Genomic DNA, 230,686 nt, shown 5'->3' with positions numbered 1-230,686 from the left:
TGACTTCCGGTTGCAGCCAGTAAATCCCACCGTGTTCGGCGCCTTTTACCCGATAGTAACTGCTTTCGATCCCTTTCTCGCGCAGCGCCTGATGCAGACGTTCGGTCTGGTGGGGCGACACGACGGTATCGGCGGTGCCGTGCATGATCAGGTATGGCGGCGTCGCTTTACTGATGTAGTTGATGGGGTTGGCCGCCGCGGCCTTTTCCGGGAAGCGGGTGATGGGGCCGCCTTCATTGAAGACCGACGTCCCATTGACCCAGATAGCTTCGGTCGATGAGGCGGAAGCGTGTTTCTGCACCACATTGTCCGGGAAGCCTTCGCCCACCCGCGTCAGGTCTGACAGGCCGTAAAAATCGATGACTGCTTGTACTTCACTGTTCTGATTAAGGTTTTCTCCTTTATCGAACTGTTTGTCACCGTTGGTGGCGCCGGCAAACGCCGACAGGTAGCCGCCGGCGGACGCGCCGAAAACCGCGATGTGGCTGGCGTCGATGCCGAATTTACCGGCGTTGGCGCGCAGAAAACGAATGGCGGATTTCACATCTTCCAGCGGCGCCGGGAACACGACCGTCGGCGCGACGCGATATTCCATGCTGGCGACCACATAACCCGCCTCCGCCAGTTGCACGCGCTGCTGAATGTAGTTGTCTTTGTTGGCATTGATAAAGCCGCCGCCGGTAATGAAGATCACCGCCGGCTGCGGCGCTTTGGCTTCCGGTTGCAGGATGTCCATTTTCAGCGCCACGTTGGCATAACCGCGCATCGGCACCTGAGAGTAGACGACGTCGGAAATCAGCTTGACCACCGGCAGACGCGGGGTAAACGATAACTCGTGGGTATTGTCCGTCGTTTGGGCATAAGCCAGCCCGGTACCGACGGTAAAAACAGAAGACAGTAGTATGGCCTTGAAGGTAGGATGATTCATGCAAGGATCCTTCGTATTATGGTTATTTGGGTAAATGTTATTAACAGTTTCGTTATTTTATTAACCGATGAATTACATTGTCGCTAAAAATAGGTTTATTGTTGAGGAAACTATTTTCCTATGAATTCATCGCCAATGAAGTGTTATGTTTATCATGGGGAAAAAGAATACAAATGTGCTTAAACTCACAACAGAATTTTTGCTTTTTAATATAATTACTATTCATTAATGCTATAAATAAATATCTATGATAAGTATAAAACGTATTCTTTATTATCATGAGCTGGTGAGACATGGGAGTTTCACCCGAGCGGCTCAATCTCTCAATATCTCTCAGGCGTTCCTTTCGCAGGAAATATCCAGGCTTGAACAGGAGTTGAATAATAAACTGATTAATCGCACGACCCGACAATTCTCCCTGACGGCCTTTGGCGAAGCCTTTGATGAAAAAATCAACCCGCTCATCAGGGAGTATTATGAGGTTGAACAATTCGCGCAGTCGTATGAGGAAAGCTCCGATGGCACGCTGTTGGTGGGCGTGATCCCGGTGTTCAATCGCCTGAAATATTACGATCTGCTGACCCAGTTCCAGCGTCATTACCCCAATATCGAGCTTGCCTTTATCGATGGTGTTAGCAGTGATCTGCTGGAAAAGGTACGCACATCGGAAATTCATGTTTCGCTTTCCACCCCGTTTGAAGAATATCTCCAGGATCCGCTGTTTAATCATTCCGTCTTTCTGGAAGACGATTTGGTGGTCGTGATGGCGAGCGGGCATCCATTGGCGGCGAACCCGGTGTTGTCTCTCAGTCAACTAGCGGCGGAACGGCCGATGGTACCGCAGAAGGGGACGGGGGAGTATGCAGTCGTCTCGTCGGTGTTCGCCCGCGAAGGGTTTGGGAATACCTGTTACCGGGAGTGCAGTAACCTCGATATCATCATGGATCAGGTGATGCACCATGCCTGCGTGGTGTTTCTCTGCGCTTCCGTCGCATCGAGCCTGAAAGGTCATGACATTGAAATCCGGCCGGTGAGCGTGCCGATTAAGCGTACTTTTGCCGTCAGCTATTTGAAGCGCAGCGCCGGCATCCCGATGGTGCGGCGTTTTCTGGAGTTTATGGAGCAGCACTCTCCGACGAAGTAGTCATCGGGCGACGGATTCTCGCCCGATGGCAGGGAGAAAGATGAAATCAGGCGGGGTCACGCATGGCTGCGAGGCTCGTCCTGGTTACGCCCCAGCCGCATCAGTTCTTCCGGCGCAAAGTAGCCCTCAACGCCTTTCAGTTCGACGCATTTCGTCAGACGCACCTGATCGCGCGTGAGGTTGTCGGCGTGGATGGCCGCAATAGTGCCCACCCGCCGTGAACCGTTCTGCATGACCTGGCAGCCGGCATCGAGTGGATTTCTGTACCTGTCATACGCTGTGTACATCGTAAGCCTCCTTCGTTTGACCACAAAAATCACCCCTGATCCTACTGCGGCTATTCCATCGGTACCAAAGCCAACGGCTGTTTTATGCCAATTTTCTCTATCCAGGCCGCTGCTGGTAACGTCGTGAAGTAAAAACCGCCCGGTGGCTACACATCGTTAACGAACGATCAGCGTCGGTGTCATCCGTACTGTTGTTCCGGTGGGTGAGTTGCCGTCCAGCACCTGTTTTAGATGGTGGATGGTTTGTGCGACCAACTGTTCCACCGGTTGACGTACCGTGGTCAGGCGATAGCCTTCCCATGCCGCCTGCGGGGTATCGTCGCATCCCACCACTTGGCACACCTGGCCGCCATTCAGACGTAGGGCATCCAGCGCGCCGAAGGCCAGCGCGTCGCAAGCGCAAAACACGCCCTCGATGTCCGGGTGTTCGCGCAGCAACCGGCTCATCGCCTGATAACCGCTGTGGTAGGCATAGTCACGGTTTTCCATCACCACCGGCGCCGACAGCCCACGCTGAATCAGGCCGGAGCGAAAGCCCGCCAGCCGCTCCAGCGACGCCTGTCCGTCTTGCCGGCCACCGATGTAGGCCAACTGCGTCAATCCCTGCGTACCTAAATACTCCGCCGCCAGTTCGCCCGCCATACGGTTGTCGGACAACACCGCCGTGACGGTCTCCCGTTTATCTTCCCGGCCCATCAGCACCATCGGCAACGCCAGTTCCAGACAACGTTCGGTGGCCTCCTGCGACAGGCTGCCCGCCGAAATAATGGCGGCCTCCACCTGCCACGACAGCGCCTGCTGCAACCGGGCGCGGATATCGCATTGTTCGGTGACATGCACCAGCATCGGCACCCGCCCCTGTTGTTGCAGCGCCTGCGTCAACAGGCCGAACATCCAGGGCTGGAATGGGTTATCGAATTCACCCATCACCACCGCCACGATGCCGGAGCCTTGACGGCCGGAATTGACCAACGCCCGTGCGAGCTGATTAGGCCGGTAGCCCAAGGCATCGGCCGCCGCCAGCACCCGCGCACGGGTTGATGCGCTGACTTTACCCGGCGCGGAGTAGGTGCGGGAGACGGCGGATGTCGACACCCCGGCGTATTGGGCGACGTCAATCGACGTGATGCGCTTTCTATTCATGCCAGTTTCCCGGTTGGCGGTGCCACTGCCCGACAAGGCAGTACGCGCGATCGCCCTGTTCCGCCAGGAAAACGTCAGGTGCTGTCGCGATTGCCGGTTTGAACGCGGCGCGTTGCGACTGTTCGATGTGGTACAACCCCAGCAACGCGCCCGCTTTACGCGACAAGGTTTGCGTCAGCGGCCAATTGCCGTGGTACGGGTTGGGATCCTCCGACAGCGAAAAACACTCCACCAGCGCCAGGTCTGCCTGCGCCATCAGCGCCGCGGCTTCAGGCGTCAACTGTCCGTCTCCGCTATAGAACAGGCTGCCCTGGCGTCCCCGCAACCATAACGCGCGGTTGGGAACCGAATGCCGGGTTGCGGCGGTTCGGCATTGCCATGGGCCGAGCTGCGTCAGCGTTTCACTCTCCAGCCAGTCGATCGGGAACAGCGGTTTGGCCGTTGGCCAGAAGGCGAAATCCGCCAACTGTTGTAGCTGAGGCCGTTGCCGACGCGGCGCGATAATACGTAGCGGCGCGGTACGACCGCAAGACTCGCACCAGTTGAGCCAGGTCGTCAGGCCGAGTGCGTGGTCGGGATGGCAGTGGGTAAAATAGACGGCGTCGATGTCATCAGCGGTTAAGCGCCGTTGCCACAGCGCCGGCGGTACCGTGGGGCCGCAGTCGATCAGCAGGCTAAAGCCCGCTTCCGTCACGCGAATCGCCGCATTGACCCGGCGGCGGTCGTAGGCTTCGCCACTGCCCAGAATATCCAGCTCCATTTAGTGCTCCTGCGTCTGACGGTGAGGGGTGGGGACATCGGGCAGACGCATCCCCTCGGCATCGAACCAATGACAACGCTCAGGCGCGACCTGTAACGCCAGTTGGCTGCCGGTATGCGCGGGTTGACGGCTTTCCACCACCGCCGTCACGCCCGGCTGATGAATAAAATGACCATGCAGGTGATACAGCGCGCCGAGGTTTTCCACCAGATCGACCTGAAAGACGCCTCCGCCCGGTTTGATTTCGAACGCATCCGGCCTTACGCCGAGCGTGGCGGCGCGGGGATCCCGTGCAATGTGCTGTAACCACGGCAACGCCGGTTGTTGCGGCGATAGCGGGAAGATGTTCATTTCCGGCGTACCGATGAACCCCGCCACAAAGGTATTGGCGGGCTGGTGGTACAGCGCTTCCGGCGTACCGACCTGGGCTATCCGGCCGTCGCGCAACACCACGATGCGATCAGCCAGCGTCATGGCTTCCACCTGATCGTGGGTGACGTAAATCATGGTCGCCTCCAGTTGCTGGTGCAGCGCCTTGATTTGCACACGGGTGTGGGTACGCAGTTTGGCATCCAGATTAGACAGCGGTTCATCAAACAGGAACAGGCGCGGTTGACGCACGATGGCGCGGCCGATAGCCACGCGCTGACGCTGTCCGCCGGATAAGGCTGCCGGTTTGCGTTGCAGCAATGGCGTGAGTTGCAGCATCTCGGCCACCTGGCGCACCTTTTCGTCGATGCTCTGACGCGGCATGCCCGCCATCTTGAGGGCGAAGCCCATGTTGTCCGCCACGGTCATATGTGGATAAAGCGCGTAGGACTGGAACACCATCGCCATTTCTCGGGCGCCCGGCGGCTGGCGGGAAATATCCCGGCCATCCAGCAGAATCTGGCCGCTGTCCTGTTGCTCCAGCCCGGCGATGGTGCGCAGCAACGTGGATTTTCCACAACCCGACGGGCCGACGAAGACCACCAGTTCGCCGGGGCGAATATGCAGATCGATGCCATGCAGTACCGGCTGCTTGCCAAACTGTTTGGCGATCTGATTCAGGCGTAATTCACTCATTGGCGAGTCCTATTTCTGGCCGGCGGCAAAGCCGCGCAGCAAATAACGTTGAATGTATCCCGCCACCAGCAGCACCGGCAGCGACGACAGCAGCCCGATCCCCATCAGCTCGCCCCAGTAGGTCTGGTTTTCGGTCATAAAGTTGGCGATGAACAGCGGCAGCGTGAACTGCTGCGGGGTTTGCAGATACAGCAGGGCGAACAGGAATTCGTTCCAGGCGACGATCAGCGTAAAGATCGCCGTCGCCACCAGGCCGGGAGCGCAGACCGGCAGCACGACATAACGCAGGCGTTGCCACAGGCGAGCGCCGTCCATCGCCGCCGCCTCTTCCAGCGCGAGCGGCATATCGCGCACAAAACTCAGCAACATCCAGATGCAGAACGGCAGGGTATAGACCTGATACGCCAGCATCAGCCCGGCCAGGCTGTTGAGCAGATGCAGCGCTTTGAGCAACGAGTAAAGCGGGATGGCCACCACCATCGGCGGCATCATCTTGACCAGCAACACCAGCAGCAGGAAAAAAACGTCCAGCCGGGCGGGAAAGCGGTGGCGCGCCAGCGTATAGGCGGCGAGAAAGCCCGTTAACAGCGATAGCGCCGTTGCACCGGCGGCCACCAGCAATGTATTGCGCAGCCGGGCTAAGGCGCCGTTCGCCAACAGGTTGCGCAGGGCGTCGAGCGTCCACTGCTGCGGCCAGAACGGGCTCGCCAGGCTGGAGAATTCAGCGCCGGATTTGAAGGCGGCGGCCAGCATCCACAGAATCGGCAGCGTAAAAAACAACAATGCTAGAGCGAGTGCGGCGGCGCGCAGCCAGGACAACCAGAGCGGCAGTTTCATGCGGCTTTCTCCTTGCTGAGCAGTTGCCAGGCGTAGATCAGGCTCATGGCGCCCGCCACCAGCAGCATGACCACCGCGCCGGCGCTGGCGAGCCCAAGATTGAAGAATTTGAATCCCTGCTGGTAGATGTAGAGCGACAAGGTTTCGGTGGCGTAGCCGGGGCCGCCGCCGGTCAGGGCATAGACCTTGTCGAACAGTTTGAAGGTGTCGATGGAGCGTAAAAGCAGCGCCAACATGATCGGCTGGCGGATCAACGGCAAATGTGACGTACCACAGGCGCTTCCAGCCATTGGCGCCGTCGCTTTGCGCCGCTTCCAGCACCTCTTTGGGGATCGCCTGCAGGCCGGCAAGAATGATCAGCGCGGCCATCGGCGTCCACTGCCAGATATCCACCAGCATCAAGGACGGCAGCGCCAGCCGCGGGCTGGAGAGCCATTGTTGCGGCATCAATCCCAATGCGGTCAGGCAGTTGTTGAGCAGGCCGAAGTCGTAATGAAACCAGACGCGCCAGATGGCCGAGCACACCAGCGTGGAGATCATCATCGGGTAGATCAACAGGCTCAGCACCCATTGACGACCGGGGAAATGGCGATACAGCAGTAGCGCCAGCAGTACGCCAAGCAATACCTGTAATAGCGAACTGCCGAGCGAGAACAACAACGTGTTTTTCAGGCTGGTGGTGAAAAACCAGTCGGCGAACAACTGGCGGTAGTTGTCCAGACCGATCCAGACATGGCTGCCGGCGGCGTAGTTCACCTGGTTGAAGGAGTAAAACAGCATCTGACCGATAGGGTAGAGGGTCAGCAGAAGCAACAGCGCGGCGGCGGGCATCAGCAGCAGCCAGCGTTGCCAGCGGGCGTCGAAATGCATGGGAATTCCTTGAGCGGGCGGGAGGCAACCCGCCCGGCAGCGGTGATTTCAGTGCGGGTTATGCCAGCGTCTATTATTTCAATACCTGAGCGATCTTCTGGTTGGCCTGCTGCAACGCCATTTGCGCGGGCATTTGATCCATCAGCGCCAGTTGCAGATAGTCGCCGAGGATGCTTTCCACTTCCTGCCAGTTGCGGATGCGCGGACGTGCCTTGCCTGCTTCCAGCGCGGCCAGTTGCGCCGGGTACCAGCGGTACTTCTGCACCACCTGTGCATCCTGATAGACGCTGCGGCGCGTCGGCGGCAGGCCCAACTCCAGCGCCAGCGCTTTCTGGTTTTCGGCGCTGGTGAGGTAGCTCAGGAATTGTTGCGCCAGTTCGCTATGCGGGCTGTTTTTGGCGATAGCCATCTGCCAGATGCCGAGCATCGGCGATGGGCCGACGGCCTGGCCGGGCGCGGGTTGCAACGTCATCTTGCCGACGACGTTGGATTTGGTGGCGTCATCCAGCGTGGCGGCCCAGGCCGGCCAAACCTCGATAGCCATCGCCGCTTTGCCCTGTTCCATCGCCTGGCGGACATCGGCGGCGTTGTAGACATCGACACCGGTCGGCGCGAATGCCTTCAACGCTTTCAGGGTATTGAGCGCCTGTAGCGCCTGCGGAGTATCCAGGGTCGCCTTGCCGTCTTTTATCACGTCGCCGCCATAGGCCCACAGCATCGGCATGAAGCCGGAGACGACCGGGTTGCCCTTCATGCCGCGAAAGACCACGCCGGCAATGCCGGGTTCATGTTGTTGCAGCGTTTTGGCGTCGTTCAGCACCGCATCCCAACTGGCGGGCGCTTTAAGTTGGTGCTTGTCGAACAGATCCTGACGGTAGGCAAACATCGCCACGTTGCCGACCACCGGCAGGCTGTAAGCCGGGCCGCCGTTTTCCGGCACGCGGGAGACGTTCAACACCGCCGGGATGAAGTCCTTGTTTTGCAGGCTTTCCGGCAGCGGTTGCAGCCAGCCGTTGCCGGCAAATTCCGGGCTCCAACTGTCGTCCATCAGCATTAAGTCGTAGGCGGAAGCGTTCTCCCGCAGGGAAATCACCAGTTTTTCATACAGATTGGCGTAGGGCAGTTTCAACAGCTCGATCTGTTTATCGGGATGCTGGCGCTGAAAGCGGGCAAGCGTGCTGTCGAGCGCTTTGCCGTAGATGTCATCGCGTCCGGCGATAACCAGATCCGCCGCCTGGGTTGCCAGGCTGCATACCAAACCGGTGGCGAGCAGCAGGCGGGAAAGGGTTCTCTTGGTGAAAATATTCTTTGTTAGTGAGCTTTTGCCAAACATGGTGTGCGCCTTTTATCGGGAGTGCATACGTTTGCACAGGCGACATCTTTGGCGACGGTGATGACAGAAACATGAAAGGCGGATGAATAATCCGAGACGAAACCAGTAGCAACCACCGATAAGAGCCTGGCGCGACGGCACCGCTACCGTTGCGCCAACCAACAGGCTGGCGGGCCGGGCGTTGCTTCTGCTAACCGGCCCGGACTATGTCGTCGGCGTTTTTTTCGGCAGCTTGGCGAAGCTGGTCATCAGCTGGATGGCGTTGATCAGCACCAGCAATGCCGTCACCAGGAATACCCAGCGATAGCCCAGCGTGGCGGAAATGCCGGAGCCGAGCAGCGGGCCAAACACGTTGCCAAGATACATGCAGGACTGGTTGTAACCGAATACGCGCCCCGTTACCTGCTGGCTGCTGTATTTCACCAGCAAGGCTTGTACCGCAGGCATCAGTGCGCCATCGGCAAACCCGAGTGCGAAACGCAGCACGCCAAGTTGAACCGAACTCTGTACGGCGGACATCAGGAAGAACAACAGCGCGCACAGGAACAGCGCCACGATCAGCACCCGCTGTGAACCGATACGATCCCCCAGCCTGCCGAGGCGCGGCGCGGAAAGTAGCGCCGAGATACCGGGCACCGCCGCAATGATGCCGCTGATAAAGGCGATGTTGTTGGTATCCGGCGTGATCTCGCGGACGAACAGCGCCAGAATCGGGTTGATGGATCCATTGGCCGCCTGGATCATCAGGGTTGTCAGGCACAGGCTGATGATAATGAAAGGATAAGGCAGCGCCGCCATGACTTCTTTGCCGCTTAACTGATCTTTTTTGCTGGTGGGCAGTATGTTTTCCTTGATGGCGAAGCGGGTGACAAGAAAGCAGGCGAACAACATGCCGGAAGTGATAAAGAAGACCATGCGCAGACCGATGTGATCCGCCAGAAATCCTCCCAGTAACGGTCCGAGCAGCACGCCTGCCACCTGCCCGGTGGAAAGCGTTCCCAGCGCCCAGCCGCTGCGGCTTCTCGGCACCTGCGAGGCGATCAACGCCATCGCGTTGGGGATATAACCGGACGTCAGCCCCATGAGCGCGCGCAGTAAAAACAGCTGCCAGACGTTGGTGGCCAGGCCTTGCAGCGCCATGATCAACGACATGCCCAGTGCGGCGCGCAGCAGCATCAGCTTGCGCCCTTTGCGATCCGCCAGTTTGCCCCATATCGGCGCGACCAGTGCGGAAACCATAAAGGCGGAACTGAAAATGAGCCCAGACCAGAGATTCAGCGCGGCGTGATCCTGTACGCCCAGATGTTCGATATACAGCGGCAGGAACGGCAAGATCTGACTCATACCCATCCCAGTGAGAAAGCATCCCAGCCAGGCAGAGTAGAGGTTGAGTTTCCAGGTTTCCATAGAGCAGGTAGTTGTTTAGTCAGCTAAGTATTAGTCACCCCTCAGTATGGCTGTTTTTGTTCGGGGCGAGAAATAATTTTATATATCAAAGCATAACTGGATTCTGATTCTTCATGCTTTTTCGGTTGGCGACGTTAGCGCATCCCCTCGTCCCTCCAAGAAACAGGTTCTGGCGCAGATGCGATTATTTTGTGATTTGGGTCACAAAAAGGTTGTGCTGCGATTCAACAAAACGTACAATCTTTTACCAGATGTTTTACATTTCCCACACAGTCAAGGTGAACACCGTGCGTAAGTTACTGAAAAAAATCTTCCGTGCTTATATCAATGCATATAAAGACATCCCGCCGGGAGCCATGCATTAATTGCTTCAGCGGAAGAGATTGCTGAAAAGAAGAAAAGGCCGCCAGTGATACTGCGGCCTTTTTTGTTGTTTCTTGATAACCCTCAACGAGTCAGCGCAGCGGCAACCGCTTTACCCAGCGACTCGGTATTGCCTTTCCCTCCCAGATCCCGCGTGAGCGGCGCATGTTCCGGCCCGTTGGCCAGCACGGTTTCAATGGCTCTGAGTACGGCGGCACCGGCGTCGTCATGGCCGAGGTGCTCCAGCATCATGGCGCCGCACCAGATCTGGCCGATCGGGTTGGCGATGCCTTTCCCGGCGATATCCGGCGCGGAGCCGTGTACCGGTTCGAACAGGCTGGGGAAGGTGCGATCGGGGTTGATATTGGCGGACGGCGCGATGCCGATGGTGCCGGTACAGGCCGGGCCGAGATCGGAAAGAATGTCGCCGAACAGGTTGCTGGCGACGACCACGTCAAACCAATCAGGGTGCAGCACAAAATTGGCGGTCAGGATATCGATGTGATACTTGTCGACTTTTACCGCCGGGTATTGTTTGCCCATTTCTGCGACGCGGCTGTCCCAATAAGGCATGGTAATGGCGATGCCGTTGGATTTGGTTGCTGACGTTAAGTGTTTCTTCGGACGTCGCATCGCCAGGTCGTAAGCAAATTTCAGGATCCGGTCGACGCCGACCCGGGTCATGACCGTTTCCTGAATCACAACTTCCCGGTCGGTACCCGCAAACATGGTGCCGCCTACGCTGGAGTATTCCCCCTCGGTGTTTTCCCGCACGATGTAAAAATCGATATCGCCGGGTTGGCGTCCGGCCAGCGGCGCTTTGACGCCGGGCATCAGGCGGCAGGGGCGCAGGTTGACGTATTGATCGAACTCGCGGCGGAACAGCAGCAGCGATTGCCATAGTGAGATGTGATCCGGCACGACTTCCGGCCAGCCCACCGCGCCGAAGTAGAGGGCGTCAAAGCCTTTCAGCAGGGAAAACCAGTTGTCCGGCATCATTTTTCCGTGCTTGAGGTAATAGTCGGCGCTGGCGAAATCGAACCACTCCCACTGGAGGTCAAAGCCAAACAGGTCGGCGGCCCGGTTCATGACGCGCACGCCTTCCGGCATCACTTCCTTACCAATTCCGTCGCCGGGAATAACCGCAATTCTGTACGTCGATTGAGACATGGTAGTTCCTTGTCGGGTTGCACTGGGTTAATCGAGAGTGTATTTACTCTATTCCTTGTGAACAATTTGGCTTTTCGTTAATCCATTATTGAATAAAAGAGAATAATCGATGAGCGCAACCGACGACTTGCTGTTTTTCAGCCGTATCGCCGCATTGGGCAGCCTGACCGCTGTTGCGCGCGAACAGGGGCTTTCGCTGCCGGCAGTGAGCAAACGCCTGACCCAGTTGGAACAACGGTTGGGCGTGCAGTTGATCCGGCGTACCACCCGACGGTTGGATCTGACGTCGGAAGGTCAGTTATATGCGGCAGGCGCGTTGCCCATCCTGAATGAGATTGAGGCGCTGGAAGGTGTGGTGCGGCGCAACCAGTTGGCACTGCGCGGTCGGCTAACGATCAATGCATCCTTTGGATTCGGCCGACGCTATATTGCCCCGTTGATCTCCTCCTTTTCGTTGCAACATCCTGATCTGGATATCCAGCTACAACTGACCAGCCAGCCGCTCAATATGCCGGACAGCGCCGTGGATATTGATATCCGGTTCGGCGAGCCGCCGGATTCACGGCTGGTGGCCCACCGTTTGATGAAAAATCCGCGGGTACTCTGCGCGGCGCCGGCCTATTTGGCGCGGGCGGGCATTCCCCTCAATGTGACGGATCTGGCCAATCATAACTGCCTGATATTGAGACAATATGAGAGCGATTATGGTCTGTGGCGGTTTTATCGCGATGGTCAGGAATATACCCACCGGGCGTTCGGCAATCTTTCCAGCAACGATGGTGAGGTGATCATGCGCTATGCGCGAGATGGGCACGGCATTATTCTGCGTTCCCACTGGGATGTCAGCCCCTGGCTGGCGCGAGGGGAACTGGTCGGGTTATTGACGGAATATACGATCCCCGGTGCAGATGTGTATGCGGTTTATCAACATCGTCGTCATGTTCCGGCGCGTATTACCGCGTTTATCGGCTGGCTCAAAACGCACTTGCCCGTCATCAGCGCTGAACCTGGCGCTGATGACTGAATGGATTCGGATGACTGGATTACTGACGCACCAGCCGGCCCACGGCGGCCGTGGTTTCGAAATCACTGCGGAACGGATTGATATCCAACCCGCCGCGGCGGGTATAACGGGCGAAAACGGAGAGTTTTTCCGGCTGGCAGTAACATTTGATGTCGCTGAAGATGCGCTCGACGCACTGCTCGTGGAACTCGTTGTGCTGGCGGAACGAGATGAGATAACGCAACAGCGCTTCACGATCGATCTGACGCCCTTCGTAGCGGATCAGCACGCTGCCCCAGTCCGGCTGGTGAGTCACCAGACAGTTTGATTTCAGCAGGTTTGAACACAACGTTTCCGCGACAAGCGGCGCCTTTTCGGCAATGGCATGTTGCAGGTAGTCCGGGTTGAAATCGTAGTTGTTAACGTCGATATCCAACTCGTCGATGTTGATGCCGGGCAGGGCATCGGTTCCAGCGGGGTAGCCTGCCAGGCCGGGATAGAGCGTAACGCCGACATCACCGTTAGCGGCGGCGGACAGATCCTTGATCAGTGTGGCGTGCACTTCACCTGCATCACGAAACCGGGTCTGGTTGAAGCTGTTCAGATACAGCTTGAAGGATTTGGATTCAATCAGGTTCTCGGAACTGGCGGGAATGGTGAACTCGGCGATGCCCACCAGCGGTTTGCCTTTGTGATTCAGCCAGGACAGTTCAAAACCGGTCCAGAGATCATAGCCGGAAAACGGCAGCGACGCGCCGTCGACCCCGATCAGATCGCGCCCGCGGGAACGGGGCAGCGCCTCCAACAGTTCCGGCGCGTAGTGATCCGGGTAGCTGGAGCGGACGCCTAAATGGGTAATGTGGTCGTTTTCGGTAATGTGCATATCACTCAGTTCCTTGCTGGTATGGCATTGATATAAGTTCTGAACAGTCTCCGTGTACCGTAGATGGGGCCGACGCCCAGCACCGCGTAGACCACTTTGATCAGCAGTTGCGACATAATCATCACCTTGATGACGTCAACGCTCAGCACATTATAGAACGCCACGGTGCAGAAGATAACGCTGTCGACCGCCGAGGCGGTGACGGTGCTGGTGATCACACGAATGAACAGGTAGCGCGACTTGGTCAGGATCTTGATTTTATGCAGCACCCAGGCATTGATGTTTTCTGAAATCAGGTAGGCCAACGAGGAGGCGACCAGCACGGACATGATGCTTTCGACGATACCGTTATAGGTTTTCCCGAATTCCCATTCCGGCAGGCTGGGGGTAAGGCTGGTGCACCACAGGCTGAGCACAAAGAACAGATTGGAGAAGAACGCAATGAAAATGGTGCGGCGGGCAAGACGTAACCCATAGAATTCATTGAGAATATCGACAAGTATGAAGGTCAGCGGATAGATAAATATCGCGGTCGGAACCACCATATTCAGCCAGGGGACGAAAATAGGCTTGCTGCCGGCGATGTTGGAAAAAATATAGATGACGCTTAGCGCCACGCTGATCAGTAAATAGGCATACCAGGAGCGCTCGTTGCGATCGGCGATTTCATAGGCCGTGGTGATCTCCTTGCCGGAATAGAGCTTTTTATAAAGCGCATTGAGTTCATGCCGGCTGAGATCATCGGATATTTCGCTGTCCACCAGTTCCTTGAGGTTCATATTGATGGTTTTGCCGGTGGACAACACCATGACATTGGCGGAGAGCTCCCCGCTGTGATTGAACCCTAACAGTTTGAATTTCTTGTTCGAATCCATTTAAAGCCTTTCCTCAATGATATAACCGAGCAGGGTGAATCCGGTCGTTCTTTTCCTGTCGGTCATAGAGAACGGGTCGGGATGCTCGACGATAAAGCCTGTCTTCTCGGAATAACACAGCATCGGCGTATTCATCACCAACGCGGGTGGGCGACGGATAACCAGGACGGAGCCGGGTGAAAAACCGGTTCCGATCGGGGATTCGATTTTGACCGCCACCATGTTGGACTCTTCGCCGAAGAAATAGGTGAGCGGGTACTGCACGGCCAACTGGCCTATTTTGCAGCGTAGCGTCGACAGCAGATCGGATTGGGGGATGATGGGGATCGCGGACGGATTCTTATTGCCTTCAAAAGACAGGGTATTGTTGAGTTGTTCAACCCTTTCCAAATCATAATCTTCAATTTCTTCGCAGGACACGCCGAAAAAATCGGAAATGCGATTAATCGTTGCCTGTTGAACCCGATTAACTCGCCCATCCAGAATTTTATAGATTGTTGTGCGGGTAACGCCGGTTCGGTTGGAAAATGACGCCTTGGTTTCACCCCGGGTACGCATCAGGTATTCAATATTTTTAATGATATTAATTTTACGCTGAGCATTTGATGTTTTCATGTTCATCCCTTTCAAGACACGTTCCCAGACGCGACCATCTTAAGCGCAAATGTTGGCGTCATGTACCTTTTTAAGTATGAATTTATGCGATGCGGCGAACACCTTCCTCAGGTAAAAAAAGCGTGAACAATCAATAAAAGGTAAGTGTTATTAATTTGTTTATGACGGCTGTTACTTGGATCTCTAAAAGGAAACACTAAATGAAATTTTATGTATATTAATGTGTTGACTTAAACATTTGCGTTGATATACCGTTTAGGCACTGTGATGAGTTTTGATACAAACCCATCACATTAATAATGAATAAACAAAGCGTTCTTTTTGCGCCTGACCGGGAAGTACCGGCATTTTCCGGGGCTTGAAAACCGACAGAAAAGCACCCCGAAACGGAATGCCCAGCCGTGCACTGAAAGGCGGATGCTTCACGGCAGGCGCGGTTTTTCTTCATTTTGATTAACGGAGCACTGTCATCCCCTAACACCAGGGAGCCCAAGAAAGGATGCTTGTATTTCCGGTTGTGTGAAAATACAGGGAACGTGAATCCTATCTGATGCCAGCGATGACAGTCTCTATGGATATGCCCCGGTAACGGGGCATATTTCTGATGAACGTTTTTCCTTCCTGCTTTTCCCCTGCTTCTGCCGTTTAGCGCGTTGAGCGTATTCGCATTGAACAGCAATTATTGCCCAATCACCGTGCTCCCTTGGTCTCTTGATACCGACCTGAAATCTGCTGATGGCGGTGGAATATTGCGTGCCGGTTCGCGCCTGAACCCCGTGTTGAGATGTAACGGTGTGAGTGAGCCGGAGAGGCGGCGCCGGCCTCAGTCAATGCACCGAAAGCCGGAGGTAAAAACGGTGATTTTTATGATTATTTTCTTTTAAATCATTGTGATGTCGAATTTTATAAATTGATAACACCCGATTAGCATTTTTCGCTATGATGCTGCCCTTCTCCCCAGGTTTTGTGAGTGTTATGGAACGTTTCCTTGAAAATACGATGTATGCGGCTCGCTGGGTATTAGCGCCGGTTTATCTTGGTTTATCGCTGGGCTTGATAGCGTTGGCGATCAAGTTTTTTGAAGAGATCTGGCTGGTATTGCCGAATGTGTTTTCCATCGCCGAGTCCGACCTGATCCTGATGCTGCTTTCGATGGTGGATATGACGCTGGTCGGCGGCCTGCTGGTGATGGTGATGTTCTCCGGTTATGAGAACTTTGTGTCGGCGCTGGATATCGGTGAGGACAAGGAAAAACTCAACTGGTTGGGCAAAGTCGACTCCGGTTCGCTGAAAAACAAAGTCGCGGCGTCGATTGTCGCCATTTCCTCCATCCATCTGCTGCGGGTCTTTATGGATGCCAAAAACGTTCCGGATAACAAGCTGATGTGGTATGTGATTATCCATCTGACGTTTGTGCTGTCGGCGTTCGTTATGGGCTATCTCGACCGATTGTCCCGTCAGGATAAAAACGCCGCCCACTAACCGCTCGTTCTATCGGATACTGCCGCGTGCTTTAGCGCGAAGGTATTGCTGATACGCCGGGGAAAAAGCCTCCAGAAAAAGGCGTTTCCCCGGCGTTTTTTTATTTTACAGATCAGTATTGTACAGATCAGTATCGTACAGATCGGTATCTGTACAGCGCGGTTGGTTAGGCCGCATCAGGCCGCAATAACCTCCACCAGACAACTCATGGCGTTCGGCCCCTGCGTCAGCGGCGAACTGCCCATATCCCGCGTCAACACGTTGGCATTGCCGGATTGCTCGACCTCGAGCCATTCCGTCTGACCAAACCCAGGATTGAACCAAGCGCCGGTGGCCATGATCACCACGCCCGGCGCGACGCCGTCGGTAATCTGCACGCCGGCGTAAATCCGGCCGCGGTTATTGCGCACCTCCACCCGGCTGCCGTCGGCAATACCGCGTGTCTGTGCGTCCTGCGGGTGCATGTAGAGGGTTTCGTGCCCGGCGGTTTTATTGGCCGCCACCTGCGGCGTACTGCCCAACTGGCTGTGCAGCCGGTCGGCGGGCTGGATGGAAATAAAGTGCAGCGGCCATTCGCTCACGCCCGGAGCGCCCAGCCATTCCACCGGCGGTTGCCATTGCGGGTGCGGCGCGAAATCGGTGTAGCCATACCCGGCGATGGTATCGCTGAACAGCTCGATTTTGCCGCTCGGCGTTTGTAATGGGTGCGATTGCGGATCCTGCCGAAATGACTCGAAGAACACGAATGGCGCCTCGTCCATCGGGATCTCCACGTATCCCTGCTGCCAGAAGCCGTCGAAATCCGGCCAGTTTCCCCCCGCCGCACCTTGACGCTTACGGCAATCATCATACAGCGTCTCCAGCCATTGGCGCTCACCACGCCCCTGCGTGAAATCGCGGCCATAGCCGAGGCGTTCCGCCAGCTCGCTGAAAATGTCGTAGTCGTTGCGCGCCTGATGTTGCGGCGCAATCGCCTGATGCATGGCGAAAATGAAGCGATCGCGGGAAGAACCGCCCAGATCGTTGCGTTCCAACGAGGTGGTGGCGGGCAAGACGATATCCGCCATCTGCGCCGCCGCTGTCCAGACGATATCCTGCACCACCACGGTATCTGGTCGCCGCCAGCCCTCCACCAGCCGGTTGAGCTGTTGGTGATGATGGAACGGGTTTCCGCCAGCCCAGTGGATCAAGTGGATGTCGGGATAAGTACGGGTCTCGCCGCAGAAGGTGTAGGGTTCGCCGGGGCGCAGCAGCATATCGGCGATACGCGCCACCGGAATGGCCTGCCCAGGGTTCGGCGCCGACGGCGACGTAGGCGCGGGCGCGGCCATACGCTCGTTACCGACGCTGTTCATCGAGCCGTGGCCGAAAGAGAAACCGCCGCCCGGTAGCCCCACCTGTCCCAGCATGGCGGACAACGCGATCATCATCCAGTAGGGCTGCTCGCCGCGATGGGCGCGTTGCACCGAGTAAGCACAGGTGATGAAACTGCGCACGCCGATCAACTGGCGGGCCAGCCGCTCGATACGCGCCTGCGGAATGCCGGTAATAGCGCTGGCCCACGCCGGCGTTTTGGCGATGCCGTCGCTGCGGCCGTTGAGGTAGTCGCGCAGTTGCGGATAGCCGACGCAGTGTCGCGCCAGAAAATCCCGGTCTTCCGCTGCCAAACGCTGGATTTCGTAAGCCAGCGCCAGCATCAGCGCCACATCGGTGTTGGGGCGAATCGGGATCCATTCGGCATCGACGAATGCCGGACAGTCATCGCGCATCGGGCTGATGTTGATGACCGGAATATGGCGCGCCACCAGCCTTTCCAGCGCCGGTTTTAGCGAATGATGGCCGGCGCCGCCGGAGGCGACCTGCGCATTTTTCAGCGCCAGCCCGCCAAAAGCGATAAACAATTGACAGTGTTCGGCCACACTGCGCCACTCGGTCACTTTGCCCGTCAGCGGGTGAAAGGTGCCGATGACATAAGGCAGAAAAAACTGCGCCGCGCCCCAGCTGTAATTGCCGGTCTGGTCAACGGCGCCGCCGCCGGAAAAATAGAAGCGACGCACCTGCGAGCGGGCATGATGGAAACGGCCGGCGGAAGACCAACCGTAGGAACCGGCGAACAGGCCGTCGGCGCCGTACAGTTCGCGGACGCGGCGGTTTTCCTGCGCCACCAGATCCAGCGCGGTATCCCAAGACACCTCCACAAAAGGTTCCTTGCCGCGCAGGCTGCGATCGCTATGCTCCCGTTTTTCCAGCCAAGAGCGGCGTACCGCCGGGCGGTGGATGCGTTTCTCGTTGTAGACCAGCGGCACAATCGACTCCAACATCGGCGACGGATCCGGGTCGTCAGCGAAAGGCTCGCAGCGAATCAGACGGCCGTCCTCGACGACGGCAGTGAATGCCCCCCAATGGGCGAGGTGTGGATAGCGCTGGATGGTCATAACGTCCTCAGTTTTTTTGCGGTGCGGTCGGCAGGTCAACCGGCGGTGTTTCTCATTATCGATTAGGATGATAACGATATGCGCAGGCTGTCGCCAGCGGGGGGTTATGTCATTCTTGTCTGCCTTATAACCCGTATACCCGTCATACTTCAGGCTGCAGGTGCGTTGGCGGCGTTTGCTCACCCGAATCACTGACTGGAGTAAGCTCATCGGGATTCGTGCGCTTGCCGCCTTCCTGCAACCCGAATTATTTAGGGTATACCCGTCAAACCTCAGGCTGCAGGTGCGTTGGCGGCGTTTGCTCACCCGAATCACTGACTGGAGTAAGCTCATCGGGATTCGCGCGCTTGCCGCCTTCCTGCAACCTGAATTATTTAGGGTATACCCATCAAACCTCAGGCTGCAGGTGCGTTGGCGGCGTTTGCTCACCCGAATCACTGGCTGGAGTAAGCTCATCGGGATTCGCGCGCTTGCCGCCTTCCTGCAACCTGAATTATTTAGGGTATACCCGTCAAACCTCAGGCCGCAGGTGCGTTGTGAAAGACGCGGATTATTTGGGGGAGATCACTGCTCCCAATAAACGCTTATTCCGATGAGGCGTTTCATTGGGTAAGCACGAATGATGGGTTAAACATATTGCTGCTTCGCGGGTGCGATAAAATATTCCATTCCTGTCGGCGGATTATTATTTAAACGGCATGGCCGTCGCTGTTCATCTTAGGCTTTGTGATGTTCTTCGCAGAATGAATATCTCCTGTTTTCAAAGACCAGAACTGGCATGCGTGTCCGTAAACTTACTGTTTTTCATTGTTTTTTCTTATGTGTCGTCATTTTTTGCTATAAGCATTTCTCATTTCTTCGGCGACGAGGAAATAAAACCGATGAGCGTAACATTCTGTTATTTATTCGCTATTTCTCCCTGAGCATTCTTCTCGCTGCGTGGTTATTTCCGCGGATCTGGTGGTGAAAAAATATTTCCACTTTGAAGCGGAAAAAGTGTGTCTACACATCGTGCCGGGGCGGCATTACTTTCTGAACAACACGAATGGCTGACATATATCCGTAACAGGAAACAGGAGCAACAAGGTGAGTAACGGAGCGGTAACGGTCAACGCGGCAGTAAGCCCTGAGGCGATTCAACAATTGGCCGATCGCGTGATGGCGCAAATCGGCGGTCTGTTCGCCGCCAGAGCGATTACTCCTAACGGGGTGCAGCAACAGATGCTGCTGTCGCATGTCCGGGCGATGGCTCGACGTTCGCTGACGGGGGAGCCGCTGCCGGAGGTGGAGGAATCACTGTTTGAAGAAATTTCAGACAGTTCGATGCAACTGGCGCAGCAGGTGGTGGATTTGTTCGGCAATCTGCCGGTGGAGGAAAGCTGGCTGCTTTCGGTGCATTTTGAAGTCGCGAAAGAAAACGGAGCGTCGGAGGGCGGCGCCTGAGCCGTCAATGTGTCGACATGAATAAAACAAGGGGCGAAGCATGGTAACGGTAGTGATAGGCGATCGGTTGGGGAAAGGGCAGAAGGTTGCCGCAGGCGTGGAACGTGCCGGCGGCCGTGCCGTTGTCGTGCCGGGCGTGGCGGCGGACATGAAGCTGGGGGATGTGATGAAGGCGGAAGGCGCGGACTTCGGTATCTCCTTTTGCGGCAGCGGCGGCGCAGGCGCCATCACCGCGCAGAACAAGTACGGCTACAAGGCCAAACACGGGATGCGTTCGATTGAAGAAGGCGTGACCGCCATCAACGAGGGGGCGCTGGTGTTGGGCTTCGGCTTTATGGACAAAGAAGAACTGGGGGAAAAGCTGGTGCAGGCCTGGAATCGGAAATACGGCGGCTAACCATGAAAGAGCAATTCACGACCACCGTACACGTCAGCGGCAGCGGCGACAGCAAGGCCAAAGCGTTTTCCGACGCGCTTAGCCGGGTGCAAAGCACGCTTCTGCGCGCCACCGATAAGGTGCTGCTGCGTATTGAGCCCCAGGACGTGAAGGTGCTTCGAGCCCAGGAACAGGTAAAAACGAAAAATTTCTGTTCTTTTTTCTGGCGCGGCAACGTCGGTACTACCGGGTTGAGCTGGAAATCACCGTCAGCGTGACCGCTATCAACACCCAGAGTGTGACGTTCACGACGACGGAATAGCGCGCGTTTCCGCACTGCGGAACGGGCATAACAATGTGGGGCGATAAAACGAAAGGAAAAACAGATGTTTTTAATAATTTTGTTGAAGTCGTTAATCATCGGGGGATTGGTTGGCGTAGGGGTCGGCGCAGGTGCCGCCCGCATGTTTCATGCGCCGGTCACGCAAGGCATGGGGGCGTTTCGCACCTTGGGGGAGCTTAACTCCTGCGAGGGCGATCCGGCTTCCCATTTCTCATTCGGGCTCGGGTTTTTCTTCAATGCCTGGGCATCGTCGGTGGCGGCGGGTTCCTTCACGCAGGATGTGGATCACCGCATTCTGCCGAACTGGGGCGCAGCAGCACTGATGATGAAAAACCGCAACGTCGCCGAGACGCTGCACGACCCGAAAAAAATGGCCATCGCCTGCGGCATCGTCGGCATGGTGGTGGTGGCGTTTCTGAACTCCACCGCCTCCGCCGTACCCGCAGCGTTGCAGGTGACGGCGGTGAAAGTGCTGGTACCCGCCGCCAACCTGCTGGTGAACACCGTGATGCCGGTGATTTTCTGGCTGGCCGCTATCGATGCGGGCAAAAAATCCGGGTTCTGGGCCACCATTTTCGGCGGATTGGCGCAGTTGATTATGGGCAACGCCGTACCGGGGCTGGTACTGGGCATTCTGATCGGCAAGGGCGTGGAAGAGAGCGGCTGGAACAAAGTCACCAAGGTGATGATGGCGTCCATCGTGCTGCTGTTCGTGCTGAGCGGTTTCTTCCGCGGCTTTGATATGAAACTGCTGCAGTCGTTCCAGTTGGGCATTCCGGACTGGATGACGCTGATCCACAACGCCCTCAGCGGCAAGTAACAGGAGCGAGACAATGGACGAGACGAAAAAAGGTTTCTGGTACGCCGACTGGTCGTTCCCGATTTTTGTCGGGTTGCTGTCGGCCGGCGTGTTCGCCGGAACGCACATGTACTACCTGTACGGCATCGGTGCGTTTAACGAAGTGGCGTTCGTATCCATGCTGCGATCCGGCATTTCCACCGGCGTGTACGGCGCGGTGGCGGCGTTCGGCGCCAGCTTCCTGTTTGCCCGCATCATCGAAGGGTCGCTGGTGGGTATTCTGGATATCGGCGGCGCGATCCAGACCGGCGTCGGGCTGGGCGTACCGGCGTTGCTATTGGGCGCCGGCATCGTATTCCCGGTGGCGAACTTTGCCGCATCATTGCTGACCGGTCTGGTGCTGGGGCTGGCGATTGGTTACGTCATCATTCTGGCGCGCAAGTTTACCGTCAACCAGAGCGATTCCACCTACGGTGCCGATGTGATGATGGGCGCGGGCAACGCTTCCGGCCGTTTTCTGGGGCCGTTGATCATCCTGTCGGCCATGTCGGCGTCGATCCCCATCGGGCTGGGATCGTTGGCCGGCGCATTGCTGTTCTACCTCTGGAGCAAGCCGATTACCGGCGGTGCGATTCTGGGGGCGATGATGTTGGGCGCCATCTTCCCGGTCGCCATCAGTTGAATCTGTTCCGGCTGGCGCGGCCAGCCGGTCAGGAGGATCTATGTTCGATCTGATTATTCGCCGCGCCCGTCTGCCCGATGAACGGCAGACGGATGTGGCGATCCTCGACGGCCGGATCGCCGCCGTCGGCGAGATCGTCGGCGCGGCGCGGCAGGAGCTGAGGTTAGCGCAGGACGTGTACCTCAGCGCGGGCTGGATAGATTCGCACGTACATTGCTATCCGACGTCCCCCATTTATCACGATGAACCGGATCGCGTCGGCATCGATACCGGCGTGACCACCGTCATTGATGCCGGCAGCACCGGCGCCAACGATGTGGATGATTTTCATGCGCTGGCGTCGCAGGCGTCTACCCGGGTACAGGCGCTGCTCAATGTCTCCCGTATCGGGCTGATTACCCAGGCGGAGCTGGCCAATCTCGACGATATCGACGGCGATGCCGTCTGTGATGCGGTTCAGCGGCTGCCTGATTTTATCGTCGGTCTTAAAGCGCGCATGAGCAGCAGCGTGGTGGGGCGCAATGGCATTGAACCGCTGCGCCGCGCCAAGGCGATTCAACAGCGCTGCGGCGGGCTGCCGCTGATGGTGCACGTCGGCAATAACCCGCCGGATCTGGATGAGATCGCCGGGCTGTTGAGCGCCGGCGATATTCTGACCCACTGCTACCACGGCAAGCCGAACCGGATACTGACGCCGGCCGGCGAGCTGCGCGCGGCGATGCAAGCGGCGCTGGCGCGCGGTGTGCGGCTGGATGTAGGGCACGGCTCCGCCAGCCTCAGTTTTGAGGTAGCGCGGCAAGCCATCGCCCAGGGCATCCTGCCGGATACCATCAGTTCGGATATTTATTGCCGCAATCGGCTGGATGGCTCCGTGCGCAGTCTGGCGCATGTGATGTCCAAATTTCTCGCGCTGGGCATGACGTTGCCGCAGGTGATCGACCGGGTAACGTGCAACGCGGCGCAAGGGCTGCATTTACAGCGCCGAGGGTGTCTGTCGCCGGGGTTCGACGCCGACCTGACGCTGTTTAGGTTGCGTGACGGCGCTGTGCCGTTGACGGATTCGGACAACGTCCTGCTACAGGGGAATTGCACTCTGATACCACTGGCCGCCATGGTGGCGGGCCAGTGGTTTATGACCGATGAAGGAAAAAAGCATCATGTCTTCAATGTATGAAAAGTACGGCCTGAAGCCGGTAATCAACGCCTCCGGCCGTATGACCATTCTCGGCGTTTCGACGCCGTCGGACGACGTGGCGGAGACCGTGCGTTACGGTCTCCGCCACTATTTCGAGATGAAGGATCTGGTCGATAAAACCGGCGCCTACATCGCCCGCCTGCTGGAGGTGGAAAACGCGGTGGTGGTGTCCTGCGCGTCGGCGGGGATCGCCCAGTCGGTCGCGGCGGTGATTGTCAAAGACAACGAGTGGTTGCTGGAAAACCTGCACGCGGAGCCGTTGACCGTTCCACACGATATCGTGACGCCGAAAGGCCACAACGTGAATTTCGGCGCGCCGGTGGGCACCATGGTGCAACTGGGCGGCGGTCGGTTGGTGGAAGCGGGTTACGCCAATGAGTGCTCCGCCGCGCAGCTCTCCGCTGCGGTAACGCCGCAGACCGCCGCGATTCTGTATATCAAATCCCACCACTGCGTGCAGAAAAGCCACCTCAGCGTGGCGCAGGCCGCAGCGGTGGCGCGTGAACACCAGGTGCCGCTGATTGTCGATGCCGCCGCCGAAGAGGATTTGCATTGTTATTACCGCGACGGCGCGGATCTGGTGATCTACAGCGGCGCGAAAGCGCTGGAAGGGCCCACCAGCGGGCTGGTGATCGGCCGTCGTCAATACGTCGAGTGGGTAAAACGTCAATCCGCCGGTATCGGCCGCGCCATGAAAGTGGGCAAAGAGGGCATTCTGGGGCTGACGCAGGCGATTGAAAACTATCTGAGCCAACGCCGCCCGAGCAGCGCCGAGATGGTGGCGAAGATGACGCCCTTTATCGACGGGCTCAATCAACTGCCCGGCGTACAGGCGAGCGTGGTGTGGGATGCGGCGGGGCGCGATATCGCCCGTACCGAAATCCGGCTGGACGAGCGTGTCATCGGCCAGTCGACGGCGGCACTGGTGCAGGCGCTGAAGGCCGGCGATGTCGCCATTTATTTCCGCGGCTACAAAGCCAACGAGGGCAAAGTGGAGGTGGACGTGCGCAGCGTTACGCCGGATCAGCTTGAAACGATTGTCGACCGTCTGCGTGCGGTTATTGCCGGAGGAGCACGCGCATGACGTTGACGCCGAAGTTTTATCAGGATCGTATCTGCCTGAACGTACTGGCCGGTTCCAAAGCCAATGCCCGTGAGATCTGGCAGGCGGCGGAAGGCTATGTGCTGGTGGGGGTGCTGTCGAAGAATTACGCCAGCGTGCCGGACGCGGTGGCGGATATGCGTGAGTACGCCGCGCTTATCGATAATGCATTGTCGGTGGGGCTGGGGGCGGGCGACCCGAACCAGTCGGCGATGGTCAGCGAGATTTCCGCCGCACTGCAACCGCAGCACGTTAATCAGGTGTTCACCGGCGTGGCCGCCAGCCGGGCGTTGCTGGGCCAATCTCAGACGGTGGTCAACGGGCTGGTGTCGCCCACCGGCGAGGTCGGCAAGGTGAAAATTTCCACCGGGCCGCGCAGTTCGCGTCAGGCGGACGGCATCGTGCCGGTGGCGACCGCCATCGCCATGTTGCAGGATATGGGCGGCAGCTCGGTCAAATATTTCCCGATGGGCGGACTGGCGGCGATCGACGAGTTCAGCGCCGTGGCGGAAGCCTGCGCCAAACAGGATTTCTGGCTGGAGCCGACCGGCGGCATCGATTTGCATAACTATGAAGCGATAGTCCGGGTGGCGTTGGACGCCGGGGTCAGCAAAATCATCCCGCACGTCTATAGTTCGATCATCGATAAAGCCAGCGGTGATACCCGCCCTGATGATGTGCGGGAACTGCTGGCGATGACCCGACGCTTGCTGGCGTAAGCCTGTCAGTATGTGGCGAGCGCGTTCCTGTTGCGTGGTCGGCATGATGACCCGAGCGGTATGATGAATAACGGGAGCGGCTGGCGCTCCCGAACGACGGATAACCACAGTGCGATTTTCCAACCCAAGACTGGCCCAATTGTTTGACCTGCTGAAAAACGAACCGCTGCCCCAGGATGAGCTGGCGCGGCGTCTTGCGGTATCGACGCGCACCGTGCGTACCGATATCTCGCAGATCAATGAGTTATTGGCGGAACATGGCGCGCATTTGGTGCTCAGTCGCGGGGTCGGGTATCAGTTGCAGATTCAGGATGCGCAACGCTACGCCTGCTGGGAAGCCACCCAGACCGCGGCGATGCCTACCCGCGTGCCGCGTACTTCAACGGAACGGGTGCAGTCGCTGTTGGTGCGTTTTCTCACCTCGGCGTTCGCGTTCAAGTTGGAGGATGTGGCCGAGCGCTGGTTCGTCAGCCGTCCCACCCTGCAAAGCGACATGGCGGAGGTGCGGGAGGTGCTGGGGCGTTATCACTTGTCGATCGAAACCCGGCCGCGCTACGGCATGAAGCTGCTGGGCAGCGAAGTGTCGATCCGCACCTGCCTGACCGATTTGGTGTACCAGATGGTGCAGGACGACGGCGGGGAGGCGCCGACACTGCCGTCGACGGCGCTGGATCGCGAGACGCTGAGCCGTTTGCAAGTGATTCTGCACGATGTGTTCTCGCGCAGCGGCATTCGGATGACCGACGAGGCCGAATGCTATTTGGGGCTGTATTGCGCGGTGGCGATCCGTCGCATCGGCGAGGGGTACCCGTTGTCCGACTTTACCGCCGAGGATGTGGACGACGACGTGCGGGAAGCGGCGCACCAGTTGATCAGCGTGATGCGCGCCATGACCGGCAAGGCGATTTCCGCATCGGAGGAAGCCTATCTGCGGGTGAACCTGGCGGCGCGCCGCATTCAGGAGCTGTCCGGCAATGCCAGCGCCATCAGCCCTGACGACGGCGAATCGCTGGTGGACTACATCCTGAGTTACATCAACACCCACTACAACTTCAACCTGCAGAACGATCCGCAACTGCGGGCGGATCTGCTGACGCACATCAAGACCATGATCACCCGAGTGCGTTACCAGATAACCATCCCCAATCCGCTGCTGACCAATATCAAGCAGCACTACCCGATGGCCTACGACGTCACGCTGGCGGCAGTGTCGAGCTGGAGTAAGTACACGCCCTATGTGATCAGCGAAAACGAAGTGGGTTTTCTGGTGCTGCATATCGGCGTCGGGCTGGAGCGGCACTACGACGTGGGCTACCAGCGTCACCCGCAGGTGCTGCTGGTGTGCGACACCGGCAATTCCACCATCCGTATGATTCAGGCCATGTTGTGGCGGCGCTATCCGCAAATGGTGGTGAACAACATTATCTCGCTGCGCGACTACCGTACTTTGCCGGAGGTGGAAGAGGATTTTGTCATTTCCACCACCCGGTTAGCGGAGAAGGGCAAACCGGTGTTGGTGATGTCGCCGTTTCCCACTGACTACCAGCTGGAGCAGCTCGGGAAGCTGGTGTTGGTGGATCGCACCCGGCCTTACATGCTGGAGAAGTTTTTCGACCGACAACACTTTTGCATCATCGATCAGCCGATGGATCAAGCGACGCTGTTCCGCACGCTGTGCGGCCAGTTGGAGCGCGAAGGGCGGGTGGACGGCGATTTCCACGCCTCGGTGGTGGAGCGCGAGGCTATCGTCAGCACCATGCTGGGGGAAGGTATCGCGCTGCCGCACTCACTGGGGCTGATGGCGCGGGAAACCGTGGTGTTTACCGTGCTGGCGCCGCAGGGCATCCCCTGGGGCGATGAAACCGCCTACGCGATCTTTTTGCTGGCGATCAGTAAAAGCGAATATGAAGAAGCGATGGCGATCTACGACCTGTTCGTCACCTTCATGCGCGAGCGGGCGATGGCCCGGCTGCGGGAATGCCCGGACTTCGACAGCTTCAAAGCGGTGGCGATGGACTGCCTGAGCCGTTTGTAGCAACGTCGCAACGGCAGTAGAGTGGGGCGGTGTCTTTTCGGCTCCGGAGATAACATGACTTCCCGCATTCCTCCCTTACCCGCCCTGAAAGCGTTTCTGGCCGCCTGCCGCGCCGGGAGTTATACCGCCGCCGCCGAAGAACTGCATATTACCCACGGCGCGGTCAGCCGGCAGATCCGTATTCTGGAAGCCTGGTTGGGGCAAACGCTGTTTGTGCGTTCCGGTCAGTGCATGGTGCCGACGCTGCACGCGCAGGCGTTCGCCAAAGAAATGGGCGATGCGTTGGCCGGTATCGATGAGGCCGCCCGGCGCTACGGCCGCGGCGAGGCGACCCAGCTATTGCGTATCAGCGCGCCCGCCACCTTTACCATGCGTTGGCTGGCGCCGAGATTGCCGGCGTTCTATCAGCACAACCCCGGCACCTTGATCCAGATCCATACCGCCACGACGCAACAACTGGCGATGACCAGCGGGTTTGATTTGGTGATCCGGCTCGGCGCGTTCAATAACGACCGCTTCACGGCGCAGCCGTTCATGAACGAATACTACACGCTGCTGGCGGCGCCTTCGCTGCTGGAACGACAGCCGCTGTATACGCTGGATGATCTGGCGGGTCACACTCTGATCGATACGGAGACGCGCCCCGGCTACTGGCAGCAGCTGTTCGACCTGGCGGGATTCATCGACCGCGGCAACCTGAACTGGCTGCGCTTCGATCATTTTTATGTCACTTACGCCGCCTTGATCGACGGGCTGGGCATCGCCCCGGCGCCGTTGCCGCTGTTGGCGCGGGACTGTGAACTGGGGCGATTGACGGCGCCGCTGGCATCGCTGCGTATCGCCCAACGCACTTATTTTCTGCTGACGCCCGCCGGGGTGGCGAAAACCCGGCTGCACCACCGGTTTGAGGACTGGCTGTTGGCGCAAGGGCGCGATAGCGGCGTCTGATTGTCATATAACCGGGCTACGCTGTGGGCGACGAGCGACAAAAGAAGTGGAAAATGAATGAATTACGTGCAGAGCATGCGGCGGTTAATCGGCCATCAACCACTGTTGCTGGCGGGATCGAACGTGATCATCCTTAACCGCGACCGCCAGGTGCTGTTGCAGCACCGCACCGACGGCTGTTGGGGATTGCCCGGCGGCTTGCTGGAGCTGGGAGAGTCGCTGGAGGATACCGCCCGACGCGAAGTGCGCGAGGAAACCGGGCTTGAGCTGAAGGATCTGGTTTTTCTGCGGGTGTTCTCCGGCCCCGAGCACTTTTTTACCCTGGCGAATCAGGATCAGATTTACGTCATTACCGCGTTGTATGTTTCCCGGCATTATCACGGCGAGATCCAGGTGGATAAGACCGAGTCCCACGACGTGCGTTTTTTCGATTTTTCTTCATTGCCGCCGCTGGGCGATGAATATCGCCATTACCTTGATTACTTCCTGACGCTGCGTTAGCGAGCGCCGCCCCACAGCATCGATAACCCGGCGATCAGCAGCATGGTGTCCAGCAGTCGCTGAAACTGGCGATCGGACAGGCGCAGCACGAAGCGTTTGCCGAGGAATACGCCGGCGACTTGCGTCAGCCCGATCAGCACGCCGTACAGCAGCGTAGTGGCGGGCAGGGCGCCGATCGCACCGAAGGTGGATAGTTTGGTGAGATAGAGCAGCAGCGAGGCCGCCGCTTCGGTGGCGATCAGCGCGCCTTTCAGCAATCCGTAGCCGGCGAATACCGGCAGCATCAGCGGGCCGGTGGAAAAAACCACGCCGGTGAGAAATCCCACCACGCCGCCTGCGGTCGCCAACTGGCCGTCCGTTAGGGTGACGGCGTGCTGTTGCGCCAGTCGGCGCAGCGGGATCAACAGCAGGAAAAACAGGCCGATGCACAGGCTGGAAACAGCGACCGGCATGATCCACAGCAGCCCTGCGCCGATAACGGCCGCCGGAACACCGGGCAGGCTGTAGCAGAGCAAGGCGCGTAGATGGATGGCGCTGCGCCATAACACGACTTTGGACAGGTTGCTCATCAGTGCGGCGATGGCCATGATGGGAACCGCGATCTGCGGGCTGAATGCCCAGGCCAATGCGGGCAGTAGCACGATCGAGCCGCCGGTGCCGATAATTCCGCTGAGGCTGCCGGCGAACAGGCCCAGCAGCATAATCATCAGGTCATTCATGGCGATACCCTCTCATGTCGATACCCTCTGTGGAAAAGACCCTCCGAGCATAACGGTGTGAAATGGGAATATCCCTGGCGAAAAAATCACATACATGTGAGTATTTTTCACACATTATTCGGGGGCGTCGTGCAGCCGGGGCGTTGTTTCGTATTATGATGAATAGCTTCTGAATGGCTTCTGAATGGCGTCAGGCGCGGGTTTTAGGGCCTGGCGAAAATAGCAGGCAATGGGGATGCGCGGGTCGGCCGTTTTTCGGCGCGGCGGAAGCCTCGATATCCTCCCAACATAACAAGGTGCTGCAATATGAATTTGGTGCATTTTCTTGGCAAACAAGTGCTTGGCGTTTTGGCTGCCTATCAGCACGGCAATGTGGTAATCCACGTTTGCGGGGTTTATCCCCGTAGTGACAATAGCCTAAAGGTGTTTTTCCCCAAGGGGCATGCACTGGCGGTGGGCGATCTGGCGACGCTGCATCTGGACAACCGTACCGGCGTGGATGAGTTCGATGCCAACATCTCGGTATACCGCGCCTCCTACAAAGGCCGGGTGGCCGCGGTGGAGGAGGACTGGGTGTTGCTGACGCCGCGTGAGTGCCAGTTGATGTACGGCCTGAGCGTAGTGCTGGAGATTCGTGAGCCGGGCTATGCCTATCCCCGTGATGAACGGCCGGAACATCCGGTGCCTTATACGCCGTTGCTGACCTTGCCGGACACCGAAAACCGTGATTTTTCCAACAAGGTGGGCGTGCTGGTGACGATGGCGGAAGAGCAGCCGCATACCACGGTACTGGCGTTCCTCTCCTCGGTGGAGGATGACGTTTTCCTGATTACCTTCCCGGAAACCTTCAAATCCAAACAGCTGAAACGCAATCCCCACTGTTTCTTCGCCATGGACGAGCGCGCACGTTACACCTTTGAGCGCTCAATCGAGTGGAATTACACCCTGATTGAGGGGGATGCCCACCTGATTGCCCATGACACGCCGTTGTTTGAGGAAGTTCGCCATGCCTTCATCAACAAGAACCCATGGGAAATGGCGTTTTTCCTGCGCGCCGATCTGGAGATGTACCACATCAAGAGCCGTCAGTTGGTGTGTCCGGGGTCGCGTCAGCCGATCAACGGCCACGATTGAGTATCAGGGCGAGTCTCTCGCTTAACCCGGCAGGCCGCACCGTAGTATTTGAGACGGCGGGCGATGCGTTAATGGGCAAAGACGGCGGCATCGTGATGCCTCTTCCATGGGGCTATGCCGCTGTTGTTTGGGATCGTTCCCGGGTTGAAACCTTCATCTCCGCTTGGTTCACGCCGATGGGCTCGCGGTAGTTGCCCGTAGCCGCACCGGCAAAGGTTTGCACCAACCTGCATGACAGGGTGCCGTCGGTGTTCGTTCGTCGGCATGACTCGCGGGAATCCGCGCATCGAAATTATCACCTATCTGCCACGCGAATTATTGGGGGTATAGATACGAGAGTGATATTGATGATATTTAAATGAATTATTCCTGATAATAACATTAATACTAATTAGACTAATTATTTGCTGTTGGTGGATGAGGTTTCATTGTTTAGTAAATATATTTTTTCGATTTTATTACTATATTAAATGCTATTTCTGTCCTTGCCGGTTATTCACTCCGCAACTACGCTTATTTCATCGTTCTTTGGGGAACAACCGAAGAACGAACTGGTATATACCTTGTGTTTTAATTGCTGGCGTATTGATGGCGCTCCTGGCTCTTATTTTTTCTGGGTTAATTTCGGAGGGCTCTTTGCGTTTGCAACTCAAATATTCAGGATGTGAATTTATCTACTTGATAAGGTGAAAATAATGGCAACTCAACTCGCTGGTGGCTGGACTCCGTTTCACGATCTGGATGCGACGGATAAATCGTTATTTGAAACCGTGGTAGGGCGCTTGCTGGGCGTGCACTACACGCCGCTGTTCGTCGCTACACAGGTCGTGAACGGCACCAATTATTCCTTTTTGACCAAAGCGGTAGCCGTTTATCCAGAGGCGCCGACTAAAATCGTCAAAGTCTATGTTTATCAGCCGCTGAAGGGCGATACGCATATTACCGCGTTTGAGGATGTGCCTCCGCAGCATACTACCCATACTTCCTGATATCAGGGCCGATAATACGGCGGAGTGGTATATCAATCCGGTGTCAATATGCACCGGATTGATGGTTTTTAATATCGATGGCGTCAGCGTTATCGTTATTTCTCGAATATTTACCTCATGAAAAGGATGTTGATAATAATCCGCTGGCCAGAAAGTCGTCGCTGTTTTTGACGCCCGGTAAAACAAAGAAATAACCGCCGCCGATCGGTTTAATATATTCCTCCAGCGGTTCGCCGTTTAATTTCTGCTGTACCGTAATAAACCCTTTTTCCAGATCGGACTGATAGCAAACAAACAATAACCCCATGTCGAGCTGACCGGAACGGGATACGCCGAGTGAATAGCTATAACCGCGACGCAGCATCAGATTCGCCTGTGTTTCCGGCGTGCGCGGGTTGGCCAGGCGAATGTGTGAGTCCAATGGGATCACTTTACCTTCTGGATCCTGGCTGTAGTCCGGTGTGTCGTGCTCGTTTTTCATACCAAGCGGCGCGCCGCTGTGTTTCTCACGGCCGAAAATGGTCTGCTGTTCCTTGAGCGGCGTGCGATCCCAAAATTCCACATGGAAACGGATGATACGCGCCGCCTGATAGCTGCCGCCGACAGCCCATGCCGGTTCGCCGGATTGCGGGGCGACCCAAACGATGCGTTCCATCAGCGTGGCGTCACCGCTGTCCGGGTTGCCGGTGCCGTCCTTGAAACCCAGCAGGTTGATCGGCGTTTCCTGGCCTTTGCTGCGTGCGGCATGTGCGGAGATGAACCCTTCCCGTTTCCAACGCACGCTGAGCAGATCCGGCGTCTGTTTGATGATGTCGCGCAGGGCGTGCAGTACGGTTTCGTTGGTATTGGCGCAGATTTGCAGCAACAGATCGCCGTGACACAGTTCGGCATCCAGAGAGTCGTTTGGAAAACGGGTCATACGCTGCAATTTCAGTGGCTTGAGTGTCTGTAACCCAAAACGATCGTCAAACAGCGATGCGCCGACGGAAACGGTGACGGTGAGATTATCCGGGTAGATCTCCGGGCCCATGATGCCGGAATCGAGGGGCGGCAGGCGCGGATCGATATCCTCTGCTTTGCCGCCCTGCGTCAGGAAGGCGATACGCTGCGTCAGCAGTTTGAACAGGCGGGTTAAATCCTGGCGATGGGGCGCCAGGATGTCGAAGGCAACCAGCATCATCGCCGCCTGTTGCGGTGTGAGCACGCCGGCCTGATGGGGGCCGTGGAACGGTTGCGTTTCCCAACGTTCATCCTGTGCCGTCTGCGGCTGCGTTTCCGCGTGCGCCGGACGGTTGCCGCCCAGCATCAACGCGCCACCCATCATGCCCAGCCCTTGCAACAGCCGACGACGTGCGGGAGACGCCGCCTGTTCACAGTGAGGCCCGCGGTACGGGCCGTTTTTGTCGCTCATGGTGCTTCGCCTTAATCCAGACCCAATACGCCGCGCAGTTGGGACAGGTCTTCCGCCAGCGTGGTGATCGGCCCTTTGAGTGCGTTGCGGTCGGCGTCGGTCAGTTTCTCGTAAGATTGATAGCCGTCTTGGGTTTTGTACTTCGCCAGAATGCCGTCTACGGTTTTGAAGTTGGCGTCGACCTTGCTCAACAAGGGCTTATTGGCCTTCTCCAGCAGTGGTCGCAGCAGGTTGACGATCTTCTGCGCGCCGTCGACATTGGCCTGGAAATCCCACAGATCGGTACGGCTATAGCGATCTTCCTCGCCGCTGATCTTGGTGGCGGCCACTTCTTCAATCAGCCCGGCGGCGCCACCCACTACCTTGGCGGGAGGGAAGGTCAGGCTGGCGATGCGTTTCTGCAGCTCTAACACGTCGCCGTACAGTTGGTCGGCGTACTGTTCCGATCCCTTGACCGAATGGTCGGCAAACAGCGCTTTTTCCAGACGATGGAAGCCGGTGAAATTCGGATCGGCGGCTTTTTTCTCATAGTCATCTTCACGGGCGTCGATTTTTTCATCGAGATCGGAGAACAGTTCGGCAATGGGCTCAATACGTTCATAGTGCTGACGGGCTACCGCGTACAGCTTACGCGCGTCGTCCAGTTTGCCGGCCTTGATAGCGTCGGTGAACTGCTTGGTCTGTTTGACCAGCTCGTCGACTTCGCGGATGACGTAGACCTTGTAATCGGCAATCGGGCCGACCAGATCGAGCACGCTGGTTTTCGCCGCCGGCGTATTTCCTGCCGCCGCCGTGACGATCAGCTTGCCTCTCGGATTACTGAGCAGGCCGCAGGTCATGTCGTATTCGCCGGTCTCCAGATTGGCGGTCATTTTCTGGGTGAAGCCCGGCGCGATATTTTCACGCTCCTCCACCACCATGACGCCTTTGAGAATTTCCCACTCCAGGTTTTTCTGGCTGGCGTTATACACCACGAACTGCGTTTTGCCCGCCGCCACCGTGACCTGCATCGGTTCGCACTGTTTATCATTGACGGTGATTTTGATCTGGGGGACATCCGCCGCCAGCGCATCAACGGCCGGGAAGGTCAGCAGTGCGGCGCACAGCGCGGAACGGCGAAAAAACGGTGTAGACATAGACAGATCCCTTTTCGATTAATGATGGGTATTACGCTGCGCCGGGGGCGATATTGTCACCGGGCGTCGCGGAAGGAAAAAGAACATCAGCGCCGGCAGCAGATACAGGAAGTAGACCACCACTTCGCTGACGCTGGGGGTTTCCTGATAGCCGAAAATGCCCTCCAGCAGGGTGCCGAACAGGGTGTGAGTGGACAGCGTGGCGCTGAAATCAAACGCCACTTCCTGCAAGTGATTCCACCATCCGGCTTCGTGGAAGGCGCGGATTGCGCCCGCGGCCAGCCCGGCGGCGACGAACAGGATGAACAGCCCGCTCCATTTGAAGAATTTGGCCAGATGCAGTTTTACGCCGCCCCAGTAGATCATCGCGCCTACGATGATGGCGCACAGCAGCCCGAGCACGGCGCCGAACGGCGCGGCGGCGCCGACATCCTGCTGAAAGGCCGCCAGCAGGAAAAATACCGACTCCAGCCCTTCGCGCGCTACGGCGAAAAATACCATCGCCACCAATGCCCAGCCCTGACGCTTACTGGCGCCGAGCGCCTGATCGATAGCGCCTTCCAGATGCAGTTTTACCGAGCGGGAAACCCGGCGCATCCAGAACACCATGTAGGTCAGGATGGCGACGGCCAGCACCGCCACGATGCCTTCGAACAGCTCCTGTTGTTTCTGTGGAAATTCGCCGGTGGTGGCGTTGATGAACAGGCCGAGCGCCAGACACAGCGTCACGGCCAGAGCGACGCCGACCCAGACCGCGCCCAACCACTGCTCGCGCTGGGTACGTTTCAAATAGCTGGCGATCAGGCTGACGATCAGCGCCGCCTCCAGCCCTTCGCGAAACATGATTAATAAGGGAACGAACATGGATGACCCCTTAACAAGCCCTACCGGCAGCGCCAGGGTTCAGGCGTAGCGAGGCTGTGTAAATATAGGTAAATGAATAATGATAGTGATTATCATTCCAGTTGTGGGAAATGCAAGGGCTTCATCCACGATTTTTTTGAGCAAAAGTTTCAGCCTTGTGCGGCGCTGTGACGATGATTTTTAAAATAATCATTAGTTATCATATAGATGACATTCGGTGCGGTTTGGTTGTTTTCTGTTAAGAAACGTCTATATAATGATAATTATTCGTGAAACAATAGTCATTCTCATTAGTGCACATCATTTAGGGATAATTATTACGATGCAACGTAGCCGTATAGCCAGCGCACTGGCGCTGATTTTTGCCAGTAGTTCCGTCTGGGCACAGGAAGACAAAATAACTGTCAACGGTGATTTATTAGGGGATTCACGCGCTGAACAGGTGAAAACGTATCCGGGGAACCGTACCGTCATCAGCAATGAGCAGCTTGAAAAAGGCGCCAACCGTACTCTGGATGACGCCCTGCAACGTGTTCCGGGGGTCAAGATTCAGGACGAAACCGGTACCGGCGTCTTGCCGCAGATCGCCGTGCGCGGGTTGTATGACAGCCGCAGCGGGCGTGCGCAGATCCTACAGGACGGTATTCCACTGGCGCTGGCGCCTTACGGGCAGGAAGGGATGTCGCTGTTCCCGGTGACGTTCGCCTCGATTGACCGTATCGATGTGGTGCGCGGCGGCGCGGCGGTACAGTATGGCCCCAACAACGTGGGCGGGGTGATCAATCTGGTCAGCAAGCCGATCCCGGTGAAATGGGAAAACGAGATCGCCGAGCGGGCAACCTTTTACGGCAAAGGACGCAATCTGTGGGACACCTATCTGCGCACCGGCGGCATGGTGAATGACAGCTTCGGCCTGCAGGTGGAAGCCAATCAGGTCAAAGGCAATTCCTTCCGCGAGCACAGTGCCAGCGATGTGCAGAACTACCGTATCCGCGGGCTGTGGAATATCAACGAAGACACATCGCTCGATTTTTCCTACCAGTATTATGATGCGCATGCCGATCTGGCGGGGGCGCTGACCGCGGCGGATTATGAAGCCAGTCGCCGCAAGAGTACCCGGCCTTACGATGATTATGACGGGCATACCAAGCGCTACAGTGCAGTGTACAACCAGCAATTGGGCTCGCTGGGGTTCATCGATTCCGCCGAATTTAACTGGACGTTCTTCGGCCATGAATCCAGCCGTGATTTCCATGTCGGAATGAGAAGCTCCTCGACCGAAACCTGGAACCCGTCGCTGCCTGCGCAGATTGTGCAGAACTCGCCGCGCGACTTTAAGGTCTGGGGTACCGAACCGCGTTTAAGCATGAACGTGTATGGCGACAAGGTGAACCAGCAATGGACGGTCGGCGGCCGTTTTGTGAAAGAAGACATCGATTATCAGGTCAAACAGTACCGCTTCGCCACCAACGCCTATACCACCACCCGCGACTGGAAATTTAACGACGATGCCTGGGCCGGCTATCTGAACAACGCCGTCAAGCTGTTGGACGACACCCTGACCATCACGCCGGGCGTGCGGTTTGAACATGTCAGTGAAAAATACCAGGATCGCATCAGCGGGCTGAGTACCAGCGCGCCGGACGACCAGTGGCTGCCGGGGCTGTCGGTCGGCTACCAACTGACGCCGAGCTGGTTCCTGTACGCCAACGCACAGAAGAGCCTGCGCCCGGCGCAGGTGACTCAGATAGTCAAAGGCGGCGATGTGAGTTCGGAGCTGGCCTGGAACTATGAGAGCGGCGTGCGTTATACCCCGACGAAAGACGTCAGTCTGAACGCGGGGCTGTATCGTATCGACTACAAAGATCAGATCTCCTACGACAGTGCGACGGATTCCTACCTGAACATCGGGAAGACCCGCCATCAGGGGATCGAGCTGGAAGGCTTCTGGAAACCGGCCGCGGTAGAGGGGTTAAGCCTGCATGCCGGTTACGCCTGGCTGGATGCCGAGCAGGAAAACGGCGTCAACAAAGGCCGGCGCGTGCCTTACTCTTCCCGTTCCCAGGTGACGCTGGACGGCAGCTACGATTGGCGGGGGACGACCTTTACGCTGGCGGGCTACTACTTCAGCAAGTCCTTCTCCGATACCGCCAACTCGACGGTGGAAAACAGTTCCGGTTCGGTCGGCCCGCAGCCGTCCTATTGGGTGTGGAACGCGCAGGTCAGCCGCGAGTTGTACAAATCTGAACGCACCTCGCTTACCGGTTATGTGGGCGTGAACAACCTGCTCGACAAGGATTACTGGTTCCGGGGCGTCGATACCAGCCCGTGGGGACGTCAGCCTGCGCCGGGCCGCTCGTTTACCGCCGGGATGAGCTACAAGTTCTGATGACTATAACCGCCGTCATTATCGTCTGAACGAATATGACGGCAGAGATCGACAGGGGGAGGCGTTTGACGAGCGCCTCCCCCTGTGTTTATGGGCGGTGTGTCGACATTACAGCGTCAGGAAAAACAGACCGCTATATTCCACGCCGGTAAACGCCTGAAACAGCGCTTCCAGATCGGCCTGCGGGTTCACCTCGGCGAAGGCGTCGGGATGGAACAATTTCGCCATCGCTTCCAGCGCGATGACGTTGAATGGGCTGTCGTAAAACTGGTGATACATCGCCATCACCCGCTTCTCTTTCACCGCCTTGAGTACCGACAGGCTGTTGCGGGTCATCAGCTTTTGTAACCGAGGCAGCGAGGCCTCACGGGTGGTGCCGTAACCGAGCGGTACCGCTTGCGACACGCCGCCGCGCTGGCTCCAGTCGGCGCCGCTGAGCAGATAGATATCAGGGTTGCTGGTAATCACCTGTTCCGGATTGACGTCCGCGCCCTGCGGCGGAACCAGCCCGGCACCGAGATTCTTCCCGCCGGCCACCTCGATAAACTGGCCGAAACTGTTGCTGCCGAAGATCGCGCAGCATTGGTCGCCGGTCATACCCGCATGGTTTTCAAACAGCACTGTCGGCCGCCGTTCGGCGGGGATCGGCGCCACACGGCGCTGAATGCGCTCGAACAATTGTTGGTAGCGGGCGATAAACCGTTCCGCGTTCGGTTGCTCGCCGAAAACCTGCCCCAGCAGACGGATGCTGCTGAGCGTGTTGGTCATCGGCTGCTGGCGAAAGTCGATGAAGATCACCGGGATCCGGCTTTTTTCCAGCAGCGCCAGGGTGCCATTCCCCTGTAGCTTGGGTTGAATGCCGATATCAAACACGATCAGATCCGGGTGCTGCGTCAGGGCACGCTCAACGCTGAAATCGGTACGGTAGGGATTGGCGAACACCGGGATCTGGTTCAGAGCCGGGTAGCGGCGGGCGAAATGGGCGGCCATATCCGGCGCCCGGGTGGTCAGGGAATCGTCCCAGGCGATGATGCCTTTCAGCGGCGTGGCCGGGTGAATGATGTTCAGCGCCAGCAGCATTCGGCTGTCCGCCAGCATGACCCGCGATACCGGCGCATCGACGCTGACGCTGCGGCCGGCGATATCGACGACGGTAACGGGGGCGGCGGCAACGCCGGAGACCAGACTGCACAGCAGCAGGCAGCGATAGAGGAAGGAAACCATAGTCTTGTCTTGACTCCTTGTTTTATCGGGAAAATTTCCCGGATTGTTTCCCAAAAGGCAGAAAGCGTCGGCGTTGCATGAGCCGTCGGCAAACCGGCTGGCGGTTGCCTTGCACGTCGACGGGAGAACAGTCTGAAACAATAACATCAACGGAGCAGGGTGTATCGCCCTGCTCCGTGAGTGCGCGGGTTATGGCAGATAAATCATTTCCGGCGGCGCATGCATCAGGAAATTCTGGTGGGATATATTCCAGGCATAGGCGCCGGCGAGGTGGAATACCAGCCAGTCGCCCGGCGCCAGCGCCGCAACAGGCTGCTGGCGTGCCAGCACATCTTTGGGGGTGCAGAGCTGGCCGACCAGCGTGATCGGTTGCTGTTCTACCGTCGGCGGCAGGTGTTCACGGCGCAGTACGCTAAACGGGTGGTTATGGCCCTGCGCCGCCGGCGTGCGGAAGTGGTGGGTGCCGCCGTGTGCGATGGCGAACCATTCCCCAAGATTTTTTTTCACATCCAGCACCTCCATCACGTAATAACCGCAGGCGGCGCTCACGTAGCGGCCGCATTCAAAGCGCAACCGCAACCCGTGGCTGCCGGTTTGTGCAATGACTTGCGGCAACTGGCGGCAGAAATCCTGCCAGTCGAAATGGCGCTGCGGATCGAGATAGTTAATGCCGATGCCGCCGCCGACGTTCACCACCGGTACCTGAATATCGAATTGCCGCTGCCACTGATGCACGGTGTCGAGGTAGCGGCGCATCAGCGACAGGTGCGTTGCCACCTCCAGCTGATGCGACATCAGGTGAAAGTGGAATCCCTGTAATTTCAGCCCGCGGCTGGCTTTGATACGGGCGATGGCTGCGGGCAGTTCGGCGACATCAAGGCCGAATGGCGTCGGTTTACCGCCCATCATCAGCCGGGTGCCGGTCACGCCCTCCAGCGGAATATTCATGCGCAGCATGATGTTGACCGGCGTCGCCAGCCGTTCGGCGCACTGTTCCAGCCGTTGCAGCTCGTTCAGGCTTTCCACATGCAGCGCATCAATCCGCTGCGCAACCGCCTGCTCCAGTTCTGCGGGCAGTTTGCCGGGGCCGCCGAAAATCAACCGGCGGCCGGGCACCTGTTCCGTCAGCCAAGACAACTCGCCGCCGGACGCGGCTTCAAAACCGTCCACGCTGTCCGCCAACGTGGTGAGGATGGCGGCATCCGGGTTGGCCTTGGCGGCATAGAACAGTTCGCAGCCGGGCGGCAGCGCCGCCTTCATGGCGGACGCATGTGCATGCAGCGCTGATAAATCATAAACATAGGCGCAGAAAGGGGCGGTGCGCGATGACTGCAACCGGCTCAGGGTCTGGTAAACGGCGGGGGTCATGCCGGGCTCCTCATCGGGTGATGGATCAAGGTGTAATCCGCCTGTTTGTCGGCGCGTTGCAGCAGCCGGGTGCGCAGGTTGTTCTTGCTGGGGATCGGCGCGCCGGCCAGCAGCGCGGCGATCTCCGGCTGATCCCGCCAGGATTCGAGCCGCACAGACAAGGTTTGCCACAGCTGTCGCTCCAGCGTGCGGTCGCCGGCCGCCAGATGGAACACGGCTTCGGACAGGTTGTTGATCAGCAGGCAGTAGGCGATGCGCTGCCAGCCTTTTTCCCGCGGATAGTAGACCGACTGACGCGCGCGTTCGGACATCGCCGCCAGCGACGCCGACGGCCAGCGCGCCGGATCGAGCTTGGTGCCTTCCAGATCGCGCACCCAGATGCGGTGCGGCAACGTGTCCCGCAGGCCGATCAAGGTGTTTTGCAGGTGCGGTTCAAACACGATGCCTTCATCAAAAAATGCGCCCAGCACCCCCGGCAACAGCACGGCCAGATAAGCATCGAACCAGCGGATCGCCGCCTGCTGGCGGGTCAGCCGCTGTGTTTCCGCCAGTTGTTGGATCAGCGGCGCGATCTGGCTATCGCCGTGGCGATCCCAGGCGAACAGCGCGCCCGCCAGTGCGACATCGGCGCTGTCCGGCAGGTTTTCGCGGTACAGCAGGCCGAAGCATTCTTGCAGGTGAAGGACGTCCGGCTGCTGTTCCGGCGTGGCGATGACGCTGAAATCCAGGCTGGTGGCGGCCGGTTCGCGCATGATGCGGAACCCCGGCACGCGGGTTTCGATGCGGTTGAACACGTCGTTAAGCTGTTCACTCAGGCGTACTGCGCTTTCCAGCTCATACCAGGCGTTTTTGCGCACGCAGTTGGTCAGCCTGACGTGGATGGAGCACTTGAGAAAATAGGGCAGCCCGGCGCGATACAGGGTACGCACCGACGACGTCGGATACATCGCCACCCCGCGCGGGCCGACCGGGGTAATCAGCCCCTGGCGTTCAGCCTGTTGATACAACGGCGAACGGCGAATGTGTTCGACCTCCCAGGGGTGGCACGGATAGAGATGGGGCTCGCCGGCGAGCGTTTCCAGCATGATCGGCGCCTGCGCATCGCCCTGGTGCTGCAACAGTTGTGGGTCGATGCGGAACCAGTACAGCGGAAAGTGCGCCCCCACTTCCGGCGAGCAGGCCAGCAGTGCGTCCCGCGTTACGCCGCTGCGGCTTTTTGGGCTGGGATGCAGCGGATGGCCCCACAGCAGCCCCTGTTCGCTGCGGATAAAACCGTCCTGTTGCCCGGACGGCGGCGCCGCGAGGAAATCCTGCGTGACGTCGATGCTGTTTTCAATTTGCTGCGCCAGCTCGTGGTTGAATGGCTGTTCGAGCTGGGCCGCCATTTCTTCCTGAATCAGTCGCAGGGTCTGGGCCGCGCTGATGGCGCGCCAGGGTTTGCCGAACTGTTTGACGAACGGCGCGCTGCTGTAGCGCCCTCGCGCCAGCAGGCTCCAGCGATCCGCCTTGATCGCCAGCGTTTTCTCGCTGGCCGCCAGTTCGATAACGATAGTCTCACCCGCAATCATCTTGCTGTTCAGCGCCTGCGGGATATTACCGCCGTCGGCGCGATGAACCCGGCGTGCCGGCAGGGCGAATTCACGGATGTAGCAGTTGAGCAGTGCCGTCAGCGTCTCGTATTCCGCTGCCTCCCGCAATGGCGAAGGGGGCGTCGAGGCCGGTTGATGTTCCTTATGGGCGGCGAACGATGTGAACATAGGTGGGTTCCTTTACATGTCGTGACAGAAGAATAAACAGCCCCAGCACGGCGGCGATCGCGGAGGCGACAAACGGCGCCTGCACGCCGGCCTGGGGGATGAGCCAACCGGCGGCCAGCCCGGCCACAACACCGGCGCTCTTACCGACGGCATCCAGCCGTCCGAACCAGTGCCCGGCGTTGTGTTGCCGCGTCGCCCGGCTAATGTGCTGATTCAGGCCGATATAGCCGAGAAACATGCCGATGCCGAACAGGCTGCGGGCGCTCAGCAACGCGGCGGCGCTGTCCAGCAGGCTGTGCCACAGCGCGGCGATCGCCATCAGCGACAGCCCGACGACCAGATAGCGCGGTGAGGGCGATCGGCGGGCGGTCAACGGCAACAGCAGCAGATAGAGCAGATGGGGCCAGCTGTAAAACAGGCCGATAACCCAGGGTTGCGTCAGCCAGCGTTGGGCGTACGGCAGGAAATAGGGGAATGTGGCCACCATGGCGAAGTTGAACAAAAATTGCAGCGACAACAGCGCCAGCAGCGGCGGAGATGGCGGGGTGCCGTCGCGCGTCGCCGGCTGAATGCCGGCGACGGTATCGGCGGGCAGGGTGAACGCCAGCAGCAGACCGCCCAGCGGCAATAGCGCCAGCCACAGATAGAGGCTGAGCGTTAATGCGGGAAACTGGCTGAACACATATCCCAACCCCACCGGCGCGGTCAGCAGCGCCAGCCGGGCGGAGAATTGCGTCCAGTTCAGCGCCCGGCCGAGATCGTCGCCATGCAGGCTGACCGCCAGATAACCGTTGGCCGCCGCCAGCGTACCGCCCGCCACGCCTTGCAGCAGCAGCGCGGCGATCAGCCACGGCAGCGAGGGCGCCAGCCCCGCCATCACGAATGCGACGGTCAGCCCGGCCAGCGCCCGCAGCAGCGACAGCCGCCGACCAAAACGATCGGCGAATCGGCCCCAGGCGCCGGCGCACAGCGCGGTCATCAGCGTGGGCAGGCTGTAGAGCGCGCCAACCCACGGGCTGGCGGCATCAACCCCTAGATCCCCCAACAGTCGCGGCAAGAACAGGGGGACGCCCAATATGGTAAACGCGGCCAGAAAATGGCACGCCAGCACCACCGCCAGCACCCGGCGCATCAGATAGCGTCCCGCCGTAAAAAGTTGGGGCCGCTGTACCCGTAGTATTTATTGATATCCGCCGCGCCGGAGGCCTGCTTGCTGAGCAGGCTGCCGCTTTGCAACAGGTATTTGACCGGCTGTCGCGGGTCATCGAACAGAACCTGTCTGGCAAATGCGGTGTCCGTACCCTGTTGCTCCAGCTGTGCGAGCGTCGTCGCCAGCGCGTCGCGCAGCGTTTGGTAGGCGCCGGCGCGCTCAACCAGCCCCCGGCCGGCGAGGTTTTCCAGTACCGCCGCCAGATCCAACTGCACGGTGATGGTCATGAACATCTGCGCGAGCGCCTGTTCGTCGTCTACACGGATACGGTCGTCGCGCAAAGCCGCCAGCCGGGCAGACAGATCCGGCCGGGCGGCGGCGAAACGTGATGGCCACAAGCGGGCGGCGTCGTTGTCTTTCATCATCAGCGACAACGGCTGATGCGGCGTGAAGCTCAGGATGGCGTTCTGCTGATTGGACTCCAGCGCGATGCCGTAACGCAGCCACAGCGTCAGGTGTACGTCCGCCATGAGCTGGCAATATTCGCGCCACCAGGACGCCAGCGACGGCATACCGGGCTGATCCAGCACCGCGCAGACATAAGGGCGGCCATCCGGCATATCGGCGCCGAGCGCCGCCACCGGCGCCAGCGTCTCACCCGCTAACGGGGAGGGATAGCGACGCAGCAGAAACGCGAACAGTTTTTCCTCGCCCAGATGGCCGCAGAAGGCTTCGTCTACGTGACGGTAGCGCCCCTGCAGCAGTGGATCCTGTTGCGCCAACAGCGGCAGCACCTCGGCGAACCACTGGCCGTCGTACAGGGTGGAGGGCTTGATCAGGCGGATGTTCTTCTGCCCCAGCGTGCGCATCGCCAGCGGCATCTTGAGGTGATCGCCGGGGTGTTCGGCAAGCTGAACGGTGCGCACCGACAGCGTGGGATACACCGACACGCAGGGTTCCGGGGCGGCCACCGCCTGCGCCGGCAGCGTGTCCAATTGCGTCCAGGTCAGCGGATGTACCGGCAGCAGCTCGTGGGTTTGCGCCAGCGTCTCGGGCAGCCCCGGACCTGATGAAAGCTGGGCCACCAGCCGGGGCGCGCGTCGGGGTTCAGTCGCGTCAGCGCCGTGCGGGGCAGCGCCAGCCAGCGCAGTGAAAACGGCTGGCAGAATTCCGGCGCATACTGCGTCAGCTGTGTCGCGCTGAAACCGAATTTGGCCCGCGCCGTCGGGTAATACGGGTGATCGAGATAGCTGGCGATTTGGTCTGCGTGGCGCAGGCGTTCGCCCCAGTCGCGATCCGCCGGCGGCGTCGCCAACAGATCGGCGAGCCGTACAAACGCCTGCCGACACAGTTCCCCCTGCTCGCAGGCGGCGTCGGCTTCTTCCCGGTAGTTCCGGTACAGTGCGCGGGCGTCATCGTCGTCGGGCGGCATCAGCAGATCCAGCCAGTCGGCGTAGCCGTGCCGATCCAGCCAGCCGTCCTGATGCCGTTCCTGCCAGGCCGGCGTTGCGGCGACCCAAGGTTGCATGTAGTCGCTGTCGCGCACGCGCAGGCGCAGCGGCACCCGCAGGTGTGAGGCGTACAGCCAGCATCCGTCCTCTTCCCGACGGATAGTTCCCTGGGCAATCAGGTCGGCGACGTTTTCCCGCAGGCAGGCGTTGATGATGCGCAGAGTGATGTAGTCATGTTGATTCATCAGGCGATTTCCCACGTAAGCTGTTGCAGCGTTTGCTGATAGAGCCGTTCCAGTTGCTGGCGATCGTCGGCCTGTAGATAGAGCACGCCGAGATAGTCTTTATTGGAATGGGTCAGGCTGATGTCATCACCGGCCTGCTTCAGCGGACGGTAGCGCAACCCGTCATGGGCGGCGGGCTGCGGCGCCTGTTTCAACCGGCCTTCCTGCTGCGCCACCAGATAGTGAATCAATGCTTCGGTATGGGAAGGTTGTTGCGGCGGGAGCGGCTGCCCTAAATGCAGTTGCAGGATCGGCGTGAACCAGCCGCCGGGCAGGATACGATCCAGCAGAAATTCGCGACCATCGCCGATGCTGCGATAGTTGATTTCCACCAGTACCGGGCCGGACGGCGTGGCGATGAATTCGCTGTGGCACACACCGAACCCGACGCCGAACCGACGCAGTTGTTCCAGCGCCTGCTGACGCCAGCGTCGGCTGTATTCTCCCTGCCAGCGCGCCTGGGTTTCGATGAAATGCGGCGGTGGCGACAGCTCCACGTCAAAGCCGCCGACAGCCAGCAGATCCCGGCCGTCGCCCAGCGTTTCCAGCGTAAACAGCGGCCCGTCGATGAACTGCTCCAGCAGTAGCGTGGCGCGGGATGCCTGCGGCGCCAGAAACTGCTCCAGCGCCTGTGGGGTTGGCATTAATGTGACGTCCATAGACGCGACGCCCTGGCTGGGTTTGAGCACCAGCGGCCAGGGCCAGCTTGCTTCTACGCGGCTGTCCGGCAGCAGTTGGCTCGACCAGGTGCTGGGCAGACCCAGCGCCGATAGCCGTTGCCGCATGCGCCATTTCTCTTTGGCGGCATAGCAGATCCGCCAGTCTTTGCCCGGCAGATCCAGTGCGGCAGCGGCGATGGCGGTGGATGTCTGTAGGTGATCGCTGTTGGAGAACAACGCGGCAGGTGTGATGCCGTGGTCGGTCAGCGTGTCGAGGATGGATAGCGGATTGAAAACATCGCATTCCAGAATGGCGGCGGCGCCGTGCAGTACCTGATTGTGGGCTTTGCCCTGATCGGTCAGCAGCAGAACCGGATAGCCCAACTGCCGTGCTGCGGGGATGAATCCCTCAGTGACTGCGGCGTTGACGACGTGGGTGACAATCACCAGGGGTGCGTGTTGCGACATGATATTTCCTTGTGTCATGACGAAAGAAAGTGAGGTGTCAGGACGGCTTCACGTCATGAAGCCGCTGGCGAAGCGTGCGAAATAGAAAGCCGCGATCTTCGCCGCACAGCCATAACCGGATGCCGGCCTGTCGCCAGTATTCCTGCTGTTCCGGCGTGCGTGGGTTGGCGCAAAACGGGATACCTGCCCGCTGACAGCGTGCCGCCAGGTGACGCAGCCGGGCTTCGACATCAGGATGATGCGGCGTGGGGCCGAGGCCGAGATCCAGCGCCAGATCGAGCGCGCCTTCCATCACCAGACTGACGCCTTCCACCGCCAGAATATTGTCGATCTCCCGAATACCGGCGGCGGACTCGATCATCGGGATCAGCAGCAGTTCGCTGTTGGCTCGGGCGATGTATTCCGGCAACGGCAGCGTGCCGAAGCCCGTCACCGGGCCACCGGTCATGCCGCGTCGGCCGGCAGGAGGAAAGCGCATGGCGTCGCGTACCGCCAACACCTGTTCAGCGCTTTCCGTCTGCGGGATGACGATACCGTTGGCGCCCAGATCCAATACCCGTCCGATCAGTTTTCGGTCGGGGCCGGGGATACGCACCAGTGGGCTACATCCCTGTGCTTGCGCTACCGCGATACAGTGTTGCAGTAGCGTTTCATCGTGCGGTTGGTGTTCCATGTCGAGGAGTACAAAGTCGTACCCGGCGCAGGCGATCATCTCGACCAGCATCGGGTGGGGCACCGAGTTCAGGATGCCGAACGCGGATTGGGGGCCGAGTAACGGCCGGTTCAGATGAGTGGATAGCATTGCAGTCCCGTGCTTGCTTTTAAGTGATAATGGTTATCACTTAAATTATCATTAACATCTTGGCGGGGAGGTATAAATTTTTGTTATTAATTATGAGTAAATCTTAACGAAATCCTTACGGTTGGGCGGGGATTGCCTGAATGCATCTACGTAAACGCGCGTGGTTGCTGGGCGCAACCGGGAAGATGCCGGCGGCAGGCTGGCGTGTGAAACGCGGGTGTATACCCGTCATATGCCGTTTGCCTGTCGCTCGAATGAGTGAGGGGATTGGTATGCTGGCGACGACAAAGGCCGCCAGCCTGTGGAGAGCCCTGCAAGGAGGGAGATGATTCGTCGCACCGGCTCGGCTCAGAAGCGATACGTCACGGCGATCGTCCCGTCACCCTGATTGGCTCGGTAGACGATGGGGCTGTCCGAGACCTTGTCATTCAAACGGGTATAGCCCGCGATGAGGCTGACGGCCCAAGACCTGTCAAACTGATGTGTCCAGAACAGGGCAAGCGATTGTCCGTATAGCCCGCCGCCGGGACGGTAAGCTCGATAGCCGGAGCGCTGACTTTGCGCGGAGCTGACACCGTAGAACAGGGTGTTATAACGGGCGTCGCCGAAGAGTAAACTGGCCTGAAAGCCCAATGAATCATCTTGGTTTTTAAAGAAAATATCGGTTATCGATCCTTGGTATTGCCCCCCCTGACTGTCGGTCAACGGCAGTATGGCTTTGGCGGCCACCGACAACCGATCGGAGAACTGCCAGCCGATTTCGATGCCGGTATTCAGCGCGCCGTCGATCGTGCCCATGCCTTGTAGCCGATGCGAGCCATCGCGCCAGCTCGAGTTGCTATCGGTTCGACCGAATGAATAACCCAGCGTCTGTTCAAGATAAAAACCGCCGACCTGAAGATCGTAACCGATACCTTTATCGGTATCGGCGAAGAACGCGCCCTGGCGCGCCTGGAACACCGGTAGCGGGTTCCAGTAATAATCGCTGGCGCCGCTGTAACGTGGGGCGTAGCGGGAAGCGAGGCCGACGGTAACGCCATCCTGCTCGGCGGGATTATTGTCGTCCGCCTGTGCGATACCGGTGTTAAGACAAAAAATAGCCGTTATAAAAACGGGAAAATATTGCATGATCGGTCTGACTCCTGATCGGGAGAGTATTTCCCCGTAAGCGGGGATGTTGTGATAAATGTTCCCTGATGTTGTATGAACGCGGTGACTGCCAGGGATACTATGAACCGGCCGCGTCAATCTCCGGTCAGTGAATAATCAAGAGTTTATCAAGAGGGCCCTCATGAGCGCGAAACGCATTCTGATAATCGAAGACGACATGGATGCCGCCAGCGTGCTGGAAGCCTATCTAAAGCGCGACAATTTTCTGGTTGAGCTGGCGGGCGACGGGCTGCGCGGCCTGGAAGTGGCCCGGTGCTGGAACCCGGATCTGATCCTGCTGGATGTTATGTTGCCGGGCATGAACGGTATTGACGTGCTCAGTACGCTGCGTCGGAAAAGCGACGTACCGGTCATCATGGTGACGGCCATCGGCGATGATGCCGACAAAATCGGCGCGCTGCGTTACGGGGCGGATGATTATGTGGTGAAGCCCTACCACCCCGGCGAAGTGGTGGCGCGGGTGCATGCCGTGTTGCGTCGCGCCAGCGGCGCGCTGAAGAGTGACAATGTGCTGGTGTATGACGCGCTGACGGTGGATCAGGATGCGATGGTGGCGATCGTCGCCGCGTCGCAGGGCGCGCGGCAAATGCTTGATCTCACGCCGACCGAATTCGCGCTGCTGACGACCCTGCTGCGGGCGCAAACCCGCGCCTTCTCCCGTCAGGAATTGCTGGAAGCTTGTCTGCCGGAGAGTGAGGCGCTGGAGCGGGTGGTGGACACGCATATCTACAATCTGCGCAAAAAGCTGGAAGCCGTCGGCATCAGCGGCGTGTTATTGACGGTGCGCGCCGTAGGCTACAGGTTCAGACAACCATGAAACGACCGGATAACGCCTATTCGCTCTGGCGCTGGCTCTGCAAGCGCATTTTATCACTGGCTATCGGCGCGGTAGTGCTGATAGCCGTCTCCATGTGGTTGCGTTACGCGGTCTGGAATCTGTGGGTGATGCACAAGATGCCGGAATCGGTGCGCCAGGAATTTCAGACCCTGCTGAAGAACCCGAATCTCGATCGGGCGCGTTTCCACGACATCGTCGATACCTGGTTCGGCATTGATTGTTCCATTCCCGCTATCGCCGACAGCGACTGGATGCTGCTGTGTGGGTTGGTGATGGTGGCGATCCCGCTGATTGTGCTGCTGGGTTTATGGGCGGCGCGGCCATTGTCGTTGCAGTTCAGCCAGATCGCGCTCTCCGCCCGCGAGGTGGCGCAGGGGCGTTTTGCCGCCCGCGCCCAGTTTGTAGCGGGCGCACCGGCGGAATTGCAGATGCTGACGCGCAATTTCAACCTGATGACCGCCCAACTGGAGCGTTATGAGCGCGAGCTGCGCGCTTCTCACGTCGCCATGGCGCACGAATTGCGCTCGCCGCTGACGGCGGCGATGGGGCGCCTGCAAGGGATGATCGACGGCGTGTTCGAGCCGGAGCCGCGGCAACTACAGATGGTGATGAACCCGCTCGGCCACCTCAACCGGTTGGTGGATGATTTGCATCTCTTGTCGATGGCGAGCGCAGGTCAACTGGCGATCGACCGTTCCCCGCTCAGGCTGGCGGATTTGCTGCGGGATCGCATCGCCTGGCTGAAACCGCACGCGGAGGCGGCCGGTTTCTCGCTGGTGCTGCACGATTGTGCGGCGGACTGTGCCCATGAATGCTACGCCGACCCGGTGCGGCTGGGGCAAGTATTTACCATCCTGATGGAAAACGCGCTGCGCTATGCGGCGGAGGGAAAGCGGTTGGATATCGCGCTTGAACGCACCGACGGCAACTGGACGGTGGCGTTTCGCGACTATGGCGCCGGCGTCAGCGAGACGTTTCTACCCAAAATTTTCGAGCGTTTCTCCCGGGCGGATACCTCGCGGGCGCGCCATTCCGGCGGCAGTGGCTTGGGGCTTTCTATTGCGCTGGCGATTTGTGAAGCGCACGGCGGCACGCTAAATGCGCAGAACCATCCGCAAGGCGGCATGCTGTTTACGGTGACGTTGCCGGACTCGGGAACATACTCAAGGTTAACGTTATGTTAATTATGGTTTTTATCGATATTACCCGCTGGGTAAGTTGATCGACCGGGGGCTGCTACAGCCCGTGGAAGAGGGCGCCCGTTCTTATACCGCGAAGTTTTCTAACTCATATCTGATTCGTGGGGTGATTAAGGTTCTGCGTGAAGACGGGTTTATGCTGGCTTTGTCATGTAGTGCCCGGTGTTGAAACACTGAGCGGACGCTTTTCGCCCGTGGTGAGATTTTTTTTCTTCTTGATAATTCCTTGATGAAGCATGGAATGAATCTGGAAACGGAGCCGGTTTAATGGTCGCGATTCATTGACAGGAACCGATCATGCCGCATTCAGCTTCTCTCTCTTGGGTAATGTCCTTCGTTATTCGATATATGCGCCGCCGCAGGCTGCCGACAGGCGCCATTCTGCTGGCGGCGTTTCTGCTGTCTGGGTGCGACGGTTCGCCGGGCGAGTCCTCCGCGCCGGCGCCGCGCCCGGTTCGAACCGTGATCGTCACGCCGTCGACCGACGGCGAAACCCTGTCCCAGACCGGCGAGATTCGTCCTCGTGAGGAAACGGCGCTGGGGTTCAGGCTGGATGGGCGCATGATTACCCGCACGGTGGACATCGGGCGCCGGGTGAACGCCGGGGATCTTATTGCGACGCTGGACAGCCGCGAGAGCGAAAACCAGTTGCAGAGCGCCAACGCCGATCTGACCAAAGCCGTCGCGGCTGAGCGGCTGGCGGAGCAAACCCTCAACCGGATGAAGCAACTGGCGCCGAATGGCGCCATTTCGCGGGCGCAATTGGATGAGGCGCGCTCCAACTGGGCTGCGGCGGTATCGGCGCGTGAAAGCGCCCAGGTTGGCGTGAAAAGTGCGCAAGATAAGCTGGGATATACCCGGTTGACTGCGCCGACGGCAGGGGTAATCACCGCGGTTAGCGCCAACCCCGGTCAGGTGGTCAGCGCCGGCCAGGAGGTGGTGCGCCTGGCGACGTTCGCCGGGCTTGATGCGGTGTTCAACGTGCCGGAGCGGCTGGTGACGGCTGGTCTAGAGGATCCGCCGGTCGCGGTGTCCCTGATTTCCAACCCGGCGATACGGGTGATGGGGCGGGTTCGGGATGTCAGCCCGCTGGCGGACAACGAAACCCGAACCTGGCGGGTGCGCGTGGCGCTGGATAACCCGCCGCCGGCGATGGCATTGGGGGCGACGGTGTTGGGCGAGGTCACGTTGCCGGCCGAGAGCCGTATTACGCTGCCGGCGTCGGCGCTGACCCGGCAGGGCGATCATCCCGCGGTGTTCGTGGTGGATCCGAAAACGCTGGCGCTGCGTTTGCAGCCGGTGACGATCAGCCGTTATCGCGCGTCGCAAATCGACGTCGCCGCCGGGTTATCGGCGGGGGATAACGTCGCGGTCGCCGGCGTCAGCACGCTGCGGGCCGGAGAAAAAGTGACATTGATGGAGGCGCGCTGATGGCATCGCTTGAACGCCGGACAGGCAATCTTTCCGCATGGGCATTGGCTCACCAGCAGTTGGTGGCGTTTCTGATGCTGGTGATTATGGCGGCCGGGGTGATGAGTTACGAACGTCTGCCGCGCAACGAAGACCCGGCGTTTACCATCAAAACCGCCGTGGTTTCCGCCGCCTGGCCGGGCGCCACCGTGAGCGATACCGTCAGTTTCGTTACCGATACGCTGGAGAAAAAACTGCAGGAAACGCCCTATCTGGACTACATCGAAAGCTATACCCAGGCTGGCCAGTCGGTGATTTTCGTCAACCTGCGGGACGATACGCCGCCGTCTGCCGTCCAGAATATCTGGTATCAGATACGCAAGAAGATGACCGATACCTTGCCGAGTCTGCCGGATGGCGTGAGCACGCCGGCGGTGAACGACGAGTTCGACGACACCTTCGGTACGATTTACGGCTTTACCGCCGAGGGTTTTTCTCCCCGGGAGCTGCGCGACCAGGTCGATGATGTACGGAGTGCGTTGTTGACGCTGCCGAATGTCGGGAAGATCCAGGTATTGGGGGCGCAGGAAGAGCAGATCATCGTTGCGTTTTCGCCGCGCCAACTGGCGGGGATGGGGCTGGACATGCAACAGGTCATCGCCGCCCTCAAAGCGCAAAACGCGGTCAGCCCGGCGGGCACCGTTCGTACTGCGGATGATCGGGTGGCGCTGCGGGTCAGCGGCGCATTCGCTTCGGAGCAGAATCTGCGGCAGGTCACGTTACATATCGGCAATCGTTTTGTGCCGCTCACCGATATCGCCACACTGACCCGCCAGAGCGCCGAACCGCCGACGCCGGCATTTCGCGTCAACGGGCAGCCCGCTATCGGGTTGGCGGTATCCATGGCGGCGACCGGCAATATGCTGGAGTTCGGCCAGGCGCTGCGCGACAAAATGACCGCCATCGGTGCCACTCTGCCTCATGGGATTGACGTCACCCGCGTGGCCGATCAATCGGCGGTGGTGGACGAGGCGGTGAACGGTTTCGTCAAGGTGCTGCTGGAGGCGGTCGTCATCGTATTGGCGGTGTCGTTTGTTTCGCTGGGCAGCCGGGCCGGGTTGGTGGTGGCGGCGTCGATTCCCATCGTGTTGGCGATGACCTTTATCGGGATGGAGATCGCCGGCATCGGTTTGCAGCGTATTTCCCTTGGTGCGTTGATTATCGCGCTGGGGCTGCTGGTGGATGACGCCATGATTACCGTGGAATCGATGGTGTCGAGCCTGGAAAAAGGCGATGCGCGAGAGCGGGCGGCGACCCGCGCTTATGAGACCACCGCGTTTCCGATGCTGACCGGTACGCTGGTGATGGTGGCCGGTTTTATCCCGGTGGGGTTCGCTGCATCCAGCGCCGGGGAATACTGTTATTCGCTGTTTATGGTGGTGCTGATCGCGCTGATCTGTTCCTGGGTTGTCGCCATCCTGTTTTCCCCTTTGCTCGGCGTATGGTTGTTGCCGAAAACGATGCGTGAACATCAGGCCGAATCCGGCTGGCTGGGACGCGGCTATGCGCGCTTGTTGGCGGTTGCGCTGCGCTACCGTGGGCGCGCTTTGGCGATTGCCGTGCTGCTGTTGGGGTTGTCGGTGGTGGGGGCGTCGCGCTTAGAGGGGGAATTTTTCCCGGCCTCTGATCGCCCGGAGTTGTTGATCAGCCTGACGCTGCCGCAAAACAGTACACAGTCGGCGACGGAACGAGACGTTGCCCAACTGGAAAAAATGGTACAGGACGATCCTGACGTGCTGCGTTTTTCCAGCTATGTCGGATCAGGGGCGGTGCGTTTCTATCTGCCGATGGATGTGCTGCTGGATCGGGAAAACATCGCGCAGCTGGTGGTGGTGGCGAAAGGGCTCAAGGCGCGGGATACGCTGCGCGCCCGTCTTGAACAGCGGTTGCAGCGCGAGTTCAGTCATCGGGTGACGCGCGTTTCTCCGCTGGAGTTGGGGCCGCCGGTGGGTTGGCCGCTCAAGTACCGGGTCAGCGGGCCGGATATCAACAAGGTCAGAGACATTGCCAATCAGTTGGGGGCGCTGGTCAGCGGCAATCCTTCGACGCGGGCGGTCAACCTGACGGCGGGGGAACCGGAGCGCGTCATCCGTGTGGATGTGAACCAGACGCAGGCGCGCGCCGTCGGCATCAGCTCGCAGGATGTGGCCAGTGCGCTGGCGACCCTGTTCTCGGGCGCTACCGTCACCACGGTGCGCGATCGCAACCGGTTGGTGGATGTCGTGATGCGCGCGAACGATGCCGAACGGCAGACGATAGAGACGCTGTCCAACCTGCAGTTGCGGACGGCGGACGGCGGGCAGGTGCCGTTGCGCCAGATCGCAACGATGGGGTATGGCGTGGATGACCCGATTGTCTGGCGGCGTCAGCGTATGCCGTTCATTACGGTGCAGACGGATATTGCGCCCGGTATGCACGCGCTAACGGTGTCGCAGGCGCTGGCGCCCAGCGTGGAGCGATACCGCAGCACCTTGCCTGCCGGCTACCGTATTGACGAAGGGGGAACCGTGGCGGAGTCGGACAAGGGCAACAGTTCGGTGTATGCCGTGCTGCCGGTGACGTTGCTGGTGATGCTGGTGTTGCTGATGGTACAGCTGCAACGCTTTTCCCGGATGCTGCTGGCGTTGCTGACGGCGCCGTTCGGGTTGATCGGTGTGGTGGCCGCTATGTTGCCGACCGGTACGCCGATGGGGTTCGTCGCGCTGCTGGGGGTGATTGCGCTGGCGGGAATGATCATCCGTAATGCGGTGATCCTGATCGGCGAAGTCGACATTAACGTCGCCGCCGGCATGGCGGCGGATCAGGCGATTTTTGCAGCGGCGCGTCATCGCTCACGGCCGATTATGTTGACCGCTTGTGCAGCGATTCTGGGGATGATCCCTATCTCCCACCAGGTGTTCTGGGGGCCGATGGCGTTCGCGATCATCGGCGGTCTGGTTGCCGCTACGCTGTTGACGCTGACGGTGCTGCCCGCCGCCATCAGCCTGGTCATGCAATGGGAAGGGGCGAAAATGCGCCACGTTTGATGCGTGAGACGGTGTTTCCTTTGAGACATCAGGCTGTAAATGGCGCAAAAACAACGTGAATGGCTAAACTTATTGCTTAGGCGAGGGGAAATACCTACCCTCGTGCAATCAAGGGATTCAGCCAGGACATCAGCCATTATGATTACGTCGGAAACAGTGATCGCGGAGGTATTGCGTAAAGGGGATTTATTGGCGGCAGCATGCCCATCCCGGCAGATCCTTCAGCACATTACCAGCCGATGGGGAATACTGATCCTGATCGTCTTGCAATCGAAAACTATGCGTTTCAGCGAGTTACGGCGTGTCATCAACGGTGTGAGCGAGCGGATGCTGGCGCAAACGCTGCAATGCCTGGAAGGCGATGGGTTGATTAACCGTGTGGCGTTTGACGTGGTGCCGCCGCATGTGGAATACAGTCTGACCCCGTTAGGTCTTGAAGCGGCGGAGAAAGTGCAGGTGCTGGTGAGCTGGATCGAATCCAATCTCCCGCGCATTTTGGCTCACCAACATCAAAGCGGTTCAGCCGGGTAATGCTGCGTTTGCCTTATTCCATTTCCCTCATGCCTGTCAGTTAAACACGAATGCCCGACGATCGTCGGGCGTTACCTTCTGGATTATCCGCGTGACTGTATCGTGATGGGGCGCTATCCGGTGGGATTTCTTGCTGGCGGGTATTTGTTAAGCATGCTCATTATTTTCGGTAGGGTAAAATTAAAAACTGCTATTAATTCTCTTTCCCGTTTTTAATTAATGCCTTGATTTAAAAAAATAAAATATTATCTGGTAGGATCTTTTCTGTATTGAAAATAAACAATAAAATCAATTAGTTGTTTTATAAATGTAAAAAAAGTGTGATCCAAATCAAACAATCGCTGTGGACGAATGAACAAAGCAAGCTAAACACCCACATACTTTAAAAAAACCATATTAATAAGATGTTTTTTAAGGGGGTGTTATGCGCAACAACCAGCCTGTTACACAGCATGAGTACCAGTTCGACAAAGACTCAACGTTGATGTCGGTCACTGATGTCGATAGCCATATTATTTATGCCAATGACGTTTTTATTACCGTCAGCGGTTTTGATCCTGATGAAATCGATGGTCAGCCTCACAATATGGTGCGCCATCCGGATATGCCGGTAGAAGCGTTTGGCGATATGTGGAATACGCTTAAACAGCAGGAACCCTGGTCGGCGCTGGTCAAAAACCGACGTAAAAACGGCGATCATTACTGGGTGCGAGCGAATGCCGTGCCCATCGTGCGCAACGGACGTACTACCGGGTATATGTCGGTGCGTACCCAGCCGGAGCGTCAGGATATTGAGCAGGCGGAAACGCTTTATCAGAAAGTTCGCTCAGGTCAGGCCAAAAACGTGCGTTTTCACAAAGGAATTGTGGTGAAAACCGGTGTGTTCGGGATGTTTTCCCGGGTTCGGATTATGCCGATGCGCTGGCGTCTGCGCAGTGTGATGTTGTTGACCCTGCTGGCGAGTTTTATCGCCTATTTCGCGATTCACCGCGATATCGATGCAGATTTTATCTCTTCCAGCCTCTTCAGTGTCGTGCTGTTGTTGGTGCTTGATGTGCTGTTGGAGTGGCAGTTGGTCAAACCGATTGAAAAACTGAAACGGCAGGCGTTGGATATCGCCACCGGCAATGCAACCACCCTCCATTATGATGAGCGCACCGATGAAATCGGTACGATTCAACGCTCTGTGGGTCAACTGGGGTTGATGTTTCGCTGGCTGGTGGATGATATCAGCCTGCAGGTCAGTAATATTCGTCATGCCAGTGATGATTTGGCCAGCGGCAGCGAGGAGATGAGCCGCCATGTGGAACAGACGGCGGCTAACGTGCAACAAACGGCGGCGGCCATGAACGAAATCAATACCACGGTACAGACCAACAATGCGACGACGAGCGAAGCCAGCAAGTTGGCGTCCACGGCCAGTCAGGCGGCGCAGGTCGGCGGTAAGGTGATTGGGCAGATGGAACATACCATGGATAGCATCGTGGCCAGTTCGGAGAAAATCGCCGGTATCACCTCCATTATCGATAACATTGCGTTCCAGACTAATATCCTGGCGTTGAATGCGGCGGTAGAGGCCGCCCGGGCCGGCGAGCAAGGCAAAGGGTTCGCCGTGGTTGCCGGTGAGGTGCGTAATCTGGCGCAACGCAGCGCCAGCGCCGCGCATGAAATCAAAGAGCTGATTGACGTCAGCGTCGACAAGGTGCGGATCGGTTCGCAGCAGGCGAAGGAGGCTGGGGAAAGTACGCACGGGATTGTGATGCAAGTAAATAATGTCAGCGAACTGATCGCGCATATTACGGAGTCGACACGCGAACAAGGTGTTGGGTTGAGTGAAATTGACCGGGCGGTGGAAGATCTGGAGCGGATCATGCAGCAAAACGCCACGCAGGTGACGAACAGCGCTCATGCCTCCGAACAACTGAGTATGCAGGCCCATCGTCTGGAACAGGCGTTGCACGTCTTTCGGTGACAAGCGTCAATTGCCGCTCCCCATGGTTAACCCCATGCGGGAGCGGGAATGCGTCACATGGACAAGCATTAGCGCTGTGTTATCCGTCAATTTTATCCGTTAACGTCAGAAGGGCCGCCGCTGGAACAGGTGTGGCGCTTTTTATTTATGATTAAAACAGATTTATGATTAAAACAGGGTTTCAATATTCCATTGTTTTTTTATTGCCTCTGAGATGCCGGGAAATAACATCTTTATGTCAGTAAACTTCCTTTGTGCTTTTATTCTCACTTCTTGCTAACCCATCGCCATCTGTATTTACCCCTGTTGATTAAATACCCCTGTTGTTGAATCAGGTATTTCCGGTATTCGTCTTTTTCTCATAAGTATGATGTATTGATTTTATTTTAATTTATTGATTTTATTAATTTTTAACTATCTTTTCTGTCAGTGATTTTCATCAGGAGTTTATTGGCGCGGATAGGTGTTATTTATTCAGGTAAACAAAAAGTTATTTTATTTAAAAATAATGTGATCTTTTTATTTTTGAAAACATCACGTTATAAACAGCGCTATAACATAATACTGAATTATTAGTTAATTAACTAATTTGAGTATTTTGAAACTAAAAAGCCAATCATATTAACGCGATGACATCGGCCTGCTTAAGCAAAACCAAAAACAATAAACCGATAACAAATTTAAAGCATATGAAACATTTGTAATTTATGGAGTCTCTCAACTATGAGCATTAACGATCGGGTTCTCAGTCCGTTTACTTTGCCCAATGGCGTCGAGCTTAAAAATCGTCTGCTGATGGCGCCCATGACCACCTGCACCGGTTTCTACGACGGAACCGTCACCAAAGAGCTGGTGGAGTATTATCAGGTACGCGCCGGCAGTATCGGCGCTGTGATTGTGGAGTGCTGTTTTATTGACGACAGAGGTTTGGCGTTTCCCGGCGCCATCGGCATCGATCACGACGACAGGATCGCCGGCCTGGCTAACATCGCATCGGCCATCAAGGAGAAGGGCTCTAAAGCCATTCTGCAGATCTATCACGGCGGCCGTATGGTGGAGCCGAAGCTGATTGGCGGCCGCTCGCCGGTGGGGCCGAGCGCCGTCGCCGCGCCGCGTGAAGGGGCGCCGACGCCCATCGCGTTGACCGCCGGGGAAGTGGACGGGATGATCGCCAAGTTCGGCGAAGGGGTGCGCCGCGCCATTGCGGCCGGTTTTGACGGGGTGGAGATCCACGGCGCCAATACCTATCTGATTCAGCAGTTCTATTCGCCTAACTCCAACCAGCGTACCGATGAATGGGGCGGCAGCCGCGATAATCGCGCCCGCTTCCCGCTTGCCGTGCTGGATATCACCCACGCCATGGCCCGCCAGTATGCCGATGCCTCCTTCATCATCGGCTATCGCTTCTCGCCGGAAGAGCTGGAAGAGCCGGGCATTCGTTTTGACGACACACTGTATCTGCTGGAAAAACTGGCTGCACGCGGGTTGGATTATGTGCATTTCTCTATGGGGCACACATTGCGTCCGTCTATTGTCGAAACGACCGACCCTACACCGTTGATCCAAAAATATGTCGCCATGCGCTCCGAGGCATTGGCTCGCGTGCCGGTCATTGGCGTGGGCGGCGTGGTGAACAAGGCCGATGCCGATGTCGCGTTGGATCACGGCTACGATCTGGTCGCGGTGGGCAAAGCCTGTATCGCCTACCCGGACTGGACCGATCGCATCATCGGCCAGCAGCAGGTTGAACTGTTTATCGACAGCGCCAAACGTGAAGCGCTGACCATTCCGGAACCGCTGTGGCGTTTCTCGCTGGTGGAAGCGATGATCCGCGACATGAGCCTGTCGTCGAAGAAATTCAAGGCCGGCGTATTCCAGGAAACCGTACAGGACGATGCCAATGAACTGGTGATCAACGTGAGCCTGGAAACCGACCGTATTGCCGATATTTCACTGGAACACAACCCGAATCTGGATGCTTCTTTCGTCACCCGTTTCGACGTCATCCGCTCCCGTATTCTTGACGCCAACAGCCCGCATGTGGATGCCGTCACCGGCGCGACCACCCAAAGCGAAGCGGTGAAAAAAGCGGTTTCCAAAGCGCTGGCCAAATCCTGCAAGGCGGCGATTCTGGAAGACGGCGGCGACCCGCAAGAGATGCCGAGTTACGACGTAGTGGTCATCGGCAGCGGCGGCGCCGGTCTGGCCGCGGCGATTCAGGCCAGCGATGACGGCGCGAAGGTATTGATTGTTGAGAAGATGTCCAGCATCGGCGGTAATACCATCAAGGCGTCGGTGGGGATGAATGCCGCCGGCACCCGTTTCCAGAAGATGAAAGGCATTGACGACGATAAAGAACGTTTCTACGAGGAAACGCTGAAAGGCGGTAAGCATAAAAATAATCCCGCATTGCTGAAACGATTCGTGGACGGCGCGCCCAAGGCGATCGAATGGCTGGCGGAGCGCGGTATCGAACTGAATGACATCACCATCACCGGCGGTATGAGTGTGGATCGCACCCATCGTCCGGCGGACGGTTCCGCCGTCGGCGGTTTCCTGATCAGCGGGCTGGTGAAAAACGTCAACAAGCGTGACATTGACGTGATGCTGGATACCTCGGTTATCGACATCGTTCACGACGACGGGGCCATCGCCGGTGTGCGGGTGCGTAATGAGGATAATGAAGAGCTGAACATCGCCGCCAAAGGGGTGGTGGTGGCCACCGGCGGGTTCAGCGCCAATCACGAGATGGTGGTGAAATACCGTCCCGACCTGAACGGCTTCGTGACCACCAACCATAAAGGCGCCACCGGTAGCGGTATCGCCATTTTGGAGAAGATCGGCGCGGATACCGTTGACCTGGGCGAGATTCAGATCCACCCGACCGTAGAACAGTCGACGTCTTACCTGATTTCCGAGTCGATCCGCGGCGGCGGCGCGATTCTGGTCAATCAGCAGGGGCAGCGCTTCTTCAACGAGATGGAAACCCGCGACAAGGTGTCGGCGGCGATCATCAATCTGCCGGAAAAATACGCCTATATCCTGTTCGATGAGCAAGTGAGGCTGAAAAACAAGGCAGCCGACGAGTATCTGTCCCGGGGTTTTGTCGTCAGCGCGAACTCTCCGCGCGAACTGGCGGAAAAACTGGATATGGATAAGCACAACCTGTTGGCGACGCTGGAACGCTACAATGTGTTCGTCGACAAACAGCAGGATGCAGACTTTGGCCGTAAGACCGCGCTGCGTCACCCGATCAATCAGGGGCCGTTTTATGCGATCAGGATTGCACCGGGCGTGCACCACACCATGGGCGGGGTGGTGATCAACACCGAGACCGCGGTATTGGATAACGACAAACGTGTGATCCGCGGTGCTTTCGCCGCCGGTGAAGTGGTGGGCGGCATCCACGGCAGCAACCGCATCGGCGGCAATGCCGTCGCCGACATCATCATTTTTGGTATTCAGGCGGGTCGTAACGCGGCATCCTACGCGCAGTTGTAATCAACAGCCCATCCGTCTGCGTCAGAGGATATCTGGCGCAGACGTCCTTTCCCTTGCTTGCGGACGTTATGCCATGCCATCAGACGCCCCGGTTTATGCGTATTCCACCGTGTTAATGGGGTCGCCCATTCTGCTGAAATTGTTTGAACCTAACGCACCCTTGGCATCTCAGGTGTTTGGCTATATCAGGCAGCTTGAAGATAGCCTGACCGTCAATCGTGCGGTGTCCGACGTTATGGCAATCAATCAAGCCGCGGGGCGACATGCGGTGGCCGTGAGCCCGCAGATTTTCAATCTGATTCGGCGTGCTAAAGCAGTCAGTCTGCTGGCGGACAGTTGTTTTAATGTCGCCATCGGGCCGGTGGTCAAGCGCTGGAAAATCGGTTTTCAGGGCCACAGCGAGCCGCCGGCCGATGAGCTACGGGCGCTGTTGGCACTGACGGATCCGCAGGATATCCGGCTCAATGCGCAGGATCATTCGGTGTTTCTGGCCAAAGCGGGGATGGAGATCGACCTGGGGGCGATCGCCAAAGGCTATATCGCCGATGTCGTCAAACATTATCTGTACCAACACCATATCTATCATGCGTTGCTCAATCTGGGCGGCAATGTACAGACGCTGGGCCGGCCGCAAACAGGCGCGCAGGCGCTTTGGTCGGTGGGGTTGCAAAAACCCTTTTCCGATAAGGGCGAGTTGATCGGCGTGATTGGCGTCGCCGACAAGTCGGTGGTGACGTCCGGCGTGTATGAACGTTACTTTGAGCTGAATGGCCGCCGTTATCACCACATCCTTGACCCGAAAACCGGCTACCCGCTGGATAACGAGCTGCTTAGCGTCACCATTATTTCCGATGCCTCCATCGACGGCGATATCTACACCACGCTGATTTACGGCATGGGCGTTGAGAAAGGGCTGGCGTATCTGGCCCAAACGCCTGATATCGAAGCGATCTTCGTCACCCGAACCGGCCAGGTCATCCTGTCTTCGCAACGGCAATATGCCTTTACGTTACTGGATGAGCAGTATGAGCGGGTTAATGCACCAACCTGAAGCTGATGGCGTTCAGACCGGTGGCGTGGGCGTTGTGGGCATTGTTATGGAAGAATGTCGAAAGCCGGGTGATCCGGTCATAACGTGAGAATGTGGTTAATGGCTAATCATTCCAGCGGGCGACATCACCGTCGTCTTGATGGCCTCCCCGCCAGGCGTCATATCCCAGAGGCGTTGTTCCACCTCGTCCGCCCCCTGTTATTCGCTGAATGCCGCTTCCGGTATTGGCGGCCTGACCTTGTCTGCGTGCGTAAAACATGCTGGGAAACTGTCGTAACTCTTAATCTGCACTAATACTTGGTCTATAGCCGCGTATTTTGTGTCGATCCACGTAGTGAGAGCGCCTTGCGGGTGATCCGTATGTGGAAAAACCGAAACGCTATCAGGTTGCCCTGCATGCCATGGCGGTAATGCCGCGGGCATGGGGGCGCATACCAATCACCACATAGCGATCTATGAAAAAGAACATGGCCCGGCGTTCAGCCATCAGCGCGGTCAATAATATGCTTCATGCCCATCTGATCACTGCTATGACATTTTTAGCGTGTCTCGGGCTGACGATGTTGGTTGCCGTTGCCGTCAATCACCTCAATGAGCAGCGCATCAAGGCCGCGATCATCGATAGCGCCACGCCGCTGTTCAATTCTGTCATCGATAAAATGAACCGCTACCGCTATGGCTTGCTGGAAGCGCGAACCGCGGTACTGGCCAGTGGCGGGGAAGATATTAATCCGCAAGGATATTATCAGTACGGTGCGACCCTGGATTTGGCGAATAACTTTCCGGGCGCCCGAGGCTTTGGTTTTGTGCGCCGGGTTCTGCGGGCCGAGCTGGCGGATTATCTGGATAGAGAACGTCATGCGCATCTGCCTGATTTTTCAGTGAGCAGTTTCGGCGATGAACAGGATGAACTGTATGTCGTCGAGTATCTGGAGCCGCGGAGTTTCAGTTCCAACGCCACGGTGATTGGCCTAGATCTGGCGTCGAATCCATTCAGAAAACATGCGGCGGATGAAGCGATGCTATCCGGCCAAGCCATCATCACCTCTCCGCTTTCGTTAAAGTTCGGCCTGGATACGATTTCCAATTCGTTCTTGTTATTTATGCCGATTTACCGTGATGGGGTGACGCCGGATGATGAAGCGGAGCGGCGGCGGAAAGCCTTTGGTTGGGCGTATGCCCCCATCAGTATGGCCGAAGTGCTTAAGAATGAATCCTTCAGCGAAGGCCGGGTCATCCTGCGTTTGAGCGATGTGACCGAACTGGGCGATCCGATGGTGTTTTACCGCAGCGCTGAACAGGAAGGCCTGTATCCGTATTACCACGATGTTCCTGTTTTGGGGCGAGTCTGGCGGTTCAGCCTCACCGTGACCCCGGCTTATCTGGATACGCTCAACCTGTTTTCCATCACCGGCGTCATCCTCTTCGGTATCGGGCTCTCGGTCGTGATGGCGATGCTGGTGAATACGCTGAAATTGCGCCGTGCCGACAGAAAGCAGCTCCAGCAAGAGCGCAGCAAACTGGAGATGATCGTCGAAAGCTCCCCTGACGGCATCATCGGTAAGGATACGCAAGGCATTGTTATCAGTTGGAACGGCGGCGCCGAGCGCCTGTTTGGTTATACGCGCGAAGAGGCCATCGGTCGCCCATTGGTTGACTTGATTATTCCCGAACAGTTCAAGGACGAAGAGCCCGATATTTTACGCCGGGTCTGCGCGGGGGAAACCGTCAGCGCGTTTGAAACCCTCCGTCACCGTAAAGATGGCTCTGAACTTGTCGTATCCGCCACGATCTCGCCGATTCGTTCCCCTGATGGGCGGGTGATAGGCGTGTCTAAAACTGTGCGGGATATTTCGCTGCAAAAAGAAGCGGAAAGACGGATTCGGAACCTGAATAGTGAGCTGGAGCAGCAGGTTCGTCAGCGCACCACCGAACTGGCCGAGGTCAACCTGCTGTTCCGCACCGTGTTGTCCGCCGCCCATGAGTTTTGCATTATCGCCACCGATTTGAACGGCGTGATTACGTTTTTTAATAAAGGCGCGGTGCAGATGCTGGGGTACAGCGAGGATGACGTGGTAGGAAAAGCGACGCCTGCGATTTTCCATGACGAAGACGAGCTGGCCTCTCGCCGCCATGAATTGAGTGACGAATACGGTGAGGCGATCCACGGGTTTGACGTCTTTACCTACAAAGCGCAGCGAAATCAGTCGGAGCATCGTGAGTGGACCTATTGGCGCAAGGATGGCAGCCGCTTCCCGGTCAATCTGGTGGTGACGGCCATGCGGGACGAGCAGGATCAGCTACTGGGCTATCTAGGGGTCGCGACCGATATCACTCGGCAGCGCCAGGCTCAGGATGCATTAGAAAAAGCCAAGCGTCAGGCGGATGAGGCTAATGAAGCGAAAACCATGTTTTTGGCCAATATGAGCCATGAGATCCGCACCCCGATGAATGCGGTGCTGGGCATGTTGCAACTGTTGCTGCGAAACAATTTGACGCCCAGGCAGCATGCGTTTGCCTCAAAAGCGCATATCGCGGCGACCTCCCTGCTGGGGTTGCTCAACGATATTCTCGATTACTCGAAAATCGATGCAGGCAAACTGGAGCTGGATCCTCAACCCTTTGATTTCAATGCGGTGATGCAACATTTAGCGATCATGTTTTCGGGGAACTTGCGCGCTAAATCCATCGAACTGTTATTCGATCTGGATCCGCAACTTTCCCCTTACATGATTGGCGATGAGCTTCGGTTGCAGCAGGTGCTGATTAATCTGCTCAGTAATGCGATCAAATTTACCGATCACGGCGATGTCATCGTTAAAACGGTGCTGTTGGCGGGCGACGCAACGACGCAACAGATGCGCATCAGCGTAACAGACAGTGGCATCGGCATTAGCCCGGAGCAGCAGACGCGCATTTTCGGTGAATTTATCCAGGCGGAAGCCTCGACGACCCGACGTTATGGCGGTACCGGTTTGGGGTTGGTCATCTGTAAACGTTTGGTGGAAAAAATGGCGGGCGTGCTGGAGGTGGACAGTGCTTTAGGGCAGGGCAGCACCTTCTCGTTGACGCTGACCTTCCCCAGGGATACGACGGTGGAATGGGTGCCGCCGAAGTTGACTACCGTCCCGCCGCGGATCCTGGTCGTGGATGATAACCATACCGCCGGCGCGCTGTTGGTTTCGATGTTGGCTGCGTTGCAGATACCCGCCGTCGATGTGGTGAACGCCGCACAGGCGCTCGCGGCATTGAAGCAGGCATCCGAACAGGGCAACCCGTTTGAGATCGTGCTGATTGATGAGGAGATGCCGGATAGGGACGGCTTCTCCCTGGTTCGCCAGATTCGTCACGATGCGGCGCTGCCCTCGCCGCCGACCCTCATTTTACTGGGTTCCGCCAGTGATGAGGGGATGCCGGAATCTGGCGCGTCTCCCGATATTGATCGGGTGCTTGCTAAACCGGTAATGCCGATACCGCTGCTTCAGGCGATTGCGCCCCAGGGGGAAACGCCGCCGGCGCCGGACGCGGGGGCGGCCGCAGTGGATAGCGCGGGAGAGATGTTGAAGGGCTTATCCGTGCTGTTGGTTGAAGATAATGCATTTAATCAGGAAGTCGCGCGCGAGCTTCTGATCGGGGAAGGGGCGAGCGTCACGATTGCGTCTGGCGGGGAAGCGGGCGTCAGGTGTGTTACGCAGGGTGAACATCGGTTTGACGTGGTGTTGATGGATCTCCAAATGCCGGATATCGATGGTTTTGAAGCCACCCGGCGTATTCGCGCCCACCCGGACGGCCGCACGCTGCCTATCATCGCCATGACTGCGAACGTCAGCCAGGCGGATAAACAGGCCTGCCAGGCGGCGGGGATGAACGGGCATCTTGGCAAACCGCTTGATTTTACTGATGTGATCCGGACGTTGGCGCCGTTGGTTGGCCGGGCATTCACCGGTGAGACTTCTTCTTCGCAAGAGCATGGCCCTTTGGCGCGGGCGTTGCAGCGTTTCGGCGGCAACCGCGTCTTGTTGGAGAAACTGTTGCACTCGTTTATGCCGTCATTCAGGACGCTGTCGGAGACCCTGAAACAGCAGTGCGCCGCGCAACATTGGCAGGACGGCATGGCGACGCTGCATACCCTGAAGGGGATCACCGGGACGGTTGGGTTGGATACGTTTTTTCAACGGTTGGCGTCGACGGAAGCGGCATTGAAATGTGCTGCGGATACGGAAAAGGCGGCGCTTTTTCACCCATTACTGACCACGCTTGATACGGATGCGCAGCGGGAATATGAAACGCTGAACGCGCTGATTGCCGGGACGCCGCCGGAAGATGACATATCGCCAGCCGGGCCGCCGCCGGATATCGACATTCCGACGGCGCTGACCGCATTGGATACGCTGCTGAGCAGCGGCAATCTTAAAGCGATTTCTCAGGCGGAACGGTTGTCCGATGCGCTCAGGCATGAGGTGGCGCTGGCGACGTTGCTCCGGCAACTGGCGCAGGCCACGGAGAACCTCGAGTTTGATGATGCAAGCCGTATTCTGGCTTTGATAAAGGAGCATCCCGATGTGGAAAAATATGCTTGAGCAATATGGGCAAAAAGGGATGAAACCCAAGGTGCTGATCGTCGACGATCAACCGATCAATATCCGGATTCTGCATGAGGTATTCACCGAACAATTTGATGTGTTGATGGCGACCAGCGGCGAAAAAGCGCTGGAGCAGGTGCGTACTCAAACACCGGATCTGATCCTGCTGGATATCGTGATGCCTGGCATGGATGGCTACGAGGTGTGTCGGCGTTTAAAAGCCGACCCACTTACCGAACTGATCCCTGTCATTTTTATTACGTCTCAGACCGAGGCGGAGGTGGAAGCCTATGGGTTTGAGGTAGGCGCGGCGGATTTTATTTCTAAACCGATTAATCCAGCAGTGGTTCGCGCACGGGTGATGACGCAACTCACCCTGAAACTGTATATGGACAACATGCGCGATATTGCCTGGATTGACGGGTTGACCGGGTTGGCGAACCGGCGGCGTTTCGATGAGATGTTGCCGGGGTACTGGCAGGTTTGTCGTCGGGAGCGCCGTCCTATCGCGTTGTTGATGCTGGATGTGGATTTCTTCAAACGTTACAACGATAGCTATGGGCATCAGGCTGGCGATGATTGTCTACGCCAGGTCGCCACGGCGATACAGCAGAATATTCGTCGCCCGATGGATATGTGCTTTCGGTATGGCGGGGAGGAGTTCGCTTGTTTATTGCCGTTTACCGATCTGGCGGGCGCCTGTCAGCGTGCCGGAGCCATTCTCGACACCGTCCGGCAGTTGGCGATCCCGCATCGCGCCTCAGAGATCAGCGATTCCATTACATTGAGTATTGGTGTGGATTGCCAGATCCCTCACCGTGAGGACGGGTGGAACCTGTTGTTGCGTAATGCGGATACTGCGCTTTATCAGGGCAAGGCTCTGGGGCGGGACCGGTGGGTGAGTTTTACCTCGTAGACGCGGATATCTCTGCTGATTGCTGATATCGCGTGCCTCAATATCGGGGATGACGTGAGGCGTCGGTGGGCGAAAATTGTGATCCAGCAACAATTTTAAATAGAGCCATGCCGACGCTGATTGTACTATTTCCGCTTCGCGTTACCTGACGGTAAAACAATCTTACCAATGCACAAGGATATTTTTCTGGCATGAACCGCAGACGTTTTATTCAGGCTTCGATGGCCCTTGCCGCGGCGTGTGGCACCCCCACGCTGGCAACGCTCTTTTCTCAGGCCGCCTGGGCGCAGGATGCCGGGCTCGCCAATGGGCGCGCCACCGACTTTGATTTCGCCGTGCTGCAGGGCATGGCGCGCGATTTGGCGAAAAAACCCTGGGGAGGCGCTCCGCAGCCTCTGCCGGCAACCCTGGCCAACCTGTCGCCGCAGGCTTATAACAGTATTCAATATGATGCCGGTCACTCGTTGTGGAACGGCATTGCGAAACGGCAGTTGGATGTGCACTTTTTCCATGTCGGCATGGGGTTCCGCCGCCGGGTACGGATGTTTACGCTCGATCCTCATACCCATCAGGCACAGGAAATTTACTTCCGTCCGGCGTTGTTCAACTACCACAATGCGGGGGTAGATACCCGTCAGTTAGAGGGGCAATCGGATCTCGGTTTTGCTGGGTTCAAAGTGTTTAAAGCGCCGGAGCTGGCGCGTTATGACGTGCTGTCTTTCCTTGGGGCCAGCTATTTCCGTGCGGTGGATAAGACCGGCCAGTATGGGCTGTCGGCGCGCGGCCTGGCGATTGATACCTATGCCAAGGGCGTGGAGGAGTTTCCTGACTTTACCGCGTTCTGGATTGAAGCCCCGAAAGAGGGGGAGACCTCGTTTGTGGTGTATGCCCTGCTGGATAGCCCCAGCATCGCCGGCGCGTACAAATTTACGCTGTATTGCGAAGCCACCCAGGTGGTGATGGAGATTGAAAACCATCTCTATGCGCGTAAAGACATCCAGCAATTGGGTATTGCGCCGATGACCAGCATGTTCAGTTGCGGGACTAACGAACGCCGGATGTGCGACACCATCCATCCGCAAATCCATGACTCCGATCGTTTGGCGATGCTGCGCGGCAACGGCGAATGGGTGTGTCGGCCGTTGAATAACCCACAGCGTTTGCAGTTCAACGCATTTATGGATGAAAACCCCAAGGGGTTCGGTCTGCTGCAAACCGATCACGACTTCAACAGTTATCAGGATGTGATGGGGTGGTACAACAAGCGTCCCAGCTTGTGGGTGGAACCGCGTAACCAATGGGGAAAAGGCAGCGTCGCGTTGATGGAAATCCCCACTACCGGCGAAACCCTGGATAACATCGTCTGTTTCTGGCAACCGGAGAAATCGGTCAAAGCGGGTGATCGGCTGAACTTTGCGTACCGTCTGTACTGGAGTGGGTTGCCGCCGGTTAAGACGCCGCTGGCGCAGGTGTATGCCACTCGTACCGGGATGGGCAGCTTCCCCGAGGGTTGGGCGCCCGGCGAACATTTCCCGGAAAAATGGTCACGCCGTTTTGCTATCGATTTTATCGGTGGCGATTTGAAAGCGTCGGCACCCAAGGGGATTGAGCCGGTGATCACGTTGTCCAACGGGGTAGCGAAACAAGTTGAGGTGCTGTATGTGGCGCCATTTGACGGCTATCGCATCTTGTTTGACTGGTATCCGACATCGGATGCGACCGATCCGGTTGAAATGAGGATGTTCCTGCGTTGTCAGGGACGTGCCATCAGCGAGACCTGGTTGTATCAATATTTCCCACCGGCGGCGGATAAACGCCGTTATATCGACGATCGTCAATTCAGATAGTTTTCCACAGACATGCCGACCCAGCCTGAATGTGTATTCACCAAGCATTCAGGCTGGCGGTGTCGTTCGTCATCTCTCTGTACAGCCTATTGCGGCGACGGGAATAACACTTGCGTATAATTTTTATTCGTGAGATAAAGAGCGCCACATTTTTGCGCCCGAAGGGAATTGCTGCGCAAAAGGATAGATGGCGCCACGGTGAAAGAAACCGACCTGCTCTTTAATAACCCGAATGGTTAACAGCGTCACCCGATCAGCGGTGTGGCGGACTCTTTCACTACGCGGCAGAACGTTTATTCCATTCACATTGAACGATAAGTAAAAAGAATAGTTATAAACGATGTGCTGCGCGGGATCCGGTGTGTTGCTTTCAAGCCGCATCTCCCCGTCGTCCCGCAGGTTGTACACGAGTTGATTTGATTGCTCGGCCTATTGCTGAGCTCCGCCCCTTTTGGGCACCGCAAGCGGTGTTGAAATTTGCCCGGTTAATTTGTCATTTATTTGAATCATTCATCGCAGCGTGCGCTATATCCTGATCAGTTTTATCGTTATTGAACCATCATGATGTTGATATGAGTGTATGCCGTCATACTTTACGTTTCAGGTGGCCCAAGTTTCAGTTGGCTTAAGCTTCAGGGGCGTTGACGGCGTCCGTTCACCCGAATTACTCACGGCAATCCGTTCATTGGGGTTCATTCACGTCGCGTTGTTAATGAACCGTGCTCTACAGGCCGGTGCCCGGCGTTGTGTAATACGTCAACCGGTTCCTGCCATTCGAATGATTGAGGATGGAATACAATTATTTTTATGATTGTCATCTTGATAACAGATGAGATTTCAGTTCCCTCTTGTTTTTATACATTCGTTTATCTGCATCAATGATTAAGTTTTCAATATTAATATTCTGATTATTTTTCCTTAACGAAACACCAATACTGGTTCTTATCGTGATTTCGATATCATCGATAATCACTGGCGAGGTCAGGTTCGAGTGGATTTTTTTAACCAGTAACTCCGCTTCGGATTCCAGAACGTTAAATTTTGATCGCTCAATGATTAACAAAAACTCGTCGCCTGATAGACGGGCAAAGAAATCATCATGTTGAATGTTTTCTTTCACAATCTGTGAGAATTTGATCAGGGTTTTATCACCAAAATCATGCCCGTAGTTGTCGTTGATTTCTTTAAAACCGTTTAAGTCAAAAAATAAAACACCGATACCATAATCATCATGGCGTATTTTTAATTCTGGATTCCGATAATGTTCAAGGTAGTCATCAATTGCGCGGCGGTTGGGTAATCCCGTCAACAGATCATGATTAGCGTCATAGCGGTATACATCTTGTTGGTTTCTGAATTCAGTGATGTCATTTGTTAAAAGGTAAAAACCATCCTGAAGTTTCTTGGCGGGTATCACCGTATTGTTGAAAACAACATTCTCACCATTAATTTCTATCGTTTTCTCGAATGAGTAACTTATTTTCTCATAGACTTTTTTGATTTTGAAATCCGCCGGAGAGAAAAATTTACGGTCATAAAAATGGAAAACCGATGTGTTTAGTATGCTTTCCGGTTTACATGAGAAATATTGTTCATACATGTTGTTGATAAATGTAAAATTGAGGTTTTTATCCACGTGGGCAACTAACGCAGGGATGCTGTCAACGATCTCGCTTAATCGTAATTGGCGGTGAATTAACGCTTTTAAATTTTCAACCCGATTACTGACATTTGTAATAGAAATGGAGTAATAGTTTTTATTATTAACCTGATAGGTATTGGTGGTTATTTCAATGGGGAACCTGTTGCCATCTTTACCTTTTCCGTAAAAACGTTTTTTGAAACCACCATGACGTTCTGAGTGAGCCATGAATATGTCTGAAAACGAAGCCCCCAGCGTGCTTCTTTTTTTAGGGAAAATAATTTTTTCACATATTTTATGGTTTAATACTCGCTCATCCAGCTGGAACATATTCCTGGCTGCAACATTGAATTTTGTGGCGCAGCCATGCTCATTAAATTCAATGAATGCCTCTTTCTTATTGTTGATGAAAGTATCGAATCGATCCGTCTCATCAGGCGGTGTTGAGTCGGGGAAATGATTTTTCCCAACTAAGCTTGGATCATTGTTCTTGAAAAAGGCCGTATCATAAGCATGTAAGTAAAAATACATTACCTGGTTATCTTTTTTTATAACACCTATGTGGATAAGCGTTTGGATAGGGCTACCATCGCCTTTCTGAAAAGTGTGATAAAAAAAAGAACTTTTGAGTTCATCTTTCAATAATGCGCTAATTATTGATATGTATCCGCTAGCATCATTAATAGCAGACAGCTTACGGAAAGGGCACCCTTCAATATTTTCCCTGCTGATGTCAAGCAGTTCACAGAATGCTACATTAACTTTGACAAAATTCCCTTTGAGATTGAGTATCGCAGTGGAAATATCAGATTGTTCAAAAAGTTCATTTTGAAAATCCGCGATCATTGCATATCTCTCTTACATGAGAAAATAGATTAAATAATTTCCTATTATCTTATTTTTATAAAATATGTCAATGTTTGCTATAAATAAAATTTGGCTGATGATGATTGTTCATGTTTATAAATATCCATAGCCCGATTGTACTGGGAGTTATATCCGATGACGCCATTTCCTATTATTCAGTGGAATGAAATTCTTGCATATTTTAAATAATACTATACTGAATTTCTGCTAATCAATATTTATGGTGAGTTCTTTTTGTGATGCGTTGGCTGTCATGATAACGGCCTATTTTTCTAAAAAAATTGTATGCAGGACGGCAGTTAGTTTTTTATGCTGATGAAACTTGTTGATAATTATATTAATTATTCCAGTGTCTTGAGTAAGCATGCGGATATCGCTCTATTTTATCGCTCTGGAGGCGGGTGTTTAGCGGGGCTAATTTTTCTGTGAATATATATATAGATAATTTTTTATGAAGTATTTCCGTGGCGCCCTGCCATAACCCGCATTACCGTCGGGCAAGCATGAGTGATGAAACTCAGGATTGCCATCCGGGTAAATATACCACCGGAATATTATTCCTTAGCGGGCGTGATGGCGAGCGAAAGGCCCGTGCCATTATCACCGTTTGATGAAGGCTGCCAGGTTTGGCATCAGTTTGAATATCTTCACATTATTCCTCGTACAACCCGTCTTTCAATCAGTGCGTATATCGACACAAGGCTAAATTATCAGGGGGTTGAGGCTTGCCATACCATAATACTTCAACAATAATTGAAATATCGTATGGTTGTGTTCGGTAACATGCTGAGTGCAGATTATGGAAAAAAAATAGCCACAGGTCTCTTTGAATCCCTTTCTTCCGGTGTACGTCTGGATGTCTATCGCTTGCTGATCAGAAAGGGGACTGAAGGCATGGTCGCCGGCGATATTGCATCAGTGCTTGATATCCCGCCGACCAATCTGTCGTTTCATTTAAAAGCGTTGGTTCAGGCTGGGTTGCTGACGGTTGAGCAGGAAGGACGTTACCAGCGTTATCGCGCCAATATCCCATTAATGCTGGATTTGATTGCCTGGCTGACCGAAGAGTGTTGTGCGGATCATCCTGAGCAATGCGCTGGTTTTCGTTCCGCATCAACGTGTTATGACGCCGTTTTGCCGCCGCTTAAGCTCTCGAAAGAGGACAAAACATGAAGGTACTTTTCATGAAGGTACTTTTCATAAAGGTACTTTTTATGAAGGTACTTTTTCGATGTTGACGACTGCCGCCGCCTTGCGGCGATTGAGGCGCCGGCCACGGCTTCAGCGAAACGGCGTCGATTTACCTGGGTTATCGCTGCATTTCATTGGCTGAAAGGGCCGTCGGCGGCGCGCTTACGGGATAGTGAACAGACAAAAGTCATTATCGCCACACTGGCAGAAACCACGCCTGTACTGGAAGCCGCTCATCTGCAAGACGATTTACGTCGTGCCGGTATTGAGCTTTGGGCGTGGGTCATAAACAACAGTTTGGTCGATGCGACGCTCACATCGGCGCTATTGCGTCAAAGGGCCTGTCGCGAGCGGCGGCAAATCGATGCTATCCGCACGCACCATGCCCGGCGTTGTGCGCGGGTGCTGTTGCAGGAGCAAGAGCCTGTCGGCGTTAACCGGTTGCTGCAGTTATGTGCGCACTGATGCTGTGTTTAAATTTTCCGATATTCTGAACTCGCGTTAATGAGGGTAAATAAAAAATGTCTACAGAAAGCCAGGCTGTTTCCTCTATGAGCCTGTTTGAGCGTTACCTGAGCCTTTGGGTCGCGCTCTGCATAATCGTTGGCATTCTGCTGGGCCAGGTTATGCCGGGCGTCTTTCGTTTCATCGGGGGATTGGAGATAGCTCAGGTGAATTTGCCGGTAGGTGTGCTTATCTGGGTAATGATTATTCCGATGCTGCTTAAAATTGACTTTGGGGTGCTGGGGCAGGTTAAAGAATACTGGCGTGGTATTGCGATTACATTGTTTATCAACTGGTTGGTAAAGCCTTTCTCAATGGCGTTGTTGGGGTGGTTATTTGTTCGCTACTTGTTTTCATCGTGGCTGCCTGCTGATCAGCTTGATAGTTATATCTCCGGGTTGATCCTGTTGGCGGCGGCACCTTGTACTGCGATGGTTTTTGTCTGGAGCCGGTTAACTGGCGGCAATCCTTATTTCACCTTGTCGCAGGTCGCGTTGAACGATGCGATCATGGTTTTTGCCTTTGCGCCTATCGTCGGTTTATTGCTTGGTTTGTCTTCAATTACCGTCCCCTGGGCTACGCTGTTGACCTCTGTCGTGTTGTACATCGTGGTGCCGGTGATTTTGGCACAATATTGGCGTAAGGCTTTGTTGCGCAAGGGGCAGCGAGAGTTCGACAACGTGCTCGCGAAAATGAACCCATGGTCGATAGCGGCATTGTTGGTCACGCTGATGCTGCTGTTTGCTTTTCAGGGGGAGGCCATTCTGCAACAGCCACTGGTGATTGTGTTGCTGGCGGTTCCCATTCTATGCCAGGTGTTATTAAATTCGTCCCTGGCGTATGGGTTGAACTGGTGGGTTGGCGAAAAGCACAGTATTGCCTGCCCCTCGTGTTTGATCGGTGCGTCAAATTTCTTTGAATTGGCGGTTGCTACCGCGATCAGCCTGTTTGGTTTTCATTCCGGCGCGGCGCTCGCCACCGTAGTCGGCGTGCTGATTGAAGTCCCCGTCATGTTGTTGGTTGTTCGTGTCGTTAATCGTTCGAAAGGGTGGTATGAAAGAACGCAGTGATTAGCCCGGCGGGTAACTGCCTGCAGAGAAATCAGTGCAGCAACGTTATCCGATTGTCAGCGCATTGGGCTGAGCGCAAGCTCAGCCGTTGCGCGCGGGACTTTGCTGAGCTTCCCGGCGATGTGAAGGACGCTTTCCATTTTTTTGCGCAATGTCCGGTTGATTCATAGCCGTTATTTCATCGCCATATAAACGCCTAGCGCAATCAAGCCGGTAAAAAAGCAGCGTCTAAAAACCCGTTCACTGATGACGTTTCGTAAATATTGGCCTGCATACATACCTATGAGCGCCGGAATTAATGCGATTGCGGATAAGTAATAATCAACGTGATTCAGTTTACTATCCCATGATAAGTGTATGGATAACGCAATGGTTGATGCTGTAAAAGCTAATCCCAGTGCCTGAACAAGATCATTTTTATTTAATTGGAGTGATTGCAAATAGGGTACGGCCGGAATAACAAAAACGCCCGTTGCTGCAGTAATGGTTCCGGTAATATAACCCACTACCGGTGAAAGCCATTTCTCTGAGTTACCCGGCGATGGGAGTTTTTTAGCTACCAACCCCCAAAGACCATAGAGGGCAAGAATAATACCCAGTGCCGTTTCCGTCCATGATGACGTAGACGTTAAACCGGGTAATACACTCAATAACGTGCCAAGAAAAATTCCGACAATAAATCCCCATAATCTTTTGATCAGATTAAAAAATGCCGGGCCGATCAATAATTGCCATATATTGGTTACTAACGAAGGAATAATGAGTAAGCCCGCCGCACTGACCGGTGCCATCACGATAGTTAACAACCCCATTGATATTGTCGGCAGTCCCAGCCCAATAACGCCTTTTACCACTCCGGCTAATAGGAATATGAGTATGATGGTAATCACGTTAATCCTCTATTTATGCATGATTATTATTTATATATCAGATGGAATGGATATTAAGTGGGGCAATAAATTATGTATATGCGTATTTTTATGAGGGTGTATCAAGAAAAAACTGAACTGATATTTTATGGAATATGTGTAACGACACAGCGTAATCCCGTTTCCTCTTAGGACACCCACGGAAATAGTAAAGCCAATACAGGTTATTAGCGATCGGTCGGCATACTCTCAAGGCTATAATTCCGTAGGTATATGCTATGAAATCAATGATAAGCCATTGCTTGTTTGATGTTATGACCCGGCCCATCCCTGGGCCTCGCGCCTTTGTGTTGCGGCACGCCGCGTTTAAATGTGCTTTCGGTAAATGGTCATTTCCCGAATGAGTTATTGCAGCCAGCTCATCGGGATTCACGGTAAGTATTGGTTGCATTCACCGGATGGTGAAATATGGCGTTATCCCGCGCCGGTTAATGAGATTGCGTGCCGGATGCTTTCCCTTGCGCAACCTCGGTGAAGGCAGACGTGAGGTTATCGTTTTATACGTTGGCCCTGTTCATCAATAACGGCTTCACCATCCTCTTTAATGAACGAACCTTGCTGGGGATCCGGCAAAATATCCAGTACGACCTCGGACGGCCGGCAGAGTTTAGTGCCAAGCGGTGTGACAACCACCGGACGATTAATCAAAATCGGGTGTTCCAGCATCGCATCAATCAATTCGTCATCCGTGAAATTGTTTTCTGCCAGCCCCAGCTGTTGGTAAGGATCAACGTTTGTCCGTAGGAGTTCTCGTGCAGGAATTCCCATATCGGCGATGAGCTTTATCAGTTGATCGCGTGAGGGCGGCGTTTCCAGATAATGTATTACCGTCGGTTCCACACCGCTGTTGCGGATGAGCGCTAGCGTATTGCGGGAAGTACCGCAGGCAGGGTTGTGGTAAATGGTAATTGCAGTCATGCGGGTTTCTCCAGTTCGGGGGCGCTATCAGCTGGCATTATCGCGGGTAATGCCGTGTTTCAGCTGTCGCCGTCAGTATGACATGCGTGAAATTTCGGGCATAACAGAAATGCACAGTGTGTCTACCTGACCGAATTGATAGGGTTGGATTTTTCTGCGCGGATGAAAATAACTTCGGAGGAGGAAAAGTCGCTTTCCTGAACCAGATCTTGATTAATTTCCGTTACGTTGAACCCGGAATCAGCCAGCAATAACGTTATTGATTCAACCGTGAAATAGTGCGTCCAGATAACCGTGCTAAATGGTTGGCCTGTATCAGGAATAACGACATACTTTTCCCCCCAGACGTTATGTTCTTTAAAGTGCTGGCATTCCGTCAGCACATAACATGGCGATTCAGACCAAAAGTTATGCTCTTCTTCGCGACTCCAACTACGGCCTTCTGATTTTATTTGGCAGATTTGTTCGCCAAAAACATCTAATACAAATGTGCCGTTAACGGTGAGAAGGCTTTTGACATTTTCCAGGAAAGACATTCTGTCATCCGGCGTTAGCGCACCGAAATCGCAATAGATGCATGTAACAATATCAAATATTCCGACATGCAGTTTTTCGAGATAGGAGCCAAGGACATAACGTGCAGAAAGTCCTTTAGACGCCGCATACCTCTCGGCATATTCAACAGATTCTTCATTAATATCAATGCCAACCACATGCCAGCCTCGTTCAGAAATCTCATTGGCATAGAGCCCGGGGCCGCATCCAAAATCGATAAGCGAGCCTGGGGCGGCTCGATTTTTTAGCACCCAGTCAATGGTGGTGTTGATGGTGTCAGGTTTGCGACTGGCGGCATCTGATTCAGGATTAATATGGGCGCACAAGAGCTGTTTGCGGATATAAGGATCTGACCAAATATTGATACTTCCCTTTTCATATAATTTCATTTTTTCTCCTTTTTATCGTTCAAGCGGCGCTTTCATTATCTTTGCGGTTAAATGATACGCCTGTGCGGCCGGCGATAGCGTTGCTGAACGCTGATATCTGCCATTAACTGCGATGTCGTGCCGATATTCGCTTGCATGCTATTTGCCATTTCTTCCTTATTTTATAAATTTTTCCTGGTGTTGACTCGGTTTGTATTCGAATTGAACGCATGGATTTATTAAATACGCTTCATTGGGCTTTGTATAATGGAGAGATTCGATCGTTATGATCGAATTTGTTCATAGCGGCTTCATGGCTGGCCCCAAGCCGGTGTCGCGGGCATCAGAGTACCGGTGGCAACGCAGGGGAAAGTGTGCTCGACATAACATGGAGGCGATGCATGCTTTGATGGCGCTGCCCTTTGCGGAACAGCGCTCTATCAACAACACGCCATTTAGCCATTGCGGCTAGATGAAATCTGATAACGTCTGTCCTGCCGTTATCAGCTCCTGTAGCAACATTTGACGACGTTCTTCTGATGTATCGCGGCTAATCATAAAACAAATTGCGGCCACCGACTGGCCACTGCGTGAACGAATAGGGGCCGCCATGCAGCAGGTAAAACTTTCGGATAAGCCTTCCGTCAGGCAATACCCCTGCTTGCCAGCCTGGCGGATTTCTTCGATAAATTCTTGTTTATCAAGTGTTTTCCCGCTGGATAGTTGGTAGTCCTCTGCGGGGATTAAATCAAGAATCGCACTATCCGACCAATTGCTCAGCAGCAGACGGCCGGTCGCTGTCCAGGGAATCGGTACGCGCACGCCAATATCTGAAGTGATTTTAAACGGATGGGCGTTGCTTTCCGAAAGCACCACCGTGTATTTGTTCCCTTCCAGCATACACAGCTGTACCGTTTCACCGTGCTTTGCAACAATCTCGACCATTAGCTGATGTGCACGACGGATCAGATCGTTATGCGCCATATAGTCCGCACCGTAATAGTGCATTTCGCGGCCAAAAAATACCGACCCTTCGGCATCCTGTTCCACCAGCCCGGCTTCACAGAGCAGGCTGACCAGTTCATAGATGCTGGAGCGGGGGGCGCCAGTCGCGTCTATCAGGTCACGCATCGTCATGGGTTGGCGAGCAATATGCAACTGACGAAATATATCGATAACCCGGTCAACGCCACGCGCCCGTGAGGATTTATCCGCCGGCATAAAAGATTCTCCTGTTCCATTTATGCGAATGAAATATGCTAAAAAAGAGAAGCATCATACACTCCCATGAGGGAATTTACCCACCTGTCGATAAAATAAAAAACACGTTATGCCGGTTATTTTTTTGCGCCAGACTGGGGCCTTATTTTAGGTCGTTTGTTTTTGAATTTATAATTGTCGCTCATGTTCGCCACCGCAAAAACATGCAGAAAATTAATCTGTGAAAACATATTTAAAACACCACTCACGGTAATAGAAATTAAATATCAATATCCGTATTGCAAAAAAACACGGGCTGTGCAAATCTCGCTCTATCCGGTATTTCGGATGATTGTCTGGTATATCAGATTGTATAACGAGGCATCTTTAACCCCGAAGAGAGGCGGAACGGCATGGCAATCAAACGTTATGGCATTGACGGCGGCGTCGGTACGGGGGGGCAGAAACTGCCATTCGCCCGTGCTGTAGAAGCCGATGGTTGGCTGTATATCTCTGGTCAGACCCCAATGCGAGACGGTGAAGTCGTAGAGGGCGGCATTATCGAACAGACCAGATTGGCGTTCGATAATTGCCTGACGATTATGCGCGAAGCGGGTTATCGTGTGGACGATGTGGTGCATGTCACTGCTGTATTAACCGACGCACGTTATTTCAGTTCATTTAATAAAGTGTTCAATGAAATATTTAATGGTCATCCCCCCGCACGTATTTGTAGCGTTCAGGATTTAGTTGTCGACTGTAAAGTAGAAGTCGATATGAAGTGCTTTCGTGCCGATCGTAAGTAATTAATATAATTATATTGAATTATGGTAGTGCCTGTTTATGGATGGGCGACAGGGTGGTCGGTTATTCATTGATTTCTTTATTTTCCTATAAATAACATTTTTATTTTCATCACATTATTTCAGAGAGTATAAAAATGAACGCAACATCACCGAAAATAAGCATCAAAGTAATAGCCAGCGTGCTGGCATTATTGGTTCTCTCCGGTTGTACGCCGACCGAAGAGAAAAAAGAAACCAGCGCGGCGCCGCAATCCGCCCTGCAAAACGTACTGCAACGCGGCACGCTGCGTGTGGGGGACTGTCTCAGCTTCGCGCCGTTCGGCTTTTACGATAAAAACGGTGCTCCGGATGGTTACGATGTCGATTTGGCCAAAGCACTGGCCAAAGCGATGGGCGTAAAACTGGAGATGGTCAACACCACCAGTGCTAACCGCATCCCGAACCTGCAAACCAATAAAGTCGATGTCGTGTTTTGCAACTTCACCCGCAATCTTGAACGCGCCAAAGAAATCGGCTTCACCAATCCTTATGTGGTAGCGAGTGAGGCGATGTTGGTGCGTAAAAACAGCGGTATTCAATCGGCTCATGATATGGCCGGTAAAACCATTGCCACGGTAAAAGGCTCTACCAATGGCGACGACGTCCGTAACCTCGGCATTGACGTGAAAATCCAGGAATACGATTCATCGCAGGCCGCCATCCTGGCGATTAAACAAGGCCAGGCCGATGCGATGGTCGAAGATAACAATTTCCTCGCTTATCAAGCCAGCCTTGATCCGACGCTGATCGTAACGAATGAAGCGCTGGTTCCGTTGGAATACAACGCCTTTGGCGTTAAACAAGGGGATCAGGTGTGGACTCATTATCTGAATGAATTCCTGTTCGAAATCAATGCCTCCGGAGAGAACGCGGCGTTGTATCAAAAATGGTTCGGCAGCAAACCGCGTTATCCCCTGAATCCACAGTTTTGATGGTTGGTGCGCGGCACAGCAGGTGTTGTGCCGCAGGAAGGAGCTAAAACATGAGTTATCAATGGTTAGCCTTGTGGCGATACGCGGACACCTTTCTCTCTGCGGCCTGGCTGGCATTGCAGATTACCCTGCTGGCCTTTCTTCTGGCGGTTGCGCTGGGGTTATTGTCCGCGTTGGCAACGTCATCGTCAGTGGCGCTGATACGTTGGCTCAGCCACGTTTATGTCGAGTTCATTCGTAATACACCGGTGTTGTTGCAGATTTTTATTGTTTTCTTTGCCCTGCCGTCGATTGGTATCACCCTGAATGCTTTCACGGCGGGTGTGTTGGCGCTGGGTATCAATGTTGGCGCATATCTCTCGGAGACGTTCCGTGCGGGTATACAGTCCGTACCGAAAGGCCAACTAGAAGCGGCGTGGATCCTTGGCATGCCGCGTCGTCAAATGTTTCTCCACGTGGTGTTGCCTCAGGCGGCTCGCGCGGTGTGGCCGGCAATCATCAACAATCTGATTCAATTATTGCTTGGAACGTCGCTGCTATCGGCCATTGCCCTGCCTGAATTAACCGGCACCGCGACGGTGATCAATGCCCGCACATTGTTGTATATCCAGACGTTTAGCGTGGTGGCGTTGATCTATCTGTTACTCAGTAATTTGTTCTCCTGGTTAGGGAATGTGGCAGGACGGCGTCTGTTTCATCCGCCGCGGGTGACTCCGGTAAAAAAGTCCGTCTGGCGGCGGACAAAGAAAACGCTGAGTAACCTCGTGAGGCAGGAGAGTTTGCTATGAGCGAATTGATGTTTGACTCGTTGCCGATATTGCTCAGAGGGCTCGGTATTACGCTGCTGCTTTCTGTCGCCGCAATGGTGGGCAGCACGCTGCTTGGTCTGTTGGCTGCGGTGTTACGCACCAGTCGTTTGCCGTTCGGCCGGCAACTTGCTTTGCTGTATACCGAATTGTTTCGCGGTACTCCGGTGCTAATAACACTGATGTTTATTTATTTTGGCGTGGCTTATTTCGGTTATGAAATCAATTTGTTTGCCGCTGGTATTCTTGGTCTGAGCATTTATCAAGGGGCATATATTTCCGAGGTGTTCCGCGCGGGTATTGATGCCGTCCCTAAAGGGCAATGGGAAGTGTCATGGATTCTGGGGCTGTCTAAATGGCAGACCTTTATGCATGTGGTGCTGCCGCAAACACGCGGCATCGTGTTGCCGCCTTTGGTCGGCCAATATCTTTCGCTGATTAAGGACACCTCAATCGTCAGTATGATCGGCATGTCCGAATTGATGCATCAAGGGCAGGCGATTGTCGATCGTATCGGCCAGCCCGCGGTGATTTACAGCCTGGTATCCCTGCTGTACTTCGTTGTCTGCTTTCCGCTTTCCCGCTGGGTTCAACATCATCAGGCCAGGAGCCCGTTATTATGAGTAAGTCAGCCATTACACTGAGCCGTATTAGCAAATCCTTTGGCTCAACCCAGGTGCTTAAAGAGATTAGCCTGGAGGTATTACCTGGTGCGGTTTTGGTGCTGATTGGCGCCTCTGGCTCTGGCAAAAGCACTGTGTTACGTATCATGAGCGGGCTTGAAATCGCTGACGGCGGTGAAATCTGGGTCAACGATGTGCCGTTACACGACAGAAAACGTAGCCGGGAAATCTGCGGCCATGTTGGCATGGTGTTTCAGCAGTTCAATCTCTTCCCTCATAAAACCGCGCTTGGCAATGTGACGCTGGCGCTGGTTAAAGCACAAAAGCTTTCCGAAACCGAAGCCCGCCGCCGCGGTATGGCTGCGCTAACCCGCGTCGGGCTTGCTGATCGTGCGGATTATTATCCCGCTCAACTTTCTGGCGGCCAGCAGCAACGAGTCGCTATTGCCCGAGCCCTGGCGGTTGAACCGAAAATCATGTTTTTCGATGAGGCCACCTCCGCGCTCGATCCTGAACTCGTCGGTGAAGTCATGGCCGTCATGCGCAGCCTGGCGCGTGAAGGTATGACCATGGTTGTGGTGACGCATGAAATGGGCTTTGCGCGCAAGACCGCCGATCGCGTGGTGTTTATGGATCAAGGGGTGATTGCAGAGCAGGGGGCACCGGAGCAAATTTTTGTTAACCCTCAGAATCCGCGGACTCAGCAGTTTTTGTCGCGCGTTCTGGAACATTAAACGGGGGCGTTATGTCGATTCATTTTCCTCTCCAGGCCGACGGTTTACTGGATGCGCAGCAGCCGGCGCCACGTTTTAAATCGGTAGCGGGGTCAGGCAATGCGCCTCTGGCTATGGGGACGTCGATATTCAACAGCGATCAGGTATTTTCGCCGCTGATGGTCATGAAACAGTCCGCGCTGGAGCATAACCTGCGGCAACTGGCGGCCTTTTGCCGGGAAAACGGCGTACTGCTGGCCGCGCACGGTAAAACGTCTATGTCTCCCGCCATTCTGCGCCGGGCGATCACTGAAGGCGGCGCCTGGGGACTGAGTGCGGCAACACCCGCTCAGGTACGTGCTTTACGCCAGTTTGGTATTCGGAATGTGTTGCTGGCCAATGAACTGGTCGACCCGGCCGGCATTCGCTGGGTCGCGCAATATCAGCAGCAGCATCCCGAACACGATTTTCTCTGTTATGTCGATTCATTACAGGGCGTAAAACTGTTGTCGCAACATCTGGGCAGTACCCCTATTTCGGTATTGCTGGAAATGTCCGTGAGTGGTGGTCGTACCGGTTGCCGTTCGCTACAAGACGCACTGGCCATTGCCCGTGCGGTTGCCGCCACGCCTTCACTGCAGTTGGTGGGGGTCGCCGGTTATGAGGGGGCGCTTGGCGCTGGCCGCGATACAGCCGGTATTCAACGGGTGAAAGATTACTGTGCAATGATGATCGATACGGCTGCACGGCTGGCGGAAGAAAAACTGTTCAGCCGTCATCACATCATTCTCAGTGCCGGTGGCGGTGCATGGTTTGATGTCGTGACGGCGTGCTTTGTGGCGGCAAAACTACCGTTGCCGGTGACGCCGTTGATTCGTTCCGGCGCGTATATGGCGCACGACTGCGGGCTCTACGCGCGTATTGCGCCTTTCTCACAGGCAGGGACGACCCATCATTTCACCGCGGCGCTGGAGATTTGGGGGCGAGTATTATCACGCCCGGAAGCCGGGTTGGCCTTTGTTGATTTTGGCCGCCGCGATGTGCCGTTCGATCAGGATTTACCCAACCCGCTGTGGATACGCAATGCTGATGGCCATGCGCCACGCGCGGCGACCCATCTGCGCATCAGTGACATTAATGATCAACATGCCTATGTGTTGCTGCCGGAAGATGAAAAACTGCAGCCTGGCGATTGGCTGGGGTGTGGTATATCGCATCCGTGTACAGCCTTTGATAAATGGCGCTATTTGCCCTTGGTGGACGATGACTATTGCGTCACGGATTCACTGGAAACGGCATTCTGATGGCCAGGCCGGGTCTCGTCATTCTGTAAGCATCCCACTAAACCGGCCCATTCATTTTGAGAGATCTTTTGGCATGCTGTTGTTACTTGATCAAAAAAGGAGGGAAAGGCGATGTGCGGACACGCTGAATCCATCTCAAATCCCCCAAAACATCAGATTAATAGCGCCTTTAATCTCATCGGCGTACTCGCCAAGATCCGCGATAGCCGCACCAATGACCTCAACGGGAACGTTGGATAGTTCAGTGGTCATCAACCGATAATCTTCGCCGTCGATGCGGATCAGCGGGAACAACGCTTTATTCACTTTCTCAGACAGGTGACGCGCTTCGATAAGCGGCATGACCGTTCGCCGCCCTGGCGTCTCGACAATATCACTTTGTACATCGACAAACATTGTGTAGTGACTGGCGCGTTTGTATTGATAAACAAAGAATTGCATGATCACCAGTTCCTGTTTTCATCCGCAAACGAGCCATTTTGTGCGATAAATCGGGCGACTTCTTCCATCCCTTCACGGTTTTCCTTCTTCCATTGCTCAGCTTTGATGCGGCGGGCTTCTTTGCCGATGGCATCGTTCACCAGCCCGGAAATATTGACTCCGGCAGCACTCAGAACTTGATAATTGTCTTTGTCCACGGTAACGCTGACGCGGTGTTTCATGATGATGCTCCTCTCTTATGCGTACTGTGAGTATATACTCCGCATGGTTTTCAGCAATTAGCCAAGATTTAACTCCACCGCCTTCAACTCCTCAAACGTATAACCCCGAGAAACATGGCGATGCTTCGTGTCCAGCGGGGGGGCTGATGATTTACGATGATGTGACGCTATTGAACAGCAGTTTGAGAGCCCGTTTTGCCTGTGGATTTGGCACGATTAGAAAATGCACATCCCGTGTTGTTGAGTGCGAGCCAGGAAATTATCCATCACAGCGATAAGGGTTCACAGTACGTCTCACTGGCTTACACGCAGCGGCTTAAGGATACAAAACTGCTGGCATCAACAGGCAGCACCGGTGGCTCTTACGATAGATAATGCGCTGGCCGAGGTATCAATGGTCTTTCTCAAGCGGAAGTGGTACACCGTAAGCGCTGGGAACATTATGCGGAAGTGGGCTGACGGTACTGGCATGGGGGATGGGTATAACAATCGCCGGTTGCCCGAACGCATCGGTCACAGACCTCCGGCTGAAGCCGAAAAAGTCTATTATGCTTCCGAAAATCGTAACAATCTGGCAGCCTGATTTTCCTGACTTCACTCTCTCCAGGAAAACCGGGGCGGTTCAGAATCAGCACTGCATTGATTTTGGATCAGGGTTAAGAGCTCGAAAATTTCAAGAAGTGTGTGGAACGAAACGGGCTTGCTTACACAAGCCGGGTAACGCGCTATATATCAAAGGGAGTCTGTTTTTTATGCGGTTTGATATTGTTGATTTGCGTCTGTTTCTAAACGTTTATAAGGCTGGAAGCATCACCGGCGGCGCTGCGCTGTCAAACTTGACCTTGCAGTCAGCCAGCGAGCGCATTCGCGGTATGGAAGGCGAGCTCGGCGTCCCGTTGTTTAGCCGTTCGAGAGAAGGCGTGAAGCTGTCGGATGCGGGATATTCGTTAGTCAACCGTGCCAATATTGTATTGCAGCATGTTGAACATATGCGCAGTGAGTTGCGCCAATATGGCAAAGGGCTGCGCGGGCATATCAATCTGTTATGTAACTCTTCGGCACAGAGCGAATTTTTACCCGCGCTGATCGGCCCTTATTTACTCAGTAATCCCAATATTTCCATTTCCGTTAAAGAGATGCTCAGCTACGACATCGTCGCGGCAGTGAAGAATCAAATGGCGAATTTAGGCATCGTGGCTGATTCGACCCAGTTGAACGGACTGGCCTCACTCCCTTTCAGTGATGACGAACTGGTGGTGTTTGCACCGGCAAACGGCCGTTGGCATGATATCGAAAGCACGACGTTTGAAGAGATCGTCACGGCTGAGTTCATCGGATTGTCCGAAGGGAGCGCGCTCCAGGAGCATATTGAAGACCACGCTAAAAAGTTGGGGCACCGCCTTAATTACCGTGTCCGTATGACCACGTTTGATGCTGTGATGCAGATCGTCAGCAGCGGTGCCGGTATCGCGATTATCCCGAGACATGCCGCTGAGCGTTATTGTCATCACCATAGCTGCAAAATCATCCGCCTGACAGAGCGTTGGGCTGACCGAAAACTGATTATCTGCGCGCGAGATTTCGCCGAACTTCCCAGTTATATAAAGGAATTTGTCGATTTCCTGGCGCAACGCCCGGCTAATTCATAGCCGTTACTTCATCGCCATATAAGCGCCAAGTGCGATCAATCCGATAAAAAAACAGCGGCGGAAGGTGAGTTCGCGCAGGTATTGACCGGCATACATCCCGATAATTGCAGGGATTAACGCAATGGCGGATAGATAATAGTCAATGTGATCCAGCTTGTTGTCCAATGACAAATGTATCGCCAGGGCGATGGTTGAAGCCGTAAACGCCAGTCCGAGCGCCTGAACAAGATCGTTTTTATTTAACTGAAGCGATTGCAGGTAGGGTACCGCCGGAATAACGAAAACGCCGGTTGCTGCGGTAATGGCGCCGGTAATATAACCAATCAGTGGTGAAAGCCATTTCTCGGATTTACCCGGGGACGGGAGCTTCGTGGCAATGAGTCCCCACAGGCCATACATAATAAGCACGATACCCAGTGCCGCTTCAGTCCATGAGGATGTAGACGTTAAGCCGGGCAATACGCTGAATAATGTGCCAATGAAAATCCCTGCGATAAACCCCCATAATCTTTTAATTAAACGAAGAAATGCAGGGCCGATGAAGAGTTGCCATATATTCGTCACCAGAGAGGGAATAATTAACAAACTGGCTGCGCTGGCCGGCGCCATAACGACGGTTAATAAACCCATGGATATCGTCGGCAGCCCCAGCCCGATCACACCTTTCACTATTCCAGCCAATAGGAATACGGACATAATGGTAATCACTTGATTCCCCTGTTATATGACACCGAACTTATCTCTTTGATAGCAGGGATATTAAGTGGAGCAATAGTGCCTGCATATGCGTTTTTTGCTGAGGGTATATCAAGGAAAAACTGATTTTGGTATTTACTGTGATATGCGTGAATACATGGCGTAACAGAAAATAGCCTGCTCAGGATTTTCCTTAGGAAATCAGCGGAAATAGCTAAGTAAAAACATCTCATTAACGATTAATATACATGTTCTGAAAAGCAACCACGCTGGAGTCATGTGCTATGAAATCGATGACAAGCCCACAGTTATCCAAGTCGTTATCTGATGCTAATGATATTGCACAATGGTTACGCCACAGCGCATCTGAGCGGGATCAGACCCGTCATATTAGTACGGAGCAGGTGGATGCCTACTCGTCATCCGGACTTTGGGCCATGACGATACCCCGGGAATATGGCGGCCCTGATTTGGGTTATAAAGCGCTCAGCCAGATAACGCGCCTCATTGCGGCGGCCGACCCTTCGATAGCGCAAATTCCCCGCAGCCATTTTCATATTATTGATCTCCTTAATGCTGTAGCTCTTCCTTCCCAGAAAACGTTTTTCTTTAGTGAAATCCTGGCGGGTAAAAAATTTGCTCAGGCGGCGTCGGAAATCGGCGGTAAGAATGCGGCTGATATTCAGACGACGCTGACGCAGGAAAGAGGGGGCTGGCGGCTGAATGGTAAGAAGTATTATGCGACAGGTTGTATACACGCGGACTGGATAGGCATTGTTGCTAAAGATGACATCGGCGTATTTATGCATGCATTTGTCCCGAAAAACGCGCCGGGTATGGAGATAAAGACGGACTGGTCAGGCTTTGGCCAAAAAGTGACGGCAAGCGGTACCGTGCTGTTGAATAACGTTGTGGTCAATGAAGAGCATATCATTCCGTTTACCGAAGCATTTCTTGATGTCCATCCGATAGGTGCTGCCTCACAGTTGATTCATGCATCGATTGATATCGGGATTGCCCGGGAATCTATTGATGAGACGATAAAATATATCAGGCAAACGGCCCGCCCGTGGATTGACAGCAGTGCGGAGCAGGCGAGTGATGACCCCTATATTATTTCGGGGATTGGCGATCTTGAAATCCGCTATGCCGCCGCTGCTGCGATGTTGGATCAGGTAGCCGGAGAGCTGGATGAAACGGTAATCAGCACCGACGCCGATCTTGCCCGGCTTTCCGTGCGTGTGGGCATTGCCAAAGTGCTGGCAAGCGACATTGCGTTATTGGCCAGTAATCAGCTTTTTGATCTTGCCGGAACCGGTTCAACCCGGGAATCGCTCAACTTGCACCGCCACTGGCGTAACGCGCGTACACATACGCTGCATGATCCGGTGCGCTGGAAGGTTAATGCCATCGGCCAGTACTATTTAAACGGCGTCTATCCCAAACGGCACAATTACATTTAGCAGTTTTGCTTTACCCGGCGTGATGATGCGGCTCGGCGGTAATAAGTCATCCTGCACGCCGGAGGTTGCCGCTCGGCGATGAATACATGAACTGGGATGTTCATGATGCCGGCAATCCTTCAGTTTCCCCCATTTCGTAAGACCTTCTTAGGTGATTTTGTCTCAGATAATGACGACATGGTTATTTGGGTTAAAACATAATCAATATGCAGTAATATTTATATTATCAAGTGTTTTAATGGCTATGGGTTCATCCGTTTTACGCTATGACTATTATTCTATTTTCATTTATTTATTCCTTGTTTTTTTAAATTAATGATTTTATTTAATTAATCGTGTTTATAAGGTTTTGTTTGTGGGTACATCAGCTAAATCCTTATGTACATAAATCAAAACGTAACATTAGTATTGTGAAATAAACATCTCATTAACATTAAGTGAGTTAATGTGTGTGATTTGGCTTAGCGAAGGATGATTGGGATGTCTGCAATAGGAGCTACAGCAAGGATGAATCGCGGGGGTGGGTTGGGCCATTGGTTTTCGACTGCCAGAGAAGCGCGGCCAAATGATTCTGTGCTCTATTGCTTGGCTCATGCCGGAGGCAATGCGGAGGATTACCTTCGCTGGCAGTCTGGATTGTCGGACGATCTGCTCATGAAGGTCGTTACGTTGCCTGGAACCGGACGCCGCTACTGCGAAGCGTACCCAACCGATGTCAACCAGCTGACGGAAAACATTGCTGCCGCTATCGCACGGGAAGGCGATAAGACGTTTTATCTTTTCGGCCACAGTATGGGGGCAATACTTGCCTGGGAGGTTGCAAAAAAGTTGCGGATACCTCCCGCCGGATTGCTGCTTTCCGCCAGCCTGAGCCCGACGGAAATACCTTCGCCACGCATTGTCCGCATGGCTGAAATGGATAATGAGACGTTTATTCAGGAAATGGCTTATTTCAACGGCATTGACGAAAGTCTCATGCACAGTCCATTTCTGAATGACATCGTTGCCGAAAAATTAAAGCGCGATTTCCAGCTTATTGCTAAATACCGCTATCAATATTCTGCGCCGGTGAGCGCGCCCATGATGGTTATCGTCGGTGAACATGATGCGCATGTTCCGGTCGGCAGCCTGATGAAATGGCAGTCACATACGCAACATTTTCTCGGTGCCAAACAGGTGCCGGGGAATCATTTCTATTTTAACGACCATCCGGAAATTATGATTAATGCCATCAGTGAGATGGTGCGAGAAAGCCGGAAAACAATCGACGATAACGCCATATTTATATAAGCATACATTTGCTGAGGGTATTTATGTTTACGGCGAATACGCAACCTGCCAATTTGAGTCAATACGAAAAGGCCGAACGATTCAAAAAATTGCATACCGGCGGGACGCCTTTTGTAATGCCGAATCCCTGGGATTGCGGCACCGCGATTCTGATGCAAAACGCCGGGTTTAAGGCTATCGGGACGACCAGCGCCGGGTTGGCGTTCTCCCTTGGTAAGCTGGATCGCGCGCAATCCGTAACGCTTGAAGAAACGCTGGAAAATGCCCGGGCACTGGTTGGCGTGACGCAGCTTCCCGTGTCTATCGATCTTGAAGATGGCTTCGGTGACGACGCCGACGCCATTATGCAGACCATCCATGCCGCTGCAGAAAGCGGCGCTGTCGGGGGATCGATAGAAGATTACAGCAGCGATCCGGCAAATCCGATCCGGGATTTCGACGCATCGGTGGCCCGTGTAGAAGCGGCGGTCGCGGCGGCAAAGCGTTTGCCCTTTCCCTTCACCGTTACCGCGCGGGCGGAAAACTATCTTTATGGCGTCTACGACCTGAAAGACACGATCGCCAGACTCAAAGCATACCGTGATGTCGGTGCCGACGTGCTTTACGCGCCGTCACTGCCGGACGCCGACGCTATCAGAACGCTATGCGCGGCCGTTGACGCTCCGGTAAATGCGCTTCTGGGCGCAGGCAATCGTTTGTCCGTTTCGGAGCTGTTTGCACTGGGCGTCACTCGTGTCAGCCTTGGCTCGGCGCTGTCCCGCGCCGCCCTGGGCGGATTTGTTGCCGGGCTGCAGGAGTTGCAGCAGCACGGTACCTGCCACTTCCTCGAACGCGCCGTCGGTTATTTTGATGTGGCTAAGCTGCTTGAGAACGGAGATCTCCCGTGCTGAATGCTGCTTCACAGAGCAGGCTACTGGCTGCGCAATATGTATTGGGTGAGAAAAAGCTGGCCTGGCATGAACTTGCGGATCTGCAGACGCGGGCGAAACAGTTTTCCATGCCGCTGCAGGCAGACCTATGGGGCTGGGGGGCGATCTACAAAACAACGGGTTCCGTCACGGACATGGCGATAAGGACGGCCCGGATGACGCTTGCCGAAGCCGGTTACGCGGGGCAGGACATCGACACGACGATCGTGTGCAGCTCTTCGTTACAAAGCGGCACGGAGGCGCATCAGCATTTTTTGCGTGAGTTTGCCGGACAGCTGCAGCTGGAACAGTCGGCGATCACCGGCGTGTCGCTCGGGCGTTGCACGAATTTGCTTAAAGGGATTCATCTGGCCCGTAGCCTGATTCACAGCGGCCAGGCAAGACGGGCATTGGTCGTCACCAGCGACGCTATCAGCGACGAACGACAGCGGATGGAAAACTTCGCGCTTTTCTCTGATGGCGCCGCCAGCTGCCTGATTTGCCATGCTGATGATGCGCCGCAAGGGGATATGCTGCTTGCCTGCGGCGGGCGGCAGGATCTCAGCCAACTGCATCAGGGGCTTTCAGCCGGGCTGGTTCGTGCGGTTAATCAGGATCTATTTTCATCTATGGGCATCATGCTCGGTGATATCACCCGTCTGTTTCACAGCAACGTTTATCTTCCCTTGTGTCAACTGAATGAAATGCAGGCGGGTTATCAGCAGACGCAGCTTTATACCGACAATATCCCGCGTTTCGGACATTGCTTTGCCGCCGATCCGCTGATCAATTTTGTCGATGCCCGAAATAACGGGGCCGTGAGCGACACCGCGTTATACCAGTTGGCGGTCAGTATTCCCGGCGCCAGAGCCTCACTGTTACTGCGAAAAGGAAGCGCTTGATGTCTTTCTCATTCACCGATAACACCACATCGCTGCCCGAGGAAAAATTTCATTTTTCACCCGATGCTCATGCGGCGCTGACTGCGTTGCGTGATAGCGCGGACGTACACGAACTTTACAGCAGCCTGGTCAGCGATATTGAAAGCGAAACGCAGCAACTCCTGGCCTTACAGCTAATCCAGACATTCCTGAGTGCGCCGCTGCCGTCGCCGACATGGGAGCGCGCCGGGTTTGAGGCGTATATTGTCCGGGCGAAGACGACGCTGGCACAGTCCGCGACCATGCTGCTCCGGTCTGATGAAGAAGAGCGCAGTATCCTGCTGAAGCAACGGGCGTTGCTTTCGATGCTGGCCGGATGCTGGCTTGATCGGGTGTCCCAGCCCGCCACCGAACCTGCCGGCGTCGTGAACCTGCTGAATGCCCATCACTTTACGCTGAAGGGCTGCGGTGAAATCAGCCTCAGTCAGCAACAACAACGTCAGCGCCGCTTTGCCGCGTCAGGTATCACCCTTCCTTTTATCGGCGTAGCCGGTGCGCCGACGCAGCTGCACAGCAATGCGCTGACGCTTTGGCAGGCCGTATTTTGGCTGGCTTTTTCCCGTTTACCCGCCAGTTATCTGCCGGAAGTCGCCGGTATCCATTTTGCTTATTACGCGCTTGGTTTTGACGATGCGCTGCTGGAAATGCCGCCGTCGCTGGCGGCCACGCAGTGTATGACGCTGCTGGACGGTTGGCTGAGCGCTTGTAATGACTCCGAGGGGGGCAGGGAGGATCTGCAACGGTTTTATCGGGCGGCCAGCCTGGCGACTGAGCTGGAGCTGAGCCATGCCGGCATGCTGCTGACGCAACAGGAACAGCTTGCGGCCCGAACGCCGGATGATCGCATGGCTGAGATCATGGTGCGCCATTTTCCTTTTGCGGGGAAACAGCACCAACTGGTCATGCTGGAGAAAAAAGCGCTGAGCCAATGGAGCATGGATGACGCCGCCGGGATGGCAGCGTTTTTAACTGCCTTTAAACGCTCACCGTATTTACGGCAAAAGGACGCAAAGCCGGAGGCCTGCCGTTTCATGCAGGCCATCCGCTTCGGCGGCGCCATGTTTGGTATTTTCAGTCAGCGCGAGGCTGAAATCATGGCGTCCTGGATTGCTGATGCCCACCAGCATGAACGTGAAATTACGCTGAGCCGTTTCCGGGAACCGGGAGACGCGCAGGCAACCCTCTGGCGCGATCGCTATCGTTGTACCCGCATTGATTCACTGCTCACTCTTGAAACGCCATCGTTGCCGGAAGCCCGCACGCTGTTTTATCGCCTTGTGAACATTGAGCACTATGCCAGCCACCTGGCGGCGATCAAACAACGGGTGATGGACACGCTGCAACAGGCTCAGGTGCTGTTTGCCTGTGGTCAGCAAGGGCGTTACACCGACGCCAGCGAGTTCAGTTACAGCCCTGAGGCCCTGCGGGCGAGGACGGACGCGATTTACTGGCAAAAACTGGTGAATCCCCTGGAACGGCTGACGAGCATTCCCGATCGTGAAAGTGTGATTTTCAATCAGAAACTGATGGCGTTGGGAAGCATGATTGACGGCGCCTGGGCCCATCGTTTCGGCAGCGTGTTGCGCAGCCATCGCCGCAGCGACGGCATGATGCTGGCCATTTATGCGGATGAAATGGGGCGCGGCGACGTGGAGAAAAATCATATTACGTTGATCCTGCGTGTCCTGCACAGCATGGAGGTTATGCTTCCGCACATCCGCGACCCTGAATTCTGCCACCAGCAGGAATTACCGGATATCTATGACTTCTCCCTGCACCAGCTGAGCATGTCCCTGTTTCCGGATTCATTTTATGAAGAACTGCTGGGCTACAACCTGGGAATTGAAATGCTGGGGCTGGGCGAAATGCGCATACACGAGATTCAGAAGCTGCGCCGTTACGGCTTCGACACCATTTACGAGGAAGCCCACCTCACCATCGACAACTTCTCCGCCGGACACGCCCGGCAATCCGTTGATTTGATTATCGCCTACATGGAAGACCTGCCGCCGAATATGACGCCGGACGAACGTCAGCAACGCTGGTGCCGCATATGGCGGGGTTATGCCTCTTTTGCGTGGTTCCTGGAAACCGACCTGAAAAATAACGTATCCGCCGCTGCGAATACATACAGCGAAGTATTGATTTAGTTGTCTTATGACTATTTATGTAAGGGTGCCTTGTGAATCAATGTATTAGTCACGATCTGACGCTGCTGTCGCTGCCTTTTTTCACACCGGGGCACCAACAGTATGTGCATGAACTGGACCGGTGGTGTCAGCAGCAGCATGAAACATTACTGTCATTACGCCACCGTCCGGTGGCAGAGCAGAGCCGTCAGATGTTGCATCTGCTGGGGCAGGGAGGATGGCTGAAGCACTTGAATACGCCCGATCTGCCGGTGCCGAACGATGCGCGCAGAATGTGTTTATCGCGGCAGACGCTGGCCTATTTTGATGATCTGCTTGATTTTTCCTGGTCGATTCAATCTCTGAGCGCCAGCGTGATTCAGCGCTACGGCAATGAGGCGCAACGCCGCGACTATTTACCCGCATTGGCGCACGGAGAGCGTATTGCCGCATTCGCGTTGTCTGAATTACAGGCAGGGACTGATATTGCCGCGCTGACCCTGGAGGCACAGCGCTGTGAGGGCGGCTGGCTACTGAACGGGGATAAGGCGTGGATCGCCTTGGGAGATATCGCCAGTGACATTATCGTGATCGCCCGCACCGGTGAAGGGCCGGGGCCGCTGGGGCTGAGTGCGTTTATCGTCGATGCCGTCGCCGGCGGCGTCAGCGCCCGTCCGCTGGATGCCGTTGCTCCCCGGTCATGGTCGCACCTGCATTTCGACAATGTCCGGGTTTCACCGGAGAACCTGCTGGGGCAACCGGGGCAAGGATTCATCATCGCGCTGGATATCCTCGATCGTTTTCGCATGACGGTCGCCAGCGCCGCGATCGGGTTTGCCCGACGTGCGGCGGATATCGCACTGCGACATGCCGCGCAGCGCAAAATTTACCGCGGACGCCTGCTGGATCTGCAACTGACCCAGGCAACGCTGGCCAAAATGGAGGTTTCGCTTTCCGCCGCTTCCCTGCTGACGGCCAGAGCCGCCTGGCAACACGATGATGACCGGCCGTTTGCGCGAGAGTCCGCCGCCGCGAAATATTTCGCGTGTGAACAAGCCTGCAAAATCGTTGATGCTGCGTTGCAACTTCTCGGGGCGGCGGGCGTTGTGGCGGGCAGTCAATTGGAACGGCTGTACCGGCAAATTCGCCCGCTGCGCATTTATGAAGGCGCGTCCGAAGCCTTGCTGATGAATATTGCTTCTGCCCTGGATACCCAGCGGGTTATTAACCGAGAGGATTTATCGTGAGTGATTTACTTAACCCGCTCAGCGCGATTCAGCATGACTCTCCCTGGGAATATTACGCCCGGCTGACCCGAGAGACTCCGGTCTATTTTGACCGCGACCTTAAGCTGTGGGTGGTGAGCGATGCCGGATCGACGGACGCGGTGCTCAGCAGCCCGGTTCTGCAGGTTCGCCCGGTGTCGCAGCCTGTCCCTCCCGGTCTTGTCGGCCAGCCGGCGGGCGATGTCTTTGGCCAATTGGTGCGTATGCGTGAAGGTGAGTATCAGCAGCAGCTTAAGGCCGTCATTATCCGCGCGTTGTCCACGGTAGATTCCGCGCACGTAAGCCAGCTAGCCCGGCAACTGGCGCAACAGGCGCTGAGCGACGGCGAGGAGATTAACCGCTGGATGTTTTCCGTACCGGCGGCTGTTGTCGCTACGCTGTGCGGATTCTTGCCGCGGGACGTGCCGGAGGTTGTGGCGCTCATTGCGGAGTTTGTGTTGTGCATTCCCGCCGCCGCCAGTCCTGAACATCAGCAGCGCGCCAGCCTTGCGGCAACGTCGCTGCTGGAGCGATTTTTCGCACAGATCGCGCAGGCGCCTCAGGGCGCTTTGCTGACGGAACTGCTGCAATGCGCCAGCGAAGAAGGCTGGTCTCAACGTGCGCCGCTGATCGCGAATGCTATCGGTTTCTTGTCGCAAACCTATGATGCGACGGCCAGTCTGGCGGGCAACACGCTGCTGACCGCGCAGCGTTATCCGGAGCTCTGGCTGCGCAGGCCGGCCGATGCTTTTATCGATGAAACCGCGCGTTACACCTCGCCGATACAAAATACCCGCCGTTTCGCTGCGCATGAGCTGACGCTGCTCGGCCAGCGGATCGCGCCGGATGACACGATATTGCTGCTGTTGGCGGCGGCAAACCGCGATCCTGCCCGGTTTGCACAGCCTGATGTTTTTCAGCCGCAACGAAATACGCAAGCGTATTTCTCTTTCAGCGGCGGTCGTCATCGCTGTCCGGGCGCCGCGGTTGCCCGCGCTATTACGCACGGCATGGTTTCCGCGTTGGATGCGCACATGCCGGACTGGCATCAGCGTCTGCATAAGCGTCGTTACTTGCCTTCAGGTAATGCCCGTATTCCCGAGTTCTCACTTTCCGAGATTAACTGAGGTTCCTGGATGAACACTAAAACGCCGCTGTCTGAAGCTTTTGTTTTAACCGGTGCTTTTTGGGTTATTTGCCGTAATTCGCTTTATCTGACACAGCTTGTCGAGCGCGGGCTGGCTATTTTGGTTTTAACGCCGGAAAGTTACCGCCAGCAGGTGGAAGAAGCTCGCAGTAAGCAGGACAGCCCCATCTCACAAATTACCGATGTGGCGTATGTCGAGGGATCGCTGGACAGAGAAGCATCATTTAACCCCAGCGTTGTTGCCGCCATACAGCACTGGCGTACACGCTATCGTATTGTCGGCGCTTTTGCGGTGGGCGAAACCTTGGTAGAACCGACCGGCATTATCGCCGATGCCCTAGGCATCCGCTCTCCGGGGCTGCGCGCCACGCGCACCTGCCGCAGCAAATATCTCCAACGTTTTTATCTTAACGCGTTCAGTCCGGATTCAGTGATGGTACCGCCAGAGCAGCGCCACAGTATCCGCACGGAGAGGCTCGCTTATCCGCTGATCATTAAACCGGCTACCCGTCACTCCTCTTCCGGTGTCATCAGCGTCGATTCGTCGCAACAGGCCAGTCGCGCATTGGCGGATTACCCCGCCCATGAAACGCTGTTGCTGGAACAGAAAATCGTGGGGCAGGAGTATTCGGTGGAAACCCTATCGCAAAACGGTGTGGTGATATTCGCCTCTGCGACCCATAAGGTGACGACGGATACTCACTTGAACACCTTTGTGGAACTGGCGCATACGGTGCCTAACCCCGATCAAAATAGCACTCTGCTGCTGGAGGCGACGCAAAAGGTTCTGACGGCGCTGGACTTCGGTGACGGCATCGCGCATGCCGAATGGCGTGTAGACGCCAACGGCCGCCCCTGGCTGATGGAAATCGCTTCGCGTACTCCGGGGGACGGGATTTTACCGCTTTATAACCTGGCTTACGGCCAACCCCTCGAACCGGTCATTTTACGCATCATGCTTGGCGAACCGGTCGCTTTACCCGCGTCCAGGCGTATCGCCCGCCAGGTGTATCTGGAGCATCCCCCCGGAATACTGAAAGACGTGCACATCGACTGGCCGGGCGTGGAGATCGTCTGGCTGAACGACAACGATCCCTGGCCTGTCGTCCCGGCCGGCGAGCGGGAGGATGAACCCACCCTGCGGGCCGTTTTCGTGCATAAACAGCGCGGAGATCGTCTGGAGCCGCTGCGCTCTTCGGAAGATCGTGCGGTGGTCTTCTTTATTGATGCGCGCAGTGCGGAAGCGTTAGATCGGCTGGAAAATCAGGTCAGGGAAAAAATTACGTTGCATATCGAGGAGCATCATGACTAATTCATCGTCCGCACCGGGCGTACTGGAAACATTTTCGCAAAGCCCGCTGTCATCAAAAGTTGTCTTGCTCGGCGTGATGATCAACCGGTTGTCCGGGTTTCTGCAAATCTTCATCGTGCTGTATCTGGTGTCACTCGGTTATTCGCATCAGCAAACCATCATTGCCTTGGCAGTGTACGGCACCGGTGCCGTTATCGGCGCGCTCCTCGGCGGCACGATCAGCGAGCGCTTCGGGCCGCGTCTTGCCAGCATGATCAGCATGGGGGCGACCGCAGTGCTGACAGCGGCGTTGCTCTACCTTGACCACTTTATTTCCATCCTGATCGTTGTGGCGCTGGCCAGCCTGTGCGCCCAATTATTCCGCCCGGCTTCTGCGGCATTGCTGTCCTGGCAAACGCCGTCGGAACGGCAAACGATGATTTTTGCTATTTATCGGCTGGGCCTGAACCTCGGGGCGACGGGGGCGCCGCTCATCGGCTATGCCCTTTATCACTGGGGCGGGGAGAGTTTTACGCTGTTGTTCTGGGGAGAAGCGGTTATTGCGGCGCTGTATGCCGTACTGGCGATGCTGACCCTGCCGGGGAAAAATGAAGTCGGGGAAATCAGTCAACAGGCCGGAGCGGAGAAAACCGTCGTGGGTGGCTACCTGGATGTGCTGGCCGACCGGCGTTTCGTCTTATTTTTACTGGCGACCTTCTGCCATTCCGCGGTGTACGTGCAATACATCACCACACTGCCTCTCTATATTGAAGACAAAGGGATCGCACTGTTCTGGTATACCCTGGCGGTATCACTCAACGGAATAATCGTTATCTGCTTTGAGCTGTTCATCACCAAGTTCACCCAGGGATATAACAAACGTTACGTACTGGCGTTCGGTTTTGCGCTGATTGGTACGGGCGTTGCCTTTTATGCCGTTCCCATCGGGCCTGCGGCGTTGATCGTCGGCACACTGATCTGGTCGTTGGGGGAAATCATCTCTGGCCCTTCCTTCTTTGCTTTCCCGGCGAACGCCGGTCCGGGGCATCTGAAGTCCCACTATCTGGGCAGTTTTCACTTCATGTTCAGTCTGGGGATTGCGCTGGGGCCGGTTATCGGCGGCTGGCTCTATCTGTCGCTGGATACGGTCTTCTGGCCCGTCATTGCGCTGGGATCCCTCTTTGCGGCCCTGGTTTGCGGTGCGTGCGTGAAAGAACCGGCCCCGGCACCGTTGAAAACGGAGGCGGGTACGTCAATGACTTCCAGTGAGGCTATCGAGTAGTTAACGATCCCGGATGCATTATCCCGGATGAATTATCTCAAACATATAAGGGCGAATTTATGAAACTGGCGTTAAACAGCGCACCTTCTCATTATACCCTGCTGGGTATCGGGGCAGGGCCGGCAAATCTGAGTCTGGCCTCTTTGTTACATGATAAGCCAGAAATCAGTAATCTTTTTCTTGACCAGAAAGCGGCCTTTTCCTGGCACGACGATCAAATGATCGACGGCGCCACGCTGCAGGTTTCACTGTTTAAGGATCTGAGTACGCTGACCGATCCGACCAATAAATTTACCTTTATGTCTTACCTGCATGAGAAAGGGCGTATTTACCATTTTCTTAATGCACAGTTTGATGAGATCCCGCGCCGTGAGTTTCGCAATTACATGGCCTGGGCGGCGGAGAAAAACCGCAACGTATCATTTGGCGAACGTGTGTTACACATTGATTTCGAAGGTGTATTCCGTATTGAAACTGACAAGCGCCAACTCACCGCCGATCACCTTGCCGTCGGCGTAGGCACCAAACCCTGGGTACCGGAATTTGCGGCGCCGCTGCTGGGTAATTCGCAGTTCCACGTCAGCCAGTATATGAAGAAAAACCATAATACCGTGGGGAAACAGGTGGTTATTATCGGTGGTGGTCAGTCCGGGGCTGAGGTATTTCTCGATCTGTCGTCGAAATCGGCCAGCGAGCGACCGGAACGCATTACCTGGCTGTCGCGGCGGCGTAATTTTTTCCCGATTGATGATTCGACGTTCACCAACGATTTTTATATGCCCTGCTATTCGGAGTATTTCAGTAAACTGCCTTTGCACCTGCGTCAAAAAACTAACCGTGAAAATATATTAACGTCCGACGGTATTTCCGAGTCAACGTTACGGGAAATTTATCAGAAACTTTATTGCCTCCGATTTATTACGCCGGGTGAACTTGAATTTGATTTAATGACCAGCCGTTCGGTAAGTAATGTGGTGCATACACCGTCAGGACGTTGGCGGGTTGATTATAAACATCTGGACGTTGAGCAGGCAGAATATATAGAGGCTGATGTTATTATCTGGGCAACCGGTTATGCGCCGACAGAGAAAAACTTCCTGAATGGTCTGAAAGAGCGGATTCGTTATGAAAATGACGAATTCGTTATTGATGATGACTTTGCGATCGTATGGGATGGCCCCCGTCAAAATAATATCTTCGTGCAAAATGCGGTGCGCGGCCAGCGCGGCCAGCGCGGGCTGCCGGACGTCAACCTGAGCCTGAATGCATGGCGGGCGCAGCGTATAATGGGACGGCTGTGCGGAGAATATCCGCGTCAACAAATATCCTCATTTATTGACTGGTCGCCCGACGTTAATAATAACGGCGCACATAAAATTAACGATGACGTCATGCCGGAGAAGAAAATAATTACGGCGCGTTAAATATCATATTCCAATACAGTCTTAATATATCATGATGAATAAAAGCGATATTGCTATTATCGGTGGCGGTATTATTGGCACCGTTATTGCCCGTGAGGCGGTGAAACAATACCCGCAGGCAAATATTTCACTTATCGAGAGGAATTTGTGCGGCGCCGGAAGTTCATTTTATTCCGCAGGTGTCCATTTCCCCCGGGGCATCAGTGAACGAGTGCGGGCAATGTCCCGTTTCAGCCATGACTATTATCAACCGTTCCTGGATAACGGGGCGCCTTTTTATTCTTTACCCATGGAGCTAGTGACCGGAAAGGCGCATTGGGAAGAGACGTGCCGTAATTACCTTCCCGCAGCCGGGTTTACACCGTCGGAAAGCATGAATTCCCTGATTCATCTTTCTCCGGATGACGGACAGGTCGTGCTGCGAGGGAAGGGGGCACATTATGCCGATGTGTTTGCCCTGATCCAAAAATGGCTGCCGGCGCTGCGCCCGTCCGTGGCGGTGAGTGAAGGGCTGCGGGTGACGGCGCTGCATTCCCGGAGTGGTGGCTATGACGTGGCGCTCAGCGACGGCACGGTTCAGGCGGCCAGTCAGGTGATCCTGGCGCCGGGCCCCTGGCTGGCTGAGCCGGCTTGGCGCGAGCGTATTGCCGGGCTGGGTATCCGGGTGAAAAAAATCGTTGCCGTCCATATAGCCAGCAAGCCGGAGCCCGGCGCGCCCCTGACGATTTTCCATGACGAAGATGCTTTTCTGGTGCCGTGCCACAGCCGCGGGCATTGGTTGTTCAGTTATACCTGCCAGGAGTGGGATGTCCTGCCGGGAGAGACCGGGCCGCTGCAGGCCCGTGATTTGGCGGCGGCGCGGGAACTGCTGCGCCGCTACGCGCCGGCGCTCGCCGGGGAAATCAGGGACGGCCGGGTTTTTTGTGATGCTTACAGCCCGTCACGGGAGCCTGTCATCACCCGTCTGGATGAACACCTCATCTTCGCCGGCGGCGCCAACGGCTCAGGTTATCGGCTGGCGCCCGCGATTGCCGCCGATGTTATTCACCTTTTAACGCAAACCGCTTTCTGAGGATGCCCGGATATGATTATTCATCGCTATGATGCCACTCGTATGTCAAAGCAGTTCGGTATTGATATCAGCAGTATTGACGGTATGGATTTCCCTGCCGGCTGGGGACGGGTCAGGCCCGGAGAGCGTTCGGACAGTCATCAGCATGATGAAACCGAAATGTTCGTGATCGTCGCGGGAGACGGGGTGTTGATCGTGGACGGCCACCGTCATCCTGTGAGTGCGGGCTGTGCGGCGCAGTTCGCGCCTTTTGAGTCGCACGTGCTGGAAAATACGGGAGATAAAGACATTCTCTTTTTCCTCCAGTACCGCCGCGACGCCGATAGCGCCAGACATTCCGCCTCTTCCTGGGAACGGCAGGATCCCCGGCGCCCGCAATTCGTTTTCTCCACGCCGCCGACGCCAAACGGCGATTTGCATCTCGGTCATCTGTCGGGCCCGTATTTGGGCGCCGACGTTTATGTCCGTTATCAGCGGATGATCGGCAATCCGGCGTGGCACATGACCGGCTCCGATGATTATCAAAGCTATGTCGTCGCACTGGCGGAACGTGAAAACACGACGCCCGCCGCCGTCGCGCAGCATTTCTCCCGTGAGATTTTGCAGACGCTGAAGATGATGGATATCGAGCCGGATCATTACACAGTGACCAATGATGCGGCTGGTTATATTCAGGGCGCACAGCGCTTTTTCAGCCGAACGCTGGGTGAAGATAAGGTGGTTTTTGCCGAAAGCGCCGCCCTGCGTGACGCGCAGAACGGTCAATATCTTTATGAGGTTGACGTTTCCGGCCAGTGCCCCGGCTGCGGTGGGGGTACCAACGGTAACATCTGCGAAGAGTGCGGGGAACCCAACGTGGTCACGGATATGGCGCAGCCGTTATCCAAACGTTCCCAGCTTCCGCCTGAACGCACTCAGGTAGCCCGTTATCTCCTGCCGTTGCACCGATTTGAACAACAGATCGCAGAGCATCATAAAGTCGGCCGGGTTCCCGCCCGGATGCGTGAACTGGCTCACCGGGTCTTTTCCCGTCCTGAATTCACCGTGCCGGTGTCTCATCCTTCCGAATGGGGGATCGCACCGGCTGAGACCGAAGGCGAGGGGCAGGTTATCTGGGTATGGCCGGAAATGAGCTATGGCTTCCTGTATGACATCGAGCAGCTGGGTAAAAAAATCAATCGTCCCTGGTCGGCGGATGAACCCGGTAAAGACTGGAAGATCGTGCATTTCTTTGGTTACGACAACAGTTTTTATCACAGCATTCTTTATCCGGCGCTGTATCACCTGGCTTATCCGGAATGGCAGCCGGATATCGATTATCACTACAACGAATTTTATCTGCTCGATGGCAAAAAGTTTTCGACCAGCCGCCGCCATGCCGTGTGGGGGAAAGAGATCCTGACGCCGGAGAGCGTGGATGCAGTGCGTTTTTACCTATGCCTGACGCGGCCTGAGCAGGAGAGAACCAACTTCCGCTTGTCGCAATGGGAAGACGAAGTGCGCGACACCCTGCTTGGCGAATGGCAGACCTGGCTGCACGACCTGGGCAACCGGGTCGGCACGATCTTTCAGGGGAATGCGCCGGATGCCGGTATCTGGACCAAGGAGCAGGTCGCCTTCTGGGCGCGGTTAAACGGGATATTACAGGCGATCACCGATGCGCTGAACCCCGACGGGTTTTCGTTACGCAGCGCCGCCCGTCACCTGAAAACGCTGGTCACGGAGACGCGCGCTTTTTCCCGCAGCCAACAGCAACTGGCGGGTATCGCACGCTGGCGTGATGAATACCGAACCGCCGTGGCGCTGGAGCTGGCGGCCGCGAATCTGCTTTCCGCTGTTGGCCGTCCGCTGATGCCGCGCTTTTCCGCCAGCCTGGCGGCGGCGCTCGGCAATGAGACGGCGCAGTCATGGCTGCAACAGGCACAGTTGGTGACGCCGGGTAATCGCATTACGTTGCAGGAAACACGTTTCTTCTGTGATCCACAGGAACGTGCGCCTCAGGAATCGGTTGATCAGGCACAACACGGTGATGCCCATTGGCAGTGGCTGGAGGAAAAGCTGGGCGTTTTGTTACCTGAAACCCGCTTGCATCCGGCGCACGTTCTGTCGCAGTTGGGCGCGACCTCATTGATGACCGTGACGCTGCAATATCAGTTACTTCATGAATGTCAGGTCGACGTTCCGCTGGAAACACTGCTGAATCAGCCGCTGGGGGACATCGCCGGTCATATTGCACGCCAGCGGCAGGGGGCGACTGCATGAGCGTCAGCGCGTTACTTGAACAAATCACGGGTGCCGGGCTCAGGATCAGCAGGCAAGGTGATAACCTAAAACTGGAAGGGTTGACGAACGCGATTCCGCCGCAGCTGGTGGCGGATATCCGTATGAATAAGGCGCAGCTGCTCGCCTGGCTGGAAGAGCGCCTGGATACGTTTCCGCTGACTCCGCTGCAGCAGGCATATTACCGTGGCCGCGATTGGGTCACGGAGGGCGGGGGCGTGGCCAACCAGGTTTACCATGAGATCGAAGGCGTCTGGGACATTGAACGGCTGGAGCAGGCATTGCAGCGCGTGGTGCAGGAGCATTCGGCGCTTCGACTGCGGTTGAGCGGCGATGATGCGCAGTATGAAAGCAGCGAACTGCCCCGCATCGCCCGCCGTGACTGGCAGGGGTTCAGCGACGGGGAACAGCGTCAGATGCGCGCCCGGCTGCGTGAGGAGAAGTCCCATCAGGTACTGCCACCGCAGGCTTCACTGTTGCAGGCGGAAGTGGTGATCCTTTCACCGGAAAGTATGGTGTTGTACGTCAATCATGACGGCATGATTGTGGATGGCATCAGCATGTTTTTGCTGTTCCGGCTCTGGCACCAGCATTATCAAACGCCGCAGCCGCAGACCGAATATCTGTCGTTCCGCCGACACATCGCTGCCCGCGAGCAGGATAAACAGCACGCCGTCAGCGAGCGTTCGCGGGATTACTGGCTGCGGCGTCTGGAATCGTTGCCGAAAGCGCCTGCGCTGGCGCAAAATCCCCGCCCTGCCACAGGAGCGCCCCGCTTCCGGCAGCATCTCGTCACCCTGGATGCGGCCCGCTGGCAACAGTTGCAGCAGCAGACCAAAGCGCAACGGCTGACGCCCGCCGCCGTGCTGATGGCCGCGTGGTCGGAAACGCTGTACGTCTGGGGGGCCGGCGAGGATTTCACGCTCAACGTGACGATCTCTGAACGTCGTCCGATTCACCCGCGGGCCTTCAGCACGATCGGGCCGTTTTCCATTCCGATGTTGACCGAGATCCATCTTGATCACCAGCTGCCGTTTACCCGGCGCGTTCAGCGCCTACAGGCGCAACTGCATCAGGATATCGATCACCACTATTTTTCCGGCATCGATGTAATGCGGGAACTGGCGAAAACGCGCGGGCTGGCAGATGCGCTGATGCCGTACACGTTTAACTGCACGCTGGGCGCACTGGAAGGGGTGAACGGCGATGCGCTGACGCTGCTCGGTCGTGAGGTTTATACGCTGAGCCAGACGCCGCAGGTATTGTTGGACGCCTTTCTGTTTGAGCAACAGGGGCAACTGGTGATTCGGCTGGACGGTGTGGAATCGGCGTTTCCTGCGGGCTTTCTGGCGGCGATGGCGGCAGGGTTTCAGCGTATGCTGCTTTTGCTTTGTCAGCCGGAAAGCTGGGAGCGGGCAACGTTCGATCTGCTTCCTGCCGGGCAACGCCAGCGGCGGGATCAGGTCAACGCGACCGAGGCGGAAATCCCGTCCGGGTTGCTCGGCGATGCCTTCGTGGTTCAGGCCCGCCGGAATCCGGCCGCCACGGCGATGTGTACCGCGCAGCGGCAAATCAGTTACGGCGAGCTGCTGAACCGCGCCGCGGAGGCCGCACAGTGGCTGCACGGTCACGGGGTAAAGCGCAACGAACGGGTCGGTCTCATCGCGACCCGCGGGCCGGAGCAAATTATTGGCATTCTGGCCATCGTTCTCGCTGGCGCCTGTTATCTGCCCATCGACGCCGGTCTGCCCGAAGCCCGTCGGCGCTATATGCTGCAGGATGGCGGCGTTCGGGTGGTGCTGACCAACGTTGACGTTGCCGCATCGCTGCCCTGTTTCGACTTGCGCACCCCCGCGCAGAAAACTTTCGGCTTGCCCGCGCGTGATGCTGCCGCGACGCAGGACGATCTCGCCTACGTGCTATATACCTCCGGAACGACCGGTGATCCCAAAGGTGTGATGGTGACGCACCGCAATGTGGTGAACCTGGTCGCTGACTGTCAGCGGCGTTTCAGCGTCAGTCCGGAAGATCGCTTTTTCGCCATCAGCGCGTTTAACTTCGATCTGTCCGTCTGGGATATTTTCGGCGCACTGGCAGCCGGTGCGGCGCTGGTAATGCCGGATGCGGATCACGCCGCCGATGTCGAACACTGGGCTGCGCTTTGCCGGATGCACCGCGTCAGTATTTGGAACTCGGTACCGGCCATCGTGCGGATGATGTTTGACTCTCAGCCTGAGCTGGTGGACAGCCTGCGCCTCATTATGATGAGTGGCGATCGTATTCCACCGGATCTGCCGGCGGCCATGATGGCACGCCGCCCCGATATCGCGTACTGGTCATTGGGCGGGCCGACGGAAACGACCATCTGGAACATTTGCCATCCGATCTCGCCTGAGGATTGTAATGGGGAAAATATTCCCTATGGCCGCCCCAATGCCAACAACCAATGCTCGGTGCGCAACGCGCAGGGCGGCGAATGCCCCGACTGGGTAGCCGGTGAAATCTATGCCGCCGGTGCCGGGATTACCCGCGGTTACTGGAATGATGAGGCCAGAACCCGTGAGCGATACCCTGTTGATGCGCCCGGTGGGCCGCGTTGTTTTCGCACCGGCGATCTGGGGCGCTATTTACCCAACGGGGACATCGACATTCTTGGCCGGGTGGATTTACAGATAAAAATCAACGGATACCGCATTGAGGCCGGAGAAGTTGAGAACGTGCTTACTGCTTTACCTGAGATTGCCCAGGCCGCGGTGGTCGCTGCCAAAGACGCACGAGGCGACGTGTTGGTTGCGCACCTGGTCGCCGATGGCGCCCGGCCTGCGCGGGTCGAACTGCGTCAACGCATCGCACATTTGCTGCCGGACTACATGATCCCGGCGCACCTGGTGTGGCACGAAGCCCTGCCCCTGAACCGTAATCAGAAAGTCGATCGCAAGGCCCTGGCCCAGCTTCCCTTGATCGCCGACGCGCCGGAGGGCACCGGCTCCCGGCAGGCCAACGGTGATGTTGAACGCGCGTTGCAGGCGCTGTGGCAGGACATTCTGGCTTGCGACAACGTCGGGGTGGAGCAGGACTTTTTCAGCCTGGGCGGCAATTCCCTCAAAGCCCTGCGGATTCTGACGTCTGTGCGTAAGGCGTTCGGCGTGGCGATGCCACTGGAATCCGTTTATCAATTTAACACCGTGCAGGCGATGGCGGGCCAAATTGCGGATCGCGGAGGAAAGCTATGACGCTCTCCATCATAAACGAGATTGTTAACCGGCCGCCGACGGCGGGCGGCAATCTGTATATCGCCACCCTGAGTGAACAAAAAACGATCGCATTATGTGAGCTGTACCGCATGGCGGGGCAGGTCGCGAATGGTTTGCTGGCGCAAGGCATTCGCGCCGGGGATACCATCGGTATCCTGGCGGATAACCGGTTCGAATGGGTATTGCTTGACCTGGCCGCGCTGCGTCTGAAAGTACGCACCGCCGGGTTTGACCCCGGCAAGTTCACCGCGACGCCGGCGCTGGTGCAGGACTACCGGCTTAAGTGCCTGTTTACCGATAAAAACGCCGATGCCGCTCACCCGGCAATCCGCGACATAACATCGATCAACGCATTTACCGACGTTTATCCTGACGAGCTGCCCGCCGTTGACTATACGGCGGACGAGACGACCACCATCAAGTTTACCTCCGGCTCTACGGGCGTGCCGAAGGGGCTGGCGGCCACGGTCGGCAGCATTGACGCTTCGCTGCACGGTGTTCAGCGTCTGTTCGCGCATGCTCCGGGCGACAGCCTCTTCGTCTTTTTGCCGTTATCACTGTTACAGCAGCGCTACTGGATCTATTCGGCGCTGAAATACGGCCATGACGTTGTTCTGAGTAATTACCAGTCGGCATTTGTCTTCATGGCACAGCGGCAGCCGACCGTGGTGATGGGGGTGCCTGCGTTTTTTGAAACCGCGCGCCAGCATATTATCCGGCAGGGCGGCGATGACGCGGCGATGAAAGTCCATGCCCGCGCGCTGTTCGGCGAACGTATCCGCTATTTATGGACGGGGTCTGCGCCCGCCGATGCCGCAACGCTCGGTTTCTACCCGCGCATGGATCTGCCGCTTTATGAAGGGTACGGCATGAATGAAACGTGCATCGTCACGAAAAATCACCCCGGCGCCTTCCGTCCGGGCAGCGTCGGGCAGGTTATCGACGGGAAGAAGGTGGTGATCGATGAAAATGGCAACGTCATCGTCTACAGCGATTATCCGGTCAATACCCGCTATCTCTACGCCCAGGAAGGAGCATCGGAGAAAATTTTCACGCCGGACGGCGGGGTACGTACCGGCGATCTGGGATTTATCGACGAAGAGGGTTTTTTGTATATCAAAGGCCGTTCAGACAACGTCATTGTCCTGGATAACGGCAAGAAAATCGACGTACAGCCGATCGAAGCCCGCCTGCGTAATGCAGGCGTGATTGCGGAGTGCGTCATCTTCAGCCCGCAACAAACGGATCTGGTCGCCGTCGTTTCACCGGCGTCCGTTCCCGCCGATATTCCGGCGATTCATGCCGCGCTGGAAAGTGTTAACGCCGCGACGGAAAAAGATGAGTTTATCAGCCGTATCGTGATTGCCGGGCAGCCGTTCAGCATTGATAACGGCCTGCTGACCTCTCAGTACAAACCCATCCGCAAAGCGATATTCGAACGTTATCAACATGAACTGAATGCCACCGTTAAGGAGAGTCATTATGTCCGTTAATCTGGAAACCGTTGCCCGACAAAAGCTCGCCGCCGTGCTGACGTCTCCCGTCGAGATCGGGCTGTTGGACGCCGACGCCAACATGCGCGATGCATACGGCCTGACGTCGCTGAATAAAATCTTATTTATCACGTCGTTGTGTCAGGAAGCGGGGATCAACCTTACCGGACTGACGGAGGGCGATCTGGCGCATATGAACACGTTGGGTGATGTTATCCGTATTCTGGCGCCGCTGGTTGATGCACCGGCGGTAAACCATCTGCAGGGAGCGTAAATATGAACTGGCAAACGACGGCATCGGCAACGCTGGAAAATGAGCACGTCATTCTGCGTCCCGTCCGCGAGGACGATCGGGAGAGCGTTCGCACCCTGGCGCGCGATAGCCATATCTGGCGCTATTTCGTTTTTCGCGTCGGCAACGATGAAGAGTTTGAAACCTTCTTCAATGCGATGCTCGGCGATCAGGCCACGGGCGCACGCGCCGTGTTTATCGTGATAGACAAAGCCAGCGGGCAGATTGCCGGCAGCATGAGCTTCGGCAATATGGTGGAAAAAGAAGCCCGGCTGGAAATCGGCTGGTCTTGGCTCGGCGAGACTTTTCGCGGCAAAGGCATTAATCGCTGGGCCAAATACTTGCTGATGCGTCATGCATTTGAGGAGCTTGGCGCATTGCGGGTGGAATTCAAAACGGATGTGCTTAATCTCCAGGCCAGGGCCGGATTGCGTAATATCGGGGCGAAAGAGGAAGGGGTGCTGCGCAGTTTCAACTTTATGCCGGACGGCCGGCGCCGTGATGCTATTTTCTACAGCGTGCTCGCTGACGAATGGCATTGGGTCAGCGATGCCTTGCTGCACCGGGCGAAAGCCGGCCCGCGTCCGGAGGCGCAATGAACGCTGTGATTCCGGTTGTCAGGCTATCGGGCGACGCACACAGCAGAGGGATTCAACATGGCGAACAGTGCCGTCAGGCACTGTGGCAATTTGCCGACGACCATCTGTGCCGGCTCAACCTGCTGAGCGATGTGCCGTTCTCCCTGGCTGCGCTGGAGGAAAAAATCGGCTGCTATCGCCGGATCGTCACCCATTTGTTACCGGACATCGCACAGGAGATTGACGGACTGGCCGTCGGTGCGCAGATGCCGGTGGCATTGGCGTGGCTGCTGCAACTGCGGCGGGAGATTCTCGGCTATAACCGAATTAATACAGGTGGAGACTGTACCACGCTGTCTTCTCTGGCAAGTGAGCCGTGGCTGGCGCAGACCGTAGATCTGAACGGTAATCTGGATGATTTCATCCACGTCCTGGCCTGCCAGGGAACCCGTATTCCCGCACGGGTACTGAGTTTTGGCGGGTTGCTGGGGTATCTCGGCATTAATCAGGCAGGGCTGGCCGTCGGCTTGAATATGGTGCTGGGCGGAAAATGGGAACCGGGAATTCCTCCTTATCTGGCGATCCGGCATGTACTGGACACCTGCGCCAGCGCAGAAAAAGCGCTGGAGGTTCTGACTCGGTTGCCGCTTTCCAGTTCGCGCTCGTTTACGCTTTGTGACCGGCAACAGACTTTCTGCGCAGAAAGCCTGAACAACCAGTGGCGTATCGTTTCGCAGGGGAATATCCGGCAAGGCGGTGGCACGACGTCGCATACCAACCACTTTCTGCACCAGGACTTTTTAGCCGATGATGCGATCAATATTTTCGCGAAGAACTCGTCGCTTCAGCGGCTGGCTAAGGCCCGTGAGTTTCTCGCGTCCGAACCGCATACCGGTGATGACTGTTTCACGCCGTTCAGCGCGGCCCCTCTGTGTGTGGCCGATAACGGCGACATTCGGCGTGAACGTACCGTGGCGGCAGCGGTGATGCTGCCGGAACAGGGGGTCATGCTGGTACGGCCGGGGAATCCTGCCGTGAATCTGACCCAGTGCTTCTCATTCTCTGATTAATCAATGCTATTGAGGGCAAGCCTATGTCAAAACATCTGCACTCTTACCCGGTTGCGCTGACCTGGGCCGGAACCCGGGGAGCAGGAGCTCCGTAGTTTATCGAACCGACAGGCCCCAATTCAGCCCCCAAAAATTACGGACACAAAAAAATCTGGCAGCACCTTGAGGCACTCCAGATTTTTATCAACTTGCTGATTTTTCTATGTTCCCGGACGTATAGGAACGTCCCAAAACAAAAATATGGTGCCGGACTCGGGATCATTCAGCTTTCTATTAAGTTGAAATATAGCATAAATTTTAATCATTGCTGTTGTCAAGACCCGTAGGTTGACCCGTATTTTCATAGATAGATCAGAATGATGGGTCACATGCGATAAAGAAATGCCCGGTTCGTTCCTTTGGTTCGGTTCCCTATGATGCCGATAAATCGTAATGACATTAGCGTTACGGTTGCTGTATGATTAATATCCAGAGAGTAGTCCGGAGGATAACATCATGCCAGTTACGAACGGCGTTTCTGTTAAACGCGAAACATTGAATTTACGCATCAAGCCTGCCGAACGCGATCTAATCGATCGTGCTGCGAAGGCCAGAGGAAAAAATCGTACTGATTTTGTCCTTGAAGCCGCTCGCGCCGCCGCAGAGGAAGCATTGATCGATCAGCGTATCATTATGGCAGATCCCGATGCTTATCAGGAATTCCTTGCCCGTTTGGATCAGGCTCCTGCACCAAATGCTGCGCTGCGCAAAACCATGCAAACGCCTGCACCGTGGGAACAGAAAAAATAATTTCCGCCCCTGAGCCACTCCATGCCGAGCATGTACTATCCTCATTCTGTTGCGGCGTGGAGTCTATGGACAACTGGTTGAAACAACGGGCGATGAAAAATCAGGTCACTGGCGCATCACGAACTTTCGTCAGTTGCGATGATTCAAAAGTGTTGGCGTATTACTCATTGGCCTCCAGCGCCGTAGTGTAAGTATCCCGCTAAACCGAACCAGTCACTTTTAGAGATCTTCCGACATACTGAGTATGTTCCCTGAGGAGATCGTCATGCGTAAAGCCCGATTCACTGAACACCAGATCATTGCCGTTTTGAAGTCTGTCGAAGCTGGACGTACCGTCAAGGATGTCTGCCGCGAAGCCGGCATTTCCGAAGCCAGCTATTACAACTGGAAAGCGAAGTTTGGCGGTATGGAAGCCTCTGATATCAAAAAGATGAAAGATCTGGAGGACGAAAATCGTCGTCTCAAGCAGATGTTTGCCGATCTGAGTCTTGAGTGTCGTGCTCTGAAAGATGTCATCGAAAAAAAGCTTTAAAACCAGCGATAAAGCGTGAGCTCGTCAGTTACCTGACCGCGCAGTTTACGATGAGCATACGCCAGGCATGCAGGACGTTATCGCTGAGCAGGACGGTGTATTTTTATCAGCCGGACACCTGTCGTGATGAACCGGTGATCCAGGCTCTGTCGGAGGTGGCTGAACGCTATCCCCGTTACGGCTTCAAGAAGCGGTTTCAGGTACTGCGCAGGCAAGGCAATGCCTGGAATCATAAACGCGTTCACAGGATTTACTGCCTGCTTAAACTGAATTTTCGCCGTAAGGGAAAGCAACGTCTGCCGGTGCGCAATCCGACTCCGCTGGCGACGCCAGAAGCACTTAACCAGAGCTGGTCGATAGATTTTATGCATGATGCGCTGGTCTGCGGCAGACGCTTTCGAACCTTCAATGTAGTGGATGACTTTAACCGCGAGGCTCTCGCAATAGAAATCGATCTGAATATCCCGGCGCAGCGGGTGGTCAGAGTACTGGACAGGATCGTGTAAAACCGTGGTTATCCGCTGAAACTGCGGATGGACAATGGCCCGGAGCTCATCTCGCTGACTTTGGCGCAGTGGGCTGAAGAGCATGGCGTGATGCTGGAATTTATTCAACCGGGAAAACCAACGCAGAATGCCTTCATCGAACGTTTTAACCGGACGTACCGGACAGAAATACTGGATTTTTATCTGTTCAGAACGCTGAATGAAGCACGGGAAATTACAGAGCGCTGGCTGCATGAATATAACAGCGAGCGCCCTCATGAATCCCTGAATAACCTGACGCCGGAAGAATACCGGCTGATGGCTGAAAACCCGGAAATCTCAAAAAGTGCGTGGAACTAAAAGCGGTCTACTTACATCTTGTTCAGCCTGTGCCGGATCAGCGGAAAGGTGGTCAAAAAGCTGAGCCTGTAGATGCTCGGGAGCATCAAGAAAAACAACGGAGACATTCTGGCCATCAGGCACCGGATGCGCACGGTCAGTGTAAATGACGGTATCGGCCAAGGCACCGGCAGAAAGGAGAAGTACTGGCAAGCAGCAAATGGGTATTTTCATCGTGAACACTCCCTGAGTGATTAACCTGCTCAGGGTGCGTTCTGTAGCGTTGAGGGTCAGTAATTAACTATGACTGGGGAATTGATAATTACCCCCAGTTCGTAAAATCAACCTGGATAATTCGCAGACATTAATATTTCTATTGAGAATTGAGTTCGGGAGACTCAGAGCAAATAACAAGACGCGAAGAACCTCGAGTCATGGCGACATAAAGATGGCAAGAATCCATATCTTTTATGGAAGGTATAACAGCCGAGAGCGTTCAGAATTCTGTGTCACGTTAAAAATTCTACAGCGTCATCACGTTATTTAGTCGCCCTTCAAAATAAATGGCCAACTGTGACAATGTCAAATTCCAGCTCTGGATGGGCATTGTCCATTTTTCCTGTGCGTTCATCAGCCCCAGATAAAGCAGCTTCAACAGACTGTTTTCATTCGGGAAAGCACCTTTGGTTTTGGTTAGTTTCCTGAACTGTCTGTGCACCGATTCGATAGCATTTGTGGTATAAATGACTTTGCGGATATTGGCCGGATAGCGAAAGTACGCTGACAGATTGTCCCACTTGCGTCGCCACGACTGGAGCACCACCGGATACTGCAGCCCCCATTTCGTTTCCAGCTCATCCAGTGCCATTTCGGCCGCTTCTTTTGACACTGCACGGTAGACTGGTTTCAGGTCGGTCATGAAGGCTTTATGGTGCTTTGAGGCCACATATTTAATCGAATTGCGTATCTGATGAATGACGCACAACTGCACTTCCGTCTGCGGATAAATGCTGTTTATTGCCTCTGGGAAGCCGGTCAGCCCGTCCACGCAGGCAATCAGAATGTCTTTAACACCGCGATTTTGCAGGTCGCTTAATACCGACAGCCAGAAGTTAGCCCCCTCACTTTCTGACAGATACAGGCCCAGAACTTCCTTTTTACCTTCCAGATTCAGGGCCAGCACGGTGTAAACCGCTTTGCTCTGATAGCGGCCATCTTCCCGGATTTTATAGTGAATAGCGTCCAGCCAGACGAAGGGACAAACCTGCTCCAGCGGGCGCTGTTGCCACTGTTTTAGTTCAGGGATGACTTTATCGGTTACTGCACTGATGGTCGCAGTGGACACGCTGAAGGCATATAAATCTTCGATCTCCCGGCTAATGTCCTGATAGCTCATCCCCAGTGCAAACAGGCGAATGATCTTGTGTTCGATCTCGTCGGATAACGTGGTCTGATGTTTTTTCACCAACTGGGGTTCAAAAGTGCCATTACGATCGCGCGGAGTCGCCAGTTCGAAGCTGCCCGTCGGGGCTTTAATGGTCTTTTTGCCGGAGCCATTTTTACGGTTAGCTTCAACGTCCTGAGCCAGATGTGAGTCCAGCTCCGCAGACAGGGCAGCTTCCGTTAACTGTTTGATTAAAGGCGTTAAGATACCATCTTTGCCCGTTAATGCCTGACCAGACTGGAGGGCTTTAAGCGCTTTATCGAAATCGAAGGGCTGGGACATATGTCATTCCTTTTTGATTGTATATTACTGGAATGACACAGAATTTCTAACACTCCCGAAAATAAACTGGCCTTTTAATCATCAACTTGCACGCCATCTCTGTAACGAATACCGCCAATAACACCATCAAGGGAGTTGGTTGTTTTCTCGGAGGAATGGCTGCTTGTTGGTAACTGAGAAGCAACAATTGCTGTGGCCTTGAGCCCGCCGATCGCAACATCGACCGAACCCTGCAGTATGTTGCGCCCCAGTTCCTTGTAATCAGCTTTCTTCATGCGGAATTTGCGTTTCTTGCGAGAGCAAATTTCCTCAATGTCTTTCGGATCAAATCCGTTGCTGCTCATTATGTACCCCTGAGTAGGTGGACATGCAACTATCAAAATACGTTTATAAAGATGCAGCTATACCTCATACTAGTATTAAAATTTAACCAAACTGGCAACTTTTGAGCAATGAAAGTCGACTCTTGTTTACTTAAAATTTTAGTAAGCTCTTAAGCATTAAGCACGGCACCACCATCAATAACAATATCCTGCATCACCAGATGACTGGCTGCGTCGGAAGCAAGAAACAGTATAGTTGCAGCGATTTCTTGCGGGTGAGCAATCTTTTGTAACGGGATACCTAGCTTGTATTGTTCGGGAAAACCTTTGATGGTTTGCGCTTCAGCATCAGGTGTATGCCAAAGACTGCGCTGCATTTCTGTATCAGTTGACCCGGGAGAGACCAGATTACAGCGGACGCCAAATGGTGCCATTTCCAACGCCACTGTGTGGCATAAACTACGCAGTGCGGCTTTGGATGCTCCATATGCCGACATACCAAGGCGCGGTACGTGCGCGGCATTCGATGAAACCGTCACCATCGCGCCAGCGCGTTGACGACGGAACACTGACATCGTGTGCTGAAACATATTGAACGCGCCCCCGGCGTTAACGTTAAAACACAGTTGCCAATCTTGAGGATCGATCTCATCGGTCTGGCCAGTACGCAGGATTCCAGCAGCGTTAACCAACACATCTAGCTGAGGCGTAGTATTCAGCAGTACTTGTACCACCTCTTTCACTTGCTTGCTGTCTGCAACATCTGCCTGATGGATAGCGAATGGGTAATTCGTGTTTGGATGAAATGTTTTGTCTATTCCTGTTACCGTTGAGCCCGCCCTATAAAAAGCACAAGCAGTGGCATAGCCAATGCCCTGACCCGCACCGGTGACCCAAACTTGCTTACCGCTAAAGTCGAATTGAATGGACATTACTGATCCTCCCTCGCCAGCATTGACCACCAGCCGTTAATAGTGGGATTCTGTGCTAGTTTAATAAAGTCGATATCGGCATAAATCTGACTCCAGCGCGCGGTTAACGCCATGATTTGTACAGAATCTAAGCCGTAATCGATAAGATTATCGTCGTCTTCTGGTTGCTCGCTATCGTTTAACAGGGCCAAGACCGTTTCTCGCAAGGACATTTTGCTTTGCGGCGTGAGCATAAGGTCCTGCATCATCACAACACACCCGCTGCATTCTGCTGTGTAGTTCAGTGCCATCAGATGATCCTCGCGCGTGAAATCGGCCAGGGCATCGGCGACCATGAACGCTTTGATATCACGCATGAATGCATCAGTGGCGGTTGTTAGGCAGCCGATATGTGCATAGACGCCGCAAATAATCAGTTGATCGCGAGCACACTCTTTAAGAATGCTTTCCAGTGGCGAATGGTGGAAGGCGCTGTAGCGTCGCTTCATTAATACTTGATTTCTATCGGCGGGTGTAAGCGCTGAGGTAATTTGTTGCTGGAGAGGATGATTTTTCAGGCCGGATCCCCACATATCGCTAAGCAGAGCTCGTTCAGCGTCGCTTTGTTCCGACGGCTGGGCTGTATAAAATACTGGGATGCCGAGCGAACTGCAGTAACGTCGCAGACTGACGATATTTGCAACTAACGTTGTTACCAACGGACTTTCTTCGCCCCAAAAATTCAGGAAATAGTCCTGCATATCATGAATCAGTAGAGCAGCGCGCTGAGGTTCAAACACCCAATGTGCTTTATTGAAGGGAAGTTCATCGACGGTTGGCAGCGAATAAGAGGAAAGTTTAGGGATAGTCATGATGTCTCCAATATCCAGAATAGCTATAAAATGGTTTTCAGTACCAATAATTGACGCAACTGTTTTTTATCTATTTTGCCGACCGGTGTTAGCGGCAAAGCAGATAGAATTTCAACGTGATCGGGTAATTTGTAATCCGCTACGCCATGGCTGCGTAAAAAACGGCGTATTTCGACGTTTTTTAGCGGCTCATTCGCCATGATGAAGGCGTAACTTTTTTCTCCTATCAGTTCGTCCTCTATCGCCACCAGCGCCGCTTCTGTCACTGAGGGATGCATTAGTAGTAAATTCTCGATCTCTTCTGCGGCAATCTTTTCACCACCACGATTGATCTGATCCTTTTCCCGCCCATGAACAGTGATATAACCGTCCTCATCAATGGCCACCAGATCGCCTGAACAGTAGAAGCCGTCGGCATCGAAAACGGTAGCATTGTACTGTGGGCTGTTGTAATAGCCGCGAATGGTGTAAGGACCTCGCGTCATTAACCGCCCGATCCGGTTGGCAGGCAGAGGCGCGCCATGGTCATCAGCCACCCACACGTCGTCGTCGGGTGAAATGGGACGCCCCTGAGTTGTGAAAATACGATCCTGGGGATCGTCGAGACGAGTATAATTCACCAGCCCTTCGGCCATGCCGAACACTTGCTGTAGTTGGCAGCCTAGTTGGGAAGGGATTTCTGATGCCACACGCGGACTCAGCCGCGCGCCGCCCACCTGCAGAAGTTCAAGCGAACGCAGCGCCTGACTGCCGCTATCCTTGACCGCTTGTAGCCATAGACTGGCGGCGGGAGGAACCAGTGCCGCGACTGTCACCTGATACCGTTCAATCAATGCGAAGCAGGTGGTCGCACTCGGATCGGGTGCCAGTATCACCGTGCCATTGGCATAGAATACGCCGAGTGATCCTGGGGAACTGAGGGGATAGTTATGTGCTGCGGGCAGTGCGCATAGGTAGCGTGTCTGCGGGGTGAAGCGACAGATGTCGACACTGCCACGAATACTGTAATAGTAATCGTTGTGAGTGCGTGGAATGAGCTTGGGTGTCCCGGTGCTGCCGCCGGAAAGCTGGAAAAACGCGACCTCATCTGCCGCTGATGGCGAAGGAACAAAGCCAGTGTCTGCTTGTTGTATCAGCATGGACAGTGACTCATCGCCCGTATCCTGATGGTGAAAGGCCACAATGTTCAGGTTTGGGTGTGCGTGGCGTAACTGCTGCAGATAGGTATTATCGTGAAATAGTTTATGTTGGCGATCGGCAATCAGCGCGCGGGGGTGAATCTGCAGGGCGTAGGCATCCATTTCGTGCCGCTGGTGGCTAAATAGCGCATTGACTGGCGCTACGCCGATTTTCAACAGGGCGAAGAAGACAATATAAAATTCGGCGATATTGCCTAATTGGATCAGCGCCGTGTCACCACGCCGAAGTCCGCGTTGCGCAAGTGCGGCAGCCAACTGATTAGACAAGCGATGGAGTTCCGCATAACTGTAGTTTTTGCCATTATCGGTCAGTGCGACCCGTTCGGTATCCACATGCCGTGTTATCACGTCTGTCAGTGGCAGATCTATCCAGTAACCTTTAGCCCGATAGCGGGCTGCCAACGCGTTAGGCCAGCGGTGATACGCGATAGTCATACCAATACTCCTTAATGTTCGCCTTATAAATGCCGAAAGCCTGTCGCATCGTGGTGAGTATTCATCATGTCAGGCTGAGTCAGGCAAAATGCCAGCACGTGCACGTTATGGATTAAGGTGAAATCTCGCTTTATAACAGGTGGCCAACTTTAATTTGGTAAAGGTCCCGGTCACCTGCCTGTTTTTATCGGCTAATTCTTTGCCTTCTATCCTTCACTTGGCCAGTGCCACGCGGGGCTGTCCAACATGCCTTGCCCCTTAATCTTGGTTTGTCCCAACTCTTTTATCAGTTCAAGCGATTGACCGTCGGGATGGTCTACCAATGTGTGGATCAACCGGTTGGCGTGTGAGATAACCCAGATTTGTGAGCGTTGTGATGCCTGTAAGATTAACCTCGCCAAGGCAGGCAACAGGTCGGGGTGCAAGCTTGTTTCTGGTTCATTGAGTACCATGAGTTCGGGCGGGCGCGGCGTCAAAAGCGCGGCGACCCAGAGAATGAACCTCAGCGTGCCGTCGGATAACTCAGCACCGGAAAGAGGGCGAAGCAAACCCTTTTGGTAAAATGCCAGCGAAAAACGGCCGTCGTTGTGAGAGATGACCTCCAACCGGCTACCGGGAAAAGCATCGTCAATGGCGTTTGCAAGCGCCTGGGGATCGCCGATTTCTACAATTGTTTGGATCGCAGCTGCCAGATCTCGCCCATCATGGTGCAAAACCGGTGATCTTGTGCCCAATTGAATTTGACGGGCAGGGGCATCTTTATCGGTACGGAAATGATCGTAGAAGCGCCAGTTGCGGATCATTTCGCGAACATGAAAAACCTCTGGAGCCGAGATGGGGTCGGCTAACTGGTCAAACATACTGCCATAAACGGGGACATGCTGTGAGACAACCTGCCACTGTCTGCCTGGCCGTACTTTTATGACATTGCCTCTGCGTTCCACGAGAGAAGAGGCTGGTCGATAGTATGCGCCATTAAAAATCGCCTCACATTTTATCTCTGGATCACGAGAAAACGCAGAGCGGGTTGGCGTAGGTAGACCCAAGGTGATGGCATAGCCAAAACTATCGCTGGCGAATCCCAGCTTAAGCCGTAAAGTTTGGTTACGTTGTAGACCTTCAATGGGGGTGTCGCCGCGCCGCATGCCCGAAGTAATGTTTTCCGGGCCTGCCCAATACGTTGAAGCCAGTCCGCCTTCCTCTGCCAATGAGTTAATGACGCCCCCTTTCGCCGTTTCAGCCAGCAAGCGCAACGCTTTGTAAAGGTTTGATTTTCCGCTTCCATTCTCACCTGTGATGATATTCAGGGAGCCCAATGGAAGGGTGAGGTCACGGATAGAGCGATAGTTGGCAATCGAAAGGGAAGTCAACATTCGTGTTTTATTCTCCCGAGTATCATGAGTGGTAATTAACATCCCTTCAGTTAATTAAAACAAGCAATTTTCCTAACAGCTAATAGGTAGTAAACCACGTTTGCAGCCAACCCGATCCCTCCCTTTATCCCATCAGCCCCCATCGCAGCAAGCGTTAATAGTCAATTGTCATGGGTAAATCATAAGAAAAACTCATAATAAATAATGGAGGTTTACTTTTTTATAAGCATGCTGTTAATGTGTAACATAATGTTGTAAGTGTTGTAAATATTGTCTGTCAGCGTTTTCTCTGGATAAATGGGATTCATTAAAATAGCGTTCTATCAGTGACTTACTCTGATGTTTATGGTTTTTCGCAGTGGGTAGGCCTAATAGGATGTCGAGAAAGATGTGAAAGGAATCGTTATGCATAGCTCAGAAGATGCTTTATCCAACTCCTTTACTCGTTGTTTTAGTGCTCACATTAATAAGCGTGCCTATCGTTTCTTAACAAAGGAATTAACGGAGCAGCAAAGCATTACTTTTGGCGAATTAGCGCAACAGGCCAGGGCGTTGGCTACCCTGTTGCAACGTGAACACCTGGTACGTGAACGCGTGCTGGTGGCAACCGAACCGGGTATTGCGTTTATCGTCGCGCTGCTGGCTTGTCTTTTCGCTGGGGTCGTCGCAGTCCCTGTTCCGTTTCCCCGTTCCCAACGGGCGAAAGCGCGCTTTAACGTCATTAGCGATAACGCGGCGGCGAAAGCGGTTCTGGTTGATGTCCTATCACCAGAGGCGTTGCAGCAGTTCAGAATGGCGCTGGATGCTGACAGTCCCCTGCGCGTGATCATGGTCGATGGACAGAACCTGGAAAACGTTGATGTTGCCGCCAGCGTTACCGGCTTAAAGCGTGAAGACGTCGCCTTTATCCAATACACCTCCGGTTCTACGGGAAACGCGAAAGGCGTTATGGTTAGCCGGGATAATTTGCTGCAACAGCTCACGCTTATCGCCCAGCGTTTTGGCCTGACCAGCGAGTCAGTGTTGTTCAGTTGGTTGCCCCCTTATCACGATATGGGATTGGTGGGGTGTTTATTGACCCCTCTGCTGGTAGGTCACGAGTGTAATTTTACCTCCCCGATAAACTTTATCGGCCAACCCATGCTGTGGCTGCAAGGTATCAGCCGTTACAAAGCGACCATCAGCGGCGGCCCAAACTTCGCCTATGCGCTCTGCCTGGAAAAATGGCAGCCTGATCTCGTCAGGCAATTGGATCTCTCCCCCTGGAAAGTCGCGTTTAATGGCGCAGAGCCAGTGAGTGAAGTGACGATGCGCAATTTTTCTGTTGCTTTGGCGGAAGCTGGCTTCCGCTACGACGCATTTCTGCCTTGTTATGGATTGGCAGAAGCCACGTTAATGGTCGCGAGTACCGATTTATCATCTGCCCCCGTGGTTATTCGGGTTGATAAAGAACGGCTTGTCACGCAAGGGGAAGTTTGCATTGTTCCCCACGGGGGCGTGGAGCTGATTTCCTCTGGCGCGATTGCACAACCGATCGACATTGTCTGCCTGAAAAGCGGCCTGCCATTAAGTGATGCGAAGGTCGGTGAAATATGGGTTAAGGGAGCCAGTGTCGCGCTCGGATATTGGGCTGCAGAGCCAGAACTGCAGCAACGGTTTTGCGGTGAAATAAGCGGAGTGCCGGGGGACTATCTTAAAACCGGTGACGCGGGATTTACGCTGAATGGGCAACTATTTGTCACAGGCAGACTGTCGGATATGTTGATTGTCAACGGCAAAAATTTCCCGCCCCAATACCTTGAGTATACCGCTGAGAACGCCCACCCGATTATCAAATCTCACTCATGCTGCGCGATCCAAACTGAAATTGAGGGGCGTGATGAAGTCGTGATCATCGCTGAAAGCCGTATCCGAGAGGGTGAACTGTTACGTCAGATAGTATCGGCAATTCAAGAGGCGATCGCAAAAGAGCAGGGAATTCGCCTGTATGCCGTTGTGTTGGTCCGTTCCGGCACGTTGCTACGCACCTCCAGCGGCAAAATACGGCGTAAAGAGATGGCTGTTGCCTGGCGTGAGAACCACTTGCACTGCTTATACCAGCAATGCGGAGCGCCCGTAAACGGCGCGGGTGGCCTGCCTCCCAAGCCTGGCCTTGAATCAACGATTGCACATATCGTGCAGCAAATCCTTAAGCGGGAGCACATCAATGCAGACGATTCATTTTTTGAGCTTGGTGGGGACTCTATTGCTGCGATGCAGTTAGCCGCAAGGCTTGAGCAAGAATATGAGATGAACATCAGGTTGGAATGGGTTCTTGACAACCCAACAGTGGCCGGATTGGCGAATATTATTGCCGCAGAGTTGATTATGGGCGTTGATGACATGGAACTGGGGGATTTCCTGGACCAGTTGCAAGGGATGTCAGAGGCGGAAATCGAACAACGATTACATGAAGTATAACTGCGTATGGCACATGGCGACTTGTTTAAGGAAAAGATCCAATCGTTGTCTGCAGGACAGATGAAAATCCTACAGCGGATGTTGGCAAACAAAAAAGCGCGCTGTTCAGGTGAGGACGGTCCGGGCGTGGAAGCTGAAACCACGTTGCCTCCCGCCCAACAAAGGATTTGGTTTATCGAACAACAATGCGGCGCTTCAGCGGCGTTTAATGAAGTGGTGAAAGCCACGATACAGGGGCCGCTGGATACCGTGGCGTTAGAACGGGCTTTCCTGGCGCTGTATCAGCACCATCCGATGCTTCGCGCGCGCTTCAGGCTTGATGGGAACCGCGTGATCCGTTATCTCTCTCAACCGCTGACTAACATTGAAAGAGCATCGTTGGCAGAAGAACGGGCGCGCAGCACGGCTGTTGAAGAGGATGACGCGCTGGTTGATCGCTGGGTGAGCACACAGGCGGCTCGCGTGATTGATATCGCCACAGAAACGCCACTACGGGTGTCCTTGCTCAGTGATGATGATAGCCATTCCTGGTTAGTCATCGTTTTCCACCATATTGTTTTCGACGCCTGGTCGGCACATGTCATTGCTCGCGATCTCTCTGAATACTATCGTTGCGCGCACCAGGATATATCTTGGCACTTGCCCGCAGAGGAGGTTCGTCATTGTCTTCCTCCCGCAGATGCACCCAGTGCCCGTGAACCCACGCCGCATTTAGACTACTGGCTTGCACAGTTGCGCGATTTCGAACGGTTGGAAATGCCGGTGGATCGGCAGATCCGCACGTCGATAATACATCCTGCTGCCACTATTAACGCGGCTATTCCCCGGCGGATTATTATCCGCGTGGATCGGATGGCGGAACGCCACCAAACGACAAGATTTGTGATCTTGCTGAGTACCTTTTATCTGTTGCTAAACCGCTATACCGGGCAGCGTGATCTGATCATCGGCTCCTCCGTTGCTGACAGAGATTCGGCGACCGCTTTAGCGACGGTTGCTCCCTTAATCAATACGCTGGTGCTGCGGGCAACGTTGCGGGACAAGACCACCATCAAGGTGTTAATCGATCAGGTTAAACAGCGAGTTAAAGGTGCGTTGGCACATAAATCCCTGCCGTTCGAGGAACTGGTAAAACATCTCAACCTCCCGCGCGAACGACATCTTCATCCGCTTTTTCAGCACGCGTTCGTTCTCAATAGCACGCCGGAGCCGACGCTCAGTTTTAACGGCACCGTCACCACAACTGACATTGTGGAGAGCGGCCACGCTCTGTTTGAACTGTTTTTCTTTCTTCAACAGACAAAAAACGCACTTAATCTGTCGGTCAGATACAGCACCGCGTTGTTTGATGCCGCGACGATTAACAATATGGCACAGTCGTGGATGAACCTGTTGGCGGCATTTGTCGTCGCGGAGGACAGTGAGGCAATAGCACGACTGCCGTTGCTGATGCCGGATCAGCAAACACAGTTACTCGTGGATTTTAATTGTACGGATACGCCGCAGCACGAGGCCACCATCACGGATGTTGTGCAACGCTTTGCGAGAAAATGGCCAGAAAAGCATGCGTTGGAACATAATGGTCGTACCCTGAGCTACCGGCAACTGCATGAGGAATCTGACCGAATTGCTGTCTATTTGGCCGAGCATGGGATACATGCCGGGGATCGTGTCGCCATTGCCCTGAAGCGTTCCATCCCTTTTTTCGTGTGCGTCATGGGGGTGTTGAAGGCAGGGGCCGCCTTTATTCCGTTGGATAACAAGCAACCGCGCGAGCGAATTCGCGCCGTTTTGGCCGAATCTGACTGTGCGCTCATCATCACCGAGCCAGAAAGCCATCATGATTTGACGGATAGCTTAGCCACGCTGTCTTACGATGCGTTGTGCCGCAAAGCAGCAAAATCTGAGCGCTCCTACAGACTGAGGGCTATCCATCCCGCACAGCCTGCCTATTTGATTTATACCTCTGGCAGCACCGGCGTCCCCAAAGGCGTGGTGGTTGAACATGCCAGCGTGGTGAACTTGGCACAATGGCAGCGCGATTATTTTCGGTTGACCCCGGAGAGCCGAATTTCACAGTTCGCCACCGTGTCATTTGATGGCGCGATAGGTGAGATGACGATGGCGTTATTGAACGGCTGCACCTTGGTGTTGCTTGATCGCGATAACGTCGAGCCAGATGCGCTGATCGATAGCCTTAATCAGCAAGCAATCAGCGTTGCAGTTTTTGTTCCCTCGCTCTTAAAACTTCTCAATCCTGACAGAATTATCCGTCAGAGCGCGCTGACCATCGTGTCTGTCGGCGAGCACTGTCCTCCGAGTTTGGCGCAGCGTTGGCGGGGATGTTGCCGGTTTATCAATGGCTATGGGCCGACGGAAGGAACGGTCTATTCCCATGCCAGCGATATCAGTACTCCCGCAGGGCAACGCGATCATGCAGTCAATGCTGACAGAAAGGTGCCGATTGGTTTTCCGATGGCGAATGTGCACTCCTATATTCTTGACGATGAGCTGCAGTTGCTACCACAAGGCGCCATCGGTGAGTTATATCTGTCGGGGGGCAATCTGGCCAGTGGTTATCACGGTCACCCGGCATTGACCGCAGAACGCTTTCTCCCCAATCCCTATGCTGTGGGCATGGCATTGCCGCAGCCGTTAATCCTGGCCGAGGCCAGTCAGGCGATTGATCGTTTCAAACGCAAATGGCGCGATCTGGGGGCTCACGCGCGCGCGATCACTGCGCAAGAAAACCCCACAGGTTATGACGCGGTGCAGGATCGAGCGACCGAACGGATTTTTGCCGCCTTGATCACCAATAACAGTAAGCGGGCATGGCAACGCTATTTTCTGGAAGGGCGTCAGGGCACCTACAAAGCGGAAGGGCTTACCAGAGCATTATTGCAGACAGTGCTGGAACTATCTGATTTTAAAGGAATGAATGGTGCTGACTTCGGTTTTGGCAACGGTGAAGTGCTGACGCGCCTGAGCGAAATGGGGGCGATAGCGAAAGGGGTGGACTATATTCCCAGTTTCGTGGATGCCGCGCGTCAGGCGGGACAGCAAGCCGAATTGGCAAAAATTGACGATCCTTGGGAAACCTTTTCGGTGGATGCAGGCATTACTGAGGGTTCACTTGATTTTGCGCTTTCCACATTGGTACTCGATCGCGTTGCTGATCCCAAACAACTGTTACTGAATATTTATACCAGTTTGCGCCAGGGGGGACGCTTTGCGCTGCAGACGTTGCTGCCGGTGATCCCACTTGATGACAACCCGGATACCGACGAGCAGATAGAGTATACGCCCCCGTCGCTGCGCCTGGTGAAAGGGAACAGTCTGCTAGAGGATGTGCGGGATCTCACGCTGTTGCTCGAGGATATCTTTCAATGCGACGTGCGGATGTACCGTTTCCCGTATGTCGTGCTGAGCCGAGATGGCTTGCAGGAATATGACGTGTGGAGCTTCACGGGCGGGAAGCAGGTTAGGCAGGCCGCGCGACAGGCTGAAAGCAGCCATCGGTTTAGCCGAATGTACAGAACTGGCGATTTGGCTCGCTACCGTAGTGACGGCAATATTGAGATCCTGGGACGGATCGATCAACAGGTGAAGCTCAGAGGCTACCGCATCGAGCTGGAAGAAATTGAAGTCGCACTGAAGCTGCATGCCGATGTCGCAGATGCAGCGGTCGATCTGCGTTTTCCGGCGGAACGAGGAGGAGAAGCTTCGCTGGTGGCCTGGATTGTTCCCGCTGAGGCGGCAGAGGTTTCTGAACAGCAGATGAGCGAGCGGCTTCGGCGTCACCTGCAAACGATATTGCCGAACTTTATGTGGCCCGCACAATATGTGCTGCAACAGGCATTGCCTTATTTCCCAAGTGGCAAGTTGGACAGAAAGCGGATGCTGGCGTCTTCCGGTTCTGAGACGCCGTTTCAGCCGAAACCGACGGCTCAGCCAGAAAACAGCGGCGTGAGTGAGCAGATGATGGCAGTGATCCAAAATGTACTTGGGATCACGGAGATGTCGGGGCATGACAATATTTTTGACCTGGGTGCGGATTCCATTTCCATCATTCAAATCGTCGCCAGATTGCAACGTCAGGGAATCGCGGTAAGCATCGATAGTTTTTTTGACTATCAAACGGTTAACAATATTGTGGCTAACCTATCGTCAGAGGAGCACGCCACGCAAACCTCAGTCGAATGTGATCCTGCGGCCTCCGCGATGCCGGAGATGACGATTGACAGTGTGAAAATGGCCTTAACGGACGTGGTGCAGGAGGTGATGGCCGTATCCCCTGTGCAGTTGGATGATAACCTGTTCGATCTGGGGCTGGACTCTATCATGATTATCCAAATCGTTTCCCGGATACGGAAAAAGGGAATCGATTTGACGATCGAGCAGTGCTTTGAACACCAGACGGTCGGTGAACTGGCAACACATTGCGCGATTATACAGAGTGACGTGCAACCTGTCCGCACTACCCCGGTATCTGCAGCTTTCCCGCTGACGCCAATACAACGCTGGTATGTTGAGCAAAGTGTCGATCCTCTTGCCGGATACAACCAACGTTTCACGCTGCACATGAAAACGCGATTGCCGCCAGAAAAGATAAAGCAGGCGGTTATCGAATTGTTGACGCGTCATCCAATCCTGACATTAAGGCTGCAGAAAACCGACAGTGATGGCTGGCTCCAGCACTATGATGCTTCTCAGGTAAAAAGTGCCTTTTCCCTCTGCGAGATGCCGGAAAATCAGGATATTAACGCCTATTGCGCACAGGTAGAGGAAGACGCCAACGCCGCCGTCAGCGCGCAGGGGCAAACGGCGCAGTTCTGGTTGGTAAATGCGGCTGACCAACAACGGTTGGTGATCGTGATCCACCACCTGGCGGTGGATGTGCTCTCCTTATCCATCGTGCTCCGCGATCTCCAGGATTGCCTGGCCTCACCGCAACCCTCAGAACATCACGTTGAACATGGTTTTGCCGTATGGGCGAATTTTCTCACGGATAACGTCCAGCAGGATATCTTTGAGAGTGAGTTTTACTACTGGCAGGGGTTGTTGGGAACGGTAGCGGCGCCTATCCCTGGCTTGGTTGAAGCGAAGCGTTATCATCATGGTGTGAGTCAACGAAGGCTGTTGCTTTCCAGCGGGCAAACGACACGCCTGCATGCGCTTGCCAAAAAGAGTAAGGCCTCATTACAAGACTGTCTGCTTACGGTATTGGCATTGGCTTTGCGCCGGATGACCGGGACACATCGCGTACTGATGGATATCGAAACGCATGGTCGCCAGTATGTGCCCGCGACGATGGGGCTAGAACGTGCCGTGGGGTGGTTCAGTTGTCTCTTCCCGTTGGTCGTGGATATCGCCGATGACTGTAGTCCGCAACAGCAAATAGAGGAAACGTCCAGGCAGTACAAACTGCGTCAACAACATGGTTTGGCGTATGGCCTGTTGCGTTACGGCAGTCAACGGGCCGCCATGCAGGTTTTACCCAAGGCGGCGGTGAGTTTCAATCATCTTGGTTGTATTGATACGCTATTACCTGATGATTCGGTGTTTGCCCTGGTAGAGATGGCAACCGACGTACGCGTAGCAGATCAACAGCCGCGTCCCTACGCGCTCGATCTGATCAGTTTTGAACGTGACAAACAAATCACCCTCGAAGTCATCTTCGATAATCGGCTCGATAGCCAACTGGCTCTCCAGTTATTGGATCATCTTGAGTCCATTATTAATCATTTTATCGGTGGGGAAGACCCGCCAGAACCGCCGCAGGATGAGGATGTTCTGCCTTTGACCCCAGTGCAACACGGCATGTTGTTGCACTGTCTGGCGGAGCCTTCTTCCAGCCTGTATCTCAATCAACTTTCGGTGGATTTGCATGGCCAGCTTGACGTGGCGCGGTTCAAGCAAGCCTGGCGGCGTGTGGTGTTGAACTATAGCGCCTTAAGGGTTGGATTTCATTGGCAGGAAAGCCGAGAGCCGCTGCAAAAGGTTGCCCCTGATGGTGACGTCGCCATCATCACGCTGGATTGGCGCGCTGAAAGCGCAGCGCAACGTGAAAATCTGTTGAAAAAGCTGTTGCTGGCCGATCGTCAGTGCGAGTTCGATCTTAGCCGGCCTCCGCTGATGCGCTTGCATATCATTCATTGGGACAATGATATGCATAAAATGATCTGGACTTTCCATCATCTGTTGGTGGATGGCTGGTCGGTGGCGCTGATCTTTAAGGCTGTCCATGATAGCTACCAGGGACTGCCTCTAGCGGCACCGCCTTCATTCTCGTCCCAACTTTCGTGGGCGCTGCAACAGTCGGCGCAGGATCACTCCGCCTTCTGGCAACGGGCGCTACAAGATGTCAGCGTAATGCCCTTATTACCTATTGATCGCGGCCCACAGCAGCTTGACGAAACCGCCGTTGGATTGCCGGGCGAGTGCAGCCATGTTTTTTCTTCTGAACAACGTGCCGCGCTGGACGGCTTTTGTCGGGAAAATCGCCTAACCGTTAACAGCGTGATCACGGCGGTATGGGGGTTGCTGCTTACCCGTTATACCGGGGAGTCTCAGGCGTTGTTCGGCGTCACCTTATCCGGCAGAACGATAGATATGCCACAGATGGAACACTGTGTGGGCATGTTTATCAACACAGTGATCTTTCGGGTGCACGCCGATCCCGATTTACAAGTCAAAACATGGCTTTTCAGCGTGCAGAAGCAGCAAATCGCGCTACAGTCGGTTCAGTCCAGTCCCCTCTCCGACGTGATCCGTTGGGTTGATCTGCCGCGCGGCGAACAGCCTTACCAGAGCGTTGTACTGTTTGAAAACTATCCCTTGGATCACAGGTTAAGCCAGAACAGTGGTGAGCTGCGTTTTGATAACGCGAGGACGATACAACAGTCCAATTATCCCCTGATGCTGGTGGTGATACCGACCGACCCTTTCGTTGTTCAGTTGAACTACGATACTCGGCGTTTTACAGAACGCGATATCCGCTTGCTGCTCGATAGATTTCTCGTGATGTTAACCAATGTGATTGATAACGGGGAGCAGCCTCTCTCGACGGTGAGCGAATGGACGCCAGAGGATTGGCAGAACCACCATAGGTTCAGCAGGCGTCCGATGCCTGTCAAACCTGCGGCCGGTTGCCTACAGGATATCTTTGTACGCCAGGTTGAGGCCACACCGAACCGTGTGGCGGTGCGAGCAGGCGTAGCGCAAATCACCTATCTGGCGCTTAATCGGAAGGCAAATCAGTTTGCCTGCTATTTGCAACAGAAGGGGGCTGGGCCGGAAACGGTCGTCGGGCTTTGTGTGGAGCCCGGTATAGATATGTATGTTGGATTGCTGGCGATCCTGAAAGCAGGGGGCGCTTATTTGCCCCTTGATCCCACGCTACCGCAGATGCGCCTCGCATCCATCGTCGCCAGTGCTGGTATTCGGCTTGTGTTGACCCAAACGCTGCTGCAGCAGGCTGTTGCGTCCATTGAGGGGATTGAAACGGTCTTGTTGGATAATCCTGATGCGGCGGTGACAGCATGCTCGCACTTGACCCCTGAACACGGTTGTCATGATGACAACCTGGCCTATGTCATGTTCACCTCTGGTTCAACCGGAGAACCAAAAGGTGTGATGGGAACCCACCGTAGCACCAAAAACTGCCTTGAATGGATGTGGCGGGACTCCCCTTTTGCTACCGACGAGGTCTGTTGTCAGAAAACCGCGTACACCTTTGGCGATTCGATACAGGAGATTTTCGGGCCGTTATTGCAAGGTGTTATGACAGTGGTTATCGACAATCACACCCTGCTATCGATGGCGGATCTTATTGCCGTGCTCCAACAACACCGCGTCACGCGCATCGTGCTGGTTCCCTCGCTGCTGAGGCAATTGCTGGACAGCGGTGAAAATCTGGCGCAACGACTGGCGGCGTTGAACTATTGGTTGGCCAGCGGTGAAGCATTGCCGGATGGCCTGAGCGCGGCATTCTACCGCCAATTGCCTAATGCCCGGTTATTTAACATGTACGGGACCTCTGAACTGTCAAACGATGTGACGCTGTATGCCATTCCCCCGACGGTTAGCGGCAACGGGTACTCCCCCATTGGCAGGCCAGTTGCCGATATGACGGTGTATTTGCTGGATCGTCGTATGCGGCAGGTTCCCATGGGTATTGTGGGGGAAATCTACGTCGGGGGGCCTGGCGTCAACCGTGGTTATCAGGGAAAGGCTGGATTAACGGCAAGCGCTTTCCTCCCTGACCCCTTTACCCCGATGGCGGGGGCGTTGATGTATAAAACGGGTGATTTGGGGTTTATCAATGATGCGGCGCAATTGGTGTTTAGCGGTCGCGCCGATCAGCAGGTCAATCTGCGCGGTTTTCGTATTGAGCTTGATGAAATTATCCATGCCGCCGAAACGCATCCCGGTATCAAGCAGTGTTTTGTCACCACGATAGCTAATCCGCGCCAGGAGGCACAAATCGTTGCAGCGCTTGAGCTGACACGGGTTCAGCAACTGCTGCATGACCAACGTGCTTATGAGCTGCCCAATCACTTGATTGTACTGCATCATTCCAAGGCTGAAACCGATCATACCTGGAGAGAGATATTCGACGATAGGGATTATGTACGACATGGCATTGTCGTAAGCCCTGGTGACGTGGTAGTGGACGTGGGTGCCAATATCGGTCTGTTTTCTCTTTTTGTTCACTATGAATTCGGCGCTAGGGTCTATGCCATTGAGCCTGCTCCTGCGAGCGCGGCGTTATTGCGACAAAACTATGTGTTGCATCGCTGTCAGGGCAAGGTCTTTGAGGTCGGCTGTGGCGCGCGACATGAACGGCGACGATTCACCACCTATGAAGGCTCCTCGCTGACCTCTGGCTTTTTTGCCGACCCTAACGCGGATGGCTATATCGTCAAGGCCGCCGCCACGAAACATCTTCTCGATGCGCCAGAACAGCAGCAGGCTGCTGTTCTGGCAGAGCGTATCGAGGACCTGATCGACAGCCGCATGGTTCCGCAACATCACATGCTTGAAGTGCGACCGCTTTCTGCGTTGCTCGCCGACATGAATGAACCGGTTATCCACCTGCTCAAAATTGACGTTGAACGTGCGGAGTTGCAGGTGCTGGAGGGGATTGACGAGCAGGATTGGTCCCGTCTGCGCCAGATTGTTCTCGAAGTCGAAGATCGGGATCGACAACTCGACAACGTGACCTCGTTGCTGACAGCAAAAGGCTATGCGCTTGTGGTGGAGGCATCAGGGCATTTCCCTGGGGTTCCGCTGTATATGGTCTACGCCAGACGTTCTTACGAGGAAAGCGCTACGCCAGCGCCTGGCCTGGAACAGGCGGCCATGCGCTACGCCAGAGCACCCGTCAAGATGGATCTTGATGCTGACAGCATCAGGGCGTACCTCGCTGAACGGCTCCCGAACTATATGGTGCCAGCGTCAATAGAGGTCGTCAGCAAGATGGAAAAAACCAGCAGTGGCAAAATCAGCAGAACGTTAATGCGGCAACGTCTTCAGGACGCTGCGAGCCATCGAATGCTGCACGCCACACCTCCTCAAGGCGCGATGGAGACGCTGATTGCGCAGGTGTGGTCTGAGTTTTTGCATGTTCCTTCTGTGGGGAGGGAAGATAACTTTTTCGATCTTGGAGGGCATTCTCTTCTGGTGATTGCGGTTTGTAACGAAATCACCCGTCGCAGCGGTAATGCCTTGTCATTTATTGATCTTTTCCGCCATCCCTCCGTCTCGCAGTTGGCAAAGCATTTATCGGGAATAAAACAAACCTCGTTTAATAGCGCTGTTGAGCGGGGACAGCGTCGTCAATCAGGCCGCCGGGCGAAGTACAAGGGGGAACTATTGTGAATCAATTTGAGAACGCAAATTTGGCGAACAGCATTGCGATCGTAGGGATGGCGGGTGAGTTCCCTGGCGCGGATTCTGTCGAGGCGTTTTGGCAGAACCTGGTTGCGGGAACCTGTAGCATCGAGCCGATTTCGGCGGATGAGATAACGCCCGATCCTTTCAAAAAGATCGATCCTACGGCGAAAAATTTTGTTCCTGTGGCCGCCCGGTTGCGCAGCGTAGAGGAGTTTGACGCTGATTTCTTTGATTTTTCGGCTAGAGAAGCGGAGGTCATGGACCCGCAACACCGCCGTTTTTTGATGTGTGCATGGCGTGCGCTTGAGGACGCCGCCATTGATACAGAACGTTTTGCAGGCGCTATCGGGGTGGTGGCAGGCGGCACGATGAGCCGTTATTTAATGAACTGCCTCTCTCATCAGGAGATCGTTGATGCCATCGGTTTTGACGCGATGGGCATTGGCAATAATCTCGATTTCCTCCCGACAATGCTTAGCTACAAACTGAATCTGCAGGGGCCGAGCTACAGTGTACAGACAGCCTGCTCCACGTCACTGGTCGCGGTACATTTGGCTTGCCAAATGCTGTTAAATCATGAGGCTGAACTGGCCTTAGCGGGGGCGGTGTGCGTCACCGTGCCCCAAGACAGCGGCTATCTGTATCAGGAGGGGGGAATCGTCTCCCCGGATGGTGTGTGCCGCACGTTTGATCAGGCGGCGAATGGTACGGTGTTCGGCAATGGCGTCGGCGTGGTGGTGCTGCAACGTCTGGAAGACGCTATTGCACAAAAGCACAATATACATGCGGTGATCCTCGGTTCTGCGGTTAATAATGATGGTCATCAGAAAGTCGGTTTTACCGCGCCCAGCGTGGATGGGCAATCGCGGGCTATCGTGGAGAGTCTGGCCGTTTCGGGCGTGACAGCCGACACGATTACGCTGGTTGAAGCCCACGGCACCGGAACGCGTATGGGCGATCCTATCGAGGTTGCCGCGCTGACCAATGCCTTTCGCAATGACTGCGCCGCAAAACAGTATTGTGCACTATCCTCCGTCAAGCCGAACGTAGGGCATCTTGATGCTGCTGCCGGCATGGCAGGATTGATTAAAACGGTCATGTCGCTTAAACATCAGGTTTTGCCCCCCAGTATTCATGTGGACAAGGTAAATCCCGATCTCAAGATCGAAGATACACCTTTTTATATCAACCGCGAGCTTGCGCCCTGGCCTTCACCTGAGGGGCCGCGCAGGGCAGGGGTTTCTTCTCTGGGGATAGGCGGTACCAACGCACATATTATTGTTGAAGAGTGGTGCGATTCCCCAAGATCTGCCCTTGACCAACAGGCCAATGACGTGGTGTTGCCGTTATCGGCTAAAACGGAACCGACGTTGTCTGCGTTGCGCAAGACGCTGGCGGATTACCTGAGTAAACACCCCGAAATTTGTGCTGCCGATGTCGCTTTCACCTTTGCTGTCGGGCGTCGCTTTTTCGAACATCGTCAGGCGTTAACGCTGCCCGCTAACCTGTGCGGCGAGGCGCTGGCGCAGCGCATTATGGCCAATGAACAACCCGAGACTTCGGCAGGGCAAAAGGATATTGGCGTGTTGTGGCAGCAAGGCGCCGTTGTTGACTGGCAGGGCTATTATCAGGCGCTGGATTGCAGACGTGTCAGTGTGCCGGGTTATCCGTTGGCGCAAAATCGCTATTGGCTCGATTACCGATTTCCCGAGAACGGCGCGACGACACTGGTGACCAGGCAGGTCGAAACGGCTGACTGGTTCTGGCAGCACTCGTGGCGTCGTCAGCTTATTACCGCTTCACAAACGGCGGCCGATGCATTGCCCTGGTTAATCTTCGTGCAGGAGGGCGAGGCGAGCGAATGGCTGGCCGATGGCATTGAGCAACGTGGACAGCCGCTGATCCGCGTTTATGCAGGTGACACCTTTAGCCAGCAGTCGGCGAAACGTTATGTGGTAGCCGTGGAAGAGCCAGCAAGCTATCTCCAGCTCATAGAACACCTCAGTGTGTCGGAAGGCGTATCGCACATCCTCCACGGTTGGTTGTTCTCCTCTAAGCCTGTCTCATCGCAACATGCTCTCGCTCAGGGTTTTTACAGCGGTTTGTCTCTGCTTAAAGCGCTGGCGGCGAAAACCACGGGGCAGCAACAGGTCTGGTGGATAACGGATTCCGTTTTTCAGGTGCTTGGTCATGAGACGCCGGTGCCTTATTCCGCGTTGATAAACGGCCTGAATCGCGTGGTGACTCAGGAGTCGGGGCGCTTGATATGCCGCCAGTTGGATCTGTGCTCGGGGGACGATATCGCCCTTGCGGTGCCAGCCATTATCAACGAAGTCAATCGACAAAGTAACGAAACCCTGATCGCATTTAGGGCAGGTCAGCGCTGGGTATTCGCCGCAGAACCTTTACCACTCGCGCCGGTATCGGCAAGCCAGACGCAAGCTGGCGTATACATTATCACTGGCGGGTTGGGGCAGTTTGGCCTGGCGACAGCGAGCTATTTTATCGAGCGCGATCCACAAGCCAGGGTCATCTTAACCTCGCGCGCGGATGTGGGGCTGTATCACGGCCAACGTGCTGCGCAAGGCGACATTGAAACAACCCGTCTCGCCGCGTTGGAGGCGTTATGGCGTAAGGGTGCACAAGTGGATGTCGTACAGACGGATGCCGGTGACGAGCACCAGGTTAACGCATTGCTCGAACAGACTATCGCCCGCTATGGCAAGGTGACGGGCCTCGTCCATGCGGCAGGGCTTATCGGCGAACAGACCCATATATCCTTTATCGAATCGGATAGAGAGCATTGTGAGCGGATATTTCGTGCCAAAGTCCAGGGGACGCAAATCCTTATCGATGCGCTGAAGGACATCCCGATTCAGTTTGTGATGTTTGTTTCCTCGCTCTCCCCACTGCTGGGGGGGTTGGGGTTAACGGCGTATGCCGCAGCAAACAGCTTTATGGATAGCTGTGCGACACGGTTAAACCGTGAGTCTCAAGACAAGCACTGGGTCAGTGTGAACTGGGAAGGTTGGATTCGGCAAGGAGGCGTGAGCGCCGATTATGATGAGTTGGGGAAAACGTTTCAGCAGCTCTCATTGAGTGACACAGAGATCAGGTTGTGTTTTGAACGCATTTTGGCTCATCCGGCGTTGAGTAATGTGGTTGTTTCTACCGGCTCGTTGACCGAACGCCTGCAGCGCTGGAGCACGATCGCCGGGATGGCGGAGATAACCGGCACCATTGATGAATCCCTTACTCTGGGGACGCGCCGCGATGATAAGGCGACCGTCATTCTTGATATGGCCCGGCAACTGCTCGGCAACCCCGCGTTGGGGCCTGATGACGATTTGTTTAAGTTTGGCGCGGATTCTCTCACGGCAATTCAGCTTATCGCCCGTATTCGTGATCTGTTTAAGGTCGATCTTCCCATGCAGACGCTGTTTGACCGACCTACCGTCACCAGTCTGGTTTGCAGTATATCCGCCAAGGATGAGGATGATGAATTGGCAGACCTGGTAGCAGAGCTCGAAGCGATGGATGACGAAGAGGTCCGTAAGCTTTCGCAGCAGATCAAGGATGGAAAGCCGAGCCGTTGGATAGAAATTTGACGCGCTGTGTAAATGAGGGTTGGGGAATATGGAAATCAACGCAGCAGATCGTGCGTTTAACGTCTTTACGGTCGTATCACGGCATACGGATCTTCAGACTTACACCGGCAATCTCAAGTTTCAGGCACAGGAGTGCGACAGGTTGGGCTTTACTGGCATGCTGTTTTTTGTCGGCAATGATACCCCGATTGATCCTTGGCTGGCTGCAGCGCAGGTTGCTGCAGACACGACAAGGCTTTCGCCGTTTATCGCGCTTAACCCGGTCTATATGCACCCGTTTAGTGCGGCGCGCGCCATTGCTACGCTTTCTTATCTGTATCAGCGGCGGGTCTATATCAACCTTATCGCCGGGGCTTCTCTGGCGGCACACGACGCTTTGGGAGACGTCGGGGCGGATCATCAGTGTCGTTATGCGCGATTGCTGGAATATACGCGCTGCGTGCGTAGCCTATTGTCCTCACGCCGTCCTCACAGTTTTACCGGACAGTATTATCAGTTGAAGGATCTGCAATTACCGCTTTTTCTGCCCGAGGCACTGCAACCCGGTTTTTTTGTTTCAGGCCATTCGGCGAGGGCGCAAGAGGTTGCAGGAGCCCTTGGGTGTGATCAGGTCGCGATGATCTCCCCACAGTTGGAGAATCCACTGGGGCGGGGGGGCGTTTATCTGGGGATGGTGACAAAGGCCAGCGTCACTGACGCCTGGCGTGAGGCGCACCGGCTGTTTCTCACGGATGAGATTGGGCAACAGGTGGTTGCGTACAGCATGAAATATACCGACGCTCAGTGGAAAAACCATTTATATCAACAAACCCATGCCACTGACGTAGCGGACGGCTACTGGATCGCGCCCTTTGAAAACGGCAGGGCTGATTGTCCCTACGTGGTACAGGATCATCGCAGCATGGCCGGTATGGTTGCCCGGCTTGTCCGCCAGGGGACCACCAGCTTTATCATTGACCTTCCCGAGGAGAGTGAGCAGTTGGTGGAAATCGCCCAGGTGTTCACGCTTGCCAGGGCGCTGTTGTCGACGTCAGAAGACGACCTATCCCCTATACGGAATAAAGGCGGTAAACATGATTAATCTGACCGAGCCTTCTCTTGATAAGCTGGGGGATAGCGCTACTCTCACGGCATTCGGTTTCGAACCCCGTTCACTACCGGATCTGATCAGATATCAGGCGCGTTGGCATCCGCAGCGGCTCGCCCTCATGTCCGAAGAAGGCGAGCTCACGTTCGCACAGCTTGATGAGCATAGCAATCGGCTGGCGCAGGCGTTGGCCGAACAGGGCGTCGGCTATGGTCATCGGGTGGCGCTGCAGGGCGAAAAATCACTGATGTTTGTGCTGCTCCAACTCGCGGTGTTGAAATTGGGGGCGGCTTTTATACCTCTTGCCTCTGGTCTTCCTGCCCTCAGGCGCGCCAAGATGTTGGCCGATGCCAGTCCATGCGCACTCATTATTGAAGATGGGCTTACGCGTGCTGGCGAATCGGTCGCGGGGACGATGCTGTTAACCTGGTCGGAGGTCGAGAACCGTTCATCGCGGCTACCCGCCGTTGATCCTGATATTCCGCTGTTAGAACAAGATATCGCCTGGGTATTTTACACCTCGGGTTCTACCGGCACCCCGAAAGGCGTGCTGGGGACACACGGCGCATCGCTAAAACGCTGTGGCGCGATGGCGACACTACAGCCGATTTCTTCGCAAGAGGTCATTGCCCATGTCATGCCCGATACCGCGATTGACGCGATTTGGGAAGTATGGGCGCCATTGGGATTTGGCCTGCCAGTGGTGCTTATTGATGTCCAGCGTTATACCGATCTTGAACAGGTCGTGGCGCTGTTAGCCCGTCATCAGGTTACGCAGATATGCATAGTACCGGCTTATCTGACGCTGTTATTAAACAGTGGGCTGCCGCTGGGCAACATGCTGCCATCACTAAATATCTGGATCTCCACCGGGGAGCGTGCTTCCCGCGCGCTGGTTGATCTGTTTTTCCATCATCTGCCGGCGGCGCAATTACTGAACCAATACGGTTTGACCGAAACCTTGGCGACGGCAACGTGCTTTACCATGACGACAGCACAACAGGGCGAAGGTCGCGTGGCGATTGGAACGGAGATTGACCATATTCAGGCTTGGGTGTTGGACGCACATTTTCATCCCCTTGGTGAAAATGCAGTGGGGCAGTTATGTATGGGGGGAGAGGCGTTGGCATTGGGCTATCTTGCCTCCCCTGCGCTGACCGCTGATCGCTTTCGTCCCAATCCGTTCGCGACCGATGGCTCGCGTCTGTATCTGTCTGGCGATTTAGCGTCGAGAGATAAAAATGGTCAACTGCATTATCACGGGCGGGAGGATCGACGCGTCAACGTGCTTGGTCACCGCATCGAACTCGGGGACATTGAGGCCGCTATAGAGGCGATTCCTGAGGTTGCTCAAGCCGCCGTTGTGTATAGGGAGCATAACGATCAGACGGAAATTTACGGATTTTATGTTGCAAGCGATGCCTTAACGCTACGGCAGGTCATCAATCACCTTAACGAGCGTCTACCTTGTTACATGGTTCCCATTCAGCTATTTCCATTGTCGGCATTACCGACACTGCCCGGTGGCAAAACGGATTATCGCGCGCTGTCCGCCAAGATAGCCTTGGATCAGGTTACGACGGATTGCGATAGCAACAGCGTTGAGCAGCGATTATTGACGATCGTCGGCCAGTTGCTCGACACCGATATTCCCAACCTAAACGTGAACTTTTTTGATTATGGCGGCAATTCGATTATTGCTATCCGCCTTATCAACGAGGTTCGCCGTCATCTGCACGTCATCATTGAGAACGCGGAGATCTATAACGCTGAAACCCTCAGTGCACTGGCTCAGACCATTCGCCGTAAGCAATTCTTTCAGGAGGCATCATGAAGGAAATATTAAAACAGCGTGTTGGGGCGTTATCTGAAGCGAAAAGGCGGCTACTGGAAACAAGATTGCTACAGCGCAAAGGGCAAATTACCGACTTGCCAGTTCAGCAACCCTATGCGGTGGATATCGATGCTCGCGCCGCACGGCAGACGGATTTCAGCTTGTTCTTTTTCGCTCAGGAGAGCGGGGATACCGTCGCAAAGAAATATGATTTTTTGTTACAGGCGGCAAAATACGCCGATCAGCATGACTTTCACGCGGTATGGACGCCTGAGCGTCATTATAAGGATTTTGGCGGACTGTACCCTAACCCTTCCGTGTTGAGCGCCGCGCTGGCGGCGATCACTGAACGTGTTCACATCCGGGCGGGCAGTGTCGTGTTGCCGCTGCATACGCCGGAACGGGTCGCTGAAGAGTGGAGCGTGGTGGATAACCTGAGCGGTGGCCGTGCGGGAATCGCAATTGCCTCTGGCTGGAACCCCGATGATTTTGTCACATGCCCGCAGCGCTTCGATCAGCGTCAAACGCTGATGTTGGAAACGCTTGCTCGCCTGCAAAAACTATGGCGAGGGGAACGCCTCTGTGTCTCTACCTCGACGAATCAACCGCTGCATATTCATCCCTCGCCCATACAGGCTGAATTGCCGGTGTGGTTGACTGCATTAAGCCATGAGTCCTTTGTCACGGCAGGTCGATTAGGCCTCAATGTCTTAACCGGAATGATGGATCACGACATCGGCGAATGTGCACAGAAAATTGCGCTGTATCGCGAGGCGCGTGCCGCACATGGATGGGAGCCTGCAGCAGGCAAAGTGACAGTCATGTTGCATACCTATATCGGCGAAAACCAGGACGAGGTGAAAGCGCTGGTAAAAGCGCCGATGATGCGCTACCTGCACGCTTTTGTCGCTGCAGGAGAGGCAAAAATAAAAAATGACAGCCGTTTTACGACGGCATATCGCCATGAACAGGAAGGCGATCGGGATGTGCTGCTGAACTACATGTTTGAACGTTACTTCAGCGCGCGCGCGTTGCTGGGGACAGCGGAGAATTGCAAACAGATGGTATTGAAAATGCAGCGCATCGGCGTCGATGAAATCGCCTGTTTGCTTGATTTTGGTCTGGCGCATCACACCATTTTAGCGGGGCTTGACAGATTGAATGCCCTTAAAACGGCGTTTAGCGTTTCATGCGCCGGATGCGGCACTCAACACTCAGAATAATATTCGGTAAGAAATAATATGAGTCTTGCGAAAAATAGTGTCAGAGAAATCCTTCAGCAACTTGAAGAGCACGGTGCCGATCTGCAGATCAAAGAGGGGCGCTTATTTCTTAATGAAGGCGACACCGCGCTCCCGGCGCCATTACTTGCTGCTGTTCGTAATAACAAAGCGCAGATACTTGAGTACGTTAAAATAAAAAACACCGTCATTACCGATTACCCTCCCTTGACGACAGTTCGTGACAAGGGTGATGAACTGCCGTTGTCTTATTCTCAGGAGCGACTGTGGTTTCTAGAGGAACTTGGGCTGATAGGTGCCGCGTATAATATTTCCGATGCGGTGAAAATAAAGGGCGAGCTGAATATTGATGCTCTGCAAAAGAGTTTTGATGCACTGGTTCGCCGCCATACGGTATTACGCACCTGGTTTGAAAAACGAGGTGATGGTGTCGTTCAGCGCCTGGAGCCTGCCTATCGTGTCGACCTGAAACGGATCGATCTGCGTGAAGAGAGGGATCAAGACGGGCTGCTTCACCTTCTGGCCAAAGAAGAAGGTAGGAAACCTTTTGATCTTGCCCGCGGCAGGTTGCTACGCGCAACGTTGTTGCAGTTGGCTGCCGATGAATATGTTTTGCTGTTAACCATCCATCATATTATCTCTGATGGTTGGTCTATGATCGTCATCATACGTGAAATCAATGCGTTATATTCAAGCTTTATCGGTGGTACGCCGGATAGGTTACCGTCGATTGATTTTGACTATGGCGACTATGTGTTATGGCAGAGACGTTGGTTGACCGACGAGGTCATTGCCTCTGAGTTGGCGTATTGGCGTCAGCAACTGGAGGGGGCGCCAAACATTCTTGAGATCCCCAGCGATTACCCGCGTCCGGCAATACAACGTTTCGAAGGACGGCAGCATCCGTTCGCGTTGGGGCCAAAATTATCCGGTGCGATAAACCAATTGGCGAATGAAGAAGGGCTCACGCCTTTCATGGTGCTACTGGCGGCCTTCAAGCTGTTTCTGCTGCGTTGGACCGGACAGGACGATATGGTGGTGGGCACTGGCATCGCCGGGAGAACGCACCATCAATTTGAGGGCTTAATCGGATTTTTCGTCAATACGCTGGTGATGCGCACCGACCTTTCTGGTGATCCCACGTTTCGAACATTGCTGCACCGGGTACGTGACGTCGCGTTGAATGCCTACGCGCACCAGCACCTGCCGTTTGAAAAACTCGTCGCCGAATTAAGCCCGGAACGGGATCTGTCGCGTCAGCCGCTGGTACAGGTGCACATTGTTCTGCTGAATATGCCCCCTGCGGCGCTTGAACTGCCGAGATTGACATTGACGCGCATCGGTAGCGAAATGACCACCGCCAAGTTTGATCTTTCACTGTTTATTCGTGAAAGCAAAGAACAGGGGTTCCTGTGCGAGTTTGAATACGCAACGGACCTTTACCTGCCAGCGACCGTGGCTCGCATGGCCGAACAGTTGACGGCGTTGTTGCAGGCAGTGACCGCCGCGCCTGGCGAAAAACTCTCTGTTCTGCCGTTTTTGACCGAGACGGAGCGACATAATCAGCTCAGACTGTGGAGCGGCGTGACGCCGCAATCGCAGGAAGTACGTTGCGTACATGAGGTGATCAGTGTTGAGGCCGCGCAAGATCCGTTAGCGATCGCCGTCATGGATGAAGAGGGCTTGTATTGCCGACAGGAGCTTGAACATCGTTCGAATCAGCTCGCTCATTTCCTGCGCCAGGCGGGCATCGGTTATGAAACGGTTGTCGCGGTCTGTCTGCCCACCGGTATAGATTTGATCGTCTCGCTGCTGGCTATCCTGAAAGCGGGAGGAACCTATCTGGCATTGGACACCCGGCACCCTCCTAAACGCCTGGAGAGCATCATGGCCGAAGCGGGGGCGGCGGTGATGATCACCCGGCGAGCGTCTTATTGGCCGGGAGTCGAAAGGCAAATCGCTACCTGCATTATGCTGGATGAGCAGGCGGCGTTGATCAGCCAGTGTGCAAAGACGCCACCGAAGGTGAGTATCCCTCTGGATAACCTGGCCTATCTCGTATACACCTCGGGATCGACGGGAAAACCCAAGGGGGTGATGCTGTCCCATCGTGGGCTAAGCAATCTGGCATTACATCAGTCGCACGCTTTTCATATTAGTGCATCCAGTCGGGTATTACAGTTTGCCAGTATCGCTTTCGATGCCTCGGTATCGGAAATCTTCACGACGTTATATCGCGGTGCAACCCTGTGCTTAATGGGGCGTCAGGGATTTCAGTCCATCGAAAAATTGGCAACACAGATGGTAGAGCTGCGGATCAGTGTTGTGACGTTGCCTCCGGCAATATTGAGCCAGCTTGCGGACTATCGCTTCCCTCATTTAGCAACGTTGATCGTTGCGGGAGAAGCCTGCGCACCTGCAGTCGCGGTGGACTGGGCGCGACATTGCCGGCTGATCAATGCGTACGGGCCAAGCGAGGCTACCGTCTGCGCGACTTGGGGGGAATATGATGGCAGCGGTCGTCCGCCGCCCATCGGGACGCCGCTGGCTAACGTACACGTGTATTTGCTCGATGCATCCCTTGCCGTTGTGCCGGTTGGCGCAGTGGGGGAGCTGTATCTTGGTGGTGTTGCTCTCGCGCGTGGGTATCACCGCCAACCGGGACTCACGGCTGAGCGCTTTATTCCTTCTCCCTTTATTCCCGGAGAGCGGTTATATAAAACGGGCGATTTAGCACGTTTTCTGCCCGATGGGCAGTTAGACTTTCTGGGGCGTAATGATACCCAACTGAAGATCCGCGGACACCGTATCGAACTCGGTGAGATTCATACGGTGCTGTTGTCTCTGGAGGGCGTTAAACAGGCTTACCTCAACGTAAACGATGGCGTTGATGGCTCACAGTTGTTTGCTTATGTGGTAATGAACCATGACTTTACCCATAAAGCGGCTTATCACGACGCGTTGGACGATTCCGTCCAGCAGTGGGCCAGGCTGTTTGATGCAACGGGGGACGTACTGCCCCCTGTGTCGTTGCAGCAACCAGAGGGGGAGGATTACCGGCCCGGTTTTGTCGGCTGGAATAGCAGCTTTACCGGTCAGGCGTTACCGCTCGCTGAGATGCAACAGTGGTTGGAGAATACGGTTGCGCGTATTAGCCGCTATCCGTCACGAAGGATACTGGAGATCGGCTGCGGCTCTGGCTTGATTTTACAACATCTTCTTGCTGACAGTGACTATTATCTTGGCACGGATATTTCAGCTAACACGTTGGCAAAGCTGAAAAAATGGGCAGCGCAACAGGGCGATAGCCATCGGCTTGTTCTCCAGCAATCCCCCGCCGACGCGCTGGCAGATTTACCGCTGGGGCAATTTGATACCGTCATTCTTAATTCAGTTATTCAATATTTCCCCGACGGTCATTATCTGTTGGATGTTTTAACGCAGGCATTACAACGCTTACAACCCGGCGGGCGTATTTTTATCGGTGACGTTCAGCATCTGAAATTAAGCGGGGTCTTTCAGACCGCGCTGGAGCTGTATAAAAGCACGGAAAAACGGCGGGTGGGGGAACTACGCCAACGGGTAAAAGACAGTCTACAAGCAAGTAAGGAACTGGCTGTCGACCCACAATTTTTTGCCTGGCTCCCTGCGTATTTCGAGCAAATCAGTGCAGTTGACATCCAGCTCAAGCGTGGCACCGCCGATAACGAACTCGTTAATTACCGCTATGACGTTGTGCTGCATACCGCCCCCGCAGTGCCAGTAACCCCTCAAGCCGTTTTGCATTGGCCGGAAACCTCGTTAGCGCAACTCGCTGCCGAATTGCAGCAGGCCAGCAATCTTTGCGTCAGCCTGAATGGGGTTGTCAATCAACGATTGGTTCGGGATGTTGCCTGTGTGGCGATGATAGAGAACGCGTCGGCCGATCTGACGCTAGCCGCATTGTGCCCGACGTTTACCGCTGACGTCCCTCTGAGCGAGCAGCCAGAAACGTATTGGGCGCTGGCGGAGCAATACGGCTTTGAGGCGCAGATCCGGTGGTCTGCAACCGCCGATCCCGCGCAGTTTGATGTGCTATTTATACGTAATTCCCCTTCGCAACCGGTTCAACTGGCGTTGACGCGCTCGACCGTGAGCGAACAGGAACTGCTGACCTATGTTAATGACCCGTTGAAATATTGGAAGCAGCAACAGGCAAGCGTGAGGTTACGGGAACAGTTGCAAGAACGGTTGCCGGATTATATGCAACCCAGCGCGATTATCCTGTTGGAGGCATTGCCCCTGACGATCAGCGGCAAAGTTGATACTAATGCGTTACCTGCGCCAGCGAACCTGAGTGAGCGGCTGGCGTACGTTCCGGCTGGCACGCCGACTGAGCAGGTGGTGATTGGCTGTTGGCACGATATTCTGGTGGTGGAGCACATTGGCGCGCAGGATAACTTTTTTGCGTTGGGCGGCCACTCGCTGCTGGCAACCCGAGTGATCACCGCTTTGCAGGCGCATTTCTCTGTTGAACTCTCATTGAGAGATGTGTTTGAACACCCTAGCGTCGCCTTGCTGGCTGCGCATATCGACAGGTTACACCTTTGCGACAGGTCGCTCCCCGCCCTCGTTCCTTATCCCAAGCAGGAAGAGATGGCGCTCTCTTATGCTCAGGAGCGTCTGTGGTTTCTTGAACAACTGGGGCTGTCGGGGCCAGCTTACAATATTGCCGATGCCCTGGAGTTAAACGGCAACCTCAATCTGGCTGCGCTGGAATACAGCTTTGATCAGCTATTGCAACGCCATGAGATTTTACGTACCCGCTTTAGCGAACGTGACGGTATTGCGGTGCAACAGATTGATGATGTCTGGGCGCCAGATATCGAGGTTGAGGATCTCAGCGCGTTGCCTGATCCTGAGGCGCTGGCGTTTGAGCGCATACGTCAGGAAGCATTGCAGACCTTTGTCCTTGAACAAGGGCACCTGATCCGCATGAAGCTGATAAAGCTGGAACCGCAGCGTCATATACTGGCCGTTACGCTGCATCATATTGTGTCTGATGGGTGGTCGATAAGTATTCTTATCAATGAAATAAGCTGCTTTTACCGGGGATATATTCTCGGTGCGATACCGACGCTACCGCCACTGCCAGTACAGTATGTGGATTATGCCATCTGGCAGCGACAATGGCTTAAGGGTGAGGTTCTGACCGCTCAACTGGACTACTGGAAACGGAATTTGGCGCAGGCTAGCTCCTATCTGGCGCTGCCTTACGACCGTCCAAGACCCGCGATCCAGAGTTTTCGCGGCGGCCTGCTCGATAGGCCAATCGGGAAAAGCCTGTCGGATGCGCTCAGTGCGCTGGCAACTCGCCATGCGGCGACGCCTTTTATGCTGTTTATGTCCGCCTTTAATGTGTTGTTAGCGCGCTGGAGTGACCAGAACGATATCGTGGTTGGCACGCCGGTGGCGGGGCGCACTCACAAGGCGCTGGAGGGAGCGATCGGCTTTTTCGTCAATACGGTGGTGATGCGTACCCAGATTGACGGCAGGCTGCCTTTCAGTGCGTTATTGCGTCAGGTGAAAGAGACGTCTTTGTCTGCCTGGGCACATCAGGATCTGCCTTTTGAAAAGCTGGTGGCGGAGCTGCAACCCCAGCGAGATCTTTCGCGCCAGCCGGTATTCCAATATCAGTTGGTATTTCTGAATATCCCTGAACAGCAGTTGGATCTGGAAGGGTTAACACTGACGCCAGCCTCTGTTGGCACGGCGACCGCTAAATATGATCTGACCCTGTATGTTTCAGAGAATGCAGCGGGTTTCCTTTGTCAGTTCGAATACGCAGAAGATCTGTTCGACAGAACGACCATCGAACGCATGGCGGAACAGTTTGACGTACTGCTGCGTGATATCAGCGTACATGACGAATGGCCGGTAGACCGTTTGCAGTTGTTGACCGAGCGGGAGCAACGGCAACTTTTGCTCTGCTTTAATGACACCGCACGACAGGAGAAAAGTTGGCAGCCGCTGCACCGCCGCCTCTCAGAACAGGCGCGACAGCGCCCCGAAAAGGTGGTGCTGATTGTTGAAAATCGTCGCTATCGTTGGCATGAGATCGACGCCCGCTCCAACCAATTAGCGCATTATTTGATGGCGTGCGGCGTCAAACCGGAAACGGTTGTTGGGCTCTGTATGGATCGTTCGTTTGACATGTTGATCGCGCTGTTGGCGATCATGAAAGCGGGGGGCGCCTATCTTCCTTTGGACCCACACTATCCGAACGAAAGACTGGCGCATATGTTGAACGATTCTGGTGCTAGGTTGCTGCTTGTTCGGCAGAAGACCCTCGTTCCCGTTGCCCGCTATCACGGTCAACGGATTGATGTTGATCTCTGTCATGATGAGATAGCCCTACAGCCGACAACCTTACCCTCGGTGGAGATTTTGCCGTGGCACTTGGCGTACATCATCTATACCTCGGGTTCGACTGGCCAGCCTAAAGGGGTCATGATTGAACATCGCGCGCTGATGAATTTCATGGACAGTATGTGTGAGGCCCCAGGCCTGGACGAGGATGATATTTTACTGGCGGTGACGCCCGTCTCATTTGATATCTCTGCCCTTGAGCTCTTTCTGCCGCTGTTGCAGCAGGCTACGCTGGCGATCGCCGATCGAGAGGTCGCAACCGCGGGGGATGCCTTACTCACCTACTTTACCCACATCAACGCGACGGTCATGCAGGCAACCCCATCGACCTGGCGAATGCTGATTGCTGCCGGATGGGGAACTGATCAGCCCTGCAAAATATTGTGCGGCGGCGAGGTGATGGATGATGAACTCCTGCGTCAACTGCTGAAACGCGGAGAGGTCTGGAACCTCTATGGCCCGACGGAAACGACCGTCTGGTCAACACGACAACGATTGGTTGAAGGGGATGATAACGCCTGGCTCGGAGGCCCTCTGGCCAATACGCAGGTCTATATTCTGGACGATGCGCTGTCTCTGGTGCCGATTGGCGGTATCGGAGAGATGTACATCGGTGGTAAAGGATTGGCGCGGGGCTATTACCAGCGTCCGTCACTGACAGCTGAACGTTTCATTCCTTCCCCCTTTGTTCCCGGTGAACGTCTCTATCGCACCGGCGATAGGGTACGAATGAATGTGAATCATCGCATTGAATATATAGGCCGACTGGATTATCAGGTCAAACTCAATGGGCACCGCATTGAATTGAGGGAGATTGAGTCCGTCTTACTGCGGCAGCCGGAGGTGGAGCAGGCCGCAGTAATGGCCAGGTACTGGAATGAAAACGCGAACGAACGTCGTTTGGTGGCTTATTTGCGTCCAGCTAACCTGGAGATCACCGATGAACGTCTCCAGCAGCAGATGCAATTCAGCCTGCACTTTTTTGCCGATGTGGAGAGTCAGGATAAGCGTGAAGATATCTATTCGCTCTATCTCGCGGCGGCGCAGCGTGCGGATGCATTGGGTTTTACGGCGGTGTGGACACCAGAGCGTCACTTTACGGATATCGCAGCCGCTTTCCCCAATCCCGCAACGCTCTGTGCGGCTTTAGCCACCGCGACGAAACATATCGCGTTACGCGCAGGGAGCGTGGTGGCGCCGCTGCACAATCCGCTACGTATTGCTGAAGAGTGGGCGGTTGTGGATCAGCTTTCCGGCGGTCGTGCGGGGGTTGCTTTTGCAACCGGCTGGTTTGCCGATGATTTTGTACTGGCGCCGGAACACTTTGCGGATCGCTACGCGAAGATGCAACACACCATCGAAACGGTACAGCGTCTGTGGCGAGGTGATGCTGTCTTGATGAAAAACGGTGACGGCCAAGAGGTGCCGATACGCTCAAGGCCGCAACCCTTTCAACGCCACATTCCCGTGTGGGCGACGGCTGCCAGCGATCCCGCTAGTTTTATTGATGCGGGCAGGCGGGGATTCAACATCCTGACAGCAATGTTTGGCCTGACATTCGATGAACTGGCGGAGAATATCGCGAAGTATCGTCAGGCGCGGGAAGCGGCTGGGTTTGCACGGGAGGAAGGGACAGTCACGGTGATGCTGCATACTTTTGTTGCAGCCAGTGAGCAGGAGGCCAGAGCGATCGCTGCGGAACCGTTAGCGCGCTATTTCCGCAGCCATGTGACGCTCCGTGAACAGATCCTGCGTAACAGTCCGATAGCGGTAACGGTAGACAAGCGCGATATCGATAAACTGGTTGAGATCTCTGTTGAGCGTTTTTTGCACGATTCTGCGTTGATTGGTTCAATGGATAGCTGTTTGGCGCAGGTGAGAAGGCTCAAGCGAATTGGTGTTAATGAGGTTTCCTGTCTGATTGATTTCGGCATCGCGTCGACGACCGTTCTGAATCACTTGCCGAACATCATCGCGTTGCGCCACCGTTTGGCGGCCGATATCGATCTTGAAGGCTTGCAACGGAACCTAAAGACACAATTGCCGGACATTATGATCCCGACAGAGTTTGTTGTCATGGAGGAATTTCCGCTTACCCCCAATGGAAAACTGGACAGAGCGAGCCTACCTTCCCCGGACTGGGGCTGCGCGGTTGATGCCTGGATGCCGCCGCAAAACGCTATCCAAGCGCGTTTGGTCGCCATATGGTCGGACGTGTTGCGGCTGGAACGCATCGGCATTAACGATAACTTCTTTGCACTGGGCGGGGACTCGATTCAGTCGATCCAAATTGTTGCTCGCGCCAGAAAAGTCGGTATTTATTTTGAGGCGCGTCAGCTATTTGAAAATCAAACCATTGCGCAATTGGCGGCAGTGGTGTCGACAACCGTGGAGGCGTATCAGGATATTACACCCGAGCCGTTCCCACTTTTGCCGATCCAACAGTGGTTCTTCGAGCAGACATTGACGGGGGCATCACACTTTAACCTGTCGTTGACACTGGTCTGTCGCCGTACCTTGGCCGTAGACCCCCTAAAACAGGCGCTTATCGCCTTGATTAACCACCATGACGCGCTGCGCTTGATATTCAGTCGGCGGCAAGGGCAGTGGTTACAGCAGTACGGTGAAACGGCGTCAGACGTTAGCCTCGACTATCACGACCTCTGTGCTTTAGACGCGGCAGAGCACGTACCGGCGATGGCTGCGATCGCCGATCGCATGCAGCGACGTCTCAGTATTGCGGATAACACGCTTATCGTCGTGTCGCTGGTGGAATGCGGTTCACAGCAGCCGCAACGGTTGTTGCTGGTCATTCATCATTTGTTGGTGGACGGCATTTCCTGGCGGATCCTGCTGGAAGACCTGCAAACGCTGTATCAACAGATTGAGGCGGGCAAGCCCCCAGCGCTACCGCGTAAAAATCTCTCACTGCAAGGATGGGTGGAAAAGCTGCAAGGGTACGCTTTCGGGGCGCAAATTGAGCTGGAACGGGCGTTTTGGCGGCAACTGGCGGATCAGGCGCGCACCGTAGCGCCACTGCCGGTGGTGGGGCAACGCCAGGTAAATCTGGCACAAGATAGCAGGATGCTGACTCAGCGCTTATCCGCAGGGATGACGGAGAAACTCGTTCGTGACCTGCCGCGCGTGTTTAACACGAAGATTAATGACGTCCTGTTGACCGCGCTGTTGCAAACCTTTATGCGCTGGACGCGGCAGCCGCGGCTATTGCTACATTTGGAAGGACATGGCCGCGAGGATCTGTTCCCGCAGACGGATATTTCACGCACGGTGGGATGGTTCACCAGCCTGTTCCCGGTATTGCTCGACGAGGAAGGGCTGGCGGCAGATTCGCCAATGGCGTTGCTTCGCGGCGTGAAAGAGCAGTTACGCCGCATCCCTTTCAACGGGTTGGGATACGGCATATTGCGCTATTTGGGGCAGGATGCGCAATTGCAAGCGTTTCCCTCGCCGGAGATCAGTTTCAACTATCTGGGTAATCTGGACGCGGGTCAGGCTGAGGATGGACTGTTTTCACTTAGCGAGCAGCCAATGGGAGAATTACGCCATCCGTTGCAGCAGCGAGAACACCTTATCGATATTAGCGGTGCGTTGACCAACGGTTGCCTGGACATTTACTGGACCTATAACCGAACGTTGCATGATGCGCAAACCATCAACCAACTTGCTGTTGATTTCATGCATGCGCTTGAAGCCTTGGTAGAACACAGCCAAGGTCAAAAGATGCAGTACACCCCCTCCGATTTTCCACTGCTGGGTTGGAAACAACAGGATCTTGACGCGGCTTTCTCCCCTTTCGGCAGTCACGAAAACGTTGAGGACGCCTATCCCTTATCGGCGATGCAGCAGGGGATCTTGTTTCACTCTCTTTACTCGGGTGATCCGAGCGCTTACTACGTCACGTTAAGCTGCACCTTAAGCGGGCATGTTGAGCCCACGTTATTCCAGCAGGCGTGGCGCGAGGTGATTTTGCGCCATCCGGCGTTGCGAACGGCCATCATCGCGGGCGAGAGCCCGTTGCAAGTGGTATTGCGTGAGGCGGATTTGGAATTCCAGGTTGTCGACTGGCAGCACTGTTCAGATGACCTGCTAAAGCGCCGCATGGATGCACTGGTGGTAGAAGATAGACAACGGGCGGTGAATTTTGCCCGTCCGTCGCTGATGCGGATTTATTTAATTAAGCAAGCTGAAAAGCGCTATCGCCTGATTTGGGGTAGCCATTTGATCATTCTTGACGGATGGTCCGTGCCGATTGTGCTTGGCGAGGTGATAAATCGCTATCAGGGATGGCTGAACGATGTTCCCGTCCAGTTGGAATCCGTGGGGGCATACAGAGACTACATCGCCTGGTTGCGCCGTCAGGATAACGACAAGGCACAGGCTTGGTGGGGTGAGCAGCTAAAAGGGTTCACTACGCCGACCCAACTCGGACGCCATCACCATCAGCGCCGCGCGCAGGTTGGTCAACAAGGTAACGTGCACCAAGAATATAATCAGCGCTTTCGCGCGGATATCAACCGGCTGGAACAATTCTGTCAGCAGCACCGTATAACGCTCAATACCTTGGTGCAGGGCGTATGGGCTGAATTGCTCTGCCGCTACACTGGATGCCGTGATGTCATATTTGGGGTCACGGTATCCGGCCGTCCTGCCGAGCTGCCTGCGATTGAAAATAGCGTGGGTCTGTTTATTAGCACGCTACCGTTTCGAGCGAGTTTCGCCGCGACAACACCGCTTATCGAATGGTTATTGGCGTTGCAAGAAACACAAACGCAGCTTTTCCGCTATCAGTACAGCTCGCTGGTTGATATTCATCGTTGGAGTGAGATCCCCGACAGCAGTCTGTTGTTTGAAAGCGTGCTGGTGTATGAGAACTACCCAACGGATAAGGTGACGGGGACTGCGGCGCAGGAAGCGTTGACCATTTCCGATATCAATAATATTGAGCGCAACAGTTTCCCGCTTACTCTGGTGTTTAACACGGGCGACGCGTTGCGGCTGAAATGGGTTTATGACTCTCAACACTTTGAACATTCAGCTATTTTGCGGCTGGCGGAAGCGTTTGAGTTTCTGTTGATGCAGATCGTCAGCGCACAGGAACAGACATTAGCCTCGCTGCGGCTGTTTGATGAGCCAAATTATCAGCGATTAACCCAGCAGTTCAGCACCCGCACAGCTTGCCAGCGCGTGACGACGCTGACTGAACCTGTCCATCGGGCAATCGCGCGTCAGGCTCAACGCTACCCAGAGCGAATCGCGCTGGTTTTCCGTGATGCCACATACAGTTATCGGCAGTTGAATAACGAAGTGAACCAGCTTGCGCGTTACCTGCGCTTGACGGGGATTGCAGGCGGATCGCGAATCGGTATCTGCATGGATAACAGTAGCGAGATGATTATCGCGTTGCTGGGGGTGTTAAAAGCAGGCGCGTCCTATGTGCCGTTGGATAGGTATCACCCGCAGGCGCGGCTTGCCTATATGGTTAACGATGCCAAGCCCGCTTTGATTATCACGGATATAGCAGGCCGCGAGAGTGTGACGAAGCTGGGCACGTCATGCTTCTGCTTGAGCGATGAGAAAGAGACGCTGAGCGCCTTTTCTGTGGAGGAACTTGGCGCGATTGAACCGGACGGTGATGACGAGGCTTACGTTATCTACACGTCTGGAACGACCGGATGGCCGAAAGGCGTGAGTATCGGGCACGCGGCGTTTGGCAACTATGTTGCGCACGCCGTAGATGAATATTTATCTCTGGATAACACGTCGCGATCTTTCGCCAGCTACGTTTTTCTTCCGCTGACCTTCGATGCATCGGTGACCGCCATCTACGCCCCGCTGGTGGCAGGTAAAGCGATATTTATCAGTGATGCTAACAAAACCCAACCGTTCTCAGATATCCCTCGCGCAGACGCGGGCTTTGAGTTTATCAAACTGACACCGGCGCACCTGCGGTTATTGCAGATCAAGGGCGAGAGACTGGAGAACGTCGATCGGCTTGTGGTGGGTGGCGAGGCACTGACCGCCAACGACCTGCAACAATGCGCAGAGATAGCGGTGATTAATGAGTATGGACCGACTGAAACCACCGTGGGCTCCACCCTGTTCCGCACGACGGCAGGGAAGGCAGAGGCGAAGGTGCCGATCGGTCGCCCCATCAGAAATGTGACCCACTACGTTTTCAATCAGGTCGATGGCGAAATAATGCTGGCCCCGATTGGAATGGCGGGCGAACTGTATATCGGCGGCGTCGGTGTCGCGCTGGGATATGTCAATAACGCAGCGTTGACCGAACGAAGATTTATCACCTCGCCCTTCAACAGCAAAGAACGCCTGTATCGCACGGGAGACAGGGTCTGTTGGCGTGAGGACGGCGTGCTGGAGTATCTCGGTAGAGTGGACCGGCAGGTCAAACTGCGTGGTTATCGCATTGAAGAGGAAGAGATCGAGGCGGTAATCAGGGCGATTGATGGTGTGCGTGAGGCGGCGGTGACGCTGTGTAATCCACACAGCGAGCAGGCGTATCTGGCCGCTTATGTGGTAATGGCGAGCGACAATGTCGCAGAGCCCGCCGCCGTACGTGAACAACTGCAAGCCGCACTGGCGCACACGTTGCCGCGCGACCTTATTCCCAGCCGGTGGTCTTTGCTGCCTGCGTTGCCATTAACCCGCAATGGCAAGGTGGATTATGCCGGGTTGGCGGCCATGCCGCCGGAGGAAGAGAGCCCGGTTGCCTTGAGTTCGACGCTGGAAATCGCGCTGGCCGAAATATGGTCGGAGGTCTTGGAACCGTCGCAGATTGGTGCCAGTTCACGCTTCTTCGACCTCGGCGGCAATTCCCTTAATGCCATGCGTATCGTCGTGGCCATCAAGAAGAAATATGGCGTGATGATGCCGATAGGGAGTTTGTTGGATAACCCTTCTTTCAACCATTTTTCCGCGCAATTTGAACTGCTGCTTATGAATGCTGAGGCTGTCTCGCCTTCTGATGGTTCAGAGGAGATGGTTGGCGTGAGCGGTGTGATTTAGCGAAACCTTGGCTGCTTCTTGTTGGATGGGCGGCAGACCCGGGAATAATGTTGACTTACAGGTGAAGAGACGATGACTGAAAATCTTAATCCCGTGATGGGAATAGCAAAGAAATACAAACGGATTGACCACTTGGCTATCGCAGTGACGTCATTGGATAAGGCTTTGAGTCTGTACCTGGATGTACTGGGCTTTACGTTTGTCGAGCGCAGGATAACGAAGGGCGTAACCACCGCGATGGAGTCGGCCGTATTACAAGGAAACGGTTATACGCTGGTGCTGTTACAGGGGACAGACCCACAGTCGCAGGTCAGCCTGTATGTCGAAAAATATGGGCTGGGTGTCCAGCATGTCGCCTTTGAGGTGGACGATCTGGAAGAGATCGCAACCGAGTTGGCGGCAAAAAGGTATTGAATTTTCCACCCAGGTTATCCTTGGCCAAAATTTAAAGCAGATTTTCACCAAGCGCGATGCTGAATCGGGAATGATGTTTGAGTTTATAGAACGCCATCGCGAGGGGTTTGAAGGGGGCAATATCGAGGGGCTGTTTCGACAGTTGGAAGCGTCACAGCAAATTTGATTGCGGAGGTTATTTATGCCACTGACAGTGGAATCGAGCCAACTGGCATATCAGGATCACGCGGATTTGAATGCAATGCGTTTTCTTAATGAAGTCATAGAACGCTACCCCAATGCAATTTCGTTTGCCTCTGGTCGCCCCTCGAAGATCAATGCGCAACCCGAAAAATGGTCGCACTATATTGCGTTATTTTCTCACTATCTGGCTGATGCACGCCATCAAAGCTTGCCGCAGGTTGCCGCGTTGCTCGGCCAATATGGCGACACGCGAGGGATAATCAATGCGTTGATTGCCAAACAACTGCTTGAAGATGAAGCTATTACGCTAGCACCAGAGGAGATACTGATAACCAATGGTGCGCAGGAAGGTATGGTTATCTGCTTGGATACGCTGTTCTCCCCTGGACATGATGTACTGCTGGTCACCGACCCGGCGTATATCGGTATCACCGGTGCGGCGAGAATAAAAGGCATTGATGTGGCGTATGTGGAGTGCGATAGCGAAGGGCCACTTATCTCAGCCCTCGAATATCAGGTAGCCCGCATCGCTGCGGACGGAAAACGTGCCCGCGCCGTCTACACCATCCCTGATTTCTCCAATCCCTGTGGCACGACGTTATCGCTGGCGCGCAGACAGGCGCTGCTGACATTTTGCTGTGCCCAAGGGCTGCTGGTGTTGGAAGACAGCCCTTATCGGTTGTTTGATTATGCCGATCTTCAGCTCCCGACGCTCTTTGCGCTAGATCGCGAGGCTGTGGTGATCCATATCGGTACATTCGCCAAAACGCTGTGTCCAGGCGTTCGCATCGGTTACCTGGCTTGCCGAACCCGAGTCAGGCAGGGCGACGGTTCGCATCCACTCATTGATGAGATGACGCGTGTAAAAAGCTTTATTTCCGTCAATACCGGCCAAATTGCCCAGGCGATTGTGGGGGGCTTCCTGTTGGAAAACGGCTGTTCGCTAAAAAGCGTCATGCTGGAGGTCAGAAACCATTATCGTGAGAAACGCGATCGGTTAGTGGAAGGCCTGACGAACTGCTTTTCCGACAGTAACACCGGCCTTTCATGGAATGTTCCGCAGGGCGGGTTCTTTCTCAATCTGACCGTGCCGTGCGAGATTACGCGACAGGATATTGAGCGCTGCGCAGAGGAATTTGGCGTGATTGTCGTGCCGACGGCGATGTTTTCTAATTCGAATCGCTACGATAACGTGCTGAGGCTCTCCTTTAGTTACGTTGAGCTGGAGCAAATTGACGCCGGGGTTCATCGGCTATCCCGGTTTATCAAGGAACTGATCAATACAGCGCAACAGACCCCGTTTCACCGCGATAACGAGGATGCATCTTTCGCGAGGGCAAAAGAATGAAGATGAGCCAACTGGTGTTGTCATTGATGGAACAAGGGATCTATCTGACTATCTCAAAGGGGGATCTGATCTATAAGTCGCTCAGCGGAGAGCCGAAAAGCACGTCTCTGGCGTTACTTAAACAACATAAAGTGGAATTGTTGGACTTCTATAAAGGGATCTGGCAAAGCGTAAACCACACTGACCGCCAATTTCCTGAGCGGGGGGATTTTGAGATAGCACCACTCTCGTTTTCCCAAGAACGGCTGTGGCTAAATGAACGGCTGGGGGCTGAAGAACAGATCGGACAATACAATATTACGGGCGCGTGTCGGCTGGAAGGCAGAGTAGATATTTCCGCCATTGAACAAGCGCTTGAGGCGCTGGTGGCGCGTCAACCTGTATTGCGGACGATCATTTTGCAGGACGCCGATCTTGGGGTTATGCAAGTGGTGCGTGAGAATACGCCCTTATTACTGCAGCAGCAGGATTTAAGCGGCGATCCGCAGGCCGCCAAGGCAGAGCAGCAGCTTATCCAGCAGGAAAGCGCCCGACCTTTCGATCTGGAACGGGATATGATGCTACGCGTTAACCTGCTTAAGCGCAGCGAGATCGAGTATGTGCTGGTTTTCACCATGCATCATATCGTTTCTGATGGTTGGTCGATGAATCTATTAATCGATGAGTTTGGCACGCTTTATAACGCCTACGCTCAACGTCGGGAGGCTGCACTACCGCCGTTGCCCCTGCTTTACACCGATTACGCCCGCTGGCAGCGCTATGTGGCTAATGAGAACACCGATCAGAAAAAGCAGCATTATTGGAAAGCGCAACTGGCAGGCATTCCGCCCGTTCATAACGTGCCGCTCGATTTTTCCCGTCCGGCGAAGCAACGATTTCACGGCGCAGCGCGTGATACGCTGATTGCGCCGGAGCAGGTTGCTCTCTTCGAAGTGCTGTGCCGCCAGCACGACGCAACCCTGTTTATGGGGCTGCATGCGGTGTTTGCTGTGCTACTCGCGCGCTACAGCGGCGAAAAAGACATTGTGATGGGAACGCCGATTGCCAACCGAGAGCGCCTTGAACTGGAGGCGCTGATTGGATTTTTCGTTAATATGATGGTGTTGCGCATCGATCTGTCCAGCAACCCAACTTTCGAACAGTTACTCGCCCGCAGCAAGACCTGCATCTCCGATGCGTTTGCCCACGCCCAGCCCTTTGGTTACGTGGTGGATGCCGTACAAACGGAGCGTAGCCTTAGCTATAGTCCGATTTTTCAGATAGTGATTTCGCTGCAAAGCAACACACACCGGGGCGCGCAACTCAATGGCGTTAATATTCAAACCCTGCCCGTCACCCGCGACAGCGTTAAATACGATCTGGTGTTGGATTTCGCCCCCAGCGCAGACGGATTACGTTTGACGTGGGAATACAATACCGATCTCTTTTCCACCGCTACGATTGCAGGGATGGCGGAACATTTTGCTACCCTGTTCTGCCAGGTGACAGCGACGCCGACGGCGGAACTGTTTGGTTTATCTCTGCTCGGTGAGCATGAGAAAACGCGTTTATTGACCTGGGGCAACGCGCAGTCCGACGTTCGGCGCGTGGACGATAAAACACTGATTGATTTTCTTCGCCAACAGGTCGTACTGCGCCCGCAGGCGATCGCGCTAATGTGTGATCAGGCATCGATCAGCTACGGTGAACTGGGGCAATGGGTTGAAAACGCTGCTTTTGTCCTGCGCTATCAGGGGATAAAACCAGGGAATGTGGTGGGGGTGTGTGCGGAGAAATCCTTTGAGTGGGTCGCCAGTATGTTCGCCATCTGGCAATGCGGCGCAGTGTATCTCCCCATCGCGCCCAATACGCCGTCGGCACGCGTCGACTATATGCTCAACGATGCTGCCGCCAGCCTGCTGCTCTTTGATCAAGCGGGGGCGCCAGCCGCAGAGGTTCAGGCGACCTCTTTGGCAAAGATGTCGCTCGAGGCGCTTCTGCGCGAGCGAGGCGTCGCTCGGCAAGAGGCACCTCAGGCGCCGTGGGATAACGCAGCGATAGCTTATTTGCTCTACACCTCCGGTACGACGGGGCGACCCAAAGGCGTTCTCATTAGTCACGCCAATGCCGTCAGTGTCCTTGATGGCGTTGCTGACCTTTTTGATATCGCGCCGGACACGGTGATGCCCGCTATTGCTTCCGCCGCTTTCGATATCTCTCTGTTTGAAGTCGTGATGCCGTTGATGCGAGGAGGGCAGGTGATGCTCTACCGCCACCATGAGGTGACGGATATTCCACGGCTGGTCAGCGATATCGATCACTGGACAAGTCTGCATGCCGTACCAGCATTGATGAATGCCATTCTTGATGAGTGTGATCTTAAACGGCTACAGCCAGTAAAACTGCGTCAACTGTTCGTTGGCGGGGATAGTGTTTCAAACCAGATCCTACAACGATTAAAAACGACGTTTGCCACACAGCAGATTGTGGAGCTCTATGGGCCGACAGAGGGAACGATTCTCTCGACGGCGAACTTGATCAATGAACCGGTTGGAGAATTAAAAGGCGCGGTGATTGGGCATCCTTTACCGCATGCGAGAATCTATATTCTCGATGAGGAGGGTAACCTGACTCCTCAGGGGGTGGCCGGTCAGTTGTGTATCGGCGGAGCGGGGGTGGCCGTAGGCTATTTGAACCGGGACGAAGAAAACCATCGACGTTTTATCCACAGAGCATCGCCAGCCGCGGCGTCTGAGTATGAGCGGCTTTACCATACCGGTGATATTGCCCGTTGGCGAAGTGACGGCAACCTGGAATTTTTAGGCCGCAACGACAGCCAAGTCAAGCTACGGGGATACCGTATTGAACTGGCAGAGATCGAAGCCTTGCTGTGTCAGCGCAGTGATATCAAGCAGGCATTGGTTGTGGTGCAAAATCGCAACGATAACCCCTGTCTGGTCGCCTATATTATTGGTGAGGGCGCCGATGATCCTAAGACCCTGCGCCATTGGCTGGCTAAGCAACTCCCTGACTATATGGTTCCCTCCGCGTACTGTAAGCTGGCCTCGCTGCCGTTGACGGTTAACGGCAAAGTGGACAGATCCAGACTTCCAGAGGTTGCCGTTCACACCGAGGTTGCTGAGACTACCCCCTTGCGCAACGAACGTGAACGAGAGCTTTGTCGCATATGGGAGCACGTTCTTGGCGTACCGAACGTTGGCATTTACGATGATTTTTTCGCTATCGGCGGCCATTCATTGGCGGCTATTAAGATCGATATGATCTGTCGGCAGACGCTTAAGGTGGATGTGCCGCTTTCGCTCATTTTTGAACATAAAACCATTGCGAATATCTCCGCATTCATCGCGGAAAAACAGGATGTCATCACCATTCCTCATGTGGAACAGCAGCGTCACCCGCTTTCACTGGCGCAAGAGCAGATGTTGTTTACCGAAGAGCTCGGCAAAGGTGGCAGTGCCTATCATATTCATTACTTTTCCCCGTTGGATAACGATGCCGATATTCCCGCATTAATCGAAGCCATTAATCGCACAGCCGAGCGTCATCCGGTGCTCAAATCGGTCTATTTGTTCGGGGATAACAATGAGTATGAGCAGGTTCGGCTTGACGGAGATATCGAGGTTTTGCACCAAGCGGTAGACGGGGAAGACGCATTGCATAGCGCGGTTGAAGCCTGTATTGCTGCCCCGTTTGATTTAGGTCGAGAACCGGGCCTACGGGTGCGTACCTGGTCGGTGGGCAACACAAACTATTTATTGTTGCTGTTCCACCATATCGCTTTTGACGGTTGGTCGGAGCGCGTGTTTATGTTCGAACTGGCGCAGATCTATCAGGCGCTGATTCAGCGCAACGCGGTGACGATGGCCGACCCCGTGATCAGTTATGGCGATTATGCCCGCTGGGAAAGAAACCTGCTGGCAGACAACGGGCTTGAATCGTTTAACACTTTTTGGCGTACTCAGTTGGCGGGGATTTCGCCGTTGTCGTTGCCGCTAGATTATCCACGTCCGGCGTTTTTGGTACATGATGGAAAGATTTATAATGTTGATTTTTCATATGAAAAATACCAGATATTGAAAACGGTAGCTCGAGAAGAGAGCACCACGCTGTATGCTGTTCTGTTGAGTGCTTTTTTCCTGACGTTGTCGTCAATCTGCGAGCAGAACGATATTGTCATCGGAACCCCTTCTGATAACCGCGATCTTCCACAGGTACGGGAGGTCGTGGGCTTATTCGCCAACACGTTAGCGCTACGCAGCAGAATCCAGCCTGAGATGACGCTCTCTGATTATATTGCCGGGGTGCATCAATTGATAACCCACGCCAAATCACACCAACAGCTTCCGTTTGGCAAAGTGGCGGAGATGATCGCCGGCAGACCCGACCCATCAATTCATCCGGTGTATCAGGTCACGTTCAGCGTGATTGATGCGGTCGAGTCGAAAAAATGGCAGCAATGGTTGCCTATCGATTTTGAAACCAGCAGGAAGAAAAGAGCGCTCTACAACCCAGCCAAACTGGATCTCTCGCTGGATCTGGTTGATTCCGGCGATCATATGTACGGCGGTTTTACCTATGCGACGTCGCTGATGACAGAGCAGACGGTCATCATGATCGCAGAACGGTTGAAAAGCATCCTGGCGGGGTTGGCGGATAAAAGGGAACGACGCATCCACACCCTGTTGACGCCGTGGCTAAAACAGGGCTGATGTTTAATCGAGGTTTTTACGGCGTTTGGGTAGCACGTCCATAGACAAAAAGGATGGATTCATTTTGATGAATGATAAACTTTATCTTAAAAGTAATGTTATTGCTGAGCCTCTTTGGAATCAATGGTATGCCTGGACATTCTTGATTCAACCCGTCACCGCAGCGTTTCTCAATGAACATCATCTGCGTATTTTGGAATCCTATGTTGAAGCGCCGGATCTGCACGCGATGGCGGCGAAAAAATCGGCCCTGCGTGGTGGTGCCTTTTTAGAAAATACCGGGGAAGTGGCTGCCGTACAGGCGCTTATCGAGCAAACCAAAATCAGGCTTGGTAAACACCGTGAGCTTGTGCAGGCGATTAAAAAGCTGGAAATATTATTGCAGCAAGAGGCTAACGGGGGATCGCTCGATTCCTTTTATGATCACATTGACCCTTGCCTGAAAGGGTATATTGAAATTGTGTATGACCTCAACCATACCCCAAAAATCCGCTTTATAGAGCCACTCTTTTATCGCAGCGAATTTTACGATGAAACGTTGCAGAGTATTTCTCTGTCAGAGTCCTCTGTTGATGGGCGAGCTTTCGTATTAAGCAGTCCTCGCTTTGCCAGCGATACTGCGCTTCATATTGCTATGCCATTTCGTAACGCCGCGTGGGACGAGCTCTTTGCAATGCGTTGGCGTGGCACAACGCAGGCACAGTTGGAACAATGGTTGTGTCGGGCGCTTGGAGAGGTATCGCCGACGCAATTAGCGCTATTTAGCCGTTTTTTTACCACACGCCCACCGGAAGCAAAAAAAGACCGTGAATATCACGGGGACGGTGTTCGGGTGCGCTACTTTGGTCATGCCACCGTGTTAGTGCAGACCCGGAACGTTACGGTGATGACCGATCCTATCGTTTGCTATCCCTTGGCGGGGGACGATAATCGCTATACTTTCGATGATCTGCCGGAAAAAATAGATTATGTGGTCATTACCCATAATCATCAGGATCATGTCATGTTCGAGACGCTACTGCAGCTTCGACACAAGATAGGAACGATCGTGGTGCCCAGATGTTCCGGCGGCGATCTACAGGACCCTTCATTGCGGTTGACCTTGAATGCCATTGGGTTCGATCGTGTTGTTGAATTGGCGGAGTTGCAATCCCTCGATATTGAAGACGGTAACATTACCGGGCTACCGTTCTTGGGAGAACATGGCGATCTGGATATCAGGAGTAAACTCGCGTACTGCGTGCAACTGAACGATAAGCGTTTTCTGTTTGCCGCCGACTCCAACAATCTGGACGATCACCTGTATGGCAAGATACGGCAAGTCGTGGGCAATATTGACCATCTGTTTATTGGCATGGAGTGTGCGGGAGCGCCCCTCTCTTGGGTATATGGCCCTCTCTACACCAAACCTCTCGCCTATAAAATCAATCAATCGCGTCGTTTAAACGGCAGTAATTTTGAGCGGGCGTTCAATATCGTCAAGCATTTCTCCGCGCAGGGCGCGTATATTTATGCCATGGGCGCGGAGCCTTGGTTAACCTTTATTTCCAGTATTTTCTATGAAGCTGACTCAGCGCCGATCCTGGAATCGGAGCAATTTGTGGCCGCCTGCCATAGTCAGGGAATAGATTCCCGGCTCCTCTATGGCCGAGACGAAATGGAGCTGTTATGAATTATCATTTTCGCAAAGAGGCACTACAACGTTCATTAACGTGCTGGCAGCGGGTTGCTCCCTGTCTCGGTTGTAATATTTCAGTGATGGACTCTCTGGGCAATCATTGGCACAGTGCCAGCGGCTATGCGCAGTTGGAGAGTGATAACCCGTTGCAACCCCTAAGCAAATGCTACATCTACAGCATTTCTAAGGTATTCACCGCCATTCGCATTCTCCAATTGGTTAAACAGGGACGCATGGTACTGGATGAAAAAGTGGCGGTTTATTTAGGGGATTTGGGCCTTTCATCCGACATCACGGTCAGACAGTTGCTCAATCATACCGCGGGTGTTCCGAACTACACGGGATTTAGCGAGTACGATCCGGCAGTGAAAGAGCGGCCTGGGCAGCCGTGGGGATTTGCGGAAACCCTACGCCGTGCTGGCGAACAGGAAGCAGATTTTCCGCCTGGGGAAGGTTGGGAGTACAGTAATACGGGCTATATGTTGTTAGCTCGGTTGATTGAGGTCGTGACGGATCAGAGCTATGACCACAATATAACCCAGCATATTATTCACCCACTGGGTCTGCAGAATACCCGCGTGGCCACCGATATTGATCGTGGTGAATTAATTCCTGGTTACAGTCGCAAGTTGAATCATGAAGGGATACTGCAAGATATTACCTCGATTTATCATCCGGGATGGTGCCATACGGGAGTGCTGACCTCCACCACGGAAGATATTTGCCAATTGTTTATCGCATTGTTTAACGGCAAACTCATTGATGCTGAACTGCTGGATGAAATGTGTGGTTTTGTCTCGATTGGTCGCCGTGCAGGGGATTTTTTCCCCAACCCGGGTTATGGCTTGGGATTAATGATCGATCCCGATTGGGGAACCGCAGGCTTATATGGCCATGGCGGTGAAGGTCCGGGATTTAACACCTGGGCGGTGTATATTCCTGATTTTAATGGACACTGGCTGGCAATCACTATTTTTTGCAATACCAGTATGCCCGGGCAACCGGTACATTTGGTGAGCGACTTATTGCGAACGCTTTCTGCCTGATATTTTGCGACATCTTGGTTTTTTCGCGCCCTGCCACTGATTAAAAACACAGCGGCAGGGAGGATGTTTGCTAAACATCATCGGAGATGGCACTGTTGACACTATGGCTGTGTTGCGCGGTGTCGTTGGCGTGAGGGGAAATAACGCTCGATACTTTTCCGTCCTCCATCGTAATAATTTTATCCGCAGAACTAAAATAGCGGTCATCATGCGTAATGGTGATGACGACTTTTCCCTTATCCCGTAAGTAGGGGAGCACTTCATAATAGAAGAACTTCTTAAAAATCGGATCTTGGTCTGCTGCCCACTCATCGAATATGTAAACGTCTCTGTCTTCCAGTAGGCTGGTTAATAACGCCAATCGCCGTTTTTGACCATCGGATAATTTTATGTTTTTAATGCTGTTATCTTTGATTGTCACCACTTTATCTAAACGAAGATAGGTCAAATAATGCTGTGTTAACTGAGGGCCTTTTTGGCTTAGTTGTCCATAAAGTTTTTTGAAAATATGGAAGTCTGCGTAAATGGCATTGATGAGATTACGAGCGGCGTTGCGATTATCATCGGTTATTAGTTGATCACCAAAATATATTCCCCCTTGATTGGGGATATAATGTTGACTGAGGATTTTACCCAGTGTCGATTTACCTGAGCCATTTCCGCCTACGATAAATGTTATTTTCCCTTTTTCAAAGCTCAGATTAATCGGTGCGAGTTTGAAGGCGCTGTCATTTTCGCCTTTATACTCATAGCTGATGTCTTTCAGGGTGATTACCTGCCAATCTTGGAGCGACGCCGATTTTCCTTCCGGTTCATGATACAGTTTATCTTTTATCTCAACCACTTTCGCGGCGGCAATGCGGCTCATATTAATGCGTCCTAGACTTTCAAGGATAAACCCCATTGGACCGCGAAGATACATCAGCGCGACGATAATTCCGTAAACGTCAGCCGTGGATAAATGATATTTAAAAGCCAAGTGAAAAGTGACGACGCCAATAATCAGAAACGGAACGATGTCGCCGAAGATAAAAGAAGACATCATGAGAACATAGCCCTTATTTTCGTTTTGGAGCGCGATATTCTCATTTTTCCGTAACTCTTCTTCAAAAAACTCCTCAGATTTTTTCTTGTTTAGCTTGAGTTCTTTTGCGCCATACAATAATCCGCGTACGCCTTCCTGTATCATATCTTGCTGGCGTCGTGAACGCTTAAGGAACTTTAGCGCCACCCAGTGTGGCGCCTGATAACCAATAACGCCAATAACCAGGCATAAAAGCACGATAAAAAATACACGGGTGTCCAGATAAAAAATATACCCCATTACACCGGTTGCGGTAATTAAAGATACCAGGCAGAGCGGGATCATCGTCATCGCTGAAGAAACATGCGGAATGTCTTTATTCAAGATGGTAATGAATTTCGACGGCCCGATCTCTTCTATCTGTTCGATAGGCATGTTTCTTATTTTTTGATAGATCTCAATTTTTAACACTACAGAGGCTTTTCTGGCTAATACATCGACGACGGACAGGGAGATGAATTTTGTTAGCCAAACGCAACCACATAAAATGACAAAAAATATCGCTAACTTATCAATGGGGGAGTTAAAGAAACCATTGTTTGATAACGTTTGACTCATTGAGCTATAGGCGTTGTCATCAATCGAGTAAATAATCGTAGGTATCAATAAGGTGTAAAAAAGCCCGGATATGATACTGAGAGCTATGGTCATGGCAAGCAGACCAGGGGAGGTTTTCCCCAGATAGGATAATAGTAAAAAATGAGAGCTTTTTTTCATGCTATTTTCCTTCCGGCGTGAGCGTCAGTTGCTTAACACGTTTTTCTGCAAATATCGGGATATATTTCATATCGCGATGCATTTCCATTTGATCGTCGTAATGCTGACTTAACACGTTACCCGATTGCCCAGTTGATAAAATAAATACATCCTGCTCTTTGTCACCCATGTCATTTATTTGACGATAGGCGGCGCTGATAAGTTGAATAAATGGGGTTTCTTTATTGTTAAAGTCAGGAGGGGCAACATTGATCGAGAACGGTGAACCGGATGAATCTATTTTACGATGATAAATAAAAGATAACGGGTTATGGATGGTTGGGGGAATGAATTTGCTATATTTTGGCTGGCTGAAAGGAATATGAGGATAATGCGCCGTGTGGATATTTCCCCATTTCCACTCTTGCATTGTCGATCCGATGAGTGTTGACAGGTCAGCCAACGCATAATCTAACGATGTACTTAACACGTGGTGGCAGCTATCGGCTGCGCTATCTGTTGCATCTGGCTGATGACAATCGAACGTCTCGGGTTGTTCCAGCATTTTGAGCAACAAAGCCGGTTTCAGGTTTGTTGTTAGCAGGCTTGCTGCCGCTGGATTACTGGGATAATTTTTCAAACTGCTTTCCAGCATCATACGATAGAAGTTGGCAATCCAGCTTTGATAAATCGTCGCGGCAATAGAGTCTGCACGATAATCACCGTTCCAGTTGCGCAAATATGTTAATGCTTGCTGCTGTTTTTCATCTTCGCTCGTCAGTTTTAACAGCAAGGGCAACGTCTTTTGGGTATAGAGATCGAGCGTGTCGCCCTGTATCTTTTTCATATCGTCGACGCTGGCACTACCTCGTGCAATCAACGCGTCGAGCATTGAGGCGATGCGGTTAACGCGATAAGGCGGCTCCCAGTCGCGGGTAATGTTATACCGATAACCTATGGGGGTAACATCATTGTTGGCGGTGGCGATATAACCACGTACAGGATTATATTCCTTCGGCAACTCGTCAAAAGGGATAAACGCTTGCCATTTGTATTTTGAGAGCCAACCTGCGGTTGGGACGCTACCGTCCCCGGCCTGGCGAAGTGGTATTTTTCCGGGAGAAAGTTGCCCTATATTGCCGTTTTCATCGGCGTAGACATAATTCTGTGCCGGTGCTTCATAATGCTCAAATGCCTGCAGAAACTGATCCCAGTTATTGGCATAGTTGAGAGCCAGCAGGCTGCTGAATGAACCTGCTAGCCCTTCCTGCCCGGCCCACTGTACACTGTAGGATGCATTAGCACTGTTGCTGCCGGCATCGCTGATGACAGGGCCGAAGACGGTACTCCTGGCGTAAAATGTAACTGGCGGTATAGGTTGTTTGAATGGCGCATGACGAATGTATATCGTCTCCTGATGCTTTTCCATTTTTTGATAAGCGCCATCAATCTCATAAAGATCGTTTTCTACCGGGTGGGTCTTGAGCAGCGACAAATCTTGAACATCCGCCCCCATATTGGTGGCTCCCCACGCAATATGTTGATTGCGTCCGATCGCCACAAAAGGTAAGCCGGGAAAGGTGGCTCCGGTAACATTGAGGTGGTCGCCACGAAGGGAAGCGACATACATCAAGGTCGGCGATGAGGTTTGAAAATGAGGATCGTTGGCTAACAGCGGCTTGCCGGATTTGGTGTATTTTCCGCTTAGCACCCAATTGTTGCTGCCGATTTGCTGGCCATCCAGGTGCGCCAGCGAGGCAAACTGTTGCTGCAACTCAGCCAGATTGGGCAATAGGGCGCGCTGATCCGACGTTGGCGACGAACTGCCGTGACTTGCGGCGAAAACGGGATCAAACTGCGACAACCCTTCAGCACCAAACGCATTGGCCAGCTTCTGACGCAGTAACTCATCATTCACGTTGCGACCAAGGTTCCACGCCATCAGTTGCATCCAGCTTAATGAATCGATAGCCGTCCAAGGCTCAGGCTGGTAGTGAAAGGTCAGAAATTCAGAGGGGAGAAGCGGCGCAGTCGTCATCCATTGATTGACGCCGTCAACATAAGCCTGAAGGATTGCTTTTTCCCTGGCGCCAAGCTGGTGCCAGGCTTTTTCGGCATTTTTATGCAGGCCAAGTATTCTCGCGTATTTATCCACCGCGAGGGTTTTCTCACCCAGGATTTCGCTCAACCTTCCGCTGGCCAATCGCCGGTTGATCTCCATTTGCCACAGCCGATCCTGCGCATGGACGTAGCCTAAGGCGAAAAAAGCGTCAATGTCCGTTTCAGCACGAATATACGCGGTGGCATAGGGATCGCGTTCGATAATGATGTCTTTTTGTATCCCTGGCACAACGATTTTGCCCTCTTGCGGAGGCAGGCTTCGGCAAAGATAAAGATATCCAAACAGTAAAAGGAGTAGGAAAGGAATAATAACACCACAAATAAATCGGGTGCTGATAGGGAAACGCTCAAAAAGGCGGGTAGTTATTTTCATATCAATCCCGGCAGTTGCAGCGCGTCGGCATTGTGCTGACGACAATTTTTAAGTGGAATAAATAGCGTCGAAAATGCGTAAACATCCAGAATAGATGCTGTGGCACTCATCATCGCATTGGAATCAGGATGTATACGGATAAACAGCTAGTCGCCTAACGTCTCATCCATATGTTTTCTAAGACTTAATGGACGCATATCGGTCCAGACTTGTTCGATGTAGGCTAAGCACTTTTCTTTGCTATCAATAACGCCCGTTTCTTCCCATTTGGCAGGGAGAGGAAGGTGTGCTGGCCAAATTGAATACTGTTCTTCGTGATTAATCACCACTTTAAATGTGAGCTGGTCGTCCATTTCTACATCCTCACTGTGATATACGATAAGTTAATTTTTCTAACACAATGTACTTTGCGCCATTCCAATTGTAAATAAATATGTGGACGACATTTCCGGCAACCTCCCGCCTGTTGGCGCGACAGGCCGATGGTTAGCGGGCTGGGCGGTCACGCAGTTTCTTTTGTTGGATTATTGTAAATACTTATCGGTAACCAGCGTGCAAAAAAAGCGCATTTGATCTGTGTAATATTTTGCAATAGATTGACATTGTTTATGTATTCTCTCCGAAATCACAACATGCGTTACGCAAGTTACGTGCCGCTGATGGCCATTATTCAGTCCCAATATTGGCAGGCAGGAGTATTTGCGTTTCTTAGAGATGTTCTGACGCTTTTATGCCCGACATGTTTGAGATGAAAGTCAGTGGACATCACGTATCAAGGAGCTAGTGATGGAAAACCTGAATCCGTTTGATGATGAAAATCAGCCCATGTTAATGCGCTACGATCGGCTGAGGCAGTACAGTTTGTGGCTCGTTTTCATGCTGGTGCTGACAGAATGGGCCGCGGTGTTTGACCCTGCTGCGAAGGCGTAATGCCGCTCATGGCTGGAAAAAATGCGCTTCGATAGGCTCCCGGAACCTATGCACATCATCCCGTGACACCAGAAGGAACTCATGTCATGACCGATCACGTCGTTTTACCAACCAGCGTTGAATTTCCACTTGTTGCCGCACAGCCCGGTATTTGGTTTGCTGAACAAATTTCTCCCCACGGAAACGCCTATGCGGTAGCCCATGTTATTGAACTGAATGGCCCGTTAGATAAAGACTGCATGCTGCAAGCAATAGGCTTGGGGCTAGAAGAAGCGGATTCTCTCCGCTTTCGTTTCAGAGAGAATGAGAATGAACTGGTGCAGTGGCACGATGCATCGGCACCACTCAACGTCGATTACGTTGATCTTACCGACTCGTTAGACGCAACTGCCACCGCCAGGGTATTAATCCAAATCGATCTCGCCAGTGAATTGCGGGTAACCGGCGGCAAACCGCTCTACCGCCATATTTTGATACAACTGGCGGAAAACCACTGGTATTGGTATCAACGCTACCATCATATTCTGGTTGATGGTTACAGTTTTAATATCATCAGTGGCCGTATCGCCGAAATTTATAACGCACAAAAAAATAAGCGGCAACCGAGAACCGCGTGGTTTACGCCTTTTACGGATATCATTGCGGATTATCAGGCATATCAACAGTCAGACGCATGGCGGCTTGACGCTGCTTTCTGGCAGGAACACGCGGCCAGGCTGCCCGTTGCGGCGACGATCAGCGCACAACCGCTGGCAGGACAAATCCCCACCACCAACATCCATCGCGTTACCCAGTACTGCTCTGGGGAGTCTATGACCAAGCTGTTGGCGGCGGTGGATGAGAAACAAAAAATCAGTGCCTCCGATCTCGCCTTAGCACTGACTGCGATATGGGTTTCGCGTCTTTGTCACCAAAGTGATTTTACCGCCGGGTTTATTTTTATGTGTCGGCTTGGGTCACGCGCACTCACCACGACAGGACCGGTGCTAAACGTATTGCCCACCTCAATAAGTTGCCCGCCGCAAGCCACGGTGTTTGAGGTGGCAGCATCGCTTGCCAGCGAATTGAAAATAGCCCGCCGCCATCAGCGTTACGGTATTGAGCAGTTGCAGCGCGATCTGGGCGCGGTCGGCGATGCCCAGCCGCTGTATGGTACGGTATTCAACCTGAAACTTTTTGACGAGAGGCTCGATTTTGATGGGATCGAAGGGGTTTCCCATCACATCACGTCTGGTCCGGTACGCGATCTGGAAATTGTGTTGTTTATCGATAAAGATAACGGGCTAAAGGTGGAGTTGCTGGCTAATGCTGAGCGTTATGTCAACGATGAGCTGGCGGCCCACCTTCAACGGTTGCCTTTGTTACTGGAACAGTTCGCGGCCGTGCCGGCGTTGAAGGTGGGAGATGTCGATCTCTTAACCGAACAAGATCACCGGCTACTCAACGAGGTTAACAACACGGCGCACCCGGTGGCCGATCTGACGCTTGACGAGTTGTTGCGACAACAGGTGCAGAAAACGCCTGATGCGCCCGCCTTGATGGATCGGGATCACCACCTCACCTACCGCGAAATGGACGAGCAGGTTAATGCACTTGCGCACCAATTGATTCAGTTGGGCGTGCGGCCGGGGGACATTGTCGCTGTGGCATTGCCGCGTTCCGTCTTCCTGTCGCTGGCGCTGATGGCGGTGGTCCGCGCCGGTGCGGCCTGGTTGCCGCTGGATACCGAATACCCTACCACGCGGTTAGCGATGATGCTGGAAGAGGCTAAACCGGCATTGATCATCACCGTGTCGGAGCAACAGGAACGTTTCGCCGATAAGAGCAAAACCCTAAGCTACGATGCACTGCTGACGGTCGGCTACCCTGTGGCGGGTATCGACAGGCCGTTGCCGCAGCATCCTGCCTATATTATTTATACCTCCGGCTCTACCGGGCGACCTAAAGGCGTCATCGTCGGTCAACAGGCGATCGTCAATCGGTTGTTATGGATGCAGCATCAATACCCCTTGTCCGAACAAGATGCTGTGCTGCAAAAAACGCCTTGTAGTTTTGACGTGTCGGTCTGGGAGTTCTTTTGGCCGCTCATCGTGGGGGCCAGGTTGGTAATGGCACCGCCAGAGGCGCATCGCGATCCCGCGCAATTGCGGCGGTTGATTGCTGACTATCAAATTACCACCTTACATTTTGTGCCCTCCATGTTGGCTGCGTTCTCCAATGCGCTGACCGTTGAGCGGGCGACGGATGCGCTTGCCTCGCTGCGTCAGGTTTTTTGTAGTGGGGAAGCGCTGCCAGCAGAGCTGTGTCGGCATTGGCAACGTTGGACATCCGTGCCGCTCTATAATCTCTATGGCCCGACGGAGGCGGCGGTGGATGTGACCGCTTATCCTGCCTGGGGAGAGTGGTTAGACAAGGTGACGGGTGCTACCGTCCCCATCGGTTTTCCGATATGGAACACGGGGTTGCTAATCCTTGATGCGCGGTTACGCCCGGTTCCGCCGGGCGTCTCCGGCGAGCTGTACTTGACCGGTGTGCAGTTGGCGCAAGGCTATCTGTGCAACCCTGGCTTGACCGCCAGCCGTTTTGTGGCCAACCCGTTTGGACAAGGCGAACGGATGTACCGTACCGGTGACATGGTGCGCTGGTTGCCTGGTGGCGAGGTGGAATACCTGGGACGCAGTGATGAACTGGTGAAAATTCGCGGCCAACGCATTGAACTTAATGAGATCGTTCATGCTTTACAGTCCTTGCCGGGTGTCAAGCAGGCCGTTGCTGATGCGGTGGTATTGACCAATACTCCGATGGACAACGGTGGGGATGAGCGGCAACTGGTCGGCTACCTGATCGCCCAAGATGGCGTAGCGCTGGATATGGATATGCTCCATACCGCATTGACCGAGCGTTTGCCGCCGCATATGGTGCCCGCCTTGCTGGTGGAAATCGATAAATTACCCCTGAGTGCGAACGGAAAACTTGATCGCAAAGCATTACCGCGGCCAGAGACTCAGCGTAAGAAGATCGGCCGTTTACCTAAACCGGGGTTGGAGGCAGATATTGCGGGTATTTTCTCCCGTTTATTACAACGCGATCCTGTCTATGCCGATGATGATTTCTTTGCTTTGGGCGGTCATTCTCTGCTGGCAATGCGTCTTGCTGCCGAGTTGCGACGTGATTTCAAACGGGAGGTATCGGTAGGGCAAGTGATGATGACGCCAAAAGTTGAAGAGTTAGCGCAGTTACTCTTAACTGACGATCATCACAATATTGACATTGAGCGCCTGGGTTTCGATAGCATACTGCCTTTACGTATCGCGAACGGTCCAACGTTGTTTTGCATGCATCCGGCTTCCGGTTTTTCCTGGCAGTTCAGTGTGCTGTTGCGTTATATCGATCAAAATTGGTCGCTGGTAGGGATTCAGTCACCTCGCCCCAATGGGCCGCTGGCAAACAGCGAAACGATGGTTCAGATGGTGGATGCACATCTGGAAACCGTATTGCAGGTGCAGCCGCATGGCCCCTACCATTTTATCGGCTATTCCCTGGGGGGAATGTTGGCACAGAACATCGCGGCGCGTCTGCAAGAGCGCGGTGAAAAGGTTGCCTTCCTTGGTCTGTTGGATACGTATCCGCCGGAAAGCCAGAACTGGGGGGTAATGATGAATGATAACGTCATAAAAGAAGTCCAGCGCGAGCGTGATACCTTCCTCATGGCCGCAAAAGATACGCTTGAACAGGCGCTGGGTGAACAACGCCAGGCGATGATGCGTGACCTTGAACAGAATTACTCAGACGCCGTGCGGCTCTTGTCCCATGCAAAATCGGTGGAGTTTAAGGGGGAGGCAACGTTGTTTGTTGCCAAGCGTACATTACCCGCGGGGGTCAATGTGCAGAAAGCCTGGGCTGGCTTTGTGGGGACGCTCAGAGCACATGAGCTGGACTGCTCACACGTGGATATCATTTCACCTGGAACGTTTAAGATCCTGGGGCCGTTACTCAATCGCGTGCTGCGTACACTATGATGCTCATACAGGGTAAGGATCACCAATGATTACATTAGGGTTGTCTGGCGGTATAGACACGTTATTCTCCAATGACTTTAAGTTAGGTATGGAAACGCTGTCTCATGACAGCGCGGCAGCATTAATGATCGATGGGCGCGTGATTGCCGCCGTGGAAGAAGAACGCCTTAACAGGATCAAACATACCAACTTATTTCCATCGAATGCTATCGAGTTTGTGTTACAGCAGGCCAATATCGGCGTTGAAGATGTTGATGTTTGCGCTATTTATTTGAATGAAACATTTTTGACCATCGGGGCTATGGTTCGCCAAATCGAACTTGGACGGGCGTCGATACAAATGAACCTGCGTTCTATCATTGCGCAACGACTACAAGAGGCGAGCGATAGCGCACTGGATATTGATCAGATAGCAAGAAAGATAAGGTTTTATGATCACCATTTGTGCCATGCCAAGAGTGCGCTTCATTATGCTGGTGAGGGAAAGTCGCTGGTGTTTGTCGTCGATGGCATCGGTGAGGAGGTTTCTGGTTTAATCGGGTGTCTCTCGCCAAACGGTGATTTCGACGTTTTGGAAACGTTATCGAGATCGCAGTCTATTGGTCTTTTTTATCTGAGTGTTACTCGTTTTCTTGGGTTTTCCTTTCATGACGAATATAAAGTGATGGGGATGAGTTCGTATGGTGATCCGTCGGTTTTTGAGGCATTGGTCGGTTCGCTATACTACAAAAATAAACAAAACAGGTATGAGTTCCTCTCTGCGCCCGAAATATATTGCCGTTTAGTGCAGCAGATATCACCGAGAGGAAAAAATACAGAAGTTACTCAGGCGCATAAAGATTTGGCCGCTGCCCTGCAAAAAGCGGTGGATGGCATTATTCTTGATATCGTCAGCCATTGGCGTGACGTCACCCAGACGCGTTCCCTGATTATGTCAGGGGGCGTTGCGCAAAATTCGGTCACGAATGGCAAAATATTACGTTCGGGACTGTTTGATGAGATTTTCGTTTCTCCCGTCAGCCATGACGGAGGCTGTGCCCTGGGGGCAGCAATATTAGCGACGGAAACTGCGGGTATTATCATACCTCGCGCCATGAAGTTCGATCCGTATTTAGGTCCCGCTATCGGTGGCGAAACAGATATTCAGGCCGCGTTGGAAAAGTGGCAACCCTTTATCGAGGTAACCCATTCGGACGCGATTGAAAGTGAAACTGCGTCTTATCTGGCAAAAAAACTATGTGGTGGGGTGGGTGCAAGGCCGAGCAGAATATGGCCCTCGTGCATTAGGGAACAGAAGCATTTTGGCCGATCCGCGTCCCAAAAGTAACCGCCAGCGAATCAATCGCATTGTCAAACATCGTGAGGATTTCCGGCCATTTGCGCCCGCGGTATTATCCGACTATGCGAGTAAGCTTTTTGATATCCCTTCCAGCCAGTGTCAGTTGGATTTTATGACGCATGTTGTTAACGTGAAAGCGCCTTATCGTGAATTACTTGGCGCGGTTACACATGCTGACGGTTCCGCACGTATCCAAACGGTTTCACGTGAAGATAACACCAAGTTTTGGCGATTAATTAGCGAGTTCAACCGACTCACTGATTGCCCGGTGTTACTGAATACGTCGTTTAACAATCATGCAGAGCCTATTGTGACGTCGGTAGAGGATGCCATTGTTAATTTTTTGACCTGTGAGCTGGATTTGTTGGTTGTCGATAACTTCATTGTCCACAAGAAGGCCTTGAACGAACATAATCTTCTGCAACTGTCGTTGTCACTTCCTCCCCATATTGGTCTACGCCAGGACGTTCAGCAGAGAGATAAAAAACGGATGCAAACAAACTTTTATCTGTATGGCAGGACAACACATGCCGAATATCCTATAACAGAGGCGATGTATTATTTACTCAACCGCTGCCAATATGGCAATAATCAACTCTCTTCATTGATAACCGAATTAGCGCCAGATCTGTTTAATACATTAAAGACACTGTGGTTTGAGCGTCTGATTGTGCTTAGGCCAGGAAATTACACTGAACAAATAAGTATAAATTATCTGAACAAAATGCCGATGGATTCTACAAATGGTTCAATAAATTAAGATAACTGACTGTTTTTATTTACTTCATAATTGAACTATTAATGCAGTAACGGTCTGGTACTCTAAATAACTTCGCCAAATAGTAGATCACTTGGAAGGAACTCAGTCCGAGTTGCGCGATCTGATCAATCGCCAAATCAAAACAAACCACCAACCGGACTGAGCAATGCCGATCATAGCCGCAATCCCAGATGAAGAACGACAACGAATGCGTAAAGAAGCCCAACAAACTATCAGTCTGTTAGAAATATTACGGCGTACATACCGAAAAGCAAAAACCATTACGTTAGTCGTGGATAATTACATCATCCATAAAAGCCGCAAGGTAGAACGTTGGCTGGAGAAAAATACGAAATTCCGGTTGCTGTTCCTGCCAACCTATTCGCCGTGGCTGAATCCGATAGAGTTGCTGTGGTTGTCGTTACACGAAACGATAACGCGCAATCATCAGTGCCGCCACATGTGGCGGTTACTTGAACAGGTAAAGCTGTTTATGAATGCCGCTTCGCCGTTCCCCGGAAATCAACACGGCTTGGCTAAAGTGGAGCGGTAATATGCAAAGTTATTTAAATGGTTTTAACAGATCTGCCGTCTGGACAATCCCGATATCGTGAGCGCGCATGAGTAATACAAAACGTTCGTAAACACGGGTTGCCTGATGCGCAAACGGCATCGTGATTTCCCTGATGGCGCCTTCAACCATCAGGTTGACCAGTTCCGAGCCGGATATGCCCAATAATGCGGATTGTTTTTCGATAAATAATTTTGTTGACGGTCGAAATCTGACTGAAAAAGGGCCTTTGTTACTGCCATTATTCGGTGCCATATTCTGGTCTGTTGTATTGAGCGCCATGGCTGCCATTTCGGCCATGAGCGATGTCAGATTCGGCTTCATCGTAAAATTTCCCTGGTGTTGACGCTGTTGTATTCAAATCGAATACGTGAACTTATTAAATACGCAGCACGGTTTTTTGTATAACGGAGAGATTCGATCGTTCTGATCGAATCTGTTTATGTCGTCATGTTGAATACGTTGTCGACGAGGTGACAGGAGAAATTGTATCTGCACCTGAAATGATTTTTCCGTTGCGTGCACGGATGACCAGCATAAATCCACGAGGACGGATCTGAGGATAATGCCACTGTTTGCAGAGTTCGGTAGCCCTGAACAGGCCCTCCTGCCACCGTGACATACGCCATTGCCGGACGTGAATACGCATGTGCGGAAAGGTATTTTTCAGTCGCCTGATTTTGCTGCCGGTGAACAGATGCGACTGCATCAGGATCTGGGTCTTGCCGTTAGCGATGCCATTAATATGGTTGATGAGTTCATTCCAGGCACATTCCAGTTCGTCCGGTGCCGTTCGCAGTCGGCGGGTATTTCTGACGTTATTGACGTGCAGTGCCACAGTGGGGATACGGGGACGGCAGCGCAATTTTTTGACCAGAAAATAGGACCGATTGGCATGGCCAATCAGCCAATACCCCATTTTAAAACAGAGCGGAGGGGCCAGTAAGGCGGCAAACATAATGATTGCCGCAAACACCGGGATATCGGGCGTGAGTACAGCGAGAGACGAACCGATAATCACCAGCGCCAGCAATAAAATAACGAGCAGCCATATCAGGATAACCAGCAACATAACTATCATTTTTTGTATTCAGCCATGAAATGAAATTGTGATTGAAAGGGGCAGAGCGGCTCATAGCTTAATAACCCATTTTCATGTGAGAAGGGGAAATTATGTTGAGCTGGCTGAAAAAACAGGTATTCAGGTTGTCAGCGGATAACGGTGAGAGATCCCCCACAACTCGGGTCAAGAGGAGAATACCGGACGGGAGTTGGATTTACCCACATCCAGCCGAGGTGTTGCTAGCGGAGGCGGAGCGCCCGCGACTGATGCAGGCGCTATGGGAAAACTGCCCACTGTCGGCCGATATGTTCGACGTATTATGGCTTGCCCCGCTACGGGGGCTTGCCGAGCAGGCTCAGGCGTTGCCGTTGATGTCGGGCACATACGGGAGACTTGGTGGATTACTGGATGCGATGCTGTCGGTGTCAGTGTGTGCCGTTCGATTGTCCAAGTCCCACCTGTTGCCGCCGGGTGCCCCACCGGAAGAGCAGGCGGCACAGAGTTCAGCCTGGTGTACGGCTATCTACTATGTCGCACTGTTCAGCCTGTCGGGTGAGCTGGGGGCGTACCAAGGGGAAATGCGTACCGGTAAGTCGTGGTTCCCGACAGTGAGTATGCCGTCGGATGCGTACCGTTTTCGTCACGATGCCACGGCGGCGAACGGGGGCTGGCGTTTGATGATGGCGGGGCGTCTGCTCCCACCGCTTGCGCTACGTTGGTTGGCTCAGTGGCCATCGGTACTGCAGACATTACTGTCGAGCCTGGCAGAAGGCGCGACGGGTGGGATAGTTTCCGTGATTATCGATGATGCCTGGGAAAAGTGCGGGGTTTCTGGTGAAAAATGCCAGATATTACCGGGTGTTGCAGCATCATCGGATGCCACTATACCGCAGCATGCTGACAATTATTCAGTTGAACATCCGGTTTCTACAAAGGCAGACAGCGAAATAGAAAAACAAAACACGCATTATAATAATAAGCCTGATGAGAATCTGAATCTGACTGTCAACACCCTATCCGGGGAAGGGCTGATTTCCGCACTACCTGCCGTGGGTGGGGCTGAAGACAACGAACCACAGGACGTCGATGCACAACATAATACGGATATTGATACGCTTTCCATTCTGGACAGTCAGCTTTTTCCCGTACCAGACGATAAGGCGCCGGATGGACGGCAACCGGGCCAGATATTTTTTGACTGGTTGGCTGAGAATATTTATTCCGATGCTTTATCGGTAAATGAGAAAACCGGTATTGCCCATGTGGTCAGCCATTTTTTATTTCTGAAAACACCGGAATGTTTTTTCAGGTATTTATCATCATCACATATCGGTCTGGATAAATCCGTCCTGCAGCAATCGTTTGAAGACTGCGCATATCACCATACGCGGAATGGCAAGGGAATTTATACCTACCGTATTTATGACAATCCGGACAAAGAAGGGAGATACGAGAAAATATCAGGGTATATGATACCGGTAAATCTATTTCCGACCTGTAAAGACAGACTGGTAAATAGCAGTTTGTTTATTTCACCCAATAATTGAATTAAGGACAACCCATGACTGATATCGGTTATGAAAATCTACTGGATGATTATTTTTTTCTAAATCATTGAGGCCGGCGACGGAGTGGAGTTACCGCAAGGTAACCAATTCATTTATCCGGTTTACTGATATATCGCCGGCTCGAGTAGACCGATTGGCTGTATTGAACTGGCGTCGACACTTGCTGACAGAAAAGAAAGTGTCGGCAAGAACCTGGAATAATAAAGTGGCTCACATGCGAGCGATATTTAATCACGGCATAAAAGCAAGATTACTGCCCCATACCGAGAATCCGTTTAATAACGTGATTACACGGCCTGATATGAAGCGTAAGAAAACACTTTCAACGGGGCAGTTGGACGCGATCGATCGCCTCATGGCGCAGCATCTGGAGCAGGAACGTCAGGGAGTAGGGGCGCATTTTAATGAATGCGCACTGTATCCCGCCTGGTTCTGGAAAACGGTGCTCGATACGTTGCGTTATACCGGTATGCGTCAGAACCAGCTGCTGCACATCCGTCTGAGCGATGTGAACCTGGATACGGGGATAATCAATTTGCGCCCGGAAGGGTCGAAAAATCATCGTGAACACCGCGTGCCGATAATTTCTGCGTTACACCAGGGATTGAGTCGGCTGATAGAGGAATCAATAGCGCGTGAGGCGCAACCGGATGAACAATTGTTTAATGTTTATCGGTTTATTGGCCGGGCGAGCAATGATATGGCGCCGATGTCAGAGATACCACTGCGGTCGTTCTTCCGACGACTGTCAAATGAATGCCGTTTTACGGTCAGTCCTCACCGTTTCCGCCATACGCTGGCCACGGAAATGATGAAGAGCCCGGACAGGAACCTGCATATCGTGAAAAACCTGCTAGGGCATTCCAGCTTGACCACCACGCTGGAATATGTGGAATCGAATATAGACAGTATCCGTGCAGCGCTGGAAGGTGAGTTACGCTGTTAGCCGGCTAATGTTAAGGCGGATTTAGCGTTGTTCTTTACACTGGCTTGACAGAAAAAGGAAAAGTTGCAAGTATTCCGCGGGCAATAAAAAGCGGGCGCATACGCTAATATGCACCCGCTTGTGAGTCTCAACTTCTTCACTGTGTGTACTTGTAGGGTTACACAGTTCTGATATCGAACCCATTTAACATGCCCGTTATGAGTAGACACCTCGTAACGAACAGGCTCTGAAGAATGGTGCCCGGACTCGGGAACATTCAGCTTTCTATTAAGTTGAAGTTTAGCATAAATTTTAACCGTGGCTGTTGTCAAGACCCGTAGGTTGACCCGTATTTTCATAGATAGATCATAATGATGGGTCACATCCGATAAAGGAATGCCCAGTTCGTTCCTTTGGTTCGATTCCCCATATCACCTGTAAATCATAATGAGATAAGCCCAACTTGAGCTGTATAATTACTCTACCGAAGAGAAGGTTGGTGGATGACATTATGTCGGCAGAAAAAGACGTTTCTGCTAAACACGTGGCATTAAATTTACGTACCGAGCCAGATGAACAAGCCGTTACTGAGGAGACGTTGATCGATCAGCCGATTATCATGGCAGGTTCAGATGCTTATCAGGAATTCCTCGCCCGCTTGGATCAGGTTCCTGCACCCAATGCCGCGCTGCGCAACACCATGCAAACACTTGCACCGTGGGAACAGAAAAAATGAGCTCAGCCCCTGAGCCACTCCGCGCCGCATTGGAAGGTTCATGCGAGCAGAGACCTAAATGCGCTCTCTAATTTGTTGTATTGTCTTTCCCTTTGACCAATAGGGAAGACAATAGTAGTGAAAAAACGTATAAAAAATATACTGTTAAGTAAAGCGTTGGATAAATATTTTTCCACGGTTTCGCGACATAAACGAGGACAATTGCAGGAGTTCTATCGAATCAACGTTATTAAGCGTTCTCGTTTGGCTAACAGAAATATGGATGAAATTTCATCCATAGACATTGCAGAATATAGAGATACTAGATTATCGGAATTTAACGCCAGAACGCAAAAGCCGATAAGTGCGAATACTGTGCGACTGGAATTAGCATTGTTATCGGCGCTTTATAATCTGGCAAAAGTTGAGTGGGGCACATGCTCTATAAACCCTGTTGAAAATATTCGCAAGCCTACCGTATCGTCAGGCCGTACCCGGAGGTTAACGACTCATGAAGAGCGACGGTTAACCAGATACTTCAAAGATAAAAATCCTGAATTATTGGCTATTTTTCACATTGCATTGGAAACGGGAATGCGGCAAGGCGAAATTTTGTCGTTGCGATGGGAATATACCGATCTTCGCCTCGGCGTTGCCCATTTACCTTTGACGAAAAATGGGACATCGCGAGACGTTCCATTGTCATCAAAAGCGCGGCAAATTCTGAGTGGCTTAGGTGAACGGCCACATCATGAGAATGGCTATATTTTTAGCTACACGTCGAGTGGGTTTAAAAGCGCATGGCGTGTGGCTTTGAAGGCTCTGGCTATCGACGATCTACATTTTCACGATCTCAGACATGAGGCAATCAGCCGATTCTTTGAACTGGGAACGCTAAATGTTATGGAAGTGGCGGCGATATCAGGTCATAAATCGATGAATATGTTGAAACGCTACACCCACCTTCGTGCAACACACCTCGTGAGCAAACTGGATGCACATAAGAAACAGGCTAAAAAACTCGCCTCCATCTTTGTTCCTTACCCAGCGGATATTGCTGCCGATGATACAACGGTTACGCTGAAATTTTCCGATCTTGATAACCTGTCTGTGACGGCTTCAACGCATGATGATGCCTTGAAAATTGCCTCTGTGGAATTACTTCGATTTCAGGCTATAGCAGCGAAAAACGGTAAGAGGCTTCCGCCACCCGGCGCTATCTCAGTGAATTCAGTTGATAGGGTGCTTATCAGCCCACTGTAGCGATGTAGATAACTTTTAGATGACGATGTTGAGCTAAATATCGTCATTTTTTATGTCGGGAATCCCGACTTACCAGGCAGTCTACTCAGACGACGTGTTTTACATATCACACTGATAATCCGGTGCGGCATCAGTCAGAATCAGCAGGCATCCTCACTCTGAAGTGCTAAATTAAGTATTGCTATCGAACCAATGACCCGTAACATCCATATATAACGTACAACAATCACTAAAACACACCGGATTATCAGTATGGCAAATGAACGTATTACTGAATTTAGCGCTAAACAGAAAGAAAATGCGGAACAACATTGCAGTATTGATGCCTTGGCTGAGGGTCAGCAGGATGAGTTTTGTTCATCACCTTCCGATATCAGCAGCGACCTCTTTGACATCCCAAGCACTACCCCGAATTTCCGTACCGAACTGGCTGGTCAGCTTGCCGAACTAATTCCAGAGGTTGTTGCGGATGGCAAGCTGGATGTCGAAAAACTTCGTGAACTGCTGGCCGATGATGTGGCTGACAGTAATGAGCGCTTTGGCCTGTTCTGGCCGGGCAAAAAGCGCGCGCTGCGCGCCGCACAGGCACCGACTACCGCCACCCTAAAACCAGATTCCGTCAATTCGAAAGAGTGGGACACGACGCGGAATGTGTTTATCGAGGGAGACAATCTCGAAGTACTGAAGATCCTGCAACGACATTATCACAACAAGGTCAAGCTGATTTATATCGACCCGCCTTACAACACCGGAAAGGATTTTGTTTATCCCGATAACTACAAGGAAGGGCTGGACAGTTATCTGGAGTGGACGCGGCAGGTGAACGAGGAAGGTAAGAAAGTTTCCACCAACAGCGAGACCGAAGGGCGTTATCACTCCAACTGGCTGAACATGATGTACCCGCGCCTTAAGTTAGCCCGTAATTTGCTCACCGATGATGGAGTGATTTTTATTTCGATTGATGACAATGAACAGGAGAACCTTCGTAAACTTTGCAATGAGGTTTTTGGTGAAGGGCGCTTTATTGCGCAACTTATTTGGAAGTCTAGAGTAAGCGAAGATACTCGAGCTACGACGGGTGTTTCAACTGACCACGAGTACATTCTCGTTTATTCAAAAACTGAGAATGCTGTTTTTCGTGGAACGGAAAAAGACAAAACGAAGTTTAATAATCCAGACAATGATCCACGTGGCCCATGGCGTAGTGCCGATCTTACAGGATTAGCGGCAAAAGATGCTCGACCAAACTTACACTATGACCTGATAAACCCTGCCACTTGCGAAAATTATGGGTGCCCACCGAAAGGATGGCGATTCGAACCGGAAACCATGCGAAAAAAGATCATGGAAGGCAGAATCTTATTCCCAGCGACTTCTGGTGGTCGCCCCAGACATAAATTGTTTCTTAAAGAAATGCGAAGTCTTTTTAAGAATATGAGTTCGGTAATAACTGATTCAAATACCGCTGTGGGAACCAGGGAAACAAACGGACTAATTGGAAATGGTGTTTTCAGTTTTCCGAAACCTGTTTCGCTTATTTTTTCACTTGCCGAGCAAATCATGAGTGATGAAGACATCATCCTTGATTTCTTCGCTGGCAGTGCCACCACCGCTCATGCCGTAATGCAGCTTAATGCTGAAGACAACGGCAAACGTCGTTTTATCATGGTACAACTACCTGAACCTACTCCTGAAGCTTCAGAAGCGCGCAAGGCAGGCTTTGCCACTATTGCTGATATCTCGCGCAAGCGCATCGAACTAGCGGGCGAGAAAATAAAATCCGATGTTGCAGAAAGCAATATAGATACCGGCTTCCGCGCCTATAAGCTGACGGACACCAATTTCACCAAATGGCGAGTCACCAGCGATATCGAACCAGATAAGCTAACCCAGCATTTGCTCGACCTGCGTGGCAGTAGCACTGATGAGGCCAGTCCCGATGACCTGCTTACTGAGCTGCTGCTGAAACTCGGCTATTCGTTGAACGAACATCTCAGTGTACAGACTATCGCCGGGCTGGACATCCATGCCATCGTTGGCGACGCAGACAAGCCCCATCTGCTGGCGTACTTAAACGAGCGAACTAAACCCACACTGGAACAATTGCGGGAACTGGTGAATGCCGAACCTACGCGCCTGATCGTTCTGGAAGATGCCTTCCACGGTGACGACGAACTGAAAACCAATATTGCTCAATATGCCAGAAGCAAAGGTATTGAGCTGAGGACGGCGTGATGAACAGTCATTCTCAAAATACGGGCTTTCAATTTGATTCGTATCAGCAATATCAGCTTGATGCCATCAACGCCGTGGTGGATTTGTTCGATGGTCAGCCAAAGGATGCCGACAAGATCGCGATTGCCTTGCGTGGCAATGTTGCTAGCCGGGAAGGTGAACTGGATTTAGGCATCGAACAGGAGATCGGCGCTATCGGCAATAATCTGGTACTGGATGAAGGCACTATCCTTGCTAACTTACAAACGGTGCAGGATCGCAACGGGCTGGAGGTCAGCGAAAAGCTGGTTGATGATAAACTGGATTTCGACATCGAAATGGAGACCGGTACGGGCAAAACTTACGTTTATCTGCGCACTGTTTTCGAACTGGCCAAGAAATATGGTTTCACCAAGTTTATCGTCCTCGTTCCCAGCGTCGCCATCCGTGAGGGGGTCAACACCAGCATTCGTCTGATGCGGGAGCACTTCCGCAGTCTCTATCCGGCGCAGCCTTTCGATGCGAATGTTTACAGCGGCGACAAGGCTGAGGAAGTACAGGCCTTTGCTACTGCGACCAACGTGCAAATACTGGTGATGACGATCGATGCGATACGCGGTAACAAGAATACGCGCATCATTCACCAGCAGCGCGACAAACTCAATGGCTTGCGTCCGCTGGATTACCTGAAAGGCACGCATCCCGTGGTGATCATGGATGAACCACAGAATATGGAGTCGCTACTATCGCAGTCGGCAGTGGGCGAGCTCGATCCCGTATTTACACTGCGCTACTCGGCCACGCACAAGCAACGACGAAATCTGGTCTACCGGCTCGATCCGGTTGACGCGCACGATCTCGGTTTGGTGAAGCAGATCGTTGTGGCTGAGGTCGCACAGCACGGTGCGGACGTTGCGCCATACGTCAAGTTGCTCGAAGTGAAAGACACGAAAGCCGCGAAACTTGAACTGGCTTGTCGCAAGGCCGATGGATCTATCGCGCGTCGTAGCAAAAAGGTCAAACCGCATCAGGAATTGTCAGACGTCAGTGGAAATCCTGCTTATACTGGCTGGCGTATTAATGCTTTAAGCATCGCCGCGTTCGGTGACCCGGCCAGTATTGAACTGATGCCGAATGGGAATCTGCTGCACGAAGGTGAGTCCTTGGGGGGCGCCACGGGCGCGATTTACAAGGAAATGATTAGGGAAACCGTGCGTGAGCATTTGCGCAAGGAAGCGATGTTGCGCCCGAAGGGGATTAAAGTATTGAGTCTGTTTTTCGTCGACAAGGTGGCGAGTTTTCTCGGCGACGGGGTGAACAACGAAGACGCAAACGGCGAGTTCACGAAGTGGTTCGATGAGGTGTTCAGGGAAGAGCGTAGCAAGTCTGGCGTCTACCAAACATTGCTGCCGCAGGATCCTTGCGAATTACGGCGGGCGTATTTTTCCCAACTGAAAACACGTGTTGGCACGACCTTTGTGGATTCGTCAGGCACAACAGCTAAAGATGACGATGCCTACAAACTCATTATGCAAGACAAGCAGCGTCTGCTGGACGACGCAGAACCAGTACGCTTCATCTTTAGCCATTCCGCACTGCGCGAGGGCTGGGACAACCCTAACGTGTTTCAGATTTGTACGCTGCGTGAAATGGGCGCGGAAACGGAACGTCGGCAAACCTTGGGACGTGGTCTGCGCCTGCCAGTGGCGAAAACAGTAAAAGGCTATGAGCGTGTTTCCGATCGTAGCGTTGCACAACTCACGGTAGTTGCTAACGAGTCTTATGCTACGTTCGCTCAGAACCTGCAAGCTGAATACAGGGAGGCGGGGGTAGCCATCGGACAGGTACGCCCCAATGAATTTGCCAAGTTGATGAAACGGGATCCTCATGGTGCGATGACCGATGACATGCTGGGGTTCAGGATGTCTTCTGCCATATTCAAGCATCTGGAAAACTCAGGATTCATCAAGGATGGTAAGACAACTTCCATGTTTCTGCCGGATGCAGCAGGATTCTCACTACATTTGCCGGCTGAGTTCAGGCCCTACGAAACAGATATTATCCACTGCATTCTTAATGCGGGTATTGAGAAATATGTGAAGCCCGTAAGTGCGCGGGCCAAACGGAAATTCAACAAAGAGCTCTACGCCTCGCCGGATTTTGAGAGGCTTTGGAGCGCTATCAGCCAGAAAACCACTTATCGGGTGACAGTTAAACACCCTATGCTGGTTGAGACGTGCATAAAGGCGATCAAGGCTGAACCCAAAATTCAGCCGTTACGTATTGATGTCACTCGTGCTGGTGTCAGGGTGCTACGTGGCGGCACGCAAGGGCTAGAACTGGGGGCACGAACTGTCGATCTCAAAGGCAGTTATGACCTGCCGGACATTATCGGTGAGTTGCAGCAAGGTACGTCTCTTACACGCAAGACGCTGGTGGATATTCTCATTGGTAGCGGAAGATTGGATGAGTTCATTGCCAATCCGAACGACTTCATGGCGATGGTACGCCGTTGCGTAGAGGGTGAACTACAGCGCGTCATTGTTGAAGGCGTTCAGTATGAAAAGATCGGCGGCTCCATCTATGAACTCCGCGAGTTGCAAGCCGATGGCCTTGCCGAAAAGGATTTCTTCAAAGAGCATTTGTACCGCGTCGAACACCCTGAGAAAACCGATTTTGATTACGTCGTGTTTGATGGCGGGCCGGACAGCCCGGAGCGAAAGTTCGCCGAGTTTCTCGATCACCGCGAGGATATCAGGCTGTTTATGAAGCTTCCGCCAAGATTCCAGATCGACACGCCGGTTGGCCCTTATAACCCCGACTGGGCCATCATCAAATCCGAAGAAGGCGAAGACCGCATCTATATGGTTCGCGAAACCAAGAGCACCATGGATGAACAAAAAAGGAGACCCTCAGAAAATGCCAAAATCAAGTCTGCCGAGGCACACTTCAGAGAAATTGGCATCGAGTATGCGGTTTCCGTACCTGAACAGTGGAATATCTAGTGTCGGCTGTAGCTGCATGGGCCTGTGAGGAATAGGCTGGATAATCAGTGGTAAACCTGTCTCTCTGCTGGAAGACAGGTTTACCAAAAATAGATTACTTGATCTTTTCAACGTTACGTTTTGGCCCTCAGTTTTCTGCCGACGGGGAATTTTCGATATAAGGTATCTACTGCTACGTCATAAATCAGTGCCACCTGCTGGCGCGGGACGCCATTAGCCAGAAGATGTCCGGCTTGCGCCCATTGCTCCGGCGTTAGCTTGGGCCTGCGTCCGCCTATGCGTCCTTTAGCCCTAGCGGCAGCCAAACCCGCACGGGTTCGTTCGACAATAAGCTCTCGTTCCATTTCAGCCATCGCACCCATAATGTGAAAAACAAACCTTCCCATTGGCGTGGCGGTATCTATGGAATCGGTCACACTACGAAAATGAATCCCGCGTTGTTGCAACGTGTCCATTAATTTGACAAGTTGTCTCATGCTTCGTCCCAATCGATCCAGTTTCCACACCGCGAGCGTATCCCCCGCCTGTAATGCCTTCAGAGCACTATTGAGTTTCGGTTTTTTCTCTGTAGTCCCACTGATTTTCTCTTCAAATATCTGTTCACATCCTAGCCGTTCCAACGCTTCGCGTTGTAAATCGGTGTTTTGGTCATTTGTTGATACCCTGACATAGCCTATTAACACGCCATTTCCTCCTGCTAAAAGCACGGAGAATGCCAGATCGCCAGATAACGCTCATCTGCATAATTGTTGATTTAGGAAAATCAAAAGCGGCCATAAAACCATAAATAAATTCATCACGATTCAGCTCGTGGGTTATCTGTTCAAGCTGCTCGAAAATCCTCGCCTGATTCACTGCCATACATGATCCTTCAGAATGCATAACTTGTTTTTTGCCATAACTATATACCGCTTGTAGATAAACCAACGATTACACAGGTGCGTCAGGGCAGTAGCCGTAACATCGCTAAAGAGCCTGGTCAGGTCGGTATCAAGAATAAACTCTGGTTTCAGTCTGCTGCGGAAGGAGAAGAGCTTGAGACTCTGCTAAATCAGTGCATTGATGACCCAGCGATAGCTAAAAATAAGATCCGCTTCGTGCTGATCACTGATTTTACTCGCTTTCTGGCTTGGGATACCGCAAGTAAAGAGCGGCTCGACATTGAAATGGACGAGTTACATAGCAACTATGGTTTCTTTTTGCCGTTAGTGGGCCTTGAGAAAGCCATTATCAGCAGTGAAAACCCTGCTGATGTGAAGGCCGCCGAGAAGATGGGGAGATTGTTTGACCTCATCCGAGTCCACAATGACCTCAGTAAGTCGGAAGATATCCATGCCCTTAACGTCTTCCTGACTCGCTTGTTATTTTGCCTTTTTGCCGAAGACACCGGTATTTTTGCCCTCGCCCAGTTCACGTCTGCTGTCAAAAGTTTTACCGAAGAAGATGGCAGCGATCTGGATTCATTTCTTTATCAGTTATTTGGTGTGTTAGATGAGAAGCCTGACAGCCCGCAGCGGCAAAGGCTACCCGCCCATCTTGCAGCATTTCCGTATGTAAATGGTGGATTGTTTGCCAGCGATGAACCGGTTCCCGAACTGCGCAAAAAGGGGCGCAAGATCTTACTCGAATGCGGAACCATGAACTGGAGTGAGATTAACCCAGACATTTTCGGCAGCATGTTCCAGGCTGTGATTGATGTGGAACAGCGCAGCCGCTTAGGGCAGCACTACACTTCATATCGCAATATCATGAAGGTGATTCAGCCCCTGTTTCTTGATCCGTTACGCGTTGAACTGGATAAACAACGTAACAATGCCAAGGGGCTTAAAGCGTTACTGGTGCGACTCGGCAAGATCAAAGTATTCGATCCTGCATGTGGATCCGGTAATTTCCTGATTGTGGCCTACAAAGCGTTACGCAATCTGGAAATTGAAGTGATTGAAGCTCTGCGTGAGCTGGAACCTCAAACATTTTCAATGAGCGGTCTTCATCTGTCACAGTTTTACGGCATTGAGATTGATGACTTCGCCAGCCAGATCGCTCGGTTATCCCTCTGGCTGGCGGAGCACCAGGTGAATAGTCAGTGGGAAAAAGCGTTTGGTTTCGCGCCACTGGCATTGCCGTTACGTGAAAGTGGAAATATTCATAGTGGTAATAGCTTGCGTCTTGACTGGTATCAGGTCTGTCCTAAAAAAGTTGATGATGAAGTGTATGTAATCGGTAATCCGCCCTTTTTAGGAACACTGGGACGTTCAGATGAGCAACGTGCTGATATGCAGGCTGTATTTAGCGACTTCAAAGCGTTAGGAACCTTAGATTTTGTTGCTTGCTGGTTCTGGAAAGGGGCGCAATACATTCAACATTCATGTGCTGAGCTGGCCCTGGTAGCAACCAATTCCATTTGTCAGGGAGAGCAGGTTGCGACACTGTGGCCGCCAATTTTTTCCCTCGGGCTAAATATCCATTTTGCTTATCCAACTTTTCCATGGGTGAACAATGCCCGTGATAAAGCAGCTGTTCACGTAATTATCATCGGGTTATCAGCTCAATCAAGAACAAGAAAATTATATCAGAGAGTTAATAGAGAGTGGCATTGTAAGCAGATTGATAATATTAGTCCGTATTTGATTGAGGGGAGTAATATTACTATTTTTTCACGGAATAAACCGATGGTTAACGGAGTGTCATCTTTATTATTTGGCAATAAGCCAACTGATGGTGGACACTTATTGTTAAGTAGGCAGGAACGGGATGAGTTATTAAAAAAAGAACCCAAATCTGAACGCTGGATTAAGAAATTGTTGGGGGCCGATGAGTATTTAAATAGCAAAGAGCGTTGGTGTTTATGGCTGGTAGGGATAACAAATGATGAGCTTCAGGCAATGCCACTTGTTTATCAGCGAGTGCAGCGTGTAGCGGAAACACGCAGGAAAAGTCCTGATAAAGGTGCACAAAAAATGGCAGAGCGGCCACATCAATTTCGGGATTTAAATAACCCTAATAACTATATCCTAGTTCCCAGCGTGTCATCAGAGCGTCGCACCTATGTTCCCCTAGGTTTTTTTAATGCAGAGGTAATTTCAACAAACCTTAATTATATTATTCCCAACGGCACACTATACGAATTCGGCATACTTTCTTCTTTAATGCATAACGACTGGATGAGGTTGGTAGCTGGTAGGTTGAAAAGTGACTATCGCTATTCTGCATCGGTAGTTTACAACCCTTTTCCCTGGCCTGAAGTGACCGAAATACAACGCAAAGAAATCGAGATTCTTGCCGAAGACGTGATTTTAATCCGTGAAGAATTCCCAGGACGTACACTCGCTGAACTCTATGATCCCGATAAGATGCCGCAAAAGCTGTTAACCGCCCATCAGGCTCTCGATACCGCGGTGGATCGACTTTACCGTGAGCCCCCATTCAAAGATGCAGCCGACCGCTTAAGCTGCCTGCTGGCACGTTATGAAGCACTGACGCAGAAACTGACAGTAACTCAGGCTAAACCAAGAAAGAGCAGAACACCGGCCAACGCAGGAAACCATAATGAATAATTTATTGCACGTTGAGTATGGTCAGACGGGGCAAAGTACCGGCCTTAATTCGATGGGAATGCGTGAAATGCAGGCCCGAGCTTTTGCTGAACGAAATAGTCAGTATCTATTGATCAAGGCCCCTCCGGCTTCGGGAAAATCGCGTGCGTTAATGTTTCTGGGGCTGGATAAGCTGGAAAATCAGAGCGTGCGAAAAGTGATTGTCGCCGTTCCGGAAAAGTCTATCGGTGGCTCTTTTCAGGAGACCAATTTAACCGAACAAGGTTTTTTTGCTGACTGGCGTGTTACATCCGAGAACAATCTGTGTGTGGATGGTGGGGAAGCGGGTAAGGTTCAGGCTTTTCAACGCTTTATGCAGGGCAACGAACGTATTCTGATATGTACTCATGCGACCTTGCGTTTTGCCTTTGATAAATTAGTGGTAACAGATTTCGATAATTGCCTGGTGGCTATTGATGAGTTTCACCATGTTTCTGCCGATGGTGATAATCGGCTTGGTAATCTTATTGATGAGCTCATAAAAAAATCGAGTGCGCATATCGTTGCCATGACCGGATCATATTTCCGAGGCGATACCGTGCCGATCCTGTTGCCTGAGGATGAAGCGCTGTTCACTAAGGTGACATACACCTATTACGAGCAGCTGAATGGCTATCAATATCTTAAATCTCTGGGTATTGGTTATCATTTTTATCAGGGGCGTTATATTGATGCATTGCCCACGGTACTCGATACCAGCAAAAAAACGATTATTCATATTCCGAATGTCAATTCCGGTGAATCAACCAAAGATAAATACGGAGAGGTCGATGCTATCATCGATGTGCTTGGCAGCGTGATAAAACGCGATCCTTTGACTGGGGTTTACCATATTGCGGGAAAAAATGGCTGTGAGCTCAAATTAGCCAATCTGGTTGATGATAATCCTAACGAACGACCTAAAATCCAGGCGTATTTACGTAATATCAAAGCGGTTGATGACATGGACATCATCATCGCCTTAGGCATGGCGAAAGAAGGGTTTGATTGGCCTTACTGTGAGCATGTGTTGACGATTGGCTATCGCAGCTCTCTGACAGAAATTGTGCAGATTATCGGCCGGGCGACCCGAGATTGTACGGGAAAAACGCATGCTCAGTTTACCAATCTCATCGCTCAACCTGATGCACAGGATGATGACGTGAAGGCATCGGTCAATAATATGCTTAAGGCGATCACCACGTCGTTATTGATGGAGCAGATCCTGGCTCCCAACATCCAGTTTAAGCCTCGTTCTCAATGGGACGGTCAGCCACTGCCACCCAATACTTTGCTTGTAGATGATTCCGCAACCTCACCGGTATCCCCGAAAGTATTGGATATTCTGAACAGTGACAAGAACGAAATTATGGCGACTCTGATGGCTAACGAACAGTTGGTCAAAGAGACAATCAGTGAAACCACACCCCCCGAAACTTTCACTCAAGTGGCTTTGCCTGCTGTGATTCAGACGCTTTACCCAGATTTGACCGACGAAGAGCAGGAACAGGTACGCATAGGAGTATTACAAAGTATGTTGATCACTCAGAAAGGGGGCGTGGTTGATTGGGAAGACCTGCCGCAGGATGCCAATGTGGATATGGCGAATGGCGCTGAAGAAGAGTCAGTAAACAGTGTCGCAGGTAAGCAGTTCCTGAAGATGGGTGAAAAGTTCATCTGTATTGATAATTTGGATATAGACCTGATAGATGCGGTTAATCCGTTCCATGGTGCTTATGAAATTCTCTCTAAATCGGTAACTGCGCCTATGCTGAAAACCATTCAGGAAGCGGTAAGTGCCAGCCGATCGCAGGTCTCCGAAGAAGAAGCAATTATACTTTGGCCTAAGATCAAGCAGTTCACCCGAGAGCAACAGAGAGAGCCGTCGCTGAATGCCAGTGATCCGATTGAGAAGCGTTATGCCGAAGCGCTCGCCTTTATCCGCAAAATGAAGCAACAGAAGTTGGCTAATCAGGAGCAGTAAAATGATCCGGTTATCGACAACGCGATTAGCGGCCAAATCAACATTAGATGAGATCCTCAGTGAAGAAGATGATCTCTGTTTATTGAATGTTCACCCTCTGAAGCACAAGGCGAGTCCTGTCGATTTGGCTGGCAATCAGTTTGCTGAAATTGCCGCGTTTTACGATCGGCATGGCCGTATGCCAACTGAAAACAGCGCCGCTTCTCTTGATGAAAAACGCCTGGCAAGACGATTGCGCATCATTAAAGAAAATCCCAACATATGTGCTTCGTTGCAAACGCTGGATTGCCGGGGGCTTCTGGCTTCAAATCATATTGAAAATGGTAGAACCCCACTAGCCGCTGAACCAACACCATTATCCTATGCCAACAAATCAGAACTGGTGACTTCTTTAGAGGATATTTTTGCCGACGATGAGGACGGTTTATTAAATTTTGCAGAACCTGATATCTTCAGCTTACAGTATGTTTCTGCTGATAAAAAAGAGCAGCCAGATGACATTGCTCAGCGCCAGCCGTGTCAAGACTTCCAGCGTTTCGAACCCTTGTTTTATAGCCTGCATAAGGGATTAAAAAATGGGGTTTTTAGTCTTGAGCGTTTTACACATAAATTGAAAATTGTTGAAGGCGATTTTTTTATTCTTAATGGGTTACTGGGATATGTCCATAGTGCTGGTGAACGTCTGGGTCAGTACCGTACTTACAACGCCCGATTGCGACTGATATTTGAGAATGGCACCGAAATGAACATGCTCTATCAATCCTTAACTCACGGTTTGGTGAGGGATAAAGAGGGGCGCAAGGTGCAACTCAATGGCAAGACGTTGCAACCATCAGATACTGCGGTGCCGACCGGCTTGGTTTATGTGCTCGCGACCACAAGTACAGACCCAGCGCTTATTCCTTATAAACAAAGTCTTTACAAAATTGGTTTTACTGAAACAACTGTGGAGCAGCGCATTGAGCATGCCGAGAAAGACCGTACTTTCCTTGAAGCACCTGTCAGGATTGTGGCTACCAGCCAGTGTTTTAACCTCAATGCCCAAAAATTAGAGGCATTGGTACATGGTTTCCTCGCTGCCCGTCGGCTCAACATTACGCTCAAGAGCCATAATGGTCAGATCTATACTCCAAGAGAGTGGTTTAATGTCCCATTGGCTACAGTTCAGGCCGTTATCCAGCACATTGTGGACGGAACTATTTCGCAGTACCGACTGGATAATACGACTGGGAAAATTGTTGCGAAACACCCTGGGTTATAAGGCTATGGCCTGTAAGTATACCAATAAGCTGAGGCATTCACTTTTAGAGCTCTTCCGACATACTGATTGTACTCAGCTTAAGAGACGCTATGCATAAGACTTGATGCAAGCACAATGAACCCCCTCTCAAATCCCCCAAAACATAAGATTAATAGCATCCTTGATCTCATCTGCGTAGCCGCCAAGATCCGCGATAACTTCACCAATGACCTCAACAGGAACGCTCGATAGCTCAGTGGTCATCAGCCGATAATCTTCCCCATCGATGCGAATCAGCGGGAACAGCGTTTTATTCACTTTCTCAGACAGGTGGTGCGATTCGATAAGCGGGATAGCCATACGCCGCTTGGGAGTCTCGACAATATCACTTTGCACATCGACAAACATTTTGTAATGACTGGCTCGTTTGTATTCATAAACAATGAATTGCATGATCACCAGTTCCTGTTTTCATCCGCAAAGGAGCCATGCTGTGCGATGAGTCGGGCGACTTCCTCCATCCCTTCGCGGTTTTCCTTTCTCCACACTTCAGCTTTGATGCGGCGGGCTTCTTTGCCAATGGCATCATTCACCAGCCCGGAAATATTGACTCCGGCAGCACTCAGAACCTGATAATTGTCCTTGTCCACGGTAACGCTGACACGGTGTTTCATGATAGTGATCCTCTTTTATGCATACTGTGAGTATATACTTCGCATGGTTGTTCAGCAATTAGCCAAGATTCAAATCCAACCCCCTCAACTCCTCAACCGTATAAACCCGAAAAACATTGCGGTGCTTCGCTTCCAGCGGGATGTGCTGATGATTCACGATGGCGTGTTTGACACTATTTAATAGCAGTTCGATAGCCCGTTTTTTCTGTGGATCTGGCACGATATAGAAGACGTACATCCAACGTTTTTGAGTACGAGTTATCAAATGCTGTGTGATAATTGCCTGATAACGGGCCTTGGTTTTCAGATGGCGCTCAGTCTCAACGGCGATGACGGTTCCGTCTGGTAACGTTATCACCCCGGCCGGGCGATGATATACCTTGTAGCGACTGCGGAATGTTGAATCAGCGCCGCTGATCCACCCATAAGCGCCTTTCTTTTCAAGAAGGAGCCGTGCTAGCTGACGATCAAGGCGCTGCATCAGTGTCCAGCCAGTGACTTTCGAGGGCTCAAACCGTGCAGGAAAACCATCCTCATGGGGTGTGGCAACAACGGATAATCCGTCATTGGTGATCCCCCACAGAGAGGTTTTCACCATTTTGATGTTTATTTCATGCTTTTGGATCAATCCCATGTCGATGGCTTTTGCCAGCAACAGATAAAGCGGCTTGTGATTTTTATAATCAAAAAGCAGCATCAACGTTTTAAAGTCGCTGTAGGTTTCTTCTCTCAAAAAGGTGAGCAGAAGTCGCATTTTTTCGTGACTACGCGCCCGGCGTTCACGGTAATCAGAAATCAGCATGGTTCCTCCTTCGCATTTTACTGGGGTGTTTGCTCTTTCGGTTTTATCGCCTCATTGCATGGGGGAATACCTTCGCCCACTGGCATGAGTCGACGTCATGAGGCGAATGCGGTGGCCGCTTCGCAGCCCTGTGCCGGAAAATACATTTCCCGGCACAGAACGGCGTGCGCCAGTTCATGCGGGCTGGACGCCCTTATTGCCTGTCGCATGGGGGTAATGTCGCGGCTGGACGCCACGCCAAAACCCCCAACGTCAACGGCGGCACACCGTCGCGCGCTACGCGCGACTACCCCCTTTGAGACGCCGTTTTTCGCCCACTTTTTCTTTTGCCCGTTCCGGTCAGCGAAAAAATGGGAAAACGCCTTCAAAGTGGGTAGTCGCGCCACGCTACCGGCTTGTGGCCGGAGACTTAGCGGCGACGGTGTGCGGGGCTGACGCCCCCCAAATAAACCGACGCGTGGGCGCGTCTTTTTGCTCGCTGGGGCGGCAAAATTTATTCGGCTCCCCCGGCCAGCTCGGTTTCCCTTGGGGGAAACGCTCGCGGGTGGGTTCGGGCGACGCAAATGAGCCCTTTCTGCGAAATGGCATTTACTCGCCTCACGCCACGGTTGAATGCCCGCGAGGCGCAGGTATTCAACCGCCTAACCCCGTCGCGTCCTGCGTCGTGGCTTAATGGCATGTTGAGTGCTGCGAAAATAAAACGTGTTGGCATGTCTACCCCGCTGGAATCAGCCAGTAGGGAAGGCTATCGGGAAAGGAGGAGGCTGCCTGCAAACAACTCAATATCGGATGGGGAGAGTTATTGTTATTGAGTCACGAAAGCAAAAAAGCCCTGACCGTGAGTCATCCACGGCAGAGCTTTAATCGGGCAGGTTATATTCAGATGGTTATCTGACGGTGAGTGAGTGTGCTCGTTTGTGCATATCGGAAAGGGCAGGGATGAGTAAACTAATTGCAGTTAACCCATGCCCCAACTGGCACAAGCTTTCTGGCGTCGATTCGCACACGTCATTATCGGCAAAGGTAATTAGCGCATCGCCAATGAAATTCAGGCAATGGCAAAGCCCGGCCTGTGTTTCGGCGCAATATTCTGTGACCTGCGAGAGTTCGTCATTATCCATGTGTGAAAAGTCCAGACGAGCCAGCGCGGCACTCATGGCAGAGTAACGGTTCTCATAATCCGGCAGTGATTGATAAGACGCGCCCGTGTTACTATCGGTGTCAGCCATAGCATTAGTCCTCATAATGTTGTGGTCAGAAGCCCGGTTAGTGTTGGCGCACTGCCGGGTTTCGTTTTTCACCATGAATTTACTCTTGGTGTTCATACACCTTAGCGCTAGGTGCACATACACGTCAACGTGTTTAAAAATATTTTTCCTTGTATAGTGTGCGTTCAGCGAGAAAGGAAAACGGCATGCCTACAGGTTCTAAAAACAAGCGTTCGACCACAAAGGGAATTCGCTTCCCGCATGAGCTTATCGAAGAAATAAACGCCAGCGTTGCGCAGGAGAAAACGGAAGATCCCGATGCTAATTTTTCAGCCTGGGTTCTGGATGCTTGCAACCAAAAATTGGCAGCGCCAAAACGCGATAAGCCAGTGAAATCCTAACGTGTAAGAGACGTTTGGCAGAATGCTCGAATGGTTTTACGACAACTCTCCTGACGGGTTTTCTATCACATAGAAAGCCCGTGTCAGGAGCCAACAAGCGCAGCGCGTTAGCCAGCCGAATGACTCCGCGCATAAATATACGGCGCGACATAGCCCTCACGGTTGACGTCCAGATAATCCGACCACCACTGCATCATTTCGATTCTGGCTTCCAGATGCTCCGCTTTATGCACGTAAGCCGCCCGCACGCCGTTGCGCTCTTTGTGGCTCATCTGCCGCTCAATGGCATCCTTTGACCAGCGTCCAGACTCGTTCAGGGCGCTACAGGCCATCGTTCTGAAACCATGCCCACAGATTTCGGTTTTGGTGTCGTAGCCGATCACGCGCAGCGCCTTGTTGACGGTGTTCTCACTCATCGGCTTGTTCAGGGTATGTGCGCCGGGAAAAACGAAGACCGATTCGCCGGAAAGCGCCTGAATCTGTTTCAGCAGGGCGACCGCCTGCCGTGACAGCGGCACCAAATGTTCATCCTTCATCTTGGCGCCACGCTCTGAGAACCGCACGCCGTTTACCGCTTCGCGCTGGGCGGGCACGCTCCAGATATGCGCCTTCAGGTTAAATTCATCCCAGCGGGCAAAACGCAGTTCACTGGAGCGCAGAAACACGTGCAGATTCAGTTCCAGCGCCAGACGGGTGAGCATCCGGCCTTTGTAGTTTTCCATTTTCTCCAGCAGTTCAGGGAGGCGTTTCAGCGGCAGGGCGGGGTGATGTTGGGTCACGACCGGGGTCACGACACCGTCCAAATCGTAAGCCGGATTGTATTTGATGACGCCCTGCTGGACGGCGTGACGCATGATTTTGGTCAGATGCTGGCGTACCCGTCCGGCGACGTCATGCACGCCTTTATCGTCAATCGCCTTAACCAACTGCGCTAAATGACGGGTTTCAACCTGCGCGATATCCATCGCGCCAATCGTGGGGAAAACATAGCGTTTCAGGCAGGTGAGAATTTTATCGGCATGGGCTTCCGACCAGAGTTTCAGGCTGCTGGTGTGCCACGCCTGAGCGACATACTGGAATGTTCGGGATTCCTCAACGGCGGGGTTGTTCGCCTTGCGAAGCTGAGAAGGGCTGATGCCGGACGCCAGCAGCTTACGCGCCACATCGCGCTTTTCACGGGCTTCCGCCAGCGTAGTTTGCGGGTAGGGGCCAAAAGCCAGACGGCTTTCTTTACCGCCGAGGCGATAGCGGAAATACCATAGCTTAGCGCCGCTGGCGGATACCGTGAGGTACAGGCCGTGCGAGTCAGTGAGCTTATAAGATTTTGCGAGAGGTTTCGCGGATCGGACTTTGCTGTCAGTTAACATATGAGGGTCACTCCCGTTCATCGAACTGAATGACCCGCAATCTGACCCACAAATTCCCCGATACGAAGGGATAAATCAAAACGCATCGGAAAAGATTTTCACGCCAACTTATTGAATCGCAACAATATAGGGATTGATAAGGAAGCATAAAAAAGGAAAGGTGGTGCCCGGACTCGGAATCGAACCAAGGACACGGGGATTTTCAATCCCCTGCTCTACCGACTGAGCTATCCGGGCAACGGGGCGCATTAAACCGTATTGGCTGCACGGCGTCAACGAGTTTCTGTCAAAGACAGTGTGGTTGCTCTATTTTCAGACAACACATTTTACTTTTCTAGCTATTAATGCAGAACCGTGATTTTTGTTGCGGGTTGAGCCGCCAAGCCGTTTCGTATTCTTGAATTCGACGAAAAATAATGCCACTATTGCGCGGTTTTTAACTTACCGTTCACCTGTGGTTACGAGGGTTGCTGATATGTCGGATTCAATGTTCGTGGCGCAGTCATTTCGCGCCGGTGCCTTGATGATGTCGCCACGTTCCCGCCGTTTATTGTCCACATTCCGTTCGTTCCGATTATCCCCAGCCACCATGCGGTGAGGCGTCGTTACGCCCACTGTTAGGCATGATTAAAAATAGAGCGTCGTCTCTGATTTTACTGATGTCTATCGGATGGTGCTGATCCCAACTCTTCCAGCCCTGACCCGCGATACTGCGCGGAGTCATACGCCTGTCGTTTTTGGTCGGCATCGTGGTGGTTTTCGGGATGATTATCCCTGCGCTGTGTCTTTCAGGCACGTACACTCATTCTTAACCGTTTGGGTTTGGTTACATGAAACAGTTAAAAATTGCGGCTAATACGGCGGTTGCCTCCCGTCTTCTCACCCTGCGTCCGGTTGTGGCGCTCAGTCAGACCGATTTTACCGACATCGCAGCAGTGGTGGTATCGGTGGAGGAAGCCCGCAGCGGTCTCTTGTCGGTGATGCATCATTCTGGTTTCGGCATCCCGGCGTTTGTCATACGCGAACCCTGGCACCACAGCGAGGAAACGTTGCCGCCGGGCAGCGAGTGGCTGAGTCTGGATGCCGCCGGCGAGCACGCTATCCAGTTGGAGAAAGCCGCGGCGGACTATCAGGCGCGTCTGTTACCGCCATTTTTCGATACGCTTGCCAAGTATGTCGGCATGCGTAATACCACCTTTGCGTGTCCCGGGCATCAGGGGGGCGAGTTCTTCCGCAAGCATCCGGCAGGGCGTCAATTTTTCGAGTTTTACGGCGAGAATCTGTTTCGTTCCGATATCTGTAACGCGGACGTCAAACTGGGCGATTTGCTGATTCATGAAGGTGCAGCCAAAAAAGCGCAGAAGTTTGCCGCTCGGGTATTTAACGCGGATAAAACCTACTTTGTGTTGAATGGAACCTCGGCCGCCAACAAAGTCGTGACCAATGCGCTGCTGACCCGCGGCGATCTGGTGCTGTTTGACCGCAATAACCACAAATCCAACCATCACGGCGCGTTGATTCAGGCTGGCGCGACACCGATTTATCTGGAAACCGCTCGTAATCCGTTTGGTTTTATCGGCGGTGTCGACGCACATTGTTTCAACGAAGATTACCTGCGTTCTCTGGTGCGTGACGTGGCCCCGGAGCGTGCGCTGGAAGCGCGCCCGTTCCGTCTGGCGGTCATTCAACTAGGCACTTACGACGGCACCATCTATAACGCACGCCAGGTCGTGGATAGTATTGGTCATCTGTGTGATTACATCCTGTTTGATTCCGCCTGGGTAGGGTATGAACAGTTTATTCCGATGATGGAGCAATGTTCGCCGCTGCTGTTGGAGTTGAATGAAAATGACCCCGGTATTTTCGTGACTCAATCGGTGCATAAGCAGCAGGCAGGATTTTCTCAGACGTCGCAAATTCACAAAAAAGACAACCATATCCGTGGGCAGAAGCGTTTTTGTCCTCACAAGCGCCTCAATAATGCGTTCATGCTGCATGCATCCACCAGTCCGTTTTATCCGCTGTTCGCTGCGTTGGATGTCAACGCTAAAATGCACGAAGGCGTCAGTGGCCGTCGGTTGTGGATGGAGTGTGTCAGGCTGGGGATTGAAACCCGTAAGCAACTGCTGGAGCACTGTTCTCTGATCCGGCCGTTTGTCCCCGCTATGGTGGGCGGCTTGCGTTGGCAGGATCATGAGACGGAAGCGATGGCGCATGATGTGCGTTTCTTCAATTTTGAACCGGGCGAGAATTGGCATGCGTTTGAAGGGTATGCGCGGGAACAGTATTTTATCGACCCGTGCAAGCTGTTGCTGACGACGCCGGGGATCCATGCCGAAACCGGCGAATATACCGAGTTCGGTGTACCTGCCACTATTCTTGCCAACTACCTGCGGGAGCACGGCATCATCCCGGAAAAATGCGATCTCAATTCCATTCTGTTCTTGCTGACCCCGGCGGAAGATCGCATGAAGATGGAGCGTCTGGTCGCTGCGCTGGTGCAGTTTGAACACTTGATCGCAAGGGACGCGCCGCTGAGCGAGGTGCTGCCAAGTCTGTATCGCAAGTACGAACAGCGTTATGCCGGTTATACCCTGCGTCGTTTGTGTCAGGAAATGCACGACTTTTACGCGAGCCATGATGTGAAACGCTTGCAGAAAGAAATGTTCCGCAAAGCGTCGTTCCCGCAGATGGTGGCTTTGCCACAGGATGCACATAGCGCCTTCATTCGCGGCGATGTAGAACTGGTGCCGCTGCACGAAGCTGAAGGGCGCATCGCAGCGGAAGGCGCGCTGCCATATCCGCCGGGCGTGCTTTGCGTGGTTCCGGGTGAAGTGTGGAGCGGTGCGGCGTTGCAATATTTTCTGGCGCTGGAAGCGGGTGTCAATCTGATGCCGGGCTTCGCACCGGAATTGCAAGGGGTGTACTGCGTGGCGCAGGAGGACGGTGAAAAACGTCTTTGTGCTTACGTTATTGCCGGGTAACGCTGGCGGAGGATGTCTCCGCCCCGTGTTAACCGCAGCAAGCGCTGCGGTTGCTTCGAAAGCGGGCGGCCAGTGGTCGCCCTTGCCGGTTAGCCGACGGCGTTTTCGTGTTCCGCCCGAAGCCGATTGGCTTCCTCTTTTTGTTTGCGCAGCCCGAACCAGCCCAGAATCAATAAGATCGCCAGCACGGGAACGGTGGCGATGGTCCAGGTACCGTTGGGGTAGTCCAGGGCCATCAGTACCAGTACGCCCGCCAGAAACGCCAGCGACAACCAGGATGTAAAGGGCGCGCCCGGCATGCGAAACGCCACCGGCTTCGCCTTACCCGCCTTGATGGCCTGACGCAGTTTCATCTGACAGATAACAATGAACGCCCAGGAGCAGATAATGCCGATGGACGCCACATTCAGCACGATCTCAAACACTTGAGACGGCACGATATAGTTCAGAAACACACCGATCACATGGATGCAGACAGTAACCAAAATTCCGGCGTAGGGAACGGATTGCGCGTTCATGTTGCCCATAAACCTGGGGGCGGAGCCGCCCAATGCCAGCGAACGCAGGATGCGTCCGGTGGAGTAGAGCCCGGAATTGAGGCTGGAAAGCGCGGCCGATAACACGACGATATTCATGATGGTGCCGATGTAAGGCACGCCCAGATTACCGAAAAAGGTCACGAACGGGCTTTGTCCGGCCTGATAGGCGTTCCAGGGCAGCAGGCATACCAGCAAAATAACGGACCCTACATAGAACAGGCCGATCCGCCAGATCACGCTATTGACCGCGCGCGGCAGCGTTTTTTCCGGATCTTTGCATTCGCCGGCGGCGGTACCGATCAGCTCTATACCGGCGAAGGCGAAAATTACCCCCTGAACCAGCACCAGCGCGGGCAGTAAACCGTGCGGAAATATGCCGCCATTATCGGAGATCAGGTGGATGCCTGTCGGGTTGCCGTCCAACGGATGGCCGGTGCCAAGATAGAGGGTACCGATGATGAGAAACAGGGAAATGGCTGCCACCTTGATGAGCGCAAACCAGAATTCCATTTCGGCAAACCACTTCACGCCAATCATGTTCATGGTGGTGACAAGGGTCAATGCACTCAGAGCCAGCACCCATTGCGGGATATCGGCAAAGGTGCCCCAGTAGTGCATATACAGGGCGACGGCGGTGATATCTACAATGCCGGTCATGGCCCAGTTGAGGAAGTACATCCAACCTGCGACGTAAGACGCTTTTTCGCCGAGAAATTCCCGTGCGTAGGAGACGAAGCTGCCGCTGGACGGCCGGTGCAGAATCAGCTCGCCCAACGCGCGCAGGATGAAGAACGAAAAAATGCCGCATACCAGATAAACCAGCGCCAGCGCAGGGCCGGCCATTTGCAATCTGGCGCCAGCCCCAAGGAAAAGACCTGTGCCGATGGAGCCGCCGATGGCGATCATCTGTACCTGACGGTTGCCCATGCTTTTGTGATAACCCGCTTCGTGTGAATCGAGCCAGCGGCGTTTGGCATGCTGTTCTGAGTCTGTGTTGTGTTGGTTCATTACCTGTGAGGTTCCCTTGTCTGTCATTCAGGAGAATGAAGTGGATTTTTTTCTCATGGATGGGTGCCCGCCGGGCGCGGTGTGTGGTGGTAGTACGAACCATCCGGCACCGGATTCCTGGTTTGGCCGGGCTGAAAAGCGCAGAGATGCTACCTTTTCCTTTTTCGGGAGGCAAAAATTCTCTGCGCTTTCGCAGGTATTGTTGTGTTTTTATATTTTGTATTTTTGGTTTTTTATGATGTTAAATTCTATGGTTTTGGGATTTTTAAGGAATGTCATCTCGATATGTTTTTTGATATAGAATTTGCTTATGACTGTAACCAATCGTTTGCATCACGTCCTACGGGTTATTTTCAGCGTCTTCGCGCGCTTGACGCACAATCGCTTTCGCCATCCAGCAGGTAATGTCCTGTACTTCCTGATTGTCCAATCCCCAAATATCCTTGAAGACCAAAAAGACTTCGGAGCCGTAAATCAGCGATAAGGCGTGTATGACGCGCTGACGAATGGCATCGGGCACTTGCCCCTCCAGCGGTTGCGTGGCGATGTGCAGCAGGCGTTTACGGTTGCCGCGCACCAATTTTTCCTTGGCTTCCCGGTTGGCTTGTCTGTCGGCCCATTGTTGCAGAGAAAGATGCAGAGCGGCGCGCAGCGCGCCTTCGTGCTGAAACATACGTGGATAAGCGAAATTCAGCAGTTCGAGTATGCGTTCCAGCGCATCGGGATGGCTCGGATTCCAGTCGAGAATCGGGCCCAGACTTTCAGCGACGACGGCGGAGACCAAATCGCTTTGGGTTGGAAAATAACGATAGGCGGTAGCACGGGAAAGTTGTGCCTGCGCGGCAATATCAGTGATGGAAGGGAATACACCCTGGTCAAACAGGGTCATAGCCGTGTCGATCAGCAAGCGCCGGGTTCGTGCACGGGTGGAGGAGAGACCGTTATCCTGTTCAGTCACGTATAACCTCATTCGTTGTATTTTTAAATGGTTAGCTGCGGCTTATCGCATCAGATTGCGCCAAATATAGCAAAGCCGTGAACGTGATCGCCATGTCAATGTAATGATAGCCGTATGAGATAGCAATATTTAAATGAGATTCAGGTCTCATTTGAATAATTAATGAATTGATGTTTTGAAACCACAGTCTCATTATAGTTCATGTTTTATACGGTAATGATAAAATCAATATAAATTAATATCTTATGTTGTTGTTGATTTAATCATGTCAGGCGGGAGAGGATGTAATGGAACATGTTTCTGGCCGTGTCTATCTCGCGGCAACAATGGATACTAAAGAAAAAGAACTGATTTATGTGAGGGATTTAATCGCCGATACGGGGTTAGAAACCGTGACGGTAGATCTTTCCACTCATGCGCTGACAGAGCGGACAGGCGCCGATATCAGCGCCGGAGAGGTCGCCGCCTGTCATCCTCAAGGTGCTGCGGCCGTATTTTGCGGCGATCGCGGCCGCGCTATCAATGCCATGGCGCTGGCGTTCGAGCGTTTCCTATTATCCCGCAACGATGTGGCTGGTTTACTGGGGCTTGGCGGTTCCGGCGGTACAGCGCTGATAACCCCGGCTATGCAGGCGCTACCGATCGGCGTGCCGAAACTCATGGTTTCCACCATGGCGTCAGGCGATGTATCCGGCTATATCGGCGCCAGCGATATCAGCATGATGTATTCAGTAACGGATGTTTCTGGTTTGAATCGCATTTCCCGGCAGGTGCTGGCCAATGCCGCCCACCAGATCGCCGGTGCGGTAAAATGGCGTACTGCGCCGGGCGATGTTCAGGATAAGCCCGCGATTGGCCTGACAATGTTCGGCGTCACCACCCCCTGTATCCAGGACGTTTCCCGCCAGTTGGAGGGGGATTTTGATTGCCTGGTGTTCCATGCCACCGGCAGCGGCGGCAGAGCGATGGAAAAACTGGTGGACAGCGGTCTGTTATCCGGCGTGCTTGACCTGACTACCACTGAGGTCTGCGATCTGCTGTTTGACGGCGTGCTGGCCTGCCTGCCTGAACGTTTCGATGCTATCGCCCGCACACGAGTGCCTTACGTTGCATCCTGCGGCGCGCTGGATATGGTGAATTTCGGCCATCCGTCGACGATCCCGGAAAAATATGCCCATCGGTTGTTCTATAACCACAATGCGCAAGTCACGCTGATGCGCACCACGGCGGAAGAGAATGCCGCAATGGCCCGGTGGATTGGCGATAAACTCAACCGCTGCGAAGGTGAAGTGCGGTTCTTGATCCCGGAGGGCGGGGTCTCCGCTCTGGACGCGCCAGGGCAGGCGTTCTGGGATCCTGATGCCCGCCAGGCGTTCATCCAGACGTTGGAAGATACCGTTGAACAGACGGCGCAACGTCAGATCATCCGCTTGCCGTATCACATTAATGACCCGCAATTTGCCAGTGCGGCGGTGGCTATGTTCAGAAGTCTGTTGAAATAAGGAGAAACGCATGTCCGTTCAACATCGCCAACAGTTGTTGGCCAGATTCAGGGAGAAAATTGCTCGTCACGAACCCATTATCGGCGGTGGTGCCGGTACCGGGTTGTCCGCCAAGTGCGAAGAGGCCGGCGGTATCGATCTGATCGTGATTTACAATTCCGGTCGCTACCGGATGGCGGGGCGCGGATCGCTGGCGGGGTTGCTGGCTTACGGTAATGCCAATGAAATTGTCGTGGATATGGCAAGCGAAGTTCTGCCGGTGGTGAAACATACGCCGGTGCTGGCCGGGGTGAACGGCACGGATCCGTTCTGTCAGTTCGATAAGTTTCTCGATGATTTGAAAGCCCTTGGTTTTGCCGGGGTGCAGAACTTCCCGACGGTAGGGCTGATTGACGGCAACTTCCGCGCCAATCTGGAAGAAACCGGTATGGGGTATGCGCTGGAGGTGGACATGATCCGGCTGGCGCATCAGAAAGATATGCTGACCACGCCGTATGTCTTCAGCGCCGAAGATGCCATCGCCATGACGGAAGCCGGCGCGGATATCATCGTGCCGCATATGGGGTTGACCACCGGCGGCAACATCGGCGCGGAAACATCGCGCAAGCTGCCGGATTGCGTGGGATTGATTAATGACTGGGCTCGGGCGGCCAAATCGGTGCGTGAAGATGTGATCGTGCTGTGTCACGGCGGGCCTATTGCCACACCAGAGGATGCGAGTTTCATTTTGGAACGCTGCCCGTTATGCGACGGGTTTTACGGCGCCAGCTCTATGGAGCGGTTGCCGACGGAAATTGCGCTGACGGAAACGACCCGCCAGTTCAAAAACATCCGGCGATAAAGACCGGAGTAGTGCACACACGTCACAACGCTGACGCCAGGGAAAAAACAGCCAGCAAACGCGCTGGCTGTTTTTTTATCGTCAATGGAAAGGCGATGGGGTCAGGCCTTACCGGTTGTAAACACGGTAGTTCTTCTGCGCGTTATTGACCTTGTAAAGATAATTACGCGATTCGGAAGACGGGTGGCGGGTGGTCAGCGTCTGATAAACGTCGCCCGGCGACATGCGGTTGATGATACTTACCGCGTTTTCTTTGTCGCTGGAAAAGACGCGCAGCACGCTGCCGGCGCCGCCGTTGTAGGCGGTGATCATGGCATAACGTTGTGACGTCGGGTTCTGGATCCCAGCCAGATAGACATTTTTCAGCATGGCCAGATACGCGGTGCCGGTATCAATATTGTTTTCCGGATCGAACAGGTAGTTACGGCTTGGTTGCCCCCATTTACCCTTCATCTTGAACACGTCGCGGCCGGCGCTGTGTTGCACCACCTGCATCAAGCCGAGCGCATCGGAACGGCTGACAGCGTAAGGGTTGAAACTGGATTCGGTCTGCATGATGGCCAGAATCAAGGGGATATCGATGCCGTAACGTTCGGATGCCTTACGTACTATCGGCAGGAATTTGTGCGCACGTTTGTCCAGATGGTTCGGCACTAGCTGAATGGTCACGGACCAGATCACCTTCATACCGGACGTGCGCTGTTGCAGTCGGGTTTGCAGCAAATAGTCGGCATAGCTGCCCGCCCGACCTTCCCAGCGGATCGGCTGCCCGGTGTTGTCAAGCACCTGCCCGTACAGCAACGGTTCGCGGCTGATCTGGATGTCGTTGGCGTCGGAGTACAGATCGGTGTTGCTGGCGTCGTCGCCCATCAACAATGTGGTGATGATGGCTTGGCGCAGGCTAGCCTGATAATTGGTGGCTGAAATGGTTTCCACCGTGATGGTACCGGCATCAAAATTGACATGACTACGGGTCAGGTATTGATCGGAGTATTTGACGTAGTCCTTGGGCCCGGCGATCAGGACTTCGTTCAGCCCCCAGATATTCTCGATGTTATTGGCGAATTGCCCCATCAGAATATCGAAGGCGTTGGTATCTTTGACAAATTCCTCGTTGTATTCATTTCCTTTCTTACCGGAACAGGAAATCAGCAACGGGGCAACGAGCAGCAAAACGAACAGTTTCTTCATCGTATAAAGCCATACGGGAAAGGAGGCATCCGGGCCTTGCCGGCCCGTGGTCACTCATGGTTGCGGAGGCGTATACCCATCAATGTGCACATCCTTGCCTTCGAACAGAAAGTTGATCATCTCCTGTTCCAGCAGTTTGCGGTGCTCCACATGCATCATGTTGAGTTTTTTCTCGTTGATCAGCATGGTTTGCTTGGTCTGCCATTGCGACCAGGCTTCTTTCGAGATGTCGCTGTAGATGCGTTTGCCCAGTTCACCGGGATAAAGCTGGAAGTCCAGACCCTCGGCTTCGCGTTGTAAAAAAGTACAGAAAATGGTTCTGCTCATGCGTGTTCCTCATCTTGTGCGCAGTCATCGGCAAACAGGGACTGTGGCTGGGCCAACTGGCGTAGCAACCGCTCCACCGGGGCGGCAAGCCCTACGGACGGCGGGTGCGCTAAGTTATACCAGAGACCGGTGCCTTCATCCATGCAGCAACCGCTGTCGGCGATATTCAGCCACATCGGCACGATATCCAGGTGAAAGTGGCTGAATGTATGACGAAAGGCAATGCCTTGGCGCAGTCCGGATACGTTGAGCCGGCGTTGTTCAAGCCATTGCTCTAATTCTTCTTTAACGCTGAACTGAGGGAAACAGAACAGGCCGCCCCAGAGACCCACTGCCGGCCGCTGCTCCAGCCAGACGGTCTGGCCCTGCTGGGCCAACAGGAACCAGGCGGTTTTCTCCGGCAGGATCTGTTTGGGCTTTTTACCGGGATAGTGGGCCCAGCTTTGATTTCCGTAAGCGAGACAGCCGTTGCTGAGCGGGCAGAGCTCGCATTTAGGGCGGCTGCGGGTACAGACCATCGCGCCGAGATCCATCATGGCCTGATTGAATTTTTCCACCCCTTGCGCCGGGGTGACGGATTCGCTTAGCGACCATAACCGCTGCTCCACCTCTTTTTTGCCCGGCCAGCCCGCGACGGCATAGCAGCGTGCCAGCACCCGTTTTACGTTACCGTCGAGAATCGGGTAGTGCTGTTCCAATGCCAGCGACAGCACGGCGCCCGCAGTGGATCGGCCCACGCCGGGCAGTGCGGCGATCTCTTCAAAGTGAGTCGGAAACTCGCCGTCATGGCGCTCGACGATGATACCGGCCGCCTTGTGCAGATTGCGTGCACGCGCGTAGTAACCCAGGCCGGTCCACAGGTGCAAGACTTCATCCAGGGGGGCTGCGGCGAGGTCGGAAACCGTTGGGAAACGCGCCATGAAGCGCAGGAAATAAGGGATGACGGTAGCTACCTGCGTCTGCTGTAGCATGACTTCGGACAACCAGACCTTATAGGGGGTTTTTTCGATCTGCCAAGGCAGGGTTTTGCGGCCGCAGCGTTCGTACCACTCCAGCACCTGTTGCGCGAACTGTTGCGCTTGCATCATAGGGGGTGTCATCATCCGGCAGGTAACAAATGTGACAGCGATTCCAGCACAGAGTTAATGTACTGTAAACCGGAACTTTCCGCTGCCGTCTACTTGATAAACACCCATATCCTTGCATAATGCGCGTTTTCCCACTCCTATCGGACTTATATAGAGCACTATGATCAACAACGTCATTTCTCCGGAATTTGATGAACAAGGACGCCCGTTGCGCAAGGTTCGCAGTTTCGTGCGTCGCCAGGGGCGTCTGACTAAAGGTCAGCAACTGGCGCTGGATAACTACTGGCCGGTGATGGGCGTGGAGTATCAGAAGGCGGCGCTGAATTTTGGCGATCTGTTTGGCCGTGAAGCGCCGGTAGTGCTGGAGATTGGATTCGGTATGGGAGCATCGCTGGCGGCGATGGCGCAACAGCACCCGGAGCAGAATTTTCTGGGTATTGAAGTGCATCTGCCCGGCGTCGGCGCCTGCCTCGCATCAGCGCAGGAAGCCGGGCTCGCTAATCTGCGGGTAATGTGCCATGACGCCGTGGAAGTGTTGGAGGATATGATCCCCGACGGCTCGCTTGCGATGGTGCAATTGTTCTTTCCGGATCCCTGGCACAAAGCCCGACATAACAAACGCCGTATCGTTCAGGTTCCCTTTGTCGAGGTGGTGTTGCGCAAACTGGCGGTCGGCGGCGTGTTCCATATGGCGACGGATTGGGAACCTTACGCGCAACATATGCTCGAAGTGATGAATGCTGTCGAAGGTTATCGCAATCTATCGACTAACAATGATTATGTGCCGCGACCGACGTCCCGGCCGTTAACCAAATTTGAGGCCCGCGGTCAGCGACTGGGGCATGGTGTCTGGGATCTGATGTTTGAGAGGAAACAATAATGGCTAAGAATCGGAGTCGTCGTTTACGTAAGAAACTGCATATTGATGAGTTTCAGGAACTGGGTTTTTCGGTCAATTTTCGTTTTGCCGAGGGTACGCTGGTTGAAGATATTGATCGCGTGCTGGATTTACTGGTGACGGAGGTGATCGAACCCAACGGACTGGCGTTTGAAGGCAGCGGCTACTTGCAGTGGGAAGGTCTGGTGTGTCAGCAGAAGCTCGGTAACTGCACCGACGAGCACCGGAGCTTGGTACGCGGCTGGCTGGAAGATCGCCAACTGCAGGATGTGACGGTGAGTGAACTGTTTGATATCTGGTGGGATCTGCCAGCCAGCCTGTGCTGATACCTGCTGGGGCGATGCGCCGAAGCCGATTATCGGCCGGTGCGGTTTTATCAGGAGGGACTATGTTGCGTAGAATGACCCTGGGAGCATTGATGTTGCTGGCCTGGCAGGCACAGGCGGAGTACCAGTGTAATGTTCAGCCGCAGGATGACATCATCATCACATCGCAGAGCGTGAAAGTGGCCGGCGTGAGCGGCGATCTGCAACTTTCCCCGCAGGGCGACGTCGTTCGTAACGGTACGCCGCTTAAGCTCAGTGATGTTCAACGCCAGCAGGCCAGAGCTTATCAGGCCGATCTGCGCCAGCAACTGCCATGGATTGATGAAGGCGCGCGCGCGCATTTGGAAAAAGCACGTCAGGCGTTGGATCAGGTTATCGTGCAGCAGCTGGGCAGTGGCAGTAATGTCCGCAGTCGTTTGACATCGCTGGATAGTCAACTCAAGCAGCAGATGAACCGCATCATCGAGCACCGCAGCGACGGTCTGGTGTTCCATCATCGCGCCATTAAACAGGTGGAACAGGACGGGCGGCAGATTGTGCAGCAGAGTCTGGGCGGCGTGTTGCAGGATAGCCTCAATGAAATGGGATCCAGGCAGTTGAGCAGTGGCGGTAATCCGTTGCAGGCGTTGATGGGAAATATGGGGGGGTTACAGGGCGCTCTCAAATCTGAATGGAATAATCAGGAAGCGGATTTTCAACGTTTCGGCCATGAGGTGTGCAACCGCGTTACTTCGCTGGAAAATCAGCGCAAAACGTTGCTCCAGTCGATTAAGGCATCGCCAACCAGTAGTTAATGTAAGAACGGAAACATGTTTCTGATAGTCGGCGCCCTGATGAGTGATCATCAGGGCGTTGTTTTTTATGAATTTCTACTATTTGACCACCGATTTATCTTCATTCATTTTTGGCGATATTCTGGCGTTCTATCTTGGGCGGTTGCGACGTAAACGTACTCCCGTGCGAGCTCTCCTACCGAGGTGGACAACGTGGATGACAAGTGTATGTGCGGTGTACTGGATTAGGGCGGTGTTGCACCATATCGACATACTGAATGGGATACTCTGTGTGTGGAGATCCCCGCTGCATCAGGTTTGCCGCGGGGATTTTTTGCCTGGCTCTTAAGGTGCTGGGATGGTGAAACGGCGGTGAATATCTTCGATCCCGGTGATGACATCATCGCTCAGTGTTAAATGCAGACTGTCCAGGTTGGTTTGCAATTGTGCGATCGACGTAGCGCCTAGCAGCGTACTGGCAACAAACGGTTGACGACGGATAAACGCAAGCGCCATCTGGGCCGGATCCAATCCGTGTTGCCGGGCCAGCGCGACATACTCGGCAATCGCCTGTTGGGTATGCGGCGCCGAGTAGCGCACAAAACGGCTGAACAGTGTGTTGCGCGCACCGGCCGGTTTGGCGCCATTGAGGTATTTCCCGGTCAGTGTGCCGAATGCCAGGCCGGAATAGGCCAACAGTTCGACGCCCTCGTGCTGGCTGATCTCCGCCAGACCGACTTCAAAGCCGCGATTGAGCAAGCTGTAAGGATTCTGGATGGAAACGATGCGCGGTAAGTCGTGTTTCTCCGCCAATTGCAGATAGCGCATCACGCCCCATGGCGTTTCATTGGAAACACCGATATAGCGGATTTTCCCGGCGCGAACCTGTTCATTCAATGCTTCCAGTGTTTCCAGCAGCGTAACTGCGGGTTTTTCGCTGGTGTACTGGTAGCTCAATTTCCCGAAACAGTTGGTCTGGCGTTGTGGCCAGTGCAATTGATAGAGGTCGACATAGTCGGTATTCAACCGTTTCAGGCTATCTTCCAGTGCGGCACGAATGTTTTTGCGATCAAGGGCTTGCTGGGGGCGGATACTGTTATCGGAACCGCGCGAAGGGCCGGAGACTTTGGTGGCGATGATCAGTTTCTCGCGCCCGCCACGGCTCTTCAGCCAGGAGCCGATATAGCTTTCGGTCAGCCCCTGAGTTTCCGCACGGGGCGCAACGGGATACATCTCTGCGGTATCAATCAGGTTGACCCCAGCGGCAACGGCGTGATCCAACTGGGCGTGGGCTTCTGCTTCACTATTTTGTTCACCAAAGGTCATGGTGCCCAGACCCAATACGCTGACTTCTAAACTGCTGTGTGGAATACGGTGATATTGCATGCCAGCTTCCTTTTTATCATGGGATGGCTGGTGCGGTCGCTCGCGCACCTCTTTTCCGACTATAACCAAGCGATTGCAAGGGGGGAAGCGTATTTATACGGTGGGGGGACTGCCATTATGACGTCGTCATTTAACGTTCCATCACCTGAGAGACGCTGTTGGTGTTGATCTGATGCCTGACACCCTCTTCATCAGTATAACTGAGCATTCCTGTCGCGGGATCGATCACGGGTTTCCCTTGGGTCAATAGCATCTGCCCCTCTTTGGTGGCGATGACGTAATGGCTGGAACAGCCTGTAAGCAGGGTTGCCAATATAAAGGCGGAGTAGAGTCTGAATCGGGAAGTCATGGGCGTTCTACCTATCGTACACGCAAAAAAATTGACAAACGCGAGCCAGTCTAGCAGAGCCTTTGCGAGTAGGAATTAAGATTTAAGCCAAAATCCGGTAGAACAGGTAAAAAATGTCGGGAAACGGTTAAAAGCCGTTCCCCGATAGCCATTACACTGTTTCTTTTGATTTTTTCCCACGCAGCAGATTGAGTGTTTCCACCGACATGGAGAAGAACATGGCAAAGTAGATGTAGCCTTTCGGTACGTGGATGCCGACGCTTTCCAGAATCAGGGTAAAGCCCACCAGGATCAGAAAAGACAAGGCCAGCATTTTTACCGACGGGTGGCGCTCGACGAATTCGCCGATCGGGCGGGCGGAAAACATCATGACACCCACAGCGATGACCACTGCCGCCATCATGATAAACAGATGATCGGACAGGCCAACGGCGGTGATGACGGAATCCAGGCTGAAGATAATATCCAGCAGCATGATTTGCAGGATAGCGCCGAAGAATGAATGCACCTGGGAGGTATGTTCTTCGGTACCGCCTTCTATGGTTTCGTGGATTTCACGGCTGGCTTTCCAAATCAGGAATAGGCCACCGAAAAACAGAATCATATCCCGCAGTGAAATATCCTGCCCAAAGAGTGTGAATAACGGATTGGTTAACCTGATCACCCAGGCAATCGACGCCAGCAGCGCCAGACGCATCAGCATGGCGCCCAACAGCCCAAGACGTCGCGCTTTGTTTTGTTGCGCTTTAGGGAGTTTGGCGACAACCAGTGACAGAAAGATGATGTTGTCGATGCCGAGAACGATTTCCAGAATGGTAAGAGTCCCTAGCGCCAACCAGGCGTTGGGATCAACGATCCAAGCGAACATGCTATCCATGTACCTTAAACGAAGAGTAAACGCCGATTATACATAACCGGGGATACGGGTAAAAAACCGATGTTGGGCATTAAAGCAGAAAGTGGCGGGCTAGTAACGGCGCGGTAAAGGTTTTTTTCAGGTAAAAACCGCGTGGCAGCGTCATGATCGGTTGGCCGTGCTCGCCGATGGCTTCAGTCAGTATGCGGCTGTTGGCGGCCTTGGGGCGCAATTGCAATACCTCTCCGTGTCTCGCGGTAATGCTTTCCACTTTCCCTAATACGATCAGATCCATCAGTTCTTCCCAATCCTGACGGAGTTGCTCTTCTTCTTTCTGACTGGGGCTCCAGAGAAGCGGCGTACCGACATGGCGTTGCGACAGCGGAATTGAACGGGCGCCTTCTACCGGGATCCATAACACTCGCGCGAGTTTGTGGCGGACATGGCTGTTCTCCCAGGTTACGCCGCTGTTGCCGGTTAGCGGCGCTACGCACACGAACGTGGTTTCCAGCGGTTTTCCTTCGCTGTCCACGGGGATGGTTTTCAACTCCACGCCGATATCGGGGAAATCCTGTTCCGGTTTACTGCCGGCGCTGGCGCCGAGAAAACGCTCCAGCAAGATCCCCGTCCACCCCTTATCTCTGCGCAGATCCGGCGGGATCGGTAATTGTGCGATGCGCGCCAGTTCCCCCAGCGTGTAGCCTGCCAGCGCTTGCGCGCGTTGCGCCAACGCCTGCTCGCTGTGCGGTGAGTCATTGTGGATCATTGGAATATTCATGTATGCCGGGCCATGATGTGATTAAAAAAGGAACAGTATCGGGCGGGGATAACCCTGATCCTATTAATTCTCGATGAAAAAAATAATAATAGCATGATTATGCTGGTTTTTTTCTTCTCTTGTTGCGAGAGAAAGATTTTTGCCCGGCATGTTGTTCATGATAAGACACCGGGAATGAACAGGATTTTACACCATGTTATCCACAGTTTTTTGGGATAACCGGGATAATTTGAGAGCACTGTTTCCATTTACAGCCTTGACGTCACGCTTTTTTGCTGGTTTCGTTGATTTTTTGGCTCGTTTGCGCAACTGACTTGTGGATAAAGTTGAGGTAGAGCGATCTTTCGCCACTCTGAGAAAGATCCTGTTCAAGGCTGTTGTGTATAGAGGCGTGATATGGGGAAAAGTAGTTTAATTGTTTGAAAAAATATAACTATTTTCTCTAGTCCATTTTTGGGCTGTGTGGTGTGCGATGAGTTTTACTCACTTTTTCATGACGTTCTGCACAAAGATGTCCACAGAAAAAGTGAATAAACTGCCGCTGATTACCTGAGCGTGTTTATAACTTCGATTTTATCTGTGGGTTAACGTCATTTTATTAGAAAGAACCCAATGTGAAGCGGGAGTTTACCGTTTTGCGGGAGTGTGAAACAATCAAGTCATCTTGCATTTTCAGTTTATCGAGGTAGTCCGGTGATCGATGATGATGGCTACCGCCCGAATGTTGGTATCGTAATTTGTAATCGGCAGGGTCAGGTATTGTGGGCCCGTCGTTATGGCCAGCACTCCTGGCAGTTTCCCCAGGGAGGGATTAATCCCGGAGAAAGCGCGGAACAGGCTATGTACCGCGAACTGTTCGAAGAAGTGGGGCTGCGGAAAAAGGATGTTCGTATTCTGGCTTCAACCCGAAGCTGGCTGCGCTATAAATTGCCAAAACGTTTGGTGCGTTGGGATACAAAACCGGTGTGTATCGGCCAGAAGCAAAAATGGTTTCTGCTACAGTTAATGTGTAACGAATCAGACATCAATATGCAGAGCAGCGGTACGCCGGAGTTCGATGGGTGGCGCTGGGTCAGTTATTGGTACCCGGTGCGTCAGGTGGTGTCTTTCAAGCGTGATGTTTACCGGAAGGTGATGAAGGAGTTCGTCACCTCAGTGATACAGCTACAGGAGAATACGGCTGCCCGGATGTCATCAGGCCCGCGACGAAAAAGAGGATAGCTCGGCACATCATGCTCACGCGACTGCGAGAAATCATTGAAAAGGTTGCGGCAACAGCCAGGCTGAGCGATGCGCTGGAGATTCTGGTGAACGAGATTTGCCTGGCGATGGATACGGAAGTCTGTTCCATCTATCTGGCGGATCATGATCGTCAGTGTTATTACCTGATGGCGACGCGCGGGCTGAAGAAACCGCGCGGACGCACCATTACCCTGGCGTTTGGCCAGGGGATCGTGGGGCTGGTGGGGGAACGCGCTGAGCCCATCAATCTAGCGGATGCTCAACGTCATCCCAGTTTCAAGTTCATTCCTGCCGTGCGCGAGCAGCATTTCCGTTCATTTCTCGGCGTGCCGATTATCCACCGACGCCAGTTGTTGGGCGTGCTGGTGGTGCAACAGCGTGAGCACCGTCAGTTCGATAAAAACGAAGAATCCTTCATGGTGACGCTGGCGACCCAGATGGCCGCCACCCTGTCGCAATCACAGATGAAAGCCCTGTTTGGGCAATATCGTCAGACGCGCATCAAGGCGCTGCCTGCTGCGCCCGGCGTAGCGATTGCCACCGGCTGGCAGGATCGCAGTCAACCCTCTTTGGAACTGGTCTTTCCCGCCTCCAGTCTGGACAGCGATCGGGAACGAGCCCGGCTACTGGCGGCGATTGGCGAGGCGGGCGTTGAATTTCGGCGTTTTAGCAAGCGTTTCAGCGCCAGTGCGCAGAAAGAAAGCGCCGCTATCTTCGATTTCTACATTCATCTGTTGAATGATGCGCGGCTGAAACGCGAGTTGCTGCAGGAGATTGATACCGGCAGTGTCGCGGAATGGGCGGTAAAAGTCGTGATCGAGCGGTTTGCCGCCCAGTTCGCCAGTTTGCAGGATACCTACCTGCGGGAACGGGCCGGCGACTTGCGGGCGTTGGGGCAGCGGTTGCTTTTCCATCTTGGCGATAATGCACAAAATAGCGCTCAATGGCCGGAACGATTCATTCTGGTGGCTGATGAACTTACGGCTACGCTGTTGGCTGAGGTGCCGCATGATCGTCTGGCCGGTGTTGTCGCCTACGATGGCGCCGCTAATTCCCATGCCGCCATTATCGTGCGTGCCATGGGCATTCCCACCCTGATGGGGGCGGATATTCAGCCTGACTTGTTGCATCAGCGGTTGCTGATTCTGGATGGTTATCGCGGCGAACTGTTGGTGGATCCGGAACCCGTGCTGGTGCAAGAGTATCAGCGTTTACTCAGTGAAGAGAATGAGTTGACCCGGCTGGCGGAGGACAATGTTTCATGCCCGGCGGAACTGAAAAGCGGCGAACGGGTCGAGGTGATGCTGAATGCCGGTTTGAGCTCCGAGCATGAAAAGCGCTTTATCAATTTGGTGGATGGCGTGGGGTTGTATCGCACGGAAATCCCTTTCATGCTGCAAAACGGCTTTCCTTCTGAAGAAGAACAGGTCGCCCAGTATGAGGCGATGCTGCGGCTGTATCCTTCCCGTCCTGTGATGCTGCGCACGCTGGATATCGGCGCGGATAAGCAGTTGCCTTATCTTTCCATCAGCGAAGAAAACCCCTGCCTGGGGTGGCGTGGCATCCGCGTTACGCTCGATCAGCCGGAGATCTTCATGATCCAGGTGCGGGCGATGCTGCGCGCCAATGCTCAGGTCGGCAATCTGAGTATCCTGTTGCCGATGATCAACTGCATGGATGAGATAGACGAAGCCCGGCGGCTGATCGACCGTGCCGCGCGGGAAGTCGAAGAGATGCTTGGGGTTCCGCAGCCACGGCCGCGCATCGGGATCATGATTGAAGTGCCTTCGGTGCTGTTTATGTTGCCGCATTTGGCTTCCCGCATCGATTTCGTCTCCGTGGGAACGAACGACCTCACGCAGTATTTGCTGGCGGTGGATCGCAATAATCCGCATGTGGGGTCTTTGTACGACAGTTTGCATCCTGCTGTTTTACAGGCGTTAAACATGGTGGTGACGCTTTGCCGGCAGCATGGGCTGTCGGTATCCGTATGCGGCGAACTGGCGGGGGAACCCATGGGGGCTTTGCTGCTGATTGGCCTCGGTTATCGGACGCTCAGCATGAACGGTCGCAGCGTGGCCCGCATCAAATATCTGCTGCGGCGCATCGGTCAGCATGAGGCGCAGCAACTGGCACTCAAGGTGCTGAATGCGCAAACTGCCAGCGAAGTGCGTCAATGGGTATCCATCTTTATTGAGGAACGTGGTCTGGGCGGTTTGATCCGCGGCGGCCGCTAAACCTGTCGATATTTGTTTACAGTTCTTTTCCTGCTGTCGTCATCATGTAGCCTGCTGTGTGGTATCATGCGCAGCCGCGAACCGCGGCGGGTATGACTCTGCGCTTAGTGGGTAAATCGCCCTGAAATCAGTGACAAAATAACGAATGTGGTGATCGATGACGACGAGCTATTTGGTGTTTCCCCAGTTTGATCCGGTGATTTTTTCGATAGGGCCGGCTGCCCTGCATTGGTATGGGCTGATGTATCTGGTCGGTTTTGTCTTCGCCATGTGGCTAGCGGTGCGGCGGGCTAACAAACCGGGCAGCGGCTGGACGAAAGATGAAGTGGAAAATCTGCTGTATTTCGGTTTTTTGGGGGTATTTGTCGGCGGACGTCTGGGATATGTTCTGTTCTACGCACTTCCTCTGTTCCTTGATAATCCATTGTATTTGTTCCGGGTGTGGGATGGCGGGATGTCCTTCCACGGCGGATTGGTGGGCGTGATTACCGTGATGGCCTGGTTCGCTCATCGCACCCGCCGAACCTTTTTCCAGGTTTCCGATTTCATCGCGCCGTTAATCCCATTCGGCCTGGGCGCCGGGCGTCTGGGGAATTTTATCAACGGCGAATTGTGGGGGCGCGTCTCCACGGACACGCCTTGGGCGATGTTGTTTCCTGGCGCGCGCGGCGAAGACATGGCGCTGGCGGCGTCCCATCCGGAATGGCAACCGATTTTCGCCCAGTACGGCATGTTGCCCCGTCACCCGTCACAACTGTATGAAATGCTGCTGGAAGGGGTTGTGTTGTTCATCGTCCTGAATGTATTCATCCGCAAATCGCGTCCGATGGGCAGCGTATCCGGGCTGTTTCTGGTTGGATATGGCATTTTCCGCATTATTATCGAATTCTTCCGTCAACCGGACGCCCAACTGGGGCTGTTCAGCGGCATCAGCATGGGGCAGATACTGTCGGTGCCGATGGTGTTGATCGGTTTGCTGATGATGCTCTGGGCCTATCGCCGTCAGCCGGTACGGCAATAAATAGCGCATAACAAAATAAAGTAGGTGAGGTGGTATGAAACAGTATTTGGATCTGATGAAGAAGGTGCTGGAAGAGGGAACGCCGAAGAATGATCGCACCGGCACCGGCACGCTGTCGATTTTTGGTCATCAGATGCGGTTCAATCTGCAGGAAGGTTTTCCGCTGGTGACTACCAAACGCTGCCATTTACGCTCCATCATCCATGAACTGCTGTGGTTTCTGAATGGGGACACCAACATCGGTTATCTGCGCGATAACAAGGTCTCTATCTGGGATGAATGGGCGGATGAAAACGGCAACCTGGGCCCGGTCTACGGCAAACAATGGCGTGCCTGGGGCGCGGCGGACGGACGTCAGATCGACCAGTTGCAGACGGTGTTGCATCAACTGAAGCAAGACCCCGACTCCCGCCGAATTATTGTCTCCGCCTGGAACGTGGGCGAACTGGATCAGATGGCGCTGGCGCCCTGTCATGCGTTTTTCCAGTTCTACGTGGCGGACGGCAAGCTGTCCTGCCAGCTTTATCAGCGTTCCTGCGATATTTTCCTGGGGTTGCCGTTCAACATTGCCAGCTATGCGTTGCTGGTGCACATGATGGCGCAACAGTGCGATCTGGATGTGGGTGATTTCGTCTGGACGGGCGGCGATACGCACCTGTATAGCAACCATCTGGAGCAGACGCGCCTGCAACTCGGGCGTGAACCGCGTCCATTGCCGAAACTGGTCATCAAACGCCGCCCCGAATCGCTGTTTGACTATCAGTTCGATGATTTCGACATTGACGGTTACGACCCGCACCCGGCGATCAAGGCGCCGGTTGCCATCTGACCATTTCGCGGCCTGACGATAAGGCGCGGCACATACTCGTCCGTTCTCTCCCTCCTCCCCATTTTCCGGGGAGGATTTTTCCCGACTTATCCCTCTTTCTTCGCTGAGATATTTTCCGCTGGCTTCGGGTTGCGAAGCGTTTCGCAATTTTATGCATGCCTTTCCACCCCGCAACGATAGGTTGCGAAGCGCTTCAGGGATCTCCATCACCGAACTTCTTTGTCATCACCAGCTGTCTACAATAACGCCATGAAAAGAAACCATGGATGGCAGCAGGGGTTCACCCTGGTGGAGTTGATGATGGTGATGGTCATCGTCGCCCTGGTCCTGAACATCGGCGTTCGTGGATGGCTGGCGCAGCAGCAAGCGATAACGCTGGAGCAGCAGGCGCGTCAGCTGTTGCATTTTATGTCCGGGGTACAGATGAGCGCTTACTGGCATAACCGCAACGAGGCCCTGTGGTTGTTCCGTCAGCCTGAACGTTGGTGTGTGGGGAGCGGCGAACCGCCATTGCAGTGCCCGCCGGACGGCAACCGGACATTCACACGCCCGGAGAAAACAGTCGCGCTAGTGGAAACAACCAGCGAGCGGTTGGTGTTCTATGGTGTCCGCAATACCTCGCAGTCCGGGCATATCACGCTGGGCAACGGCGCTGGCCGGGTACGTCTGGTTGTTTCGGTTCGTGGCCGCTTGCGGTTGTGCGGCGAGTCCGGCCCGTTGTTGGCGATTCCCGCATGCTGAACGTTATGAAACAACAGCGGGGTTTTACCTTGCCGGAAGTGATGCTGGCTATGGGGTTCGGCAGCCTGATCACGCTGGCCGCCGCTGGCGTATTGCCGGTATTGCACGCACGGGTTCAGAGCAGCGCGAGTTATTTTCGTCTGGAACAGGCGCTTAGTCAGGCGCTGTTCACCATAGAAAAGGATGTTCGCAGAGCCGGTTTTTGCGCAGGGGCGTGCGGCGGCTTACCCGTGACGCTGAATACGGGGGAGGATGGGCAAGCGTTATGTTTTTCGCTGGCGTATGACATCAATGCCAACGGTCAGTGGGAACAGGGAGAACGGGGCGATGCGGAACATTATGGCTACCGTCTACGCAACGGCGCTCTTGAGGTACAAACCGGCGGTGCCGGCTGCCAGGGGAGCCGCTGGGAAAAACTGCTGGATCCGGCCGAAATTAAGCTAACCCGGTTTGTCGTGCGACGGCAGGCCGGCGAGCATCAGAGGTTGTATTTCCTGACATTGGAAGGGCATTGGACGTCTCACCCGGCGATAAGCCTCAACGTCACCCGCTGGGTTGCCGGGAGGAACGATGCCGGCTAATCCGCAACGAGGGAGCACCGTATTGATGGCGATGCTGATGTTGGTCATCGGGATGCTGATATTAAGTGGGCTGCAACGACAGTTGGAGGCGCAAATGCTGCAGGATCGGGATGAACAACGGGCGCTGGAGGACTTTAACCTGGCGAGTTCCGCACTGAAATGGGGGCTCACGCTGGAATGGCGTATTGATGACGATGGATGGCAATGCCAGTCCGCCGGTGTTGATGCTTTACGGGCTTGCCTGCGTTTGAACGCAGGAGGGCGAATCGGGTTGCTGCGAGGGGAACGTCTCGTTACCGGAGTGGCGCGCCCGGCGGCGTTTTACTATCGGGTCGTGCCTGCGCTCGTCAACGAACGTCCGATCATACAGCCGATCGCCGGCGGCTGGCTGGATGTGTGTCCGGTAGCGGGAGCGCAGAATTGTGGGCCGGCGGAATAGTCTGTCGATGGCCCATGCGCAGCGAGGTTTCAGCTTGTTGGAAACATTGGCGGCGGCGTTGCTGTTCGCGGTTTCTCTGGCAGGGTTATTGCAATATCATCAGGTGCTCCAGCAGTCCTGGCAGCATCTGCGGCTGCAACGGCAGGCCTGGCGGTTGGCCCATCAGTACCTGGAGGTCTATGAGGCCGGCGGCGCTGATGCACGGATGCAGGCGCCGGACGGCTGGACGGTAACGCAGGCCGAAACACGGGTTTCGGCAGGCTGTCGTAAAATCACGATCGCGGTAGCGACGCCTTATCACTATCAGGCCAGACTTGGGCGCTGGTTTTGCGAAACGCCGCCTGTCGCGGCACCGGAAACGGAAACACCACCACAGTGACCGCAGGGTCGGGAGTTTGCATGTTCAGGGTCTACCACTCCAATCAACTCGATGTGTTGAAAGAACTGATGGTTGAGCTGATGAAACGGCATCCGATCAGGGATCCGTTCGAGCCTGAAATGATACTGGTGCAAAGCCCCGGTATGGCGCAATGGCTACAGATTGAACTGGCGAATTGCTTTCACATTGCCGCTAATATTCAGTTTCCGCTGCCGGGGGTCTTTTTGTGGGATATGTGCCGACGCCTGATGCCGGATATCCCCAAAGAGAGCGTATTCAGCAAAGCGGCGATGAGCTGGAAGCTGATGCACCTGCTGCCGCAACAGCTTGCGGAGCCTGACTTTGCGCTGCTCGCCAACTACCTTCGGGATGATGCCGACGGGCGCAAACTGCATCAGTTGTCCGCCCGCGTGGCGGATCTGTTCGACCAGTATCTGATTTATCGGCCCGACTGGATTAACGCCTGGCAACGCGGCGCATGGGTGGAGGACGCCGGAGAGGCGCAGCGCTGGCAAGCACCGCTGTGGCGGGCGTTGGTCGCGCATACTCATCAACTTGGGCAGCCGGAGTGGCACCATTCCAGCCTGTATCAGCAGTTTATCGGCCGTCTGGAACTGGCTGATACTTGCCCGCCCGGTTTGCCGGAGCGGGTGTTCATCTGCGGTATTGCCGCCTTACCGCCCATCTATCTGCAAGCCTTGAAAGCGTTGGGCAAACACATCGATATCCACCTGCTGTTCACCAATCCATGCCGCTACTATTGGGGGGATATTCAGGACGAATCTTTCCTTTCCCGCTTGAAAACACGGCAGTGGCAGCGTTATCGCGAAAAACAGGTGACATCGGATGTGCGGCCGCTGTTTCGTCAGCCGGAGCGTGCCGATGGGCTATTCGGCGATGACGGCGAACAACAGGTGGGCAATCCCCTGCTCGCATCGTGGGGAAAACTGGGGCGCGATAATCTGTTCCTGCTGGAACAACTGGACGAAACCGTAGGCATTGATGCATTTGCCGACATGGCTTCCGATACGCTGTTGGCTTCGCTGCAGAGGGATATTCTGGAACTGGAGGATAGCCGCATTATCGCTACGGACGGCATAACGCTGGCGAGCAGCAGCCGTAAACGCACGCTTTCGCCAGCGGATCGCTCTGTGTCGTTGCACGCTTGCCACAGCCCGCAACGCGAGGTGGAAGTGTTGCATGATCAATTGCTGGCGATGATGGCGGAGGACAGTACCCTGATGCCGCGGGACATCATTGTGATGGTGGCGGATATCGATAGCTATTCCCCTTTTATTCAGGCGGTGTTCGGCAATGCGCCGGAAAATCGCTATTTACCCTTTGCATTGTCAGATCAGCGTGCGCGTCACGCTCACCCCGCGCTGCAGGCGGTGTTGTCGCTGCTGGCGTTGCCGGATAGTCGTTTCACGGCTGAACAGGTGTTGGCGTTACTGGAGGTGCCGTCGTTGGCGGGCAAATTCGCCATCGACGAAGAAGGGCTGCGGCACCTAAGGATGTGGGTGGCCGAATCCGGTGTACGTTGGGGACTGGATGATGACAATGTACGAGAGCTGCTGTTGCCGGTGACGGGGCAGCACACCTGGCGCTTCGGCCTGACTCGCATGCTGCTGGGCTATGCGATGGAGAGTAGAGCGGGTGATTGGTTAGGTGTGCTGCCTTACGACGAATCGAGTGGTCTTGTTGCCGAACTGGCCGGCAATCTGGCGGATTTTCTGATGCAGCTAAGTCAGTGGAAACAGCGTTTGCAGGAAGCGCGCTCGCTGACGGATTGGCAGCCGTTATGCCGCCAGTTATTAGACGGTTTTTTTCTGCCGGATGCCGATACCGAAGCGGCGTTGACGCTGATTGAAACCCAGTGGCAACAAATTCTGTCTACCGCCATGTTGACGGGATACGCACAGAATGTGCCGGTCGGTACGTTGCGCGATGAGCTGGCTGCTCGTCTGGAGAGTGAACGCCTCAGCCAGCGTTTTCTCGCCGGGGCCATCAACTTCTGTACTCTGATGCCGATGCGTTCCATTCCATTTCGGGTGGTATGCCTGCTGGGCATGAACGATGGCGTGTATCCGCGTGTTCTGCCGCCGCTGGGGTTCGATCTAATGGCGCGCTCCCGTCGGCGGGGGGATCGCAGCCGCCGCGAAGACGATCGCTACCTGTTTCTGGAGGCGCTTTTGTCCGCTGGGCAGCGTCTCTACATCAGCTTCATGGGGCATTCAATACAGGACAACACCCGGCGTTACCCTTCAGTGCTGGTAACGGAACTGATGAATTATATCGGCCAAAGCTACTGCTTGCCGGGAGATGAAAGCCTGGATCTTGACGCCAGCAGCGAGCGCGTTATTCAGGCGTTGAGTCATGAGCACCCGCGTATGCCGTTCGATCCCGCCGGTTTTTGTGCCCCGGAGCCGGAAAGTTTCGCGGCGGAGTGGTTGCCGGCTGCCGGAGGCAAAGGGGTATGCCAACCTGATTTCGATCGCGCCTTGCCGGAGCGTTATGACAGCGACATCACGCTGGATGACCTGCAACGATTTTATCGTCATCCGGTGCGCGCATTCTTTCAGTTACGCCTTGGCGTTTATTTTCAGCTCGACGATCAGGAAATGCAGGATCAAGAGCCTTTCGAGGTGGATAACCTCAGCCGTTATCAGATGAATGTACAGTTGCTTAATGCGTTGATAGAACAAGGTGATACGGATGCCTTGTATCGACGCATGCGTGCGGCGGGTGGTTTGCCGTATGGCGCGTTCGGTGAGCTCTACTGGCAGACCCAGCAGGAGGACATCCGGGAACTGGCAGAACGGGTGCGGGGAGAGTGGCGGCCGGAAACCCACCACACACGCGAGCTGAATCTGACGATAAACGGCGTCAGGCTCAGCGGTTGGTTAAAACAGGTTCAGGACGACGGCCTGCTGCGCTGGCGGCCTGGGAAATTGTCCATGACGGACGGCATGATGCTATGGCTGGAGCATCTTGCCTGGTGCCTGGCCGGCGGGCAGGGGGAAAGTCGAATCTATGGTCGTCAATCGACGGGGTGGCGTTTCCCCGCCATGTCCCGGCAGCAGGCCGGGGATGAGATGGCGTCGTTGATCGACGGCTACCGTCAGGGGATGAACCGGCCGTTGTTGTTGCTTAATCGTACTGGCGGCGCCTGGCTGGAGGCCGTCTACGATCGCGATACCGATCGTTTGCTGGATGATGCAACGGCGCAACGCAAAGCACGGCAAAAGTTGCTGGATGCCTGGCAGGGAAACCAGATGGTCAGTGGCGAAAGTGAAGATGACTACCTGCGGCGCATTGTTCGCGCTATGGACGACGAACGTATCGTGCAGGTGATGGACGCGGCAAAAATCTGGCTATTGCCGCCGCTGAGAATGAATCAGTGTTAGGCTGTGTTGGGCCATGATCCGGCTTATTCGCGCAGTGGGCGACCGCCTGTGTATAAACCGGATGGCGTAGCGGGCGGCGATTTTCGCACAGCCCGCAATGGGGTGGGTAACGAGTGGTTGTCGGTCATAAAAGGTGTAAGCGAGTGGAGAAAGGCATGCGAAAGTCTGTTAGCTGGGTGAGTCTGGCGCTGTTGTTGTTCTGGATGCCGTTCAGCCAGGCGGCCGAAGGGTGGCAGCCGTTGCCTGAAACGATCCGGAAAAGTGAGCAGGATCCTCGTCAATATCAGGCTATCCGGTTGGATAACGCCATGACGGTATTGCTGGTGTCAGACCCGCAGGCCGTCAAGTCGTTGGTTGCGCTGGCATTACCTATCGGTTCGTTGGATAACCCGCCTCAGCAGCCTGGGCTGGCGCACTACCTGGAACATATGCTGCTGATGGGGTCACACCGTTACCCGCAGCCGGAAAGTTTGTCGGAGTTTCTGAAAATGCACGGCGGCAGCCATAACGCCAGCACGGCCTCCTACCGCACCGCATTTTATCTGGAAGTGGAAAACGCCGCGCTGGAGCAAGCGACCGACCGGCTGGCCGATGCAATAGCCGAGCCGCTGCTTGACCCCGTTAACGCGGATAAAGAACGCAACGCGGTCAATGCCGAATTGACCATGGCCCGTTCTCGCGATGGTTTGCGTATGGCGCAGGTAGGGGCGGAAACCATCAATCCCGCCCATCCCGGCTCGCGCTTTGCCGGTGGAAATCTGGAAACGCTGAGCGATAAACCGGGCAGCAAGCTGCATGATGAATTGTTGCGTTTTTACCAGCACTACTACTCAGCCAATCTGATGAAAGGTGTTATCTACAGCAATCTGCCTTTGCCGCAAATGGCGTCGATTGCCGTTTCAACCTTTGGCCGTATCCCCAATCGGCAGGCCAGCGTCCCTAAAATGGCGGTGCCGGTAGTGACCGACGAACAACGCGGCTTATTCATTCATTACGTGCCCGCCCGTCCGAACAAACAATTGCGGCTTGAGTTCCGGATTGATGACAACAGCCCGTTTTTCCGCAGTAAAACGGATGGCTACATCAGTTACCTGATTGGCAACCGCAGCCAGAACACGCTGTCTGAATGGTTGCAGAAACAGGGGCTGGCCGACTCCGTTTATGCCGGCGCGGATCCTATGTCCGAGCGCAACAGCGGCGTATTCACCATTACGGTGGATCTGACGGACAAAGGGTTGGCGCAGCAGGATGACGTGATCGCCGCCGTGTTCGGTTATCTGAAGCAGATTCGCCGGGACGGTATCCAGCAGCGCTATTTTGATGAAATCTCCCGGATGCTGAACGTCGATTTTCGCTACCCGTCCATCAGCCGTGACATGGGGTATGTTGAGTGGCTGGTGGATACCATGCTGCGCGTGCCGGTCGAATATACGCTGGCGGCACCTTATCTCGCCGATAAGTTCGACCCGGCGTCGGTAGCCGCCCGGCTTGATGACATGACGCCGGAAAAAGCCCGTATCTGGGTGATAAGCCCTGAACAGCCGCACAATCGGGTCGCCTATTTCGTTGATGCCCCTTATCAGGTGGATCGCATTAGTGCCGCGCGTATCGAAGCATGGCGGCAACGGGAAAAGACACTCGCGCTCAGCCTGCCGGCGACGAATCCCTATATTCCTGATGATTTCTCGCTGATTACCGCCGATGCGGCCATTACCCATCCGAATGTGTTGATCAATGAACCTGGGCTGCGGTTGTTTTATATGCCGAGCCGTTATTTCGCCAACGAACCCAAAGCCGATATCACACTGATGTTGCGCAATCAGATCTCCAGTGATACTGCCCGTCATCAGGTGCTGTTTGCGCTAAATGACTATCTTGCCGGGCTGGCGCTGGATGCGTTGAGCTATCAGGCCTCGGTGGGCGGGATCAATTTTTCCACCGGAATCAATAACGGGCTGGTGATGAAAGCCAGCGGCTATACCCAGCATTTGCCGGAACTGCTGCTTAATCTGGTTAGTGAGTATGCCGGTTTTAGCGTCACCGAAGAGCAACTGGCTCAGGCGAAATCCTGGTATGCCGAGCAACTGGATGCCGCAGACAAGGCTAAAGCCTATGAACAGGCGATGCATCCGATACAGGGTTTGTCTCGGGTGCCTTACAGTGAACGTTCTGAGCGTCGGCAACTACTGAATGACATTACGCTTAAGGAGTTGATGGCGTATCGCGGCCAATTGTTGCAGCACGCCGCGCCGGAGATGCTGGTAGTGGGTAATCTGCCGGCGGAACGGGTAACGGCTCTGGCGCGGATGCTGCGTGAGCGCCTCGGTTGCGGCGGCACGGTCTGGTGGAAGGCTCCGGAGATTAGCATTGATCAGTCGCAGCGCGCACTGGTGCAAAAGATGGGCGCCAGTACAGATTCGGCGTTGGCGGCGGCGTATATCCCGACCGGGTATGACGAGATTCAGGGCGCTGCCTACAGTAAATTGCTGGGACAGATTATTCATCCCTGGTTTTTCAATCAATTGCGCACGGAGGAACAGTTAGGCTATGCGGTGTTCGCTATGCCGATTGTGGTCGATCGGCAGTGGGGGATTGGGTTTCTGATGCAGAGCAACAGTCAGCAGCCGGCCTATTTGTATCAGCGCTATCAGGATTTTTTCGCCAAAGCCATTCCGCGTTTGCGGGCCATGAGTCCGGAGAGTTTTGCGCAGAATAAGCAGGGCCTGATTAATACCATCAGTCAGCCGCCGCAAACGCTGGAAGAAGAGGTTGGGCGTCTGCGCAGCGACCTGGAGCGCGAGAATTTCGCATTCGATACCCGTCAGCAACTGATTACCCGTCTGTCGGCGATGACTGTGGAGCAACTGGCGAATTTCTTTCAGCAGGCGCTACAGCCACAGGGGTTGGCGGTTTTGTCGCAGGTTTCGGGCAGTAGCCAAGGGCAGTCCGATTATGCCATGCCTGCCGGTTGGCGAACTTATGCCACCACTTCGGCGCTACAGCAGACGCTGAATATCCGCACAGAAGGCGCCGTAGTATCGACACTGCCGTCATCGTCGCCGACCAAACCGGAAACAGCCGTCGTTGCGGTGTCGCAATGAACGAACGTCGGTCAGAATCGTTAAACCTGCTGACGCTACCGTTGCTGGGCGAACGGCTGATAGAGGCGTCGGCGGGAACAGGGAAAACCTATACCCTTGCCGGTCTTTATCTCCGGCTATTGCTGGGGCTGGGGGGAGAAAACGCTTATCCGCGGCCTTTATCGGTGGAAGAGATTCTGGTTGTGACGTTTACCGAAGCCGCGACGCAGGAACTGCGGGATCGTATCCGGGATAAGATTCACAGTTTGTATCTCGCCTGTTTGCGCAATGAAAGTGATGAACCGCTGGTCAAGTTGTTATTGGCGGAAATTCCGGATGCGTTTCGTGCTGAGGCGGCTCAGGTTTTGCTACGGGCGGAACGGCAGATGGACGAAGCGGCTGTCCACACCATTCATGGGTTTTGCCAGCGTATGCTGGCGACCAACGCTTTTGAATCCGGGGTTTTGTTCGAGCAACGGTTGGTGGAGGATGAAACGCCGCTTTACCGTCAGGCATGCGCGGATTTCTGGCGTCGATTCTGCTATCCGTTGCCGTTATCGGTGGCCAGCGAGTTGGGGCGTGAATGGGCGGGGCCGGATGCGTTGTTGCAGGACTTGATGCCTTATTTACATGGCGAGATGCCGTTATTGCGTCGGCCCCCTGACCCGGATGAAACCCTGCTGGCGCGGCATCAGAATATTATTGCCAGACTGGAGACGTTCAAGGCCGCCTGGCTGGGCGTGGCGAAAGAACTGGAGGCGCTGATCGGGAGTTCCGGCGTCGACAAGCGGCGTTACAGCAGCCGCTATCTGCCGTTGTGGCTGAGCAATGTGACGGCATGGGCGCAGCAGCCGACGCGCAATTATCAGCTACCCAAAGAGCTGGAGCGTTTTGGACAGCGGGAACTGAATCAGCGAACCATCAAGGGCGAGCCGCCGCAACACGCTATCTTCCTGGCTGTGGATGACCTGCTGCAGTCATCGCTGACGCTACGCGATCTGGCGATCAGTCTGGCATTGTCCGAGGTGCGATTGTCGATCCGTGAGGAAAAACAGCGCCGCGCCGAATTGGGATTTGATGATTTGTTATCCCGATTGGATGAGGCGTTGCAGCAGGACGCCGGCCAGGCGTTGGCGCAAGCGATCCGTGAGCGTTATCCGCTGGCGATGATCGATGAATTTCAAGACACCGATGCCCAACAATACCGGATTTTCAGTACCATTTATGCCGACCAGCCACAGTGCGGCTGGCTGATGATCGGTGATCCCAAACAGGCGATCTATGCTTTTCGCGGCGCGGATATCTTCACTTATATGCGTGCCAGGGAAGATGTGCCGTCGCACTATACGCTCGATACTAACTGGCGTTCGACGCCTGGGATGGTCGAAGCGGTCAACCGCCTGTTTCAATGTGCCGACACACCGTTTGTGTTTTCGCAGATCCCGTTTTTGCCGGTCAATGCCGCCGATAACAACCGCTCGCTAACGTTTGAATACCAGGGTAGTCGCATGCCGGCGATGCGATTCTGGCTAACTGGCCGGGAGGGCGTGGGCGTTGGCGATTACCAACAGGCGATGGCGCGCCAGTGCGCCGACAGTATCTGTAGTTGGCTCAGCGCCGGGCAGCGCGGCGAGGCTTGGTTAACTCGTGGCGAAATGCGTCGGCCGGTGGTCGCATCGGATATCACGGTGTTGGTGCGCAGCCGCTATGAAGCGGCGCTTATCCGCCAGGCGCTGGGACGGCTGAATATTCCTTCGGTGTATCTTTCTAATCGCGATAGCGTATTTGCCGCGTCTGAGGCCACTGAATTGTTGTGGCTGTTGCAGGCGGTGCTGGCGCCGGAGCAGGAGCGGTTGCTGCGCGGTGCGATGGCGACCAGCCTGATGGGAATGGATGCTGCGGCGCTGGATGAACTATGCCGCAATGAATCGCAGTGGGATGCGTTGGTCGATGAGTTCGCCGGGTATCGGCATATTTGGGGGCAGCGCGGTGTTTTGCCCATGCTAAGACGGTTGATGCAGCAGCATCGGCTGGCGGAAAACCTGCTGGCCAGCCCAGAGGGCGAACGACGATTGACGGATGTTTTGCACATTGGCGAACTATTGCAGGAAGCCTCCGCCGCGCTGGATAGCGAGCACGCGCTGGTGCGCTGGCTGGCGCAACAGATTGCCCAACCTAATAGTCAGTCGGAAAGCCAACAATTGAGACTGGAAAGCGATCGTCATCTGGTGCAGATCGTGACGATCCACAAGTCAAAGGGGTTGGAATATGCGCTGGTGTGGTTGCCGTTTATTTGCAATTTCAGGGCGCAGCCACAGGGGATTTACCACGATCGCCAGACCTTGCTGCCGACATTGGATCTCAATGGCGGTGAGGAGAGCCGCACGTTGGCGGAAGAAGAGCGTTTGGCGGAAGATCTGCGCTTGCTTTATGTCGCGCTGACCCGCTCCATTTACCACTGTGCCGTGGGGGTGGCTCCGCTCTACTTACGCTCGCAGAAGAAAGAGGGAAACAGCGATATGCATTCGAGTGCGCTGGGTTATCTCTTGCAACGGGGGGCCGCAGCGCCAGCCGATGTGTTGGTGGCGGCGCTGGAAGCGATGGCCGGGGATGACATCGATATCGCCGATGTGGTGGCTGAAGACGGGGAGCCCTGGCGCCCAGCGTTGGAAACCGCGCCTTTACTGCAGGTGCGTCAGAATAAGCGGCAATTGCACGATCGCTGGCGCGTCACCAGTTATTCCGGGTTACAGCAGCACGGCGCATCGGCGATACAGGAACTGTTTCCCCGATTGGATCTTGAAACGAAGGGCGAGGAGGCGCAGGCGCCGGATGAGGCATTCACGCCGCATACCTTTCCGCGTGGAGCAGCGCCCGGCACTTTTCTACACAGTCTGTTTGAACAACTGGAGTTTACCGCTGCCATTGATGAGCCATGGCTGTTGGAGCAACTTCGGCAGCAAGGTATGGCGGAGGAGTGGCAACCTGTTGTGAAGGCGTGGTTGGCAACCGTGCTGGATACGCCGCTGACGCCGGAGCATATCCGGCTGTCGGCACTGGAAAGCCGTTTCCGTCAGTCCGAACTGCAATTCTACCTGCCGATAGCCTCGATGCTGGATGCCGGTAAGTTGGATCGACTGGCGAAAACTCACGATCCGTTGTCGGCTGATTGCCCTGCACTCGATTTTCAGCAGGTGAAAGGCATGCTGAAAGGTTTTATCGATCTGGTCTTTTTCTGGCAGGGGCGTTATTACCTGCTGGATTACAAATCTAACTGGCTGGGGCCGGATGCGGGCGCTTACACGCAGCCGGCTATGCACCGGGCGATGGCCGAGCATCGTTATGATCTGCAATACCAGCTTTATTCGTTGGCATTGCACCGTTATCTCCGCCATCGTGTTCCTGGTTATGACTATCAGCGCCATTTTGGCGGTGTTATCTATTTGTTTTTACGTGGAATCAGCGCAGCGTATCCGGGACATGGCGTGTTTTTTACCAAACCGGCGCAGCTACTGGTGGATGGGCTGGATCTGCTGTTTCAGGGCGATACGACGATAATGGACGACGAGGGTGCCGGTAATGCTTGAGTTACTGCTTGAGGCTCAGCGCAGGCATCTGTTGCGCCCGCTGGATGTGCAGTTTGCCCACATGCTGGCAGGGGATGAACCCTACCTGCTGCTGGCGGCGGCATGTCTGAGCAATCATGCCGGGGCGGGGCATGTCTGCCTGCCTTTGGAGCAGTTACAGGGTGATCGTTTGTTTGACGGACGTGACCCTGTGTTGGCTCGCCAGATAATGCAGTTGCTCGGCTCTCCAAATGTGGAGCGCTGGCGTAGCGAGTTGCAGCGGTGTGAGCCGGTCGACGATGGTCATCGGCCAACGCCGTTGGTGCTGGAGAGGGATATGCTCTATCTACAGCGCAGTTGGCGGAACGAATGTCAGGTAGCGCATTTTATCGCCAACGGGCAACTGACGACGGATATGGATGAGCGCCATATCCGTCAGGTACTAGACACTCTGTTCCCGACGGTGGAAAAAGAGGTCGACTGGCAGAAGATTGCGGCTGCCGTGGCGTTGACCAGCCGCATGGCGGTGATTTCCGGCGGTCCCGGTACAGGGAAAACCACTACGGTCGCCAAACTGCTGGCGGCGCTGATTGCGTTGCGTGGCGACGCCCAGCCGTTGCGTATCCAACTGGCTGCGCCGACCGGCAAGGCCGCCGCCCGTCTGACGGAATCTCTGGGCGTTGCGCTTCGCCAATTGACGCTGAGCGAGGCGCAGTTGCGCAGTTTTCCGCAAGCCGCATGCACATTGCATCGTTTGCTGGGTGCGATGCCGGATAGCCAGCAGTTGCGTCATCATCGTGATAATCCCTTGCATCTTGATCTGTTGGTGGTGGATGAAGCCTCAATGGTGGATTTACCGATGATGGCGCATGTGATGGCGGCTCTGCCTGCGCATGCCCGCGTTATCTTTCTGGGGGATCGCGATCAGTTGGCGTCCGTGGAGGCGGGTGCGGTGCTGGGCGATATCTGTCATTTCACCGGGCAGGGGTATAGCCCGGCTCGTACCGAACAGCTACAACGTTTGACCGGGTGTGCGTTGCCGCCGCCATCGCCAAAGGCATCCAGCGTGGCGGATAGCATCTGCCTGTTGCGCAAAAGCTACCGTTTTGCCGCATCGTCAGGCATCGGGTTGCTGGCGCAGGCGGTGAATCAGGGAGATGAACGGCGGGTGAAAGACGTTTGGCACGGCGGCTATAGCGACGTCGGATGTCATCCGTTGCGGGAAGCGTCGGATTACCAACAGTTGCTGACGCTGGCGGTGACGGAGTATCGACGTTATCTACAGGCGATCGACGACGGCGCCGAACCGGCGGTGGTGCTGCGCGCGTTCCAGCAATTTCGCCTGCTTTGCGCTCTGCGGGAAGGGCCGTTCGGCGTAGAGGGGTTGAATCAGGGTATCGAGCAGGCATTGCGCAGCGCCAGGTTGATCCCCGCGTTACCCGCCAATGGCTCTCGTTGGTACGTCGGAAGGCCGGTGATGATCGCGCGTAATGACACTATTCTGGGGCTGTTTAACGGTGATATCGGTATCGCATTGCTGAATGCGCAGGGTGAACTGCGGGTCTGCTTCCCATTGCCGGATGGCAGCGTCAAACCGGTGCCGCCCAGCCGTCTGCCACCGCATGAAACTGCGTTTGTCATGACGGTGCATAAATCTCAAGGGTCTGAGTTTGAACATACGGCATTGGTGTTGCCCAACATGATGCTGCCTCTGCTGACCCGAGAATTGATTTACACCGCAATAACTCGCGCACGCCAGCAGTTGTCGATATTTGCCGACGAAGACATTCTGTGTCAGTCCGTGTGCGCCGCTACCCGGCGTTATAGCGGCCTGGCGCAGCGTATTCTGATGCTGGCGCAGTAGCGTTTTTCCACCACTGCGGGGGATGTCGGTGCTAGTCGGGAAACGGCCCCCGCACGAAGTATGCGGGAGCGGGGAGACACGGAAGTTTAGAGGTCTGTCACCAGAATTTTTGAACGGCGCTGGTAGTTGTACAACTCCTGTTTGCGGCGGGGCAGCACTGCGATCTCCGCAGGCAGGAAACCTCTTTCCTGGAACCAGTGAATGCTGTGCGTGGTGAGCACGAACAGACGTTTCAGCCCCTGCTGGCGGGCCTGTGCGGCGATATGGTGCAGCAGTTGGTCGCCGCGTGATGAGCTGCGGTATTCCGGATGCACGGCTACACAGGCCATCTCGCCGATGCTTTCCTCGACAAAAGG

At 54.1% G+C, this 230,686-nt stretch carries 165 protein-coding genes, 1 tRNA gene and 6 pseudogenes (1 of these 172 running past the window's edge); 106 read left to right on the top strand and 66 right to left on the bottom strand.

What is annotated here, in order from left to right:
- Positions 1-928 carry the 5' portion of an alpha/beta hydrolase gene (locus tag DPA2511_RS16295; RefSeq protein ID WP_015854840.1) on the bottom strand. It extends 44 nt beyond the left edge of the window, so the window shows 928 of its 972 coding nt (coding positions 1-928); its start codon is at positions 926-928; its stop codon lies off the left edge, out of view.
- 247 nt (positions 929-1,175) lie between these two features.
- Between DPA2511_RS16295 and DPA2511_RS16290 the strand changes: the two genes are divergently transcribed.
- Positions 1,176-2,072: a LysR family transcriptional regulator gene (locus DPA2511_RS16290; protein ID WP_015854839.1), complete on the top strand. Its 897-nt coding sequence runs from the start codon at positions 1,176-1,178 to the stop codon at positions 2,070-2,072.
- Positions 2,073-2,128: 56 nt separating this feature from the next.
- On the opposite strand, the gene ydfZ is transcribed toward DPA2511_RS16290, so the two are convergent.
- The 8 genes and pseudogenes from ydfZ to DPA2511_RS16250 all read right to left on the bottom strand — a co-directional run bounded on the left by ydfZ (position 2,129) and on the right by DPA2511_RS16250 (position 9,774).
- Positions 2,129-2,359 carry a putative selenium delivery protein YdfZ gene (ydfZ, locus tag DPA2511_RS16285; protein WP_015854838.1) on the bottom strand — a complete coding sequence of 77 codons (231 nt, stop codon included), beginning with the start codon at positions 2,357-2,359 and terminating at the stop codon, positions 2,129-2,131.
- Between the two features lie 156 nt (positions 2,360-2,515).
- Positions 2,516-3,502, bottom strand: a complete 987-nt coding sequence (locus DPA2511_RS16280; RefSeq protein ID WP_015854837.1) for a LacI family DNA-binding transcriptional regulator — start codon at positions 3,500-3,502, stop codon at positions 2,516-2,518.
- On the bottom strand, positions 3,495-4,262 hold the full coding sequence (locus tag DPA2511_RS16275) for an MBL fold metallo-hydrolase (RefSeq protein ID WP_015854836.1): 768 nt from the start codon (positions 4,260-4,262) through the stop codon (positions 3,495-3,497). Before DPA2511_RS16275 ends, DPA2511_RS16280 begins: the two co-directional genes overlap by 8 nt.
- Positions 4,263-5,327: an ABC transporter ATP-binding protein gene (locus DPA2511_RS16270; RefSeq protein ID WP_015854835.1), complete on the bottom strand. Its 1,065-nt coding sequence runs from the start codon at positions 5,325-5,327 to the stop codon at positions 4,263-4,265.
- A gap of 9 nt (positions 5,328-5,336) precedes the next feature.
- Positions 5,337-6,278 (bottom strand): carbohydrate ABC transporter permease, encoded by a 942-nt coding sequence (locus DPA2511_RS16265; RefSeq protein WP_404821631.1) that lies wholly within the window; start codon positions 6,276-6,278, stop codon positions 5,337-5,339.
- Positions 6,161-7,034: pseudogene (locus tag DPA2511_RS22005) on the bottom strand (carbohydrate ABC transporter permease). The gene DPA2511_RS16265 and the pseudogene DPA2511_RS22005 overlap by 118 nt, the downstream one beginning before the upstream one ends.
- A gap of 73 nt (positions 7,035-7,107) precedes the next feature.
- Entirely contained in the window at positions 7,108-8,367 is a 1,260-nt protein-coding gene (locus DPA2511_RS16255; protein ID WP_015854832.1) for an ABC transporter substrate-binding protein, read from the bottom strand.
- Positions 8,368-8,571: 204 nt separating this feature from the next.
- Entirely contained in the window at positions 8,572-9,774 is a 1,203-nt protein-coding gene (locus DPA2511_RS16250; protein ID WP_015854831.1) for a multidrug efflux MFS transporter, read from the bottom strand.
- A gap of 113 nt (positions 9,775-9,887) precedes the next feature.
- Between DPA2511_RS16250 and azuC the strand changes: the two genes are divergently transcribed.
- Positions 9,888-10,139 carry a stress response protein AzuC gene (gene azuC, locus DPA2511_RS24285; protein WP_153247110.1) on the top strand — a complete coding sequence of 84 codons (252 nt, stop codon included), beginning with the start codon at positions 9,888-9,890 and terminating at the stop codon, positions 10,137-10,139.
- Positions 10,140-10,221: 82 nt separating this feature from the next.
- On the opposite strand, the gene DPA2511_RS16245 is transcribed toward azuC, so the two are convergent.
- Positions 10,222-11,307, bottom strand: a complete 1,086-nt coding sequence (locus DPA2511_RS16245) for a tartrate dehydrogenase (protein WP_015854830.1) — start codon at positions 11,305-11,307, stop codon at positions 10,222-10,224.
- A 109-nt stretch (positions 11,308-11,416) separates the two neighbouring features.
- On the opposite strand from DPA2511_RS16245, the gene DPA2511_RS16240 reads away from it, so the two are divergent.
- Entirely contained in the window at positions 11,417-12,331 is a 915-nt protein-coding gene (locus tag DPA2511_RS16240) for a LysR family transcriptional regulator (RefSeq protein ID WP_015854829.1), read from the top strand.
- A gap of 19 nt (positions 12,332-12,350) precedes the next feature.
- On the opposite strand, the gene queF is transcribed toward DPA2511_RS16240, so the two are convergent.
- From queF to DPA2511_RS16225, 3 genes are read right to left on the bottom strand one after another with little or no spacing between them, the layout of a single operon-like run.
- Positions 12,351-13,193: an NADPH-dependent 7-cyano-7-deazaguanine reductase QueF gene (gene queF, locus DPA2511_RS16235; RefSeq protein WP_015854828.1), complete on the bottom strand. Its 843-nt coding sequence runs from the start codon at positions 13,191-13,193 to the stop codon at positions 12,351-12,353.
- 5 nt (positions 13,194-13,198) lie between these two features.
- A complete protein-coding gene (locus DPA2511_RS16230; protein WP_015854827.1) occupies positions 13,199-14,068 on the bottom strand; it encodes a queuosine precursor transporter in 870 nt (289 codons plus the stop codon).
- Positions 14,069-14,683 carry a helix-turn-helix domain-containing protein gene (locus tag DPA2511_RS16225; protein ID WP_015854826.1) on the bottom strand — a complete coding sequence of 205 codons (615 nt, stop codon included), beginning with the start codon at positions 14,681-14,683 and terminating at the stop codon, positions 14,069-14,071.
- Positions 14,684-15,658: 975 nt separating this feature from the next.
- Between DPA2511_RS16225 and DPA2511_RS16220 the strand changes: the two genes are divergently transcribed.
- Positions 15,659-16,165: a TIGR00645 family protein gene (locus tag DPA2511_RS16220; protein ID WP_015854825.1), complete on the top strand. Its 507-nt coding sequence runs from the start codon at positions 15,659-15,661 to the stop codon at positions 16,163-16,165.
- A 176-nt stretch (positions 16,166-16,341) separates the two neighbouring features.
- Here DPA2511_RS16220 and DPA2511_RS16215 read toward each other — a convergent pair whose 3' ends face one another.
- On the bottom strand, positions 16,342-18,600 hold the full coding sequence (locus DPA2511_RS16215) for a molybdopterin-dependent oxidoreductase (protein WP_015854824.1): 2,259 nt from the start codon (positions 18,598-18,600) through the stop codon (positions 16,342-16,344).
- A gap of 1,086 nt (positions 18,601-19,686) precedes the next feature.
- On the opposite strand from DPA2511_RS16215, the gene DPA2511_RS16205 reads away from it, so the two are divergent.
- The 11 genes from DPA2511_RS16205 (at position 19,687) to DPA2511_RS16155 (ending at position 28,743) form a co-directional block, all read left to right on the top strand.
- Positions 19,687-20,043, top strand: a complete 357-nt coding sequence (locus DPA2511_RS16205) for a glycine dehydrogenase (protein WP_015854823.1) — start codon at positions 19,687-19,689, stop codon at positions 20,041-20,043.
- Positions 20,044-20,083: 40 nt separating this feature from the next.
- Positions 20,084-20,440, top strand: coding sequence for an SFCGS family glycine-rich protein (locus DPA2511_RS16200; protein WP_015854822.1), 357 nt, complete (start codon positions 20,084-20,086; stop codon positions 20,438-20,440).
- A 2-nt stretch (positions 20,441-20,442) separates the two neighbouring features.
- A complete protein-coding gene (locus tag DPA2511_RS22000; protein WP_404821605.1) occupies positions 20,443-20,697 on the top strand; it encodes a DUF4312 family protein in 255 nt (84 codons plus the stop codon).
- Between the two features lie 108 nt (positions 20,698-20,805).
- Positions 20,806-21,582 (top strand): DUF4311 domain-containing protein, encoded by a 777-nt coding sequence (locus DPA2511_RS16190; protein WP_015854820.1) that lies wholly within the window; start codon positions 20,806-20,808, stop codon positions 21,580-21,582.
- 13 nt (positions 21,583-21,595) lie between these two features.
- Positions 21,596-22,243 carry a DUF4310 family protein gene (locus DPA2511_RS16185; protein WP_015854819.1) on the top strand — a complete coding sequence of 216 codons (648 nt, stop codon included), beginning with the start codon at positions 21,596-21,598 and terminating at the stop codon, positions 22,241-22,243.
- 40 nt (positions 22,244-22,283) lie between these two features.
- Complete coding sequence (locus DPA2511_RS16180; protein ID WP_015854818.1) at positions 22,284-23,417, top strand: amidohydrolase/deacetylase family metallohydrolase; 1,134 nt, start codon at positions 22,284-22,286, stop codon at positions 23,415-23,417.
- Positions 23,401-24,522 carry a DgaE family pyridoxal phosphate-dependent ammonia lyase gene (locus DPA2511_RS16175; RefSeq protein ID WP_015854817.1) on the top strand — a complete coding sequence of 374 codons (1,122 nt, stop codon included), beginning with the start codon at positions 23,401-23,403 and terminating at the stop codon, positions 24,520-24,522. Before DPA2511_RS16180 ends, DPA2511_RS16175 begins: the two co-directional genes overlap by 17 nt.
- Positions 24,519-25,259, top strand: a complete 741-nt coding sequence (gene dagF / locus DPA2511_RS16170; protein WP_015854816.1) for a 2-dehydro-3-deoxy-phosphogluconate aldolase — start codon at positions 24,519-24,521, stop codon at positions 25,257-25,259. The genes DPA2511_RS16175 and dagF overlap by 4 nt, the downstream gene beginning before the upstream one ends.
- 109 nt (positions 25,260-25,368) lie before the next feature.
- On the top strand, positions 25,369-27,294 hold the full coding sequence (locus DPA2511_RS16165) for a BglG family transcription antiterminator (RefSeq protein ID WP_015854815.1): 1,926 nt from the start codon (positions 25,369-25,371) through the stop codon (positions 27,292-27,294).
- A 54-nt stretch (positions 27,295-27,348) separates the two neighbouring features.
- Positions 27,349-28,242 (top strand): LysR substrate-binding domain-containing protein, encoded by an 894-nt coding sequence (locus DPA2511_RS16160; protein ID WP_015854814.1) that lies wholly within the window; start codon positions 27,349-27,351, stop codon positions 28,240-28,242.
- A 57-nt stretch (positions 28,243-28,299) separates the two neighbouring features.
- On the top strand, positions 28,300-28,743 hold the full coding sequence (locus DPA2511_RS16155) for an NUDIX hydrolase (RefSeq protein WP_015854813.1): 444 nt from the start codon (positions 28,300-28,302) through the stop codon (positions 28,741-28,743).
- On the opposite strand, the gene DPA2511_RS16150 is transcribed toward DPA2511_RS16155, so the two are convergent.
- Positions 28,740-29,462 carry a sulfite exporter TauE/SafE family protein gene (locus DPA2511_RS16150; RefSeq protein ID WP_015854812.1) on the bottom strand — a complete coding sequence of 241 codons (723 nt, stop codon included), beginning with the start codon at positions 29,460-29,462 and terminating at the stop codon, positions 28,740-28,742. The genes DPA2511_RS16155 and DPA2511_RS16150 overlap by 4 nt on opposite strands.
- Positions 29,463-29,768: 306 nt before the next feature.
- On the opposite strand from DPA2511_RS16150, the gene DPA2511_RS16145 reads away from it, so the two are divergent.
- Both DPA2511_RS16145 and DPA2511_RS16140 read left to right on the top strand, forming a co-directional pair.
- The gene (locus DPA2511_RS16145; protein ID WP_015854811.1) at positions 29,769-30,596 is read left to right on the top strand and encodes a hypothetical protein; all 828 of its coding nucleotides are present in this window, start codon (positions 29,769-29,771) and stop codon (positions 30,594-30,596) included.
- A gap of 695 nt (positions 30,597-31,291) precedes the next feature.
- Positions 31,292-31,585 (top strand): hypothetical protein, encoded by a 294-nt coding sequence (locus DPA2511_RS16140; protein ID WP_015854810.1) that lies wholly within the window; start codon positions 31,292-31,294, stop codon positions 31,583-31,585.
- Between the two features lie 115 nt (positions 31,586-31,700).
- On the opposite strand, the gene efeB is transcribed toward DPA2511_RS16140, so the two are convergent.
- The 3 genes from efeB to efeU are packed head-to-tail and all read right to left on the bottom strand — an operon-like array spanning position 31,701 to position 34,996.
- Positions 31,701-32,996 (bottom strand): iron uptake transporter deferrochelatase/peroxidase subunit, encoded by a 1,296-nt coding sequence (gene efeB / locus DPA2511_RS16135; protein WP_015854809.1) that lies wholly within the window; start codon positions 32,994-32,996, stop codon positions 31,701-31,703.
- Between the two features lie 11 nt (positions 32,997-33,007).
- Positions 33,008-34,132 carry an iron uptake system protein EfeO gene (gene efeO / locus DPA2511_RS16130; protein WP_015854808.1) on the bottom strand — a complete coding sequence of 375 codons (1,125 nt, stop codon included), beginning with the start codon at positions 34,130-34,132 and terminating at the stop codon, positions 33,008-33,010.
- An 18-nt stretch (positions 34,133-34,150) separates the two neighbouring features.
- On the bottom strand, positions 34,151-34,996 hold the full coding sequence (gene efeU, locus DPA2511_RS16125) for an iron uptake transporter permease EfeU (protein ID WP_015854807.1): 846 nt from the start codon (positions 34,994-34,996) through the stop codon (positions 34,151-34,153).
- Positions 34,997-35,318: 322 nt separating this feature from the next.
- Here efeU and DPA2511_RS16120 point away from each other — a divergent pair, with 322 nt between their 5' ends.
- A complete protein-coding gene (locus DPA2511_RS16120) occupies positions 35,319-37,385 on the top strand; it encodes a TonB-dependent receptor family protein (RefSeq protein ID WP_015854806.1) in 2,067 nt (688 codons plus the stop codon).
- A gap of 108 nt (positions 37,386-37,493) precedes the next feature.
- Here the strand turns inward: DPA2511_RS16120 and DPA2511_RS16115 are convergent, their stop codons facing one another.
- From DPA2511_RS16115 to DPA2511_RS16080, 9 genes are all read right to left on the bottom strand, one after another.
- On the bottom strand, positions 37,494-38,609 hold the full coding sequence (locus tag DPA2511_RS16115) for an ABC transporter substrate-binding protein (protein ID WP_015854805.1): 1,116 nt from the start codon (positions 38,607-38,609) through the stop codon (positions 37,494-37,496).
- A gap of 189 nt (positions 38,610-38,798) precedes the next feature.
- The gene (locus DPA2511_RS16110; protein ID WP_015854804.1) at positions 38,799-39,977 is read right to left on the bottom strand and encodes a type III PLP-dependent enzyme; all 1,179 of its coding nucleotides are present in this window, start codon (positions 39,975-39,977) and stop codon (positions 38,799-38,801) included.
- A complete protein-coding gene (locus tag DPA2511_RS16105) occupies positions 39,974-41,734 on the bottom strand; it encodes an IucA/IucC family protein (RefSeq protein WP_015854803.1) in 1,761 nt (586 codons plus the stop codon). The genes DPA2511_RS16110 and DPA2511_RS16105 overlap by 4 nt, the downstream gene beginning before the upstream one ends.
- A complete protein-coding gene (locus tag DPA2511_RS16100; protein WP_015854802.1) occupies positions 41,709-42,866 on the bottom strand; it encodes an MFS transporter in 1,158 nt (385 codons plus the stop codon). The genes DPA2511_RS16105 and DPA2511_RS16100 overlap by 26 nt, the downstream gene beginning before the upstream one ends.
- Positions 42,866-43,969 carry an IucA/IucC family C-terminal-domain containing protein gene (locus tag DPA2511_RS24010; RefSeq protein WP_226376610.1) on the bottom strand — a complete coding sequence of 368 codons (1,104 nt, stop codon included), beginning with the start codon at positions 43,967-43,969 and terminating at the stop codon, positions 42,866-42,868. Before DPA2511_RS24010 ends, DPA2511_RS16100 begins: the two co-directional genes overlap by 1 nt.
- Positions 43,891-44,580, bottom strand: a complete 690-nt coding sequence (locus DPA2511_RS24005) for an IucA/IucC family protein (protein WP_226376609.1) — start codon at positions 44,578-44,580, stop codon at positions 43,891-43,893. The genes DPA2511_RS24010 and DPA2511_RS24005 overlap by 79 nt, the downstream gene beginning before the upstream one ends.
- Positions 44,580-45,746 carry a siderophore biosynthesis protein PvsA gene (locus DPA2511_RS16090; protein WP_015854800.1) on the bottom strand — a complete coding sequence of 389 codons (1,167 nt, stop codon included), beginning with the start codon at positions 45,744-45,746 and terminating at the stop codon, positions 44,580-44,582. The genes DPA2511_RS24005 and DPA2511_RS16090 overlap by 1 nt, the downstream gene beginning before the upstream one ends.
- A gap of 37 nt (positions 45,747-45,783) precedes the next feature.
- Entirely contained in the window at positions 45,784-46,548 is a 765-nt protein-coding gene (locus DPA2511_RS16085; protein WP_015854799.1) for an HpcH/HpaI aldolase family protein, read from the bottom strand.
- A 348-nt stretch (positions 46,549-46,896) separates the two neighbouring features.
- Positions 46,897-47,676 (bottom strand): MipA/OmpV family protein, encoded by a 780-nt coding sequence (locus DPA2511_RS16080; RefSeq protein ID WP_015854798.1) that lies wholly within the window; start codon positions 47,674-47,676, stop codon positions 46,897-46,899.
- Between the two features lie 163 nt (positions 47,677-47,839).
- Between DPA2511_RS16080 and DPA2511_RS16075 the strand changes: the two genes are divergently transcribed.
- From DPA2511_RS16075 to DPA2511_RS16025, 11 genes are all read left to right on the top strand, one after another.
- Positions 47,840-48,535, top strand: a complete 696-nt coding sequence (locus tag DPA2511_RS16075) for a response regulator (protein ID WP_015854797.1) — start codon at positions 47,840-47,842, stop codon at positions 48,533-48,535.
- Entirely contained in the window at positions 48,532-49,740 is a 1,209-nt protein-coding gene (locus DPA2511_RS16070) for a sensor histidine kinase (protein WP_015854796.1), read from the top strand. The genes DPA2511_RS16075 and DPA2511_RS16070 overlap by 4 nt, the downstream gene beginning before the upstream one ends.
- Before the next feature lie 312 nt (positions 49,741-50,052).
- Positions 50,053-51,186 carry an efflux RND transporter periplasmic adaptor subunit gene (locus tag DPA2511_RS16065; protein WP_015854795.1) on the top strand — a complete coding sequence of 378 codons (1,134 nt, stop codon included), beginning with the start codon at positions 50,053-50,055 and terminating at the stop codon, positions 51,184-51,186.
- Entirely contained in the window at positions 51,186-54,251 is a 3,066-nt protein-coding gene (locus tag DPA2511_RS16060) for an efflux RND transporter permease subunit (protein ID WP_015854794.1), read from the top strand. The genes DPA2511_RS16065 and DPA2511_RS16060 overlap by 1 nt, the downstream gene beginning before the upstream one ends.
- A gap of 138 nt (positions 54,252-54,389) precedes the next feature.
- Entirely contained in the window at positions 54,390-54,782 is a 393-nt protein-coding gene (locus DPA2511_RS16055) for a winged helix-turn-helix transcriptional regulator (protein ID WP_015854793.1), read from the top strand.
- A 424-nt stretch (positions 54,783-55,206) separates the two neighbouring features.
- Positions 55,207-56,754, top strand: coding sequence for a methyl-accepting chemotaxis protein (locus DPA2511_RS16050; RefSeq protein WP_015854792.1), 1,548 nt, complete (start codon positions 55,207-55,209; stop codon positions 56,752-56,754).
- 723 nt (positions 56,755-57,477) lie between these two features.
- Positions 57,478-60,255: a flavocytochrome c gene (locus DPA2511_RS16045; RefSeq protein ID WP_015854791.1), complete on the top strand. Its 2,778-nt coding sequence runs from the start codon at positions 57,478-57,480 to the stop codon at positions 60,253-60,255.
- A 73-nt stretch (positions 60,256-60,328) separates the two neighbouring features.
- Positions 60,329-61,306, top strand: coding sequence for an FAD:protein FMN transferase (locus tag DPA2511_RS16040; RefSeq protein ID WP_015854790.1), 978 nt, complete (start codon positions 60,329-60,331; stop codon positions 61,304-61,306).
- Between the two features lie 530 nt (positions 61,307-61,836).
- Positions 61,837-65,886 (top strand): CHASE domain-containing hybrid sensor histidine kinase/response regulator, encoded by a 4,050-nt coding sequence (locus tag DPA2511_RS16035; protein WP_194250206.1) that lies wholly within the window; start codon positions 61,837-61,839, stop codon positions 65,884-65,886.
- On the top strand, positions 65,867-66,805 hold the full coding sequence (locus DPA2511_RS16030; RefSeq protein ID WP_015854788.1) for a diguanylate cyclase domain-containing protein: 939 nt from the start codon (positions 65,867-65,869) through the stop codon (positions 66,803-66,805). Before DPA2511_RS16035 ends, DPA2511_RS16030 begins: the two co-directional genes overlap by 20 nt.
- A gap of 191 nt (positions 66,806-66,996) precedes the next feature.
- On the top strand, positions 66,997-68,652 hold the full coding sequence (locus tag DPA2511_RS16025) for a glucan biosynthesis protein D (protein ID WP_015854787.1): 1,656 nt from the start codon (positions 66,997-66,999) through the stop codon (positions 68,650-68,652).
- A 123-nt stretch (positions 68,653-68,775) separates the two neighbouring features.
- Here the strand turns inward: DPA2511_RS16025 and DPA2511_RS16020 are convergent, their stop codons facing one another.
- Together DPA2511_RS16020 and DPA2511_RS16015 are read right to left on the bottom strand one after the other, a co-directional pair.
- Positions 68,776-69,033: a hypothetical protein gene (locus tag DPA2511_RS16020; RefSeq protein WP_015854786.1), complete on the bottom strand. Its 258-nt coding sequence runs from the start codon at positions 69,031-69,033 to the stop codon at positions 68,776-68,778.
- A 433-nt stretch (positions 69,034-69,466) separates the two neighbouring features.
- Positions 69,467-71,140: a sensor domain-containing diguanylate cyclase gene (locus DPA2511_RS16015; RefSeq protein ID WP_015854785.1), complete on the bottom strand. Its 1,674-nt coding sequence runs from the start codon at positions 71,138-71,140 to the stop codon at positions 69,467-69,469.
- Between the two features lie 804 nt (positions 71,141-71,944).
- Here DPA2511_RS16015 and DPA2511_RS16010 point away from each other — a divergent pair.
- From DPA2511_RS16010 to arsB, 3 genes are all read left to right on the top strand, one after another.
- The gene (locus DPA2511_RS16010; RefSeq protein ID WP_026595222.1) at positions 71,945-72,334 is read left to right on the top strand and encodes an ArsR/SmtB family transcription factor; all 390 of its coding nucleotides are present in this window, start codon (positions 71,945-71,947) and stop codon (positions 72,332-72,334) included.
- A gap of 87 nt (positions 72,335-72,421) precedes the next feature.
- Positions 72,422-72,817, top strand: a complete 396-nt coding sequence (locus tag DPA2511_RS22975) for an ArsA-related P-loop ATPase (RefSeq protein ID WP_318842332.1) — start codon at positions 72,422-72,424, stop codon at positions 72,815-72,817.
- A 56-nt stretch (positions 72,818-72,873) separates the two neighbouring features.
- Positions 72,874-73,926: an ACR3 family arsenite efflux transporter gene (gene arsB, locus DPA2511_RS16005; RefSeq protein ID WP_015854783.1), complete on the top strand. Its 1,053-nt coding sequence runs from the start codon at positions 72,874-72,876 to the stop codon at positions 73,924-73,926.
- A gap of 173 nt (positions 73,927-74,099) precedes the next feature.
- Here arsB and DPA2511_RS16000 read toward each other — a convergent pair whose 3' ends face one another.
- The 4 genes from DPA2511_RS16000 to DPA2511_RS15975 form a co-directional block, all read right to left on the bottom strand.
- Positions 74,100-74,816, bottom strand: coding sequence for a sulfite exporter TauE/SafE family protein (locus DPA2511_RS16000; protein WP_015854782.1), 717 nt, complete (start codon positions 74,814-74,816; stop codon positions 74,100-74,102).
- 528 nt (positions 74,817-75,344) lie between these two features.
- Complete coding sequence (arsC, locus tag DPA2511_RS15995) at positions 75,345-75,773, bottom strand: glutaredoxin-dependent arsenate reductase (protein ID WP_015854781.1); 429 nt, start codon at positions 75,771-75,773, stop codon at positions 75,345-75,347.
- 122 nt (positions 75,774-75,895) lie between these two features.
- Complete coding sequence (locus DPA2511_RS15990) at positions 75,896-76,717, bottom strand: class I SAM-dependent methyltransferase (protein ID WP_015854780.1); 822 nt, start codon at positions 76,715-76,717, stop codon at positions 75,896-75,898.
- Between the two features lie 447 nt (positions 76,718-77,164).
- The gene (locus tag DPA2511_RS15975) at positions 77,165-77,917 is read right to left on the bottom strand and encodes an IclR family transcriptional regulator (RefSeq protein ID WP_015854779.1); all 753 of its coding nucleotides are present in this window, start codon (positions 77,915-77,917) and stop codon (positions 77,165-77,167) included.
- Between the two features lie 392 nt (positions 77,918-78,309).
- Between DPA2511_RS15975 and DPA2511_RS15970 the strand changes: the two genes are divergently transcribed.
- From DPA2511_RS15970 to DPA2511_RS15945, 6 genes are all read left to right on the top strand, one after another.
- Positions 78,310-78,702 carry a RidA family protein gene (locus DPA2511_RS15970; RefSeq protein WP_015854778.1) on the top strand — a complete coding sequence of 131 codons (393 nt, stop codon included), beginning with the start codon at positions 78,310-78,312 and terminating at the stop codon, positions 78,700-78,702.
- A gap of 134 nt (positions 78,703-78,836) precedes the next feature.
- Positions 78,837-79,673: an ABC transporter substrate-binding protein gene (locus tag DPA2511_RS15965; RefSeq protein WP_015854777.1), complete on the top strand. Its 837-nt coding sequence runs from the start codon at positions 78,837-78,839 to the stop codon at positions 79,671-79,673.
- A gap of 50 nt (positions 79,674-79,723) precedes the next feature.
- Positions 79,724-80,461 (top strand): amino acid ABC transporter permease, encoded by a 738-nt coding sequence (locus tag DPA2511_RS15960; RefSeq protein WP_015854776.1) that lies wholly within the window; start codon positions 79,724-79,726, stop codon positions 80,459-80,461.
- Positions 80,458-81,102 carry an amino acid ABC transporter permease gene (locus DPA2511_RS15955; protein ID WP_015854775.1) on the top strand — a complete coding sequence of 215 codons (645 nt, stop codon included), beginning with the start codon at positions 80,458-80,460 and terminating at the stop codon, positions 81,100-81,102. The genes DPA2511_RS15960 and DPA2511_RS15955 overlap by 4 nt, the downstream gene beginning before the upstream one ends.
- Positions 81,099-81,836, top strand: coding sequence for an amino acid ABC transporter ATP-binding protein (locus DPA2511_RS15950; protein WP_015854774.1), 738 nt, complete (start codon positions 81,099-81,101; stop codon positions 81,834-81,836). The genes DPA2511_RS15955 and DPA2511_RS15950 overlap by 4 nt, the downstream gene beginning before the upstream one ends.
- An 11-nt stretch (positions 81,837-81,847) precedes the next feature.
- Positions 81,848-83,119 (top strand): alanine racemase, encoded by a 1,272-nt coding sequence (locus DPA2511_RS15945; protein ID WP_015854773.1) that lies wholly within the window; start codon positions 81,848-81,850, stop codon positions 83,117-83,119.
- A 135-nt stretch (positions 83,120-83,254) separates the two neighbouring features.
- On the opposite strand, the gene ccdB (DPA2511_RS15940) is transcribed toward DPA2511_RS15945, so the two are convergent.
- Entirely contained in the window at positions 83,255-83,560 is a 306-nt protein-coding gene (gene ccdB / locus DPA2511_RS15940; RefSeq protein ID WP_015854772.1) for a type II toxin-antitoxin system toxin CcdB, read from the bottom strand.
- A gap of 2 nt (positions 83,561-83,562) precedes the next feature.
- Positions 83,563-83,781: a type II toxin-antitoxin system antitoxin CcdA gene (ccdA, locus tag DPA2511_RS15935; protein WP_015854771.1), complete on the bottom strand. Its 219-nt coding sequence runs from the start codon at positions 83,779-83,781 to the stop codon at positions 83,563-83,565.
- A 261-nt stretch (positions 83,782-84,042) separates the two neighbouring features.
- Between ccdA (DPA2511_RS15935) and DPA2511_RS23750 the strand changes: the two are divergent.
- Together DPA2511_RS23750 and DPA2511_RS15925 are read left to right on the top strand one after the other, a co-directional pair.
- A pseudogene (locus DPA2511_RS23750) lies at positions 84,043-84,364 on the top strand (IS3 family transposase); the annotation flags it as partial.
- Positions 84,258-85,430 (top strand): LysR substrate-binding domain-containing protein, encoded by a 1,173-nt coding sequence (locus DPA2511_RS15925; RefSeq protein WP_318842326.1) that lies wholly within the window; start codon positions 84,258-84,260, stop codon positions 85,428-85,430. The pseudogene DPA2511_RS23750 and the gene DPA2511_RS15925, both read left to right, overlap by 107 nt.
- Before the next feature lie 3 nt (positions 85,431-85,433).
- Here DPA2511_RS15925 and DPA2511_RS15920 read toward each other — a convergent pair whose 3' ends face one another.
- On the bottom strand, positions 85,434-86,126 hold the full coding sequence (locus DPA2511_RS15920; RefSeq protein WP_015854769.1) for a sulfite exporter TauE/SafE family protein: 693 nt from the start codon (positions 86,124-86,126) through the stop codon (positions 85,434-85,436).
- Positions 86,127-86,410: 284 nt separating this feature from the next.
- Between DPA2511_RS15920 and DPA2511_RS15915 the strand changes: the two genes are divergently transcribed.
- The 20 genes and pseudogenes from DPA2511_RS15915 (at position 86,411) to DPA2511_RS21975 (ending at position 111,471) form a co-directional block, all read left to right on the top strand.
- Positions 86,411-87,589: an SfnB family sulfur acquisition oxidoreductase gene (locus tag DPA2511_RS15915; RefSeq protein ID WP_015854768.1), complete on the top strand. Its 1,179-nt coding sequence runs from the start codon at positions 86,411-86,413 to the stop codon at positions 87,587-87,589.
- Between the two features lie 480 nt (positions 87,590-88,069).
- Entirely contained in the window at positions 88,070-88,879 is an 810-nt protein-coding gene (locus DPA2511_RS22465) for a thioesterase II family protein (protein ID WP_194250205.1), read from the top strand.
- A 23-nt stretch (positions 88,880-88,902) separates the two neighbouring features.
- Positions 88,903-89,769: an isocitrate lyase/PEP mutase family protein gene (locus DPA2511_RS15900; protein ID WP_015854766.1), complete on the top strand. Its 867-nt coding sequence runs from the start codon at positions 88,903-88,905 to the stop codon at positions 89,767-89,769.
- Positions 89,763-90,689 (top strand): beta-ketoacyl-[acyl-carrier-protein] synthase family protein, encoded by a 927-nt coding sequence (locus DPA2511_RS15895; RefSeq protein ID WP_015854765.1) that lies wholly within the window; start codon positions 89,763-89,765, stop codon positions 90,687-90,689. The genes DPA2511_RS15900 and DPA2511_RS15895 overlap by 7 nt, the downstream gene beginning before the upstream one ends.
- Entirely contained in the window at positions 90,689-92,878 is a 2,190-nt protein-coding gene (locus tag DPA2511_RS15890; RefSeq protein WP_015854764.1) for an iron-containing redox enzyme family protein, read from the top strand. The genes DPA2511_RS15895 and DPA2511_RS15890 overlap by 1 nt, the downstream gene beginning before the upstream one ends.
- Positions 92,879-92,910: 32 nt before the next feature.
- Positions 92,911-94,104, top strand: coding sequence for an acyl-CoA dehydrogenase family protein (locus DPA2511_RS15885; protein WP_015854763.1), 1,194 nt, complete (start codon positions 92,911-92,913; stop codon positions 94,102-94,104).
- Positions 94,101-95,249 (top strand): cytochrome P450, encoded by a 1,149-nt coding sequence (locus tag DPA2511_RS15880; RefSeq protein WP_015854762.1) that lies wholly within the window; start codon positions 94,101-94,103, stop codon positions 95,247-95,249. Before DPA2511_RS15885 ends, DPA2511_RS15880 begins: the two co-directional genes overlap by 4 nt.
- A 9-nt stretch (positions 95,250-95,258) precedes the next feature.
- Positions 95,259-96,581, top strand: a complete 1,323-nt coding sequence (locus tag DPA2511_RS15875; protein WP_015854761.1) for an ATP-grasp domain-containing protein — start codon at positions 95,259-95,261, stop codon at positions 96,579-96,581.
- Positions 96,574-97,842 (top strand): MFS transporter, encoded by a 1,269-nt coding sequence (locus DPA2511_RS15870; protein ID WP_015854760.1) that lies wholly within the window; start codon positions 96,574-96,576, stop codon positions 97,840-97,842. Before DPA2511_RS15875 ends, DPA2511_RS15870 begins: the two co-directional genes overlap by 8 nt.
- A gap of 59 nt (positions 97,843-97,901) precedes the next feature.
- A complete protein-coding gene (locus DPA2511_RS15865) occupies positions 97,902-99,266 on the top strand; it encodes a lysine N(6)-hydroxylase/L-ornithine N(5)-oxygenase family protein (RefSeq protein WP_015854759.1) in 1,365 nt (454 codons plus the stop codon).
- Between the two features lie 31 nt (positions 99,267-99,297).
- Positions 99,298-100,338, top strand: a complete 1,041-nt coding sequence (locus DPA2511_RS15860; RefSeq protein ID WP_015854758.1) for an NAD(P)/FAD-dependent oxidoreductase — start codon at positions 99,298-99,300, stop codon at positions 100,336-100,338.
- 12 nt (positions 100,339-100,350) lie between these two features.
- Complete coding sequence (locus tag DPA2511_RS15855; protein WP_015854757.1) at positions 100,351-102,600, top strand: class I tRNA ligase family protein; 2,250 nt, start codon at positions 100,351-100,353, stop codon at positions 102,598-102,600.
- A complete protein-coding gene (locus DPA2511_RS15850) occupies positions 102,597-105,851 on the top strand; it encodes a non-ribosomal peptide synthetase (protein WP_015854756.1) in 3,255 nt (1,084 codons plus the stop codon). Before DPA2511_RS15855 ends, DPA2511_RS15850 begins: the two co-directional genes overlap by 4 nt.
- Positions 105,848-107,365 carry an AMP-binding protein gene (locus DPA2511_RS15845; RefSeq protein WP_015854755.1) on the top strand — a complete coding sequence of 506 codons (1,518 nt, stop codon included), beginning with the start codon at positions 105,848-105,850 and terminating at the stop codon, positions 107,363-107,365. Before DPA2511_RS15850 ends, DPA2511_RS15845 begins: the two co-directional genes overlap by 4 nt.
- Complete coding sequence (locus DPA2511_RS15840; protein ID WP_015854754.1) at positions 107,355-107,639, top strand: hypothetical protein; 285 nt, start codon at positions 107,355-107,357, stop codon at positions 107,637-107,639. The genes DPA2511_RS15845 and DPA2511_RS15840 overlap by 11 nt, the downstream gene beginning before the upstream one ends.
- Before the next feature lie 2 nt (positions 107,640-107,641).
- Complete coding sequence (locus tag DPA2511_RS15835) at positions 107,642-108,256, top strand: GNAT family N-acetyltransferase (protein WP_015854753.1); 615 nt, start codon at positions 107,642-107,644, stop codon at positions 108,254-108,256.
- Positions 108,253-109,305, top strand: coding sequence for a C45 family autoproteolytic acyltransferase/hydolase (locus DPA2511_RS15830; protein WP_015854752.1), 1,053 nt, complete (start codon positions 108,253-108,255; stop codon positions 109,303-109,305). Before DPA2511_RS15835 ends, DPA2511_RS15830 begins: the two co-directional genes overlap by 4 nt.
- 495 nt (positions 109,306-109,800) lie before the next feature.
- Positions 109,801-110,094, top strand: a complete 294-nt coding sequence (locus DPA2511_RS15825; protein WP_015854751.1) for a type II toxin-antitoxin system TacA family antitoxin — start codon at positions 109,801-109,803, stop codon at positions 110,092-110,094.
- A pseudogene (locus tag DPA2511_RS21980) lies at positions 110,091-110,279 on the top strand (GNAT family N-acetyltransferase); the annotation flags it as partial. The gene DPA2511_RS15825 and the pseudogene DPA2511_RS21980, both read left to right, overlap by 4 nt.
- An 80-nt stretch (positions 110,280-110,359) precedes the next feature.
- A pseudogene (locus DPA2511_RS21975) lies at positions 110,360-111,471 on the top strand (IS3 family transposase).
- Here DPA2511_RS21975 and DPA2511_RS22965 read toward each other — a convergent pair.
- The 7 genes from DPA2511_RS22965 to DPA2511_RS15775 all read right to left on the bottom strand — a co-directional run bounded on the left by DPA2511_RS22965 (position 111,451) and on the right by DPA2511_RS15775 (position 118,289).
- Positions 111,451-111,684: a DUF1525 domain-containing protein gene (locus DPA2511_RS22965; RefSeq protein ID WP_071597682.1), complete on the bottom strand. Its 234-nt coding sequence runs from the start codon at positions 111,682-111,684 to the stop codon at positions 111,451-111,453. The pseudogene DPA2511_RS21975 and the gene DPA2511_RS22965 overlap by 21 nt on opposite strands.
- Positions 111,685-111,973: 289 nt before the next feature.
- Positions 111,974-113,176, bottom strand: coding sequence for an IS256 family transposase (locus DPA2511_RS15800; protein ID WP_015854750.1), 1,203 nt, complete (start codon positions 113,174-113,176; stop codon positions 111,974-111,976).
- Between the two features lie 74 nt (positions 113,177-113,250).
- Entirely contained in the window at positions 113,251-113,520 is a 270-nt protein-coding gene (locus DPA2511_RS21970) for a hypothetical protein (protein WP_015854749.1), read from the bottom strand.
- A 149-nt stretch (positions 113,521-113,669) separates the two neighbouring features.
- Positions 113,670-114,431 (bottom strand): 2,3-dihydro-2,3-dihydroxybenzoate dehydrogenase, encoded by a 762-nt coding sequence (gene dhbA / locus DPA2511_RS15790; RefSeq protein ID WP_015854748.1) that lies wholly within the window; start codon positions 114,429-114,431, stop codon positions 113,670-113,672.
- A complete protein-coding gene (locus DPA2511_RS15785; protein ID WP_015854747.1) occupies positions 114,431-115,282 on the bottom strand; it encodes an isochorismatase family protein in 852 nt (283 codons plus the stop codon). Before DPA2511_RS15785 ends, dhbA begins: the two co-directional genes overlap by 1 nt.
- Positions 115,283-115,305: 23 nt before the next feature.
- Entirely contained in the window at positions 115,306-116,916 is a 1,611-nt protein-coding gene (locus DPA2511_RS15780) for a (2,3-dihydroxybenzoyl)adenylate synthase (protein WP_015854746.1), read from the bottom strand.
- Between the two features lie 206 nt (positions 116,917-117,122).
- A complete protein-coding gene (locus DPA2511_RS15775) occupies positions 117,123-118,289 on the bottom strand; it encodes an AAA family ATPase (protein ID WP_015854745.1) in 1,167 nt (388 codons plus the stop codon).
- A gap of 405 nt (positions 118,290-118,694) precedes the next feature.
- Between DPA2511_RS15775 and DPA2511_RS21965 the strand changes: the two genes are divergently transcribed.
- From DPA2511_RS21965 to DPA2511_RS15715, 12 genes are all read left to right on the top strand, one after another.
- Positions 118,695-120,749, top strand: coding sequence for an AMP-binding protein (locus DPA2511_RS21965; RefSeq protein WP_015854744.1), 2,055 nt, complete (start codon positions 118,695-118,697; stop codon positions 120,747-120,749).
- A gap of 126 nt (positions 120,750-120,875) precedes the next feature.
- Positions 120,876-130,631, top strand: coding sequence for a non-ribosomal peptide synthetase (locus tag DPA2511_RS15765; protein WP_194250204.1), 9,756 nt, complete (start codon positions 120,876-120,878; stop codon positions 130,629-130,631).
- Complete coding sequence (locus DPA2511_RS22460) at positions 130,628-134,254, top strand: SDR family NAD(P)-dependent oxidoreductase (protein ID WP_015854742.1); 3,627 nt, start codon at positions 130,628-130,630, stop codon at positions 134,252-134,254. Before DPA2511_RS15765 ends, DPA2511_RS22460 begins: the two co-directional genes overlap by 4 nt.
- Before the next feature lie 28 nt (positions 134,255-134,282).
- Positions 134,283-135,335 (top strand): LLM class flavin-dependent oxidoreductase, encoded by a 1,053-nt coding sequence (locus DPA2511_RS15755; protein ID WP_015854741.1) that lies wholly within the window; start codon positions 134,283-134,285, stop codon positions 135,333-135,335.
- Positions 135,328-137,175, top strand: a complete 1,848-nt coding sequence (locus DPA2511_RS15750) for a non-ribosomal peptide synthetase (RefSeq protein WP_015854740.1) — start codon at positions 135,328-135,330, stop codon at positions 137,173-137,175. The genes DPA2511_RS15755 and DPA2511_RS15750 overlap by 8 nt, the downstream gene beginning before the upstream one ends.
- Entirely contained in the window at positions 137,172-138,398 is a 1,227-nt protein-coding gene (locus DPA2511_RS21955; RefSeq protein WP_015854739.1) for a MupA/Atu3671 family FMN-dependent luciferase-like monooxygenase, read from the top strand. The genes DPA2511_RS15750 and DPA2511_RS21955 overlap by 4 nt, the downstream gene beginning before the upstream one ends.
- A gap of 18 nt (positions 138,399-138,416) precedes the next feature.
- Positions 138,417-151,868, top strand: a complete 13,452-nt coding sequence (locus DPA2511_RS15740) for a non-ribosomal peptide synthetase (protein ID WP_015854738.1) — start codon at positions 138,417-138,419, stop codon at positions 151,866-151,868.
- Positions 151,869-151,940: 72 nt separating this feature from the next.
- Complete coding sequence (locus tag DPA2511_RS21950; RefSeq protein ID WP_226376608.1) at positions 151,941-152,282, top strand: VOC family protein; 342 nt, start codon at positions 151,941-151,943, stop codon at positions 152,280-152,282.
- Between the two features lie 181 nt (positions 152,283-152,463).
- Entirely contained in the window at positions 152,464-153,813 is a 1,350-nt protein-coding gene (locus DPA2511_RS15730; protein ID WP_015854736.1) for an aminotransferase-like domain-containing protein, read from the top strand.
- Positions 153,810-158,522 carry a non-ribosomal peptide synthetase gene (locus DPA2511_RS15725; RefSeq protein ID WP_015854735.1) on the top strand — a complete coding sequence of 1,571 codons (4,713 nt, stop codon included), beginning with the start codon at positions 153,810-153,812 and terminating at the stop codon, positions 158,520-158,522. Before DPA2511_RS15730 ends, DPA2511_RS15725 begins: the two co-directional genes overlap by 4 nt.
- Before the next feature lie 67 nt (positions 158,523-158,589).
- The gene (locus tag DPA2511_RS15720) at positions 158,590-160,194 is read left to right on the top strand and encodes an MBL fold metallo-hydrolase (RefSeq protein ID WP_015854734.1); all 1,605 of its coding nucleotides are present in this window, start codon (positions 158,590-158,592) and stop codon (positions 160,192-160,194) included.
- Positions 160,191-161,246 (top strand): serine hydrolase domain-containing protein, encoded by a 1,056-nt coding sequence (locus DPA2511_RS15715; RefSeq protein ID WP_015854733.1) that lies wholly within the window; start codon positions 160,191-160,193, stop codon positions 161,244-161,246. Before DPA2511_RS15720 ends, DPA2511_RS15715 begins: the two co-directional genes overlap by 4 nt.
- Before the next feature lie 70 nt (positions 161,247-161,316).
- On the opposite strand, the gene DPA2511_RS15710 is transcribed toward DPA2511_RS15715, so the two are convergent.
- The 3 genes from DPA2511_RS15710 to DPA2511_RS15700 form a co-directional block, all read right to left on the bottom strand.
- Positions 161,317-163,047, bottom strand: coding sequence for a cyclic peptide export ABC transporter (locus DPA2511_RS15710; protein ID WP_015854732.1), 1,731 nt, complete (start codon positions 163,045-163,047; stop codon positions 161,317-161,319).
- A gap of 1 nt (position 163,048) precedes the next feature.
- Positions 163,049-165,520, bottom strand: a complete 2,472-nt coding sequence (locus DPA2511_RS15705) for a penicillin acylase family protein (protein WP_015854731.1) — start codon at positions 165,518-165,520, stop codon at positions 163,049-163,051.
- Positions 165,521-165,666: 146 nt separating this feature from the next.
- Positions 165,667-165,873 (bottom strand): MbtH family protein, encoded by a 207-nt coding sequence (locus DPA2511_RS15700; RefSeq protein WP_015854730.1) that lies wholly within the window; start codon positions 165,871-165,873, stop codon positions 165,667-165,669.
- A gap of 433 nt (positions 165,874-166,306) precedes the next feature.
- On the opposite strand from DPA2511_RS15700, the gene DPA2511_RS23540 reads away from it, so the two are divergent.
- The 5 genes and pseudogenes from DPA2511_RS23540 to DPA2511_RS15680 all read left to right on the top strand — a co-directional run.
- Positions 166,307-166,450, top strand: a complete 144-nt coding sequence (locus DPA2511_RS23540; protein ID WP_015854729.1) for an MbtH family NRPS accessory protein — start codon at positions 166,307-166,309, stop codon at positions 166,448-166,450.
- 86 nt (positions 166,451-166,536) lie between these two features.
- Entirely contained in the window at positions 166,537-170,469 is a 3,933-nt protein-coding gene (locus tag DPA2511_RS15690; protein ID WP_015854728.1) for an enterobactin synthase subunit F, read from the top strand.
- 25 nt (positions 170,470-170,494) lie between these two features.
- Positions 170,495-171,796 carry a carbamoyltransferase N-terminal domain-containing protein gene (locus tag DPA2511_RS23235; protein WP_051122257.1) on the top strand — a complete coding sequence of 434 codons (1,302 nt, stop codon included), beginning with the start codon at positions 170,495-170,497 and terminating at the stop codon, positions 171,794-171,796.
- The gene (locus DPA2511_RS23230; RefSeq protein WP_226376663.1) at positions 171,708-172,568 is read left to right on the top strand and encodes a carbamoyltransferase C-terminal domain-containing protein; all 861 of its coding nucleotides are present in this window, start codon (positions 171,708-171,710) and stop codon (positions 172,566-172,568) included. The genes DPA2511_RS23235 and DPA2511_RS23230 overlap by 89 nt, the downstream gene beginning before the upstream one ends.
- 232 nt (positions 172,569-172,800) lie before the next feature.
- Positions 172,801-173,121 (top strand): annotated as a pseudogene (locus DPA2511_RS15680) (IS630 family transposase); the annotation flags it as partial.
- 9 nt (positions 173,122-173,130) lie between these two features.
- Here the strand turns inward: DPA2511_RS15680 and DPA2511_RS15675 are convergent.
- On the bottom strand, positions 173,131-173,463 hold the full coding sequence (locus DPA2511_RS15675) for a hypothetical protein (protein ID WP_015854726.1): 333 nt from the start codon (positions 173,461-173,463) through the stop codon (positions 173,131-173,133).
- Positions 173,464-173,587: 124 nt separating this feature from the next.
- Positions 173,588-174,211, bottom strand: coding sequence for a hypothetical protein (locus DPA2511_RS15670; protein ID WP_023638433.1), 624 nt, complete (start codon positions 174,209-174,211; stop codon positions 173,588-173,590).
- Between the two features lie 101 nt (positions 174,212-174,312).
- Here DPA2511_RS15670 and DPA2511_RS15665 point away from each other — a divergent pair, with 101 nt between their 5' ends.
- The 7 genes and pseudogenes from DPA2511_RS15665 to DPA2511_RS15640 all read left to right on the top strand — a co-directional run bounded on the left by DPA2511_RS15665 (position 174,313) and on the right by DPA2511_RS15640 (position 183,892).
- Positions 174,313-175,749, top strand: coding sequence for a TraI domain-containing protein (locus DPA2511_RS15665; RefSeq protein WP_015854724.1), 1,437 nt, complete (start codon positions 174,313-174,315; stop codon positions 175,747-175,749).
- Between the two features lie 67 nt (positions 175,750-175,816).
- A pseudogene (locus tag DPA2511_RS24280) lies at positions 175,817-175,978 on the top strand (site-specific integrase); the annotation flags it as partial.
- Positions 175,979-176,071: 93 nt separating this feature from the next.
- Positions 176,072-176,716 (top strand): site-specific integrase, encoded by a 645-nt coding sequence (locus DPA2511_RS15660; protein ID WP_404821630.1) that lies wholly within the window; start codon positions 176,072-176,074, stop codon positions 176,714-176,716.
- A 490-nt stretch (positions 176,717-177,206) separates the two neighbouring features.
- Entirely contained in the window at positions 177,207-177,431 is a 225-nt protein-coding gene (locus DPA2511_RS15655) for a type II toxin -antitoxin system TacA 1-like antitoxin (RefSeq protein WP_015854723.1), read from the top strand.
- A gap of 117 nt (positions 177,432-177,548) precedes the next feature.
- On the top strand, positions 177,549-178,673 hold the full coding sequence (locus DPA2511_RS15650) for a site-specific integrase (RefSeq protein WP_015854722.1): 1,125 nt from the start codon (positions 177,549-177,551) through the stop codon (positions 178,671-178,673).
- A gap of 252 nt (positions 178,674-178,925) precedes the next feature.
- The gene (locus DPA2511_RS15645; protein ID WP_015854721.1) at positions 178,926-180,908 is read left to right on the top strand and encodes a site-specific DNA-methyltransferase; all 1,983 of its coding nucleotides are present in this window, start codon (positions 178,926-178,928) and stop codon (positions 180,906-180,908) included.
- A complete protein-coding gene (locus DPA2511_RS15640) occupies positions 180,908-183,892 on the top strand; it encodes a restriction endonuclease (RefSeq protein WP_015854720.1) in 2,985 nt (994 codons plus the stop codon). The genes DPA2511_RS15645 and DPA2511_RS15640 overlap by 1 nt, the downstream gene beginning before the upstream one ends.
- Positions 183,893-184,005: 113 nt before the next feature.
- On the opposite strand, the gene DPA2511_RS15635 is transcribed toward DPA2511_RS15640, so the two are convergent.
- Entirely contained in the window at positions 184,006-184,575 is a 570-nt protein-coding gene (locus tag DPA2511_RS15635) for a recombinase family protein (RefSeq protein WP_015854719.1), read from the bottom strand.
- The gene (locus DPA2511_RS23225) at positions 184,541-184,753 is read right to left on the bottom strand and encodes a hypothetical protein (protein ID WP_023638430.1); all 213 of its coding nucleotides are present in this window, start codon (positions 184,751-184,753) and stop codon (positions 184,541-184,543) included. Before DPA2511_RS23225 ends, DPA2511_RS15635 begins: the two co-directional genes overlap by 35 nt.
- 77 nt (positions 184,754-184,830) lie before the next feature.
- Here DPA2511_RS23225 and DPA2511_RS21935 point away from each other — a divergent pair, with 77 nt between their 5' ends.
- Genes DPA2511_RS21935 through DPA2511_RS15620 form a run of 3 tightly spaced genes read left to right on the top strand, consistent with a single transcriptional unit; the run spans position 184,831 to position 190,709 of the window.
- Positions 184,831-187,446 carry a class I SAM-dependent DNA methyltransferase gene (locus DPA2511_RS21935; protein ID WP_015854718.1) on the top strand — a complete coding sequence of 872 codons (2,616 nt, stop codon included), beginning with the start codon at positions 184,831-184,833 and terminating at the stop codon, positions 187,444-187,446.
- Positions 187,439-189,448 (top strand): DEAD/DEAH box helicase, encoded by a 2,010-nt coding sequence (locus DPA2511_RS15625; RefSeq protein ID WP_015854717.1) that lies wholly within the window; start codon positions 187,439-187,441, stop codon positions 189,446-189,448. The genes DPA2511_RS21935 and DPA2511_RS15625 overlap by 8 nt, the downstream gene beginning before the upstream one ends.
- A gap of 1 nt (position 189,449) precedes the next feature.
- On the top strand, positions 189,450-190,709 hold the full coding sequence (locus tag DPA2511_RS15620; protein ID WP_015854716.1) for a GIY-YIG nuclease family protein: 1,260 nt from the start codon (positions 189,450-189,452) through the stop codon (positions 190,707-190,709).
- 126 nt (positions 190,710-190,835) lie between these two features.
- On the opposite strand, the gene ccdB (DPA2511_RS15615) is transcribed toward DPA2511_RS15620, so the two are convergent.
- From ccdB (DPA2511_RS15615) to DPA2511_RS15600, 4 genes are all read right to left on the bottom strand, one after another.
- Positions 190,836-191,141 (bottom strand): type II toxin-antitoxin system toxin CcdB, encoded by a 306-nt coding sequence (gene ccdB / locus DPA2511_RS15615; RefSeq protein ID WP_015854715.1) that lies wholly within the window; start codon positions 191,139-191,141, stop codon positions 190,836-190,838.
- A 2-nt stretch (positions 191,142-191,143) separates the two neighbouring features.
- Positions 191,144-191,362: a type II toxin-antitoxin system antitoxin CcdA gene (ccdA, locus tag DPA2511_RS15610; RefSeq protein ID WP_015854714.1), complete on the bottom strand. Its 219-nt coding sequence runs from the start codon at positions 191,360-191,362 to the stop codon at positions 191,144-191,146.
- A 58-nt stretch (positions 191,363-191,420) separates the two neighbouring features.
- Positions 191,421-192,164, bottom strand: coding sequence for a MobC family replication-relaxation protein (gene mobC / locus DPA2511_RS15605; RefSeq protein WP_015854713.1), 744 nt, complete (start codon positions 192,162-192,164; stop codon positions 191,421-191,423).
- Between the two features lie 887 nt (positions 192,165-193,051).
- Complete coding sequence (locus DPA2511_RS15600) at positions 193,052-193,393, bottom strand: hypothetical protein (protein ID WP_015854711.1); 342 nt, start codon at positions 193,391-193,393, stop codon at positions 193,052-193,054.
- A gap of 185 nt (positions 193,394-193,578) precedes the next feature.
- On the opposite strand from DPA2511_RS15600, the gene DPA2511_RS15595 reads away from it, so the two are divergent.
- Positions 193,579-193,773 carry a YlcI/YnfO family protein gene (locus DPA2511_RS15595; protein WP_015854710.1) on the top strand — a complete coding sequence of 65 codons (195 nt, stop codon included), beginning with the start codon at positions 193,579-193,581 and terminating at the stop codon, positions 193,771-193,773.
- Positions 193,774-193,880: 107 nt separating this feature from the next.
- Here DPA2511_RS15595 and DPA2511_RS15590 read toward each other — a convergent pair whose 3' ends face one another.
- Both DPA2511_RS15590 and DPA2511_RS15585 read right to left on the bottom strand, forming a co-directional pair.
- Positions 193,881-195,140, bottom strand: coding sequence for a tyrosine-type recombinase/integrase (locus tag DPA2511_RS15590; RefSeq protein ID WP_015854709.1), 1,260 nt, complete (start codon positions 195,138-195,140; stop codon positions 193,881-193,883).
- Between the two features lie 161 nt (positions 195,141-195,301).
- A tRNA-Phe gene (locus DPA2511_RS15585) sits at positions 195,302-195,377 on the bottom strand.
- Positions 195,378-195,970: 593 nt separating this feature from the next.
- On the opposite strand from DPA2511_RS15585, the gene DPA2511_RS15580 reads away from it, so the two are divergent.
- Positions 195,971-198,124, top strand: a complete 2,154-nt coding sequence (locus DPA2511_RS15580) for an ornithine decarboxylase (protein ID WP_015854708.1) — start codon at positions 195,971-195,973, stop codon at positions 198,122-198,124.
- An 89-nt stretch (positions 198,125-198,213) separates the two neighbouring features.
- Here the strand turns inward: DPA2511_RS15580 and ansP are convergent, their stop codons facing one another.
- Together ansP and DPA2511_RS15570 are read right to left on the bottom strand one after the other, a co-directional pair.
- Positions 198,214-199,671, bottom strand: a complete 1,458-nt coding sequence (gene ansP / locus DPA2511_RS15575; protein ID WP_015854707.1) for an L-asparagine permease — start codon at positions 199,669-199,671, stop codon at positions 198,214-198,216.
- A gap of 340 nt (positions 199,672-200,011) precedes the next feature.
- Entirely contained in the window at positions 200,012-200,641 is a 630-nt protein-coding gene (locus DPA2511_RS15570; protein WP_194250202.1) for a TetR/AcrR family transcriptional regulator, read from the bottom strand.
- A gap of 275 nt (positions 200,642-200,916) precedes the next feature.
- Here DPA2511_RS15570 and DPA2511_RS15560 point away from each other — a divergent pair, with 275 nt between their 5' ends.
- Together DPA2511_RS15560 and DPA2511_RS15555 are read left to right on the top strand one after the other, a co-directional pair.
- Positions 200,917-202,131, top strand: a complete 1,215-nt coding sequence (locus tag DPA2511_RS15560; protein ID WP_015854705.1) for a Tm-1-like ATP-binding domain-containing protein — start codon at positions 200,917-200,919, stop codon at positions 202,129-202,131.
- A gap of 10 nt (positions 202,132-202,141) precedes the next feature.
- Complete coding sequence (locus DPA2511_RS15555; protein WP_015854704.1) at positions 202,142-202,972, top strand: phosphoenolpyruvate hydrolase family protein; 831 nt, start codon at positions 202,142-202,144, stop codon at positions 202,970-202,972.
- 108 nt (positions 202,973-203,080) lie between these two features.
- On the opposite strand, the gene mltC is transcribed toward DPA2511_RS15555, so the two are convergent.
- From mltC to mutY, 3 genes are read right to left on the bottom strand one after another with little or no spacing between them, the layout of a single operon-like run.
- Positions 203,081-204,163 carry a membrane-bound lytic murein transglycosylase MltC gene (gene mltC / locus DPA2511_RS15550; protein ID WP_015854703.1) on the bottom strand — a complete coding sequence of 361 codons (1,083 nt, stop codon included), beginning with the start codon at positions 204,161-204,163 and terminating at the stop codon, positions 203,081-203,083.
- Positions 204,164-204,217: 54 nt separating this feature from the next.
- Positions 204,218-204,490 (bottom strand): oxidative damage protection protein, encoded by a 273-nt coding sequence (locus DPA2511_RS15545; protein ID WP_015854702.1) that lies wholly within the window; start codon positions 204,488-204,490, stop codon positions 204,218-204,220.
- Positions 204,487-205,578 (bottom strand): A/G-specific adenine glycosylase, encoded by a 1,092-nt coding sequence (mutY, locus tag DPA2511_RS15540; protein ID WP_015854701.1) that lies wholly within the window; start codon positions 205,576-205,578, stop codon positions 204,487-204,489. The genes DPA2511_RS15545 and mutY overlap by 4 nt, the downstream gene beginning before the upstream one ends.
- Before the next feature lie 160 nt (positions 205,579-205,738).
- Between mutY and trmB the strand changes: the two genes are divergently transcribed.
- The 3 genes from trmB to DPA2511_RS15525 all read left to right on the top strand — a co-directional run bounded on the left by trmB (position 205,739) and on the right by DPA2511_RS15525 (position 207,596).
- Positions 205,739-206,458 (top strand): tRNA (guanosine(46)-N7)-methyltransferase TrmB, encoded by a 720-nt coding sequence (trmB, locus tag DPA2511_RS15535; RefSeq protein WP_015854700.1) that lies wholly within the window; start codon positions 205,739-205,741, stop codon positions 206,456-206,458.
- Positions 206,458-206,802 carry a YggL family protein gene (locus DPA2511_RS15530; RefSeq protein WP_015854699.1) on the top strand — a complete coding sequence of 115 codons (345 nt, stop codon included), beginning with the start codon at positions 206,458-206,460 and terminating at the stop codon, positions 206,800-206,802. The genes trmB and DPA2511_RS15530 overlap by 1 nt, the downstream gene beginning before the upstream one ends.
- A gap of 62 nt (positions 206,803-206,864) precedes the next feature.
- A complete protein-coding gene (locus tag DPA2511_RS15525; RefSeq protein WP_015854698.1) occupies positions 206,865-207,596 on the top strand; it encodes a YggN family protein in 732 nt (243 codons plus the stop codon).
- A 324-nt stretch (positions 207,597-207,920) separates the two neighbouring features.
- On the opposite strand, the gene DPA2511_RS15520 is transcribed toward DPA2511_RS15525, so the two are convergent.
- The 4 genes from DPA2511_RS15520 to mutH form a co-directional block, all read right to left on the bottom strand.
- Positions 207,921-208,961, bottom strand: coding sequence for an NADP(H)-dependent aldo-keto reductase (locus tag DPA2511_RS15520; RefSeq protein ID WP_015854697.1), 1,041 nt, complete (start codon positions 208,959-208,961; stop codon positions 207,921-207,923).
- A gap of 130 nt (positions 208,962-209,091) precedes the next feature.
- Positions 209,092-209,310 (bottom strand): YgdI/YgdR family lipoprotein, encoded by a 219-nt coding sequence (locus DPA2511_RS15515; RefSeq protein WP_015854696.1) that lies wholly within the window; start codon positions 209,308-209,310, stop codon positions 209,092-209,094.
- A gap of 151 nt (positions 209,311-209,461) precedes the next feature.
- Complete coding sequence (locus DPA2511_RS15510; protein ID WP_015854695.1) at positions 209,462-210,178, bottom strand: TerC family protein; 717 nt, start codon at positions 210,176-210,178, stop codon at positions 209,462-209,464.
- Positions 210,179-210,257: 79 nt separating this feature from the next.
- Complete coding sequence (gene mutH / locus DPA2511_RS15505; protein WP_015854694.1) at positions 210,258-210,944, bottom strand: DNA mismatch repair endonuclease MutH; 687 nt, start codon at positions 210,942-210,944, stop codon at positions 210,258-210,260.
- Positions 210,945-211,637: 693 nt separating this feature from the next.
- Between mutH and rppH the strand changes: the two genes are divergently transcribed.
- From rppH to recD, 12 genes are all read left to right on the top strand, one after another.
- Complete coding sequence (gene rppH, locus DPA2511_RS15500; RefSeq protein WP_015854693.1) at positions 211,638-212,165, top strand: RNA pyrophosphohydrolase; 528 nt, start codon at positions 211,638-211,640, stop codon at positions 212,163-212,165.
- A gap of 11 nt (positions 212,166-212,176) precedes the next feature.
- Positions 212,177-214,423, top strand: coding sequence for a phosphoenolpyruvate--protein phosphotransferase (gene ptsP / locus DPA2511_RS15495; RefSeq protein ID WP_015854692.1), 2,247 nt, complete (start codon positions 212,177-212,179; stop codon positions 214,421-214,423).
- Positions 214,424-214,580: 157 nt separating this feature from the next.
- On the top strand, positions 214,581-215,444 hold the full coding sequence (gene lgt, locus DPA2511_RS15490; protein WP_015854691.1) for a prolipoprotein diacylglyceryl transferase: 864 nt from the start codon (positions 214,581-214,583) through the stop codon (positions 215,442-215,444).
- 34 nt (positions 215,445-215,478) lie between these two features.
- The gene (thyA, locus tag DPA2511_RS15485; RefSeq protein ID WP_015854690.1) at positions 215,479-216,273 is read left to right on the top strand and encodes a thymidylate synthase; all 795 of its coding nucleotides are present in this window, start codon (positions 215,479-215,481) and stop codon (positions 216,271-216,273) included.
- Positions 216,274-216,522: 249 nt separating this feature from the next.
- Entirely contained in the window at positions 216,523-217,014 is a 492-nt protein-coding gene (locus DPA2511_RS15480; protein ID WP_015854689.1) for a prepilin peptidase-dependent protein, read from the top strand.
- Positions 217,008-217,595 carry a prepilin peptidase-dependent protein gene (locus tag DPA2511_RS15475; protein WP_015854688.1) on the top strand — a complete coding sequence of 196 codons (588 nt, stop codon included), beginning with the start codon at positions 217,008-217,010 and terminating at the stop codon, positions 217,593-217,595. The genes DPA2511_RS15480 and DPA2511_RS15475 overlap by 7 nt, the downstream gene beginning before the upstream one ends.
- Positions 217,585-218,034 carry a YgdB family protein gene (locus tag DPA2511_RS21930; protein ID WP_015854687.1) on the top strand — a complete coding sequence of 150 codons (450 nt, stop codon included), beginning with the start codon at positions 217,585-217,587 and terminating at the stop codon, positions 218,032-218,034. Before DPA2511_RS15475 ends, DPA2511_RS21930 begins: the two co-directional genes overlap by 11 nt.
- A gap of 7 nt (positions 218,035-218,041) precedes the next feature.
- On the top strand, positions 218,042-218,413 hold the full coding sequence (locus DPA2511_RS15465) for a prepilin-type N-terminal cleavage/methylation domain-containing protein (protein ID WP_035049799.1): 372 nt from the start codon (positions 218,042-218,044) through the stop codon (positions 218,411-218,413).
- A 20-nt stretch (positions 218,414-218,433) separates the two neighbouring features.
- On the top strand, positions 218,434-221,820 hold the full coding sequence (gene recC, locus DPA2511_RS15460) for an exodeoxyribonuclease V subunit gamma (RefSeq protein WP_015854685.1): 3,387 nt from the start codon (positions 218,434-218,436) through the stop codon (positions 221,818-221,820).
- Between the two features lie 155 nt (positions 221,821-221,975).
- Entirely contained in the window at positions 221,976-224,921 is a 2,946-nt protein-coding gene (ptrA, locus tag DPA2511_RS15455; protein WP_015854684.1) for a pitrilysin, read from the top strand.
- Positions 224,918-228,487 (top strand): exodeoxyribonuclease V subunit beta, encoded by a 3,570-nt coding sequence (gene recB, locus DPA2511_RS15450; RefSeq protein WP_015854683.1) that lies wholly within the window; start codon positions 224,918-224,920, stop codon positions 228,485-228,487. Before ptrA ends, recB begins: the two co-directional genes overlap by 4 nt.
- The gene (gene recD, locus DPA2511_RS15445; protein WP_015854682.1) at positions 228,480-230,330 is read left to right on the top strand and encodes an exodeoxyribonuclease V subunit alpha; all 1,851 of its coding nucleotides are present in this window, start codon (positions 228,480-228,482) and stop codon (positions 230,328-230,330) included. The genes recB and recD overlap by 8 nt, the downstream gene beginning before the upstream one ends.
- An 86-nt stretch (positions 230,331-230,416) precedes the next feature.
- Here the strand turns inward: recD and DPA2511_RS21925 are convergent.
- A partial coding sequence (locus DPA2511_RS21925; RefSeq protein WP_035049795.1) for a GNAT family N-acetyltransferase occupies positions 230,417-230,686 on the bottom strand: 270 nt, incomplete at its 5' end.

The sequence above is a fragment of the Musicola paradisiaca NCPPB 2511 genome (genome assembly GCF_000400505.1).
Classification (GTDB): domain Bacteria; phylum Pseudomonadota; class Gammaproteobacteria; order Enterobacterales; family Enterobacteriaceae; genus Musicola; species Musicola paradisiaca.
This window is presented reverse-complemented; position numbering and strand designations above follow the sequence as displayed.

What these genes read in the sequence shown, in the direction of transcription:
- DPA2511_RS16290 (WP_015854839.1), top strand. Translation starts at nt 1,176, where the DNA reads ATGATAAGTATAAAACGTATTCTTTATTATCATGAGCTGGTGAGACAT.
- ydfZ (WP_015854838.1), bottom strand. Translation starts at nt 2,359, where the DNA reads ATGTACACAGCGTATGACAGGTACAGAAATCCACTCGATGCCGGCTGC.
- DPA2511_RS16280 (WP_015854837.1), bottom strand. Translation starts at nt 3,502, where the DNA reads ATGAATAGAAAGCGCATCACGTCGATTGACGTCGCCCAATACGCCGGG.
- DPA2511_RS16275 (WP_015854836.1), bottom strand. Translation starts at nt 4,262, where the DNA reads ATGGAGCTGGATATTCTGGGCAGTGGCGAAGCCTACGACCGCCGCCGG.
- DPA2511_RS16270 (WP_015854835.1), bottom strand. Translation starts at nt 5,327, where the DNA reads ATGAGTGAATTACGCCTGAATCAGATCGCCAAACAGTTTGGCAAGCAG.
- DPA2511_RS16255 (WP_015854832.1), bottom strand. Translation starts at nt 8,367, where the DNA reads ATGTTTGGCAAAAGCTCACTAACAAAGAATATTTTCACCAAGAGAACC.
- DPA2511_RS16250 (WP_015854831.1), bottom strand. Translation starts at nt 9,774, where the DNA reads ATGGAAACCTGGAAACTCAACCTCTACTCTGCCTGGCTGGGATGCTTT.
- azuC (WP_153247110.1), top strand. Translation starts at nt 9,888, where the DNA reads ATGCTTTTTCGGTTGGCGACGTTAGCGCATCCCCTCGTCCCTCCAAGA.
- DPA2511_RS16245 (WP_015854830.1), bottom strand. Translation starts at nt 11,307, where the DNA reads ATGTCTCAATCGACGTACAGAATTGCGGTTATTCCCGGCGACGGAATT.
- DPA2511_RS16240 (WP_015854829.1), top strand. Translation starts at nt 11,417, where the DNA reads ATGAGCGCAACCGACGACTTGCTGTTTTTCAGCCGTATCGCCGCATTG.
- queF (WP_015854828.1), bottom strand. Translation starts at nt 13,193, where the DNA reads ATGCACATTACCGAAAACGACCACATTACCCATTTAGGCGTCCGCTCC.
- DPA2511_RS16230 (WP_015854827.1), bottom strand. Translation starts at nt 14,068, where the DNA reads ATGGATTCGAACAAGAAATTCAAACTGTTAGGGTTCAATCACAGCGGG.
- DPA2511_RS16225 (WP_015854826.1), bottom strand. Translation starts at nt 14,683, where the DNA reads ATGAAAACATCAAATGCTCAGCGTAAAATTAATATCATTAAAAATATT.
- DPA2511_RS16220 (WP_015854825.1), top strand. Translation starts at nt 15,659, where the DNA reads ATGGAACGTTTCCTTGAAAATACGATGTATGCGGCTCGCTGGGTATTA.
- DPA2511_RS16215 (WP_015854824.1), bottom strand. Translation starts at nt 18,600, where the DNA reads ATGACCATCCAGCGCTATCCACACCTCGCCCATTGGGGGGCATTCACT.
- DPA2511_RS16200 (WP_015854822.1), top strand. Translation starts at nt 20,084, where the DNA reads ATGGTAACGGTAGTGATAGGCGATCGGTTGGGGAAAGGGCAGAAGGTT.
- DPA2511_RS22000 (WP_404821605.1), top strand. Translation starts at nt 20,443, where the DNA reads ATGAAAGAGCAATTCACGACCACCGTACACGTCAGCGGCAGCGGCGAC.
- DPA2511_RS16190 (WP_015854820.1), top strand. Translation starts at nt 20,806, where the DNA reads ATGTTTTTAATAATTTTGTTGAAGTCGTTAATCATCGGGGGATTGGTT.
- DPA2511_RS16185 (WP_015854819.1), top strand. Translation starts at nt 21,596, where the DNA reads ATGGACGAGACGAAAAAAGGTTTCTGGTACGCCGACTGGTCGTTCCCG.
- DPA2511_RS16180 (WP_015854818.1), top strand. Translation starts at nt 22,284, where the DNA reads ATGTTCGATCTGATTATTCGCCGCGCCCGTCTGCCCGATGAACGGCAG.
- DPA2511_RS16175 (WP_015854817.1), top strand. Translation starts at nt 23,401, where the DNA reads ATGTCTTCAATGTATGAAAAGTACGGCCTGAAGCCGGTAATCAACGCC.
- dagF (WP_015854816.1), top strand. Translation starts at nt 24,519, where the DNA reads ATGACGTTGACGCCGAAGTTTTATCAGGATCGTATCTGCCTGAACGTA.
- DPA2511_RS16160 (WP_015854814.1), top strand. Translation starts at nt 27,349, where the DNA reads ATGACTTCCCGCATTCCTCCCTTACCCGCCCTGAAAGCGTTTCTGGCC.
- DPA2511_RS16155 (WP_015854813.1), top strand. Translation starts at nt 28,300, where the DNA reads ATGAATTACGTGCAGAGCATGCGGCGGTTAATCGGCCATCAACCACTG.
- DPA2511_RS16150 (WP_015854812.1), bottom strand. Translation starts at nt 29,462, where the DNA reads ATGAATGACCTGATGATTATGCTGCTGGGCCTGTTCGCCGGCAGCCTC.
- DPA2511_RS16145 (WP_015854811.1), top strand. Translation starts at nt 29,769, where the DNA reads ATGAATTTGGTGCATTTTCTTGGCAAACAAGTGCTTGGCGTTTTGGCT.
- DPA2511_RS16140 (WP_015854810.1), top strand. Translation starts at nt 31,292, where the DNA reads ATGGCAACTCAACTCGCTGGTGGCTGGACTCCGTTTCACGATCTGGAT.
- efeB (WP_015854809.1), bottom strand. Translation starts at nt 32,996, where the DNA reads ATGAGCGACAAAAACGGCCCGTACCGCGGGCCTCACTGTGAACAGGCG.
- efeO (WP_015854808.1), bottom strand. Translation starts at nt 34,132, where the DNA reads ATGTCTACACCGTTTTTTCGCCGTTCCGCGCTGTGCGCCGCACTGCTG.
- efeU (WP_015854807.1), bottom strand. Translation starts at nt 34,996, where the DNA reads ATGTTCGTTCCCTTATTAATCATGTTTCGCGAAGGGCTGGAGGCGGCG.
- DPA2511_RS16120 (WP_015854806.1), top strand. Translation starts at nt 35,319, where the DNA reads ATGCAACGTAGCCGTATAGCCAGCGCACTGGCGCTGATTTTTGCCAGT.
- DPA2511_RS16115 (WP_015854805.1), bottom strand. Translation starts at nt 38,609, where the DNA reads ATGGTTTCCTTCCTCTATCGCTGCCTGCTGCTGTGCAGTCTGGTCTCC.
- DPA2511_RS16110 (WP_015854804.1), bottom strand. Translation starts at nt 39,977, where the DNA reads ATGACCCCCGCCGTTTACCAGACCCTGAGCCGGTTGCAGTCATCGCGC.
- DPA2511_RS16105 (WP_015854803.1), bottom strand. Translation starts at nt 41,734, where the DNA reads ATGTTCACATCGTTCGCCGCCCATAAGGAACATCAACCGGCCTCGACG.
- DPA2511_RS16100 (WP_015854802.1), bottom strand. Translation starts at nt 42,866, where the DNA reads ATGCGCCGGGTGCTGGCGGTGGTGCTGGCGTGCCATTTTCTGGCCGCG.
- DPA2511_RS24005 (WP_226376609.1), bottom strand. Translation starts at nt 44,580, where the DNA reads ATGAATCAACATGACTACATCACTCTGCGCATCATCAACGCCTGCCTG.
- DPA2511_RS16090 (WP_015854800.1), bottom strand. Translation starts at nt 45,746, where the DNA reads ATGTCGCAACACGCACCCCTGGTGATTGTCACCCACGTCGTCAACGCC.
- DPA2511_RS16085 (WP_015854799.1), bottom strand. Translation starts at nt 46,548, where the DNA reads ATGCTATCCACTCATCTGAACCGGCCGTTACTCGGCCCCCAATCCGCG.
- DPA2511_RS16080 (WP_015854798.1), bottom strand. Translation starts at nt 47,676, where the DNA reads ATGCAATATTTTCCCGTTTTTATAACGGCTATTTTTTGTCTTAACACC.
- DPA2511_RS16075 (WP_015854797.1), top strand. Translation starts at nt 47,840, where the DNA reads ATGAGCGCGAAACGCATTCTGATAATCGAAGACGACATGGATGCCGCC.
- DPA2511_RS16070 (WP_015854796.1), top strand. Translation starts at nt 48,532, where the DNA reads ATGAAACGACCGGATAACGCCTATTCGCTCTGGCGCTGGCTCTGCAAG.
- DPA2511_RS16065 (WP_015854795.1), top strand. Translation starts at nt 50,053, where the DNA reads ATGCCGCATTCAGCTTCTCTCTCTTGGGTAATGTCCTTCGTTATTCGA.
- DPA2511_RS16060 (WP_015854794.1), top strand. Translation starts at nt 51,186, where the DNA reads ATGGCATCGCTTGAACGCCGGACAGGCAATCTTTCCGCATGGGCATTG.
- DPA2511_RS16055 (WP_015854793.1), top strand. Translation starts at nt 54,390, where the DNA reads ATGATTACGTCGGAAACAGTGATCGCGGAGGTATTGCGTAAAGGGGAT.
- DPA2511_RS16050 (WP_015854792.1), top strand. Translation starts at nt 55,207, where the DNA reads ATGCGCAACAACCAGCCTGTTACACAGCATGAGTACCAGTTCGACAAA.
- DPA2511_RS16045 (WP_015854791.1), top strand. Translation starts at nt 57,478, where the DNA reads ATGAGCATTAACGATCGGGTTCTCAGTCCGTTTACTTTGCCCAATGGC.
- DPA2511_RS16040 (WP_015854790.1), top strand. Translation starts at nt 60,329, where the DNA reads ATGCCATCAGACGCCCCGGTTTATGCGTATTCCACCGTGTTAATGGGG.
- DPA2511_RS16035 (WP_194250206.1), top strand. Translation starts at nt 61,837, where the DNA reads ATGACATTTTTAGCGTGTCTCGGGCTGACGATGTTGGTTGCCGTTGCC.
- DPA2511_RS16030 (WP_015854788.1), top strand. Translation starts at nt 65,867, where the DNA reads ATGTGGAAAAATATGCTTGAGCAATATGGGCAAAAAGGGATGAAACCC.
- DPA2511_RS16025 (WP_015854787.1), top strand. Translation starts at nt 66,997, where the DNA reads ATGAACCGCAGACGTTTTATTCAGGCTTCGATGGCCCTTGCCGCGGCG.
- DPA2511_RS16020 (WP_015854786.1), bottom strand. Translation starts at nt 69,033, where the DNA reads ATGCGGCTTGAAAGCAACACACCGGATCCCGCGCAGCACATCGTTTAT.
- DPA2511_RS16015 (WP_015854785.1), bottom strand. Translation starts at nt 71,140, where the DNA reads ATGATCGCGGATTTTCAAAATGAACTTTTTGAACAATCTGATATTTCC.
- DPA2511_RS16010 (WP_026595222.1), top strand. Translation starts at nt 71,945, where the DNA reads ATGCTGAGTGCAGATTATGGAAAAAAAATAGCCACAGGTCTCTTTGAA.
- arsB (WP_015854783.1), top strand. Translation starts at nt 72,874, where the DNA reads ATGTCTACAGAAAGCCAGGCTGTTTCCTCTATGAGCCTGTTTGAGCGT.
- arsC (WP_015854781.1), bottom strand. Translation starts at nt 75,773, where the DNA reads ATGACTGCAATTACCATTTACCACAACCCTGCCTGCGGTACTTCCCGC.
- DPA2511_RS15990 (WP_015854780.1), bottom strand. Translation starts at nt 76,717, where the DNA reads ATGAAATTATATGAAAAGGGAAGTATCAATATTTGGTCAGATCCTTAT.
- DPA2511_RS15975 (WP_015854779.1), bottom strand. Translation starts at nt 77,917, where the DNA reads ATGCCGGCGGATAAATCCTCACGGGCGCGTGGCGTTGACCGGGTTATC.
- DPA2511_RS15970 (WP_015854778.1), top strand. Translation starts at nt 78,310, where the DNA reads ATGGCAATCAAACGTTATGGCATTGACGGCGGCGTCGGTACGGGGGGG.
- DPA2511_RS15965 (WP_015854777.1), top strand. Translation starts at nt 78,837, where the DNA reads ATGAACGCAACATCACCGAAAATAAGCATCAAAGTAATAGCCAGCGTG.
- DPA2511_RS15960 (WP_015854776.1), top strand. Translation starts at nt 79,724, where the DNA reads ATGAGTTATCAATGGTTAGCCTTGTGGCGATACGCGGACACCTTTCTC.
- DPA2511_RS15955 (WP_015854775.1), top strand. Translation starts at nt 80,458, where the DNA reads ATGAGCGAATTGATGTTTGACTCGTTGCCGATATTGCTCAGAGGGCTC.
- DPA2511_RS15950 (WP_015854774.1), top strand. Translation starts at nt 81,099, where the DNA reads ATGAGTAAGTCAGCCATTACACTGAGCCGTATTAGCAAATCCTTTGGC.
- DPA2511_RS15945 (WP_015854773.1), top strand. Translation starts at nt 81,848, where the DNA reads ATGTCGATTCATTTTCCTCTCCAGGCCGACGGTTTACTGGATGCGCAG.
- ccdB (WP_015854772.1), bottom strand. Translation starts at nt 83,560, where the DNA reads ATGCAATTCTTTGTTTATCAATACAAACGCGCCAGTCACTACACAATG.
- ccdA (WP_015854771.1), bottom strand. Translation starts at nt 83,781, where the DNA reads ATGAAACACCGCGTCAGCGTTACCGTGGACAAAGACAATTATCAAGTT.
- DPA2511_RS15925 (WP_318842326.1), top strand. Translation starts at nt 84,258, where the DNA reads ATGGGTATAACAATCGCCGGTTGCCCGAACGCATCGGTCACAGACCTC.
- DPA2511_RS15920 (WP_015854769.1), bottom strand. Translation starts at nt 86,126, where the DNA reads ATGTCCGTATTCCTATTGGCTGGAATAGTGAAAGGTGTGATCGGGCTG.
- DPA2511_RS15915 (WP_015854768.1), top strand. Translation starts at nt 86,411, where the DNA reads ATGAAATCGATGACAAGCCCACAGTTATCCAAGTCGTTATCTGATGCT.
- DPA2511_RS22465 (WP_194250205.1), top strand. Translation starts at nt 88,070, where the DNA reads ATGTCTGCAATAGGAGCTACAGCAAGGATGAATCGCGGGGGTGGGTTG.
- DPA2511_RS15900 (WP_015854766.1), top strand. Translation starts at nt 88,903, where the DNA reads ATGTTTACGGCGAATACGCAACCTGCCAATTTGAGTCAATACGAAAAG.
- DPA2511_RS15890 (WP_015854764.1), top strand. Translation starts at nt 90,689, where the DNA reads ATGTCTTTCTCATTCACCGATAACACCACATCGCTGCCCGAGGAAAAA.
- DPA2511_RS15875 (WP_015854761.1), top strand. Translation starts at nt 95,259, where the DNA reads ATGAACACTAAAACGCCGCTGTCTGAAGCTTTTGTTTTAACCGGTGCT.
- DPA2511_RS15870 (WP_015854760.1), top strand. Translation starts at nt 96,574, where the DNA reads ATGACTAATTCATCGTCCGCACCGGGCGTACTGGAAACATTTTCGCAA.
- DPA2511_RS15865 (WP_015854759.1), top strand. Translation starts at nt 97,902, where the DNA reads ATGAAACTGGCGTTAAACAGCGCACCTTCTCATTATACCCTGCTGGGT.
- DPA2511_RS15860 (WP_015854758.1), top strand. Translation starts at nt 99,298, where the DNA reads ATGATGAATAAAAGCGATATTGCTATTATCGGTGGCGGTATTATTGGC.
- DPA2511_RS15855 (WP_015854757.1), top strand. Translation starts at nt 100,351, where the DNA reads ATGATTATTCATCGCTATGATGCCACTCGTATGTCAAAGCAGTTCGGT.
- DPA2511_RS15850 (WP_015854756.1), top strand. Translation starts at nt 102,597, where the DNA reads ATGAGCGTCAGCGCGTTACTTGAACAAATCACGGGTGCCGGGCTCAGG.
- DPA2511_RS15845 (WP_015854755.1), top strand. Translation starts at nt 105,848, where the DNA reads ATGACGCTCTCCATCATAAACGAGATTGTTAACCGGCCGCCGACGGCG.
- DPA2511_RS15840 (WP_015854754.1), top strand. Translation starts at nt 107,355, where the DNA reads ATGTCCGTTAATCTGGAAACCGTTGCCCGACAAAAGCTCGCCGCCGTG.
- DPA2511_RS15835 (WP_015854753.1), top strand. Translation starts at nt 107,642, where the DNA reads ATGAACTGGCAAACGACGGCATCGGCAACGCTGGAAAATGAGCACGTC.
- DPA2511_RS15830 (WP_015854752.1), top strand. Translation starts at nt 108,253, where the DNA reads ATGAACGCTGTGATTCCGGTTGTCAGGCTATCGGGCGACGCACACAGC.
- DPA2511_RS15825 (WP_015854751.1), top strand. Translation starts at nt 109,801, where the DNA reads ATGCCAGTTACGAACGGCGTTTCTGTTAAACGCGAAACATTGAATTTA.
- DPA2511_RS22965 (WP_071597682.1), bottom strand. Translation starts at nt 111,684, where the DNA reads ATGAAAATACCCATTTGCTGCTTGCCAGTACTTCTCCTTTCTGCCGGT.
- DPA2511_RS15800 (WP_015854750.1), bottom strand. Translation starts at nt 113,176, where the DNA reads ATGTCCCAGCCCTTCGATTTCGATAAAGCGCTTAAAGCCCTCCAGTCT.
- DPA2511_RS21970 (WP_015854749.1), bottom strand. Translation starts at nt 113,520, where the DNA reads ATGAGCAGCAACGGATTTGATCCGAAAGACATTGAGGAAATTTGCTCT.
- dhbA (WP_015854748.1), bottom strand. Translation starts at nt 114,431, where the DNA reads ATGTCCATTCAATTCGACTTTAGCGGTAAGCAAGTTTGGGTCACCGGT.
- DPA2511_RS15785 (WP_015854747.1), bottom strand. Translation starts at nt 115,282, where the DNA reads ATGACTATCCCTAAACTTTCCTCTTATTCGCTGCCAACCGTCGATGAA.
- DPA2511_RS15780 (WP_015854746.1), bottom strand. Translation starts at nt 116,916, where the DNA reads ATGACTATCGCGTATCACCGCTGGCCTAACGCGTTGGCAGCCCGCTAT.
- DPA2511_RS15775 (WP_015854745.1), bottom strand. Translation starts at nt 118,289, where the DNA reads ATGTTGACTTCCCTTTCGATTGCCAACTATCGCTCTATCCGTGACCTC.
- DPA2511_RS21965 (WP_015854744.1), top strand. Translation starts at nt 118,695, where the DNA reads ATGCATAGCTCAGAAGATGCTTTATCCAACTCCTTTACTCGTTGTTTT.
- DPA2511_RS15755 (WP_015854741.1), top strand. Translation starts at nt 134,283, where the DNA reads ATGGAAATCAACGCAGCAGATCGTGCGTTTAACGTCTTTACGGTCGTA.
- DPA2511_RS15750 (WP_015854740.1), top strand. Translation starts at nt 135,328, where the DNA reads ATGATTAATCTGACCGAGCCTTCTCTTGATAAGCTGGGGGATAGCGCT.
- DPA2511_RS21955 (WP_015854739.1), top strand. Translation starts at nt 137,172, where the DNA reads ATGAAGGAAATATTAAAACAGCGTGTTGGGGCGTTATCTGAAGCGAAA.
- DPA2511_RS15740 (WP_015854738.1), top strand. Translation starts at nt 138,417, where the DNA reads ATGAGTCTTGCGAAAAATAGTGTCAGAGAAATCCTTCAGCAACTTGAA.
- DPA2511_RS21950 (WP_226376608.1), top strand. Translation starts at nt 151,941, where the DNA reads ATGACTGAAAATCTTAATCCCGTGATGGGAATAGCAAAGAAATACAAA.
- DPA2511_RS15730 (WP_015854736.1), top strand. Translation starts at nt 152,464, where the DNA reads ATGCCACTGACAGTGGAATCGAGCCAACTGGCATATCAGGATCACGCG.
- DPA2511_RS15725 (WP_015854735.1), top strand. Translation starts at nt 153,810, where the DNA reads ATGAAGATGAGCCAACTGGTGTTGTCATTGATGGAACAAGGGATCTAT.
- DPA2511_RS15720 (WP_015854734.1), top strand. Translation starts at nt 158,590, where the DNA reads ATGAATGATAAACTTTATCTTAAAAGTAATGTTATTGCTGAGCCTCTT.
- DPA2511_RS15715 (WP_015854733.1), top strand. Translation starts at nt 160,191, where the DNA reads ATGAATTATCATTTTCGCAAAGAGGCACTACAACGTTCATTAACGTGC.
- DPA2511_RS15710 (WP_015854732.1), bottom strand. Translation starts at nt 163,047, where the DNA reads ATGAAAAAAAGCTCTCATTTTTTACTATTATCCTATCTGGGGAAAACC.
- DPA2511_RS15705 (WP_015854731.1), bottom strand. Translation starts at nt 165,520, where the DNA reads ATGAAAATAACTACCCGCCTTTTTGAGCGTTTCCCTATCAGCACCCGA.
- DPA2511_RS15700 (WP_015854730.1), bottom strand. Translation starts at nt 165,873, where the DNA reads ATGGACGACCAGCTCACATTTAAAGTGGTGATTAATCACGAAGAACAG.
- DPA2511_RS23540 (WP_015854729.1), top strand. Translation starts at nt 166,307, where the DNA reads ATGGAAAACCTGAATCCGTTTGATGATGAAAATCAGCCCATGTTAATG.
- DPA2511_RS15690 (WP_015854728.1), top strand. Translation starts at nt 166,537, where the DNA reads ATGACCGATCACGTCGTTTTACCAACCAGCGTTGAATTTCCACTTGTT.
- DPA2511_RS23235 (WP_051122257.1), top strand. Translation starts at nt 170,495, where the DNA reads ATGATTACATTAGGGTTGTCTGGCGGTATAGACACGTTATTCTCCAAT.
- DPA2511_RS15675 (WP_015854726.1), bottom strand. Translation starts at nt 173,463, where the DNA reads ATGAAGCCGAATCTGACATCGCTCATGGCCGAAATGGCAGCCATGGCG.
- DPA2511_RS15670 (WP_023638433.1), bottom strand. Translation starts at nt 174,211, where the DNA reads ATGTTGCTGGTTATCCTGATATGGCTGCTCGTTATTTTATTGCTGGCG.
- DPA2511_RS15665 (WP_015854724.1), top strand. Translation starts at nt 174,313, where the DNA reads ATGTTGAGCTGGCTGAAAAAACAGGTATTCAGGTTGTCAGCGGATAAC.
- DPA2511_RS15660 (WP_404821630.1), top strand. Translation starts at nt 176,072, where the DNA reads ATGAAGCGTAAGAAAACACTTTCAACGGGGCAGTTGGACGCGATCGAT.
- DPA2511_RS15655 (WP_015854723.1), top strand. Translation starts at nt 177,207, where the DNA reads ATGTCGGCAGAAAAAGACGTTTCTGCTAAACACGTGGCATTAAATTTA.
- DPA2511_RS15645 (WP_015854721.1), top strand. Translation starts at nt 178,926, where the DNA reads ATGGCAAATGAACGTATTACTGAATTTAGCGCTAAACAGAAAGAAAAT.
- DPA2511_RS15640 (WP_015854720.1), top strand. Translation starts at nt 180,908, where the DNA reads ATGAACAGTCATTCTCAAAATACGGGCTTTCAATTTGATTCGTATCAG.
- DPA2511_RS23225 (WP_023638430.1), bottom strand. Translation starts at nt 184,753, where the DNA reads ATGGCAGTGAATCAGGCGAGGATTTTCGAGCAGCTTGAACAGATAACC.
- DPA2511_RS15625 (WP_015854717.1), top strand. Translation starts at nt 187,439, where the DNA reads ATGAATAATTTATTGCACGTTGAGTATGGTCAGACGGGGCAAAGTACC.
- DPA2511_RS15620 (WP_015854716.1), top strand. Translation starts at nt 189,450, where the DNA reads ATGATCCGGTTATCGACAACGCGATTAGCGGCCAAATCAACATTAGAT.
- ccdB (WP_015854715.1), bottom strand. Translation starts at nt 191,141, where the DNA reads ATGCAATTCATTGTTTATGAATACAAACGAGCCAGTCATTACAAAATG.
- ccdA (WP_015854714.1), bottom strand. Translation starts at nt 191,362, where the DNA reads ATGAAACACCGTGTCAGCGTTACCGTGGACAAGGACAATTATCAGGTT.
- mobC (WP_015854713.1), bottom strand. Translation starts at nt 192,164, where the DNA reads ATGCTGATTTCTGATTACCGTGAACGCCGGGCGCGTAGTCACGAAAAA.
- DPA2511_RS15600 (WP_015854711.1), bottom strand. Translation starts at nt 193,393, where the DNA reads ATGGCTGACACCGATAGTAACACGGGCGCGTCTTATCAATCACTGCCG.
- DPA2511_RS15595 (WP_015854710.1), top strand. Translation starts at nt 193,579, where the DNA reads ATGCCTACAGGTTCTAAAAACAAGCGTTCGACCACAAAGGGAATTCGC.
- DPA2511_RS15590 (WP_015854709.1), bottom strand. Translation starts at nt 195,140, where the DNA reads ATGTTAACTGACAGCAAAGTCCGATCCGCGAAACCTCTCGCAAAATCT.
- DPA2511_RS15580 (WP_015854708.1), top strand. Translation starts at nt 195,971, where the DNA reads ATGAAACAGTTAAAAATTGCGGCTAATACGGCGGTTGCCTCCCGTCTT.
- ansP (WP_015854707.1), bottom strand. Translation starts at nt 199,671, where the DNA reads ATGAACCAACACAACACAGACTCAGAACAGCATGCCAAACGCCGCTGG.
- DPA2511_RS15570 (WP_194250202.1), bottom strand. Translation starts at nt 200,641, where the DNA reads ATGAGGTTATACGTGACTGAACAGGATAACGGTCTCTCCTCCACCCGT.
- DPA2511_RS15560 (WP_015854705.1), top strand. Translation starts at nt 200,917, where the DNA reads ATGGAACATGTTTCTGGCCGTGTCTATCTCGCGGCAACAATGGATACT.
- DPA2511_RS15555 (WP_015854704.1), top strand. Translation starts at nt 202,142, where the DNA reads ATGTCCGTTCAACATCGCCAACAGTTGTTGGCCAGATTCAGGGAGAAA.
- mltC (WP_015854703.1), bottom strand. Translation starts at nt 204,163, where the DNA reads ATGAAGAAACTGTTCGTTTTGCTGCTCGTTGCCCCGTTGCTGATTTCC.
- DPA2511_RS15545 (WP_015854702.1), bottom strand. Translation starts at nt 204,490, where the DNA reads ATGAGCAGAACCATTTTCTGTACTTTTTTACAACGCGAAGCCGAGGGT.
- mutY (WP_015854701.1), bottom strand. Translation starts at nt 205,578, where the DNA reads ATGATGCAAGCGCAACAGTTCGCGCAACAGGTGCTGGAGTGGTACGAA.
- trmB (WP_015854700.1), top strand. Translation starts at nt 205,739, where the DNA reads ATGATCAACAACGTCATTTCTCCGGAATTTGATGAACAAGGACGCCCG.
- DPA2511_RS15530 (WP_015854699.1), top strand. Translation starts at nt 206,458, where the DNA reads ATGGCTAAGAATCGGAGTCGTCGTTTACGTAAGAAACTGCATATTGAT.
- DPA2511_RS15525 (WP_015854698.1), top strand. Translation starts at nt 206,865, where the DNA reads ATGTTGCGTAGAATGACCCTGGGAGCATTGATGTTGCTGGCCTGGCAG.
- DPA2511_RS15520 (WP_015854697.1), bottom strand. Translation starts at nt 208,961, where the DNA reads ATGCAATATCACCGTATTCCACACAGCAGTTTAGAAGTCAGCGTATTG.
- DPA2511_RS15515 (WP_015854696.1), bottom strand. Translation starts at nt 209,310, where the DNA reads ATGACTTCCCGATTCAGACTCTACTCCGCCTTTATATTGGCAACCCTG.
- DPA2511_RS15510 (WP_015854695.1), bottom strand. Translation starts at nt 210,178, where the DNA reads ATGTTCGCTTGGATCGTTGATCCCAACGCCTGGTTGGCGCTAGGGACT.
- mutH (WP_015854694.1), bottom strand. Translation starts at nt 210,944, where the DNA reads ATGAATATTCCAATGATCCACAATGACTCACCGCACAGCGAGCAGGCG.
- ptsP (WP_015854692.1), top strand. Translation starts at nt 212,177, where the DNA reads ATGCTCACGCGACTGCGAGAAATCATTGAAAAGGTTGCGGCAACAGCC.
- lgt (WP_015854691.1), top strand. Translation starts at nt 214,581, where the DNA reads ATGACGACGAGCTATTTGGTGTTTCCCCAGTTTGATCCGGTGATTTTT.
- thyA (WP_015854690.1), top strand. Translation starts at nt 215,479, where the DNA reads ATGAAACAGTATTTGGATCTGATGAAGAAGGTGCTGGAAGAGGGAACG.
- DPA2511_RS15480 (WP_015854689.1), top strand. Translation starts at nt 216,523, where the DNA reads ATGAAAAGAAACCATGGATGGCAGCAGGGGTTCACCCTGGTGGAGTTG.
- DPA2511_RS15475 (WP_015854688.1), top strand. Translation starts at nt 217,008, where the DNA reads ATGCTGAACGTTATGAAACAACAGCGGGGTTTTACCTTGCCGGAAGTG.
- DPA2511_RS21930 (WP_015854687.1), top strand. Translation starts at nt 217,585, where the DNA reads ATGCCGGCTAATCCGCAACGAGGGAGCACCGTATTGATGGCGATGCTG.
- DPA2511_RS15465 (WP_035049799.1), top strand. Translation starts at nt 218,042, where the DNA reads ATGGCCCATGCGCAGCGAGGTTTCAGCTTGTTGGAAACATTGGCGGCG.
- recC (WP_015854685.1), top strand. Translation starts at nt 218,434, where the DNA reads ATGTTCAGGGTCTACCACTCCAATCAACTCGATGTGTTGAAAGAACTG.
- ptrA (WP_015854684.1), top strand. Translation starts at nt 221,976, where the DNA reads ATGCGAAAGTCTGTTAGCTGGGTGAGTCTGGCGCTGTTGTTGTTCTGG.
- recB (WP_015854683.1), top strand. Translation starts at nt 224,918, where the DNA reads ATGAACGAACGTCGGTCAGAATCGTTAAACCTGCTGACGCTACCGTTG.
- recD (WP_015854682.1), top strand. Translation starts at nt 228,480, where the DNA reads ATGCTTGAGTTACTGCTTGAGGCTCAGCGCAGGCATCTGTTGCGCCCG.